This is a genomic window from Aliiglaciecola sp. 2_MG-2023, from assembly GCF_030548145.1.
Classification (GTDB): domain Bacteria; phylum Pseudomonadota; class Gammaproteobacteria; order Enterobacterales; family Alteromonadaceae; genus Aliiglaciecola; species Aliiglaciecola lipolytica_A.
In genome coordinates this window covers 1-230,686 of record NZ_JAUORY010000007.1, presented here as the reverse complement: position 1 = coordinate 230,686, position 230,686 = coordinate 1, and the positions used below count along the sequence as shown (strand labels likewise).

Below are 230,686 nucleotides of genomic sequence, written 5' to 3'. Positions count from 1 at the left end.
TTATTGCTGGCACCGAAGAAGGTTTGCTGCGTCAACTGTTGCAGACACAAGTGCGTATCAACTTAAATACGGCCGGTGATAGGCGTGTTTTTCACTTATTCGAATCTGTTCACTGGGACACACTTGGATCTCATGAACAAATAAATATGTTAGAAGCTCAAGCTCGAGGTTATCGAGTTTCAATGGGCGCGACTCGTCGAATAGACACAGGCGCCAGTGGGCGCCTTATTGATGAGGCACAACAGCTTGGCTCTGCAAATACTAATATTCTAATTGGCGATGGTGTGAATCGGCAGGGGTATGAATCCATACTTCCTACGCGTTCAGAAATAGCCGGTTTGAGCGATGATGCCAGTGATTTTGCTTTGTCTATTCGGCAACAAGCAGATGAGGCAGCTATACAAGCTCAGGCGGCTGTAATGAGAGGCGATGTTGATGCAACGGAATTAGCCTCTCATGCGGCTGAGTTAGGCCGTCGAGCAGATTTGGCTGCTAATGATCCTATGAATCAATTATCTCGACTATTGAGTGATATGTTTGCTGAGCGACTACATGCTTCTGGAGCTGGGTTTGGGATTGAGTTGCGCACAGGCATCGCCTACGGCCCTGAAGTGGTTAATCAAATTTACCAAAATCAAGGTATCGAAAGATTAATTCGTGAGCTACATCAAATGCGTGCACCTGGCACTCGATTCCGTGTTCATCTCGATTTAAGTTTGACTCCTCATAACGGTTTTGACGTATTGGAGCGCATTACTTATCGTGTTGAAATGGTAGAAGAAATGGCTGGTGGCGGATTGACTGAATTACGACCTATGTTCGAAGCCAGCATTACGATACCTCAAACTGAAATTAGAAGTTCTTCACATATCCATAGGGGAGGACGAAATATTGGTATTGAAGGAATAGAGTTAGATGTTGAAACACAGTTTGGTGCATTGGCCGAACATTTTAATTTAGGCCATTTACCTGATTTACCCAGTGTCGGATACGCGGATGATTTAACTGGAGCAGGCCAATTACATGATATTGATTTAGTAGAGCTTGCTGGAGGAGAGTTAGGCGGTTTAGTTCTGGATCGTCGTAGTTTTCGACATGTTTCAATGGATGGGGTGAGTTTAAGGGACGCGCAGTTAAGGCATTCAGATTTTTACAATGTTGATTTGAGCTACACAGATTTACGTGGTGCAGATTTAACCGGTGCTAATCTGCAAGGTGCGACAATTGACGTTTCGCGTCTTGATATTAGTACAACGCTGCCAGATGGCACACCTTATTTATCACCAATTGACTTAACTCGATATACAGATCCTTCACATCCTAACTTTTTTCAGCCAAATTAACTAACGACCTCTAACCCAATTTGCGGCTAATTGAGATCCTGAAGCTATCGTTAAATAAGCTATTTTCGACACCGAGTTTGATATCAAAAGTGCTAAAGTCAAAATTGAAATGAAAATATCCATCGTCACAGGTGGAGGAAGTGGTATTGGTTTGGCCGTTTGTAAGGCCTTGGCAGCAGATGGTCATAAAGTCATAGTGGTTGATTTATCAGCGTCTGCGAGTGAGGAGGTTGCCCAGGAAATTCTATCGGAGGGGGGAGACGCACACGCCATAGCATTAGATGTTTCAGACCACAAACAGGTCAAACACGCTTTTGAGCAAGTAGCCCAGCAATACGGCAGCATTGATGTGTTGGTCAATAATGCAGGTATTGGCTCAATTGGGACCTTAGAAGAAACTACTGAAAGTGAATTAGACAAAGTGTATCAGGTGAATGTTAAAGGTGTATACAATTGTGCATTCGCAACCATTTCTCAGATGAAAAAACAGCAGTCAGGTGTCATTGTTAATATGGCGTCTATTGCCTCGAGTGTAGGTATTCCAGATAGGTTTGCATATTCAATGAGTAAAGGCGCAGTGTTAACCATGACTTACTCGATTGCTAAAGACTATGTTGAAGAGGGCATTCGTTGTAACTGTGTAGCCCCTGCACGTGTGCATACTCCATTTGTTGATAACTATTTAGAAAAGAATTATCCAGAAAACAAACAGGAAATGTTTCAGAAACTATCTAAAACTCAGCCAATAGGTCGGATGGCTAAGCCCGTGGAAATTGCCCAATTGGTAAAGTATTTATGTTCAGATGATGCCAGCTTTATCACTGGAAGTAATTTTCCAATAGACGGTGGTTTTGTCACTATTAACAACTAACAGGAATTAATAATGAAATTATTGCGATTTGGTCTTAAAGGGCAAGAAGCGCCAGGAATTTTAGATACCAACAATGAAATTCGTGACTTGTCATCTGTCGTAGATGATATTGATGGAGCGACTCTACAACCTGAAATGTTAGAAAAAATCAGAAAAGTTGATTTAACCACTTTACCTAAAGCTAATTCTGATGTGCGTCTGGGGGCTTGTGTCAACCGGGTTGGTAAGTTTATTTGCATCGGTCTTAACTATGCAGATCATGCCGCTGAATCTAAAATGCCGATTCCCACAGAACCAGAAGTATTTTCAAAATTTACTAGCGCTATAACGGGCCCAAATGATGACATCATCAAACCTAAAAATAGTGATAAATTAGACTGGGAAGTTGAGCTAGCTATCGTAATTGGTAAGAAAGCGTCCTACGTACCTGAAAGCGAAGCAGCAGATCATATTGCCGGTTATTGTATCTGTAATGACGTTTCTGAAAGAACGTTCCAGCTAGAACGTGGCAATCAGTGGGATAAAGGAAAAGGCTGTGATTCATTTGGTCCTATTGGCCCTTATTTGGTTACCAGCGATGATGTTACCGATCCACATAACTTAGCTATGTGGCTTGAGGTAAATGGAAAACGTTTCCAAGACGGTAATACTAAAACGATGATTTTTAAACCCGCTTTTATCGTCAGCTATCTTAGTCAGTTTTGCACATTAGAGCCAGGTGATGTTATTTCAACAGGCACACCTCCAGGAGTTGGTCTGGGGCAAAATCCACCATTATATTTAAATGTAGGCGACAAGATTACACTGGGAATTGAAGGCCTAGGAAAGCAATCGCAAACGGTTATTGAGTGCAACTAGTTAATGTCTGAACTTGAAAAAGCAGGCTAAAAAAAGCGAAACCGAGAATATTTAATAAATCTTAAAACTGAACTCTTGCTGAACATCTTGATGTGAGGGTTTTCCGTACTTGCATCTGCGTTAAACTTGTTTGGCGCAGATGGCACTTCGCTCCAGTGTAACGATCAAAAATACCTTTAGTCTCTAAATAAAAACTGTATATAACCACTTTAGTTAGCAAGTAGTGATTTTACCCTATCAAAGGTATAAACTATTCGATAAATAATTATCTGGAAATATCATGCCTTATCACTTAGCCCAACTGAATATCGGTAAAGCTCGAGACAGCATGGACAGCACAGTGATGAAAGAGTTTGCCGATGGTCTTGAGCCTATCAATTTGTTAGCAGAGCAATCCGCTGGATTCGTTTGGCGGTTAAAAGATGATAGTGGTAATGCGACGAATATACATTATTTTGATGATCCAAATATGTTGGTCAATTTATCCGTTTGGGAAGATGTAGAGAGTTTACAAGATTTTATGTTTAAAACTCATCATATGGATTTCCTTAAGCAGCGTAAAAAGTGGTTTCAGCCTGAACGCTCAGATACCTATGTGCTGTGGTGGATTCCAGCTGGTCATTTACCTGAAATTCCAGAAGCGTTAGCGCGTTTAACTCAATTGCGAGAGCAGGGCATTAGTTCCTCCGCTTTTACTTTTTCAAAGATTTTTCCTAAACCAACGGAATAATGCTAGTCATGAAAATTTTATATGAAGACTCGATGCCCTATGCCGAGCACTTTTTCTCACCCCTTGGTGATATTCAGTCATTCTCAAGTCAAACCTTAACACCAGAAGATCTTAAGGATATTGACGTTTTACTTGTTCGCTCAACAACTAAAGTAACCGAGCAATTACTCAGCAAAGCACAAAAACTGAAATATGTGGCCACTGCAACAGCGGGTTCTGATCATATTAACAAAACCATGTTGGCTGAAAAATCGATACCTTGGGGCAGTGCAGCAGGTTGCAATGCAATCGCTGTGGCCGAATATGTATTGAGTTGTTTGGTAAACGAATATGCAGATAACCTAACCGCTTTGGCTGATAAAACGGTTGGTATCGTTGGAGCGGGGCATGTAGGCACGCAGTTAGATAAACGTTTACAAGTGCTGGGTATAAACACTAAGTTATGTGACCCTCCATTACAAAAAGCAGGGGATACTAGACGTTTTTATTCCTTCGATGAGATTTGTCAATGCGACATTATCAGCCTGCACGTTCCTTTTGTTGCTGAAGGAGACGATGTAACCCATCACATGTTTGATCTTAAGCGCTTGTCCGAGTTACAAGACTCTCAATTATTAATCAATGCTTGTCGTGGTGAGGTCATTGATAACCAAGCCGCAAAAAGCCTATTACAAAGTGGTAAAGGCTTACGTCTAAATATGGATGTATGGGAAAATGAACCGGGGATTGATTTTGACTTGGTTCCCTACAGCCGCATTGCTACAGCCCACATTGCTGGACATACTATTGAAGGTAAAGCCAGAGGTACCTACATGCTGTATGAACAGTTGTGTAAACGATTTGACCTACCGCAAAAATTAAATTTTGAAAGTTGTCTGCCAGCGGCTGAAACGATTGAAATTAGAGACCTTTGTGATAAAACCAAATTTGAGCAAGTCAGCGCTGCAATTCTTAGCACTTACGATGTTAAAATGGATAGTGACTCGTTCAAACAAGGTGTCAAATCAGCCGCAGACTTCGTTTATAGCCGAAAACACTATGCTATAAGAAGAGAATTTGCATCTGTAACCTTAAAAACTGGAAATTTAGACATTTCCGAGGCACTCTACGGCCTTGGTTTTAATACCATTGAAGAGTAAGCTGCGTGTTTGTTCACGATTCGCTTAATTTGATTATATTTTTTGGAGTAATGCACTAATGTCTCGCGCTTTTGATGTTGCTGTTTTAGGGGCAACTGGTTTAGTTGGTCAACACATGATTGAAATTCTCGAACAACGAGATTTTCCGGTTAATAAATTGTATCCATTGGCGAGCAGTCGCTCCGCGGGTGGTAAAGTGACCTTCAAGGGCAAAGAGATTACCGTGTTAGATGCAGATACATTCGACTGGTCGAGTGTTCAACTTGGTTTCTTCTCTGCTGGTGGCAGTGTTTCCGAAATTTTTGCACCTAAAGCGGCTGAAGCTGGCTGTGTGGTTATCGACAACACGTCGCATTTTCGCTACGAACCCGATATTCCATTGGTAGTACCTGAAGTGAACCCTCATGCATTGGCCGATTTTAGAAACCGCAATATTATTGCTAATCCTAATTGTTCAACTATTCAAATGATGGTGGCATTAAAGCCAATACAAGATGCCGTTGGCATAGCTCGTATTAACGTGGCCACTTATCAATCTGTTTCTGGTGCCGGTAAGTCAGCTATGGAAGAATTAGCTAAACAAACTACCGATCTGCTAAGCGGCAGAGAAATAACACCTAAAGCCTTTAGTCGTCAAATCGCATTTAATGTAATCCCTCAAATTGATGTATTCATGGACAATGACTACACCAAAGAAGAAATGAAAATGGTCTGGGAAACGCAAAAAATAATGGGCGATGATTCTATTTTGGTCAACGCAACTGCGGTACGAGTACCTGTATTCTTTGGTCATGGTGAAGCTATACATTTAGAAACCCATTCACCTTTGGATGCTGAAGATGCTAAAAGACTATTAGCTGAAGCGCCTGGTGTGAAATTGATGGAGAATCCAGAAGACTTCCCAACTCAAGTTGGCGATGCTAGTGGCCATGATGAAACATTCGTTGGTCGAGTAAGAAACGATATCTCTCATCCAAATGGCTTAAACATGTGGGTAGTGTCTGACAACGTAAGAAAAGGCGCTGCATTAAACAGTGTTCAGATAGCCGAAGTACTTGTCCGAGATTACATGTAATAAGATTAATATTGATGAAAGGTCAGACTGACGTCTGGCCTTTTTTTTGATTTATTTTTAGTAATCAACCGCTATGCCGATAACCAAAAGTAAGTATCTAGAAAAATGGCAAGTTTGGGTTGTTAAAACAGCAAAAAACAGCGATGTGGCGCTTAATTTTCTATCTATGTAGATCATCCATCTTATGTGGTTTATATTTGTATTAATCGATATTTATTGATCACTATTTTTGAATCAACTTAGTATGGAATGAGTTTTGCTTGATACTCATTTTATAGAGCTCTAATTTTAACTGCACAGTAATAAAGGTTGATTAGAGATAAAACTTCACAATTAGTTTTTATGGAATTGTTCACATCTAGGTGAGCAAAAAATAATAATTATTACAGGGCGACGACTTAATTATATGAATGTGCGACAGGTAGCGTTTTTACTATTTGCCAGCGTAGGACTTTGGTCTATTAGCGCCACTACTGATGCCCAACAATTACAAATTAGAGGGCCCAAAAGTAACACTGCAGAGCTCTCTGGAACTACCTATGGTCCAGTGGTACCTGAAGATACGTTATGGCGAATCGCCAGTAGGTACCGTCAGAATAAGAACCTTTCTGTATACCAAGTTATGCAGGCGATTTATCAGCTCAACCCTGATGCCTTTGAAGATCAAAACTTCAACCACCTAGTTGATGGCAGTATCCTGCAACTCCCTTCTGAACGTTATGTGGCGAGAATAGACCCTAAAGTTGCTCAGATGAAAGCCGAGCAAGACGATAGCGCATGGCAAGCTTTCAGCAAAGGTGAAACCGATAAAGTCGTGGTTCGAAGTTCAAAAGAAGCAGCCAGTAAAGATGACTTATCGGAAACCAAACAGGTTATAGAAGATAAATTAAGTGCTCTTGATGCGGAACAAAATCGCCAGTTTACGGCAATTCGGCAGCAATTTGCCGAATCAATTGAAAGCGTGCAAAGCTTACTTAATGAAAACCGCAAACTAGTTGAGCGTTTAGATACAGTCGATACCGAAATTAGCAGTTTGCGTGGGCGTGTTGATGAAGAATTACAAGTCCAAATGGACCAGATGCTGGCATTGCAAAACGAACTCTTAGCGATTTCCCGTGAAGCAGAAAACCAGCGTAAAGCTGAGCTGGAAAAAAATAGTTTCGCTTGGCTAACCGACCCGTTGTTTTTAATTTTTCTTTCAGTACTTTTGACCATTAGTTTACTCGGCGCATTGGCAATGTGGTTAATTCGTCGCAAGCGCACTGAAGCTGAAACTGACGCCATACTAGATGAAAATCACGCTGCGATATTGGAGCAAAGTGATGAAATGGATGATCTGGCTGATGCCCTAACCAATGAATTAAGCGAAGAACTAGATGATAGCGACGATGACGACTTATTTGGCGATGACGATCTCTTAGATGATGTTTTGGCCGAAGAGTTAGAAGAGTCTTTAGATGCAGACAGTGACGACAATTTCGAAGCCTTTGATGATTTGGATGATGAAAGTCTAGATCCAGTGATAGAAGAGTCGACCGATGATGTTGCAAAGGAAGACAACCCGCTTGAAGACGATCTAGATAATTTATTTGATGAAGAAGAAGACTTACTTGCTGATATTGGTGATGAATTAGGCGAAAGCGACAGTTTAGCAGAAGCAAAAAGCGATGACGTGCTAGCTGATGATGAATTGGATTTGTCGGAATCTAACCTTGATGTCAGTGCTGATGACGAGTTAAGCGAAGAAATAGCTGATTTAGATATTGATACGCCAGAAAACGACGTTGAGCAAATCGATTCAGATTCCAAAGCTGCAGATCTGGATGCGGAATCAAGCCCTTCAATTTCAGCCCCAGACATTGATGATGAGCCCGACAAACCAGAAATCAGTATCGATGAATTGCTCGAACAGCCACTAGCAGAAGAAGATGGCGATTCAATTATTTCTGATAACTCAGATTTAATGAATGAGGAAATGCTGCAGAGTATTGATAAAGAAATTCATCAACAGAATGCCCAACTGGATAATATTACTGATGAGTTGCTCAATGAAATAGAGCAACTGGAGCAAATGGGCGGGATGCTCGAGGAACAGCCAGAAACGCCTGCGGATGACGAGTCGATTGAAAGTCAGATGGGAATTCAGGAATTAGATTCACTGTCGGAGATCATTGAAGATGACGATGATATCAGCGTTGATGTTGACAATGGTGAAGAGCTTGATATTGCGGATGAGCTGTTTGATGCGATCGAAGATAGTGAAACAGAAGCTGATGTTGACAGCGAAATTGAAACCTCTGCAGAGGTTCAACCTACAGAAGACCTAGATGCAGGTATATCCAACGACAATCAAATCGATGAAAATCAAAATATTGTTGATGTTGATGACATCGACGATTTACTAAATCAACAAAGTGTTGATAACAGCAGTGTAGAATCTCTGTCTGCAGACGAACTTTTAGCCGAAATTGAAGCTGATAAACAACAACCTGCGGACGAAGCCGTCATACCTGAAACCGATGCTCAAGGCCAGTCTGAAGAGCCTGTTGTTGAGCAGTCTCAACAAGATATAAATGTAAAAAGTGAAGACGTAGAGCAAGTTCAAGATGTCGAACAAGTTCAAGATATCGAACAAGTTCAAGATATCGAACAAGTTCAAGATATCGAACAAGTTCAAGATATCGAGGAAGCTTTAGATGTTGTAGAAGAACAACAAGACCTTGAAGAGACAGAGCACGCTGAAGAAGATTTAACTGCCGAACAAAGTAGCGAGAGCGATACCGACATAAATAAAGCTGAAAATCACGGCATCGAAGATCTCGACAAGGCGCTAGATGAATTTGAGCAAGAAGTGGTATCTGAAGCCACAAGTTTTGATGTTGAGTTAGATGATGAAACCTTAAGCTCCGCAAGCGAAGATCTGGATGATATGCAATTAGAGCAGATTATCCCGCCAGAGAAAGATGACGATATAGAGAAAGTATTATCGGGTTTTGATGAAGAGATCCCAAGTATTGATGATATTGATAGTTTGACGGGTGAGGATTCGGATGGTTTTGATGATGCCGATTTAGACGAAGCTCTCAAAGCATTTGATGAAGGCTATCTAGACGAGCAAGACACCCAGACGGAAAAACAACCATCTGAAAAGCGTGAAAATGTAGAGTTAGATGATTTACCAGGGTTAGGTGATTGGTTGTCCTCTGATGATGCAGAAGAAACGAACTCCCTTGATGAGCTAGAGAATACAAGCTTTGATGAGTTGCTCGATAGTCTTGATTCAAGCGAAATGGACGCACCGGAAAATTCACCGATTGTTGATAAAGATCCATTAGCCAACATTGATAGTGGTTTGGATTTCGACGCACTTCTAAATGATATAGATGATGCACCAGGGCAAACCAAAGAAACAGTAACTGAGGAAAAATCAGAAGACGATTTTCTAGATGTGGATGATTTAATCAACGAAAGTATCGAGGCCGAAGGGACCCTTGATATTGACAAGGAACTAAATCTTGCTGCAGCCTTCGAATCTTACGAAGGTTTTGGTGAAGCCGACGAAGTGGATGTTGACTCAGACAACGGCATTGGTGCTAAGTTAGATTTGGCCCAAGCCTATTTGGAAACTGACGATATTGACTCAGCTAAAGAGTTGTTGGAAGAAGTATTACAAAAAGGAGACCAAACACAGCAAGAGGAAGCTAAAGAGCTACTGGAAAAACTTGCTTAAAGTCTTCACCAAGTGAATTATTGGCCTTGTTGACGAACTGACGTATTGGTTATTAAGACAACGACGGTAATCGGTGAAGGTTGACTATTCTTTTGTACTGTTAGCGCTACTTATCCGATGTTCTTTACACTAGCAGCCAAATTGTATTGCTTCAATCATCGGCTGCATTGAAATAGAGTAGGCTCAGTTCTTTCTTACCCTAAAAAATAAATTCAAATATCAATAGCTTAAAAGGTAACTGCTTAAAATACTGAGTAATCAACTCAATGATTTCAATGTGGAAATATGTTTTGTAATCAAAGTTACTCTATTTTTTACTCTCTTCGATGAGGATGTTTTTGAGATTATCAAAGCTCTCTCTATGCGCCTCAAATATTGCTAACTGACCTTCGAAAGCGCCTTTGTAGAGGCTAATTGCAACAATCAGATCAGCTCTAGAGCCTGACGAGGAAATTGCTTCATCCATTGGTAAAACGTCGATCAATGAACTCAACCGCACTAACGAAACGAGATAGGGCCTTGTCCATTCTCGATTAGCTTGATTTGCATGAATTAAATAATCTGTTAAAGAGGCGTGATAAACAAGTTTAGCGCGCAAAGTTTCGTTATTTAAAACACTCATATCGCCGTTAGTAACAAGCTGCTGGTAGGTTTCTGACTGGCCTTCTGGGCGGGGTAAAGAAAATGCAGTTTCAAAAAAACGTTGCATCAGTTCAATATCAGCACCATTAGGGTAATTGAGAATTTGCTGTTCAAACTCTTCTACAATTGGCGTATTTGATTTAATGAATTCAATAGCCTCGACAGTATCGTTCTCAAGCATTGTAAAGTCGGAGTGCAAACGAGTAATGATTTGTAACTCACGTTTGCTGTCTTTGCGAGCTTCATTCCAACTTGTTATTTGAAAAGCAATCAAAATACCTGCAACTACAATAAAAAAGTCGATTGCTACAGCGAACCAATCTTGTGCTTTAACGTGTTTTGAAATTCTTCTCAATAACATGTCGAGTCCCTACGTTTGTGTTCAACAAGCTTAGCATACTATTAAACCTTGTATATGGCACTCAGGTTCGCTTTGGTGGTAGTGACCTTAAACAAATTGCATCGTTAAAACGCGTTAAAATCGGTAGTTTTAATTTCCAGTGCAGCCGTTATCAAATAGTAATTTTGAATATTTATTGTGTGTTATCGACTATGATTCGGAAACTTAACCTATCTTTCAATCTACTATTTACAAACATGCTATGAAAAGTGATGTAAATTTCATTACAATGTCGCAATTTTCAGCATTGAATAGCGCAAATAATGCGTTTAGTGGAATTCAGACTTTTTAAACAAGGGCCTCAGTGGAACAACAACAAACAAATCGAATCGCATTAGGGATTGAATACGATGGCAGCAATTATTATGGCTGGCAAAGACAATCTCAAGTCACTAGTGTGCAATTGCATTTAGAAAAAGCCTTGAGCAAAGTTGCAAATCATCCTGTCGCTGTATTATGTGCTGGCAGAACAGATGCTGGGGTTCACGCTACTGGTCAAGTAGTGCATTTCGAAACACCTGCTTTTCGACCAGAAAGAAGTTGGACATTAGGGGTGAATACGCATTTGCCCAAAGATATTGCTGTCAAATGGGCGAAGCAAGTGAGTCCCGATTTTCACGCGCGTTTTTCTGCGGTAGGACGACGCTATCGTTATATTATTTATAACAATCCATTTCGCCCAGCAATACTGGCAGGTGGCTTGACACATATGTATACTGAACTTGACCATCAAAAAATGCATGAAGCAGCACAATGTTTGGTGGGAGAGCATGATTTTAGTGCATTCAGAGCCTCGTTATGCCAAGCTAATTCACCAGTGCGTAGGCTCGAACATATTCAGGTTACACGACGCGGTCAATACATTATGATTGATGTGCAAGCAAACGCATTTTTGCATCATATGGTACGAAATATTACCGGCAGTCTTGCCGTAATAGGCAGTGGTGAGCAACCGGTTGAATGGATGAAAAAATTGCTTGATCAAAAAGACAGGGCTAAGGCAGGGGCTACGGCTAAACCAAATGGCTTGTATTTAGTTGATGTACTTTATCCTGAGCATTTTGGGATTCCTGAGATTCCCCTAGGTCCGGCATTTTTCTGAGTGTCTTTCGATCAATCGGAATCAGTGTTACTACTTCTTAGACCAGTTTTGTTTTCTTCCCAAGACTAAACTATGTTTTAATGGCGAGAATAGATATTTTACGTCGATAAGATGTCGATAATGCGATATTAATCATGATTTTGGCGAAAATAGCAGCATATACAGCGCAAATTTTTGCAATTAGGATGAATTGAATGAGTTGGATACAAAAAATACTACCGCGAACCCAGTCCTCTATTAAAAGTAATGTGCCTGAGGGGATTTGGACTAAATGTGGATCTTGTGGAGCGGTTTTATATAAAACCGAATTAGAGAAGCAGCTTGAAGTGTGCCCTAAATGTGATCACCACATGCGCATCACGGCTCGAGCAAGAATTAACTCCTTTTTAGATCAGGCCGATCGAAAAGAAATCGGAGAAGATTTAGAGCCTCAAGATGTATTGAAATTCAAAGACTCTAAACGTTATAAAGATCGCCTAGCCGCCGCTCAAAAAGCAACCAAAGAAAAAGACGCTTTGATTGTTATGCAAGGCAAATTGAAAGGCATGCCAGTAGTTTGTGCCGCATTTGAATTCTCATTTATGGGTGGCTCCATGGCCTCGGTTGTTGGCGCTCGTTTTGTCAAAGCAGTAGAAGCTTGTTTAGAACATAATATGCCATTGGTGTGCTATTCAACCAGTGGTGGCGCGCGTATGCAGGAAGCATTATTTTCCTTGATGCAAATGGCTAAAACCAGTGCAGCTTTAGCGCGAATGAGTAAAAAAGGCTTACCCTATATATCAGTTTTAACTGATCCTACTATGGGTGGAGTTTCCGCCAGTTTGGCTATGTTAGGTGATATTAATATCGCTGAGCCTAAAGCATTAATCGGATTCGCAGGTCCAAGAGTTATTGAGCAGACCGTACGTGAAACTTTACCTGATGGTTTCCAACGCAGTGAATTTTTAGTGGAGAAGGGCGCTATCGATATGATTGTTGACCGTCGCCAGATGCGTGACAAAATCTACGATTTATTGAAAAAGCTACATACACAGCCCCATTAATGTCAAATAACACATCTACAGAAGACCAGAACAAGCCTAGTTTGTCCTGGTCTCTTTCTACTTGGCTAGATTATTTACAAGCCATCCATAGCAAATCTATCGATATGGGTCTTGCCCGAACCCAGCAAGTCTATGAGCGTTTGAATTTAGATTTTTCAAACAGTTCTGTGGTGACTGTTGCCGGAACTAATGGCAAAGGCACAACTTGTCGAATGATTGAGATGGGGTTACGCATGCAACAACAAACTGTTGCTGTGTATAGTTCACCGCATATTATTGATTATAGAGAGCGAGTGCGCATTAACGGCTTGATGCTAAGCGAACAAGAGCATGTGAATGCGTTTATGCAAGTAGAGCATGCTCGAGGTGCTATTTCGCTTACCTATTTTGAGTTTGCTACCTTAGCTGCGCTAGTGTTAATTGCCAATCAGCAACCAGACTTTGTGGTGTTGGAAGTTGGTTTAGGCGGTCGTTTGGATGCGGTTAATATAGTTGATCCCAATCTCGCTGTAATTACAAGTATTGCCCTTGACCACCAAGATTGGCTAGGGGATACCCGAGAGCTTATTGCTACAGAAAAAGCCGGCATAATGCGTCCCAAGGTTCCTGTAGTTGTAGGCGAGCCAGTGCCACCAGAAACACTGTTAATAGCGGTTGATAAAATGCAAGCGCAACCATCTTGGCAAGGAAAAGAGTTTGGCTTTGAGGATTGTGATACAAGTTGGTGTTGGTATAATCAGTCAGTCCAATTTAGTGATTTATCAATTCCATTGATCCCAATGCAAAACGCGTCAACGGCGTTGCAAGTATTGAGTTTGTTAGGGCATTTACCTCGCAATCAAGATGAGGTCAACGAACTCATCGAAAAATCGAGCTTACCTGGGCGCTTTGAAGAGATTAGTCAGCAGCCTAAGATCATTGTTGATGTCGCCCATAATCCGCAAGCAACCGAGTTATTGGCCGCACGAATTGGACGAATGAAATACACGCAATTGCATCTGGTTGTGGCTATGTTGGAAGATAAAGATATCGCCGGTAGTTTTTTACCACTTGAATCGCTGAAAGCCAATTGGTATGTTGCGTCTCTTAATGTGCCTCGCGGCGCAAAGAGTAAACAATTAAAAACAGTGCTCACTAAATCACAAAAAGTGGTAGAGTTTGAGCATGTTTCTGATGCGCTACTTGCAGCAACGAAAAATGCTGGAAATGATGATTTGATCATTGTGTTTGGTTCATTTTTCACGGTAAGCGAAGTGTTGCAAGCATCTTAATTCGACTGAATAAATATACGATGCTACTGGTCTAAAAGAGGAAAAGTCTTGTCTTCAGCACTACAAAACCGATTGGTGGGCACCATTATAGTCGTTGCATTAGCAGTGATTTTTCTGCCTGATTTGCTCGATGGTGAAAAACAAACTAGCCAAGATCTATTTGAATCAATACCAGATCAACCTAAAATGCGTGAACTTAATGAAACGCAAGATTTCCCTCTCGAGCAAGTCGAACAAGAAGTAAATCGCAAGGTTGAAATTGTACCTGACGTAGCAATCGACGATTTTGAGATTAACCAAAATGAAGATAACAACGAGCTGGCATCGCGCCAAGACTCGCCGGTTAATGATTCATCTTCTCAAAAAACTGAAAATAAAAAAATTACCCCGAGCGAAATAGATCACCCGATTGAAGACAAAGTAGAAGTCAATCCCGGTAAAATGGACAATCGTTTACTAGCCAAAGCAGGTTGGGTTGTTCAATTAGGTGTGTTTCGTCATCAAAAAAATGTCAGCGAATTGCTTAGTACACTGCGAAATGCAGGTTATCAAGCATTCAGTCGACCAGTTCAAACGAGCACTGGTGAGTTAACAAAAGTGTTTGTTGGACCTGAGTTAAATAAAGAAAAACTGCAAAAAGCGGTTCCACATCTTCGCGAATTGACTAAGTTGCAGGGTCGAGTAACACCATTCACAGTGAAATGAATACTAGAAATATATGCTATCTCTGATAGAATGCGCGCGATTTTAACGAACCAACAATTAATATGACCGGGTCATTATGAATTGGATAGATTTCACCATCATTGGCGTTATCGCTGTCTCCACCATTATAAGTTTGGTACGGGGATTTATTAAAGAAGCTATCTCTTTAGCTATTTGGTTCGCCGCTTTTTTTATTGCTAGCCAATTTTATGAATACCTTGCCGTCTACATGACTAAATTTGATGATCAGATGGTCAGAAATGGGGTGTCCATAGCGATTTTGTTTGCCAGTACGCTGATTCTAGGCGGATTGATAAATTACTTAATTGCGCGCTTAGTACAGTTTACTGGACTCACAGGTACCGACAGAGCCCTTGGCTCAGTTTTTGGTATTATCCGTGGCATTCTGATTGTGAGTGCTGCTTTGTTCTTCTTAGATACCTTCACTACTGCTTCCGAGTCGTCTTGGTGGATAGAGTCAGTCTTAGTTCCTGAATTCACTCCCATTATTGAGTGGTTTTTTAGTTTTATACAAAATAACTCCAGTTTTTTAACGCCGAATAAATAGGTAAATTGCATGTGTGGTATTGTCGGAATTGTTGGAAAGAGTGCAGTAAGTCAAGCACTTTATGACGCGTTAACTGTTCTTCAGCATCGTGGGCAAGATGCCGCAGGGATCATGACTATAGATGATAAAATGTTTCATCTAAGAAAAGCGAATGGATTGGTGCGAGATGTATTTCACAACCGCCATATGCAACGTTTAACAGGCCAATTTGGTATTGGTCATGTGCGTTACCCCACTGCAGGGTCTTCAAGCTCAGCAGAGGCCCAACCGTTTTACGTCAACTCGCCATTTGGAATTGCTTTTGCACACAATGGGAATTTAACCAATGCCCATGATTTGCAAGATGAAGTATTCCGTATTGCCAGACGACATATCAATACGACGTCTGATTCAGAACTTTTATTAAATATTTTTGCCCATGAATTACAACAATGTGCAGGTTTAACCTTAACCCCTGAAGAGGTTTTCACCACGGTTGCCAATGTGCACAAGAAGATTCGTGGCGCTTATGCTGTGGTTGCTGCGATTATCGGCAATGGCATGGTTGCGTTTCGAGACCCATATGGCATACGTCCTCTTGCTTTAGGTAAGCGTAAAACTGAGCAGGGTGATGAATATATGGTTGCATCCGAAAGTGTTGCTCTAGATGCCGTAGGTTTTACGTTTATTCGTGATGTCGCACCAGGCGAAGCAATATATGTGACTGAAGAAGGTGAATTATTTACTAAACAGTGCGCGCAAAACCCTAAAAATATTCCCTGTATTTTCGAATTTGTTTACTTCGCAAGACCTGATTCCTTTATCGATGGAATATCAGTATATGCCTCGCGGGTGAATATGGGTAAAAAGCTAGGTCAGAAAATAGCCAAAGAATGGGCTGATTTAGATATTGATGTGGTTATTCCTATTCCGGAAACGTCTTCCGATGTAGCGTTGCAAATTGCTATAGAGTTGGACTTACCTTACCGTCAAGGCTACGTAAAGAACCGTTATATCGGTCGTACTTTTATCATGCCAGGTCAAACGCTTAGACGTAAGTCGGTGCGACGTAAACTTAACGCCATTAAATCAGAATTTAAAGACAAAAATGTTCTTCTGGTTGATGATTCAATTGTACGCGGCACTACATCTGAACAGATTATTGAAATGGCCCGTGAATCAGGTGCCAAGAAGGTGTATTTCGCGTCAGCTGCGCCAGAGATTCGTTTTCCAAATGTTTATGGTATTGATATGCCAAGTGCAAATGAATTGATCGCTTACGGCCGCGATATCGACGAAATTAGTGAGTTAATTAAAGCTGATGGGCTGATTTTCCAAGATATTCAAGATCTAGTTGAAGCGGTTAGTGCTGAGAATCCTGCCATTACTCGTTTTGAAACGTCTGTATTTGATGGTGAGTACATAACTGGTGATATTGACCAAGCTTATTTAGAGAGAGTTGATGGGGCCCGTTCTGAAGGGGCTAAAAAATCAATGATACAAACTGAATTAAGTAATTTGGAAATGCACAATATTGATTCGGATAATGACGATTAAGCCTATATTTAATCACTGTGATTAAATTTGCGGTTTATCGTTGATTTACATTAAGTGAGGCTCAGGCCTCACTTTTTATTTCAGCCTTGTAAACCCGTTACTGCTATTTTGAGCACGTTAAAAGCATCCCTTGGAATTGTGAATTATATCGGCCAGCCACCAAGGGCTTTCCATCTATTGACCATAAAACAAAATAACTCGGCGGTTTTCATCGTATCGTAAAGTGCTGAGTGGGCTTCTCTTTGGTCAAATTCGATTTGTGCCGCTTCACAGGCCTTAACCAGCACCGTCTGACCTAAGGTTAAACCGGCTAAACTGGTGGTATCAAATGATACAAAAGGATGGAAAGGAGTGCGTTTAATATTACACCTTTCAATGGCTGCATTCACAAAGCCTTGGTCGAATGATGCATTGTGGGCAACAATCACTGAGCGTTGGCATTCCGCTGCTTTTTGTTCTTTTCGGATCTCTTTGCACAAATTTTTAATTGCTTCAGATTCATCAATCGCGCCTCGTAATGCACAATAAGGATCAATACCGTTAAAGTCCAAAGCGGCTTGTTCGAGGTTTGCGCCCTCGAAAGGGTTAATATGGTAATGGAACGTTTTATCTATCTGAATGTCTCCAGAAGCTGTCATTTTCAATGTCACTGCTGCTAATTCTAATAAAGCATCAGTTTGCGCATTGAATCCAGCTGTTTCAACATCAATGACGACTGGGAAATATCCTCTAAATCGTTGGTTCAACAGGTGAATTGGATCTGACATGATAACCTTATTAATCGACAACATAGCTTGCTATTATGTCAACCTTTAAAGCCTTGTACCAGTTCAGTTGTGAATATGTTTAGGCGCATTTGCATTTGATAGGTCTAGTTGGTTATTATCCGTACACAACGGGTGATTAAACTTTTTGTTTCTAGTGTCGATATCTATAATGGATAAACACTATTTACTGGATTTCTGTCTGATATGAAAAAGTGCGCGATTTTTTTGGGCTTAACCCTCAGCTTTGCTAGCCAAGCTAGCTTGCGTCATTATGCAGCGCCAGTTGAGGATTCTCAGTGGCAAGTCAGTCAAAAAAGTCGCTTGCAATGTACTTTGAGTCACCAACTTCCTGGTTATGGAGAAGCTGCTTTTTACAGCACGGCTTCTAAGCAACTGAATATGGAATTTGAGTTGCAGATGTTAAGGTTACCAAACACCTATTCTGTTGCCTCCGTTTATTCAGTCCCACCCAAATGGATGCCAGGACAAATGCAGCGTGAAATTGCGCAAATGCCAATTCGCAAACAATACAATAGTGATTTACCGCAAAAAGCCGCTTGGACAATGTTAACTGAATTGGAAAAAGGTTTTTGGCCAACACTATATTATCAAGATTGGTATAGTGACTTCGATCGTATCGCTGTGGGTTTAAATGCCAGTAACTTTTCGAAACCCTATGTTGAGTTCGCTGAGTGTGTCGCTAATTTATTACCTTTTGCATTTGAAGATATTGCATACACAGTGCTAAGTTACAACAGCAATAGTACAGACTTAACCAAATACTCTAAAAAACGCCTACAAATGATCGGGGACTATTTAAAAGAAGATACAGATCTTGAGCTGGTTTTGTTAGATGGATACTCAGATAGTTATGGTGGTCGTTGGAACAACGAACAATTATCTATTCGTCGAGCAGAGGAAATTAAGGCGTACTTCACCGAAATGGGAGTAGATTCTTCTCGAATTGAGGTGACAGGTCATGGTGAACGCCGTCATGCGGCGACCAATACGAATAAGATGTCTCGTGCTAAAAATCGTCGAGTCATCATTCGAATGGCTAAACCCTAAATTCACAAAGCTCGCAATCGCGAGCTTGTTAGTTTTTACTAGTGACTCTAGAGCAATATCATCGCTTTTCTAAGTAATTTTCCAGCACATCGGTAAAGTCGGTAAATAAACCATCTACTTTTAAATCTTCGAATAGGATGTCTAGCACCTGTTGCGAAGAATACTTGGCTGGGAGGTCGTCTTTTCTAAATGTATAAGGATGAATTAGCAGCCCTGCTTGATGGGCATTGGCTAGTAAACTAGTTGGTGTTTTATTCGCAAAATCAAATAGTTGTGGAATCCATGGGCCAATACCTTGGGCTACTTTTGCAATTTCTTTGAGACCTTGTGCGGATTTCAAATATTCATAGTCAGAATTCGACTCTTGCCAACTGTTTTCAGCAATAAGCTGAATTAACTTCACCTTGGCATTTAACTCGTTCCTAAGACGCTGTGTTTCTGCGAAGTCAAAGCATTGCACATAAACATGGCTGTCTTGGTTATCCAAACCGTATTTACGCAGGATATTCAGGGTGATTTGACTTAAGTCCGCTCCGTGAGTTTGGTGCCAAAGGGGCGATTTGATTTCCACATAAAGACCCACATCTCGCTTAAATTGCCGATTAAGTTGTTGAATCAAATTAATTTGTTGTTCAAATGTGGCAATCTTAAATGATGACTGTCCATGATAGCGCTCTTGATTACGAGGCTCCTGAAAACGATAGGGGAATACTTGTTCGCCTTTGTCATTTGTCCGCTCGTGTACATTAAGGGTTTGCAGTTCTGCCAAGGTGAAATCGAACGCGTAGTAGCGGCCGTCAGCCCGATGGCGTTTAGGGAATATTTGTTCGACGTTGGTCACGGTTTCAAGGTGTATGTCATGCAGTACTACCGGTATTAAGTCTTTGCTCAAAACTAAATCTTGTTCTATGTAATCGGCCCCTTGGGAATATGCAAGGACAGCGGCTTCTAACGTATGCTCAGGCAAGTATCCGGAAGCCCCGCGATGGGCGATAACTATCGGCTTGGCGTAAAGTTGCATGCAAAATAGGCACAACAATATTAATAGTGGGAGCTTGTACGGCATATATTCCTACCTGTATTTAATTGGGACATTCAAATTATTCATTCCGTCAACCATAACACCAGCATATGAAAGTTCGGTGACTATAGTCACTTATCCCAGTATGGGATTTCGCTAAAATAGGCTGCAAAATAGTCAATGAACACTCTTACTTTAGTGCAGTAACCGAAAGCGGGAAAAACAATCCATACACCTTCGCTAACCAATGATAGCTTTAACTAGCCATACTGCGCTGAATTTCACTTTTGGCCGCTAAAGCGACATTTAGGAAAGCATTCACAGTCGCGCTAGGATTATTCTGTTTGAATTGAATTTGCAGGGGAATTTGTGTGTCGACATTTTCTAGTGCAATAAAATGGCACCCTCGGCTATACAATTTACTAACACAAAATGGTGCGATCGCCACCCCTAAACCTGCAGCCACTTCTGTCACTAAGGTTTGCATATGCTTTGGTTGACTTATGATATCCGGTGAAAATCCGGCTTGTTTGCACAGGATGATAGTTTCATCAAAGAGCCCAAGGGCCTCATCACGATTGAAAATAATAAATTGTTCAGTCTTTAACTTAGCCAGCTCAACCTGTTTAGCACCTGCAAGAGCATGGCTTTGGCTGACTAGTGCAACGAATTTGTCGATATAAATATCGTGACGAATAAACTCATCAGCAATTGGCGTGGGCAGGGGCCTTGAAAATGCAATATCGATTTTATCTTGCTTAAAGGCTTCAATTTGTTCGGTTGCTGTCATTTCAAATAGGCTAACATGGACTTCAGGAAACTGGGATTTGTAGGTTCGGATCAAAGTGGCCATAAATGATAAACAAGCTGAGCTTAAGTGAGCAATATTCAGTGTACCCACTTTTCCACTGTGGGCACGCTTAACCTGGCTTTTTGCCTTATCTGTAAGGGTTAGGATCGCGCTAGCATCTGTTAACAACTGCTCACCGGCTGGGGTTATCGCGACATCTCGAGAGTTTCGATTAAATAACCTTACCCCAAGCTCCGCCTCTAATGCAGAAATATGTCGGCTAATGGCCGGTTGTACAGTATGTAACTCTCGCGCAGCTTCTGAAAAGCTTTTGTGTTTAGCCACAGTTATAAAGCTTTTTAATGTTTTTATGTCCACGATTGCCCCCAAGTTTACTTATATATAAAATCTGTATAGATTCCATAAAATGTTATCATTTTTGTTATTAATAAATAAGCCCTATGCTGGCGCTATGATTTATTTACCTGACATAAAATATGACTCATTCGGAGCCAGAGCAGTTGTTAAGTCCCTTTATGCTACTGCTAATGACAACTGCCATTGCTGCAACTGCCGCAAATCTGTATTACAACCAACCTATTTTGCCGCTAATTGCCAGTGAATTTAGTTTAAACGACTTACAATTAGGTAGTATTCCCGCATTAACCCAATTCGGTTATGCCTTTGCTTTATTGTTTATATCCCCACTCGGTGATTCAGTCGTGCGGCGGCAACTAATAGGTATATTATCCTGCGTGCTAGTGTTTACTTGTGGAATGGCAGTGTGGGCACCTAACATCACAATACTGTTAATCGCAGTGTTTTTAATTGGTGCCAGTGCCAATATCACTCAGCAGTTAATTCCTTTTGCCGCGTCAATGGTGTCTATGGAAAACAAAGGTACAACCCTTGGCACATTAATGATGGGATTAACCATTGGTATTTTACTCTCCCGAACATTAAGTGGATTGGTCGGGGAGCTCTTGGGTTGGCGCAGTGTATTCGTTATGTCAGCGTTATTAGCCGCCTTACTTGGTGTTTTGCTTTGGGTATTTTTGCCGTCAAATAAACCCCAAGCATCGCTGCGCTATTGGCCATTAATAAAAAGTACCTTGAGCCTATTTTGCCAGCATAAATCACTGCAGCTGTTTACCTTTTCCGGCGCACTTTGGTTTGCTTCCTTTAATGTCCTGTGGGCAACATTGGCTATTTATGTCAGCGAAGCCCCCTTTGATTACAATGCTCAACAAGCCGGATTGTTTGGTGTGATCGCATTGGCTGGTGTGATTGGGGCGAAGGTTTCCGGTAAATGGGTGAATAGATTTGGTTCTAAAACCTTAATCAAAATGGCCCTCGTTTTAGCCGCTGTAGGATTTGCCATAACGGGATTATTTGCTGGCAATCTTATATCGTTAATTATCGGAATTATTCTTATCGACTTTGCCATTTTTAGTGCTCAGGTGGCTAATCAGGTGCGTGTTTTTAGTATTGATCCAACCGCCCAAAGCCGAATTAATGGTATTTACATGCTCGGCTATTATCTTGGTGGAGCATTAGGCTCGGTTGCTGGTCTGCGGGCATTTTCACTTTTTCAATGGCCCGGTGTAGTAGCCATCAGTATGCTATTTATTTTGTTTAGTGCGGCTTTTAATTCGATGGCAAAAACTAAACAGCATTCACTTTCAACAGTATGAGAGACTTTTCATGACTAAACTCAACAGGCTAGGTCGCTATACCTTGCTCTGTATTGCCTGTTTAACCATTATGGTAGGGGCCGTTATAGCACCTGGCTTGGTTAGTATATCCAATGCTCTTGGGGTAGCCGACAACGCCATATTATTAGTCACATTGCCCGCCCTGGGCGCGGTTATCTGTGCGCCTATTGCGGGAAAGTTGATTGATAAATATGGTGCGTATCCAGCGCTGATTATTGGTTTATTTTTATATGGGCTGGTGGGGGCGAGTGTATATTGGTTGCACGCGCCGGCTTGGATATTTGCCAATCGTTTTTTACTCGGGGGAATGACGTCGGTCGTGATGGCTGGGTGTACGGTGTTAATTTCTCATTGGTATTTTGCTGAAGAACGCTTAAATATGATCGCCAAACAGGGCATGGCAATTGAGCTAGGCGGGGTGGTATTTTTGTTTGTAGGTGGTTTGCTAGCCGCTCAACATTGGGCGTTACCGCTGTCACTTTATTTAATTGCTTGGGTATTTTTGGTGATGCTGTTACTTTTCGTTCCCCGTCGATATCCGGCTGGAATACAAGCGGAACCTGAAGAAGACTCGCCAAAATTACTCTCTGGCTTTTCCCTCAACAGTGTTTACCTTAGTGCAATGCTGTCGATGGTTTTATTTTTCACTGCCTTTGTTTTAATGCCCAGTAATATGCAAGAGCAAGGTTACAACGAAACACAAGTGGGCTTTTTATTAGCCTTTATTTCATTGATGGCGGTACTCGCAGCCTCTTTTCTCCCCAAGCTTTGTAGACTATTCAGTGAACAAGGTGTTTTATCCGTGGCGTTTATTAATTTTGCGGTGTCTTACATTTTCTTTCTACAAACAGGCACAGTCTGTTTAGTAATTGGTGCGGTTATTATCGGCTTTGGTTTTGGATTTAGTATTCCTTTATTAAATCACATGATCGTTGCGCGAAGTGCAGTAAAGGTGCGCGGTAGAAATTTATCGTACTTCACCATGGCGGTGTTTTTAGGGCAATTCTTAACGTCTTTTGTTGAGTACATACCAGGTGGAATAGACAATATATTTTTAAGCTGTATGGCGCTATCTGTGTTCATTGCCAGCATTTTATGGATTAAAACGATGAGATTCACAAACAAGGTAAAGAGTTCAACATGACAAATTTAGTAAAACCCATTCCTGGTAGTACATTTCCGTCCATTGAAGCAACGCTTCTTGATGGCTCTAGGGTTAACTTAGGACAGGCTCACGGTGATGCTGATTGGCAAATGTTGATTGTATATCGAGGCCAGCATTGCCCATTATGCGTGCGATACTTAAATTTATTAGAGCAACACAAAGAAGCGTTAAATGCTATTAGGGTGAGTGTCACTGCCGTCTCAGCAGATTCAAAGGCACAACTAACCGACAACATGGACAGCTTAGATGTGTCTTTTCCTATCGCTTATGGCTTAACCGTTGAGCAAATGAAACAGCTAGGCTTGTATATCTCGGCTCCGCGTTCTGAAACTGAAACCGATCATGATTTTTCAGAACCGGCCCTGTTTGTCATAAACGGGGAGGGGGTATTGCAGGCTGTGGATATTTCCAATGCGCCTTTTTTACGCCCAGAATTAGACGTGGTAGTGAGAGGGTTAACCTTTGTTCGTAAACAAACGGACTACCCGATTCGCGGCACACTAGTTTATTAGTTATTATTTTCTAAACCCCTAATCCTAGATAAGTTTGAGGATTAGAGGGTTTAGGTTGTTAGGCTAAATTTACCGCTGCCATTTATGGCTTTAATTCAACATCCGAATCGGCAAGTAAATAAATAGTAGCGGCATAAGCAGCAATATTTTGCGCTAGAGCGTCAGGCTCAATTTTATCTAATGTGTCGTCTGGCGTATGGTGTAAATCAAAGTAGTCTTGTCCGTCTTGATTTAAACGAATTGTGGGTACGCCTTTGGCGGCCATTGGAATAATGTCGGGGCCACCTCCTGGTGCATCTGAACGGCCTCTAACGATACCTAATGGGGCTAGAATTTTGCCAATTTCATCGATTAACAAGGTGGCTTCGGGGTTGAGGTTCGATTCTAGCTGCCAAACGCTTTGCGCGCCAAAATCTGACTCCGTGGCCAGTACATGGTTGCTTAAATTCGCTGCATGCTGTTTGGCGTAGGCAAATGCACCTAAAAGCCCGACTTCTTCTGCACCGAACATGACCACCCGAATAGTACGTTTAGGACGCTTAGGTAACTTTGCAATCAGGGCTGCGGCAGCAGTGGTAATAGCAACACCCGCACCATCATCTACAGCACCAGTACCTAAATCCCAGCTATCTAAATGGCCACCTATTAGCACAATCTCTTCCGGTTTTTCGCTACCAATCAAATCAAAAACAACATTTCCGCTGCTGACTTCACCCTTCCAGTCAGATTCAGAGTGAAGAGATATGCTAAGGGGCTTATCTAAATTATGTAAACGACGAAGGTGGTCAGCATCTGGATTAGAAATGGCAATAACCGGAATACTTGCCCATTTGTCACCATCTTTACTCATCATGCCTGAATGCGGGAATCGATGGGAGTCTGAGCCCACTGAACGCACGACTAATGCATCTGCACCACCGCGCTGAGCGTGTTGCCATCCCACTCTGCGGCGTTGGTTTGCCTGTCCATAACCTGCGCCAACCTGACTCTTAACCATGATATCGCCATCAACAAAAGCGATTTTGCCTTTTAGCGCTCCTTCTTTTACCTCCATTAGTGCGTGAATATCTCTAAAATAGACCACTTCAGCATTTATATTTTGTTTTGATGGTGCGGCTCCACCTAACGCTGTGCCGTATAATTCTTGGTTGTAAGGAGAGGTAAGGGATATGTGTAAGTTGCCTCTATCCCAGAATGGCATGGTAAAGGGTTCAATGTTCGCTTTATCGAACCCTAAACTTTTACCTAGTTTTAAGCCCCAATCTCTGGCACGTTTTTCCGCTTCAGATCCCGCTAGGCGAGGGCCAACTTCAGTGGTCAATGACGTGACTATGTCCATGCCCAGATCACTCTTTAAGGCGGTTTGTATCAGTTGTTCAGCGGTTTGTTTCTGTTCAGTGCTCACAATGGCTTCAGCGGCCAACAATTGAACACTAAAAAGACTCAGTATTGTGCCAAGAACAAGACGTTTACGAAGGTGCATGATTTCTCCATTTATTATTATAGGTGCTCAGGTTGGTTATCGTATTAGTAACAGTTTGGTGAACGTTTAGGGTTAAACGTAATTGGAAAATAAAAATCGTCTGAACATCTTAACTAAAACACTATCTAAATTCGATACGCTAAGTAAAATTTCCTCGGCTAACCTATAGTTAATGTGCAACTTTATGTTGCCATTAGTCTTATTTTTAAGCTCAAAGAGGCAGGAATCATACTTGCCGCTCTTGTCTTTTTTCCTGTCATTGCCGATATTGTCTTAGCCTCGGCAATAATTTGCCTAATTGCTTTTATAACCCCATTGAAAATCAGCCTAAGGGGTTAGCCCGCAGCCTAATGGCGCAGCTCCTGTTAGTTAACCTGTATCAGCCTAAATCAAAAACAGTACCTTTGGCATAGTCATTGCTGCTCAAACTTATCATGCTAAACAAACCGATAATTAGTGGAGATTAGCACTAAATTGACTAATGGGAATGTAATGGAAATAAATAACAATAGTCAGCTGAGTTCTATCTATCAAAGCAGTAAAAACCAAGGTGTAGATACTACTCATTCGAATCTGCTACCTAACAATGACAGCCATGCAGATAAGGTCACTCTGAGTCAGGCCGGCCTTGATGCAGAAACAAAATTACAAGAAATTGCTAGTCAGTATGATCCGACTAATATGTCATATAACGAATTAACCCATATGTCGTCAGAGTTACAACTAAATGGGTTAATCACGCCACAACAGGGATTAGCAATGAGAGCGCCTCCAAGTCGAGATTTTGATGCCGATGAAAAATATGACGTATTAGCCTTGGCAAGAAAGTCGGTGGAGTTTGATCAGTCTATTGGCACGGTACAAAACAAAGATGCAAAGCTAAGAGCCAATGTACTTAATGTTTTAGAGAGCTTACAAAGTCAAAATTATAGAGGTTAAAATGGACGTCACCAATCGTATTTTTAAAACTCACACACAAACTCTACTGCAACCTAATCAATCGAAAGGAAACAATGGCTTTTCGGAATTATTAGCCGCTTATCAACAAAATCATCAGGTTCAAAAGGTAGAAAAGCCCGCTACGAATGCGGTTTTCAGTATGAATACTTCCCAAGGTGACCAACAAGAAATCAATCTAGATGAATATCTCACGCCTGGCGCGCTACCTAACCCGGTGAATTTAAAGGACATACCCTTATTACTGCCAACAGCGCACAACATTGATACCTTATCTAAATACTCGCAAAACGAGTTTAAAGCATTGTTAGCACAATATGGCATACCCTCACCACCGGCAAGCATAGAATTCAACACTCAGGGACAGTTAGTTTTACCGGCTGATTATGCATATTCGACACAGTTGACGCAGGCGTTTACAGAAAACCCCAAAGTTGAAAATGCACTGCGCACAACAGCCGCTATTGCTAGTCATTATGCCGGTATTATGGAAGGGCAGCCTTTTCGTGACGAAATGTCGACAGCAAGAAATCAAGTTGATAGAGATAGAATAGTGGCGAAATACAGCTATTTATTTGATGATAACCGCCCCGCTATACAGATTGTTTTAAGCTTTTTAGACGATGGCAGTATGTTGTTAGGTGAAAAATCATAGGTGATAAAGGTTTGCGGAGCTGTGGCGGGATTGGGGTAATTAAACCTTACCAATACCTAGTCAAACAATTCATTTTATTGGCTTCGTAAGATACTCATAATTCGGTCATATATGATGCCTGTAAGTATCACTCTATCTTCACCGGTAGTGTTGGTAAATTGAATGACAACGGTATCAATATCTGGGTGATATCGGGCAATACTTGAATAGCCGAGCACCCAGCCTGTATGATTATATTCATAAAGTGAAGCATAAATTTTGCGTTCTGCTTCGGTAAACACACTTCCATCGTTTAGGGCTCTTAAAAAGATCCCTACATCTTGTGCACTGGCAACGTAACCTTGATCGAGGTGTTTAAAGTCTTGATCATAACCAACGTAATATCCGCTCATCAGCTGCTCACTATCTACCTCGTTGATGGAGAAAAACGTGGAATTTAAGTTTAATGGCAAAAGGATCTCATTCTTTATGTAGCGAGAGTAGTGGTAACCTAAGGTTTCTGTCATTATTTTTTCAAGCAACAGATAGTTAGTATTGGAGTATGCGTAATCAGTTCCTGGTGGGAAGTCCGCAGGTTTGTCTAATACTAAACTCAATACGTCAAGGGAGTTTGATGCCCAATCAAAGCCTTCCTGATCGGTGAAGTTAGGAATACCACTGCGGTGCTCTACCAACATGCGCAGGGTAATTTTATTTGCATATTCAATACGTTCAGCTAATTGAGGCAAATAGTCTGCAAGGCTTTGGTCCAACTTGAGCTGATTGGACGCGACTAGTTTAGCGATTGCCGCCGCTTCATATAATTTTCCAATACTGGCAATTTTAAATAGAGCATTGCCATAGGCAGGTACTTTTTCTTGTCTATTATGCCAACCACTTGTATACAACTGGGCAGGTTTATTGGCCTCATCCACATAGACAATGATTCCGTCTATACCTTGTGACGTTGCTTCATGAACTTGTTGCTCAATGGAGTTAGGTACTGGCTTTAAATAATACAGCCCGTATTCCCAAGGCGCGAACAAATAAATACTTGTTGTTGTCAGGAAACAAGCGAGTAAAACCTTAAGTGTGATCTTTTTCCATTTTTTCATGGGCACTCTTAGCCTAAAGCAAAACACGGCAATCAAAATATAGCGTTAATGTCATTCACTTCTAGTGTGTTTGTGGTGGTTCACTTAAATGAAAACCTTTAAAAAACAACCACAATGGTAGAAGTAGTTCAAATAATGCGCCAGGAATATACAGCACGCCACCGCCAATATTAATGGCGAAAAAATCGGCGCTGACTTTTAGCAACAATAACAAATAGCCGACAAGGCCTAAAGCGGATAATAACCTTGGGACTAAACGGTGTTGATAAAAGGTAACGCAAAGCATAAAGCCGCAAAGGGCTAGGGGGATCATGCCCAGTTGAAAACTAACATAACGTTGCTGTTTTAGAACATCTGCCATAACACTTAAATAGTCAACAGTGGGGGCGATGGCTGTTACCATTTCTTTGCTAATGGCTATTAAAGAAAATAATGCTAATGCGCCAATAAGTAGCATAACCGCTTCGATGATCCTAAAGCTAACATAGGTCAAAGCGATTCGCTGACTAAGAGGTTTAATGATGGGAAATATAACGGTGGCTATAGCCACTACAGCGGCAGAGTTAACAAACTCCAATAGGGCGGCTACGGTCAAAAGGTTTCTATTCGGGTACAGATAAAGGATAAAATCAGGTGCACTAAATAGCGTCGAAATGATATGACTCGCCGTCATGTAAGCGCCTGTTGATATAATAAATAACGCGCCCACCAGACGAGCAGCGAACAAGTTTGACATATGAATTTTCCTCTAGATGATTTTTGATGATAGGGAAAGTTTCAAGGATTTCGAGACTAACGTCGTCCAAATGGGCCCATTCGTTCATTATTCTTTCGTAGTATTATGATTATTCATGAGCATGCGATAGGCCGACGGGGTTACGCCTTCGGTTTTTTTAAAGGCAGAATTAAACGTCGAGCGAGAGTTAAAGCCCGACTCCAGCGAGATATCAATAATTGATAAGGTTGTTGTAGTTAACAGTCTTTTTGCTTCTTCTACACGATAATTGTTAATGAACGAGAAAAAATTAATCTGTAAATGCTGGGATAGGGTCTCGGAAATATGATTTTGAGATATGCCAATGGCTTCAGATAATCGGTGAAGGCTCAGTTCATTTTCACAAAATAAGCGTTCCCCTTGCATCACTTTGTGGAGTTTTACTGCAATTCTCTTCATTCTATCATCGTCTAATGCGGCTGCTCGAGGTTGCAAATCACTGTCTTTTGATTTGTCTGTTTCTGACAATAAAGGTTGATTAAGTGATAAGTGAGCAAACGCCAAAAGCAATAGTAAATTTAGCATTGGAATAACGACACCCGATCCAATCCAGCTTACGCCAATAAAATTCAATATATATTCAATGGTGTAAAGCACCCAAACACTACCCCATAAAAGTAGAATTGTGCGTAACCAATCCAGTGATTTTTTTTCAATAACCGAAAACCTCTTCATGAGCTGAACTTTGTGGTTGTTTAGAAGCCGGTAGGTTGCGCTAAAATACAATAGCGTGGAGATTAAAAAGGTAAGGGTAGAGAGTAAGCAAGTTAGAAGAGCAAACTTGTAGAGTTCAGCATCTCGGGTGAGTGGATCCGCAAGAGAAAGTTTTTGTTCGGTGGTCAGCCCTAAGGCGAAAGGGAGCAATACTAAAATACCCAGTACGGGACCAATACTAGCTGTAAGCATAGATTTCGTGCTTAACACATTTGAGCGGGTCATCATGGAACGCGCGTAAAAGTAAAATGCGGGACCAATCAATGTCGCTAAGGGGAATTGTAATCCTACTAGATTGGGGAAATACCGATACCCACCTGACACCACAAGTAAATCACCAAATGTATGAATAGAGAGAAATATCAGTACCCCGGTTAGATAGTAAGTGTGTTTTTGCCCGCCCCTAGCACTCAACAAAGTCTGAGCAATAGCAAGGCCTGCAATGCCCAGTTGAAATGAAAAGATTATTGTTGGTAACACTTTCACAATCATTTGAGATTCTTTACTCGTTTTTTTAGGTTAGGGTTTCGATTTTGTTAGCCTGTATTATGGGATAAACAGACCGCAAAGGCCAAACCAAGATTTTCGCCATAAAGAGCTTATTTGGCTTAGAGGGCTTGAATATGAGATGGCTTAAATATGCACCTAATTTTGATACTGGAAATTTGATGATTGGCAACTATTAAATGGTCGAGCTGAAGCTAATTTGACGGGTAAAATACTCCTTCAAGAAGGTCAGTAATAACCTCAGTTTTTTTGTGTTTGCAGTGCCTGGCGGGAACACACCATACACATTTATATCGCTGAATACATAGTCATCAAGTACTCTTTGTAAGGTGCCAGCTTGTATTTTAGGCCAAGCGTCATAAATAGGGATGCGGGCTAAACCGTGACCGGCTTCAACAAATGCAGTACGCGCCGCTGCATTATTAGTGCTAATACTTCCTTGGGTGACAATACTATAAGCGCGACTGCCCTTTGTTAGGTTTACTACGCCTGAGGTTAATTTGTAAATTACCCATTGATGATTGGCTAAATCAGTATGATTCTTTGGTTTACCATATTGGCTAAAGTACTCTGGAGAACCGCACAAACAGGTTTTTAGGGTGGCAAGTTTACTTGCTTGTAAACCCGAGTCAGGTAAAGGGGCTCCGCGGACCGCCAAATCGATTCCTTCCTTCATAATATTCACCACTTCATCCGTAAGCATCACATCCAGCTCAATTTTAGGATGAATTTTTTTGAATTCATTCAGTGCAGGCACAATTGTTTGTAATCCAACATTTACCGGGCAGGTTATTTTAAGTAGGCCGATGGGTTCATTTTTGACATTTTCAATTTGTTGATTGGCGGCATTGGCATGTTCGGCAATAGCATGACAGCGTTCATAAAAGGCTTGGCCAGCTTCTGTGAGATTGATTGAACGAGTGGAGCGGTTAAGTAATTTCACCTCGAGTTGAGATTCAAGTTTTTTCAGGTGATAGCTGACTACCGCGCGAGAAAGCCCTAAATGTTTTGCTGCGGCACTTAAGCTACCTTGTTCAATAACCTGAGCAAAAACAACCATACTTTTGAGACGTTCAAATGAAACATTCATACCGCAACCTATCAATGAAAAACAAATACCAAATCAATTGTATCAATTATTGATACAATGTTGTCAATTTTATCTGCATTGTATACTTTTTTTGAGAGCCTATACTCCTTCCATAGAAAATGAAAACTCACTTAAACAAGCTTGCTTGTTTTGATAAATGGATGAACAAAAATGAATAAAAAAATATTAATGGTACTGACTTCACACGATAAACTTGGCGACACTGGCAAGAAAACCGGTTTTTGGGTTGAGGAGTTCGCCGCCCCTTATTATGCTTTTATTGACGCTGGTGTTGAAGTCACCTTAGCTACGCCACAGGGCGGACAAGCCCCTATTGATCCCACAAGCAAACTCGCAGAATTTCAAACTGCCGCCACTGAACGTTATGACTCAGACGATGCTGCCCAAGCCAAAATTGCGACCACGGTGAAATTGTCTTCTGTTAGTGAAGGTGACTTTGATGCTGTTTTCTACCCTGGAGGTCATGGACCTTTATGGGATCTTACTGACAATCCAGATTCAATCACTTTGCTAGAAAGTTTTTTAACTGCAGGCAAAGCGGTTTCTACCGTTTGTCATGCTAGTGCCGCTTTATTAAATGTAAAACAAGCGTCTGGCGATTTTGTTGTAAAAGGAAAAGCGGTAACCGGCTTTACCAACAGTGAAGAAGATGCCGTGCAATTAACCGATGTGGTGCCATTTTTACTTGAAGATGAACTCATTAAGCGTGGCGGTGATTATCAAAAAGCTCAAGATTGGGAAGCATTTGTTGTACAAGATGGCCTGATTATTACTGGTCAAAATCCAGCGAGTTCAGCTTTAGCCGCTGAAAAGTTACTCGCTCACCTTGGTGCATAAGGGTATTTCTACATTTTTTTCTTGGCAAAGTTTTAGGATATAAATCAATGTTAAATTTCAGTTTTCAAAATCCAACCCATATTCATTTTGGTGAAGGAAAAATAGCCGCCATTTCCCAGCAAATACCATCGGATGCAAGAGTTTTACTGGTTTATGGTGGTGGCTCCATAAAAAGTAACGGCGTGTATCAACAAGTGGTTGATGCTCTTGAACAACATACTTGGTTTGAATTTTCAGGTATTGAGCCTAATCCAAGTTACAACACATTAATGAAAGCTCAGGGGATTATTAAAGAACAGCGAATTGATTTTTTACTAGCTGTAGGCGGTGGCTCTGTGGTTGATGGCGCTAAATTTATTGCCGCAGCGACCTTCTTTGAGGGAGATGATCCAAGTGAGGAGAAAGATCCATGGGATATTCTCACAAAGCAGCACACCATCACAAAAGCGTTACCCATAGGCGCAGTTTTAACCCTGCCAGCCACAGGTTCTGAAAGCAATGGTAATGCAGTTGTTACCCGAGATGGCAATAAACGTGCATTTTCAAGCCCTTTAGTGCGTCCACTATTTGCAGTTTTAGATCCGAAAGTCACATTGTCATTGTCTGATCGTCAAATCAGTAACGGTGTTGTTGATGCGTTTGTTCATACTATCGAGCAATACTTAACCTATAGCGTTAATGGCAAAGTACAAGACCGTTTCAGTGAAGGGTTATTGCAAACCTTAATTGAAGAAGGGCCTAAAGCTTTACAGCCAGAAACCAAAGATGACCTAGAAATTAGAGCCAATATTATGTGGTCGGCAACCATGGCATTAAATGGACTAATTGGTGCCGGTGTACCACAAGATTGGTCAACCCATATGATAGGTCATGAATTAACGGGAGCGTTTGGCATTGACCACGCACGTACGCTATCCATAGTATTACCAGCTGTCATGAAAGTCTGTCGTGAGAATAAGCGTGAAAAACTACTGCAATATGCAGCGCGGGTTTGGCAGATAAATGAGGGGGATGAGGATGCTCGTATTGAACAAGCTATTCTGTTAACCGAACAGTTTTTCAAAACAATGCAAGTACCCACCCGATTATCTGACGTAGATCTTGGTGCAAAAGATATCGATTTACTTATTGATGGGTTAAAACAGCATGGCATGACCGCACTTGGTGAACACAGTGATATCACCCTAGACAAAAGTCGAGAGATCTTAACACAAGCCTTGTAAACATCGGGAAATCACTGGTGGAGAGTACTCACACAAGTCTTCAATAATACAAGCACCGCAACGGGGCTTGCGCGCTACACAGATGTATCTACCATAGAGTATCAGCCAATGATGCACATCGACTTTAAATTCTGCCGGAACCACTTTAAGTAGTTTCTGCTCAACCTGATCGACGTTTTTGCCCATGGCGAGTTTAGTGCGGTTGGATACTCTAAAGATGTGGGTGTCTACGGCGATGGTGTCCACGACGATAGTGGGCCAGGCAATTGCGGCAGTATCGCTGTTGATAAACTCAACCCTATAATTCTGAAAGAGCAGGTTAGTGCCAAAAGTATCTGTTGGCAAGCTGCTCTTTGAACGATCGTTAATAGCAGAATATAGTCATTTAACACATTGTTTGAAAGTATGGATATAAGTGGAGGTAAGACCCAGAGTGCCTATTTATTTATAATTATCCCCACAACACATCCGTGGGGACTAGTATAATTAGATTGAACGTATCATATCCAGCACAGCAATATTTTGCATGGGCGTGCCTGTAATGCGTAAAACGTTCTTCTTTTTCGAAATATCTTTAGGTTGTTGCCCTTTTAAGATGTCGCTTAGCAATAGGACGTTATCCAAATAACCCATTCTATCAGCCGCTTTCATATCTGCCGTAAAACTACGTGTTAGTTCATAGTCGAAAATAACATTAACGTCATCTCTAGCATATACACTACCTGCAATCTCCCCTGTTTGTGAGGTGGTGCAAAGTGACGCGATCACCGCCCCTGGTTTGATTGAAGTAATGTTGGTTTCGTCGATTAAACAGCAGTTGGTATTCGTAGCCATAATAATAGTGTCATAAGCTTCAAGCTTGAGGTTCTGTTGATAATCAGAAGCGACACCTTTGCTGCCGCAAGGTTGTTCGAATGATTCAGTGTGCTGGGCCCGCGTGTGATAATCGATTTGGGATAAGCTTGGTATAAAATGCTTTAAATATTTAACGATTTCAAGGGATAGTTTCCCTGCGCCCACCATTAATATTTTTTCTGGCTTATGCTCCAAGGCAGAAAGAAAAAGCCAAACCATCGCTGCTGTGCGTTGTTGTATCTGCTGTTTTATATTGCTTTCAAATATCAGTTCACCACGTTCATAAATGCGCCCTATGGTGGCGTATTCATTGCTGATTGCACAATAAGGACCTGAAACTTCATATGCAAGTGGGGGTAAGCCCGCACGTAATTTGAAGCAGGTTTCAAAAACATTATCTCCAATAAAGGTTTCACCATCAAAAAACTCTTGTAAAGCCCGCTGATATTTTAGTTGGTCACTATTTTGGAATTGGGTTCGAATGTTTGCTACAAGAGAATCTTTATCTAATAAAATTTCGGTCACGTTACAATACCTCTGAGAATAAAGAGTTAATTAAACAGTAAAAGGATGAAGTTGAATTGCGCCAAATTTTTCGGCATAGGCATGGATAGCAGGCGATCCGCCTAGATGCATAAGCAGAATTTTTGCGTCCTTCTCAAAGCGACCTTCAGCAGACAAGTTTAATAACCCACGTATTGCGCGACCTTCATAGACAGGATCGGCAATCAACCCTTCGGTACTGGCAAATAGCTGGATAGCATCGGTAATTTCTGTATCAGCGATGCCGTAAGCGTTGGTATTAGCAGGTATAATTTCAATACTTTTCGGTTGCACTCGCACATCTAGTCCAAGCTCACGTAAAGCGTTATTGGCTAAAAGCTCAACACGAGATTTTTTAATCTCGGTTTCGTTATCGTCCGATATACCGATGATTTTGGTTTTGATATCAAGTGCTGCAAAGCCTGCGATCAGACCGGCTTGGGTGCTGCTTGAGCCAGTGCAATGCACAAGGTAATCAAAGACTTGGCCAGTTTCAGCCATTTGGATAGCTAATTCAGCAGCGCAGTTTATATAGCCCATACTTCCCAAGGGGTGTTCAGAAGCACCTCCTGGAATTAGATATGGTTTGTGCCCCTGTTGCCGAAGATAGTCCATGAATTCTTCCAGAGGACCTTGATCTTCGATAGGGCGCTCAGTTTCGTCCACATAAAGTTCGGCACCCATTACGTGGCTTAAAAGAATATTACCTACTTGCCGATAAGTAGCGCTTGCATCTTTGGTCCAGGCGCAATGTAAAAGCGCACATTTTAGGCCTGCCTTGGCAGCGGCAGCAGCGGTTTGTCGGGTATGGTTGGATTGAATAGCGCCAACCGTTACCAACATGTCTGCACCTTGTAACAGCGCATCACCCACTATGAATTCAAGTTTTCGTGTTTTGTTGCCACCACCTTCTAAGCCAGATAAATCATCTCGCTTCATCCATAGCTCTGGACCGCCTAGGGACGCGCCAAATCTTTTCAGTGTTTGTATTGGAGTAGGGAGTAGTGCCAGCGAGGCACGTGGTAATTTTTCAAGACGTGAATGTAGATCATGCAACGCATATTTATCAATCATATCGCTTTCCTCAGTATTTAATTGGGGTTAGCGACGTTTCAGTTGAATGTTAGAGGCATTTGATTATGCCGACGTCACGAAAAGCACTATAAACTATGAAAGTTGATAGTACAAATGTTTGGTTTTAAATGACGAACCTATTTTATTCATGCCTTGAGTTGAAAACCATTGCAAGTATTTGGGGCTCGTCCTGAGTTCTTCAACTACTTTGAAAACTGAATATTATTCAGTCTTATCTTTAAACTCACATAGGTCTTCAATAATACAAGCACCACAACGGGGCTTACGAGCTACACAAATGTATCTACCATGGAGTATCAGCCAATGATGCACATCCACTTTAAATTCTGCAGGTACCACTTTTAGCAGTTTTTGTTCGACCTCATCGACGTTTTTGCCCATGGCCAGTTTAGTGCGATTGGAAACGCGAAAAATATGGGTGTCTACGGCTATTGTTGGCCAGCCGAAAGCTGTGTTGAGTACTACGTTAGCGGTTTTACGTCCCACGCCGGGCAGGGCTTCTAAGGCTTCACGGTTTTCGGGCACTTCACCGCCGTGCAAGTCCACCAACATTTGGCAGGTTTTCATGGTGTTGACGGCTTTGGTGTTAAACAAGCCTATGGTTTTGATATAAGATTTAAGCCCGTCTAAGCCTAAATCTAATATGGCTTGTGGTGTATTGGCCACCGGGTAAAGTTTGGCCGTGGCTTTATTGACGCCCACATCTGTGGCTTGAGCTGATAACAATACGGCTATCAATAATTCAAAGGGACTAGAATAATTCAATTCTGTGGTTGGCTCAGGATTTTCTGCTCGCAGTCGCGTCAGTATTTCCCGACGTTTTTGGTTATTCATTACTTCAACTACCTTAACTTTCTGCCGTCACTCTGGCGCGCTGTACCACTTTATCTTGTTGTGGTGTCACAACCCACGATTCAACCCGTTTATCTAGCGCATTCTTAAGAGCAATAAGTAACCCCATGCCCAGGAAGGCACCTGGCGGCAGTATGGCTAGTAAAAAAGGGCTATCGGTTTCGAATACCGTCACTTTTAACACACTTGCCCATTCACCGAACAGTAAGTTGGCACCAGAGAATAGGGTGCCATAACCTAAGAGTTCACGCATGCCTCCCAAAATCACTAGCACAAGGGTAAAACCAAGCCCCATCATCAAACCATCGAATGCAGCATGACCCACAGGGTTTTTCGACGCGTAGGCTTCTGCACGCCCAATGATGGCACAATTGGTGACTATCAAAGGAATGAAAATGCCTAGCGCTTCATAAAGTCGAAAAGTGTAGGCATTCATTAACAATTGCACAACCGTAACAAAGCCGGCAATTACCATCACAAATATTGGTATACGAATTTCATTAGGGACTAAATTACGCACCAATGAGACTGTGCAGTTTGAGCCAATTAATACCAAAGTTGTGGCAAGACCTAAACCTAACCCATTGATGACTGTCATGGTCACAGCTAGGAGTGGACATAGTCCAAGCAGTTGTACTATGGCGGGGTTATTTTTCCATAATCCTTGCCAACTGAGTTCTTTAAACTGATTCATCTTATTCTACCTTGCCGTTAATTGGCTGGTCATTCATGGCTTCACAGGTCTTTGTGGCGTTAAAAAGATCTTGCTGGTGGTGCTGAAAATATAACACCGCATTTTTGACCGCTTTTACCACTGCCCGTGGGGTAATAGTTGCGCCGGTAAATTGATCAAATTGGCCACCGTCTTTTTTCACTTGCCAATCTTTGTGGTTGTCAGTGGTAACAGACTTGCCAGTAAATGCAGTAATCCAATCAGTGATACGGATATCGATTTTGTCACCTAACCCTGGAGTTTCTTTATGATCTAAAATACGTACTCCGGTCACTTCCGATTGCATATTAATGCCTACTATTAGCTCAATTTTACCACTGTATCCGTCTGGCGCAGTTGTTTCAATTGCAACCGCTGAAGGCGCGTTGTTCATTCTTGCTAAATATACGGTCTGGGGGGCTTTTGAGCCTAAATATTCAGTATCTACAACCTGAGTGCAATCATGGTGAATATCATTATCGTATAAAGACTGCGGAATAATTGCGTTCAAAATAGCCAGGCGTTTTTGTATTTGCTGCTCGGTTATTTGATCTTCAGTTACGGCATAGGTTATGGCTATGATCGCCGTTGTCACTAAAGCAAACGCGGTGAGTTTAAGACCATTGCTAACGATACTTTGTTTCATTAACTAGTCCTCCTTACCTGTATTTCCGCTATCTATCTGTTTGACTTTAATCACGTTTGTGTGTTCTGTGTGATGGCCATAAGTCCTTGGTCTGGTGTAATAATCAATCAAAGGAACACCCATATTCATGATCAATACAGCAAATGCGATCGCATCAGGGTAACCTCCCCAAGTACGAATAATGTATACCCATGCACCTATCCCAAAACCAAAAATTATACGTCCTCGATTGGTGGTGGTCGCGGATACCGGATCGGTGGCAATAAAGAACACCCCAAGCATGAAGCCACCACTGAATAGGTGGAACATTGGACTTGCATAGACTCCATCATCTACCAAGTACATAACCAGTGACAATCCTATAATGCCAGCAATCATACCTACCGGAATATGCCATTTAATGACATTTACTTTTAATAACAGTACACCGCCTAAAAGATAGGCAAAATTGACCCAAAACCAGCCTACGCCCAGACCATTATTAAACACAGCGGTTTGCATGCTTTCCTGTACGGTTAAGCCTTGGGAAATTGCGGTTTTCACAGCATCAAGAGGGGTGGCCATTGTATAGCCATCAACGTGAGTTCGCAGTTGCTCAATACTGTAGCCGTCAGCACTAAAGCCGCTAAAAATGATACTAAATGAATCTAAAAATGATTGTGGAAATTGGCTTAATGCTTGTGGAATCGCCCAAGTAGACATTTGCACTGGAAACGAGATAAGCAGCATCACATAAGCCGCCATGGCAGGGTTGAATAAATTAAACCCTAATCCACCGTAAAGTTGTTTGACTATCGCAATGGCAAAAATACTACCTATTACAGTGATCCACCAAGGAGCAAATGGTGGAATACTCACGGCGATTAAAAAAGCGGTAACCAAAGCACTGCAATCTTTTATCGCGACTTCAAAGTTCTTTTTACGCATTTCAAGAATGGCAGCTTCAGTGACTATGATGGTGATGCTGGCGATCATAAAATGAATTAATGCTCCCCAACCGAAAAACCATGTTTGTACAGCTAAGCCTGGAATACCTGCATACATAACTAAACGCATTACCTGACCAGTATTACGTTTTACTCTTTGGTGGGGCGAGCTGGCAAATTTAAAACTCATGGGGATTAACTTTCATCCTTGTCTGCTGTGGAGCTAGACGGCTTTTTAGCGGCCTTTTCGGCACGCTTTAGTTTCGCAATACGATTTTGTTCTCGTGCTTTTGCGACTGCGGCTTCGACTTTTTGCTTGCGAATTTGTGCAGCAGTTAATTTTTCTGGTTGCTGGCTTGTTTGCAACTCATCATTAGCGACTTCAGGTTGTTCTGAATTTTTCTCAGTGGATATTTGTTTTTCTACCGATGGACTTGCTGCGGGCTTAGCGTTAGCTAATTTTTTAGCCTTGGCTTTGGCAATTGCCGCTGCTATTGCTTTTTGTTTTGCTGTGGGCTCTGATTTTTCCTGATGCACATCTTCAGTTTGCAGTTGTTGTTGCTCGTCGGTAACTGGCGTCGTGTTTAACGCAGTCTCTGTTTTTGCTGTTTCAGCTTGTTGCGCCTGCTTAATCGCTTCGCGTTTTGCTTTTGCTTTAGCGATAGCAATCGCCACTTTTTCTTGTTTGTTGGAATTGGCAGCTTTGGCTGGTGCTTCAGGTACAACATCACTTGTTGTGGGAGCTTTATTTGCGTCCGTTTCTTTTATTCCAGTATTGCTATCTTCCGACGCGGGGTTGGCTTCTTTTTCCGCCGCTTCCTTGGCCGCTGCGCGTTTCGCTTTGGCTCGAGCAATAGCCGCTGCAACTTTGTCTTGTTTGCTATTATTAGCTGTTTGCGGTGCTTCTGAGGCTTCGCTTGTTTGTGCTTTTTGAGGAGACGCTTGTTGCGACTCTAACTGAGCCGAGTTGGCTTGTTTTTTAGCTTTTGCTCGCGCTAAGGCCGCCGCTATCTTGTCTTTCGCATCATTGCCTTTGTCGCTCATTGCTTTTCTGCGCGCTTCGGCCGCTTTGGCATGTTTTTCTTCGCGCTCTTTTTGCTCTCTTTCTAAGCGTTCTTTACGTGCCTCGAATCTTAATCTGGCTTTGTCGGCTTGTGCTTTTTCCTGTTCTTGGGTGCGTATATCGGCTTTGGCAACACGATAATAGTGAACCAGGGGAATTTCACTGGGGCAAACGTATGCGCAGGCACCACATTCAATACAATCAAATAGGTTTAATTCATTGGCCTTTTCATATTCTTTCGCTTGGCTGTGCCAAAATAATTGTTGTGGCAGCAAGCTAGCAGGGCAGGCGTCTGCACAGGCACTGCATCGAATACAAGGCTGCTCTGCGCCGGGGGCTTGAATTTCATTGGCTGATGGGGCAAGTATACAATTGGTTATTTTAACCACCGGCACCTGATCATCAACAATTTCAAACCCCATCATAGGCCCACCCATAATGAGCTTTCGATCCCGCTGTTTGTGAGCCTTATATTGACCAATTTCCAACAAATGTGAGATGGGTGTACCTATGGGCGCCCAAACGTTCTGCGGACGTTTGAATGCTTGTCCGGTTAACGTAACCACGCGCCGAATAAGAGGAGTCCCAGTAAAAATAGCATCGGCAATGGCGAAACAGGTTCCTACGTTTTGCATAATGACACCCACATCAATGGGCAGTCCGTTTCCGGGTACTTCGCGATTAGTTAAAATTTGAATCAGTTGTTTTTCACCGCCCGCGGGGTATTTGGTTGGGATGGCAACAACTCTGTACTTAGCATTTTCCTGACAAGCAACTTGCATAGCTTCAATTGCTTCAGGTTTATTGTCTTCAACCGCAATAATCACTAACTTTGGTGCTAACAGGTGCACTAAAATATCAATACCTTGTCGAATCTGCCATGCATGCTCGCGCATCAGCCGATCGTCAGACGTTATGTAGGGCTCACATTCCACACCATTGATAATCAAAAATTCAACATTTTTCTTCGGAGACGATTTAATATGGGTTGGAAAACCAGCTCCTCCCATACCGCTAATACCAGCATTACATATTGCTTCAACGATTTTTGATTTGGGTTTTTGTTGATAATCTAAAATAGGGTTAAGGGGAGCCCAGGTTTCAAATTCATCGGTAGTTATTTCTATAGCCAGCTCTGGCAGGCCGGAAGGGTGAGCTGAAACATGGGGTCCAATGTGACGAATGTAACCCGATGTGGGGGCATGTACAGGGACCGAAAAGGGATTTGTACTATGACTCAAAGGTTGTCCTTTGAGTACTCGATCGCCTTCCTTGACTAATAAGCCTCCCTCTACGCCAATATGTTGCTTCACCATAACATGCAGAGTTTTTGGCATGGTTATAGTTTCAATGGCTTTTTGATTAGAGAGTGATTTCAGCTCAGGTGGATGCACACCACCATGAAAGTCCCACAATCGGCCTTGATTTAATCGTTGTAAAATACTGTCATAATCAGAATACAATTTAAACTTCCTCAATTGACTTGTTTTACTGGAATAGCATCGAGTTGCCATCGCCATGAAGAAGTATTCTGTTCAACCGGAATCATGTCGATACAATCAACTGGACAAGGCTCCACACACAAATCACATCCGGTACATTCATCTTGAATAACAGTATGCATTTGTTTGGCTGCACCAATAATCGCGTCCACTGGGCAAGCTTGAATACATTTAGTACAGCCAATACATTCATCTTCGCGAATAAAAGCGACTTTTTTGACGTCTTCTTGCCCATGGGCGGCATCTAAAGGTTTCGCTTCAACCCCCATTAACTCGGCCAATTGTTTGATGGTGGCGTCTCCACCAGGAGGGCATTTGTTAATGTCATCACCGTTAGCAATGGATTCTGCATAAGGACGACAACCTGGAAAGCCACATTGGCCACATTGGGTTTGAGGTAAAAGTGCATCTATTTGTTCGACTAGGGGATCACTTTCAACGCGAAATCGAATCGCGGCATAACCGAGTATCGCGCCGAAAATAAGCGCCATGATTCCTATTACAATAAGTGCGATCACTAACGTCATTAAAACTTCACCAAACCAGTAAAGCCCATAAATGCCATCGACATTAAGCCCGCGGTAATCATTGCTATGGAAGCTCCTTTAAAAGGAGAGGGCACATTTGCAGCAGCTAATCGCTCACGCATAGCAGAAAAAAGTATTAACACTAAGGAGAAACCAAGCGCGGCGCCAAAACCATAAATAACCGACTCTACAAAATTATGATCTTGATTAACATTAAGTAAGGCAACACCTAAAACCGCACAATTGGTGGTGATAAGCGGTAAAAAAATACCAAGTAAACGATATAAGGTTGGACTTGTTTTATGCACCACCATTTCAGTAAATTGCACAACTACTGCTATAACGAGTATAAAACTCAAGGTGCGCAGATAACCCATACCTAGTGGCTGAAGAACATAATGTTCGACTAAGTAGCTGGTTAAAGAGGCGAGGGTAAGTACGAAAGTCGTTGCCATTGACATGCCAATCGCAGTTTCTAACCGGTTAGACACACCCATAAACGGGCATAGACCCAGAAATTGGACCAATACGAAGTTATTTACCAGTACTGTACCTACTAATAAAACTAAAAATTCACTCATTTGATATGTGTATCGCCCAACGATGATGCAAACAGTGTCTATTATCTCTGTTTACAGACCGATTAACAACTTGATATTCATAAGGTTATTGCGGCCAAAATTTAGCCAAATTTGTACATTAAAAAGATATTAAGAGATAGAGCCAGGAGATTTGGCTCCCCCTCCCCGACTCGAACGGGGGACCTGCGGATTAACAGTCCGTCGCTCTAACCAACTGAGCTAAGGGGGACCTGATTTCAACGGAGGCGAATATTAATGAGCATCAACCGTTCTGTCAATACAATATCTTAGTTTTTTAGGCTTTCTTTCAAATTGATTGAATAAGCAGCTATTTTCGCTTTAAAAATAGCTCATATTTAGCAGTTAGCGCTATTTTTATTACTCAAACTCGATTTTGATAAAATTAAAAATTTTAAAAAAAACTACTTTTCCGGCTAAAACAACATCTCTTTTTCTTTTAGCAAATTAGAAAAGTTTTAGCAAATTAGAAAAGCACTAAAAAATTTCGCGTACTAGATATAAAAAACTTCAAGCTGTCATTTTTAAAATTTAGAAAGAACTGTTTTTACGTTACAAATTAGCAACTAAATTGCGCAATAATTCGGCAATAAAAGTGCCAGAATTACTTTGAACTTTAATTAGCAAAAATACAGCTTACTATACTATTTTGTTATAAAGATTTAGTTGATCACTGTGTTTTACAACAGTGTTTAATAAATCTGAAACATAAACTTATAGCCCGTCAGGTTAGCGTTGACTTACCTAATTTTTAGTCACATTACTGTAACATAGCGGCTTTATTGGTGTTAGTGCAGTTATCCACTAATCCTGTGGATAAGTTTGTGTATAACACTTGAAAATAACAAAATCTAATTTGTTTAAAGAAGTCAATATAGCATTTGATATTTTTATGAAAAAATATTTTATTCATTATTATCAATATCTTATTGTGTTTTCGATAGAAATTGCACCAAGGTGGTACATAAAGTTACCTAACATTCGTTTTCCTGTGTGTAGTTTTGCTAGGTAGATAGAATCTGTTTAGTAAGATGTTGAAAAATTGACAATTTATTAACATTTTTCGGCAGTTAATAAAAACTTAAAATTTTCCGTTCCGAGACGATCAGATCAATGGGATCCTTATCTAAGCAGTAAAAAATATATAAATAGGCATATATTCGAAAATCTGTCTGTCATATAATTATGTGCTTGCTTTCGCAGCGCAATTACACCCCAAATAAAGTAAAAAGTAGTTTAGGCATAGTTAATTTTCACTATGTCTATTATCATTGTCGATTAGCCTTAACGAGTACAAATACAGTGAATGAGTCCAAAGCAACAAACCGAAACAATGATTTGCTGAATGGTCCCATTTTCGAAACATTAAGACGGATGACGTTGCCAATGATTTTGGCGATGATTATGTTGATGACGTTTGGATTAGCCGACACGTTTTTTGTGAGTATGTTGGGTACTGAAGAACTGGCAGCAATCAGCTTCACATTTCCTGTCACATTTACCATTATTAGCTTAAACATAGGTCTTGGCATCGGCACCTCAGCGATTATTGGTCGTTCCTTGGGGTCAGGTGAAACTCACTTAGCCAAGGAATTTGCCACTGGCGCTTTAATGCTCTCTTTTATTTTAGTCGGTGCGTTGGCTTTTATCGGTTATTTAACTATTGACCCTATTTTTCGTTTGATGGGGGCAACAGATGACTTATTGCCTTACATAAATGACTATATGGTGGTGTGGTATGCAGCGGCCATATTTTTAGCTGTTCCCATGGTGGGAAATAGTGTTTTAAGAGCCGCGGGAGATACTAAAACCCCAAGTATTATTATGACCTGTGGTGGCATAATTAACGTTATTTTAGATCCCATCTTTATTTTTGGTTGGGGACCCGTTCCAGCGATGGGAATTCAAGGTGCGGCGCTAGCTACCGCTATTGCTTGGGGGATAGGGCTGCTCTATATATTGTATTTACTTGCCGTAAAACGGAAATTAATGCTTCCTCGGTTATTGACCTTAAAAGAGCTAAAGCTGACCAGTGGTGGGGTTTTACGAATAGGTTTACCTGCGGCTGGAGCCAATATGCTAACTCCAATTGCTGGCGGCATAATCACTGCAATTGCTGCTGGTTATGGTCCTGGAGCCGTAGCGGCTTGGGGCGTGGGAAGTCGCTTAGAATCGATTGCCAGTATCTTGGTGTTAGCACTATCAATGTCGTTACCTCCGTTTATCAGTCAAAATTTTGGGGCTAACAAAGTTACTCGAGTTGCTTCTAGTTACGCACTTTCGCTTAAGTTTGTACTCATTATTCAGCTAGTTGTTTACCTTCTTCTGTGTTTAGTCGCACCATTTGTTGCCTCTTTGTTTGCCGAAGAACAGCAGGTTGCAGACTTAATTGTTTTATTTTTGTATATAGTGCCCCTTGGTTATGGATTGCAGGGCGTTGTTATTCTCACAAATTCTTCCTTTAATGCCATGCATCAACCGATATCAGCATTGATCTTAAGCGTCATTAGGTTATTTTTGTTTTTTGTACCATTGGCTTATTTAGGAAGCGAGTTGTTAGATATTAAAGGCATGTTTTTTGGCATTATATTAGCTAATATTTGTACCGCAATTGTAGCTTACGTTTGGTTTACGAAGAGCATCAATACGCGACACCAACCTGCCTAATTAAGTAAGGAAAAAGAATTGAGTCGACCATTTGAATTATCCTCACATTATCAACCCGCGGGTGATCAGCCCCAAGCGATCGAAAAACTTGTCGATGGCTTGGAAAGCGGGTTAGCAAATCAAACATTGTTGGGGGTAACTGGTTCTGGTAAAACCTTTACAATGGCGAATATTGTCTCGCAAGTACAAAGACCGACGTTAATTCTTGCTCACAATAAAACCCTCGCAGCGCAATTATACGGAGAAATGAAAGAGTTTTTTCCTAACAACGCTGTTGAGTATTTTGTTTCTTACTACGATTATTATCAGCCCGAAGCTTACGTTCCGAGTACTGATACCTTCATTGAAAAAGACTCTTCCATAAATGACCATATTGAACAAATGCGATTGTCAGCCACCAAGTCTTTGATGGAGCGTCGCGACGTTATTATTGTGTCGAGTGTTTCAGCTATTTATGGACTAGGTGATCCTGAGTCTTATATGAAAATGTTGTTACATTTGCGTCAAGGGGATTTAATGGATCAACGGGCTATTCTTCGTCGCTTAGCGGAGTTGCAATATGCTCGCAACGATGTCTCTTTTGAGCGTGGTACTTTTCGTGTGCGCGGTGATGTAATTGATATTTTTCCGGCTGATTCGGAGAAGCAAGGAATCAGAGTCGAGTTGTTTGATGAAGAAATCGATGCCATTCGATTATTTGATCCATTGACTGGCAGCGTTGAACAAACTGTTACTCGCGCCACTGTCTTTCCGAAAACGCACTATGTTACTCCACGGGAAAAGATCTTGGAGGCAATAGGGCATATTAAAGTAGAGCTCAAAGATCGCAGAGAACAACTGAAATCAGTACATAAATTAGTTGAAGAGCAACGCATAGTGCAGCGTACTCAATTTGATATGGAAATGATGCAAGAGTTAGGTTACTGCTCTGGTATTGAAAATTATTCTCGGTATTTATCAGGCAGAGCGCCTGGTGAGCCACCGCCAACATTATTAGATTATTTTCCAGCCGACGGTTTGTTGTTTGTGGATGAGTCGCATGTGACGGTTTCGCAAATTGGTGCCATGTACAAAGGCGACCGTTCTCGTAAAGAAACCCTCGTTGAATTCGGTTTTAGGTTGCCTTCAGCATTAGATAACCGACCATTAAAGTTTGAAGAATTTGAACAAATTTCTCCACAAACTATTTATGTTTCAGCCACGCCCGGTAAGTATGAAATTGAAAAGTCCGGTGACGATATCGTTGAGCAAGTTGTTAGACCAACAGGTTTGTTAGATCCTGAAGTAGAAGTGAGACCCGTTGCTAGCCAGGTTGACGACGTAATGTCGGAAATAAACTTGCGTGTGGTGAAAAACGAAAGAGTGTTAGTAACCACGCTAACCAAACGCATGGCGGAAGACCTCACGGATTATCTGGATGAACATGGCATTCGAGTAAGATATCTGCATTCAGACATAGATACGGTTGAGCGTATTGAAATTATCCGCGATTTACGATTGGGTAAATTCGATGTTCTAGTGGGGATTAACCTGCTTCGAGAAGGTTTGGATATGCCAGAAGTTTCATTAGTCGCCATTTTAGATGCTGATAAGGAAGGCTTTTTGCGCTCTGATCGCTCACTGATTCAGTCTATGGGGCGGGCTGCTCGAAACGTGAATGGCAAAGCAATACTCTATGCCGACCGAATCACAGGTTCAATGCAACGAGCAATGGAAGAAACCGAGCGCCGACGGGAGAAGCAACATCAACATAACCTTGATAATGGTATCGTGCCCACGCAATTAAACAAACCTATTACCGATATTATGGATATAGGAGAGGGTAATTCGGTGGATGTTGGTGGCAAAGTTAAATTGCGTAAAATTGCTGAAGCGAATAAAACATACAAAGCAATGACAGCCACAGAGTTGATGGCGAAAATTGCTGAATTAGAAAAGCAAATGTTCACTGCAGCCAGAGAGTTGGAATTTGAAAAAGCGGCGAGTTTACGAGATGAAGTGGAACTTCTTCGTGAGCAAAGTGTAAAACTATCTTAGGGGGATTGAAGATAGTTTTGCTATGTACTAATGGCTACTTACTTGTGATGACGAGAGTGTTGAGGGGCAAAAAGGTATGAGTTTAGATAAGGTTGTGACTTTGAGTTAAGTGTTTTAAATCCCTAAAACATCAATAGAATAAACTGTAATTAATGATTGTAATACAGTGGCAGCTTGCCTAATATAGCAATTAGAGTATCTATTTATATACCTTAACTTGGTGTTTTTATGTTAAACCGCTTACAAGAATCAGACATAAAATTGTTACGTGTTTTCTATGCTGTCGCCTCATGCAACGGCTTCACCGCTGCTGAACCTGTGCTTAGAATGCAACGTCCGAATATCAGTGCTGCAATTAAAAAGCTCGAAGAAAGATTAGATCTAGTGCTTTGTCATCGAGGCCGTGGCGGTTTCCAAATGACCAAAGAGGGTGAAGTAGTTTTTCAGGAAACTAAACGAATCTTTAATGCTTTTGATAATTTTGTGTTTAACTTGAAGAGTTTACATGATGATTATTCTGGCCATATCACACTAGTATTGATGGCTGGATTACCTCTTTCTATGCAGCTTGCTGTTAGTAAAGCAGTTAAAAGCACAATGAAAAAATTTGATGATATTCACGTCAATATACAAACCCGACTTTACAATGAAGTTGAGCATGTGGCCTTATCCGGCGAGTGTCATTTAGTTATCTCAACTTATGACATGGTAAAACCAGAATCGGTAACCTTCCATACTGTTGATCATATTTGTCATGGAAGATTATATTGCGCCCCTTCACATCCGTTGGCTAAGTATAAAGAAGCTTTACCTGAGACCGTGAAGATAGAAGATTATCCGGCAATTGGGATTTCAGGGTTGTCCTCAGCTAATTATATTCAAGATGAAAGACGTTTAGCTATTCAAACGTTTTCTGACTCTTTCGATGGCTGCATGTCGGCTATCATGACTGGTGAGTATGTAGGTTTGTTGCCTGATTATATGACCAAAGAACAAGGCGCTGGCTTAGGCTTAGTCCCTGTTGGTGGTGGTAATATGTTCAAATTTGAACATGAGTTATTTGTTATGAACGGCAAAAATACACGCTTAAACCCAGTATTGCGTCACTGCATTAAAGAGCTCAGTCACTTTATCAAAGAAAGTCAGAAGTAAATTTGAATTTTAATTCATAAAAAATGCCAGCATAATTGCTGGCATTTGATTTTAGATAGTCTTATTTTTAACGCTGAAACTCGCTGGTTTTACTCCATTGTGGCCAATCATTTGAGTTGGCAATGCTGTAGCCCACATCGAATAACATTTGCGTATCTTCTTGAATGCCGCCAAAGTCCCAGTTTTCTCTGAATTGATCACATACCTGATGGTAACAACCTTTTACTACTACACTGGCGCGTTTACGATATTTAGCGGTCGCTTCGTCTATTGGTTCGTTGCCACCTTTAGCATAAAGGGCAGGGACCCCTTGTTTTGCGAAACTGAAATGATCGGAACGATAATATGATCCAGCTTCCGGTCTATCTTCTTGTGTCAGATAACGGCCTTGCTTAGTGACGGCTGACTGAAGATAGTTCTCTAAATCAGATTTCCCCATTCCCACAACTGAAACATTATTTGTTCTGCCTAAAACGTTGAGGGCATCCATGTTTAGATTTGCTACGGTTTTATCTAACGGAATAATTGGGTGTTCGGAATAGTATTTAGAGCCAAGCAAACCTTGCTCTTCAGCTGTTACAATTAAAAAGGTAATTGAACGTGCTGGACGAATAGAAAGCTCTGAAAATGCTTTTGCCATAGTTAAACTGGCGGCTACCCCTGTCGCATTATCGTGAGCACCATTATAGATTTGGTCCCCTTTTAAACTGGTGTCCATGCCTAAATGATCCCAGTGCGCGGTGTAAATTATGTGTTCGTCAGGAGCGACGCTGCCAGGTAATGTTGCGATAACATTATTGCTCACTGACTTTTTCAGCTTACTGTTTATTGTAATTGAAGCTGTTGTGCCTAATGCTTTGGAGTAGGGGCCTTGCATTGCTTGGGCTTTTTCATGGCTGAAATCAAGGCCTGCTTCGGCAAACACTTTGTTGGCGGCTTCAAGACTAATCCAACCTTCTACCGCGACTCTGTCTGAGTTACCATTTTTGGAAACTAAACTGTATTGCGGGCCACTCCAGCTGTTGGATACAACTGACCAACCGTATGAGGCTGGCGCTGTTTCATGGACTATAATGGCTGCTTCAGCGCCTTGACGGCTGGCTTCTTCATATTTGTATGTCCAGCGACCATAGTAAGTCATAGTTTTACCTTGAAACTTACCACTTTCGGGATTTTCGAACCCAGGATCATTAACTAAAATGACCACGGTTTTGCCTTTTACATCTAGGCCTTCATAGTCATTCCAATTGTATTCTGGTGCATTTACACCGTAACCAACGAATACAATTTCGGAGTCATTCAGATTAACTTGGGCAGTTTCACGTTTCGAAGATGCAACCATATTTTTTTGGTATTCAAATGTATTTTGTCCCATGCGTAGTTGCATGTTTGGATCAGCAGTAATTTCCATTAATTCCACTGCTTGAAGATAACTATTACCATTGCCAGGTTGAAATCCTAGCGTTTTGAAATTATTCACTAAATACTCAAGGGTTTTCGTTTCCCCTGCTGAGGTTGGTGCTCTACCTTCAAATTCGTCAGACGATATAGTTTTGACGTGCTGTTTCAACTCCTGTTCACTGATGCTGTCATACACCTGCTGGAAGTTACTTTGCGGACTATTGCTGTCTGGGAGTTGTTCACATCCGGCCAAAGCCAAAATCGAAAAAACAACGGGAAAAATAAAACGTCGTGATTGCATATTGTTACTCTTATTATTACATTTGCGTCCAGTATAAGAAATCCATCAAAAAGACTCTAGTAGCCAATGACAACACTTAACCCAACATCGTCTAGCGAATGCCAAGAATTGTGGACAGGCATTGCAAAAAGGCCGCCTTTTACTGAACTTGAACAGCGTTATAGCTTAACTAAATTTGAGCACTTATTGCATGCAGACACGCTCAACACTTTAAAAAATAGGCTTATTACCACAGAGAATGGCTCTACCCAACGTGGACATACCCAACGTGGACAGGCACCGCAAAATGATTTCAGTCAGAGTTTGAATCATGGACAGGCATGTCAAATTGATTTTAAACAGTCTTTTAAATGTCAAAATTCCATGTCTGATTCGGAAGACTATTACGAAACCATCATTTTCAAAGACAAAATTATTCCTACCCGACCTAATTCTTGGCATGACTTATTTAATGGTTTGATTTGGCTTAATTTTCCTAAAACTAAAACACTTTTAAACGAGTGGCATGTTGAAGATATTCAATCCCATGGTTTAACACCGCGTACCCATCGACGAAACCAAATTACACTGTTTGATGAATGTGGCGTTATTTTGGCTGTCTCGGATCCACAAATATGTGAAAACCTGTCTAATCATCAATGGAAAAAGGTTTTTATTGAAGACAGACATAAGTGGGCAAATTATAACTCGTATTTACATCACGATTTGGAGCGGCTAAATAACCAGGACAGTCATGTTAAGATGCCGGCAGCTAAAGCGTTTGTTTTTGGACACGCAAATTATGAAATGCTTCTAAATCCTTTTATCGGGTTGACTGGGAAATGGTTAGCTGTAAGAGTTGATAACAGTTTTTTCGAGGAAAATTATGATCGGCAGTTAACTATTTTAGATTCTGCTATTTATGAGCTTTTAAATCGTAAACATTTGCTTTCAAACTCGAGAAAACTATCACCCATTCCGCTTTTAGGCATACCAGGTTGGCACTTAGCAAACGAGAACGAAGACTTCTACATGAATCAGGACTACTTCAGACCCGCTCGCTCAAAATAACTTTGCCATGGTTATTTCATTAATAACAAGAAAAACCACAGTACTATTATTATTGCAAAAGGCGCAATTGCAATTGTATAAATCTTCGAACTGTTAAATTTGGTCCAGCGGCTAAGTCCCACAGCTATCAGGTAAATACTAAAAAATAGTTCAGGCTTTATTAAATTAGCTAACCCATACCACTTTGAACCTTCGTCTAAACTTAACCAATACGACAAAGCTAGAGGGTTTAATTGGCCAATGGAAATTTGATTGTTTTCAGCTAAAGTCAGGCTGATTAAGGCCGCAATAAAACCAATTACCGAGGGTAACGAGACCCACCATGTAAAACCGTACCAATCTGTAAACCCATTAATACACTCATCATCTGTTTTAGCGACTAAGTTGAGATAAGCAGCAAGTATTAAATTGATGATTACTTGGAATAAAAAAGCAACGATAAGCATACCAGTAACTAGAAAATCTGGTTTGATTTGCGCTCGAATATTATTTTGTTCGGCAGGACTAAGATTACCAGCTGTACTATTAACGATAAAATCACGATACCATTCAAAATCAACAAAATTGTAATATAAATATATTGGTAGTAATACAAAACTCATAACTAATATGAAAGGTATCCAAGACCAATTATTATTATTGTTAGCAGCTTCAAAAACTCCATTTGGTTTTGTGAATATTTGTAGAGATGCTTGGAATGGATTAGTGGGTTGCATAACAAAGGTGCTCTCGTTAGGTTAAAGTTTTTCTTGATTCACTCTAAATGGCGTAGTTGTTTTATTTTATATAAATGTAAAGCAGAACTTTTTCAATTATATGTAATAAATCCAGCAAGTTATACACTATTGAACAAGTATGTCCGAATTACAGGCATTTGCTTGAATATTGACTGTTTAGTTTACTTTATAAATCTGTAGAGTTTATCTAGCTAAAATGCAATCAGGGAAAAGTAATGATAGAAATAAAGAGCTTAGCTAAAAAGTTTGAGGTTGAGAATCCCAAAAAACTTAGCGAGCAAGAAAAGAAAGATCCTCGCCTTAAAGGCCGGTACTTCCATTCTGTATTGGATGTGACGTTTAAAGTAAATAAGGGGGAGGTACTTGGTTTACTCGGCCCTAATGGGGCAGGTAAAACTACAACTTTAAGAATGCTATCTACGGCCCTGCAACCAAATCAGGGAAGTGTCTTTATAAACGACGTTAATGTATTAGAAGATCCCTTAGTTGCTCGTCAGAAAATTGGATTTCTATCAGGTTCCACAGGGTTATATGGTCGTTTGACTGGTCGTGAAAATATTGAGTATTTTGGACAGTTGCACGGTATGCATAAACAAGAAATCGAAAGTCGCATAACAGAATTATCAGACTTGTTAGAAATGGGAACTTTTTTGGATCGACGAAGTGAAAACTTTTCTACTGGAATGAAGCAAAAAACATCAATTGCCAGAGCTGTAGTCCATAATCCTGAAGTCGTTATATTGGATGAGCCAACTACAGGTCTAGACATAATGGCGACTCAAACTGTGCTGGATTTTATTCGTAGTTTGAAAAACAAAGATATCCCCGTCATTTTTTCGACTCACCATCTCAGTGAAGTGGAGGAGTTATGTGACAGAGTAACTGTTATTGATAAAGGGATTAGTCAGTTTGATGGCAGTCTTGATGAATTTAGGAGACAGGCAATAGATGGTAATTTACATGATGCTTTCTTAGCCACCATTCAAAAGGGAGAGTCATAATGTGGTTGGTGTTTTTAAAAGAATTAAAAGAACTAGTCAGAGATAAAAAAACGCTATTTTTTATGATTGCGGTTCCCATACTTGTAATGCCTGCTTTCGCTGGTATAGCTATTTATTTTGCGCAAAATGCCGCGACTGAAGCACAAAATAAAGTGTTGAATTATGCGTTGATAGGAGGACAGTACGCTCCTGATATTGATGCTAAATTAATGCAAATTGATGGTTTAAAAAGAGTTGAAATCAATCAGCAGACGGATTACAAAAAATTGATCCAAGAGAATACAGTCGATTTTGTCTTAGAAATTCCAGCAAATTACTCTGATGACGTTTTGCAATCTGGACAGGCACTGCTAAAACTTCATCTAAATGATTCTGGCTTGAATCGCGTTTTTTATCGTGTAAATGAAATAGTTGATGAACAACTTCAAAAATTAAGGGCGTCCGCTTTTGCTAAATTGAATTTATCAGAAGAACAACAAATTGCTGTATTAAATCCGATTATTCTAGAGAAAGTTAATACTGCTGACAGCCGCGAAAATTGGGGAGAGAAAATAGGTGGTTTGATACCTTACTTTATTTTTATATTGTGTCTTCAAGGGGCAATGTTTCCGGCTGCAGATTTAGGGGCAGGAGAAAAGGAAAGAGGAACCTTAGAGACCTTGTTAATTTCGCCTATTGAGCGCTACAAACTAGTATTAGGTAAATTTCTAACTATCGCCTTTGCAGGTTTAACTTCAGCACTCATTACTGTCACCAGCATGGCATTATGGGGGCTGATACTTAGTCAGGGTTTAGCGATTGAGTTTGTGGTGACATTTATGTCTTCCATTGGCGCTGTAGACTTTATTCTGATGTTCCTGATGTTAATTCCCGTGGTAGCTATTTTCGCATCTATTTTATTAAGCCTGTCCATCTACGCTAAAAGTTACAAGGAGGCGCAAAGTTATATGGGGACGTTGATGATGTTGTTGTTTATCCCTATCTTTTTAGCCATGGCGCCCGGGGTTGAACTGAAAGGGATTTGGGCTTGGGTACCTTTAACTAACGTTGCATTGGCTATAAAAGAATTGATTAAAGGTACAATGGATTATTTTCAGTTGATTGCAATTTTCGGGTCTACGGCTTTGATTGCCGCAGGTTTGTTGGCATTTTGCGTAAACTGGTTTAATAAAGAAAAAGTTCTGTTCCGTTAATTGTAAATTGGTCGCATTAGAATTTGTGTTGCAGATATTATTCTTTAGGCTCTTACTCAATAATAATTATCTGTGACACTTAGTATTCTTTTCCTGTTCGTATGTTCTTTGAATCGTTTTAAGGCGTGATAACTACCTGCTGCAAGACCATAAATCGCTTCGAATTGGTGACTGAGAGTAAACCAAGTTGATTCAATAAAATTCAGTTTGGTTAGAATACTCTGTTGAGAAGTAGTAACTAAATTGTCATGCGATGGATTGGATATTTTAGCTGTTTCCCTCACTAAGCTTATATAATCGATCAAATTTAAAGGTAAGCACGACTCTTTGTCATTTTCAGAAACAAAAGGCATTAATTCGCGAGGTTGAATACCTTTTTGAAATGCCGCAATGCGTCGTTTAATGCTAGTGTGACTCGAAGTTTCAGGTGTAGCCTCTATCTTAGCTCTAATAGGGTTTAAATCGACATATACCATGCAAGCGGTTAGCGCTTTTTTGTCTAGCAACGCTTGGGATTTAAATCTACCTTCCCAAAAATGCCCAGTACACTTATCTTCTAGATTTGCCCGTCGAGCAATCGGTTCATTCAACTCGCGCATAAACCAACTAATATCAAATAAGCGCTGACGATATATTGATATTGTACTATTGAGGGCTTGTCTTTGGGCTTCGTTCAATTCCAGTGATTTAGTTTGGATAAACTGCAGAGCTAATTCGGTTGGCTTGTGTATTTTTTGCCAATTTTTGATGACGTCTGTGTCTGATAAACCAAGTGCTTTAGTTTTATTTACATGCAATACCACGTGAATATGGTTGCTCATGACTGCATAGGCACATACATCAATGCAAAAAACAGATGTGAGTAATAATAATCGGTCCTCAACCCATTGGCGTCGATGTTCATAGTTTTGGCCGCTATGAGTGTCTATGCCACATAGGAAGGCACGGCGAACGCACCTAGATACACAGTGGTAATACGGCGTATCAACCAGGCTAATTTGATGCTTCCTTGCAACAGGCATTTTTTAATCCATTTTTAATGCAATTCACAATAGCTTAGTAGTAATTTTGGTAATGAGAAGTCTAGTTTAAATTGAATTCAGGTCTAGTTTGGTTGCCTGTCCACAAATTGTAGTTTTGGTGCCTGTCCACGATTTGGTACCGTCCACGATTTGGTACCAAAATTTTGTAGTAGGAATTTTAGAATTAGAGGCTGTAAGAATACTTCAACAGCAGCAAAACGATACTCGAATACAGTAAAGAAACTGGCCAACCAAAGTTGATAAAATGTTTAAATTTATAATTGGCGGCATTAAACGCTAATAAATTGGTTTGATATCCATAAGGTGATAAAAAACTAGCGCTGGCAGCGAATGCTACCGCTAATGCGAAGGGCATAAGTGGAACTTCTAGCAGTTGAACTACACCGTATGCGAAAGGAAACATCAGGGCTGCGGCTGCATTGTTGGTGACCAATTCTGTCAACAGTAGGGTTAACCCGTAGACAACCAGCAAAGCTATAAATGGACTGCTGTCACTTAAAAAGGGTTTTAAGGAACCGGTTATTAGATCAATTACGCCTGAAGAAGATAGGGCAGACGCTAAACTCAATGCGCCAACAATCACAATTACTAAGTTAATTGGAATGTTTCGTTTTAGCTCTGAATTATTAATAACACCGGCGACGATTAACGCGGCCATGAAAAATAATAAGCCTGAAGATAAACTGAGTACCGAAGTTGCAGCTAATAAAATGGTTAATAAAAAGCCACCAATGGTCAAAATTTCTTGAGGTTTATTTAGACGGGTTGAAATTTTTTGTTCAGAAATGATAAAGAAGTTTTTACTCAGGTTGTGCCTGTTAACAAAATCTTGTCCCGTTGCAAGTAAGAGGAAATCTCCGGCTTGCAATTTAATGTCTCCCAATTTACCAGATAACTGCTCACCATCTCTTCGAATAGCAACAACTGCAGCATCAAATAGGGCTCTAAACCCAACAGCTTTAAGGGTTTTACCTATAATTTGAGCTCGATTTGAGATGATGACTTCGGTTAAGTTATCTCTTAAAAGGCCATCTGTTTCGGCAAATAACACTAACCCCTTTATATGTGAAAGGCTGTCTACGTTCTTTATATTTCCAGAAAAAATTAATTTATCTTTTTCTAAAATCATCAGGTCGGGAGCTACTGGACTAATTAATTGCCCGTCACGAATGATTTCAACTAAAAACAATTCAGGTAAATTTCGCAAATGATTTTGTTCTACGGTTTTTCCGATCAATTCCGAATCAGCTATCACTTCAGCTTCTATAAAGTAATATTGAAAATTCCCTTTGCGGGTCTCAATATTTGGCAAAATTGGTGTTAATAAAAACATTAATAAGCCACAACTTAAGCCGGCAATCAAACCGTAAAAGGTAAAGTCCCAGAACTGGAAACCAGGGTGTCCTTGTTCAATCAGGAAGCTATCTACAATCAAGTTGGTAGATGTTCCTATAAGCGTGACTGTCCCGCCTAATATTGCGGAGTAGGACAGCGGAATAAGTAACTTTGATGCAGGGTGATGTTGATTTTGGCTGATTGGAGCAATCATACTGGCAACCACTGCGGTGTTATTTAGTAGTGCTGAGGATGCAAAAGTGAGTCCAAACAATCGCCAGTAACTCGCTTTAAAACTGGCTGTAATCAGTTTTCTGCCTAAACTTTTAATCATGGATGTCTTATCAACGGCGGTGCTAACTAACAGCAAAATAATAAGGGTCAGTAAGCCTTCGTTGGTAAGATTATGGGCAACTTCTGAAAATGTTATTTGGCCAAATAGCATTAATGCTAATGTGGAACCTGCAAACACAGAAGAAGGGCGCTTATCAGTAAAGATAAGCGCCGCAATAGTTGCGAAAAAAATCGCGATAACAGCAAATTGATTAAAATCCACAGCTGGGAGTTCGAGTAATTATAACTTGGTTATGTCAGTGGCATTCCAATGTGGGAAGTGTTTTCTAACCAAAGTATTGAACTCAATTTCAAACTCTGAGAATTGATTCACAGCCGTTGTCGCCTGTGTCTGCTCGATTATCATTCCTGCGCCCACAGTTCCATTTGTTACCCTATCTATAATGATAAACGCACCTGTAGCACGATTTTCAGTATAGGGGTCACAAGCAACCATCTGAGTAAGCTTGATATTAGCAACCGCAATCTCATTTAAGTTCAGATGTACTGCTTCTTTCTTTTCCATGGTATTGACGTCAATTAAATAATTGATATTGGTGACCGAACCCGGTACGAATTTCGTCGCAAATTTAAAACCATACTGCTTGTTTGGAATCAATGCTTCTTCATCCATCCAAACCAAATGGGTCTTAAACGTATTTCCATGTAATGGTAAATTATCCGACTTAACAATCATATCGCCACGAGATATATCAATTTCGTCTTCTAAGGTTAAGGTCGTAGTCAATGGAGCATGAGCAAGCTGTTGTTCACCTTCAAAGTTAACGATTGATTTTACCGTTGACTGTTTTCCAGATGGCAAGGTCGTAACCTTATCGCCTACTGCAATTTGACCAGATACAACTGTACCAGCAAATCCGCGGAAGTTAAGATGTGGGCGATTGACATATTGCACAGGGAAGCGGAAATCATCCAGATTGAGATCTTTACCGATTTCTATATTTTCCAACGCTGTCATCAAGGTACTTCCAGTATACCAAGGCGTGTGTTCGCTTTTATTCACCACGTTATCGCCATCAAGTGCAGACAAAGGAATAAAAGTGATATCAGGAATGTCTAGTTGTTTAGAAAACTCCAAATAATCTTGCTTAATCTCTTCAAAAACAGTCTGACTATAATCCATCAAATCCATTTTGTTGATAGCAACAATGACGTGTTTGATACCTAACAACGAGACTAAAAATGAGTGACGACGAGTTTGCGTTTTCACGCCAGCACGGGCGTCGACTAAAATAATCGCCATTTGGCAGGTTGAAGCACCTGTTACCATGTTACGCGTATATTGTTCGTGTCCTGGAGTATCTGCAATGATAAATTTACGTTTATCAGTCGAAAAATAACGGTAAGCTACATCAATGGTGATACCTTGCTCACGCTCTGATTGTAATCCATCAACCAACAAAGCAAGGTCAACTTTTTCGCCTGTTGTGCCTACTTTTTTACTGTCTTTGGTAATCGCTGCTAACTGATCTTCATAGATCATTTTTGAGTCGTGTAACAAACGTCCGATAAGCGTACTTTTGCCGTCATCTACACTTCCGCAAGTAAGAAATCGAAGAAGATCTTTTTTCTCATGTTGATCTAAGTAAGACAATATATCTTTTTGTAGTAATGTGTTTTCGCTATTCATATTTTAGCAACTCACCAAAAAATAAGGGTTTAATACAGAATCTTTTTGATTGTAACGTAACGCTGGGGCATCAGGATCCAATGGGTTGTCTGAATTGATAACGGTAACTTTACCGCCAGCAGCTTCAACTACAGCTTGTGCTGCACCTGTATCCCATTCAGATGTTGGACCTAATCGAGGATATAGGTGAGCCTTGCCTTCAGCAACCAAACACAGTTTAAGTGAACTTCCCATTGCTACTAATTCTGTCTGGCCAGGCAGAGAATCCAGTAATGATTTAATTTCAGGGCTTTGGTGTGAACGGCTACCTACGACTTGCCAGGTTTCGCCATCTTGATGTGGTTTAACGCTAATATCGTTAATTTCTCCACCATCTATCTTATATGCGCCTAGTTCACTAACACCAACATAAGTGGCATTTAGTACTGGGGCATAAACTACGCCTAAAACAGGCTTTCCGTTACTAATTAAAGCGATGTTAACGGTAAACTCACCGTTTTTCTTTACGAATTCTTTAGTGCCATCTAGTGGGTCAACCAGCCAGTAATCATCCCAGGTTTGTCTAGTTTTCCAGTCAATACTGGCAGACTCTTCTGATAAAATAGGCAGTTCCGAAATCGCTTTGAGTCCATCCACAATGATGTGATGTGCGGCTAAATCTGCTTCGGTCAAAGGACTTTCATCAGACTTTTCGTAAATAGCGAAATCTTTTTTATATATTTCAAGTATGGCTGTCCCTGCTTTATGGGTTATTTCAGCGACTTGCGTTGCGAGAGCATGGTCAAACATCAGTCTAAAAATCCTTTTTCCTGTAACATTTTAAACAATAACTCAGCAGATTCTTCTGCGCTTTGTCCTGAAAATGTTAAATGAATTTCTGGATTCTCTGGTGTTTCGTAGGTGGAATCAATTCCCGTAAAGTCTTTAATATCGCCCTGACGAGCTTTTTGATAAAGTCCTTTTGGGTCTCGTTGCTCGCAAACTTCTAAGGGAGTATCGACAAACACTTCGATAAATTCCCCTTCGGCCAGCAAACTACGACAAAAATCTCTGTCCGCTTTGAATGGCGAAATGAACGCTGTGAGTACGATTAATCCTGAATCTACAAAAAGTTTAGCCACTTCGCTGATTCGGCGTATGTTTTCAACTCTATCAGAGTCGCTAAAACCTAGGTCGCCACACAAACCGTGACGAACATTGTCACCATCAAGCAAATAAGTATGCTTGCTGGCTTCAGCTAGTTTCTTTTCTAATAAATTAGCAATAGTAGATTTGCCAGAGCCACTAAGACCTGTTAACCAAATTACTGATGGTTTTTGTGCTTTTGCTTTGGCTCTGCGTTGCTTGTCGACATCATGTTGATGCCATACGATGTTGTTAGCCATTAGAAATATCCTTCCATCTTTTTCTTCTCCATTGAACCTGAAGAGTCATGATCTATAACCCTTCCTTGACGCTCTGAAGTTTTAGTTAACAACATTTCTTGGATGACTTCAGGTAAGGTATCCGCTGTAGATTCGACAGCACCCGTTAGTGGATAACAGCCTAAGGTTCTAAATCTAACTGAACGCATTTGCGGTACTTCACCCTCTTCTAAAGGCATACGATCGTCGTCAACCATAAACAAAACCCCATCTCTTTCAACAACAGGTCTGGGTTTGGCTAAGTATAGTGAAGGGATTTCAATATTTTCTAGGTAAATATATTGCCAGATATCTAACTCAGTCCAGTTAGACATAGGGAATACACGAATACTTTCCCCTTTATTGATTTGCGAATTATAGATATTCCACAATTCTGGACGTTGATTTTTTGGATCCCAACGATGGTTATCATCACGGAAAGAGTAGACTCTTTCTTTAGCACGAGACTTCTCTTCATCGCGACGAGCCCCACCGAAAGCGGCATCAAATTTATATTTGTTCAGAGCTTGTTTTAATCCAGCCGTTTTCATTATATCGGTATGCTTGGCACTACCGTGGGAAAACGGACCTACGCCCATATCGATACCTTCTTGGTTGATATGAACTAGCAAATCTAAATCATGCTTCTTAGCCATCTTGTCACGGAATTCGATCATTTCGTGGAATTTCCAAGTGGTGTCGACATGTAATAAAGGAAAAGGAATTTTACCTGGGGCAAAAGCTTTGCGGGCTAAGTGTAATAAGACCGAAGAGTCTTTTCCTACTGAATAGAGCATTACTGGGTTATCGAATTCTGCAGCAACTTCTCTGAAAATATGAATACTTTCAGCCTCAAGCTGTTTCAAATGAGTCACTGACGGAATAGAGTTAGTCATGTTTTATTTCCACGTAAATTCGAGCGTTAGACAAAATACTTATATGCATAGAACAATAACATACTTTAGAGCAGAATAGGTATGACTATTTACTATATTTAGCAACAAAATCGTTTAAAAAAAGCAAAGGTAAACAACTTGTTAATAGCTTGTTTACCTCTGTGTTTTTTCGCCGTTTTTTACAAATCTTCTAATTCACGGTCAACGCTATCGAATGTCTGGCAAATAGTTGCTGTAGGCTTGGCTGTCATAAGACTGACACCCACAGTAAAGATACAACTTACAATAAACCCAGGTACTATTTCGTAAATGACATCGCTCAATGCCTGTCCATTGATCGTTAAGTCTGCAAAAACCCAAATGAGTACCGTTACTGCACCGGTAATCATACCGGCTAATGCACCAGCAAATGTCATGCGCTTCCAGTACAAACTAATGATAACCAATGGTCCAAAAGCCGCACCAAAACCAGCCCATGCGTTACTAACTAATGTGAGGACTGTGCTATCTCGGTCATACGCGAGCATTACCGCTACAAAAGCGACTAAAGCGACCGATATACGACCTACCATGACCAACTCTTTTTGACTGGCTCCACGACGTAAAAATGCTTGATAAAAATCACCCGTCAATGAGCTTGAGGTCACCAGTAGCTGCGATGAAATGGTACTCATAATTGCGGCTAGAATTGCTGCGAGTAAAAAACCGCCGACAAATGGGTTAAATAACAATTGTGATAACACAATAAAAATAGTTTCAGGATCTTCAATATTTCCTTGGGTTTTAGTCATATAGGCTAAACCAAACAAACCCGTTGCAACTGCGCCTGCCAAAGAGACGATCATCCAACTCATGCCAATCCGTCTCGCTACTTTCATGTCTTTGACATGTCGAATAGCCATAAATCTTACAATTATGTGTGGCTGTCCAAAATAACCGAGTCCCCAAGCAAGTAACGAAATGATGCCGATGGCCGAGAGTGCCTGTCCAGTTGATGCATCTACCCACAAACTCATCATATTCTCACTAACACTCGATATCTGTTGGGTGACTTCGCCTATACCGCCCACTTCAAACAACACAACTAAGGGAACCATAATAAGAGACACAAACATTATGCAGCCTTGCACAAAGTCAGTCATGCTCACGGCTAAGAAACCACCAAATAAGGTATATGCAACCACCACACCGGCTGTCACATAAAGACCGGTTTCGTATGTTAAACCAAAAGAGGATTCAAATAGCTTGCCGCCAGCAACGACACCGCTGGAGGTATAAAGGGTAAAAAATATAATAATCACGACGGAGGAAATAACTCGGAGTAAGCGGCTTTTGTCTTCGAATCGGTTTTCAAAATAGTCGGGTAGGGTAATAGAATTATTAGCCACTTCAGTGTAAACCCTAAGCCTTGGAGCAACCAAAATATAATTCAGGAAAGCACCTATGGTTAATCCTGCCGCGATCCAGATACTCGATAGTCCGGATACGTACATTGCGCCAGGAACTCCCATTAACATCCAACCACTCATGTCTGACGCACCTGCAGATAAGGCTGTCACTTTAGGGCTTAACGTCCTACCACCGAGCATGTATTCTGTCATGTCGGATGTGGACTCTCTGAAGGCGTAAAGGCCTATACCAAGCATCACGATAAAATACACGGTAAGTGATATGAGTGTACCTAATTCCATTGAAAATCCTTTGTTTTTAATATTTATCTCTGTATGAGTTGATCTATGCTAACAAGCATAGCGGTGGCATACTAGGGGCATCCATCTAAGCCGTAAAAATATTATTACAGTTGACCTAGTGCAACGACTAATATTAAGGCATCGAGAATTCTTAGTTTTATGAATTATTGTTTTTATGCATTTGAGCAATTAAGCCCGAATCAGCTTTATCAAATTTTGCGTTTACGCCAGAACGTTTTTGTTTTAGAACAAAAAAGTTTTTATGACGATATTGATAATCTGGATCAACTATCCAAACACTTATGTGTCTATTCACAGAAGCAGCAATTGTTGGCTTATTCACGATTACGGATTGTTGGCGAAGCATCGGTTATCGGGAAAATAGAACGAGTTGTTGTAGACAGCCATGCTCGTGGTCAAAGAATAGCAGCTCAAATGATGGATGAAATTATTGAATATTTCCAACAAGATACGAAGGTTGAAGGGCTTTTATTATCGGCTCAGGTAGATGTTATTGCGTTTTATAAAAAGTGGGGATTTGAAATAAAAAGTGAGCTATACGATGATGGCGGTATCGATCATGTGGATATGTTTCTCTCTTTTAAATAGCTCGCATGGGAAATAAAAAAGACCCAATTAATGGGCCTCTTCAAATATCAAATTGTCGAACACTACAAGTTAGACGTTAAAGCGGAAGTGAATAACATCACCGTCTTTCACAATGTAGTCTTTGCCTTCCAAACGCCATTTACCGGCGTCTTTGGCTCCTTGCTCACCTTTAAATTCTACGAAGTTGTCGTAACCAATTATTTCAGCTCGAATAAAACCTTTTTCAAAGTCTGTATGGATTTTACCGGCAGCTTGTGGTGCAGTTGAGCCTTCAGGGAAAGTCCAAGCTCTTACTTCTTGAACTCCAGCAGTAAAGTAAGTTTGTAAGGTCAATAAGTTGTAGCCCGCACGAATGACTCGGTTTAAGCCGGGTTCTGTTAAACCCAATTCATCCATAAATTCTGCTTTTTCTTCTTCATCTAACTCTGCTATTTCAGATTCAATTTCTGCGCATACTGCTACAACTACTGCATTTTCTTTTTCAGCAATAGCGCGAACTTTGTCCAGATAAGGATTATTCTCAAACCCATCTTCGTTAACGTTTGCTACATACATTGTCGGTTTAAGCGTCAGTAAGTTCATGTAGCTAATTGCGGCTAGTTCTTCTTTTTCTAGCGCCACACCGCGAAGTAAAGTTCCTTCATCCAATGCTGGCTTAATCTTTTCCAATACTTTTATTTCGAATTTTGCATCAGAATCACCACTTTTAGCTTTTTTGGCAACTCTAAGTAGTGCTTTTTCAACCGTTTCTAAATCAGCCAAGGCCAATTCAGTGTTGATAACTTCAATGTCATCTTGTGGATCAACTTTACCTGCAACATGCACGATGTTGTCATTTTCAAAACAACGAACAACATGTCCTATGGCATCTGTTTCGCGAATGTTTGCGAGAAACTTATTACCTAAACCTTCGCCTTTAGAAGCACCAGCGACCAATCCTGCAATATCAACAAATTCCATTGTGGTAGGAATGACGCGTTGCGGTTTAACGATCTCAGATAGTGCAGTCAGTCTTTCATCTGGCACAGGTACAACACCTGTATTGGGTTCAATCGTACAAAACGGAAAATTAGCCGCTTCTATGCCAGCTTTTGTTAATGCATTGAACAACGTTGATTTTCCGACGTTGGGCAAACCAACTATTCCACATTTAAAACCCATTTGGTGTTCCTTAAACTATTTGGCGCTCAGATAATCCGGCGTATGCTGTTATTCTACTTTGAATGAATGAAGGCGATTCATTGCCTTTTTTAAATCATCCTTTAACAATATTTCGGTACAACGCAATGCTTCGTCTATTGCGGCATCGATTTTTTCTTGATCTTGTTTTGACGCTTTTCCTAACACATGGCCGGTAACTCTGGATTTATCACCTGGATGACCAATGCCAATACGTAAGCGTAAAAAGTCTTTAAAGTTTCCCAGTTTTGAAACTATATCCCTGATCCCATTTTGACTGGAACTGCCGCCAACCTTGAATTTTACAATACCGGGTGGTAAATCAAGCTCATCAAATGCAACCAACATATTTTCAGGGGGGATTCGATAAAAACTGCTTAGAGCTGAAACTGCCTGACCACTTTTATTCATATAGGTGGTAGGGATCAGTAATCTAATATCCTGTCCAGCATAAGTAATGCGGCCAGTATATCCAAAAAATTTATTTTCCAATTTGAGCGTGCACCCAAATTGTTTTGCCAGTGCTTCAACAAACCATGTACCGGCATTGTGACGGGTATTTTGATATTCGGGGCCTGGATTTCCCAGGCCCACAATAAGTTGAATGTCAGACAAGCAACTTATTCCTCAGATGCAGCTTCTTCAGAATCGCCTTCTTCAGCTTCTTCTGCGCTTGGTCCTTTAGCTGTTTTAATTGTTGCTACAGCCAAGTCATGAGACTCACCTTTAGCAAGCTCAACTAAAACTACACCTTCAGGAAGCACAAGGTCAGACAAGTGAACAGTTTCACCTAGACCAACAGACTCTAAGTTAACTTCGATGAATTCTGGAAGTACGCCAGGTAAACATGTTACTTCAACATCATTCATGTGATGTTCTGCGTGACCGCCTTCAGTTTTAATTGCTTCCGCTTTATCTTCGTTGATGAAATGAAGAGGTACATTGGTTGTAACTTCTTTATTTTTATCAACACGCAAGAAATCTATGTGTGTAACTTTTGGTTTGAAAGGGTGACGTTGCATATCTTTAACAAGCGCGTCTACTTTTTCACCAGCAATGTTAAGAGTAAGAACGTGGCTATAAAAAGCTTCGAATTCTTGCGCTTGAATTACTTTGTTATGAGCTAGTGTTAGAGATACTGGGTCTTTACCAGCACCGTAAAGGATAGCAGGGACTTTGTCTTCACGACGTAGGCGGCGGCTCGCACCTTTCCCCAAGTCAGAACGAACTTCTGCATCCAAGTTGAAAATTGCATCAGACATTTTGGAACTCCAAATTAAAAAATTAAATTTTGTAGTTTCTTGCGACCAGAAACTACATAAATGCAAGTATTACCTTGCTACCCATTGAAAACGGGCGCGGAAGTCTACCACTCGAGTGAATACTTAACAAGCACTTGGTACTTTATTTAACTAGCTGTCTAAGATTTTGTATCACTTGTGGATATAGGATAGATTAGCTTTTTAGTTATTCTCAATATAGGAAATAGTTTGAATGAATCATCTTAAATCTTGGGTCGTAATATTGTGTGCCAGTTTAATCAATTTCAGCGTTTTTGCTGAGCAAACAGCGTTAGTTGGTGGACGCTTAATTGATGGGTTTGGGCACCAACCTATAGCGAATAGCGTCATTTTAATCAAAGATGGAATTATTCAACAAGTAGGCACAGTTGATACTTTACCTGTGCCTAAGGGGTATCAAATTGTTTCCACCGAAGGGATGGATGTGTTACCTGGTCTGTGGGAAAACCATGCTCATTTAATGCTCAATGGTCACTCAGACTATGTTCATTGGGATAAAGCTTACATAAACCGTTTGGCTGATGAAATTATGCCCGCGAGTGCTGTGCAACTATTGCTCGCGGGGATCACGAGTGCTCGAGATTTAGGAGCACCTTTAGATGACACCATAAGCGTTAAAAAACGAATTGAAGATGGCACTATTCCTGGTCCTAACTTATATGTGTCAGGGCCGTTCTTACAACATGAAGCCTACCCAGGAACGGAACAGTTTCGTTGGGGCATCAATGGGGTGCGTGATGCAAAGCAAAAAGTTAATAAATTAGCTGATGCAGGTATGAACATCATTAAATTAATTGATCAGGATAAAATGGAATTAGAAGAAGCCCAAGCTATTGTCGATCAAGCGCATAAAAGAGGCCTTAAAGTTATCGCGCATTCCCATAGACCGAATGAAATTAGACGCGGTCTTGAAATCGGAGTCGATAATTTTGAACATACTGGACTAACAACCTCTCCTGAGTATCCCGAAGATATTGTAAAAATGCTAAAAGAGCGCACTGCAACCGGTCGAGTAGCGGGCGGACCTTTATTTTGGACACCCACCGTTGAAGGTTTGTGGAATTATCCTGCCACTGTTGCCAATCCTGAAAAATTAGACAGCCAATGTTGGAAGCGTGGACTCAAGGAAGACACAATTACTGATATCAAAGGATCGTTAGAACATGTAGGGCAACTGGACTACATGCAACTGACACCGCTACGTAAACCTACGTTGAAACGCAAGATCGCGCAATTGAAAGACGCGGGTGTGGTTTTTCTAGTTGGCACAGATAGTGGTATTCCGGCGAAGTTTCATTGTCAAAGTACCTGGAATGAAATGGCAGTATGGGTAGATGAAATGAATATAAGTGCTATGGATACGATTCGTGCAGCAACTTATTGGCCCGCAGTTATGATGGGGGTCCATGAAAAAACGGGTACGGTTTCAGCGGGTAAAGATGCCGATATTATTGCGGTTCACGGAGATGTTTTACGTTACATTAATTTATTACAGCGGGTCGACTTTGTGATGAAAGGTGGTGTGGTTTATAAATCAGAAGGTGTGCCGGTAGAGAAAAATTTAGATTAATCTCATGTTCAAATAGATTAATATGGTTCGAGAGCCCGACATTGTTCGGGCTCAATTTTTTATACAAGACGAGAGAGGGCTCACCAAGCGTCTTTTTGCTTAACTTTACTTCTATCAATTTCAATAGCTTCTACTACTTTGAGTACTTCACCATATTGTTGAAACGTTAGTACATCAGTTAAAACATAGCCTTTTACTTCGACAACCATGCCATTTTGCAATAGTTCTTTGTTCATTCCTCTGGGCATGTATTTTTTGCCATCATTTGCGTCTAAGCCAAAAAATCCACCTTCCATACCTTTATAAACAATGGTGCCAGTAATAGTGAGCATTTCTGTTTCCTCTTGTGTGGCTTCACTGTTGTTCGCTTTTTTCAATTCTACAGCCGGTTTTGCTTGAGCCGCTGCAGACACGCTGGTATCGGCAGTATCAGTACCTGAACAACCCACAAAAAATATTATCGAAAATAGACACAGTAACTTATTCATTTTTATCCCATCAATATTATTTTGTACAATATATAACACGATACTTTGACAATTACATTTTATAAAAGTGCATAAAAAAGCCGTTTGATTTTACAATCAAACGGCTTTCAATCAATCTCGTGTACTGTTAGAAATTAGTACTCGAACATCGCTGAAATGGATTCTTCATTACTCACTCGACGAATTGCTTCAGCTAACATGTTGGACAAGGTTAGTTGTTTGACACGGCTCAAAGCTTTTATGTCATCAGCAAGTGGAATACTATCGGTGATGATAATTTCATCAATCACTGAGTTTTGAATATTTTCCACTGCATTACCAGAGAAGATCGCATGAGTTGCATAGGCATACACGTTTCTTGCACCGTGAGCTTTTAGTGCTTCAGCTGCTTTACCTAATGTACCGCCAGTGTCGATCATATCATCGACAATGATACAATCTCGATCGTTTACATCACCAATGATATGCATAACTTGTGCGACATTAGCTTTGGGACGACGTTTATCAATAATCGCCAAATCTGTGTCATTAAGCAGTTTTGCCATTGCTCGGGCTCTTACTACACCACCGATGTCTGGCGAAACTACTACTGGATTATGAAAATCACGACGACGCATATCGTCTAGCAAAATCGGTGTTCCAAATGCGTTATCTACTGGCACATCGAAGAAACCTTGAATTTGTTCTGCATGCAAGTCGATGGTTAATACGCGGTCAACACCCACGTTCGATAAGAAATCAGCCACTACCTTTGCGGTAATAGGAACACGCGCCGAGCGAACTCGTCGATCTTGACGTGCATAGCCAAAATATGGAATTACAGCGGTTATACGACCTGCTGATGCGCGACGAAGTGCGTCGATCATCACGATCAATTCCATTAGGTTATCGTTAGTTGGGGCACAAGTTGATTGAATGATAAAAACGTCAGAACCACGTACATTCTCATGGATTTCGACGCTTATTTCACCATCACTGAAGCGGCCCACACTAGCGTGGCCAAGTTTAGTATAAAGTCTATCTGCTACTTTTTGGGCGAGTTCTGGTACTGCATTACCAGCGAAAAGCTTCATGTCCGGCACAAGAAATTTCCTCAGTGCGAAAGTGTTAAGGGTAACCAATGGGCTACATTGATTCATCGCGTTTCAGGGTTGCCGCGAGCTTAGTCTAGATTGCGTTTGTCAGCAGTTAAGCCGAGGTTAATTGCATTATAGCTAAATACTCATGTAAGGGTGATGTATTAATACCTTTTGCGACAAACGCCTGACAATCTTCAGGCAAGATTCGTTTAACCTGCTCAGCTTGTTCGAAAGTGTCAAAAACAGAAAATAAGCACGCTCCTGTCCCTGTCATTCTCGACGGCGCGTATTCTAACAACTGACGTAATAAATTTGCAACTTTAGGATAGCGATCACAGACTAATTTTTGGCAATCATTGCGAGTTTTCGTAAATTCGTAATCTTGCCAGGCTATTTTAGCTGAATTTCGGATTAAATCATCCGCCGCAAAAATTTCCGCAGTGGACACGTGACAATTTGGAAAAACAATCAGATAAAATTTCGAAGGAAGCTCAGTTGCTGTGATTTTTTCTCCCACACCCTCTGCAAAAGCGGTTTTGCCATAGATGAATATAGGGACATCGGCACCTAGGGTTAATCCGATGTCAGCTAATTGCGATTCTGATAATTTCGTTTTCCACAATGCATTGAGCGCAACCAAGGTTGTTGCCGCATTGGACGAACCTCCGCCAATGCCACCTCCCATTGGAAGCTGCTTATCTAACCAGATATTGCAACCTAAAGTTGAGCCTGAAAGTTGCTGTAATTGTTTGGCTGCTTTGTAGATTAAATTATCTTCTTGGGCTACACCTTCTAGTTCGCTTTTTATGCTAATGGCGCCGTCATCAGTGACTTCAAACGCTAATTGATCACCAATATCCACTAATTGAAATAATGTTTGTAATAAATGATAACCTTTTTCATTTTGTCCATTGATGTGCAAAAAAAGGTTTAATTTGGCGGGGCTAGGCCACCAATGTTGAGGGAGCGGGCTCTGTATCATTGCATTCTCTGCCAAGAAGATATTTTAATTTTAATTTGATTCGCGGTATTTTGCGTGTTGGTCAGCTCAATAGCATGGGGTAACCAAAGTTTTTCCACTTTTTTGTAGTCAGAATAAGTTAACGTCCAAGGCACGCATTTTTTGCATTTAGCTTCTAACTTACTGACTAAACCGTACTCATCGTACACCACGTTATCATTTTTTGTATGTTGTCCTTTTACCCAAAGTCCGAGCTTTTCTACCGGAATATTCCAACCTGTTACCCGTAAAATCAATTTATTGGGGTCAGTATCGGTGAAGGTTTGGTCATCAACTTCTAATTTTGCGTAGTTATCACCACTTTGCATTTTTAAAATGCTGGTACCTATAAAGGTATTTAATTGTAAATCAAGTTGAGTTAGTTGCTGCTGCCAATTCATGTAAGCACTAACTTTATCTTCTTCACTTTTGAATGCTAAGCGCCCTTTGATTTTCCAATGGGTTAAATCTGAAAGCTGGTGTTGATGACGTTCGCTATCGATACTTTGATTAATTCTAGTCGATGTTACACAACCTGATAATAACAGTATGGTCAAACAAGCAGATATGACAAAAATCGATTTCATGCAAAGTGCCAAATTGAGATTTAGATGATTTTTTATGCGTTAATTAAGACTTCTGATAAAAAACAGCTAAAATTGAGTTGGATTGTTATTTTATATGGGAACACAGAAGCTCCACTACTTTCAATACTTTTGGCTTTTGCGTACAATGCCGCTCCCAATAATATTGCACGGTTGACTAGCATTTCTCAATGACACTGATTGCTGTAGGAATTAATCACAAAACGGCCCCTGTGGTTTTACGCGAGAAAGTTGCCTTTCCTGTGGAATCCATGGTGGAAGCGCTTGCCTCTTTGCGAGAGCATTTAGGTGCTGAAGAATCAGTAATTCTATCTACCTGCAATCGAACTGAAATTTATATATCAACTGAACATTCGTTAGGCGATAAGCTGATCAAGTGGCTTGCTAACTTTCATAATTTAGATACCAACGAACTTATTTGTCATAGTTATCTGCTTGAAGAACAAGAGGCTATCCAGCACATTTTGCGAGTCGCCAGTGGTTTAGATTCTTTAGTATTGGGTGAGCCGCAGATTCTAGGGCAGGTAAAACAAGCGTATACGAGCGCCAAAAATTATGGCGCAGTGAATAGTCAACTTGAAAAGTTATTCCAACATACTTTCTCGGTGGCAAAGAAAGTTCGAACAGAGACAGACATTGGTGCTAATGCGGTTTCCGTTGCTTTTGCTGCTGTGCAGTTATCAAAACAGATATTCTCTTCATTATCAAAAACCAAAGTTTTGTTAATAGGGGCTGGTGAAACAATAGAATTGGTTGCTAAACATCTGACCAATAATGGTGTGAATAAGATTACCGTTGCCAACCGGACATTAAGCCGTGGTAAAGAATTAGCAGAGCAAATAAACGCTAACGTTATTACACTTGCGCAAATTCCCAATGTTTTGCATGAAGCCGATATTGTCATTAGTTCTACTGCAAGTACTTTGCCCATTATCGGTAAGGGGATGGTAGAAAGTGCGCTAAAAGACCGTAAACATAAGCCTATCTTCTTCGTGGACCTTGCGGTACCTAGAGATATAGAAACCGAAGTCGCAGATTTAGATGATGCCTATTTGTATTCGGTTGATGATTTGCAACATATTGTTGAACAGAATTTGGCCAGTCGCCAACAAGCTGCCGACGAAGCTGAGTTGATCATAAGAGAACAGGCTCAGGTCTACTTTAATTGGCAAAACTCACTAGAATCGATTGATTCATTGAAATTATTTCGTCAGCAAAATAATGACGTTAAAGTTAAATTACAACAACGTGCTCTAAGCCAATTGGCCGAAGGCAAAGATCCGCAAGAAGTCGTGATAGAATTATCAAATAAACTGACCAATGCGTTACTACACGCGCCAACCAAAGCGCTGAGCCGTGCTGCATCAGAACAAGACCAAGATACATTGTCATTGCTCAGGCAAACATTGGGTCTGGATGTCGAAAAAGAACAAACAGGAAAATCATGAAAGATTCAGTAGTCAGTAAATTAGAAACCCTTATCGAACGATTTGAAGAAGTTCAGGCGTTGTTAAGTAATGCAGAAATTATTGCTGATCAAAATAAATTCCGCGCGTTATCTAAAGAATATTCTCAATTAGAAAGTGTTGTTAAAACCTTTAAGCTTTATCAGCAAGCCCAGGAAGACTTAAAATCTGCGCAAGAAATGATGCAAGAAGATGATGCAGAAATGCGCGAGATGGCACAAGAAGAGTATAAAGAAGCTAAGTCGAAAATCGAAAGTTTAGAAAATGACTTACAAATATTATTGCTGCCAAGAGATCCTAATGACGATAGCAATTGCTTCTTGGAAATCAGGGCGGGGGCTGGTGGAGATGAAGCCGCTATTTTTGCTGGTGATTTGTTTAGGATGTATAGCCGTTATGCTGAGACACAAGGCTGGCGCGTAGAGCTTATCAATGCAAACGAAGGTGAGCACGGTGGTTACAAAGAGGTGGTTGCGAATATTATCGGCGACGGTGTCTATGGAATCATGAAATTTGAATCCGGTGGACATCGAGTTCAACGGGTTCCTGAAACGGAATCTCAAGGCCGAATTCATACCTCTGCTTGTACTGTTGCAGTATTGCCTGAAATACCAGAATCTGAAGCAATTGAAATTAATCCTTCAGACCTAAGAATTGATACGTTCCGGGCATCGGGGGCGGGAGGACAGCACGTCAACAAAACAGACTCTGCAATTCGTCTAACTCACATACCTACAGGCGTTGTAGTCGAATGTCAGGATGAACGTTCTCAGCACAAAAACCGTGCTAAAGCTATGTCTGTACTGCAATCTAGATTGAATCAAATCGAGGACGATAAACGCGCTGCAGAAGAAGCTTCGACACGCAGAAACTTGGTTGGGAGTGGGGATCGCTCAGAGCGCATTCGTACTTATAATTTTCCCCAAGGCCGAGTGACCGACCATAGAATCAATTTAACCTTGTACAAATTGGATGACGTAATTGCCGGCGATGTGAATGCGTTGCTGGAGCCAATTAGACAGGAGCATCAGGCTGACCTGTTAGCCTCTTTGTCTGATGGAAACTAATCCAAATTTGACTGCAGGTTCCTGCGTTTCAGAACTGTTGAATTGGGCCTATCAGCATCTGTCAGAGGGCGAAAGTCCGAAAACGGATGCTAGATTGTTACTAGCTTACTGCATCGGAAAATCAACGACTTACCTGATGACTTGGCCAGATCAAATCGTTGATGAGAGCGCCCAATCACGTTTTCAGCAATTGGTTTGTAAGCGCAAGCTAGGTCATCCAGTAGCACATTTAATTGGTAAACGAAATTTCTGGACACTAAGTCTTGAGGTTACACCTGATACGCTGATTCCGCGCCCTGAAACTGAATTATTGGTTGAACAAGCGTTGCAATTACCCTTAAATCAAAAGGCAAAAGTACTAGATTTGGGCACAGGTACAGGGGCTATTGCATTGTCTTTAGCTCAAGAAAAGCCTGAATGGGATGTTTTAGGTGTGGATGTCATTGAAGATGCAGTCGCTTTAGCAAAGCGCAACGCAGTTGCCAATCAATTGTCTCATGTCAAATTTCTGCACAGTAGTTGGTTTAGTGAATTAGGCGCTAACACTTTTGACTTGATTGTTAGTAATCCGCCTTATGTTGAAAGTGACAGCCAATACCTTTCACAAGGTGATGTGCGTTTTGAGCCTGTATCTGCTTTAACTTCTGGAAAAGATGGTTTAGATGACATTAAAATAATCATTAAGCAATCACTTCAGCATCTAGAAGCAGGGGGTTGGCTGCTTATTGAACATGGATACAATCAATCTGAGGCTATCGGTAAACTATTTGCTCACTATCAATATATAAATATATTTCATAAAAAAGACCTGAATAACCAACCCCGTATAAGTGCAGCTCAAAAACGCTAATTCTATTACACGTCAACTGACCTATCTCACTTCAGCTTTCTAGCAAATACGCAAAATAACAACAAAGATAACAACAAAGACACCCATGCTTAAACTTATGCTGAATAGGTTTTATGTCATGTGAATTAAAGGGTGGGTGTCCTGGATAAAGTGCTGGGCAAAACTAACAACAAAGACAGCCATGTTTAAATCTATTCTGACCAGATTTTATGTCATGTGAATTAAAGGTGGGTGTCCTGGTTAAAGTGCTGGGCAAAACTAACAACAAAGACAGCCATGTTTAAACCTATGCTGACCAGATTTTATGTCATATGAATTAAAGGTGGGTGTCCTGATTAAACGGCAGGGCAAAACTACTTGAAAGTGTATGAGGTTCGATGAATTTGTTAGGTTAAGCCTGTTGTTTTTGAGGTATTAAATTTCTGTGGCTCAAGTAGTTTCTAAATGGTAGATTGTCTCGGATATTTATCTATGAGGTTATGCTATGTCTGATATGTTTCTGTTTGCTGAAGACACAGACGAAAAAATTGAAGTTCAGAAAGGTGTATGGAAAGTCCTTATAGTTGACGATGAACCTGAGGTTCATGCGGTTACCAAGCTTGCATTGAACGATTTTGTTTTTCAGGAAAAAGGCCTTCGCTTTATTAGCGCATACAGCGGGAAAGAAGCTAAAGAACTTTTCCAGCAGCATGATGATATTGCGGTTGTGTTGTTAGATGTTGTAATGGAAACAGATGAAGCCGGTTTAGACGTTGCCCAATATGTACGTAACGAGCTTCACAACAATTTCACTCGTATCATTTTACGCACAGGGCAGCCCGGGCAAGCACCAGAGCGTGATGTGATTCTAAATTACGATATTAATGATTATAAATCGAAAACCGAACTTACAGCTCAGAAATTGTTCACGGTGGTAATCGCAGCTCTTCGCTCATATCGAGATATCATGGTAATTGAAGAGAATCGGCAAGGTTTAGAAAAAATCATATCCGCTTCTGCAAATTTATTTTCTATTCGTTCCTTAGAAAATTTTATCGAAGGTATTATTCAACAGCTATCTTCGCTACTTGGAGGAACAAAGGATGCTGCTTATATCACTTCAGCCATTGCCGCCCCTAATCCAATTGATGTATTCGAGCCTAAGGAGTTTTACGTGTTCTCTGGAAAAGGAGAGTACCATGGACAAGAAGGAGCGTTGTTAGAAGATGTTGTAACCGGGGATGAGCTTGTTGCCTGTAGAAAAGCATTGAAAGAAAAATCACTGGTTTATGGCGATGAATACGTTGCAGCCTATTGTCAGGGTAAACATACTAATGGATCCCTGTTGTATTTATCTGGTATTCCCAGAGCAATGAATCGCTATGATAAAAAGCTTCTGGAAATATTCAGTAATAATGTCCAAATAGCTTTTGATAACGTGCTTCTCACAAAAGATATTGAAGACTCCCAACGAGAAATAATCGAACGTTTGGGCGATGCTATGGAAAAACAGTTTAGCGTTGGAAAGCACATTCAAAGGATGGTTGAAATGTGTAAACTGCTCTCCAAAGAGTATGGTTTATCTGAGACACAAATTGAAATGCTCGCCTTAGCTGTGCCATTGCATGATGTCGGAAAATTGAAAGTTCCAACCGATATATTAGGTAAACCGGGTCCGCTCAATGACTTAGAAAAAGAGGCTGCCAAACGGCACGCTCAAATCGGCTATGATTTGTTGAAAGATTCTCGTCGCAAAATTATTCAGTCAGCAGCCCAAGTCGCTCGCGATCACCATGAACATTGGGATGGCAATGGCTACCCTCGAGGTTTGAAGGGTGAAAAAATCCATATTTTTAGTCGGATTACGGCCATTGCTGATGTTTATGATGCCCTGCGTAGTAAACTCAATTACAAAGAGGCTTGGCCGTTGGATAAAGTGCTAGATACCTTCAAAGAGGCGCGAGGAAAACAGTTTGAACCTAAACTGGTCGACATTTTACTCGAAAATATCGAGAAAATAGAGAATATACAACAGCAATACCCTGATCCTGTTTAATCAATAATCGCCAGTTTCAAACGTTAATACAAGCAAGCTTACGGGGAACGCTGCTTATCAAAAAAATAATCAAAGGCTTCTCGATTTGACTACTGGTCTAGTATAAAGTGTTGGCCGCCTCAAAAGTCTTCCTTTATATTGAGGTGCAAATTTTCCAACTGAAAAACATAATAATTAGAAGGGCGTTTTATGTACATGATGACCAAACATCTTCACCTTACTGCAGTGGCATTAAGCATTATTTTATTTATTTTACGATTTGTATGGTTACAGCGTAATTCAACATTGTTACATAAAAAATGGGTGAAAATAGTACCGCATGTAATTGATACCCTGTTGCTGGTTACTGCTATAACTCTATGTTTTATCGTACCTTTTAATCCTATCCAACATCCTTGGTTGTGGCAAAAAATCGTTCTGGTTATCGCCTATATTGGACTAGGGTTTTACGTACTAAAATTTGCTGATTCAGCGATAAAACAATGGGGTGGTTTTACCCTCGCTATTGTGTGTTTAATGTTGGCTGCTAACTTAGCGGTTAGTAAACAAGCACTTATTGGCTTTTAACAAATAGATCATGGATAAGTGTTAAGGTTTCACTACGCTAACCCGATAACAACACATAATGTCAAATTGTTAGAGGATACTGTGAAAGCCTTACACCATGCTATCAATGAGAAAGACTCTTTGTTGGCGAGTTTATTATTAACTCAACAATTTGGAAACAGCATCAACGTACTTAAGTACGTTGCGCAAATTACTGTACTAGCCAAACAAGTCGCAAAACATATCGATTCTAATGGGTCGGAACTGGAAAGGTTTCAACAACTAATCGACGGTTTCTATACTCAATTGGCATTTAGCGGCGATGAAAACAATTTTTTTAATGCCAAGTATAGTTTAGTAGACCAAGTTATTGACTATCACACTGGGATTCCCGTCACCCTATCCATTGTTTTTTCTGCTATCGCCAATCAACTTGGATTCAATGTGGCAGGGGTTAACTTTCCTGGGCATTTTTTAATTCGTTTTCAAAGTCAGGAAAAGCGTTTACGCTTTATCGATCCACTTAATGGCAACACTATTAAATGGCAAGAGTTAGAAGCGTTATATTTTAGTATCGTAGGTGAAACAGAAGATGAGGAAATGCCCTCAGACACACTCAATGTTGCCTCTACAGAAGAAATATTGGTTAGGTTATTACATAATTTAAAAGCGTCTTATATCCGAGAAGAAAATTACCAAATGGCACTTCGCGCGGTGGATTTGCTAATTGAACTTTGTCCTGATGACCCTTACGAACGCCGTGATCGTGGTTTTTTACTTCATCAGTTAGAGTGTCCTCAAGTGGCGAAAGCCGATTACCAGTTTTTCATTAAACGTTGTCCTCAAGACCCTTCCGCGCAACTACTAAAAATGCAAATGCGGCATTGGGAAAGCGCTTTGACTGTGGTTTTACACTAAATTTTTATGCAACTTCAATGGCGCGATTTGATATCTGTAATTTATAGACACGTTAACCAAAGCAGCGCAAAACTCGCTAAACATTAATCTCAATTTGCTTACTCGTGCCACCGACAAATTTCCTTTACTCCGCACTTTAATATTCCTACTATAGCTAGCACTAACTTATGTAATAAATTCAACTATAGAGAAGCAATTTAAGTGAATAATCAACAATCTATTTCGGTAGGCAATGTAGACGTTGCGAATGACAAACCTTTTGTATTGTTTGGCGGTATGAACGTACTAGAATCTCGTGATCTGGCAATGCGGATAGCAGAACACTACAAAGAAGTAACAACTCGATTAAATATCCCTTATGTTTTTAAGGCTTCTTTTGATAAGGCCAATCGTTCATCGGTTCATTCTTATCGTGGCCCTGGAATGGAAGAAGGCTTAAAGATTTTTGAAGAAATTAAAAACACCTTTGATGTGCCGCTGATTACAGACGTTCATGAACCTCATCAGGCGCAACCAGTTGCTGAAATTGTAGATGTTATTCAGCTACCTGCATTTTTAGCACGTCAAACAGACCTAGTCGTTGCAATGGCTCAAACCAATGCCGTCATTAACGTTAAAAAACCACAGTTTTTAGCGGCCCATGAAATGCGTCATATCATTAATAAGTTTTTGGAAGCGGGCAATGACAAAGTAATATTATGTGAACGGGGTTCTTGTTATGGCTATAACAATCTCGTAGTTGATATGCTTGGTATGGATGAAATGAAAGATTATGCACCTGTTATTTTTGATGCAACCCATGCTCTTCAAAAGCCTGGTGGACGTTCTGATTCTGCCGATGGTCGCAGAGCGCAAGCGGCTCAGTTGGCTCGTAGCGGCATGTCACTTGGTCTCGCTGGATTATTTATTGAAGCTCACCCAGAGCCAAATCAAGCTAAATGTGATGGACCTTGTGCATTAAAGTTGGATAAATTAGAACCTTATTTACTACAAATGAAACAGCTAGATGAATTGGTTAAAAGTTTTGAACCTTTAGATACTAGCGCTAACTAATAGCCGTAACGGCGAACTTATTCAGTTAGTTTCGCCGTGTTGTTTACACTTGAAGTTTCTTCAATTTCAACTATAAATTTTTGTGGTTCTTTTTTGGCAGCATTAGATCCTAACAAAAGTTTAGAAGCTTCAATTGAGTTCAATGGTTGCAAGTCTTCCAAGTTTTGTTGAAGTAAAGCGTCAATGGTTGTTGCTAGTGACAAGCCCATTTCAGTTGTTTCATTAGCGCTAGCAAAACTGATAGCACTGGCGTTTAAAGCGATCGCAATTGTAAGATATTTTAAGTTTTTCATATTTTCTCTAAATTATTTTCATTTAACATTATCATTTTTGCTATATTTATTTAACAAAAACGTACAAATAAGTTAATGTTTTATATACATAAAATTTTAACTTGGAGCTATTTTATACAATAACGTGAAACCTTGAAAATGACATTTAGTATGGATAATCATTAGAAAAACTAATGATTATAAAGCGTTTCTAGTTTATCCTTAACACAATTCACTAAAAATAAGATTTGTCATGAATCGCCGATTGCCCCCATTGAATGCCCTTAGAGCATTTGAAGCTGCTGCAAGGCATTTAAGTTTTACGAAAGCGGCAGATGAGCTTTACGTAACGCAAGCCGCAGTTAGCCATCAAATTAAAAGTTTGGAAGAGTATCTTTCGATCAAATTATTTTTACGTAAGAATCGTTCTTTGTTACTTACAGAGCAGGGACAAAGCTATTACCTTGAATTAAAAGAACTGTTCGAATCACTACACTCAGCTACTGAGAGGCTTCTCGCGGCAGGCGCTAAAGGTGCTTTAACTGTGGCCATGCCTCCAAGCTTCGCCATCCAATGGTTAGTGCCTCGGGTGAACCAATTTAGCCAGCAATACCCTGATATAGATGTGCGAATCAAAGCCATAGATTTTGATGATGGTTTCTTAGAGGACGATGTTGATGTGGCAATCTATTATGGGCGAGGCAAATGGTCAGGGCTAAAAGTAGACAAACTTCATACTGAGTATTTGACACCTGTTTGCTCGCCAATGCTATTTAACGGTACTAAGCCTTTAGATAGTCTCGATGATCTTAAATACCATCGTTTGTTACATGACAGTACCCGCGAAAGTTGGAAAACGTTCATTAGACAATTTCATGTTAGCGGCGTCAAAGTCGAGCAGGGGCCCATTTTTAGTCACACTATGATGGTTCTTCAAGCCGCGGCACTTGGGCAAGGAATTGCGCTTGCAAATAGTGTGTTAGCACGACCTGAATTAGCTTCTGGACGATTAGTCTGTCCATTTGAAGAGCGTTTAGTGAGTAAAAGTAGTTATTATCTTGTTTGTCATGAATCTCAAGCCGAGTTAGGTAAAATTGCGACTTTTCGGCATTGGTTGTTAGAACAGGTTAAAGAAGAGCAAGATGGGGAGCAAGATGAAGTGCTTAATTGATCGTCCTGAAAAGCCGTTTGCTCGGTTTATTATTGCCCATGGAGCTGGCGCGAATAAACATAGTGAGTTTATGCAACAGGTTGCCGAATTACTCTGTCAAGGTGGAGTAGAGGTTGTACGCTTTGACTTCCCATACATGCTTCGAGCAGCGGAAAAAAATAAACGCCAGCCCCCTGATAGAGCTAATATTTTGCTGCAAGATTTTACAGAGATGATAAATAGTGCTGATACAGAGCTACCATTATTTATTGGTGGTAAATCCATGGGGGGAAGAATGGCCTCGATGCTTGAGTCACTTGCTCGAGTTAAAGGTGTTATTTGTTTAGGTTACCCTTTTCACCCACCAGGTAAACCTGAAAAGGAACGCACTGAACATCTATATTTATCAAACGCACCTATACTGATTATTCAGGGGGAGCGGGATACATGCGGGAATCGCAGTAGAGTGGAGTCATATCCACTCCCTAAAAATATAGAAGTTCAATTCTTAGCAGCGGCAGACCATAGTTTTGTACCGCTTAAATCGAGTGGAATTACAGCCGTTGAACATATTAATTCTGCAGCCGATAGAATGATAAAATTTATGAAGGGACAAATATGAAGTTTTTATTAATGTTCGCTGCTAGTAGTGCAGCGCTATCAGTATTGCTCGGGGCTTTCGGGGCGCATGCATTAAAGACCTTGTTAACTGAGAATTCGTTAGGCTACTTTCACACTGCTGTGCAATACCAAATGACCCATAGTCTTGCTATGTTGGCATTTTTAGTTTTTTACAGTTTTTGGAAAAATGAGTGGTTAATTTGGGGAGCACGTTCGTTTGCTTTTGGGATTATTTTTTTTAGTGGCAGCTTATATACGTTAGCATTGACTAACTTAAAGTGGGTTGGTCCAATTACGCCATTGGGTGGATTATGTTTTATAGCCGGTTGGGTATGTTTATTAGTGGCAGCTTACGAATATGAGAATTAATTCTCTACTATTATATTGCCGAACAGGCTTTGAGGCTGATCTGTGCACTGAACTGCAAGAACAGTTGAGTAAGCTAGGTGTATTTGGTTATCCGCTGTTTTCCAAAAAATCGGGTTTTGTCCGATTTATCTGTCATCAAGATGGAGATCCAGAAAAAGTTATTAAACAACTGGCCGTAAAAGATTTGGTCTTTGCTCGTCAAATGTTTGCGTGCACAGAACCTATTTCTCTCACTGATACTGCAGATCGTATCTCTCCCATCTTAGAAAATTTGCAAGACCAAAGTTTATTTGGTGAACTGCGGGTTGAACATGCAGACACTACAGATGGTCGCGAACTATCTAAGTTATGTCGAAAGTTAGCGGTACCATTACGACAAAGTTTACGTAAAAACAACTTACTGACAGCAAAAGAACAAACTAACAAACCTTGTTTATTTGTATTTTTTGTCACTGGTGTTGAAGTGATTCTTGGATTCTCTAACCCTAAAAAGCACAGTCCGTTGCCGCTAGGCATTTTACGTTTGCGTTCACCTTCATCTGCACCCAGTCGTTCAACCCTTAAATTAGATGAGGCCATTCAGGTTTTTATCCCCAAAGCTGAGATGCAAATCCGTTTTGAACCAGGTATGCACGCCGTAGATTTAGGGGCATGTCCAGGTGGCTGGACATATCAATTGGTGCAGCGAGGGCTTTTTGTGCAAGCGGTTGACAATGGCGCTATGGATGCAGCTTTGATGGAAACAGGGCAGGTTAGCTACTTTCCTGAAGATGGCTTTAAATACGAACCCCGTAAAAAGAATGTTCATTGGCTAGTTTGCGATATGATTGAGCAACCCCAGCGCGTGGCGAAACTTATGGCTAACTGGCTAATTAAGGGATGGTGTAAAGAAGCTATTTTTAATTTAAAGTTGCCCATGAAACAAAGGTACGAATCGGTTACCCAAGCGAAGCAACTTGTGCATGAAATGATGGACAAACATGCGATTAAATATGAATGGCAAGCGAAACACCTTTATCACGACCGAGAAGAAGTGACCGTTCATATTAAAACCCTCTAGCGTTTTAAAGCGCGACTTTCAGCTTAGGCTTATCCGCTTTTATTTAATGATTAGTTTTTAAGCTGTCGATTAATTGCTTTTTTTAAGGCTTGCCACTGTTGTTTTATTCGTGTTCTATTACTCGATTTTTGAGCATTGGTGTTTTGCTGATAATGATGGCACATATAAATATGCGTCACATTGCTAAAAGGTTGGTGTAGTGAATTGGGAAGCTTGTTTTTTACACTATTGGCAAAGTCTAGTGGCCCTTGGGATTTTGCCCGGTAGATTTTAAGCTTGTTCAAGAGCTTTTCTGATTTTTGATAGTACAGGGTAATATGATCAGGTTTTTTGCGATGTAACGATGGCAGAAAGAAAAATGCCAATAAAAGCACGATCAAGCCGATCACACTGAGTCCAAATAGGGCTAACTTTTTTGGGGTCAACTCGCCAATTAATGATTTAATTAAGTCTTTTTGGGAGTTTTTATCGAAACCTAACACCCACTTGGTCCATACGAAATCAATATCTTTTAGTAAAAGCCTAAACTCATTTAACCAAGCTATTGCGCTATAGCGACTAAGTGAGAATGGGGAGTCAATCAATTCTGCTGCTTCTTCTATTGCTGATCTTAACCCATACTCTACTCTATCAGGAGCTACCACTGCAGTTGGATCATAGCGCTGCCACCCCAAATCTGAATGCCATGCCTCAATCCATGCATGGGCATCATATTGATACACACTCATGTAATTTTGCTCACGCATTTTGCCGCCTTGATAACCTGTCACTAAGCGAGTTGGAATCCCTGCAAGTCGCAGAATATACGCCATAGCAGAAGCATAGTGGGAACAAAACCCTTGCTGTTGTGCAAATAGAAACGTATCTACAGTATCTGTTTGCATTAACGGAGGCTGTAAGGTGTATTCAAAAGGTTGCTCAGCAAAATATGCCAATACTTGGCGTATGAATTCCTGATCATCGGGATATTGCGATCGCAGGTTATTAACCCAAATTTGAGTTTTGGGATTTCCTGTGTCCGGCAGTTGCAAATTAATCCGCCTGTCTACACTATAGATAGCTTGGTTAAGAGGTGTCTCGGGATACGATCGCAATGTATATTGAAAGTTACTTACCAGCGGCGTGTGACTTGTTAATTGATATTCGTGGCTTTGCCAAATCTGGTTTGCACTCTTGGGACCTTCTGGAACGCCAACATCAATACTATATAACCAGTTTTGATGGGTTGGCTCAGCAATAACCTCATAGCTATAGAATTTTCCAGTAAGTGTGGGAGTGAATTCTTTATTAAACCGTTTGTACTGGCGCTGAATCGCTTTTCGTTCTGCAGATACTCGCCAAGTTTTACCGTCGAACTCTTCCATAACCAGAGCCCGCCAATAGCGTTCTTGAGGGACAGGGATGGCGCCTTTGAATGTTACTCTAAATGCTAATTCTGCACTTTGAGACAACTGCGCAATATCTCCAGGAGTGACCTGTTCTGCTAATCCGGTTTGATGCGATTTGGCCGTGGGCATTTGCCACAATGGTCCTATTTTGGGCAGTACAATAAACAATAAGGCGGTGATAGGTAAAGCCTGCCCTGCCATAATCGCGATTCTTTTTAAATTAGTGTCAAAGCCGAGGCTAGGACTGATATTGCAGGCTAGAGAAAGCAAAAGCAGCAATGTTAGGAACAAATAAAAAATGCTAAAACCTATGCTATTTTGGAATATAAAACCGCAACCAATCAGGAAGCCACAGCAGGTTATTAATTGATAATAATCTTTCATACTGCGTAACTGCATTAACTTTAATGAGCAGGCTAAAACTAACAGGTTTATCATGCCTAGAAGTACCCCTAGCTGGAAACTAAAATAGGCCAGTACAATTGCACTTAACAGTGCTAAGAGGTTGAGTGTACGTACAGATGGAGCATGCTTGTGTAACTCTAAGTACAGTGCGCTGCGCATCACTACAGCGCACACCACTAAAATGAGAATCCAGCCCATTACTGGCTCAAGTAAACTCAAACTAATACACAGAAATACCATAGTCAGTATGATATGAGCATGATTTTTAGCAGAAGAGATCATCATTTAACGCCTTCCAAATAAGGCGTGTGCAAAGCGAGCGCCTTTAAACAGGCATATTGATGTTCTATTCCACTACTAGGCGCAATTTTAAGGTTACCCAAGTCCAAACCAAATACACTATTGTTTCTAGTTAATTCAATAACTTGAAAGCTCAGCTCGCTGAGTTTGTGTTCTAAATCATGGGAATTTAGCGATGCCAATATTAACCAGCCTGTTGCACCTGATTGATTGGAAAACTGTTTGGAGATCATGCCTTGGCCTTTGGCGACTTGTTTCCACGCCACATGATAAAGGGGCTCACCTTGTTTGTATGGCGCTAGGCTATCAAAATCATCGTGACCTTTGAGCGACGAATCTGCTTGGTTGAGGTGCACTGAGTCTTGTTTATCAATTAGCCGAACTTTGCTAGCCAAAGGTTTGGGGTAAACCACAATATCAGATGAAAAAGCTAGGTGAGTCCAACAACTGATTAATCCCAGAGGAAAAGTACTGGTTAGTGTGACTCGGGGTAATTTCAATCTACCTCTTTGTGGGCAATCCAAAGGAAGGTAAATAGGATTCGAAAAATTGTCCAAGTCCACATTAATATTATTTTTCACCTTCCAAAAATTCAGTTTAAGGATTCCGTGGGAAACTTGTTTATTATTGTTAAACCAGATTGGTATTTGTAGCTTTTCCCCTGCAAACCCATGTTGAATTTTACCCAATTGAATTTCCAACTTGGCAAAATTTAGATATGCGATAAATAAATTCAGAAGGAATAATGAGACTAAAAAATAACATAACATTATCATTAAGTTATTTTGATAATTGGTTCCTAAAATAAATAAACCCACACATAACAGGATAAACAATCCTCCGAAACGCGATGGAAAAATGAAAATACTACGGTAGTTCAATTTATAGTTATTGGCTTCAGGAATGCGCCTATCTAACCATCTCTGTGCAGTTGATTGCCAACCAAACATATTAGGCTGCCAACGGGTCAATGGCTTCTAGTAGCCGATCACTCAAACTCGTTTGCCCATTAAAGTCGGACAAAGCTGCGCGCATTCGATGTTCTGCTACCGACGGTAACACCGCTTGGGTATCTTCAGGTATGACGTAATCTCTGCCGTGCAAAAATGCCCAGGCTTTGGACGCTTGCATCAGTGCCTTACTTGCTCGTGGGGACAAGGGATTAGGGAAACCTTCGTTTTCACGGCTATGGGTTACTAATTTTAGAATGTAATCCAATATGGCATCAGATACATTGACCTTATTTATTTGCTCTTGCATTTGTGTAAATTCGGCAACAGTTAAGCAGGCTTGTTGGGATTTTTTAGTCCCGAAATCTTGCTCCAAAAGCATTTTCTTTTCAGCTTGCCAATCTGGGTAACCTAATTGAATACGCATTAAAAAACGATCCAATTGAGATTCAGGTAAAGGGTAGGTCCCTGATTGATGCATTGGATTTTGTGTCCCAATAACAAAAAATGGGGTAGGTAAAGCTCGTGTTTCACCGTCTAAACTAACTTGTTTTTCTTCCATGGCTTCTAACAAAGCGCTTTGGGTCTTGGGACTAGCGCGATTAATCTCATCAGCTAAAATCAATTGATTGAAAATCGGTCCTGGATGAAATTGAAAGGATTGTTTGGTGCTATCAAAAATGTTTAAACCCAGCATATCCGCAGGCAATAAATCAGAAGTAAATTGAATGCGGGAAAAATCCAACCCCAATACTGCCGCAAGTGCATGGGACAGGGTAGTTTTGCCCATTCCGGGTAAATCTTCTATCAACAAATGACCATTAGCCAATAAACAGGTAAACGCTAATTTAATCTGTTGGTGCTTGCCAATGACTTGTTCTGAAACCTGACTTATCGCATTTTGCAATTGTGGGTGCATAGTTGGCAATACCTTGTTTTTTATTTTAGTATTTGAAAAGAAACAGTTACTCTATTTAATTCTAGACCATGCTGAGAGTCGTGTAACTGTCAGGGTTAATACTCACGTATAGATCTTATTCACTTTTTTATGTCAGCGTGTCAAGAAGCCAACTTAATCACAATAAACGGCAGGAAAGTCAGCCAATTAGAACAGAGAAGTGAATTTTTTACTGAAATAAAAATGTCATTAGTCTTATAATAGTGGCACTTTTAAATAGCAGTTATTAGAAATATGAAAACGATTACTATCGACGACGAATTATATGGATTTATTGCCTCTCAAACGAAGCATATCGGTGAAAGTGCTTCAGATATCTTGCGCCGAATTTTGATAGATGAATTAGGCTTAAAAGCAGGGGAAAGTCCTAGAGTTGATGTATCCAAGCCAGCAGAAGTAAATAAAGAAGTCAAAGATATAAATAAAATTAAAAAAGTTCGTGACGTGCAAGCAAAAGAGCAAAAAAACACTGATGAGGTGGTTGATGCAACGTCGTTGTTCGATTTATTGAACCAAGAGACTTTTGATCAACCCATGAGCAAGGTAGAACGTTTTTTAAAGATGTTGGGCGCTTTACATCAAACCCATCCGGATCGTTTTAATGCGGTTTTGGAAATCAAAGGTAAAGGTCGACTCTATTTTGCGACTGACAAAAATGTATTATTAAAAACGGGCAGCAGTACTAACCCAAAACAAATACCCGGTTCAGAGTATTGGGTAGTCACAAATAACAATACAGAGAAAAAATGTACTATGCTAACCAATACCGCTGCTATCTTAGGGTATTCTAAAAGTAATGTAGAACGCTTAGGTAAAATATTTAAAGCCTAAACTCACTCAAACTCACTACTAGGATTATTATGGCAATTCATCCACAGGCAGGACAGCCGGCAGCTCCAGAACAACTAGTCAATGTAGCGCGCTTAGTCAGCGCTTATTATTCCAATAAACCGAATCTAGACGATCCTACACAAACTGTGGCGTTTGGGACTTCTGGTCATCGTGGTAGTGCTTTTTTAAATACGTTTACGGATGTCCACATTGCGGCTATATGCCAAGCATTGGCGGAATATAGAAGTATTCAAAATACTAGTGGTCCTATGTACATTGGTATGGATACCCATGCTTTATCAGAGCCTGCTTTTATTACTGCTGTGGAAGTTTTAGCCGCAAATCAGGTCAACATGATAGTGCAAGAAAAGCGAGGCTATACCCCTACACCGGTCGTTTCTCACGCTATTCTTAACTACAATCGCGGTAAGCAATCCGGCTTGGCAGATGGGGTGGTGATTACACCTTCGCACAATCCTCCCGAGGATGGTGGATTTAAATATAATCCCACTCACGGTGGTCCCGCAGACGGAGATGCCACAAATTGGATCCAAGATAGAGCGAATCGCATTATTGCCGCAGGATGCAAAGAAATTAAGCGCATGGACTTTGATGCAGCAATGAAATCAGGGTTTGTTCAAGAGGTTGATTTATCCGCACAATATATTAGCGAACTTGATCAAGTCGTTGATCTCAAAACAATATCTGAAGCTGGTTTAAGTCTTGGAACAGATCCTTTGGGTGGAGCTGGTTTAGGCTATTGGGACATCATCGCCGACCGTTACAATCTAAATATCAAAGTGGTTAATAACAAAGTTGATCAACAATTTGGATTTATGCACCGCGATAAAGATGGCAAAATTCGTATGGATTGTTCATCGCCTTACGCCATGGCTGGACTCATTGAGCTCCGTCAAGATTTTGATGTCGCCTTTGGTAATGATCCTGATTTCGACCGTCATGGAATAGTCACTAAGACCGCAGGTTTGATGAACCCTAATCATTACCTTGCTGTAGCCATCAATTACCTATACCAGCATCGCAGCGACTGGCCTAGCAATTTGAAAATTGGTAAAACCCTTGTTTCCAGCAGCATGATTGACCGTGTCGCTAAATCTCTGGGACGTGAATTAGCGGAAATGCCAGTTGGTTTTAAGTGGTTTGTACAAGGTATGTTAAACAGCGAATTCGGTTTTGCTGGAGAGGAAAGTGCTGGTGGAATTTTCTTACGCAGGAATGGTCAGCCTTGGGCTACAGATAAAGACGGCATTATTTTATGTTTATTAGCGGCTGAGATCATGGCGGTTACCGGCATCGATCCAGGCGAACATTATCAGAAACTGACAGAACAGTTTGGCTCGCCAAGTTATAAACGTATTGATGTTGCAGCCAGTCATGAACAAAAACAAGTATTGAGTAAGATGGATAAGTCGGTAATTACCTCTACAGAATTAGCGGGTGAGAAAATTAACAATATCCAAACTCATGCGCCAGGTAACAATGCCGCTATTGGTGGCGTGAAAGTGAGTACCGAAAATGGTTGGTTTGCTGCACGTCCGTCTGGTACAGAAAACGTTTACAAGATCTATGCAGAGAGTTTTAATGGCGAAACACACTTAGATAGTCTTTTAAATGAAGCTCAAAACCTAGTGGATGGTGTGTTTAAATCCAAAAATGTTTAATTAATGTTTGTTTGCGGTTCTATTTTAGTTAAATAACTCGTGTTTTGTAGAATATTTACGAAAATAGTCTAAAAATTAACATTTATTTAATAGAATTGATTAGGAATTCCTGCTAAAACTACGTTCATACTGAAAACTGTAATTTTATTACAGTTTCGAATTGAATAGAAAGTCGCAAAAGTGGGAATTCCTGTCATGCCAAAAGTTAATCTTAAAAGTAAGGCTCTAAGTGAGCCTGCAAAATTAGACAAGAGTGATATCAAAGAAGCAATTGTTCGTCACCTTCATTGTTCTTTAGGTACAGACGAAAATAAAGCCAACAACCACGCTTGGTGGAAAGCGGCATGTGCAGCCGTGCAAGAACAAGTCCTTGAGCGTTTACGCCGCACCCAGAAATCCCACTACCTAAACGATACCCGAGCCGTTCACTATTTTTCCGCAGAGTTTTTAATGGGCCGTTTAATGTCCAATAACCTGCATAATTTGGGTTTATTTGAAGTGACACAACAAGCCTTGCAAGAGTTGGGGGTCAATCTTACCGATGTGATGGAAGAAGAACCAGACATGGCACTAGGTAACGGTGGGTTGGGACGTTTAGCTGCTTGTTTTATCGATTCATTAGCGACAATGGACTTGCCCGCAGTAGGTTACGGAATCCATTACGAAAATGGTTTATTCCGTCAAGAAATTAAAAATGGTGCGCAAATAGAACGTCCCGATAGTTGGCGTGACTATGGTAATCCTTGGGAAATATGCCGTCCTGAATCAATTCAAGAAGTACCACTATTTGGTTATGTGGAAACCAAATATGGTGAAAACGGTCGCATATTAAAAGAATGGCATCCTGGTTCTATTGTCAAAGGTATTCCATGGGATATTCCAGTCGTCGGTTTTGGCGGTAAAACGGTAAACGTCCTGCGTTTGTGGCAAAGCCAAGCGTCAAATTATTTCAATTGGGATGTTTTCAATGCGGGTGGTTATGTTGATGCCCAATCAGAAAATGTGCAAGCTGAAACCATTTCTAAAGTACTATATCCAAATGACGAAACCGAAGCGGGTAAAGAACTTCGTCTAATTCAGCAATACTTTTTCTGCGCTTGTTCACTAAAAGACATTATACGACGCTACAAACGTGCCCATGGTGATGATTGGAGCCGTTTCTCGCAACAGGTCGTGATTCAACTGAATGATACCCATCCAGCTATCGCTATCCCTGAATTGATGCGTATCTTGGTTGACCGAGCAGAACTCGATTGGGATGACGCTTGGGCGATTTGCCATAAAACCTTTGCTTATACTAATCATACTTTGCTGCCAGAGGCATTAGAAAAGTGGCCGGCCAGAATGATTGAAAAAATACTGCCTCGTCATTTAGAAATTATTTACGAAATTAACTCCCGCTTTTTAGCTGAAGTAGAAAAAAAATGGCCTGGCGATAATAAAATTAAGCAAAAGCTGTCAATTATTGAAGAAGGCAACAATAAAATGGTACGCATGGGCAATCTATCCGTGATTGGCTCATTTGCTGTTAATGGTGTGGCTGAAATCCATTCCAAGTTAGTTAAACAGAATCTTTTTCCAGAATTTGACCAAATGTGGCCAGATAAACTCACCAATGTAACTAATGGCATAACACCTCGTCGTTGGCTAAAAGCATGTAATCCAGAACTGTCAGCATTAATTGATAAGAAGATTGGTACTGATTGGCCGTTAAACTTAGAAAAATTAAAAGACTTAGAAAAATTTGCAACTGAGGCAAAGTTTCAAAAAGACTTTATGAAAATTAAGCTTAACAATAAAATCGCACTTGCCAGTGAGGTGAAAAAATTAACTGGGATCGACATCGATCCTAAGGCCATATTTGATGTGCAGATTAAACGTTTACATGAATATAAGCGCCAGCATCTAAACTTGCTACATATTATGGCTCTGTATCGCAGATTATTAGAAAACCCAGCCTATGACATGCAGCCTAGAGTCTTTCTTTTTGGAGCGAAAGCTGCGCCAGGTTATAAATTAGCCAAAGACATTATTTACGCGATTAATATGGTTGCAGAACGAATTAATAATGACGAGCGGGTAAACAAAAAATTAAAAGTGGTGTTTTTACCCAACTATCGAGTCAGCTTGGCTGAAAAAATGATCCCTGCTGCTGATGTTTCCGAGCAAATTTCGACAGCCGGAAAAGAAGCATCGGGTACCGGAAATATGAAGCTATCGCTAAATGGTGCTTTGACTATAGGTACGATGGATGGTGCCAATATAGAGATTGCTGAGGAAGTGGGCGACGAAAACATCTTCATTTTTGGGTTAACGGTTGAGGAAGTCGATAAATTACACGCCAAAGGGTATAACCCATATGATTACTACTACCAAAATGCGGAACTCAAGGCCATTTTAGATTGGTTAGAAACCGACTATTTCACGCCTGGAAAGCCTGGTGCTTTATCTTCATTGAAGCATAGTTTGCTTGATGGTGGTGATCCATATTTAGTGTTAGCAGATTTCGAGGCATATTCGCAAGCTCAAAATAAAGTGGATATAGCCTATCGAGACAGTAAAGATTGGGCCCGCATGGCAATTTTAAATTGTGCCAGAATGGGTAAATTTACTTCCGACCGCTCGGTTCAAGATTACGTAGATCGAATCTGGAAGTTAGATGCATGTGAAGTAGAGCAATCATTTTGAACCTAATAGACTTAGATAGTTGCTGCTAACCTAGCACTCATATGGTTACAGTTTAGATTTCAAAACCGCTGATATGTTATTAAAAGGCTCAATTTTTCAATTGAGCCTTTTCTTTTGCCCTCAGATACGTATAGAATCTTAGTAATTGCCTAGCAGTGCGCCTAAATAAGAAAAATTAGAATGGGTCAAGCTCACCAAACGTTAGCAACTATCCCGAATCGATATGCATTTTTAGATCGCATAGATGAAGCGGTTAAACTCGATAACAAATTATCCTTAATGTTAATCGATGTCGTGCGCTTTTCAGACGTTAGTAGTTCCCTTGGTTATCAAGTCGGCGACATCATTTTGTTGGCGATAGCTAACCGCATCAAATATTTATTTGGACGAGAAGTCCTATTCGGCAGAATGAGTGGTGATATTTTTGGTATTGTCATTCCAGGGCGTCATGGAGACAGACAACTTCGTTACCACTTCAATCATTTAGTCGAACACTTTAAAACGCCTATTAACATTGATGGGCACGCCTTTATCGCTGACTTCAATGTTGGTGCTGTAGCCAATGAGGCGGATAATCAAGATACCATTAAATTACTGGCTGCCGCAGAGTCTGCGTTAAAACAGGCTAAAGAAAATAAATATGAGAATTTACATATTCTTAGTATGAGCCAAAGAATGCATAGTGGTCGTTCTTTAGCGTTAAAAGCCGATTTGAAACGCGCTTTTCAAAATGATGAATTAGAAATTTATTTCCAACCTAAAGTGAATTTACAAACCCTAAAGATTACTGGTGCTGAGTGTTTATTACGATGGAATCACCCGTTAGACGGCGTGTTGTTTCCCGGTGCATTAATCGAAGCTGCTGAATCTTATAATATGATGAACGAATTGGGTAACTGGACGTTGGAAAAAGCATTTCAAAGTGCGGTCTTCTTTAAACAGCAGGGCATAGATATTGTTCTGTCGGTAAATATGTCGCCCACTCAACTTTACGACTTCAAATTCATTCCTAAATTACGGGAACTGCAGAAACTTTATGACATTGATTTGAACTGTTTAGAACTTGAGTTAACAGAAGATGTGGCGCTGTCTAATTCGTTAATGGTTAAACGTCAGTTATCTGAAGCTCGAACTTTGGGAATGAAAGTATCGGTGGATGACTTTGGTAAAGGTTATTCGAATTTAGCCTACATTCGCGATCTGTCTATTGATGCGATAAAAATAGATAAAACATTTGTTATGAGCTTGGAAGACAATCCGGTGAATTTGGCCATTATTCAAGCAGCCCAAGTGATTGGTCGGGCACTGAAATGTGACATAGTGGCAGAAGGAATTGAAAGTGTAGAACAAATGCAAATGTTGCGAGAGATTGGCATTGAATGTGGGCAAGGATTTCTTTTTTCTAAGGCCATTAAGCGTGACGATTTTGTGCAGCTGTTTTACACAGATTTGATTGTTGGAACGTCAAAGACATTTTTGTCTAGACCTGCTTAAGCACGGCTTATGCTGCCAGTTAAATGACAACTTGCTATACTTTCATGATTTTAACAGTTAAGAGGTTCTATGTTAGTTGAGAAACTTACCGTATCAGGCCAATTTTTGGCGCTTTCCAGATTCGATCCTCAATTATTTAAGCATCCCGTTGAATTCATTTTAGCCAATGGCGTAAAAGTCAATATTAGCAGTCCTGGAATCATTCAGTTTACCCCATCAGGCACTTCAAAAAAGGACATAGTTTTATCCTGTGGTGTGCATGGCAACGAAACGGCTCCGATTGAAATATGCGACGATTTAGTTGCACAAATCCTACGTTTAGAACTAACTCCACAACATCGGCTTTTGGTGATTTTTGCTAACTTACCTTCAATGGATATCGAGAAACGTTTTGTCGTTGAAAATTTAAATCGCCTGTTCAGTGGTGCTCACACAACGTCCAGTGGCGAGAATAATCAGGAGCGTCAACGAGCCAAAGAGCTTGAGCAAGTTGTGGCGAATTTCTATACCCAAGGTAGTGCCTCGTCTGAGCGCTTACATTACGATTTACATACAGCCATTCGTGCTTCTAAAAACGACAAATTTGCGGTTTATCCCTTTTTACACGGAAAACAACATAGCCTTGAACAACTGGCTTTTTTGTATGCTTGTGGCGTCAATACATTTTTGCTTTCTGAAAGTCCTACAACAACTTTTAGTTATTACTCTTCCCACCAATTTGGTGCTCATGCGTTTACTGTTGAGTTGGGTAAAGTGCATCGTTTTGGCGAAAATGACATGTCGAAATTTGCTGCAGTGAGAGAAACCTTGACCGCTCTGATCGTCAATAAAGAATTAAATATACCTGCATTTCCACCTCAAAAAACCTATATTTATCGGGTTAATCAGGTGATAAACAAGCAGCAACCAGATTTTAAATTACACTTCGATAACGATACCCCCAATTTTACTGACTTTAAAAAGGGACATTTGTTAGCCTCTGAGACGGGTGCCGAATATCGCTGTGAGTTTGATAATGAAGCCATTGTTTTTCCGAATGAAAATGTGGCAATTGGACAACGGGCACTGCTAACAGTAGTCGCAACAAAATTATAAGGAGAAAGCATGCACAATGCTGATTTCCAACTCGATCCGCAATTGGCCAAAGATTGCTTTGAAGTATGTAATTTACCTCTGAGTAAAATCTTATTGTTAAACGACTATCAATACCCCTGGTTTATACAGGTGCCCCGCGTGAATAAAGTCACCGAGATAATTGATTTGAACGAAGCGCAACAGAGTCAGTTATGGTACGAGTCAAAAATTCTTAGTGAATCGATTAAACACTTGTTTCAACCATACAAATTGAATATCGCGGCCCTTGGTAATATGGTTTCCCAATTACATATTCATCATATTGCTCGATTTCAACATGATGTCGCATGGCCCAAACCTGTGTGGGGTGTGGCTGCTGCCAAACATTATGAACTGAGTGATTCAAACAGTTTGATTGAAAAAATGTCTACATTATTGGGAGATAAAATATGTTAGTAACGACGACAAACAATTTAGATGGCAAAAAGATTGAGCACTACTACGGTGTTGTAGTGGGAGAAGCCATTATGGGAGCGAACATACTCAAAGATATTTTTGCTTCGATACGAGACATTGTAGGCGGGCGTTCTGGTTCGTACGAACAAGAGTTAACCAAAGCCCGCAAAATTGCATTTACGGAATTAACCGAAGAAGCCAGGATGATGGGCGCGAATGCCGTTATTGCCGTTGATATTGATTATGAAGTGATTGGCCAAAATGGAAGCATGTTGATGGTTAGTATCTGTGGTACTGCGGTCAAGTATGTGGATTAAACCTTACTAAATTATTGTCGCTTCCACCATTTGTTGCTGACTTCCATAACGCCATTGTGCTTCAACAAATTACGCGCGATAAGGCAGTCTTGTTGATTTAAAAATTGTCCCAACTCAATGCTGATATTTTCATCGGTTAAGATCATGTGTGGTCGGTCAAATGAGCTTTCAGCTTCGATGACCGACAAGTGTGTTTTATGCCGTTCAAACTGCCAATTGAAAATGGGATATTGAATTCCACATTCAATTATTAGGGTTTTTGGGTTGATGGTAATGATTTGTTTGCTGTAACAATGGCGATTCACTTTATGCATTAAAAAGGCAAGTAAAGCGACCTCAAATCCGGCAAAAGGTAAAATTAGCCACATCCCTAACAATGCCCAAATCGACGCGATTAGCAGTACACATAGGGCCATAATAAATACAATCATTTTGGCTTCAGCCCAAGTAGCAGAACGATTTGGGCTCAGCGTGATCGTTGTGATATTGTTTTGCGTAAAATGCTTAACCATAATAATTTGAAACGCGATACACTGAGTCGCCAAACACCTTTAAGATACTGCTATGTTGCACGTCATAACTGCCAATCAAATCCGATGTTTCCTTTTTGTAACCTGGTTTGGTGTATTGCTTTTTCAAGCAGAACCACTGTTGTTAATAACAGAGTATAGCGCTTTTGCAATTTTAGGTGTGGTGGGCGCTATTTTTGCCAACGCAACAGGCGCTGGTGGTGGTGTGATATTTGTCCCATTTTTTAATCAATTGGGATTCGATTCCAATTCTACAGTGGCAACCAGTTTTGCCATTCAATGTTGTGGGATGACAGCTGGCGCCATAACTTGGTGGGCATTTTATCGCAAACAGCATATTGATGATAAGCATTGGCACGAGATCAGCAAAATACTCAAGCTAACAGTACCTTTTTCTGTATTGGGCATTTGGCTTGCACAACTATTTCAAGCTGCCCGAGGTGGAATAGGCGAAGCTGAGCAATTACATGCAGGTTTTGGCGTATTCTCTATTGGTTTGGCGATCGCGTTATTTGCGAGTATTCCTTTGCTTAAAAAGCAGTCCTTTTCCTCTGACTTAGCACGGTTTGATTGTTATGCCTTGACGATAATCGCATTTATCGGAGGCATCATAACAGCCTACTTATCAATTGGAGTGGGGGAGTTAGTCGCCATTTATTTAATCATTCGTAAATTCAGTATCACTTTTTCCATCGCTGTAGCCGTTATTCTAAGTGCTTTTTCAGTGTGGAGCGCCATCATCTATCATGGCTTTTTTGGCGTTGACGTTTACTGGCCTGTGGTTTTATTTGCTGGAGCTGGCGCGATTATCGGTGGTATCTTGGCTAAGCAAGTGGTGTTATATTTTTCAGCAACAAATTTAAAAATCTTTTTTGCCAGTTGGGTGTTATTTCTTGGCTTCAGCGCATTACCCTACTGATGCTCGATTCTGGCAACTAGATTTTTCTAACAAAAGCGCGGTATGCAAGAATCTATTCAATACAATATAGTGAGTTATAAGAATTCAGCGACCTATAAAGCCGACTGGATTGCGTGTGAGCAACCCTTGGAAATTTGGTTGAAATTTTATAAAACGCCGAACCAAACCGAAAAGCTTTATTTGCATTCCACCATGCGTACTCCTGGTGATGACATCCATTTGGTTAAAGGCTGGTTGCTTTCTATTGATTTGGTTTCCCTTAACGATATATTCAGTATTGAACATACTGGCACAGACAGATTAAAAGAAAATCATAGCAATCGGATCCTGATTACTCTGAAACCGGGTGTATCTGTTGAATTATCGAAATATAAGGCGAACCCATTGTCCGTTTCTAGTTGTGGTGTCTGCGGACAACAGAATATCGACAAACTGCTAGAAAATTTGTCTCCTATCGATGAACAAAATAGGGTTTCATTAGCGGCAAAGTCGATATGTGATTTACCGAATAATCTGAGATTACAACAACCGGTTTTTTTTAGGACTGGCGGTGTTCATGCAGCAGCGCTGCTGGATCACAAGGGAGCTCTTGTAGGAACCAGTGAAGATATTGGTAGGCACAATGCGCTGGATAAGTTAATTGGTAAACATTTAGCCCTTTTACCTGGCCAATATGCGGTGCTATTGAGCGGTAGGGTGAGTTTCGAAATGGTGCAAAAATCAGCTAGAGCTGGTATTAGTATGATTATTGCGGTTGGCGCACCGACCAGTTTGGCCGTAGATTTATGTAAAGAATTGGATATTGCACTGATTGGATTTATCAAAGCGACGCAATTTAATCTGTATCATGGAGAAAGGCAGTTAATTTAAACAGTTTAGCTAACAAAAAGGACTTTTTGAAAATGGATCATACCCCTAAAAACTATGTGCAAATTGTCAGTCCAGTCTGGGCTAAAGACGCAATTATATACCAAATTAACACCCGCCAATTCACCTCTGTGGGCACTTTCAATGCAGCCCAATCACACTTCCCACGTTTAAAATCCTTAGGTGTCGACATTTTGTGGATTATGCCAATTCATCCTATTGGAGTTAAAAATCGTAAGGGCACACTAGGGAGTCCTTATGCGGTGCAAGACTATTATGGTGTGAATCCAGAATTTGGTGATTTGAGCGCATTTCAAGATTTTGTCAAAACCGCCCATTCATTTGGTTTCAAGGTTATTATAGATTGGGTATGCAATCATTCTGCTTGGGATAATCACCTAGTTGAAGATCATCCAGAGTGGTACGCTAGGGATTATAAGGGCGATTTTACGCCAACACCTTGGTGGGATTGGGATGATGTCATTGACTTTGATTATCAAAGTATTGAATTACGTGAGTATATAGCCAAAGCGATGCGTTATTGGGTTGAGGTGGCTGACATTGATGGATTTCGGTGTGATGTGGCCGGTTTTATTCCAAATGATTTCTGGGCAGCTGTTAGGGCTGATTTAGAGACCATTAAACCGATCTTTATGTTAGCTGAGTGGGAATCCAAAGATCTACATCAAAATGCCTTTGATATGACCTATGCGTGGAGTTGGAATGAAATCATGCATGGTATTACGTGCAATGGTTTACCTATTAGTAAACTTTTTAAATACTACTCTTGGAACGAAAAATCCTATCCAGCTGAAGCACATCGAATGACGTTTGTCAGTAACCATGATAAGAATGCATGGGATGGTACTCAGCAAGAGCAATTTCAAGATGGCCTAGAAGCCGCTATTGTGCTGTCGGTTATTGGTGAAGGTATGCCACTTATTCACAATGGACAAGAAGCCGGTGAAACAAAACGTTTAGCGTTTTTTGAAAGAGACCCGATTCACTGGCAGGAACATCACATTGGTGATTTATATCAACGATTAATTCAACTTAAAAAATCACATTCCGCGCTACATAATGCCCAGTGGGGCGCGCGGATGATTCACGTCGCTAATTCTGAGCCAGAAAGAATATTCAGTTTTGTGCGGACCGATAAAAATAGTAAAATTTTTGTCGTATTAAATTTATCAAGTCACTCGCTGCAAGTGAATTTCACTGGAAGTTTGTTTTTAGGTGAGTACGATTCTTTTTTCGAAAATAAAAGTTTAGTGTTTAAGCAAGATTCCGAACTGACAATAGCACCATGGGGATATCAAATTTATGTCAATTGAAAAAATTAAACCCGAAACAACGCAAGTGTTAATGGTCGATATACAACAAAAATTGTTTGCTCAAATGAGTAATCACCAAATGATGTTGCGTCGCAGTCTTACTTTACTGGCAACTGCTCAGATATTTCAAATTCCCATTACGGGCGTAGAGCAATATCCCAAAGGCTTAGGTGAAACCCACGAAATGTTGCAGCCTTATGTACAACATAACTTTACCAAGACCGCATTCTCTGCTTTTGGGCAAAAAGATTTAGTCGCGCATCTTGATCACATCCGATCATCAAGTGACAAGCCAAATTTGTTGCTCTTAGGGGCTGAATCCCACGTTTGTTTATATCAAACTGCCATTGATGCTCTCAAGGCGAACTATACAGTTTCCATTGCGTGGGACGCTACTGCTTCTCGTTATGAATCCGATCGGGAATTAGCCAAGCAGCAATTAATCGCAGCTGGTTGTAATTTGGTTTCAGTGGAAATGGTGGTTTTTGGGTGGTTGAAGGATGCCAAACATGAACATTTTAAACGTGTCAGTAATTTACTTAAAGCCCACTAATTAAAAATAAAGCCCCCTAATAGCATTCAAGAGATTAGCAGTAATGGCGAAACATAAAGCGCAATTTGAAATGACCAGTTATGGTCTCTATGAAGGGTGGGACAACAACAGTAAAGAATTACCATCGATTCGCAACTTTACCACCAAAATCCCAGCCACTTTAGATGTGGAATTTGGTTTTATATTGGAAGTTAAAAAAGGCAAAGGATTACGGTTAGATTTCACTATTTATCATCCAAATATCCCAGATAAAAAAGGCAATGTTATGGAACCGTTTAGCGGTGATGTTTATGTGCGAAACAATAACTGGGAGTTCTATTTAGGTGATACTTTATGGGCACCTATTGACGACAAAGTCGGGGACTGGCGTATGGTAATTGAGTGTGACGGCAAAATCGTGGCTGAAAAAACATTTACCGTTTTAGAAGAGTATGCCGATGGCGAGATTCAATTTTGGAAAAAACGCGGTTACTGAAGCCATTTTTGTAAACAGACATTTTATTCTTTAAATGAGCTTCGCTGTGGATAAAAAATGAATCACAGTGAAGCGGGTTGATGTTCTGATAGGTCTTTATATCTACTCGTTACCCATGGCGATGGAGTGATACTGCGCTGTACTTTCCTATTGCTAATTCGAATTGGCGTATTTTCTGAAGATTAACTTTAAGAAATTTAAATGTATTAACAAAACTAATCTTCTCATTACAATTTACTTTCGTAACCATACTTATCAAACTAAGAGCTATTGCAAATATATATTTTTTCATATTATTAGCATACTTCTTTGATTGAAAAGATGTCTGTCCATATGACCCTATTGAATAGCGTTAATAGGTGTTTTATTCTGTCATAATACAAGGTCTTGTACTACGAGTGTTCAGTTATGTTGGCATTAAATGCATCGTTTGCGGGCGATTAAACATATGGCGAACATTCTCTGAAACTTTGCTCAGGCCACCTTTTTCATTTTTACTGACTGGCCCTTAAATGCTCAAATTAACTGTGTTACCCACTAAATTTATACTGTTATCGATTTTTGTCGCATATTTGCAAGGGTGCCAGCAACATAGAACATCGGCAAAAGAGATTGATCTCACAGAGCTGACTATTGCCCAAATTCACCAAGACTATAAAAATGGCGAGTACAATAGCCAAGACTTAGTTAAGACGTACCTAAAACGAATCGCCCAGCATAATGATAAAATTAATGCTATTAGTGTGGTCAATAACGATGCGCTAATGATTGCCGCAGCCTTAGATAAAGAGTTTATACAAACAGGAAAGCTTCGCCCGTTACACGGCATTCCTATTTTGGTGAAGGATAATATCAATACCGCTAATTTACCCACCACCGCAGGCTCTCTTGCGTTAGTCGAATACATTCCCAATCAGAATGCTTTTATCATTCAAAAACTCGTTGACGCGGGGGCTATTGTTTTAGCGAAAACGAATATGGCGGAGTGGGCATTTAGTCCAAAACATACCGAAAGCTCTACCATTGGAATCACTCGTAACGCGTATAACCAAGATTATGTTCCAGCAGGATCTAGTGGCGGAACAGCTGCTGCTATTGCCGCTAATTTTGCAACTGTTGGTTTAGGTACCGATACGGGTAATTCTATTCGAGGACCTTCTTCCCATGCAGCGCTAGTGGGCTTAAGAACCACCATTGGCTTAGTGTCACGCAGTGCCATAGTGCCTTTGTTTCTGCGCAATGATGTTGTTGGCCCAATGGCCAGAACAACCGAAGACGCTGTTCGCATATTAGACGTAATTGCTGGCTACGATGAGCATGATCCGATCACGGCCCATTCGGACGGTAAGATGCCGGCTAGTTATTTGTCGTATTTAAACGAAGATGGGTTGAGTGGAGCACGCATAGGTGTGTTGAATCAACTTAGTGATGACGGCCTTGATCCTGAAATTTTAGCCTTATTCCAACAGTCCCTTCGAGATTTACAGAGGCTAGGGGCAACAATCGTTGATCCAGTTGAGATCCCTAATTTTGATAGTTTAAAAGCCAATCAATGGTGTGCAGAATTCCAACAAGATGTAGAGCAGTTCTTAGCAACCTATGTGAAAAGTGACACCCTGGAGCGCTTAGAAGATATTATCGCAGTTGGCTCCACCTCAGAGTTTGCAAAAGCGAGATTAAAAGCAAACCTTGCTGCAAGCGGTCGTTATGGTGAGTCCAATGTTGAATGCGGAAGTGCTTATTCTGATCCACTGCGCATAGCGTTTAGGCAAGGTATTGAGAAGGTGATGGACGACTTAAATCTAGATGCGCTAATTTATCCTTCTTGGAATAACAAAGCCGCTCTTATCAGTCGTTTTGAGGAAGATTACATGGGTGACAACAGTCAAGTTATCAGTCCACACACAGGGCAGCCGGCGTTTACGGTTCCAATGGGGTTCACTTCGGAAAACTTACCCACAGGGCTTCAGTTTTTAGGCAGAATGTACAATGAACCTAAGTTAATACAGCTCATCTATGCCTATGAGCAGGGGACAAAACACAGAAAACCAGCAGAGTTGAATTGAAGCGCTGTTTCAGATTTCGATTTTCAGTGCTAATTAGTGAAAAATATTCAATACGAAAATCAGTCGATAGCTTGAAAAGAGACAAGCTTATTTAGGCTGCAGAATAAACAAAAAAGAGCGAAAAATCGCTCTTTTTTTTGGGATAACATAAAGTGTCTCATTTTAAAGACACCCGATTGTAATTAATTACAATCTGATACGTCACCACCTGTTTTTTCTTTCATTTTGATACAAGCTTCTTTTAGCTTATCAGCGCTAGCTTCTTTCATGTCTTCTATTTCGTCGCCAGCATCTTCCATCATTTCAGAGGCTTTATCTTGTGCATCATCTTTCATTTCTGATGCTTTTTCGCTTGCTGAATCCATCATATCACCGGCTTCATCTTTAACATCGTCAAGATAATCAGCAGACTCTTCTTTCATGTCTTCCATTTCTTCAGTCATTTCAGCTTTAGTATCGCTAGCGGATTCTTTCTGAGCTTCTGAACATCCCGCTAAGCCTAAGCTAGCTAAAAATATTGCTAGTACGAGTTTTTGATTGATTGTTTTCATTGTGTTTCCTTTAGTCCATTTTAAAGTGCAGTTTCTTTCTTAAGTGACCGAGCAAACGTCATTGTCACAAATAAAAAGATACCGATATAACATATAGCAGAAATTACAGCTGACATTAACTTGCTAGATAAATCGGCAGGTTTGAAAATTGCCACCAAGGTGACAATAGTCGCTAAGATTAACCAGAATAACATAATCGAACTCCTTACTGTGTGCCACTTGAAACAATTGGGTTTTCACCTGTCGTTTCCATCATTAATAACAGAGAAATCTTTCTGTTTTGTGATGAATAAATTAATAATTTGTCTATTGCTTGAGATATTGCTTAATTCGTGCCACTAATTTATCTATTTGATTAATAACAATATTGTTTGCGAATGGCGTTGTTTTTGAGCGTGTTTGCAATAAATGCGTCTGTTTTTAAATACACCTTTGGTGCGGAGTGTCTTTTTTGGGGCAATTTTTTAAACAATATTTATATCACAAGGCTAAGCAATGGCTATCTTCCTCTAACAATGCTTGCATTTTTTTGGCATACTCACCGCCAATTTCTCGCGCTGCGGGACAAGCTAAGAATTTGCGAATAACGGATAACGATAGTGATACTAATTTGTGACAGTAAAAGACAGGCAAGGGTGCATGATTAAAACATCAGAATTGTTTGCCGAAGATGGGGTTTTATCTACGGCAATTGCTGGGTTTAGCCCACGTGCATCGCAAATTGCAATGTCTGAAGCCATTGAACAATGTATTGACGATCAAGTTCCGCTAATTGTCGAGGCTGGTACGGGAACAGGTAAAACCTTTGCATACTTAGCCCCAGCAATGATCAGTAACAAAAAAGCAATAATCTCAACGGGTACAAAAAATCTTCAAGAGCAGTTGTTTCACCGTGACCTACCGTTACTTAAAAAAGCCTTAGCCAGTAATCGTCAGGCAGCGCTGCTTAAGGGCCGTTCAAATTATCTTTGTTTACATCGGTTAGGTCAGCATAGTGGCAACAGTACCTTATTGGAGCGGGAAACCCTGGATGAATTAACCCAAGTTAGACAGTGGGCGTCTACCACTAAAACCGGTGATATGGGAGATTTAAAGTCACTGTCTGAGAATGCCAGAGTATTACCTTTGGTGACTTCTACAGTTGATAATTGTTTAGGTCGAGATTGTCCTGATTATGAAGATTGTTATTTAGTCAAAGCGCGAAACAAAGCAATGGACGCCGATATAGTGGTGGTGAATCATCATTTGTTTTTTGCAGATATGGCTTTAAAAGACACAGGCTTTGGTGAGCTAATTCCGGAAGCTGATGTGGTGGTATTTGATGAAGCTCATCAAATACCCGATATTGCCAGCGAATACTTTGGTGAAGCTCTCTCAAGTCGACAAATACATGATTTAGCGCGAGACATTGAGATTATAAAACGTACTCAACTAAAAGATGCCGAACAACTAGTAAAAGTTGCTGAGAAGTGTCGTTTGATTGCGGCTGACTTGCGTATTTTGTTTCCAGTCACTCCAGAGCGGGGCAATTGGCGACAAATGCTAAAACGCCCAGAGGTCGAAGCGCAAATCAATAAATTGGACGAATCACTGACGGTACTTTACGAAGTGGTTAAAATTCATCTGGGTCGAGAAAAAGAACTTGATACTTTGTTTGAAAGGGTAACTCACGCCAAATCCAAACTGGCTGTTTTAAACGATGTAAATCAAAAAGGTGTGAGTTTATGGTACGAAACCACACCTAAGCACATTGTGCTGCATTTAACCCCACTTAGTATCGCTAAGCGCTTTGCTGATTTTATAGAAGAACCGAAAAGAAGCTGGGTGTTTACCTCTGCAACTTTGATGGTGGATGGCGGTTTTGCCCATTTTCAGCGTTTAATGGGCTTAGATAATGCAAAAACATTAGCCTTGGACAGTCCATTCGATTACCAAAAACAAGCTATTTTGTGTGTACCTCGATATTTACCAGAGCCTAGCAGCCGTGAGATGCGACAGAATTTATTGGAAGTAGCAGTGACCTTAATTAAGGCGAGCAAAGGCCGTTGTTTCCTGTTATTTACTTCCCATGCGATGCTGAAAATCATTGCCCAAAGCTTGCCTGAATATATTGATAACCCAATATTAGTGCAAGGCACCACGACCAAGCGTGCGTTACTAGACGAGTATGTAACCAATAAACAAGCCGTACTGTTAGGCACGGGAGCATTTTGGGAAGGAGTTGATGTGCGTGGTGATGATTTAACCTGCGTAATGATTGATAAATTACCCTTCGCCGCCCCAGATGATCCACTTCTGCAGGCTCGAATTGAAGATTGTCGAAAGTCAGGTGCCAATCCTTTTGCACAAATCCAGATCCCCCAAGCGGTTATTTCCCTCAAACAAGGGGCTGGGCGGTTAATTCGTGATGAAAAAGACAAGGGGGTTTTGGTGATCTGCGATAATCGCCTAATCACGAAAGACTACGCAAAAACCTTTTTAGCCAGTTTACCGCCCATGAAGCGCACTCGAGACTTGTCGGTGGCGGTTGATTTTTTAACTGAATTACATACCTCTGAAGGCCTGTGAATTGATGAAAATACTTGCGATAGATACAGCCACTGAAGCCTGCTCTGCAGCCATTTTTGTAGATCAAAAAACCGATTCAATATTTGAAGTTTGCCCTCAACAACATAGCCAAAAACTGCTTCCGATGGTCGAGCAATTATTACAACGAAATAATCAAACATTATCGGCTATCGACTATCTCGTGTTTGGTCGTGGTCCAGGTAGTTTTACTGGCGTGCGTATTTCAACAGGTATTATTCAAGGTTTGGCGTTGGGAACTGAAAAGCCGGTTGTTGGTATCTCTACTTTAGCTGCAATGGCGCAACAAGCGATTGATGAATCTCAGGCCAAGTTGGTTGCTGTAGCGATAGATGCTCGCATGGATGAAGTCTATTTCGCATTATTTCGCAATGAAAATAACCTAGCCCGTTTAATCGAAGAAGAGCAGGTGCTAGGGCCGGAAGCTGTGCTTGAAGGCTTAACCGAAATACCGGATGTATTATGCGGTACGGGGTGGACTGCCTATAAAGCTTTCCAGCAAATCGTCGAGCAGGTCGGTCAGCCATCCATTCTTTTTCCATCAAGTAGTGCAATGATCCCATTAGCTATAGATGCTATCGCGCAGGGCAATTTTAGCGACGCAGAGAATATTCAACCGGTTTATTTGCGAGACAAGGTGACCTGGAAAAAGTTGCCTGGTAGAGAATAGTGGTTTTAACTGGATTAGATTGGTTTTACGCGATAGTTCGTATCTTGTGCATGATTATTGCAGTTAATTTTGGTTTGACACCTAAAAAGGATGCAATAGTTTAGCTAAGTGGAAATTGAATCTTCGTTAGTTGCCGCGCAAAATCAACTAACTATTACTCCCACTGCCCGTGAGCCGCAAAAACAAGCGGAAGCACAAGAGCAGCAAAATCAAAGACGTGACACTCAGTTGCCACGTCAGCAGGTTGTTACGCGTCAAAATTCCCCTGAAGCATATGCACAAGCCGAACGTTTTCGAGAACAAAAAAATAGTGCATCACAACCTCAAGATTTTAGTGCTCGCCAGGCAATAGACGCCTATCAATCTCTTGCCAAAGAAAGTCAACGTAGTGAAATCCAATCGTTACTGGGAATTGATACCTTCGTTTAATCTTATCCAATTAGGCTCGAATAAAATGATCACTTTGGTGTAAAATTTTTCGCGTATTTGTTATGCTGAACAACGGATTATGATGATTTTATATCCCGAAACTATGTTGATTCAGCCAATAACGCAACGTGTTATTGGCAATAGGTGTTAGTATTAGCAACATATCTAAACGATTCTATAGCGTTAATTAGTGGATTCATGTTTTAGTAAGTAAATAGTCTAATTGGTGAACTATCTAATCAGTTAAGAGTTTATTAAGGTAAAAGTTTAGCAAGTTAAAATTTAGCGGTAGAGAGGATTCTCATGTTAGCGAAAATTGCGGTGTTTTGTTCAGTAGTACTGATGGCTGGCTGTTCTGTCATACCTGACAGTATTCAGGTGGAAGATGAAGCAAACTTAGTAGAATATCAGCAGGTTACAAGTAATCCCGAAAGTAATATTGGCAAGACTGTTCGTTGGGGGGGAGTGATTGCTAAAGTCGAAAACTTACCTGATGCAACCATGATCGAAATGGTCGATTTTCCATTGCGTTCTTATGCTCGCCCTCGAGTCTCAAATCAAAGCATGGGCCGGTTTCGGGTCTATATTGATGGATTTATCGATCCAGTGGTCTTTGAAAAAGGTCGTAGCGTTACCTTTACCGGAAAAATTACTGGTTCCGAGGAAGGCATGGTAGGTGAGCACAAATATGTTTTTCCGACCCTTAAATCATCTGGATACCATCTTTGGAAAGAAATAGAGCAAGTGAATGTGAGTAGCTTGAGCATGTGGCCATATAATCCATACTGGGGATGGCCATACCGACCTTATCACCAACGCGTTATTATACGTCGTAATAGTGATAGTCCCTCTGGCGGCGCAACAACTCCCAGTCGAGCGTCTCAACCTAACCGTCAACAAAGTACCCGTTCAGCTACGCGTAATAATGGTATAGGGCCAGTTGATAAAGAGCGTTAAAGGCTGATTTTTATAGGATTATAACTAATCAAAATAGCTGAGTATCACGGCGGATAATTTCCGGTGACGGCAATAAAGTGTTAAAAAGCGGCATGTAATTGCCGCTTTTTTTGTTTATAAAAAACGCTCAACAGGATACTAAAATGCATGATGTCAGGTTCTCTTTACCTAACTTAGAGTTAGCAGGTCTTGCAAATGGACACACCGATAAACCCCTAATTATTGCTTTGCATGGTTGGTTAGACAATGCCGCGAGCTTTATTCCTTTAGCCAAATATCTGAACGATTACCATTTGGTCGCAATTGATTTTGCTGGGCATGGACTCTCCAGCCATCGCAGTGCTGACGCTCATTATCACCAAATTGATTTTGTCCACGACTTGCATGAGTTAATTTTAAGTCAAGGGTATAAAAAGTTTATTTTACTGGGGCACTCCATGGGAGGGATCGTCGGTTCGATGTACGCTAGCAGTTTTCCTGAATTTGTTTCCCATTACATCACGATTGAATCCTTTGGTCCTCTTTCAAAAAATGCGCAAAGTAGTCCCTCACAAATGCGTGAGGCCATAGAAAGCAGATTAAAATTACAAGCTAGAGAGCCGCAACATCCCAAAAGCTACGAAGCCGTAATTAAAGCCAGAGCATTAGCTGGGGACTTAACTGAAGATGCGGCAACATTGTTGGTTAATCGCAATTTAATTGAGCAAAATGGCGAGCTTCGTTTTCGCACCGATAGAAGGCTTCGTACGCTCTCGTCAATTCGAGTGACAGATGAGCAAGCTAGACACTTTATGCAAAATATCCAAGCACCGACATTAGCAATAATGGGCACAACGGGGTACGAAGTCATGCGTGAAAAAGTCAAAGAAAGGTTTGATTGGGTGCCAAATTTAACCCATGTAACTTGTGAGGGGGGACATCACTTACATATGGATAATCCCGCCGACATTGCTAAAAAATTGCTGGATTTCCTAGCACTTAGTCCATTAAATCACTAAAATTAAGCTACAATCAGGTCTTACCTGTATTAATTTAAATGTTCATTGGTTAACATCGTGTAATCGTATTGAGAAGCATAAGCCCTGGAGGCAAAGTGGACAAAATTTGGTTAAAACACTACGACCCTAAAATTCCTGCAGAAATCGACCCAGAGCGTTATTCTTCAATAGTAGATATATTTGAGCAATCAGTATCGACTTACGCTAACAACACTGCATTTATCAATATGGGACACAGCATAAGCTTTGCTGAGTTAGATAAGTTATCTGCTCAATTTGCTGCTTATTTACAAAACGAGGGTTTAAAGAAAGGTGATCCAGTCGCCATTATGATGCCTAACGTTATTCAATACCCTGTTGCATTATTTGGAATATTGCGTGCTGGATTAACGGTAGTAAATGTTAATCCACTTTATACCGCTCGTGAGCTAAAACATCAGTTAAACGACTCAAACACCAAAGCTATTGTTATTATTGAAAATTTTGCAAGTACTTTAGCTCAAGTGATTGAACAAACTAATGTGAAAAAAGTACTGCTGACCCAAGTAGCAGATATGTTCCCAGCCCCCAAACGCTGGATAATGAATTTTGCGGTAAAATACATTAAAAAAATGGTGCCGAGTTTTACTATCGCGAATACCGAAAACTTCACATCTGCAATTAAAAAAGGTGCTTCTCTTACCTACACCAGACCAGAAATAAGCAGTGACGACATCGCTTTTCTACAATACACCGGCGGCACTACAGGTGTATCTAAAGGGGCAATGCTTACTCACCGTAATATGGTGGCAAACTTAGAGCAAATTTCTTCAGTATTGGAAACCGTTATCGAGCCAGGTAAAGAGTTGGTGGTGACGGCTTTACCGCTTTACCATATTTTTGCTTTGCAGGCTAACTGTCTGACTTTTGTTAAATTTGGCTGTCCAAGTTTACTGATAACCAATCCACGAGATATGGTCGGTTTTGTAAAAGAAATGGCACAACATCACTGTACCGTAATAACAGGTGTGAATACTTTATTTAATGGTCTTCTTAATACACCAGAATTTAGTGAGCTGGACTTCTCGGGTTTAAAGTTTGCTTTAGGTGGTGGTATGGCAGTGCAACGTTCGGTGGCTGAGAAGTGGGAAAAAGTCACTGGAAAGGTACTTTTGGAAGGCTATGGTTTAACCGAATGTAGCCCTGTTGTTACCGTTAACCCACCACAGCTTGAAAGTTATAAAGGGTCAATTGGTATGCCCGTATCTTCTACGGATATCAAGTTATGTGACGATGATGGCAATGAAGTTCCTATGGGGGAGCCTGGGGAAATGTATGTTAAAGGTCCTCAGGTAATGAAAGGCTACTTGAACCGCCCCGAAGCGACAGATGAGGTTATCAAAGATGGCTGGTTATTAACGGGGGACATCGCCACCGTTGACGAACAAGGTTACTTCTATATTGTCGATCGCAAGAAAGATATGATTTTGGTATCTGGCTTCAATGTGTTTCCTAATGAGATTGAGGAAGTCGCAGCGATGCACGATCAAGTGGTCGAAGTGGCAGCTGTTGGTGTGCCTAGTGAATCATCTGGCGAAGCGGTTAAACTCTTTGTTGTTCGAAATTCAGATGAATTGACCGAGAAAATATTGATCGATCATTGTCGTAAAAATTTAACCGGCTACAAAGTACCAAAATTTGTTGAATTTAGAGACGAGCTTCCCAAGACAAATGTTGGTAAGATACTCCGCAAAGAGTTGCGCGATTAGCTTAAACGAAATCATCTACTGATTTTATTTAAATTGAAGAGCCGACTCATGTCGGTTTTTTTATTTTCTAGGTGTCCATCTTTTCATATGCAATATACCCTAATAACTACGTTCGAAGCATTACACTCCTTTTGTGTTCAAGCCAATAAAGCATCTGCAATAGCCGTTGATACGGAGTTTGTTAGAACGAGAACTTTGTACCCTAGATTGGGCTTAATCCAAATTTATGATGGCATTACTCTGGCCCTTGTGGATCCATTGGAGATTGAAGATTTATCGCCTCTGGTGGACCTTCTAGCTAACCCTGATGTGGTCAAAGTCTTGCATTCTTGCTCTGAAGATTTAGAAACGTTTTGGCATAGTTTGAATGTGATACCGACGCCTATTTTTGATAGTCAATTTGCTGCATGCTTGTTGAATATGGGAGCGACATTGGGCTATGCAAATCTGATTGAGCTGATGTTAGATATTAAACTTGATAAAGGTGAATCGCGAACCGATTGGATTGCTCGTCCGCTGAGCGAACAGCAATGCCAATATGCAGCGAATGACGTACTCTATTTGTTGCAAATTTACCCTCAGTTGAGCGAACAAATCGCTGCTTTAGGCCGCACGGAATGGATTTACCAAGAAATGCAGCAATTGGCATTGAAAAAATCCATTAATCTCCCTGCAGAACTTGCCTATCTTAATATTAAGAACAGTTGGAAACTATCGGGCATATCTCTGTATTTACTGAAAACCTTAGCGAAATGGCGAATTGAGCAAGCGCGTTTGCGTGACTTGGCATTAAACTTTGTTGTGCGTGAATCCAATTTAGTAGAAATTGCACGCACTCTGCCTAGCCATAAAGGGGCTATTTTTGCCATTGATGGCATGACTCCTCAAGAAGCTCGGATTCACTCAGATGCATTACTCAGTTTGGTTGAAGAAGCGAAGATTGCACCGGTTGAGATATACCCATCACCTGTAGAAAGGTTGATGACGCACAAAGGATTTAAAAAAGCCTCTGCTGAATTGAGAGCACTTTGCCAGCTAAAAGCGGATGAACTTGAGATACCCGTTGAAGTCCTGGGATCAAAAAAACAAATACAACAATTGTTAAAATATCATTGGCACAAACAAGATGAATTGCGAGAGATGGGGTTGAAACCTGATTTGATTCAGGGCTGGAGAGGGGATCTTTTGGGAGACCAAGTGCTTAAAATAGTCGCCAAATATGGAGAGCTGAACTAATGCTTGTATATGTATATAAAAGTAATAAAAAGCAACAAACGTATCTCTATGTCTTAAAAAAAGACAATTTTGATGATGTGCCCGAACAGCTTATGGCAACTTTCGGTAAACCCACATTTGTGATGATTTTAGCCCTGCAAAAGCGTCAAAAATTGGCTCAAGTGGATATACATAAATTAACCAACGAACTAAATTTAAATGGATTTTACTTGCAACTTCCTCCACCTAATGAAGATTTGTTAAAAGCCCATAAGCAAACACAAGATAAAAATAAAGAAAATAAAGGACAGACATCGAAATGAAAAGACTAATGAATGGGAGCTGCATTTTAGTTTCAATTCTGCTGTTGAGTTTCCCGCTACACGCTCAGAAAAACGAAAAAGATTACGCAGGTTATGTCGAACAGCTTAAAAGTGAAGCGATATCGGAAGGTTTCGATGCACAATTTGTAAATCAGGCGTTTGCCGACATAACGCTCTATAAAAGAGCCATTAAGGCAGATAAGAATCAACCAGAATCTAAAATCACCTTAGATAAATATTTACGCACCCGAGTCCCTGATTGGAAAGTGCAACAAGCCATCGATTTGTACCGTAAACACCAACAAATATTAAACAAAATAGGCAAAGAATATGGTGTGCAACCGCGCTTCATAGTGGCCCTTTGGGGAAATGAAAGTAATTTTGGAAAGATTATGGGGAATTACTCTGTTATCTCCGCATTGTCTACATTGGCTTATGAAGGTCGTCGTGAATCCTTCTTTAAAAAACAATTGTTCGCAGCTTTGACTATCCTGCAGCAAGGTCACATTCAAAAACAACAGTTTGTGGGATCTTGGGCTGGTGCAATGGGGCAAAGCCAATTCATCCCTTCATCCTTCCTAACTTATGCGGTTGATTATGATAAAGATGGTAAAAAAGATATTTGGGGTAACCCCGCGGACGTATTTGCATCAATTGCCAATTACTTAAGCAAAGAAGGTTGGGATGACAGTATTACTTGGGGCAGACAAGTTCGCATTCCTAAAGGTTTTGATTTGGCCCTTGCAGGTTTAACTAAGTCTAAAATGCAATCTTTAAGCGCATGGCAGGCATTGGGGGTTAGGCGTTATGACGGCTCTGATTTGCCAAAGGTCGACTTGCAAGCTTCGTTGATCATGCCAGATGATGAAAATGGCCGAATCTATTTAGTTTACTCGAATTTCCATACATTAATGCGTTGGAATCGCTCGACATACTTTGGAAGCGCTGTGAGTTATCTTGCCGATCGAATTAAAAAGGGTTCTTAGATGGAGTATTTTCACAAAGATATTAATGGCCAGCCCATCCAACTGCCGGTTGGGAAGGTGGTGTGCGTGGGACGTAATTACGTTGATCACGTCAAAGAGCTTAACAATGAAGTTCCTGATACCCCTTTGTTATTTATGAAACCTTCCACAAGTTTATGTGATGTAAATGCAGGGGTGACCTTACCAGCCGATACGCTGGGAAGTTGTCACAATGAATTAGAGATAGCGATTCTGATTAAATCGCCACTCAAAAATGCATCACAGAGCGATTGTCAATCCGCTATCTGGGGAGTGGGACTAGCACTAGACTTAACCTTGCGAGATTTGCAGAGCAAATTAAAATCAAAAGGTTTACCTTGGGAGCGAGCTAAATCCTTTGATGGTGCCTGTCCAGTATCAGGGTTCACTGAAATACACAATGTAGCTGATCTTCAAGCTTTAAGTTTCAGTTTAGAGGTTAATCAACAACTGAAACAGCAAGGCGACACATCTTTAATGATGTGGGGCGTTTATTCGTTGTTGTCACAAATAAGTGAGGTATTCACTCTGTTACCAGGTGATATTGTGCTGACAGGCACACCAAAAGGTGTAGGCCCTCTATTTGCGAATGATGAATTGTGTTTACGTTTGGATAAACATTTTAGCGTTAATAGCAAAGTGCAGGGTGAAAAATGAGTTTAGAAGCAAATTTTTGGCAAACTAAATCGTTGAAGCAAATGAACCGTCAGGAGTGGGAGGCCATTTGTGATGGTTGCGCTAAATGTTGCTTACACAAAATCATCGATGAAGATGCTTCGCAAACAGATGGGCAACAAGCTGCCACCGAAGAGCTGCATTTTACCAATGTCGTTTGCAGTTTTTTGAATACCAAAACTTGCGCGTGCACCCAATATGCCGACCGTGATGAGCTGGTACCTGAATGTGTCACTCTATCCCAAGATAACCTTCATCAACTTGCCTATATGCCGCCAAGTTGCAGTTATCGCAGACTCAACGAGGGAAAGGGGCTTCCGAGTTGGCATCCATTATTGCATAAGAATAAAAAGTCAGAGATGCACAAGGCTGGCATGTCTGTGCGTGGTAAAACTGTTTTTGATCGGGACGTTGATGAAAGTAAGTTTGAAGACCACATCGTTATTTGGCCATTAAACGAAATCGATTAACTAGCTAGTTAATCGATTTCAAGTTGTTTCGGCTAAAAACTTCTACGGGTAAATAGTCGGCTAAATAATACAATAGAAAAAACCGCTGTATAAATTGCAAATACAACAATCATCCATTCAGGCATACTCATATTCATAAATTCCCAATCAATATTGCCACAATCACCAGTAGCGGCAAACATATTAGGTAGCCAATTGTGCAGCGGCAAGAAAGCTGGGAAATTGGGAACAATTTCACAGGAAACAAAAAATGGATTTGATTCGTTCTGTATCCCCACATGTTCAATGGCGATAAACATTCCCCAAATCGCAGAGACCCCCCAAGTCACAAAACCTATGAATCGTGTTATGAGATTATTTCTTAGGGTAGGTAGTAGCCCAGCGAACAGCAGGCCAAACACTGCTGTTCGTTGATATATGCACATAATGCACGGCTTTAAATCTAACCCATATTGAAAAAATAGAGCTGCCACAATTAAGCCTAAAGCAGATAGCAACAACGTCAACCAAGCCCATCGTGTTGAAGCCATGTCGCCAAAGAATACAAATACATTCATGTTTATTAAATTAACCTAATTATTAGTGGGTGCTAGCTGCGCCAACTTCTGCATCTGGAACATGGTGATTTATCCAGTGCAAATCATATAAAACGTCTGTTAATTCCTGCAATCCAAAATAAGTCGCAGCCAATCCTACTAAGGTTAAGACAATCGTAAATGGGAATGCCATATAAACCATAGTACCGTAAGATAATCGCAATAACGGCGCGATGGCAGAGGTTAATAAGAATAAAAATGCAGCTTGTCCATTGGGGGTCGCAACACTGGGTAAATTCGTACCTGTGTTAATCGCAACGGCTAATAGATCAAATTGGTCACGGGTAATTTGGCCATTTTTTAATGCAGTGGTGACTTCGGTTATATATACCGAGCCAACAAACACATTGTCACTCACCATAGACAACAACCCATTGGCTAAGTAAAACATCACCATTTGTGTTTTACCCTCAAAGGTCAGAACATAGTTAATGACCGGCGTAAACAGACCTTGATCTATGATTACCGCCACAACGCCAAAAAAGACACACAGCAGCGCAGTAAAAGGAAGCGCTTCTTCAAACGCCTTACCAATTGAATGCTCTTCAATCACACCACACATGGTCGTCGCTAAAACGATGACCGAAAGACCAATTAATCCCACTTCTGCTAAATGCAGTGCAAGACCAATGATCAACCAAATACCAATTAATGCCTGAGTAAAAAGTCGAGCAGTATCTAACTTGGTGCGTTGTTTGTCCATTTGCGTGTTGTAATCACTTAATATGCCTCGCACAACAGGGGGCAACTTAGCGCCATATCCAAACCATCCAAACTTTTCCACTACATAAGCGGTAATCAGTCCCGAGAAGAACACCGGAATTGTCACAGGAGACATGCGCACAAAAAACTCACCAAAGCCCCAAGATGCTTTTTCTGCAATGATTAAATTCTGCGGTTCACCAACCATAGTCATCACTCCACCTAAGGCAGTACCTATAGCTGCATGCATCATTAGGTTGCGAAGAAAGGCGCGAAAATTCTCTAAATCATCGCGGCTTGGTTGGCCTATTTCGTCGTCACTTGAATGATCGTGATCATTGTTGAAATCTTTTCCTGAGGCGACTTTATGGTAAATGCTGTAGAAGCCTAACCCCACAGCAATAATGACCGCGATAACTGTTAAGGCGTCTAAGAACGCCGACAAAAACGCCGATGCGATAATAAAAGCTAACGATAACGCTCGTTTATTTTCTATTTTAATCAAGAGCTTAGTAAACAAATACAACAGCAAGTCTTTCATAAAATAAATACCCGCAACCATAAATACCAGTAATAACACCACACTAATATTAACGGTTATCTCATGGTACATGTGGGAAGGCGATGTCATTCCAATGAAGAGGGCTTCGATCAGCAGTAACCCCCCTGGTTGTAATGGGTAGCATTTTAATGCCATTGCCAAGGTGAATATAAACTCCAGAACTAAAACCCAGCCAGCTATATAGGTACTAACAAAGTAAAATAGAATTGGGTTTAAGATTAAAAATCCAACAATAACTTGTTTGTACCAATCAGGAGCATGGCCTAAAAAGTTTTTGTAAATGGCTTGAGTCATAGAAACTTGCATATGGGAATCCTTTTACTCATCGACTTTAAGTGCGATTGCATTTATTTATGTCTTCATTTTTAAAAGGTCAGGGCAATAAATGCAAGGTAAATCTGTTGTTAATCAGTGAATTGATTCTATTTGAACAGATATTGTGCAGCTTTGCGACTGATAAAGTCTATTAAATATTTAACATGCTGTTAAACTTTCATTGTTCCATATAAAATTCATCTGGTACAATCAGTTATCAACATGACATTAAAACGATAATAAGAGAGCCGTTGCATGATTTACAAGGCACAAAGTCCAGCTGGATTTGCAGAAGAATATATTGTTGAGTCAATATGGAGTGGACGATTTCCGCCTGGGACGATCTTACCAGCAGAAAGAGAGTTGTCAGAACTTATTGGTGTGACTCGCACAACGTTACGTGAAGTATTGCAAAGACTAGCTCGAGATGGCTGGCTGACAATTCAACATGGTAAACCGACTAAAGTAAATAATTTTTGGGAAACCTCAGGTCTAAACATCCTTGAAACATTGGCTCGATTAGACCAAGACGGGATTTCTGAGTTAGTCGATCACTTATTAGCCGCGAGAACAAATTTAAGCGCTGTGTTTATTCGTGGTGCAATTAAAAATGATGCACAGCGAGTTAAGGAAATCCTCAAAGGCTTCCCAGACATTCCTGAAGATGGTGCCGCATTTGCTTTGTATGACTATCGCATTAATCACGACATGGCGTTTGCCTCTGGTAATAAAGTATATGTGTTAATGATGAATGGTTTTAGAGGTCTATACTCGCGAATTGGAGGCTACTATTTTTCTTGTCCCAAATCCCGAGAGTTATCTCGCAACTATTATCAAAAGTTGATGGAGTTGGCCGATACTGGTGATTTTGCAGGCGTTGCTTCTGTTGTTCGTGAGTATGGTATCGAGTCTGGCAAAATTTGGCATGAAATTCGTGCTGAAATGCCCAATGACTTAGTCGATTAAATCAATTTTTTTGTAACCTCTGTTATTAGACATTCAAATCACCGCGTTATCTAGTTGGCAAAAGTTTGCATAAAATGTAAACCTTTATGACTTCACTTGGTAATTTAAAAACACCATAAATCAATGCTTTGCATTAAAGTCCTAAATTAATTTTTATTATTTTAGGACTTTAGTATGCGCTTTCTAATTTAGATCGTTAATCTTGTTCACAGTCAACAAATCGAGGAAATAATCATGACTAAATTAGACGCAATCAAAAGTAAAGTTTCAGACGCTGAAGATTTTGCACGTAAAATCTGGTTAGCTGGTTTAGGTGCTTACGGTAAGAGTTTCGATGAAGCTCAAGGTCAATATGAGAAGTTGACATCTGAAGCAGGTAAAGTATTTGAAGAGTTAGTTGAAAAAGGTGAAGTTTTAGAAACTGAAGCTAAAGCTAAAATCAAAGCTAAAACTAATGTTGAAGAACGTGTAACTGAAGTTCGTAAAAAACTAGGTTTAGATTCTTCAAGTTCAGAAGACAAAGTAGAAGAACTTTCTGCAAAAATTGATGCATTAACTGACGCTGTTGCAAAATTAGCTGCTAAGTAATGTTATCAAGTTCAGGATTGTCTGTAGGCCTTAATTAAGGTCTACAGTACCTGAACACTTTATATATGTACTTGGATAATTAAGTCGGGGGAGTTATGAAAGCGATAAAATCTGTTGAAGAAACTGGGCGTAAATCCTGGTTAGCTAGTGTTGGCGCATATGGGGAAAGTTTAAATAAATCCACAGATGCACTGGACAAACTCTATACAGACGGCAATGCTTTAGTACAGGACCTGATTATACGCGGTGAATCGGTAGAAGCGGAAATCAAAGCTAAACTAGAACACAGCCCAATATTTAAGGGGAAGTCGATGTTAAAAAGCAAAATTGATATGTTCAAGGCGAAATTGGGCATGCAAAGTCATAGTCGCGAAATTCAACTAGAAATACTCTCTAACAAAGTTGATAACCTAATTGATGTTGTCGCAAAACTTGCTCAGAAAAAAGCAGCTGAACAAAGTGCTGCAAAATCAACGGCAACACCTGCTGCTAAAGCGAGCACTAAGACAACTGCCGCTAAAACTGCTACTACACGTAAACCTGCCGTTAAAAAGACTGCTAGTGCTAAACCTGCCTCAGATGCAGCTAAAACGCCAGCAAAGACAACGTCAACGACGACAAGAACTCGTAAACCAGCAGCTAAAAAGCCGGCTGCAGATGCAGATAAAGAATAGTAGAATAACTACTCGGTCTTGATGACCATCAATCTATAACGCCAGATTATAACAAACTTGCGACAAGTTGAGATGAGTTGGCGTTGTGGTGATTTGCACTGGGTCTTACACACTGCTCAGTTGAATTTGATGTCTTTGTATAGGACATACGCGTTGTATAAGCGGCATTGTCTTTACCACCAAAGCTGACTAGTGGCTTTTTAAAGAAGTGCTGACGACATGTTGTACTTAAGCGCATTTTCTCGCTTTCTTGTTACTCATTCCACATACAAATGCATTTGCGATTAAACACCTATGCTGTTTGCAACAGAATTTACTTGGCACAAATGAGAGTTCAAATGTGCCAAATTTTTACATTCTTTCAGCCATAATCCGCGAACAACTGTTTTGTTCTTCCTTCTACCACTGTGTTTACGCCGATTTAGAGTTGTTGACTAAGCTCAATCCATTGTGTTGAGTCAATACTCGTTCTTCTCTGGCTTTAAGCAACTTCAAGTATTTCCCGAATGTTTTGCTAATTTGGGTATCACGTTTGATCCGATCTATTTGTGGCCAGGTTGCTCTTTCTGCACTTGAAATTAGTTTTTCAATACTGCGTAACGACGGATTGGCTAAGATATGTTTTAAACTTGCGAATCCTCGTTTAGGTAAAATATTGATATCACCTACATACTGCTGATCTATGATTGAACGCAACTTGTGTATTCCCAGTTTTGCGCCTTTATGAGAAGTCATACCTTCTAAAACATCAAATGCGTAAATACTATTCAATTTGGTAATGTTAGCTAAGTGGCGCCAAGTTAAGGCTCCTATTCCTCGACTATCTTTTTTGTCCCGAGATAAAAAAGGTACGGCTAAGGGATTAGTTTGACTAACAATACTATGGTTTACCCCATATAAGCGGGCGAGTTGTTTAAATGGCATGTCAGCCATCAATGAGCCATCTGCAAAACGTCGGTTAGGTATGTATGGAACAATCTTGCCATCTGCTTGTTTCGCTTTTAATTGCACTGGACTAAATACCAATGGAATGGCACATGATGCTCTAACCGCTTGGGTAATAATTGCGTTAGGTGACGTTTTAGCATTGAGCAAACGTGAATACTGGTGCAAATCAGATGGCGACACGGTAACAGTCACATGTCGTCCAGTTTTCTTGAAAGCTTCTTCAAATGTCATCAAATCAAAGAGTTCAATGAATGCATTTTCTAAGTTGGTGCTATCCATTAAACTATTTTGACCAAAACCTTGCCAAATTCTCCAATTACTAAAATTTTCGTAGATATTTTGTGGCTCTAAGGCGACTTTGAGTTCTTCGTTGGTACGGGTGGCAATAAGACTTGCGATGATAGATCCGGCGCTAGCGCCTGAAATTACATCTGGCAGCAAGTCATGCTCAGTAAGTGATTTAACGACACCACCATGAAAAAATCCAAGCCCAGCACCGCCGCTTAACATCAAGCAACTTTTGCCAAAGGCATGGGCTGTTTCATCAAAAAATGACAATTTTTCGTAAAAGTCGATTTCAGACTCGTTTGCATGGTATATAAAATCTAATGACTCACATACTTGATCGATAAATTCTTGAATTAAATACTTGGTACCTATTTTACTGTGGTTTTTCATCGCAGGATTAGCAATATTGCCTAAATTGCCATGAATACCTTCGTGTAAAATGGACATCAAGCCTAATGCATCACCACGAGAACGCGCCAACTTAATTCGTTGAACCCGTTTACGAATTAGACGATAGTCATATTCCTTACAGGTATCCTTTGCCTTCCATTCTTCCGCGCCAGACAATTCATCATGTTCTTGGCAAGCTTCCTTATATTCTTCATAACTATCTGCATGATTAATTGCAGCTTCTAAATCAGTAAGCGAATTACGGTACGCCATTTGGACCACCTAGTTTAATTAAATACAACTTTTAAACATAAGGGTCTGTAAATTCGTTCAATTCAAACCCTAATTTTCGAATCTTTAACACCACGCTATTGTTGCTAAACGTTAACATTAGTATTACTAAACGCTAACACTATGGTTAACCAATTAATAGTATCCTTTAGTGTGAGATTATTAATAACTTAAGTTTTTAGAAAGTGCTACCCAATTTAGTAGAATTGGGCGTTTCAACTATTTTACAAAGAGATTTTGTTTGAGAATGTATAATTTGCTGTCAATGGCACAAATTTGATTGACCATTGTAATCGCAAAGTTTAGCCTGATGGAGTAGGGTAGTAAGCCCGTTACTTAGCTGTGACTATTAATTTGCTTTTTTGTAGAGTGAGTTCACGGATTAAATTGTTATTTATTCCTTTTTAATAAATTAAAGGCATCCACGCCACTTATGCAATGGATTTTAGAAAATTACTTGCTGTTGTTGATTCCTATTACCAGCGGGATTGTTGGTTGGGCAACTAACTTTCTAGCAGTCAAAATGATGTTTTATCCAATAGAATTTATTGGTATCCGTCCGTTTTTCGGCTGGCAGGGACTCATTCCTATGAAACGCCAGGAAATGGCTGAAATTGAAGTGGAACTGGTTTTAGGCAAGTTGCTCAGTGTGCAGGAACTTGCAGGAAGAATTGAGGCTGACAAAATGACAGCCTCTATACAACGCCGACTTAAACAAGTTTTGCGCAAAGTGATTAATCAAGTGATGCAGGAGTCTGCTCCTCAAATATGGGCATCCATGCCTGTACAAGCCAAAAATTTGGTTTACAAGCGCGTTGAAGCTGACATTCCTAATATGGTCACTAAAATGATCGATGATTTCCAACATAATGTGGAAGAAATTCTCGATATCAAAGAGTTAGTGGTGAGTCATTTAGTCAATGAACCTGAACTAATCAACGAAATATTTCTTAAATCTGGTGAAAAAGAATTTCCATTTATTGAACGTTCAGGGCTCTATTTCGGTTTCTTATTCGGGTTACCCACTATGGCCTTCTGGTATTGGTTTCAGAGTTGGTGGATATTACCTTTGGGCGGCTTGATTGTGGGTTATGCAACCAATTGGATCGCAATTAAGATAATATTCGAGCCTAAACAACCAATTCGGTTATTTGGAATCACATTCCAAGGAATGTTTTTAAAACGTCAAAAAGAAGTCTCAGAAGTTTACTCTGAAATTATTGAAAAAAAGCTTATTAATTCGAAAAATATTACAGAAATTGTGCTCCATGGTTCGGGATCAGAGCAGTTACTCGAACTGATAGAATTACATGTAAACGATGCTATTGAACGATATGTTGCTATTGCCCAACCTTATTTTGCGTTGGGTGTTGGCTCTAAGCAGTATTACCGAATGAAAGCGTTAGCTGTGCAGTTGATTTTTGACAGTTCTGATAAATATTTACAGTACGCCTATGAATATGCCAATGATGCACTGAGAGTTGGCGATGATCTATGCGCTAGAATGCAATTGTTAACCCCAGAAGAGTTCGAAGGTGTATTGCGTCCTGCTTACCAAGCAGACGAATGGAAATTAATTGTGGTTGGTGCTGTGCTGGGTATGATTGCCGGATTTATGCAACTTTACTTAATTTAATACAGATTCCGATTCTACTTATTTGGTCTTTTCGATTAATTCAAATATACCTACCAGAGATAGGGTTAGCTTGTGTTTTGGGGCCATTTCTATAAGTGGGGACTTAGCCTGATGAGATTCGCGCATTTTAACTGATTGGGAAACGTACTCAGCTAAGACTGGATAATTTTCTTCGATTAATTCATTGATGATTTGTTTTGGCAGATTGGCGTTACTCATAAACTGGTTGGCAATAATACCTTCGATTTCTAAATCAGGGTTATGATCTTCTCTTATTTCGGCGATTTTTTGCTGCAAACTGTACAAGCCTTGTCTGGCAAAATCATCACAATCTATAGGTATCAAGCAGCGGGAAGCGGCAATGAGAGCTGATAGACTATAGAAGTTAAGCGCGGGCGCGGTATCAATGTAGATGCGATCATACTCAGTGCTAAGCGTTTCTAGTGCTTCTTTTAACTTATAGATTTTATGCCTACTGTCTAATTCACTTTCTAATTCCGACAAACGTGCTGAACCGGCAATAATGTCCAAGTTTGTTACTTTTGTTGGCTGACAAAATTCCTTCGCTGGTTTGCGGTGCAAATGAAATGTAATGGTTTGTTCAAATAGATTGGCAATAGTGCAATCATCGTCTTTTTTAATGGCGTCTAGATAGGCTGTACTGTTACATTGGGTATCCAAATCTACCAATAAGGTTTTAAAACCGTGGTGAGCTGAAATGGCCGCTAGATTGACGGTTAAACTGGATTTGCCTACTCCACCTTTTTTATTAAATAGTACTCTTATCAATGGGATTGCCTCTGGATTTGGATTGGCGAAACAGGAACCATTTTCGCTCTACTATATTATTGAACTGCGCAATTACCAGTCTTGATATTTGCTATGCTGTGGATAAATAATAATATTAATGACCAGAAAGTAAACATAATTTACCGAAAGCATGATACAAATAAATAAAGCGTTATTTCATTCGTAGCACTTGTATGTTCACAACGGGTTATGAAATGATGGGTATTATTAATTTTGTCATATTTTTATACGCTACCGCATATCCTAGCGTAATTTAATTATCGTATTGGCAAGAAAGAGTAAATCGTTCGACTAACTTTGGTTGATCACTATGAAAACGGCAGAGAAAATACTAGTCACTTCGTTGGATTTATTTAACCAACACGGGGAGAGTAATGTCAGTAGTGTTGATATTGCGGTTGAATTAGATATTAGCCCCGGTAATTTATATTATCATTTCAAAGGCAAGGAAATGATAGTGGCCGCGTTATTTGATTTATATAAAAATCAAATAGATACAGCATTTAATTCTGCTACCAACAAAGATTTAAGTATTGAAGAGTTTTTTTATTTTCTATACGTAATTTTAGAAAAAGGTCATCATTTTCAATTTCTGTTTCATAATCAAGCTAATCTTGCTGAAAATTATCCGACGGTTGCCAAGAAGTTCAAACTGCTTATCCTCTCGCAAGAAAGGAGTATAGAAAAATTAATTAAGTCGTTTATTCAAAATAGCAGTTTAAAAGCCACTTTTCACCAAGGAATTCAAATTGTCGAGCTGGTTGGTCTAGTCTTTACTCAATCAGCGAACTATTATGCATTAAAAGGTCAAAATATCAGCGATGAGACGCATTTGTATAAGGGACTAGCGACCATTCTATTTGCTGTATTGCCCTATATAAACCTGCCACCTGGGGAATTGCATCATTTACAAGAAGCAATTGCTACCCAAACTTTGGTCAGTGGGTTAGGCGTTTCCTAAGAATCCGTACGTTTAAGGAATATTGAGATTGAGTAAAAAACTTTCATTTCTCGACAAAACATTTTGGATTACTGAGTCTGAAGATAATCCAAAACATGTCGCAAGTTTACAGCTTTTGGAAATGCCAGAAGATGCCTCCCCACAATACGTTGAAAACCTGTGTAATGAGGTGAAGCAATTCGATAAAGGCGTTAGTCCCTTCAATGGCACGGTTAAAACGTTTATGGGTTTTCCTATCGGCCTCAATGAAATTGACAAGTTAGATATGGATTATCACGTCAAGTACCATGTGGTTGACGACGTTAATGACAAAGAAGCGCTGCATAAATTTGTTGCCAAATTGCATGAAGAATGGCTGGAGCGTGATAAACCTCTTTGGCAGTATCACTTTATTACTGACAATAAGAATAAAGAATATGCGATTTATGCCAAAGTCCATCATCTGTATGGTGATGGGGCAACGTTAATTCGTTGGTTCCAAGCTGGCTATCTGGCGGAAAAGAACACGGAAACATTTATTCCGGTTTGGGCGGCACAAAGACGAAGCCGCAAACGCCGTAAGCTAGGTATTTTCACCTTAGTATTTGGTGGCGCATTTGAACTGTTTATGGTGGTGTTTGACTTACTCTATATCGTTTTGCGTCTATTGATGAAGCTAACCCGCATCAACTCAACCTACATGCCTTTGCCTTTTTCTGGCACTAAAACCATATTAACTGGCCAAGTTAAGAAAGGTCGAGTGGTGTCCACGGTAGACTTAAACTTTGCTCGAGTTAGAGGTTTGAGTAAGCGTGCCAGAGCATCTGCCAATGAAATTTTACTCTGCTGTTTTGATATTGGGGTTCATCGATTTTTAATGGATAGAGGACACACTTTCAAAAAAGCGCTCTATACTAATATGCCAATCAACCTGCGAAAACCTGGTGATCAGGCCGCGGGGAACAAAATAGCTATCGTGCCTGTGCGCTTGGCTCACGGTAAAAATGATCCTTATTTACGCTTGCGCCAAATCATCGAGAATCATCGTATTGTAAAACGCGCGGCAAAGCGCTCCAGACCCTTAGCATTCAGTTATTACACTGTGCTAATACAGTCTTACTCATTGATATTTGAAATGTTGCGGCTGTCTGACTTTGTGCGTCCTATCGCCAATATTCTAATTTCCAATGTGCCTGGCCCAACAGATGTGCGCTATTTAAAAGACAGCAAATTATTGGCCTGTTATCCCATTTCAACGATGACCCCTGGTGGAGGCGTAAATATCACTTTAATTACCTATGCAGGAACTGCAAATGTGGGGATTGTTTGCTGTGATAAAAACGTAAAATCTTTGGAGACTTTATCTGTTTATTTCACCGAAGCTTTTGAGATGTTGGAAAGGTGTATTGATGATCCGTCTTTGAACATTGACGATATTGGTGAACGTGTGCGTCAAACCGACTTGTCGATTGTGGATGATGAGGTCTATGATGAAGAAGCCGATCACGACCACTTGGAGTCAGAAAATACAGCTAAAAAGTCTGCTTAGAATTTAAACCTGACACAACGTTGCTCTACACAAACTGATTGGCCATGTTGGATGAACAAAGCTTCTTGCCAATCGTTTTCGTCCAGTTTATAGACAAATTCTGGGTTGTGTTTTGTTTCATCTAGTAACTTAATAATCTGCGGTTTGTGGTAATCCAATACCCGTTGTTTGCTTCCTGATAAATATAATCGCAAGTAATCAGAGGCAATATCTGAACTTCCCGCAGTCATTAAGCCTAAAGCCGATTTGAAGGTACCAGATATTAAATTTTGTACGCTTCTAGGCATTACTAGATCGAGAAGTTGCTTCGAATCATTAAGTAACGCATATTCGTCATTAATCAACCTAATTGAATCCAATTCTAGTGAGTCGATAGTCACAGTCTTATTTTCAGCATCATATTTGGGTGTCATATCCAATACAATTAGCAAATGCGCGCGATAAAGTGGATTGCTAACCGCATCAATATCTAAGCTTGAATAAAGCTGTACCTTTACGGTATTACTATTGCGTGGAATGTCTATTTCTGTCTCAAGAATGGTAAATGTGCCTTTACCCACAGGGACGTCGACGTCTAGGTGTTGCGGAAAATGTGGCCTTGCCAAATCATTTAACTCTTCGACGGTATAATCTACATGGCTTATTTTGCCTAGCTTGATCATCCATTTAGCAATGAACTTATTGAGTTTTAGTGAAAACCGTTTTCTAAGTGTTTCTGCCACGTAGTTGTTAACTTATTCATCATTATCCAGCACTAAGTGTGAAGGTGAGAGGCTTTTAATGTCAAGTTTGGCGTTATTTATTTCATTTCATTTGTACATTAAAGTAACAACCCATTTTATTTTTTGGTAAACTGACTGGTATGACATCAGAGCAGTTGACTAGCTTTGTGAACTTAAGTAACTATTTATTCGTAGTTGTAACTAACTAAAAAACCTTTGAAGTAGAAGCCGACATGCATGAATTAAAACAGACCCAATTTGATTTTATTATTATTGGCGCAGGTTCGGCTGGATCCACATTGGCTTCTCGGCTAAGTGAAAATCCCAATGTTCAGGTCTGTCTGCTTGAAGCGGGTGGAAAAGACTCCAATCCTTTGATCCATATTCCCTTTGGTTTGTCATTGCTTTCAAGAATTAAAAATGTCGGCTGGAATTATAATACCGCGTCACAGGTTAACTTAGACAATCGAGAGTTATATTGGCCTCGTGGTAGAACCTTAGGCGGTTCTAGTTCGATAAACGCAATGTGTTATATACGCGGTGATCAGAAAGACTACGATGACTGGCAAGCCCAAGGCGCTCAAGGGTGGGATTGGCAGTCAGTTAAACCTTATTTTATTAAATCTGAACGGCAACAACACGGTGGCAGTGACAATCATGGCAATCAGGGGTTGTTGCATGTTAATGACCTACGCCACACCAACAAATTATCCCAATCTTTTGTTAAAAGCGCCGCACAAGTGGGCATGCCAATTCTACAAGACTTCAACGGAGAAGAACGGGAAGGTTTAGGTTTTTATCAAGTAACTCAAGTAAATGGGCAACGATGTTCTAGTGCAAAAGGCTATTTGCAACCAGCTTTACAACGCTCTAACTTAACCGTGCTCACCCATGCACAAGTGGAACATATTGTTGTTGATGATGGTGTTGCTACTGGAGTTAAATTACATTTAAAAGACAAATTGATACAGCTTAACGCGAAGCAAGAAGTGCTGCTTTGTGGCGGAGCTATCAATAGCCCGCAAATACTCATGTTATCTGGAATTGGCCCTAAAGCGCATCTGGCTGAACATGGCATAAAGGTTAACGTTGATTTACCTGGTGTCGGGCAGAATTTACAAGATCATTTGGATGCTATCGTCCAGCAGCGATGTGAAGCCAGAGAAAGTTACGCTGTAGCGCTGCCGTCATTACCTATGTATATCAAATCAGTATTTCAATATTTATTTGGACGTAAAGGATTAATGACATCGAACATTGCCGAGGCAGGTGGGTTTGCTAAATCCAAATATGCTACCGACCGTCCCGATCTGCAATATCATTTTTTACCAGCAATTTTATTGAATCATGGTCGTAGCACCGCTTTTGGATATGGTTATGGTGTCCATGTTTGTTGTTTATATCCTAAAAGCGTAGGTGAAATAAGGTTGGCATCATCAGATCCATTGGCTCCGGCGATTATCGACCCAAATTATTTAAGCCATCCAGATGATATAGCTGTAATGATTGATGGCGTTCGCAAAGCCCGTGAATTATTGGCAACGAGTGAATTTAATCAGTACGGTTCCCGTGAAATCGGGCCAGGTATTGCTGCACAATCAGATGAAGAAATATTAGCTTATCTACGTAAACGGGCAGAGACCATTTATCATCCCATTGGTACTTGTAAAATGGGCAACACTGAAGATCCCATGACGGTGGTAGATAGTCAGCTAAAAGTGAAGGGAATAACAGGCCTGCGTGTGGTTGATGCGTCAGTGATGCCAAGTTTAATAGGTGGTAACACCAATGCTCCGACTATCATGATCGCTGAAAAAGCGGCCGATATGATAAAACAGCAGTACCAATTGTCACTATAATTAATCACTATCTTGGCTGTTTAATACAAACATTTGTAAAGCTGTTTCACACATCTCATCAATATGACTGGCGTTTGCATAAATTCCATCGATTAATAATCTTGCAATACCATGAATAGTCCCCCAAGTAACTTGGGATAAGCGCAGCGTATCTAAACTAGCCGGTAATAATCCCTTGTGTTGCCAATCACGGGTCATTTTCACTTGAAATTGAAATGTTGGGTAGGCGATGTCTTTCAACGAATCAGTAGCGCTGTTTTGTTTCCATATTGTTCTACCGAACATTAAATCATACAACTCTGGATTTTCAGCAGCATAACTAATATAGCCGTGAATAAATGCCCTTAATTTCTGTTTTTCATTTAAATTCGGATTTTCAAATATTTCATCCAGTTGTAACTTCCAATGGCTAAAACCTTGTTCCGCTATCGCGCATAAAAGCTCATTTTTATCTTTGAAATGGTGATAAGGCGCTGTGCGCGAAACACCAACCTGATCAGCTAGTTTACGTAATGACAAGCTCTCTACTCCCTGCGCCTTGAGCATTGAGGAGGCGGTAAGTATAAGGCTTGTGCGCAAATCACCGTGGTGATAACGGGCTTTGAGAGGCTTTTTATCGGTCATTCGTGCACTTTATCATAGATCTTGACAGCGTCAACATCTTACCTTATCTTGACATTGTCTAGATAAGGTAAGTTTAAGCGTTCCTTTGAGGAATTCATCCAATTTATAGGTACGCATAAGCTAACTAAACAGCCTCAATTAGGTAGGCGTGCTTTACTTATTACCTGTGTACCATCTTGGAGAAAATCGTTTTGGAAAACTCAAATACAAATTTAGATTTTTCACAATTAACCACGTTAACTGTATCAATAGAAAATCATATTGCGCACATACAGCTGTCTCGACCAGAGCAACTTAACAGCATGATCCCCGAATTTTGGCATGAATTACCAGAAACTGTCCGACGAATAGATCATGAGTCGGCAGCGAGAGTGATTGTTATTTCCGCTTTAGGAAAGCACTTTAGTGCGGGTATGGATTTGTCAGTATTTACCCAAATGGCCAAAGATTTTAGCGGAGAACCTGCCCGAAGAGCTGAACGACTAAGACGTTCAGTGTTGGAGTTGCAAGATTCATTTAATGCCCTTGAGCAAGTAAGAATGCCGGTATTAGTTGCAGCCCAAGGTGGGGTTATTGGTGGCGCTGTGGATATGATTTGCGCCGCAGATTGCCGTTATTGCACCCAAGACACCTATTTCACTATCAAAGAAACTGAAATTGGCATGACCGCCGATGTTGGTACTTTGCAACGTCTACCGCATTTAATTCCTCAAGGTTTAGTTAGAGAGCTGGCATTTACCGGCAGAAATTGGAGTGCTGAAGAGGCGATGGCCCAAGGTTTTGTCAATAAAGTATTTGAAGATCAAGAATCGATGCTAGACGCTGTGATGAAAATCGCGCAAAAGATCGCCATGAATTCACCTATGGCCGTTGCCGGATGTAAAGAGATGATTAATTACACCCGAGATCACAGTGTTCAAGACAGTCTTACCTATATGGCGACATGGCAGTCTGGCATGTTCCAAATGCCTGATATTCAAGAAGCCATGGCATCGCAACAGCAAAAACGCATGCCGCAATATGCCGAGCTTCTGGATAAAAGCTCGATGATGACCAACAAATAAATTTAATACAGGACCAAAAAACAATGACCGCAGATTTAAAAGTTAGTGCACCTTATCCGAATTTATTTAGACCCCTTGATTTGGGTTTCACATCGCTAAGGAACCGAGTCATCATGGGCTCAATGCATACGGGGCTTGAAGAGGCCGAAAATGGCCATGTTCGTATGGCTGCCTTTTTCAGAGAACGGGCAAAAGGCGGTGTTGGCTTGATTGTCACCGGCGGGTTTGGACCAAATGAAGTAGGAGCAACCCATGCGAAAACTAATTTACTCGACAGTGATAAACGTATAGCCGAACATAAATTTATCACTGATGCTGTGCACGCTGAAGGCGGTAAAATATGTATGCAAATACTGCATACAGGACGTTATGCGTATAATCCCAAGCTCGTTGCTCCCTCGGCGGTTCAAGCGCCAATTAATCCATTTAAACCCAAAGCGTTAGATGAAGCTGGAATCCAACAGCAAATCGACGACTTTGTATTTACCGCCAAACAAGCACAAAAAGCCGGTTATGACGGGGTCGAAATAATGGGCTCTGAAGGCTATTTCTTAAATCAATTTATAGCTAGCCGAACGAATCACCGTGATGATGAGTGGGGCGGAGAGTACAGCAATAGAATCCGTCTTCCCATTGAGGTGGTTAGACGTGTTAGAGAAGCTGTGGGTGAACACTTTATTATTATTTATCGACTATCCATGCTCGATTTAGTGGAGGGTGGTTCAACTTACGAAGAAGTTGTGGAGTTGGGCCTTGCGGTAGAAAAAGCCGGCGCAACCATCATTAATACTGGTATCGGTTGGCATGAAGCGCGAATTCCCACCATTGCTACTAAAGTTCCTCGTGCAGCATTTACATGGGTAACTGCAAAGTTTCGCCGCGCGCTAAATATTCCAGTGATTACTTCTAATCGAATTAATACGCCCGAGGTTGCAGAAGAGGTGCTAGCTCGCGGCGATGCGGATATGGTTTCTATGGCTAGACCGTTTCTGGCGGATGCCGATTTTGTTGTCAAAGCCATGGAGAATCGCGCCGATGAAATCAATACCTGTATTGGTTGTAACCAAGCCTGCTTAGATCATGTATTTGAAGGTAAAGATACAAGTTGTTTGGTAAACCCTAGAGCGTGTCATGAAACTGAGCTTAATATAGTCGCAGCAGATGTGATTAAAAATATGGCCGTTGTTGGTGCGGGACCGGCCGGATTGGCAGCTGCAGTTTCCCTTGCCCAACGAGGTCATAAGGTAACCTTATTTGATAGTGCCAGTGAAATTGGCGGGCAGTTCAATATTGCTAAACAAATACCAGGAAAAGAAGAGTTTTATGAAACCCTTCGCTACTTTTCAAAACAATTAGAGCTGCATCACGTTGAGGTGAAATTGAATACTCGGGTAGATGCTGAGCTATTAAATAGCGGTGACTTTGACGAAGTATTGATTGCTACTGGTATTAAACCTAGAACCCCTCAAATTCCTGGTGTGGAACACTCCAAGGTTCTAAGTTATTTAGATGTTATTCGTGATAAGAAACCGGTGGGCAATTCGGTAGCGGTGATTGGCGCTGGTGGCATTGGTTTTGATGTATCTGAATATTTAGCCCATAAAGGGGAATCTACCAGTCAAAATATTCCTGCTTTTATGAAAGAGTGGGGAATCGACATGACTTTTAATGCACGAGCCGGCGTAGAGGGAGTGAAACCTCAACCTAGTGCCTCTGGCAGAGAAATCTATTTACTGCAGCGTAAAACCACTAAAGTCGGTGCTAATTTAGGGAAAACCACAGGTTGGGCTCATCGTGCAGGTTTGTTAGCCAAAGGTGTGCATATGGTAGCCGGTGTAGAATATTTGAAAATTGATGATCAAGGTTTACACATTAAAGTAAACGATGAAGTTCAAGTTTTAGATGTCGATAACGTGATTATTTGCGCAGGCCAAGATCCGCTGCGCGAATTAGCCGATGGACTTAATAAACCATATCACTTGATAGGTGGCGCAGATGTAGCAGCAGAATTAGACGCAAAACGCGCTATCAATCAAGGAACTCGCTTGGCAGCCACCTTGTAGGCGAGGTTTTTTAACTGCGTAAAAACCATTAAATCCACGGCCTGAAGGCCGTGCTACAGGTTGTTATTCAATGTGATTTAACGATGAATCTGTGTGGGGGGGGGGGCTTTCGATCTGCATGAAGCCAATAAATCCAGGGTCTGAAGGCCGTGCTACAGGTTGTTATTCAATGTGATTTAACGATAAATTTGTAGTCGGGTGCTTTAGCCCCGAGATTATCTTTGAATATAAAAAAACCAGTCATTTGACTGGTTTTTTTGATTTAGCTTTTAAACTAAAACTTATGCGAAATTCGCTGCCGCAAATTCCCAATTAACTAATGCCCAAAAACCACCTAAGTAGTTAGGACGAACATTACGGTAATCGATATAGTATGCGTGTTCCCATAAATCAACTGTGATAAGCGGTGTTACACCTTCTTCAGTGATTGGAGTACCAGCATTGCTAGTGTTAACGATGTCTAGGCTGCCGTCAGCAGTTTTTACTAACCAAGTCCAGCTTGAGCCAAAGTTATTTACCGCTTTGTCGTTGAAGGCTGCTTTGAAGTCGTCAAAAGAACCCCATTTGGCAGTGATAGCATCAGCTAACGCACCAGTTGGTTCGCCGCCGCCATTAGGGCTTAGGCTATTCCAGTAAAATGTGTGGTTCCAGATTTGTGCAGCATTGTTAAATACACCGCCGTCTGATTGCTTAACCACATCTTCCAATGACATATCAGCCATTGCAGTACCTTCAACTAAACCGTTTAGTTTAGTTACATAAGTAGCGTGATGCTTACCATAGTGGTAATCAAGAGTTTCAGAAGAAATATGCGGTTCTAGAGCGTTTCTTTCATATGGTAACGGGGGTAGTTCAAAAGCCATGTAAATTCTCCATTAATGTGAGCTTAGCGTTATTAAATTACTTTCAGGCTAAATGCTAGCGTGAATTTTTAGAATGTAAAGCCTCAATAAAGGCTTTCATTCTACTGTAATACTATGATTTATAAATGATGATCTGGGGATAAGATGCTAATTATCAACCCGAATTACAAATACTTTTTACGAAGTCGTTAGATTATTTATGAATTTGCATTTATTCAAGTATTTCCAATGATTGTGACAAATCTGCGTAATTTAGCAAACCTTTTGGAAAGCAGCGCTTGAAACAGGTAAACTAACACCCATATTCAAATTAACTTAATTTAGAGAGTGGTAAAATGGACACTGTAGAGAAAATCAAACAACAAATTAATGAAAACCCAATCTTATTGTATATGAAAGGGTCTCCGAAGCTGCCAAGTTGCGGTTTTTCTTCACAGGCTTCTCAAGCCCTAATGTCTTGTGGAGAGCAATTTGCGTATGTTGATATTTTGCAAAACCCTGACATTCGTGCCGAATTACCAAAATATGCAGATTGGCCAACATTCCCACAGTTATGGGTTGATGGCGAGCTAGTTGGCGGGTGTGACATTATAATGGAAATGTTTCAGCAGGGTGAATTGCAGCCTTTGATTAAACAGACTGCAGAAAAAAATGCTGAGCAAGACAAAGAAAGCTAAGTTTTATTTTAAGCTAGATTAAAAACTAAAAAAGGAGCGTAATGCTCCTTTTTTGTGATTTAAATTTGTTTTAACTGACTTCTTTGAACAGGCTTTCATCGATAATAGTTGTGTCAATGATATCTTGTGCCATTTGTATACAACGACCGCACTGGCTGCCGACACCAAATTTGGCGCGCAATTCTCGAGTGCTTCCAATACCGTCCTCGCGGACAGCTTTTGCAATAGCTTTATCAGTAATGCCGTGACACAAACAAACGTACATTTAATTACACCTCAATCTTCATGCAAATGATAATAGTTGTTATTTGTATCTTTTTCAATAGCTAATTTGCTTATTTGTTATACATTGTTTTAAAAAGTGATTGATAGCAGGGGATAGAATCGTGAATACTGTTTTTTGTCGATTTAATTAAAAAAAGTTTATTGTTTTCCTTGGGTTTTATTATTCTAGTCTTATATTGTGCTTACAAGGTTTTTAAATCGTTAATCGAACATGCATTTGCGTTTATAAATGCTTTCACTAATAAATGGAGAAAAAAATGAGTGTACTAGTTGGTCGTCCAGCACCAGATTTCACTGCAGCAGCAGTTCTTGGAAGCGGAGAGATTGTTGATAGTTTCACCCTTAGCGAAAATATTAAAGGTAAAAAAGCCGTTATCTTTTTCTATCCTTTAGATTTCACTTTCGTTTGCCCGTCAGAGTTGATCGCGTTTGATAAACGTTATGAAGAATTTACTAAGCGTGGCGTAGAAGTTATCGGTGTTTCAATCGATTCACAATTTAGCCATAACGCATGGCGTAATACCCCAGTTAATGAAGGCGGTATTGGTCCAGTGAAATATACTTTGGTAGCTGATACTAAACATGAAATTTGCCAAGCGTATGATGTAGAGCATCCTGACGCGGGCGTTGCTTTCCGTGGTTCTTTCTTAATCGATGCTGAAGGTAACGTACGTCACCAAGTCGTGAACGACTTGCCACTAGGCCGTAACGTTGACGAAATGTTGCGCATGGTTGATGCTTTGAACTTCCATGAAGAGCACGGTGAAGTTTGTCCTGCAGGCTGGCAAGAAGGTAAAAAAGGTATGGATGCATCTCCAGAAGGTGTTGCTAAGTATCTTGCAGAGAATTCTGACGCGCTTTAATTAGCAATAGCTGTTAATTAGTCATAGAAAATAAAAAACCGCGTAACTGTAAAGGTTTCGCGGTTTTTTTATGAGCGTTTAAAATTTAGTGAGTAAATACGGGGTCCCCGATTACACTCCACAACAGCACCGAACCTACCATCAGTACTACAAGAAGAATAAGGCCACCGGTAACCACCGCACTAGAATATATAAAACCTTTATCTTCAGGTATATGCAACATGATGGGCACACCTGAATACAACAAGTAAATAGAGTAGGAGATACCGATAAAGGCTACCACCATAACAAACCAAAGCGCAGGATAAAACGCTGCAAATCCACACATAAATAGCGGAGTTGCAGTATACGCAGCTAGTTCTAACGACTGTGTATAACTTGGGTTAGAATCGAACACTTTGGCAAGTTCATAAATGATAATAGCCAGGGCAATGACCCCTGCAATTAAGCCAAAATACATGCCTATACCCAAAGATGCGGCAGACATCTGATCTAATTTAATAACTTCTCCAACACCAATACTCCAGCCCAAATGATAGGAAGAGTAATAACTCAAAATAGCAGGAATGAGTGAAATGATGCATATGTGACTCAGACTGTAGAAGTAGCTTTCATGCCTTTCGTCAATTGCATGCCATTCTTCTTTTGGGTGAGTATAAATACCCCATAAGTGATTTAGTACCAAGATACGACTCCTTTGGTGGCTTTTTGTACCGTCATTAATTTTAAAGCAACTAATTAATAACAAAATGTTAACAATAGTTTCTTTTACAAACGATTTTTCGTCAACTGATTTGTTTAGTTTTACGGCAAATAATCGTATTTAGGTGATGTTTATTGTAAATATTCCGCATAGTTATCTGAAAAAGTACAGATGATGGTATTTTTTAGGGTGCGAAGATCGGGCTATTTAGATTTTGCCGGACGAAATTTCGCCGATCTGTAAAAAAATGGGGGAAGTAACACTCAAGGTTAAAGGATTTATGTAAATTTTCAGGTTGATTGAAATGCCGTTATTTTGCGATGATTTTTCTGTAAACGCTACTTGTTCGACCGACTCGGTTTAGGTTACTTTCACTCGTTTGGATAATTCCATAAATCTATTCAAATACTCTGGTGGCGTTTCATTTTCTCGAATACCCAAGTGTATCGATTTCTGAATACCATTTTTGGCAGTCGGACTGATCAATGATATTGGCTTTATATCCATATGCTGTTGGTATTCTTCAATTAACCATCGCGGTAGCGCTGCAACGCCTCGATTTGCGGCTACCATTTGCAGCATTATCTCAGTATTCTCAATAATTTTATGCTGTTTAACGCTGGCACCTGCGGGGGTCAAAAAATGGCTGAAAATATCCAGGCGACTGGCTTCCACTGGGTAAGTAATTAAGGTTTGTTCGCTTAAATCTTCAGGATTAAGTTGTTGCAATTCAGCTAAGGGAGATTGTCCTGAAACGACCAGAGCGTGTTCGTAATCGAATACCGGCGTATAGCGCACATTATGGTGGAATAAGGGATCGGGTGTAATCAATAAATCTATCTCATAGCCCAATAAAGCACTTAAACCGCCGAACTGAAATTTTTGCCGTACATCTACATCTACTCCTTCACACTGAGCCAAAAAAGGTTTGACAGTTTTCAACAACCATTGATAACAAGGGTGGCATTCCATTCCAATGCGTAATATGCCTTTTTTGCCATGGGCTATTTGTTCAAGTTGTTGTTCTGCATATTCAAACTGTGGCAGCAAACGGTTGGCAAGGTTAAGTAATTGGTTACCTGCTTGGGTAAGGCGTAGCTTTCGGCCTTCTTTTTGCCAAACTTGTACTTGATAGTGAAGCTCAACTTTCTTAATGGCGTGACTAAGTGCTGACTGAGTTAAACACAACTGCGAGGCTGCTTGGGTAACGGTACCTGTCTCAGCAACAGCCTTAATAATAGTGAGATGATTGCGATCCAACATATTGTGATTAATTTCTATGAAGTAAATTCATGAATACATAAAAATATACCACTATCTTTCATCTATTCAAATGCTGATTTTAAGCCAACGTTATCTCATTTGGCTATATAGATGACCAAAAGTAATAGTTGGTTTTGCCATTTTGGTGCTAACTAAGAATTGAGATTCACCTATAAGGTATATTGGAATAATCAGGGGATAGAACAACAATTGTTGCAAAAATGGGCTGGTTATTAGAAAAGTGTTTAGCGCCAGGGTAATTTGGATTTGGCAGCAATAGGCGATTTCTGTCTTTATCTTCTGTTATGCTTTTTAAGGCATTTCATCAACATTAAATTTTATACTTTACGCAGAATTGAGGCCGCAATCTGGTATTATTTGTAAATCTACTATTAAATGGCATTAAATCAGCGTGTTAAGTACGATTCTTAAGGTTTTCTTTTCCATCGCCATCATTTTTTTGTTTTTGTGGGTAGGAATTACCCTTCAAGCTTTGTCTGGCATTTCCTTACCGGGCAGTATCATCGGAATGTTGTTATTATTTTTTTGCTTATCAGTTGGCGTTATTCCGGTTCGATTGATGGAAGACGGTGCTAAATTAATGCTAAAACACATGTTGTTGTTTTTCATTCCTATTGCTGTCGGATTAATGAATTACTTTGAGCTAATGTACCAGCAAATAGGATTAATATTGGCCTGTACAATAGCGTCTAATATTGTTGTCGCGGTAATATTGAGTTTGCTATTTAAACAACTCAAGGCTAAGGAACATCAATAATGTGGATAGCACTAACCCTAGTGGTTTATTTACTATCGGTGTACTTTTTACATCGAATCAAAATTCCTTTTTTAAATTCTTTATTGATCAGTATGATTGCCATTATTGCTATTCTTTTAGTGTTGGACGTTCCCTTTGAAACTTATTACGCGCAAACCAATTGGATAAACTACTTTATGCAAGCCGCAGTGGTAGCCTTTGCTTATCCGTTGTATGAACAGCTACCGCAGATTCGCTCCAACATGAAGTTTATTTTACTGTCGTGTTTAGCAAGCTGTTCATTGGCAGTGCTATTTACCGGCTTTGTTGCTTGGTTGTTTGATGCTCCTGCACCTCTTTTAGCATCCCTTTTAGTTAAATCCATCACCACACCCATTGCCCTTGAGATTAGCGGGAGTCTAAACGGACAAACTTCAATCGTGATTGTTTTAGGGTTATTCGCAGGATTAACAGGCGCTATTCTTTTCTACCCAATCTTCAAATTGTTGGGCGTAAACGAGTCTGTGCAAAGAGGAATTATCGTAGGAAGTCTCTCACATGCTATTGGCACTTCCGCCACTGTAAAACACTCTTCAGAGGATACCGCATTTAGTTCAGTTGCATTGATCATTGCTGCGATATTCTCATCATTTCTAGCGCCAATGGCGTATCAATTTTTCACCTGGATTTAATCAGCCTGCCAATGAAATAGGTTTTTTCGGAATCGCATTTTAAGAAAAAGCAAAGAAGCGCTCTGGTAGAAATTTCGTTATTACTTCATTCTTTCATATCTTGTTTTAGGAAAGCCAAAATACCAACGATTTGTATTTAGGCTTTAATTGCGGTTGATTCATTTTTTGAAGAGGCTTGAATAAAACCTTTTTACTTGTAATGAATTTATTTTATCGCCTATTAATTAAGGGGACTAAATGCTTAAATTTAATCAAAAAACACTGTTGTCTAGTTTAATCTGTTACACCGTAACTTCGGTTTTAATTGGCTGTAAAACAGCCGATATCCCCCCTCAGCCCGCCAATGCAATAGCAACACAGCAGCCCGACCAAGTAATTCAGATTAATCAACTGGGATATTTTGTAAAGGGTGAAAAAGGTGCAATTGTGCCAAACACCCAAGAGACATCGTTTAGGTTACAAAATTTGCGTGGTGACACTGTGTTTGATGGCCCATTGAGCGAGTCCAAAAGCTGGTCAGCGCAAGGGCCTGATAAGTTTAAATTTGCTGATTTTTCGGAATTTTCTCAACCCGGTACTTATAGCTTAACGATTAAGCAAGTTGGTGAAGGCGTTGAACTCTCACGGCAAATAAAAATTGATAGCCAGATTAATCAACTGGCACATAAGGCAGCATTGAAATATTTTTATTTTAATCGCGCTGGAATGGCCTTAACAGAACCCTATGCAGGCAAATTTCAACGCCAAGCAGGTCACCTTGATCAAAACGTCATTGTGCATCCTTCTGCTGCCAGTCCTAGTCAACCCGCCTTCAGTACCATCAGTTCACCGAAGGGGTGGTATGACGCAGGTGACTACGGTAAATATACCGTGAATGCCAGTATCGCAACTTATACTTTGTTAGCCGCCTATGCTGATAATCCTAATTATTACCACAATCTTGCTTTGGAGATTCCTGAGTCTAATAATCAGCTTCCCGATATTGTTGATGAACTTATGTGGAACCTTGAGTGGCTGCATACTATGCAAAATGATGAAGGTGCGGTTTATCATAAACTCACTACCTTGCAGTGGCCGGGTAAAGATATGCCGGCAGATGACAACGCAGATCGTTATGTAATTGGTTTCTCAACATCCGCAGCACTGGATTACGCAGCCACGCTTGCAGCAGCGAGTCGAATTTTACGTCCGTTGTTTTCAGAGAATCCAGAACAGTTGGATACATGGTTAGCAAGTGCGCAAAAAGCATGGCGTTGGGCGATGGCCCATCCGAATTACGTATATCAACAACCTGCAGATGTCAGCAGCGGTGAATATGGTGATAATGATTTTTCAGATGAATTTGCATGGGCTGGAGCAGAGTTGTTTTTAGCCACAAAGAATGCAAAGTATTTGCACGCATTTCAACAATACAACAAACCTCTTAAAGAGCCCGATTGGAGCAATGTGGCAGCGTTGGGTTACTTTAGCCTTGTCAGAGAAGGGAAGCCGTCTTTAACGTCTATCGATTTTCAAAAGCTGCAATCTCAGCTGATTGACTACGCTGAAGCAAGTTTACAAATATATGAAAATAATGGTTACGGTGTGGCGATGAACTCAGACGATTATGTTTGGGGAAGTAATTCGGTTGTTTTAAATAAAGCGATTATGTTGCTGAACGCATTTCGAATTACCGGCGACGAAAAGTATCGTCAAGTTGCCCAAGGTAATCTCAATTTTGTATTCGGTCGCAATCCCACAGGCTATTCTTTTTTAACCGGGTTTGGTGACATCAGCCCACAAAATCCTCATCACCGTATTTCTGCCGGTGACAAAATCGACGAACCTGTACCCGGCATGCTTGCGGGAGGGCCACAACCAGGACAACAAGATAAATGCGATTATGCAAACAACTTTGCTGCTGGTAGCTATGTTGATGACTGGTGCAGCTACGCAAGTAATGAAGTAGCAATTAACTGGAATGCGCCTCTGGTTTACGTGCTTGGTAGCCTTCTCGCGGCGGAGTAAATAAAGGATATGACAAACTGAGTTTTGCGCGATTTAAGCTACACAATTTTCAACAATCCCAATGAAATGGTTTGGCTTTATTAGTGTTAATTTAATTGTTTCGTTCTACTATTAGGGGAAAGCTGTGTAATTGGGAATATTCGCGAAAATGAGTTCAAACAAAACAGGCAAAATAAGCAAAACATTGTCTCATCAATATGAGCTCAATGATCCGCTTCACCAATTGTTTGACGCCGTTAAAGTGATTTCTGTGCAAGGCTATGATGATGATCGCAGAGTTATCTATTGGAATGAAGGCAGTGAGGTACTTTATGGTTATTCCAAGCAAGAAGCGACCGGACAAAAATTAGAAGACTTAATCATTCCACCCTATATGCGAGAAGGAGTGGTTGAGGCCCATGGAAATTGGCTCAATCAAGGTGTCGAGATTCCGGCGGCCGAGATTACCTTGCAGCATAAAAGTGGCGCTGAAGTATCGGTGTTTTCAAGCCATGTAATGTTCACCAATCAATACGGTAATAAACAAATGTACTGTGTTGATATTGATCTGACGGATATCAGAAAAGCTGAAGCCCAGGCATTGTTCAAAGAACACATGCTAGAAACCATTTTTGAAGCTATTCCAGATCTATTCTTTTTGATGCAAAAAGACGGGACCATTATTGATTATCATGCCAGTAAACAAGAAAATCTCTATGTTTCTCCTCAGCAATTTATTGGCAAAAACATGGCGGATGTTATGCCTGAGGAAGTTACCAGCAAATTTCAGACGTACATTGAAAAAGTGATAGAACAGCGGGAGATGATTAGCTTTGAATATGATCTCACTATGCCACAGGGCATTTCATATTTTGAAGCAAGGTTGGCCTATCTGAGCGAATATAAACAGGTAATGGTTGTTATACGCGATATTACTGAACAGCATAAATCGGCAGAATTAATTCGTCATCAAGCCTATTTTGATAGTCTTACTTTATTGCCTAATCGTTTTTTAGCCCTGGACCGATTGTCTCAAATCCTCATTGAAGCTAAACGAAACGATCAAAAAGCCGTGGTCATTTTCATTGACTTAGACGACTTTAAAAAAGTAAACGACTCTTTGGGTCATGAAATCGGTGACAAACTATTAATCAGTGCTGCCAACCGATTAAAACAAGTTGTACGAAAAGAAGACACCGTTGGGCGTTTAGGTGGTGATGAATTTATCGTTTTATTGAAAGGTTTAGCTGAACCAAATGATGCGTTAGCCATTGCTGAGAACTTACTAAAAACCTTTAGAAAGCCATTCCAGTTAGCTGGAAGAGAATTAATTTTAACGTTAAGTATTGGCATAGCCGTTTACCCAGAAAACGGCAATAGCGCATCTGATTTATTGCGCAACGCCGATACGGCAATGTACCAAGCTAAAGCATTAGGAAGGAATACTTTTTCATTTTTTACCAGCGAAATGAATAAGGTTATGCAACGCCGTTTTGAAATCGAAGAGCAGATGCATGTTGCTCTCGAGCGTGGTGAGTTTGAAGTGTATTATCAGCCTAAATTCGAGATAAACAATAATGCAATTGTGGGTGCAGAAGCATTGCTGCGCTGGCATAACCCGTCATTGGGCGAGGTCACACCCGGCGAGTTTATTCCAATTGCCGAACATACTGGATTAATTGTGCCTGTCGGTGAGTTTGTGATCAATCAAGCTCTAGCTTTTTTAAAACATTGGCAAATTTGCGATCAACAGTTTTATACAATGGCAATTAATTTGTCACCTCGTCAATTTCGAGAGCAGGGGTTACTCTCGAGCCTTAAAAAGGCATTAGAGGTTACGCAAATTAGTGCAGAATGTTTAGAGCTTGAAATTACCGAAGGGGTGTTAATGAATGGTCAATCTTACATTCATGAATCCATTGCTGAAATCAGTGCTTTAGGAATTAAATTATCTCAAGACGATTTCGGGACGGGATATTCATCATTAAGTTATTTAAGGCAGTATCCTTTTAATGTTCTTAAAATAGACCGCAGTTTTATTCATGGGATCACATTAAACAAGTCAGATTGTGACTTAGTTAAAGCGACCATTGCCATGGCAAATAGCCTCGGGCTAACTGTGGTTGCCGAAGGTGTAGAAACGGAGCCACAACTTACTATTTTGAAAGATTTAGGTTGTGATTTGGTGCAAGGATTTTATTTTAGTAAACCATTAACTGCTAAACAGCTACTTAAATTTTCTAGCCAACATTAAAAAATTAAATCTACATTCCAACGATTATTCATAACGTGTTTTTGACCACCGGCAATGCTTGATATGAAAAAGTGTTTTTTCTACTGCTTTCTATAAAGTCCCGCCATCAATAACAGGAACACACCAAAAGCGGATATGGCTGTTAGCACAAACTTGTTTAATATGTGCTAACAGTTCTTGGTAGTGGGCTGGGTTATGCAATAGTTCAAATCGATAGAAATCCCTATAGCCTTCAACTTGTTCTTGAATATTGTATTGATGATTCTCACGACTATAGCCTTGAATTTTGCTTAAGCTAAAACCCGATAAGGCCTCTAAACCAATTAAAGTATCTACTAAATTATCCTTTAATTGTTGTGGCACAATCGCTATAAGCAATTGAATATTATTTTGTTTTTGCATTTCGACGCTCCATCCAATTATACAACACAGGTAATAAATACAAAGTGGTTAGGGTAGAGGTAAATAAGCCTCCAATCACAACAATGGCTAGTGGTTTTTGAATTTCTGCGCCAGGACCTGATGCGAAGACTAGTGGAGCTAGCCCAAACATGGCAGTCATCGCTGTCATCAATACTGGTCTTAAACGTCGAGTTGCTCCATCAATAATGCGGATGAGAGTGTCGCTAATCTCCATTTTTGTTTGTTCAAAGTAGCTTACCATTACCACCCCATTTAATACGGCAATTCCCAATAAAGCGATAAAGCCCACCGATGCGGGAACGGACAAATATTGGCCACTAATAAATAAAGCGAAAATTCCGCCCATCACGGCAAAGGGGATATTTACTAAAATAAGTGCAGATTTTGCTAACGAACCAAAAGTAGTAAACAGGATGATTAAAATCAGCAGTAATGAAATGGGCACAACCATCATAAGGTTATTGGTGGCTCGTTGTTGGTTTTCGAACTCACCACCAAAACTAAGTACGTAACCAGACGGCAGTTCCAGTGTGTTGGCAAGGGTCTTTTTTAACTCTTCGACAAAACCCACTATATCGCGCCCAGACACGTTGGTGGTTACCACTGAAAAACGATTACTGTTTTCTCGTTCAACTAAAATAGGTCCTTGCTTAAAGCTTATTTCAGCGATTTCATGCAGAGGTACTAAGCTAGCATCTGGTAACAAAATTAGATTGTTTTTGATCTCGTGTAATGTGCCTGGACGCATTGCAGAGCTAGCAGAAGTAGCGAATACGACAGGGGTTTTACGTTTGCCCTGAATTATTTCTGATATTGCAACAGTTTCGAATTGTGAACGTAAATAACTCGACAATTCGGTAATGCTCATGGCATAGCGCTGCGCAATTTCTGGTTTGAGACGAATATTTAAAAACTCACCTCCTTCGGTGACCGCAGTATTGACATCAACACTCCCCGCAGTGGACTTAGTTATTTCGGAGATACGTGAGGCCAATTTAGCTAACTCGGTTAAATCCTGTCCAAACACCTTAATGGTTACATCTCCTGTGCTGCCAGTAAGCATTTCTGAAACTCGCATTTGAATAGGTTGGGTGAATCCAAAGTTAATACCGGGAAACTGTTTTAGCACATCTCGAATGGCGTCGACTAACTTTGATTTAGAACTGAATCGCCATTGTGCTGGTGGGATTAATTCCATAAAAACATCTGTTTCATTCAAGCTCATTGGATCCAAACCTATTTCGTCGGCACCGACTCTGGCGACGATTTGGCTTATTTCAGGCACCTGTTCAAGCAGTGCATTTTGAATTTGTATATCCAGTTCCGTGGAAGCCGTTAACGTTATGTTTGGCGTTTTTTCAAGCTGTACAATTATGTCGCCTTCATCGAGCACAGGCATAAAGGTTTTACCTAAATATACGAACTGCACGGCACTAGCGATTAATGCTAACAGTATGCCGATAATTAGCGGAGCAGGGCGGGCTAACGTTTTAGATAAGGTGGTGCGATAATTGGCTTTGAGTGTGGTTACAAAACTAGGCTCAGCGGAATCATGTTGTTTAATTAATATTGAGGCCAGTGCTGGAATAACGGTTAGTGATAACAGCAGTGCACAAAACATCGCAAATACAATCGTCATCGCCACGGGCTTAAACAATTTACCTTCCAAACCGGTCAGTGTCAGTAAAGGCGAAAACACTATTATCACTATGATTGTGCCGGAAACCACGGGTACGGCAACATCTTTACAGGCTCGAAAAACCAGATGTAACTTGGGTAAGTGGTTTTTTTTACTTAGCTGATTAACAACATTTTCGACGACGACTACGGAAGCATCTACAAGCATACCGATTGCGATAACCAGACCGCCTAGGCTCATTAAATTGGCCGACATATTGACACTATTCATCAGCCAAAATGTGCTCAACGCGGCAAGGGGTAAGATCATGGATACAACTAGTGCGGCTCGAATATTTCCTAAAAACAAAGTTAACACAATAATCACCAATATCACGGCAATCAATAATGCTTCTTGAATGGTTCCTATTGCTGTGTCGATTAAGTTCTTACGATTATAAAAAACGTTTATTTGTGAGCCAGTAGGTAGGCTCGTTTCAATTTGTTTTAACTTTTCACTAACGCCTTCTATTACTCTTGCCGTATTGGCATTTTTCAGCGATATAACGATGGCTTCAGTGGTTTCTTCACCATTGCGGGTAACAGAACCATAACGGGTTAAATGACCCACGCTAACATCCGCCACATCAGATAATCTAATAGACTGTTGAAGACGGTTACTGATTCCCATGTCTCGAAGTTGATCTAAGGTATCTATGCGTCCTTCACCACGAATAATTAGCGCGTCGTTACCTATATCTAAACGACCAATATTCCCGTTCAAATTGTTTGCTTGAATCTGTTGAGCTAATTGGTTTAAGGTTAAGCCTAAAGTTGCTAGCTTTACCGGATCTGGTGTGATCTGATAAGTTTTCGCAAAGCCACCCAATATATTTACGTCGGCGACACCATCTATGGTTCTAAGTAAGGGCCGAATCTCCCACTCCAGTATTTGTCTGCGTTCAAGTAAACTTAGCTGCGGATTTTCCAGTGAAAACATAAACATTTCACTCAAAGGTGTACTCATCGGTGCAATACCGCCTTCAAGATCTGCGGGCAGCGAAGTCCAAATATTGTTTAGGCGTTCCGCCACTTGTTGTCTAGCCCAGTAAATATCAGTGCCCTCAACAAAATCAAGGGTAATGTCGGTAATTGCGTACTTGGTGGTCGATCGCAATACTTGTTGGTCAGGGATCCCCAATAACTCTGTCTCTACGGGGAGAGTCACCTGCGCTTCTATTTCCTCAGCTGTCATTCCTGGCGCTTTCAGTATTACTTTAACTTGGGTAGGCGAAATGTCAGGGAACGCGTCTATAGGGATATTCATCCACGAGACAATGCCGGTGAGCATGACTCCTACCGCCATTAGTAGAATGAAAATCCGCTGGCTAAGGGATAATCGAATCAAATTAGATAACATTATTCATTCCCCCAGCCCGAGCAGTATACCTTGAGCAGCGCTCACGGAGCTGATGAGTAGATGACTGTTAATAAGTGATTCTTGACTAGTGACTGTATAATTTTCAGCAGCACTGCTAACGAGCGTGACTTTAACTGCGGTTAATTGATTACCTGATTTCACAAATACAAACTGGGCTCCGTTCATCGAAAAAACCGATTGTTTGGGAACTAAATAAGCGTGCTGCTTAAAAAATGGCGTGACTGACAAGTTCTGCCCTAAATTGTAAGGACATTCAGTGTTCAAGGGGTCGCTCCAAACCTTGCTAGAAAGTCCCGCGGTAACAAGTTCGATACTACTTATGTTTAACTTACACTGAGAGTTTGATGCGGATAAGTAAGCCAGGTTTTTTGCTTCCTTGTTAGTAATATTAAAACTCAACCTGATGCTTTCTAAAGGAGTGACCTTAGCAATTACGCTGCCTTCTGTCAGCGATTCAAATCTAGTGTATTGCACTACGCCCTTGATTGGTGTTTTTAAGGTTAACGTTTCTGTTTCGTCATTAAAGCGGGCAACTAACTCAAAAAAGTGCTGCACTTCATCATACTCTAGCTTAGCTGCGAAATAGGCGTGAGTGATGTCAAGCCAGGCCTGTTGAGAGATAGCAGACTGAGCAAATAATTTTCTATTTTTTTCATACTGTTGCTGAGTAAGTTCAAACAACGATTTTTTTACCTGATACTGGCTATAATAGTGATGTACTTCCGGACCACTTAGTTCAACAAAATCCACTCCAATATTGAGCTTAGTGCCTACAGGGTGCAGAAATCGTACTTGCTGAGCCGTTAAAGGTGAACGGACAGTGTAAGCTTGCCCCGGCAATTCTGACACTTCACCCAGAGTAGGGCGACCTGCATATTCATTTATTTGTTCTACCCGTTTTGTCTGCAGCGCTAAATTGTTGAGATCTTTTACATCAAGACTAAACTGTTCTGCCGAAGTGGAAGTGATAACCAGTAAACTGGTGGCAATAAAGATAGATTTTACGAAACCTTTCATAAAGATTTTCCTGCTGCTTGATTAAGGGTGGCTATATTTTTGGCCAAATTAATTTGATTTATGGCGTATTGCCCTTGAATTTCGACAATCTCTAGCGTCCTTCTTAAGATCCACTCTTGATCGGTTATATTGGATGTCAGCAATTTATCTAAGGTTGGCTGTAGTTTCTGGGTTATCTGCAAAGATTGATTAAGCAGTGTTTGCCGTGCTTTACTAATTTCCAGCTGGGCGGCTGCATCGCTGATGGATTGCCGAATTAGTTGCTGCGTCTGTTTCTTTTCCATCGCGTATTGAGATTGAGCGGCTATAAATTCGTTATACTGAGTAGCTGTATAGTTGTTGCCTACCGACAAAGGGATTTCAACGCCTAGGCCTATTTGCTTGTCAGTGATCCCTGCGGTTTCGTTCTGCTTAGCAAAAATTGAAAGGTTCCAAGGTTTAGCATGATTTGAAGCCCCATTAAGTAGGGCAATATTTAACTGCCAAATTGCATCTAATGCCTGCACGTCAGGATGCATGTTAAGCACATCTAGATTTTTATTGTAGACGGTTTCATTGGTATTATCGGGTAGTGCATGTAAACCAGTAAGCTCAGTGTATTGTGCCAATAAGGTTTGGGTTCTATTTTGATGTGTTAACAAAGCGAGTTGAACCTGAATACGTTCTTGTTTTACGAGTAAGGTTAGGTATGAAGGGGTGTTACCAGCTTGTTCGAGTTGTTCGTAATGGCTTAGTAACCTATTTAGCACTTTGAGTTTTTGCTGCGCTTGTTCACGGTAAACATATTCGAGTTTATATTCCCAAATTGTGAAGCGGATCAGCCCAGATAAGAATAGCGCTTGTTGTTGCAACGCATGGCGCTGAATTAAGGGAGCAGTACTTTTTAATTGCTGGTCAATGTCAGTCTGTAAACGTGATTTAATTGCTAAGTTTAAACTGATTTCTGTTTCTTTAGAACCTAGGCTTTGCTGGTTGTGCATATATAAAAGTCCAACCGTAGGAGGACTAGCAAACCAAGAATCAGAAGGTTGTTCAATTTTACCCTTTAACAGATTTTGTTTGTTATCCTGTTGGTGAATCTCTAACGCAGCATTTAATACATCATTGAGTGTCAACTGCGCGGCAAAAATAGATGAAGGCCAAATAAAAAATAATATGAAAAGTGGTTTTGGGATTGCTGATAGATAAAACATTATTTTGCGCTGCTTACTGGTTAGGTCAGTGCGCAAATTATTGATGTTAATCGGTTATGGAACAATAAACACATGTAGGACTTGGCATCGAACATATGTTCGATATAACCGGAATTGGTATTAAATTTAGAGAGTTGGAGAGTAAATGAAAGATCGAATTATCATTTTAGTGCTAATTACCATCATGATACTCAATGCGATGGATGTCTTTGTTGATATACAATTAAATGTGCCTATTTGGCATGTGTTAGGGGAAAGCATAATTGTTATTGTTTCGGCCATTGCAGCTTTACTTCTCATCCATGATTTGCGGTTACGTTCTAGATCATTAAACCGCTTAGCGACAAAACTTAAAGATGCCAATATACAAATTCAGACGCTCAGCGGAGAAATCGCTAGCGAACGTAAACATTATGCTCAGGTTATTCAGGCGCAGTTTAATGACTGGGGTTTGACAGTTGGAGAGCAGCAGGTAGCGATACTTATTTTAAAAGGTTTAAGCTTAAAAGAAATTGCCTCCGTTAGGGACACGAAAGAGGCCACTGTTAGGCAACAAGCCTCTAGCTTATATTCGAAAAGCAACTTACAAGGTCGACATGAATTGTCAGCGTGGTTTTTAGAAGACTTTCTTAATTAACCGTATTTTCGTTAGGTTTTAGCGCATGTTTCCGGTTACTGAAACATGCGCTTGCCCCACTGCACCTTGTGCACCGCGGAGGTAACTATTGGACTCACTCTCGTTTAACGGGCTTCCGGTGAACTTAATGTCAGCTTACTAAAAGTCACTTGGGTATAGTCACCATTCATTTTGTCCGTTTGCCAATCCCCAGTTCCTAAACATCCTGCATACCAAAGAGTGCCTGCTTGGTCTTTTGTGCTGCATTGGTTATACGCTCCGGCTTTAAAGTAATGAGAGTCACCAGCATAACCTAGTGGATTATCTTTCGGGTCAATCTTTCCGTAAGCGTCAATATTATTAGCGAGGTTTATCTCGTATTTAACATCGTCTTTGCCTTCTGCGCTAAAGGTTAGGTACATGGTATTTTCGTACACATTGATGCTATAGCTAAATTCTTCTCCTAATGCGATGCCAGTATTTCCAGGTTCATTTGGGTTTTCCCAAGTATTTCCCCATACTGGATAGGCAATATCGGTGCGATTCGGATCAGTTTTTGCCAAGTTGCGCTCATAATTCCAAAAAACAGAGCCTTTTTGATGATTTGGCCACTTTTTAAAATAGATTTTTATCGGTTCATTACCCCAGCCAAAACCTTGATTTTTAGCGATTACCTTGTCATCTTTCACCGCATGAATTTGACCCACTACCACTGAAAATGCAGCAGGTGTGTCGGGGTTTTTGGCCCGCAGGGCTACATGATCTACTTTTAGTGTTGCATCTACTTTACTGCCAATAGCAGCAAATTTAGAGGCTAAAGGATGGGCTGCCAAAGCAAAGTTATTTCCCGGAGCTTTAGTCTTAATTTTTTTATTTACACCTCGAAAGGTTTGGCGTAGTTCGCTACGCGTATTACTTGATGAAGCAGTGGTGATTGCTTTATTCGGAGTCGCGAAAACCATGCCGCCATTTTCATCTAAATAGAAAAAATCAGGGTGAACATAGGTTTGCATTTCAGCCACGTCGATTTCATCAATTTTGCCATTGTTGTCGATGTCCACCGGCACGGTAATTTTCCAATTAGATAAATCAAATTTGGTTGCAGGAACATTAGCAACGGATGAGACAGGACTACTAGAATCATCTTGCATACTATTGTTTGAACAAGCTAAAACAAAAGATATCGACAAAGGTAATATGACACTTGCTTGCGCAATTTTTTTAATTCGCGGTTTATTCATTTAGTTCTCTTATTAAAGTTCTCAATAATTTGCCTACTATTTTAGACAAATCCATAACAAATACTTAATCAATTGATTATGTATTAATTTAACTGGGAATTAGCTGGAATGCATTAATTGTTTACAAGCAGCATTGTTGTAATTAGTTAACCGTATAATTATGTTAATCTGTGGGTTTGTTTTCAGAATATTTTTTTAAGGGCAATTCATGATCCCATGGACCCAGTTAGGCACGGCCAATATCCCTAATGGTGGCGGTGAAATGAAACTATCGCAACGAGGTGATGAATTTTCAATACGTTTGTCAGGTATTCGTGGCGAACTGATGAATAGTCGAGTCTATAATTCAGAGAAAGAGCTTTCTAAGCTAGGCTGTGCTTATTTAAAGTCAGTTGATGATGCTCAAGTATTAGTGGGTGGGTTAGGCATGGGGTACACACTCGCAGAAGCCCTAAAAGCTGTACCCTTGTCAGCACAAGTTACGGTAGCTGAATTAGTTCCTGAAGTGGTTGTCTGGAATCAGGGGCCATTAGGAGAATGTGCTAAGCGTCCACTCGATGATCCTCGCACTAAAGTGGTAGTGGGCGATGTTAAAGCGCTGTTATCAACTAATAAACCGACCTTTGATGCTATTTTACTGGATGTTGATAATGGTCCTGAAGGGCTTACTCATGCCAATAATAATTGGATTTATTCAATACAGGGAATTCAAGATATCTATCAGGTATTACGACCTAAGGGGATGCTAGCGGTTTGGTCGGCAGGTCCTGATTATCTGTTCAGCGTGCGTTTAAAAGATGCTGGTTTTGATGTTGATACCCGTGTAGTGAGAGCGCGGCAAGGTAAGGGAAGCAGGCATACTATTTTTCTGGCTAGAAAACCCTAAGAACCAGCTAAATCTACCAGTAGAGCTAAAATCGAGTTTCGATTTTAGCTCTACTGAAGTCTTTGTTAGCTTTTATTGTCAGTTACCCATGTTTGCCATATTTGCTCAGTATTCCATTGCGCCGTCCATGCAACTATATCCTGAGCTGGCATTGGTCGGGCAATACCATAACCTTGTGCTAGGTCACAACCAAGTTGAAGTAACGTAACGCCGTGGGCAACAGTCTCTACTCCTTCGGCAATAACATTCCGATTGAAAGATTTAGCCAGGGCGACTATACCCGCGACTATGGCTCTGTCGTCAGGATCGATTAACATGTCTCGCACAAAGATTTGATCTATTTTGATTAAGTTGGCAGGTAATCTTCTTAAATAAGTGAGTGAAGAATAACCGGTTCCAAAGTCATCAATCGCAAAACTCACCCCTAAATTTATACAGTTTTTCATTGTCTCTGACGCATCTAACAGATCTTCTAAAGCACTGGTCTCTAAGACTTCTAGTTGTAATAAGTTGGGTGCAATATCAGGATAGGCAAGTAGTAGCTTTCCTAGCCGCTCAGCAAAATTATTCTGCTGAATCTGCAGTGCACCAATGTTGACGCTAACAGGGATCACAAGATCATCTTTTTGCCATTTACCTATTTGCTGTAACGCTTCCTCAATTACCCATTCGCCAACGTCTATGCTCAGCTGATGGTTCTCAATGAAAGGTAAAAACTCCGCCGGAGACAGTAGTCCTAGCTCAGGATGCTGCCAACGAATTAATGCTTCGGCGCCAATAACTTCTCCGGTTCTCATATTTACTTTAGGCTGGTAAAACAGCACAAACTCGCGGTTGTCTAACGCGGTTCGAATATTTTGTAACCTTTCATGACGCACCTTGATAGCATCTTCAGATTTGATATCAAATAGGTGGTAGCAGTTTTTGCCTTTTTGCTTGGCCAAATACATTGCTTGGTCAGCATGACGAATAAGTTGGTCGGCGTCGGTCTGGTCGGCAGGGTACAAAGTAACACCTATACTTGCTGAGACTTTTAGGGTGATATTGCCTAAAGTTACTGGTACGCAAGCGGCTTTTAACATCCGGTTTATGATCGGTTGGAAATCTTGTAATTGCTCCAAATCTGCTAATACGGCAACAAATTCATCACCACCGAAGCGTGATAATGTGTCGCAATCTCGCATGGCCTCTTTTAGTCGAGATGCAATAACCACTAACAAGTCATCACCAAAACTGTGCCCATGGGTATCGTTTACTTCTTTAAACCCATCCAAATCCAAAAATACGACAGCCAATAATCTCTGATTGCGTTTGCTTTGGGAAATTGCCTGCCTTAACCGGTCTGCCAATAATGTGCGATTGGGGAGGTTAGTTAAAACATCGTAATGGGCCATGTGCTCAAGTTTATTTTGCTGCTCTTTAAACTCGGAAATATCGGTAAATATAGCCACATAATTTTTTACATTACCATTGGCATCATTTACGGCGCTAATGGTTAGCAGTTGGGCATAAACATCATTATTCTTACGTTTATTCCAGATTTCTCCGCACCAAAAACCGTATTCTGAAATTGCTTTCCACAGCTTTTGATAGAAATCTGCAGATTGTTTATCTGATTTTAGAATGCTTGGATTTTTACCTAAAACTTCTTCTCGTGAATACCCTGTTATATTGACGAAGGTTTGATTGACGTCGATTATATCTCCCTTAATATCGGTGATAATGATGCCTTCGCGGGCATGGGAGAAAACACTGGCAGCTAACTTGAGCTGTTCTTCAATCTGCTTATTTTTGGTCACATCTTGGACCAGCGAAGTTACGCCAATAACAGTACCGAATTCATTTAAGATTGGTGTACTGTGCCATTCACAAATTATAACGTTGCGGTTTTTAGTGAAGTTCTCATTGGTATTACATCTGCCTCCTTTTTGATCTAGCAGTAACTGATAAACATTGATGAGTTCTTCTTCTAATTCGGGTAGTAAAATAAGATCTGAGGCATGTCTACCTATTGCTTCATTCGCAGTATAACCAAAAATATTTTCTGCAGATTTGTTCCACTTAGTACAAATAAGGTTTTTATCCCAAGAAATGCAGCCAAGTGGGGTATTCTTTATGTGTTCAGAAAACTGTTTTTCACTTTTTAATAGGGATTGTTGACTTTCTTGCAGTTGTCTTTCAGCGTTTAAACGAGTTTTGGCCATCAGCATAAAGCGGTGTTGCAATTCTATAAGCTCAGATGAACCTTGCTCAGGTATATCTGCGATATCTTTACCCAACTCTAAATCTTTTGTTGATTGCAACAGGTTTCTTAACGGGATAACTAAAGTCTTTTGAATACCCCAACTGGCGATGATAATCATTAAAAATACAATCAGAAGTAGCACAATACCAGTGATGATTAAACGTGAATTGATCGCGTTAAGCTCTTCTCCGAAAGGAATACCGACGAGAATATTAATAACTTCACTATCATTGAATAGTGGCTTTTTAACAAAAATTCGCTGTTGGTTATCGACCTTAAAAGTAGAATCGTATTTTTTCAGATTACCTTGAATAATTGAAATATCCGAACCCAGTAAGTTAGCATCAGCAGGAAAGGCGGCCAGTATTTTTTGTTCATGATCCGTTATGTACGCTACTGAATTTGGCGGTAAACGAGAATCGGAAAGTTGTTTACTCCACCAATCAAGCGAGAGCACGGCTACCGCAGCTCCAATGACATCATTATTTTGCGGATTTAAGACGGGATACGCAAAGTTAATACTGGCTACTTTCGCTGCTCTATCTACTTGATATTCACCAATCGAAAATTGTTTATTTACCATGGCTTGTTGGATATAAGCACGGTCAGCGACATTTATCGGTTGCTTGAGTGGTTTAGCGTTACATACCAACTCCCCACTAGCGTTTGGTACACCAATGTTTATGTAGGTATCTTTAATTTTTACTATATCGGCTAACAACGCGCTACATTCAGCTGAATCTGGCGTTAACACCGCGCTAAATGTCGCTAGGTGCTTTAAAAATTTCTCAGTTCTTTTAATCAACAAAGATTGAAAATTTGTGGTGATATCTATCGTTTTTAGTGCTTCCTCTTGGGCCTCATGAATTGCATGCTCGCGCTCAAGGATTGACATATAAACAAGAGCCAATATCCCCGGAAGAGCAACCAAAAAAATGAGTAACACTAACCTCGATTGTATTGACTTTAAAAATCGTCTCATGTTTATCTAATTAAATCCAAAATAGGTAACCACAGCGCAAGGTTTCAAACCTTATATACATAGAATTGTACAGCATATAAGAAAGAATATATTTTTCTTTGGTTTTAGTGGAATCTTGGTCGTCACAAAAAGCCTCAATATTTTATCTAAATGAAATATTGAGGGCTTAATTTGTTTTATAGATGACTATTGATTGTAGCGATGAGTTGTTCAATTCGCTCAGCATTTTTGCCGAGATCACTTCTACCAACACGGGATTTGCTGCGGATATCAACAATGGTGTCTGGTCCTTTACTAGCAATGCGAACAACCACATCATCTTTGAAGCCAAACCAGGCTGTAGTATCTGTTGCTTCAATAATACCTAATGTTTTGTCAGCATTAACCAATTCCCAACCTAAATCTTTAATGGCAGCTTCTGTAGCACTGAAGACTTGCAAACTAGGCTGAGAGAATGTTTGAGGGGTTAATTGCGGGTAGGCTTCTCGTTGTTGTTTAGCCGTTTCTTCACCGGCGTACTCAACTGGATTAGGCGCATCTGCACGTAAGTCTGCTATGGCGATAAATTGAGGAGGATTGCTAAGATCAGTTGAAATATCATGAATCGGAGGTACAGATTTAGCTTTATTCATAATGCTAAGGGGTAAACCAACGGCAACTAATGCCAAAACAGCAGATACTGTTACACTTGCCCAACTGATGTTTTTACGTAAAAAAATCACTTGAATTAAAATCAGAATAATTGCCCCAACACCGGCGAAAACTCCGTAGCGCAATGCTGTAAAAGCTGGACCGAGCTCTAAAATTCCATATTTGTATAACGGGCCAGGTAGTGCAACAAGTAAAATAGCGAGAAAGCTAATGAGGCTAACCAAGGTCTTCATAGTGAGTACTCCGATCTTATTGTAATATCCATGTTTTATAGCCTTATGATATATGAACAAATAGGTACGGTCAGTAATTGTTTTAGACTTAGTTTTGAAATCTGTTTAACAATGGTATTGAATCAATATGCAAAATGAAGCATGGCTGCGAATGGGTAGCTTTTTAACGGTCTTAGTGATCATGATGTTGTGGGAGGCGATATTGCCCAATCGGGTATCTCCTGTAGCGCGATCGAAAAGATGGCTCAGCAACTTTTTTTTGGTGTTCTGTGGTGCACTTGTGGGGCGGCTATTCGTTCCTGCCGGGCTGGCATTTGTCGCTATTTTCGCTGATAACATGCAATTTGGTTTACTTAATATTCTAAGTATGCCCGATTGGTTGGTGATTTCGCTGGCCGTGATTATGCTAGATTGTTTGATTTACTGGCAGCACCGTTTATTCCATCGTGTGCCTATTTTATGGCGTTTACACAAAGTTCACCATGCCGATCCCCATTTAGATGCTTCTACTGGATTGCGTTTTCACCCGATTGAAATAGCCCTAAGTTTATTGGTTAAGGCTCTGGGGATTTTAATCTTAGGCGTGCCGGTTGAGGCGATTTTAATCTTTGAGATATTGCTCAATGGAAGTGCGATTTTTAATCACAGCAATATTAAATTGCCCAGTTGGTTAGAATGGCCTTTGCGTAAATTGGTGGTTACCCAAGCCATGCATCGTATTCATCATAGCCAGGTAGTGAAAGAGACTGATAGCAACTATGGCTTCTGTTTGTCTATCTGGGACCGTCTTTTTAATAGTTACACTAAACAAGCCGAAGCAGGAGACGATGGGCTAAAATTGGGATTAAAAGACTACCCCAATGAGTCTAGCAATACAGGTATTGGAACTGTGCTGTTAATGCCTTTTCGGGATAAACCAAGCAACCATAGTGATTAATCTTTGGTTGCTAGCAAAGTGTTATAACCTACCCAGATGCGAATAATTGCCGTTAACCAGCAAATGACCGCAAACACACTGGCGATCAGCACAAAATGAGTGGGCAACAAACAAAATAGACACAAGACCAAAATCGTTTCAAAACCCTCTGCTAGGCCACCCATATAATGTAAGCTTTTTTGTGGATAGTTAGGACTGTCGATGCCATGTTTGCTAGCCATAATGGCAAAGGCTAAAAAGCTCCCCCCAGTGGCCATAAAAGACAGCATTAGAAAACTGCCAGCAACTGCATTTTCTAGTGGATTGACACATACAAATGCAAAAACAATGGCAGAATAAAAAATAAAATCTAGGGTAATATCTAAAAAACCACCGGCGTCAGAAGGGGCGGTTTCTCTGGCGATAGCGCCGTCCAATCCATCTCCTAATCGGTTTAACAAAATTAAACTTAATGCCACATAATAGTGCTCGAACATAATCGCCGGTATCGCTAACATTCCAACTATAAAACCCACAAAGGTTACTGCGTCTGCAGTAATACCCCATTTAATTAGCCGTTTCGCTAGGCAACAAAGAGGTTTTTTCAAAAGCCGATTTAATAGAGGGTCAATCATGGTTTACCTTGTTATTAGTGGTTTTCACTTATGAATGGCTTATCATTTTTTTAAAAGTGAATTTATTATTATAGACTGCGATAAAAATCAGCTAAGTCTAAGTGTTGGGCTTGTGCAGGAATATTATCTAGGTCGTGACTGACCATAATAGTTGGCACTCCTCGAGTTTGAAGTTGCGCAAATGCCCATTGACTCACTTGGGCGCTGGTTTTCGGATCCAGTGCTGCAAAAGGTTCGTCCATTAGCAGTGCTTTCGGCTCATTTGCCAGTGCTCTTACTAACCCCACTCTTGAGCGTTCACCACCACTTAGTTGTTCAACGTAATGCTTGGCGACGTAACCCATATCAATCTTATTTAGCATGGCTAAAGCTAGATCACGACGTTGATGCTTATTTAATTTATTAGGGGGTTGGTTTGTTAGATGCTTAGGTAGTGCAAAACAAATGTTATCTAGCACGGTTAAGTGAGGGAATAGATGTACATCTTGCATCAACAAACCTATACGGCGCTGTTCTATCTTGACAGCGTTAAGCTGCACATCGTTCAAGGTTATATCACCACTGACTTTAGCATGCTCTGGTGTGTCTCCTAACAGCCAGTGCAAAAAAGTAGATTTTCCCATACCACTTGGGCCAGTCAATACCAACAACTCGCCGTTTTTAAGGCGTATTTCTGGAAGTTCGATGCATCCGTTTTCCATAAAAATTTTACAGTGGCTAATGTGTAACATCGAAACTTCCCCGGACACGTTGTGCCATTATACTGGCGGTAAAAAAGGCAATAAAAGGCAATGAAGCTTGAACTAACATATAGATCGCAGTGATATTTTGTTCGTTACCAGAGGCTATCGCAACCGCTTCAGTAGTGATTGTGGTCACGCGGCCGGCTCCGATCATTAAAGTTGGAATATATTGGGCAACACTGACGGAAAAAGCGATCGCTAGAGCACTTAACATTGCGGGTCGCAGCAACATCATGCGAATTTTCCAAAATTGTTGCCAGTAATTGTATCCAAAGCTGGCGGCGACTAATTCAAAATGGCGATCCAGACTCTGAAACGGGCCGCGCAACACAAGGTAGCTATAAGCAAAGGTGAAGGGCAGGTGTGACAGGATTATCCAACCGCTATGATAACCGCCATTCAAAGCTGTATGTGATATTTGCCAACCATATACCATGCTCAGTTGCGGTAAAAGAATCGCCATTAACCAAATATAATCGGGTAAATAAACTGTGCTTTGACGTTGTAGCTCTAAGGCTAAAATTGCCATGAACACACCTATGACACCACCTAATAAAGCAATGTAGAGGCTGTTCAATAACGGCCCTTGCATAAAAAACCATTCGTCTTGCCATAATCTGAAAGACCAATTTACGCTGCTTAAGGTGTTAATTGTTCCTTGATTGTTCCAGCCTAACGACCAGACCAAAAAAGTCACTAAAATAGCAAGGGTTAACAGGCTAAAAAAACCTAACCAATGGGTAAATAGACGGCTAATTCGAACGATTTTTAAATTAGTTCCTTTTACTGCGTGATTGCGTAAACGTTTGACTGCCCACCATTCATGCAGATAAATGCCGACAATTAAAAGGGCTAACAAAACTAAAAGTACAAGATTACCAACAAAAGCCAAGGTTTGGTGTTCAGCAGTAAAACCGGTCTGCCAGTTATATAGCACGACAGCATAAAGTTCCGGAATATTAGGGCCTACCAATAAACTTATATCTAACACGGACAAGGAATAGGCCATAGCGGCGAGCAACGCTAAACGTGATTGTTTTAAGATGATAGGAAATACCAACAGCCACCAACTAGCACTTTCGCTGTGTCCTAGAGCTCTGCCTTGTAACAACCAATTTTTAATCGCTAACTGACGGCCTAAGGCACTGAATATTAATAAAAAGAATGGAACTTCTTTAATACTGATTGCGAACAACATTGTGACTAAGCTTTTGTGTGGTAAACCTAGCCATTGTGGTGGGGAATAGCCAAATACTCCCCAAAGGGAGGACCACAGCATACCACCAGAACTAAATAAATAAACTAAACCCAAGGCAACGGCTAAATGAGGTAACGATAATAGCGGGGCGAGTCGCTTTTCTAGCGCTTGCCAACGAGGGTTAAAACGATATTGACTGTACACCATAAACGCAATGTAAAGCGCCAATAAAGGAGCAAGTAACGATAACGCCAGCGTGCTTAATACCGTAGATGCTAAGCCGTTGTATGCAAAAAAACGCGCTATATCACTCCAAGATATAGCGACTGAAGGCCATATACCGACGATGATTCCAAATAGGGGAAGTCCTGCCACTAATGTAACAATCAACCAGCCGGTACTAAGCGTTAAGCGCCGTATTTTTGTTGCCATTGATCTTCAATAACTTGTTGCCATGAGCTATGCAGTTCTTGTTGCGAGGGGAGCGTTGATGCGGGATCTAATAACGGCCTAATCACCGCAGGATCACCCCAACTGCCATGTAATTTTTGATTCTGTGCTTCTTCACTTAATAAGAAGTTGATCACAACCTTTGCCCCTGATGGGCTTTGTGCGCCCTTTGGAATAGCCAAATTGTGGCTGTTAGTAATAGCGCCTTGAGTGAAATATAAACGTTGTGCCGAGACCGATATGCGCTTTTCCTGCTGCTCTTTGTTTAATTGATTTGGATTGAAACTGACGGCCATATCCAATTTGTTTTGTTGAAACAGCGAAAGTTGCTCGGTGTTTGAACTCGGAAAGGCACGACCTTGTTGCCAGATTAATGGATGCAATTGGTCTAAATATTCCCACAGCAAGGGGAGTAGTTTTGTTTGGGCTTCTGGGGTTGCGAATTCAAATAATCGTTTATCGTTGTTGCTAAGAGCCACTATAAGTTGCTTCAAAAATGTTGTGCCATGGAACTCTGGCGGTCTTGGATAACTAAGTCGGCCAGGGTGTTGTTTAGCAGCTTGCAGAATACTTGCCGGTGTGAAGTTTAAGTTCTGTTTGTCAGCACTGTTAAGTGCAAAGATATTCTGATTGGCAATAATGTTGTACTGGCCTACGCCCCAAGGTACTTCAAATTCTTCTATGGCTACACCAAAATCACTCTGTAACGAAAGTTGTTCGGTGGCCAGCATTGCACTATTGGGAATGGTTGACCACAAATTACCGAGTAACAACTGTTGTTGTTTTAAGTAACTGAAATTTTCGCCGTTTATCCAAAGCAAGTCGATGGCACTTTGGTTGCCTGACTCGGCTTTTAAACGGCTCACGGCTTCGCTAATATCCGCAACTTTAACGTGGCGCAGACGGATCTTGTAACGACTGGCAATTTCCCGCGCTGCCCAGCGCAGATAGTCATTGATTGGCTTTGAGCCACCCCATGCGTAAAAATACACGGTCTGGCCTTTAGCTTCAGTTAAGGTTTTTTGCCATTCTGGGCTAGTGGTCACTATGGTCGCGGTTGCACGCTGAGTTTCTTGCCCATGGGCAAACGGCATTACGCTACTCAACACAAGCAATAGCATTGTTATTGGCAGGGTAGCTCTGCTCATCATAGACGTTGTTACTGCCACGTTAAAAGTTCGCCACATCATTCAATCGCCAGTCATAATCTTTAAATGTGATGGGATAGTTTCCTTTTTTAATGATATCACGCTGGATTTGTGCGTTGCTATCACTGTCCACTAATGCGTCACTATACATATTAAGGACGTCGTATAATGAGCTAAATCCTTGCTGTCCTTTTTCAAAATCTTCACGGTACCATTGGAAAATTGAAGAAAGCGATGCTTCACCTTGTTGTCCTTTTACGATGATTTCGTTACGACTATTATCCGCTAAAAATAAGTGCATTTGACTATCAAGTTGAGCGTTGAGGTTATCTGCTGTAAAAGCTTCATTGCGAAGGGGAGGGCATGATACTGCAGCACAAACTAATGCCGCATGAATACGGGGCTCTTTAAACCACTGACGAATCATTTCATGCTCAATGTCGTCTAAATTGTGCTTTTTATCCAACAGATTAAAAAATTTCTTACTCCAGGGGGAGCTAAAAAATGAACCTAAGTCACGAATGGATTGAGCGTCGCCTTGTTTAAATTGCTCCCAGTTATCAACAATTAACTTTAAAGTGTAACCGTTGTAAGCGTTGATTAAAAAACTCAGTTGTTGTTGCTCATTCCAACCATCATATTGGCTCTTAGTTACACTTGAAAACGCACTTAAAGCTCGTTCTAACGCATCTTTTTTGAGAACCAATTGTTGGTATTTTACTCGGGTTTGCTTTTTGTCATCGGAGACTTGCACAACGTGCGCTAATAATTGGTTGTAGTTGTCAAAACCATGATCGAAGTCAGCAGCGTAGGATTTTGCACACACTAAAACAGCAAATAATACACTTGCCATAACACTGTTGATAACGATGCTTTTAATTTTACTTAAAGACGTGAACATATTATTTTCCGTTAAACTATCATTCATAAAAATGCGTCAAAAAGAACAAATTCGCAGCGATTAACCACTAGGTTAATCGCAACATTATTATTACCTTAAAACATTGGTAGGGCGCAGGCATGCTAACTAGCAAGTTAGATATTTGCTTTGCAACAATTCAAAAACGCCGGATACCCATTTATTTACGTCGCCAAGCGTGAAAACGCTCAACAAATGCCAATAGTTTTTGCGGTGCGTTATTTTTCTTCCAGTTGCCGGCCACGTTTTTATTGGCTTCAGCCATCGTTGGGTAAATATGGATCGTACCTAATAGTTTATTCAATCCTAAACCATGTTTCATGGCTAAAACGAATTCGGCTAATAGTTCGCCTGCATTTGCCCCTACTATGGTTGCACCGAGTATTTTGTCTTTCCCAGGTTTGGTTAACACTTTAACAAAACCGCGGGCGTGATCATCAGCCAGTGCCCGATCTAGCCCACCAATGTCATACCGAGTCACTTCTACTTGAATACCTTTTTGCTTAGCGGCTACTTCATTTAGACCTACTGTGGCAATTTCTGGCTCAGCGAAGGTCGCCCAAGGGATAACGCTGTAATCCACTTTAAAGATTTTAAAAGGTCTGAACAACGCATTCACTGCTGCATACCAAGCTTGATGGCTCGCAGTGTGAGTGAATTGATAAGGACCTGCAACATCTCCAGCGGCCAGAATATTAGGGTACTTGGTTTGTAAAAAGTCATTGGTGATAATAGTACGGTCTGTTTCGATACCAAGTTTCTCTAAACCAAAACCGGTTAAGTTCGCTTGGCGACCAACAGCGACTAAAATTTTATCAAACGGAATACGTTCTTCTTTACCTTCGTACTCAACAACTAACACATTGCCTTCGCTGGTGGTTTCCACCGCCATTGCGCTCGTGTTGAGGCGTAAATCGATACCGTCTTTTTCAAGCTGAATTTGTAAATGCTTGGCTGCATCTGGATCTTCTTTACTTAATACCTGCTCGCCACGTTCTATTTGTGTCACATGGGTGCCTAAGCGACCAAACGCTTGTGATAATTCACAACCAATTGGACCTCCACCAAGCACTATCATGCGTTTAGGCTGTTCTTGAATCTCCCAAAGATTATCTGCAGTTAAGTAGTCAATATCTTTTAAACCTGGGATATCAGGCACAAATGCACGAGCTCCGGTAGCAATAACAATATTGCGGGTGGTCAGGGATTGCACGCCATCTTCGGTTTGAATATCAACCTGCCACGGAGAAACAATGGTGGCATTACCAATGGCTACATTCACGCCCAAGGATTCGTAGCGTTCAACAGAATCATGAGGCTCAATAGATTTAATCACGCTATGTACTTTGTTCATCACCGCTTTAAAATCTACTTTTGGCGCATCATAGGTTACGCCTGCATTTTGCGAGGTGTGGTGAATGTGGGCTAATTTACTAGCATGTAATAAACTTTTAGATGGCACACAACCGGTATTCAGACAGTCACCACCCATTTTATGACGCTCAACTAAGGTTACTTTTGCTTTGATTGCTGCAGCAATATAAGCGGTAACCAAACCGGCTGAACCTGCTCCAATAACAACTAGGTTGCGATCGAATTTTTTGGGTTTTTTCCAGCCCTTATAGACACGACGTTGTTGCAATGCACTGAGCATGAATTTAGCGAGAATAGGGAAGATACCCAATAGCACGAAGGATAAAATCAAATCACCAGAAATGATGTCAGACAATTGATTAATTTCGACTAACTGGGTACCTGCGTTAACGTAGACCGCGGTTCCAATCAACATGCCTATTTGGCTAACCCAATAATAAGTCCAGGTTTTGATACTGGTAACACCCATTACTAAATTAATGATAAAGAAAGGAAATATGGGAACTAAGCGCAAACTAAGCAGGTAAAACGCACCGTCTTTTTCGATCCCTTTGTCGATTGACTCAAGCTTTTTCGAAAAGGTACTTTTAACCCAATCACGCAATAAAAAGCGAGATGCTAAAAATGCTAAGGTTGCGCCAATACTTGACGCGAATGAGGCAAGTAACAAACCCCAACCAAACCCAAATAATGCGCCTGCACCTAGCGTCAGAATGGCTGCGCCTGGTACACTCAAGGCCGTTGCCACAGCGTATATAATTAAGTAGCCAAAAAATGCCACTAACCAGTTAGCTTCAATGTATCCAGCCAATGATTGTTGATTGCTCTTTAAGCTTTCTAGGGTTAGGTATTGGTTAAGATCAAAGATAAAAAAGCTGGCGATTAATGCTGCAATTACTATGACCAATATTAAACGTTTACTGTTCATGTTGGGTTTAAGCCTTAAAATTGTATGTGTAGGTTAACTGAACATTTCTCGGAAGTTCAGGGAAAACTAGAGTTGATCCAAAATAGCCGCCCTCAAATACCGGACGCCAATTCTTTTCGTTGGTTAAATTACGCACTTCGAAGCGCAAATTCGATTGTTCAGAAAGAGCAATATTAGTGTTAATGTTAATGGTTATTTGATCCCGTATAAGTACGCTAGCAAGGTAATCCAGAGGGTAACTTTTAGTGTAAATCGCCGAACCTGAGACATCCCAGTTATCCAATATCTGATAGCCTGCACTGGCCGAAATTGTCTGCTGTGGAATACCTTGTACTCGTTGGTTTGAAGCTGCAAAACCGGCAAAGTTAGGTGCACCTATACCCGTGCCTTGAATGATGTCAGGACGAGAGTTGTCAAATGCATCAGCCACTTGCTGAGAATCTTGTGCACTGGCAGAATTATCATATCGAGCATCTAAATAGCTATATCCTAGGTTGGCCCATAACGCACGTCCTTGATAAAATACTTGGGCTTCGAAGCCGTCAGCGATAATGCCGGTGTTGCTGCCGTCGCGATTGCGTAAACTGCGAGTTTGTTCGAAGATTGACGCATCTGCATACCAAGGAGTGTCGGCAGGAGAGTATTTCATACCCAATTCGTACAACGTGTTTTCGGTTGTAAAGTTCAGTGGACTGATTTTGTTATCTGCACCTAATACTGTGCCGCCGCCCATGCTGTTTGAGGTTGCTTCGTTATAACTGTATGTCGCATAGGTCACCACAGAATCGGTTAATTTGAAACGCGCAGAAGCTGATCCTGAGTATAACCATTTAGAGAATGTATCTTGAGCTGCAATTTGTTCTTGTGGCGGCAAAGCATCTCTGGCCTCAACATTGTAATGATCGGCGCGAATACCAAGGGTAGTGCTAAAGCGGTCGTTCCAGTCACTTTCCTGTTCAGCAAACAACCCTGTTTGCCAAGTTGTGGAGTCTGTGGTGTCAGATAATGAAAAGTCATTTACGCCATCTCCATCTACATCGTAGTTGGCGCCGGGAGACACAAATACCCCTGGTCGTAACTCAACTAATCGAGATTTTTGCGCATCTGTCAGCGGAATTCGACGCTGTTCAATCGTGCCCAACAAATCAATCGGCAAGTCAGCTTCAGTGGTAAATTGACTGTATCCCAAAACATCGTTGTAACGAATATCAATGCCCCAAGTTGTTTGTTGTTCAGCCTGCCAAATTGAATTTATTTCAAGTCGGTTTTGAGCTGTTTTGGCACCATCGATAATTTCGACAAAACTGTTTTGTGCGATTTCTTCGCGCTCTAAATATTGAAAATAACTACGGTTAGTTAAGCTATGAATTGAATTTAACTCTCGCTGGTAAGTACTATGAAAAACATAGGTTTGTGCCGTATTGATATTATCTGGATCGGTTAGTACTGTGCTGCGGGGAATCTCCACTTCGCCGGTTGGCGATACAATCGCAAATGCACCGGGAATTAGTGAGCCGTTTGGTTGCACCCCTTGACCGGTAATATAAAGGCCATTGTCGATTAAGTTCTGAGTAGGCCGGTTAATTCCTGCATTATCAGTGAAATCCACGTCATAATATTCGAAACTGATATCCCAGCTCGATTTGTCATCGGGGAGCAGGCGTAATGTCACGAATAAATCTTCACTCTGAAATCCGCTATAGTCGAAGTAGCTATCGTTATCGATATACTCGGCACTCACGCGAATCCCACTTTTGCCTTCTTCAATGGCTGTATTTATATCTAACTGAGCGCGATAGTGTTGCCAACTGCCTGCATTGGCCTGAAATTTGATATCCGTCCCTGATAAAGAAGCGACTTTGTTGTTTAGGTTAACAAAACCACCGTTTCGTTGACTTGTCCCTAAAATGACAGAGGGAGCTCCTTTTACTACATCAATTTGTCCCACGCTGTTAAAAGACAGTGGAATACCAAAGCCGTTGTTACCTGCTTGACGTCGCATTCCTTGTTGGAATAATTCCCCTAATTGACCACGAATTGTGGGTAGACTCGGTGCGCCAAAGCCACTTGCTGAGTAGGTGTTTGGCACTAACGTCAGCACGTCTTGCAAATCATCAATAGACAGTTGCTCTAGCATATAAGCAGAAATTGAAGACACTGAGCGAGCGATTTCCGTTAAGTTTTTATCTTTCCCAAATGGGCCATCGATGACTGCATTTTTAGGCGATAAAACAAGGGCGGGCTGCACTTCGCCTGTCACTATTACATGTTCAATATTATTTTCTTGAGCTGCAACGGGATAGGTCATAATCAAACTAACACCGACTAACAACTGCTGTGATTTGGTTACCATTGCTGTTCCTATAATTAATCACTCTGAGCCTAGAGACCTAGCGCCGCCGATTTTTATTGCACACTTATTCCAAATAATTGGAAATTTAGTCATATATATGAAAAATAATTATGCCTTAGGTTGCCCTATAAGAGACTAATTTCCTAATCCCATTGGCAAATACCCATTTATAAATTGGCGTTATACAAAATCCAATTGCCGTTATTGGTCTCTAAAAATCCACTACTTAGCGTGAAAGCTATATTGAATTTAAAAAACCTGAAAGAAAAATTAGAAAACTCGGTCTGATGTTATTCCTGTTCTCAGGTCGATGGCAGTAGAGGGGGCTTAAATCTTACCTACGCCAATAACTGCGTCGATAAAAGACGTTTAACAATATCAAAATCAACTGTGCTACTAAGGAATTTAAATGAGTGAAGTACTTCCTAACGAAATTCGGAGCCGCTTACAGTGGTCTCTTTTATCACTAAGACTAGGGGTTTTCCTCGTCATGTTTGTTTGGACATTAGATAAATTTGTCAATCCAGGACACAGTATCAAAATTTTTGAGCATTTTTATTCTATACCGGGGATGGGAGAAACTATGGCTTATGTGCTAGGCGCATTACAGCTTATTTTAGTGTTCGCTTTTTTAGCCGGTGTGAAAAAACGTTTGACGTACGGACTTATTTTCTTACTCCATGGCGGCTCAACTTTATCTGCAATGGGTCAGTATTTTGATGCCTTCAATAACTTATTGTTTTTTGCTGCATGGCCTATGTGGGCAGCGTGTTTCGCCCTTTATTTACTGCGCTCAGAAGATACTAAGTTTACCCTCGCCAAATTATCATAATAACGCAATATTTTTTGATTCAAGTAAAGTCGCTACTCCAGCGACTTTATTTTAATTTAGTTGTGTCGTTGCCAAAACAGCTATGTAATAAGAGTTCGCTTGGATGAGGCCCTTTGCCGGCAGCTTGATAAATTAAACCTGACATTTTTTTGCCGTCAGATTCAAAGATTAATTCTTTACAGCTCGCTGCATCATTACTAAGTGACTTTGCATAAGTGAGGTGGGACAAAGCTCAATAAAACTAACATGCAGAGCAGAGGTGTTTGTGTAAAGTGTTTCATGAACTTCCCTTGTTGATATTGAAGTGGCCAATATCATATGCTGGATAATAACGAATTATCTTATTCAATATTTACACATATTAGAATGAACCAAAAAACAATTGATCGCGGCTATTGTCTTGATTGTGATAAGTTGATGGCGTTGGCTAATGTGAGTTTCAAAGAATCCCATTCACATCTACTTAGAAAGTTGAGGCTCTGGCTGACTTTGATTACGGCCGTTTTGTTTGGCAAGATAGAGTTGTTTATCAGCTCGACTAATTAACATTTCCAAATTGTCCTCAGCTGCTGGAACCATAGATGCGTAGCCCACACTTAAAGTAATATACGGATGGACCTGTAGATCATCGCGCGGAATGTTTTCTGTAATTACTGCTTGGCGAATTTTTTCTGCTATTTCCCACGCGCCTTTTTCATCAGTTTGCGGCAATACCAATATAAATTCTTCGCCACCGTAACGGGCAAGTAAGTCGGTAGGACGTTGAATTTGCTTTAGAATACAAGTTGCCACTCGAATCAGAGCGGCATCACCCTGTTGATGACCATAGTTATCGTTGAACGCTTTAAACTGATCAACATCACATAAAATAATTGCCAAAGGGGTTTGTTGACGCAACGCCAAGGCCCATTGAAGTGCATAGGTTTCATCGAAAACTCTTCGATTAGCAATGCCGGTCAGGGGATCTCGCTGAGAAAGCGCGAGTAATCTTGTATTTGCGTTTTCTAGTTCTATGGTGCGTTCAGCCACCCGTTGTTCAAGCTCAGCTATCGATTGGAGTTGAGCTCCTGCCAAACGAGCTAAGCTTGCCGACAAGCCTCGAACTTCCGGTATAAAACTATGTTGAAAAGGCGCTTTTTGTAACTCACTCAAGGCTCCGTCTAGCGCCATATTACTGATATTTTCTATTGGTTTGGCAATCAGTTTAGTGAGTGCTGCTCCTAGCGCAACCATGGACAATAAGGTCACTATCATCAGAATAATCGTGTTTGAGGTCTTACCTTGAATCACTGAAATGGTCACGTCAAGAGGTTGTAAAACAGCTAATTGCCATACTTTTCCATAACCTAGTTGAATATCTTTCAGCGTTAAAAGGTAATCGCGACCTTGTATCTCGATAAGTTGTTCTGAAGATTGGTAATGCTGATATGTCGCCAACTTTTTTAAAACAGTGCTAGGGTGGTTACTCAGCGTAAAACGTGTATTTTTTTGCGGATCGGCTAGCAAATAATGCTGGCTAGAAGAGGCAAGTAGAGTGCCGTCTTGTTCAAACAAGATGGCGATACTGTCGTTATTTAATTTGAGTTTATTTATATATTCATTTAGGCGCTCTAAGCTAAAGTCAACGGCGGCAACGGCAATTACCTCGCCTTGTTTATTGGTCACTGCTTGCGAGAAACTAATCGCGTATTTTTCCCCTTCGAGATACTGATAAACATTGCCCCAGCAAGGTATTTTGGTTTGGGTTACCGCACAACGCATAAACGGCCGTAGTCGCGGGTCGTAGGGACCAATGTCTTTAGTCTGTTTATTTGGCAAGTCTTGATCATTTATTGAAAAGCCTTGCAGGTGGCCATCACTATTCAATATGTTTGTGGCAATTTCTAAGGAGTTGCTATTTAGAGGTGGTCTGGAGGCCGCGATGTAACGTCCATCATTAAAAGCTAAGGTAACAAAGTTAAGCTGATCAGACTGGCGTAATTGACTAAGTAGCCAAGGAGAATTGTGAATTGGTTTATCGCTGGAAAGAACCCCCTTTTTTAATGCTTGTACATTATTTAATACCAAAGCAGGCATCATTTCTGTCATATTATTAATATAATTTTCGACATGTTGAGTAATTAATTCATTGAAGGCATGGGCCATTTCCAACGCAACTGCGCGATTATTGTTGTATGACACCGCAGCGAAAACAACAGTTGCAATGATAAGCAAACATGTAAAGGGCACTATGATTAAAATGCGTAACGGTAATGAGCGCGGTATTTTCATAAAAATTTTTATCTTTGTGCAACTAAGGTAAATCTAAAAGGTTGGCTATGATATGAATTCCCTGTATTTACGAATAAGTATGGGGATTCTCGACAGCATTAATTTTGTGCTCAATAATTATACTATTACTTAAGGGCAAATATGTTATGGGGTATTAAGTGTAAGTATGAATGCGGCAATTTTATCACTACATAAATAAGAATGGACAGCACAACATGCTTTTTATTAAATTAACAACAACGGAAACATGAACACAGTAAAAAAGCGTTTGCGGCTGATAAGAACTCCATACACGTTAACTTTCAACGTTAGGTACTTGTTTTTAATTCAGACAGAATAGCGAAATTCCAGACAAAGAATATTATACATTAGTTGAATAGCGTTGCTTTGCAACAGTACATTCGCTATTAAATAAATCGTTTGTTATCGACAATACATATATTTGAGGATCGATAATACGTATGACGGGTTTTGAGTTGATTGATGATGTTGTTGGGTTTCAATCACTAAATTAATCAATAAATTTAGTTTAAGCCTGCTCAAGTTTTTTTGCTGCTAACAGCATTTCTTATTAAGGGGAGCAGCAATAATATAAGCAAGCCTATATTTATCGCACCACTTCCAGAGCTTGTATCTGTTTCGACATCATCGGCATCCTGAGTTACCACTAATTCTAGCTTAGAGGCCGTTTGGTTGATGGAAATTTGTAAGCCTTGTTCGCTTAAATCAGCAACGACTAGGTTATCAAACTCACCTGAAATCTGTTCTGCCAACAGCAATTCGAAGGTGTCGCCACTATTTAAACTGAGGTTATCCGACAAGCTTACTTGCAGTGTTCCTGCCAACGTGGCAATTGCACCAACATCTATTGATGTATAACTTACTCCTCGTTCTGCTCCTTCAATTTCTATGTGAAGTGAACTATTTTCAGTTAAATTCATGTTGCCTTGAATGGTCAATAGGCTTGGCTCATCAGCTAACTGTATATCGCCATTAAAAGTGACGGTGCCATCACCTTGAATCATTTCTTTTCCTATAAAACTCGAGAGAAAATGTAAATTACTTGCCCCATTAACGGTAATCACTCCTTTGTTGGTCGTCTCAGCGGATATCGTTAACGATTGATTTGCTAATACCTCTATTAGACCTTCATTTAACACCACTGAATCTAAGCTACCTTGTCCAAAAATGCTTGAACCAATATGCACTGTCAAACCTTCAGTCACGCTCAAAATACTATCTTGCAGAGTAATATGAACACTGCCGGCACTGCCACCTAAAGTAAGTGATTTGATTGTTGTGTCGGCAATGGGACCTAGTATGTCGATATTCTGTTCAGGATTGATAATCACATCGGTAAATTGGTCAGGTAAGCCTCCAAAATGCCAACGTGACACATCATCCCAGTCTCCTTCTTCAACATCGGTTCGCCAACCAAAATCCGGTGTCCAAGCAAGAATCCCTTGATGACCATCCTCATATCTTACTTTGTATGCCACTGTACCTGTATCGCTTAAACCATTCGCTGGACCAACAGGATTATTATTAAAAAAAATCTCACTGATAACTTTACCGTTATGTTCTCGTCCTTCACGTTCTATGGTTTCATAATGAATACCATCAGTGATAATCAAAATATCTTCGGTGCGTAAATAAGGGCCTTCATCATCGAACACTTCTTCTAAAGCTAAATCGGCCTGAAATACCACTAAGCCATTATTGTTTATTGCCGGATCTTTAAAGTTTCGCAAAGTGCCGTCTTCATAGCTCATGTGTTTTCTCGCTATTTCGATCACCTCTGTTTCTGATGCTCTAAACACTCCGTCAATTTGCGAAGTTTCTGTTAATAAATCGACGATTAGCGCAAATTGCCCTAAATCGTTCAAAGCGGCACGTGGTTTAGCTGAAAAGCGGCTGAGTAAGTCGCCGTATGTGGCAGTGCCATCGGGGGTTGTTTGCCCTTTTAGTAAAATCATTTTGGTTGATAAGGTGTCAGCTAAGAACAATCCTGAGCCGTTGGCTAAACCGTTTTCATCTCGTAACAACGCCTTAAAGCCTATTTGCTGATGATTATTAATGCGAGCATCATATAATTCAGAAAAATAGCGATTTTCTATTTCACCGGTGGGTGCTATGTCACCTTCATGGACAACAAGGGAGTAGCTGGTGCCGGAAACTTTATATAAACCTGAATTGTTATAGTCGTCTTCCGAGTCATTTAAACCGGAAAATACTCCGTCGCCATAATCGTTAGTTTGTAGCCCGGCAGGGTGGGTTAAAACCCCACCATTTGCGGGATCACCTTTACGGACAAGTTCGACAATTGAGTTGTCGTTAAAACGTTTAAAGTACGCTGTATTGTCTAGTGTGTCATTTTCAGTGTTGTTTAATGCGGAAAAAAATATGACGTTATTGTTGCTGCTAATCCCAGCTAAACTAGCGATATTAAATTCACGGTATTCTCCATTAGATGATGGGACAGTAGCGCCTGCCTCGGCAACAAGAACAAAGGCGTTTACTGATTCAACAGCAATAATTGAGTTACCCAGGTCGTTAGAACCCGGCACCAAAGGTAACATCAAGGCCAAATTCGTAAAATCGCCAGCTGCTGAGTAACTTGGAGCTGGCGTATTGGTAATTTTAAAAGCGCTCGAAATATACAGATCGTTGAGATGAAACGAGCGATCACCAACGGTCAGAAATTGATTTTCTCTTACAACCTCTTCAAGCGTCAGCACCACTGGACCAAGGGTTCGGGGCACAAACATTCGATAAATTCCAGTATCATCGTTTTCACCTTCGCTGGTATTAATTAAACGACTAGTAAATACCACCTCGTTGAAAGAATTAATTGTCGCACCTAAAAAGATATTAAATTGGCCATTATCCCCTGGCACAGTCTGTTCGGTTTGCGCAATTGTCTGTGTGGAACTTGCTAAACTAGACTGGCTTAGCATGATGCTCAAAAGGCTGGCTATACTGAATATCGAACAAACTTGATGTTTAAAATTCCATTTCTGCATAATTTTATCTAACGTGATATTGGCTTACTTAAAAGTGTAATAGATAGCTGCGTGTATTGATTGAATGTATCCACGGATTTTTAGTATTCCCAACACTCAATTTTCAATTTTCACTACGCAGTTTAGGGTAAGTTGAATCTAATCAAAGTGACTGGATATTGATTATGTGAGCAATAGAGTTACGAATCAGATACGCTAGCTGCTTTTATTTGTCTATTGAACAGGCTTTATTTATCCTAAATCAATGTTAAATTTCAGCGCGATTAGGATTCATTGGGCATTCTTTTTCTACCCCATTAGATTAAAACCATTAGCTAATATTTATGGATTATAATTAGTAAATCGGCGAACCTAAGGAGAGGGGGATGATCTATCAATTTAATGACTATCAATTAGATACTGAAAAAGTAGAACTCAGGTGCAGAGACGTTGTGATTGCCGTTGAGCCACAGGTATTCTGTTTACTGCAAGTGTTAATCGAAAATCGCCATAGAGTTTTAAGTAAAGATCAACTTATTGACTTAATTTGGCAAGGTAAACCACTGTCAGACTCGGTGGTATCAAGCCGCATTAAATCTACCAGAAAGGCCATCGGTGATGATGGTTCCGCCCAAAAACTGATAAAAACAATACACGGTCGCGGATTTCGTTTTGTCGGGGATATTTCCACCTTAGATTTTCAAACTGAACTAGCGACTGATTCTGTAAAGCCACATCAGCAAGAAATAGACACTGCCTCCATTCAAGACCGTAAACCATCGATTATAGTGTTGCCCTTTACCTGTATTCAATCTTCAAATGAATTCGCCATATTGCCTGAAGGATTTGTAATCGACATCATTTTAGGTTTATCACGTTTGCGTTGGTTGAAAGTTATCTCCAGAGCAAGTTCATTTCAATTTAGTTCCGATGTTCAATGTGACACCATAGTTTCACATACGGGGGCAAAATATTGTCTTTCAGGTTGCATAGAAAGGGTGAACAAAAAACTGACGTTGACCATAGAGCTGAGTAATTTGCTAAGCCAAGACGTGATTTGGATTGAGCGAATAGAAGGCAAGCTAGATGATATTCATCAAATGCGTACAGATATTGTCAATAAAGCCGTGGCAACATTAGAGGTACAAATATCGACTAATGAAGCGCAAATTGCACAACTTTCACCGATTGAAAATTTGGATGCTTGGGCGGCGTATCATTTAGGCATGGCTCACCTCTATCGTTTTACCCAGCTAGATAATGAGAAAGCCATTAGCTTGTTTACTCGGGCAATTAAATTAGAACCTATGTTCTCTAGGGCTTACGCAGGTTTGTCGAGTTGTCAGTATCAAAATGTATTTAATCGATATTCTGGATGCGATCCAGTTCTTGAAGCCGTTGAGGCGAAAAGAAGTGCGCAGCGAAGCATTGAACTTGATCCCCTAGATGCATTTGCTAATTTTGCCATGGGCCGTTGTTTTTGGTTGAGTGAGGGGCCTGAAGATAGTTTGCCTTGGCTAGAACGTTCGCTTTCAATTAACCCCAATTTTGCGCAAGCGTATTATTCCCATGGCTTAGCTTCTGTGATGTCTAATAATGCTAACGATGCAAAGCAAGATGCTTCCCAAGCTATAGAGCTCAGCCCATTAGATCCGTTTTTATATGGATTTTATGGTGTTAGGGCATTCTCATATATTTCTTCTGGAGATTATGAAAATGCGCGAATATGGGCTAATCATGCGGTTAGGCAACCCGGCGCTTTATTTTTGATGGATATTTTAGCAACAGTGGCTAATTCGTTAGCTGGACATGAAAAAGAAGCCGCTTTCTGGGCTGCTAGAGCCAAAAAGAAAAGGCCAGATCTGGCCCATGATTATTTTTTTAGGGTACTTCCATTTACCCAAGGAGTCACTCGCGAACGGATAAATCAGGCACTGAACAAGCATAACCTATAAAATGTTAATTGCGATGAATTCCCTCAACATGCTGCATAATTGCTTGGTTGACTGCAGCCGGATTTTGGATAGGCCCCATATGCCCTAAACCATTTAACTGAAGCAGAGAAGCATTTGGCAGTTTCCCCGCCAGTAGATGACTCATGTGTTTTGCTATCTCCACTGTTTTATCACCAAATATCAGCCTTACAGGACCTGAGTAAGGTTGATATTCAGATGGATATTCAACTTCAAATAAGCCATCTTTAAAGTCTTGGGCGGTAATTGTTGCATATTGAGCAAGCTGTTGTTGAGCGTCACTTCGTAAACTTTGCCAATGTCCCTTACCCATCCAAAAGTTAATGAATAATGCCATGGCCTGCAAAGGTGAGGCATTGGTAACCTTGGTTGCCAGAGTCTGTATTTCATTTAACAATTGAACCCCCTTTTGATCTGTTGCTTGGCGAAATACGTCAAGTGATGTTGGTTCATAGACTGTGACACTCAAACACTTATTGGGGAAGATTTCAGCTAGTCGCAACGCGAGTGCACCACCAAACGAATGCCCTACTAAATGGACAGGGTGATTTAACTGAATAAAGTCGTTCAACATAGGTTGCAAACGGGCCGTCAACCCCACACTAGGTGGGCTGAACTGACAGCCGTAACCCGGTAGATTAGGCGAGATAACCTCACGATAGCCAGAATACGCTTTTCGCAAGGACTGCCACTGCTGTCCTGTGCTCGCCGTCCCATGCAGCGCAATAATGGGACGGGAGTTAAGGTTTTTGGGAATTTTAGTGTTCGCCATTTTTACTGTTTAATCCGGACGATTTGCTTGAATAACAATATTAAATGGCGTGTCAGCGATTTTTTTCACATTCACAAAACCGGCTTCTTCAAGGACTTCTGACAAACGTTTTTGGCCAGCTTGCGCACCTAAAGCCAGCCCCACATCTTGAGAAAGTGAACAGGGAGTGCACACTGCCGTTGATGCGGCGTAGTACAAGCGACTGACTGGATTAATATTTTCTTCTACAGCATCACCTGCAGCCGGTTCAACTAACAACAAACTGGACCCAGGTTTTAGTGATTTTAATGCGTGTTGAGCCGCGCCAACAGGGTCACCCATATCATGTAAACAATCCATGAAACAAATCAAATCAAACCCGATTGATGGATACGACTGTGCATCAATAGTTTCAAAAAACGTATTGGACTGAGCAGGCTCAGATGAAGCTCTATCCGTTGCTGTTTTGATAGATTCCAAATGATTATCAAAGCCATAGAACTTCGATTGACGAAATGCATTCGCCATGACTATTGTTGATGCACCATGGCCACAGCCAACATCAGCAACCAAAGCACCTTCTTGCAACTTGGTAATGACGCCATCCATTGCCGACAACCAATCATTTATTAAAAAAGACTTATAACCTGGTCGGAAAAGTGATTCGCTGCCACAGAATAAACGATGATGATGAGCACCCCATGAAATGCCTTCACCTGTTTTAAATACATTTTTAAGTAAGTCTTCGTCATGCCAAAGAGACGCTGCAACTTCAAGGGCAGGTACTAAAAAAACAGGACTCTCAGGGTCTGCGAGAACTGGTACATGTGCATCGGGAAGTTGATAGGTTTTATTCGTCTTGTCATAAACAATATATTGTCCAGCCACTTGGTTATTAAGCCACTCCCGAACATAACGTTCTGCCAATCCAAGTTTTTCTGAAAGGCTTATGGAAGTATATGGCCCTGAGTAAGCCATAGCTTCATATAATCCCAATTTATGACCTAAACTTGTCATTACACCCGACAAAGTGGCGCTCACATCGGTAACCACTTGACCTGCAAATTCTTCAGTAGTTTGCATTTTTGCTTTCCTTATTTGGTTAAGTTAAAAATTTTATTGTGTTGAAATCACCTAACTAGATTAGGTTAATGGCAATTGGCAAACTTGAAGATCAGCTGATCATTTTATGAAGAATCGATGGAAAGGGCAGTTAACAGTGTTTTGGGGTTGATAAACAGTATAAATACTGTTGAACACAGCTTCAGCTTTAGTACTAAGAGGTTATACTGAAATTATCCGCTATGTAGATATTAAGGTGCCAAACAATGGACTATCTAATCTGGTTCGGAATTATTTTTTGCTTGGTACAATCGGCTATTTTTTCAGGTTTAAACCTTGCCTACTTTAGCATCAGTCGTTTGCGTCTTGAGATTGAGGTAGCTAACGGTAATACCGCTGCGGCAACAATTTTGTGCTTACGTAAAGATTCCAATTTTTTGCTAACAACGATTCTGTGGGGGAATGTTGGTATCAACGTATTGCTAACACTTCTGTCTAATTCTGTGATGGCAGGTCTTGTCGCCTTTCTGTTTAGCACTGTTGTCATTACAATTGGGGGAGAAATAGCACCGCAGGCGTATTTTTCCAGAAATGCATTACGAATGGCATCGATGTTGACGCCCGTTTTACGTGTTTACCAGTTCGTTTTATATATTATTGCTAAGCCAAGCGCGTTGATTCTTGATTTATGGCTCGGTAAAGAAAGTGTTCAGTACTTTCGTGAACGTGAACTGCGTCAATTATTGCATAAACATATTGATGCAGAGGATTCAGACGTTGATGTTATCGAAGGAATTGGCGCACTTAATTTTCTTGCCCTTGATGATGTGCCGGTATCTGAAGAAGGGGAAGTGCTATCTGAACAAAGTATTATTTGTGCTGATATTGTCGAGCATAAGCCTGTTTTTTTCGCAGGTGACCTCGCTCCTGAACTGATGCAAAAACAGTTTGCCCATAAATTGTCATCCATTGCACATCAGTGGATTGTGGTCACCAATAGTGATAACTATCCTGTTTTTGTACTTGATTCCGATGCCTATTTACGCAGTGTATTTTGTGCGGATGGCAAGGTAATTGACCCATTTTTGTATTGTTATAAACCGGTGATTCTAAAAGATCCTAAAACACGGCTTGGTGCGGTACTAACATTAATGAAAGCCGAAGAAGATCTACACTCAGATGCGCCCCTTAAGCAAGATCTTATACTTCTTTGGGCAGATCAAAAGAGAATAGTGACAGGTGCTGACATTTTAGGACGACTGCTCAAAGGTATCGGACTTTACGACTCTCTCGATTTACAACAGCAAAAAGCAATGTGATTGTCACTCGTCGGCCTGTTTATTTGACTCATTTTGTGTTTTTTAATGATCAAATAACAATTATAAAGAAGCTAGAACCATATTGTTTACCAAAGGCTAGGATCAACACGATAGAACAATCTTAATTGTTGATAAAGCTTTGGATGTTCATGCTTAAGTTGCTTGGATTTTTCAAAAAACACTTCGCTTGCCACTGCAAAAAATTCGGCGGGATTGGTGGCCCCATAGTAATCAAAAATTGAATGGGTTCCAGTTTTAGCGTGGTGTTTAAGTTGCTCAAATTGAGCTGAAAAAACATCAGCCCAACTCGCGTAACTTTGATCTTTACCCAAAATTGGTGCACCGTCGGCTAAACCGTCTTCTTGATCTAACTGATGTGCAAATTCATGGATCACCACATTGTGGCCATCATTTGGCAAATATGCACCATCGAGGGTATCTTGCCAAGACAATACAATTTTACCAAACCCCCAAGATTCTCCCGACATTGCGACATTTTGAGTGAAGTGCACGCCGTCTGAACTTCTACTTTGCTGTTGTTTAGCGAAAGCACTTGGATAGACTAAAATAGTTCGCAGTTTCGGATAATAGTCAGTTTTCCGGTTGAGTAAAAGTAAACAGGCTTGGGCAGCAATAGTAACTCTAATTTCATCGGTAATAACAACACCATTGCAACCGACAAAGTTTTTTTCCGATAAAAACACTTGGATGTGCTGTTTTAGCTGCAATTGTAAGTCCGCAGGCATTTTTCTGAAATAGGGCATTCGTTGCTGCAGGACTTTTCGCCATGCCTTTGGGAATGGCACACGATTCATTCTTTTTCGTTTGAATTCACGCCAATAGGGTTTGCCTATAATGAAGGCAATAATTACAGCACCAATTAAGATTGGTAATAAAATAGACAGCATGAGTATCTTTTAAAAAATATGATTCACTGATAGATAGGTCTTAACCAACTCTTTTCAAGCGTTATCTTCACCCTTATCAATCATCAAGTTTGACTTAATTCAGTATTTAAGGTGACAGCCACTGTAAATAGCGGTTTGAGGGGGAAGCCACTAAACCACAGGAATAGCTTTTTTGATGCCTATAGTGAAAGTGTTGGTTTGCATACCAAATCAGAAAATTGATTTTTATTATTAAAAAAGCCAAACAATCCTAAGCTTGTTTGGCTTTATATAAATCGTTTTTATGGGGCAAACCGTTACTCAGGTTTTAATTTTAAGACATTATCAATATCTTCAGCACTGTGACGATTTTCAACGAACTCCCAAGGCTCTCCCCAGTTACGATTTACAATACGGCCACGCTGAACGGAAGGACGCGTTAACATAGCCTTTGCCCAACGTTGTACGTGCTTATAATCGTCGACTTGTAGGAAATCTTTGGCATCGTAGAGGTTGCCTAATACAAGATTGCCATACCAAGGCCAAGTCGCTATATCGGCAATACTTAATTCATCTCCAGCGAGAAACTCATTGTCTGCGAGTTGTTTATCTAACACATCTAATTGTCGTTTGATTTCCATCGTAAAACGATTGATCGGATATTCGTATCTCTCTGGAGCATAGCTATAGAAATGTCCAAAACCGCCACCTAAATAGGGCGCAGAGCCATGCAACCATAATAACCAATTCATCACATGGGTACGTTTTACAATTTCTTTAGGCAGTAAAACGTCAAATTTTTCTGCTAAGTACACTAAAATGGAAGCTGATTCAAAAATTGGCAAGGCTTCATCATAGGAGTGATCTACCAACACTGGTATTTTGGAGTTAGGGTTGAGTGCCACAAAACCAGATGAAAATTGATCACCCTCACCGATCTTGATCATATGCGCATCGTATTCGGCATCTTTGCCTAATGCTAACAACTCTTCCAACATGATAGTGATTTTTTGACCATTGGGTGTACCCATTGAGTATAGCTGTAATGGATGTTTACCAAGGGGCAGTGCTTTTTCGTGTGTCGCGCCTGACACTGGGCGATTGATACTTGCCCATTTACCGCCACTTTCAGCATCATGAGTCCAAATGTCCGGTGGTGTGTATTGTTTGTCCATTGTCATCACTCCTATCGTGAAATCTACTATTTTAAATTACGCTTTTTTAGACCAAGCAAATTTTTCAAAAGGTTTGTCTACTGGCGTGCTTGCGATATGGTTAGTGTAATTACTAATCACTTTTTGAGACAAAGCCAATATAATTTCTAACACTTGCTGTTCACCGTAACCCGCGGCGTAGAATTTGTCTAAATCTGCTTGAGATACAATTCCACGATTACGCACAATGGTGATGGTTGTATCAAACAACGCTTGTAACTTAGCAGTAGGCATAGGTTCTTGATTACGCAAAGCTTCAGTTAAAACAGATGATACTTTCATTGAGTTTGCAATAAAGGTGTGGGCAGGTACGCAATAGCTACAACCGTGCTCTACATTAATAGCCTGCCAAACAACAGTCAGTTCTTCAGCATCAAAAGAAGTGTCCATGAATAATTGATGTAAACGCTGGTAAGCCTCTAGTGTTTGCGGAGAACTTGCTAATACAGCGTGCAGGTTAGGCAACATGCCAAATCCTTTTACCGAATTTTCCAATAATGGTTTACTGTCTGCTGGCGCGGATTCAATTGTATGGATAGTTAATGTAGTCATGTTATTTCCTTCAATTATGGTTAATTTTAGTGCTCATTCATCTCAGCTTTAGTGATTAAATGAATGCTAATCTAGAATGTTTCTACCTATTAGTACTTTATGTACCGATTGGTACGATTCGATTGGTTTGCATTGTACCGACCGGTACGATAAAGTCAACACAGATTCGTAGATTGTTTATTTATGGGTTTTACCTTGTAGTCCTAAATAGATTTAAGTGGCTAAATCATTCACTAAAAAACTGGCAGGAAAGAATGAAAATTAATATCACATTTGATGTTTACGGTACTTTGATAGACACCCAAGGTGTGCTGGATTTACTAACTGATTTGGTTGGAAATCAAGCTCAGATATTTTCTGATACTTGGCGATCGAAGCAATTAGAGTATTCATTTAGACGAGGACTGATGCAGCGTTATGTGCACTTTTCTGTTTGTACCAAAGATGCATTGAATTTCACTTGTGATTCATTGAAAGTCAGTTTGACAGAAACCCAAAAACAGCAACTTTTAGATAGTTATAGTTTTTTACCGGCGTTCAGTGATGTTGAAACTGCATTACCCAAATTGGCCCAAAAATATCGATTAATTGCATTTTCCAATGGTGAGTCAAATTCGGTTCATGGGCTGCTTAACAATGCCAATATTTCCGATTATTTCAGTGAGGTGGTAACTGCCGATGAAATAAAAACCTTTAAACCCAATCCAGCAATATACCAACATTTATTAGATAGAATTGATGCTAAATCTGAGTGTACGTGGTTAATCTCAAGCAATCCATTTGACGTAATAGGAGCTAAATCACATGGTCTAAAGGCAGCGTGGGTAAAACGCAGTAAAAGTGCGGTCTTTGACCCTTGGGGAATTGAACCCGACGTTGAAATAAACCACCTAGATGAATTAATGGGTCGCTTAGACTTATCTGATTAATGCAGACCTATTCCCGTAAGAATGTTATCTATTGAGCGTTCAAGCTCTGCCTTGCTGATGCCTGAACGTGCCATTGAAGCTGTTCCTTTTAACATTGTATACAGGCTAAGACTGTTGGTGTGTGCACTGTGATTTAAACCTAATTTGATGGCTTCTGGATCGTTGTTAAACAAATCAGTGTAAAGTTGCATTGGCATTGCTTCGGCTTCAATCAGGATTTGTTCTGCCTCTTTAGGGATCACGCCACTTACCAATTCAGATTGGCATAACACTAAATAGCAACCCTTGGCCTGTTCGGAACTGCACTGCATATCCACAATAGACATCATGTGGTTTTTAAGTCGTTGTTTCAGCGGAATACCTTCCTCAAATAATAGTTTGAGGTGTGTTTTCATCTTCGTTTCAATATAACGTTGAGTGGTTTTGACGAACAATGATTCCTTATTGCCAAATGCACGATACATGCTTGGTTTGCTGATGCCCATACTATCAATTAAGTCCATTAGTGATGCACCAACGTAACCTTTTTGCCAAAAAACATGCATGGCGGCATCTAGCGCTTTGTCAGCGTCAAATTCTCGTTTACGACCGCTTGTCATGATAACCACCTAGGAAAATTATTGGAGGCTTATTATACCACTCGGTACGGAAAATTGAAGAGTTAAACAACATTAGTGATTATTAAGGGGATTATTAGCCTAATCTATAAGAATAAATTGCTCCCTCAGTTATCAAGTCTAATAGACTTTTTGCTGAACTTGTCGATTAACCTAAGATCGTGAAAATCTTACAAAGGTTGTCTACTAATCGACAGAAATAACCTGCTTGTGATTCTCTGCTAGCTGTTATTGTTTCTCCAACCCATTGTTTTTACTAGGATAGGCAGAACGTTTTGTTTTGGTATGGCTGTTGCACCTTCATGCTTTTATTCGGCAGATCTTCTGTGTTAACGGCGGAATCTTTGTTTGATAATTAGACAAAGTAATTGGAGGAAATATGTCAAACAATACAATGTTAAACACCAAAACACTTGCCATTATTGCAACTGATGGTTTTGAACAAAGTGAATTGCTAGACCCCAAAAACGAGCTCGAAGCAAGGGGAGCAATAACCCACGTCATTTCAATTAACGGTAATCAGACAATACGCGGGTGGAACGAAAAAGATTGGGGCGAAACGATTAAAGTCGACAAACAAATTGAGCAAGCCAATCTTGAAGACTATGACGCAGTTATTATTCCGGGCGGGCAAATCAATCCAGATATTCTTCGTACCGATGCTAAAGTCGTTGATTTCATTAAATCAGCCAATGATGAAATTCAAATTAAGGCAATTGCTGCTATTTGCCACGGACCTTGGCTACTGGCTGAGGCTGATATTATTAAAGGCAAAAAAGTCACTTCTTATCCCAGCATTAAAACCGATCTAAAAAATGCACAAGCAAACTGGCAAGATGGCAAGGTTGTGGTGGATGGTAAACTAATCACCAGTCGAAACCCGAATGATATCCCTGCTTTCATCGAAGCGATTACTGAACAATTAGTAAGTTAAGGTTGACTGAAATTAAGGAGTAACTGTATGAGCGAAGAAAAAGTGGTATTGATTACCGGAGCGTCTAGTGGCATCGGTGCTGCAACCACTGAAAAAGTGGTTAAAGCTGGTCATAAGGCAGTGATAACCGCGCGAAGTATCGATAAATTAAATGATATTGCTGAAAACTTGGGAAAAGAACGAGTTTTGCCTGTTAAAGCCGATGTCACTAATCTTTCAGAAATTGAAGCTGTGGTTTCCCAAGCAATTGAAAAATTTGGTCGCTTAGATGTGGTTTTTGCCAATGCAGGCACTGGCTCTAAAGCCGCGGGCATTGAAAAAGGCGATCCACAGGACTGGAAAACAATGTTGGATGTAAATATTAATGCCTTATTATTTACAGCCAAAACAAGTTTACCTTATTTACGAAAAACTCAAGGACACTTTATCATTACTAGTTCGATTGCAGGTAAAATCACCCTCAAAGGCTCAGTATACGGTGCTTCTAAATGGTTTGCTTACGGATTTGGGCAAAATCTAGCGGCGGAAATGGCTGAATGGAACGGGCGCTGTACGACTATTTGCCCAGGTATGGTTAATACGCCATTCTTTGATGAAGCCAAGCCTGATAAATTAGCTCCTAGTGATGTTGCAGATGCGGTACTTTATGCTATTTCAGCAAATCCCCGTTGTGACATAAGAGAAGTTTGCTTGATGCCAACCAAGTAAAAAAAAGGTAGCCCAAGGGGGCTACCTTTTTTATGATCAAATGAGACGAATTAATTGCCCTGAAACGAAGTAATATCCAAGGTTACATCACAGGCTAATAATTTTGATATCGGGCAGTTTAACTTTGCCTCAACCGCCGCCTTTTCAAAATCTGCTCCGCTCATGCCAGGTACTTGAGCATCTAAAGTTATTTCTGATTTGGTGACAGAAAATCCGTCATCGTCTTTTACTAAGGTGATAGCGGCCTTAGTTTCCAATCTACCTTTCTTGTATCCTTGTTCTGATAACCCCATAGAAAGTGCCATGGTGAAGCATGATGCGTGGGCCGCTGCGATCTGTTCTTCTGGATTGGTACCGGCCCTATCCTCAAAACGTGTGTTGAATCCGTAAGGGTGATCTTGCAAGGCGCCTGACTGCATTGAGACATGGCCTTTTCCGTCTTTACCTAAACCATCATATTTTGCTGTAGCCCATTTAACAATCGCCATCTAATTCTCCTTAATTGGTGTTTATTTATGATTTCCTCATAAGCGTTTTTGCACTCAGTATCTTTATACTGGTGTGACACCCATAGAACTAAGCAAGCCTTATTCCAGTTAATGGATAGCGATATATAAGGGGGCACGGGCATTTTTCTGTTAATTACCTGCAATATATTCACGACATAGAGTAAAAGTTGCAGAAACTGTGTTTAGTTTGTGCCTTGGGTTGTCAGTCTGCTTTTATCGTGTCTCAGTTAGCTGCTAAGTCCTTACATTCTTATGAGGCAATTTCAAATAAATAATCGATTAGACTAGGGTTTTTAAATTGGCTTGCTAGTGATTTTTTACGCCTTCATTTCTGACGCTTAGCGGTATGTTTAGTAATAAAAAATCTAGGTAATTTGTTAATTGTTGAAAAGAATCGTAACTATTAAGGTGAAATATAACGTGAAATTTAATGTTTATTTATTTTCCAAGATCAGGTAGCTTGACGTATTGAGAACATCTGATTTTGCTTGATAAAAATAATAAGGATAAATATATGCAACAATTTAACATGACGATAAATGGGAAAAGCTACACATCTGGGAAGACTTTCGATGTTATTAACCCTGCTTTAGGCGTGCCGTTTGCAACTTGTGCTTTAGGCGATGAAAGCACAGTTAATGAGGCTGTTGTTGCAGCAAAAAATGCGTTTCCTAGTTGGAGTCAGCTACCAGAAGAAGCCAGAATTGAAAAAATGAATGCTTTGGTTGGCTTACTTGAAAGTAATATGCCGGAAATTATGGCATTGATTACGCAGGAAAATGGCAAACCGTTTAATGGTTTTGGTGGGATAGGATCAGGCATGGAAGTGGGTGGTTCTATGGCCTGGATTCAAGCTACCTGCAGTTTTTCTTCGCCGCTGCAAGTGATACAAGATAATGATGAGGCCAGAATCGAAGTACATAGAAAACCATTAGGTGTAGTGGCATCCATCACACCGTGGAACTGGCCATTACTGATCGCTATTTGGCATGTGATCCCTGCGTTAAAAACCGGTAATACCGTGATAATCAAACCCTCACCTCTAACGCCTGTTGCTACTATGCGATTTGTGGAATTAGCCAATACGGTTTTGCCGCCGGGTGTGCTCAACGTTATTACCGGTGATGCAGATGTTGGCAATGCCATTTCAGCTCATCCAGACATCAATAAAATAGTATTCACTGGTTCTACACCAACAGGTAAAAAAATAATGAGTTTAGCTTCTAGCAACCTAAAGCGTTTAACGCTGGAATTAGGGGGCAATGACGCCGGTATTGTTTTACCTGACGTGGATGTTAACGCTATTGCGCATAACTTGTTTTTGTCCTGTTTCCACAATAATGGTCAAACCTGTGCCTGTCTAAAACGTCTATATGTGCATGAATCTATTTACGAAGATGTTTGCAATGCACTAGTTGAGCTGGCTAATAAGGTGAAAGTTGGTAACGGCATGGAAGAAGGGATTGAATTTGGTCCTGTACAAAATAAAGCACAATTAGATAAAGTGATTGAGCTTACCGAAGATGCCATTGCCAATGGCGCCACACTTTTGGCTGGTGGCAAGGTAAGAGAAGGAGAGGGGTACTTTTTCCCACCTACCATTATTGCTGATATATCTAATGGTTCTCGTTTAGTTGATGAAGAACAATTTGGACCAGTGATCCCTGTTATTAAGTATTCAAATATTGATGAGGCGATCAAAATGGCCAACGATAATCAATTTGGTCTTGGTGGCTCAATTTGGTCATCTGACACTGAATTAGCCCATTCTCTTGCATCACGCTTGGAGACTGGTTCGGTATGGATTAACGAACACGGCAACGTTCAACCTGATGCTCCTTTTGGTGGTGTCAAACAATCGGGTCTTGGAGTTGAATTTGGCCAGTTGGGGCTAGAAGAGTACACATCAGTGCAAACCATAAAAGTGAGTAAACTCTAGGCATCGCCTAAAGCACAACACAGTCATTTAATAGTCGTTGTAAGGATAGCTTAAGTTTCTTAGGCTATCCTTATTCTGTTGCCTATCGGCATTTTATCCAGTATTCCATTACCCGCAGAAATAACGGTCGTTACAATCTTATCCCTTAGACTTATTCAAAGTGTCTGAGGGCCGTTCGCCAAATCGTAATTTATAATAATGGGCGAATCTGCCTAAATGGTTAAAACCATATTTAATGGCTACATCAGTCACATTTACATCCTGATCCGAAGAGCGTAATACCTCATGTACCGCTAATAATTTTTGTCCACGTACATATTTCATCGGTGACTGTCCAATGAAATGGCTAAAATGTTTGTTCAAGGTAGAGGGCACAACCCCAGTCACCATGGCCAGTTGTTCAAGAGAAATATCAAGATGGATGTTGTCGTGTATGTAGTCTCTAGCACGTTTGACTGACCTTGGTGTCACGTTATCGCTCCCACCGCGCAATCTATCCCGATAGTTATGATGCGGCAGTTGCAGTAACATTAAACATAGGGTGTCTTCAATTTGCTGTAATAAGGGAGCAGCAACCATAGGGGACAGCGGAAGTTCTAACTGACGTCTGGCAAAATTGACGGCATTCATCCAACTTTTACCTTCATATGTATTTAGATCAAATTTAGCATCAAAGATTAATGGCGCTTGCAGTTCATGACCTAATAATTGAGTCAGTGTTTGTTCGACTTTTTGCTTGTCTAATCGAACAGTAAAGAAGCTACAATCATTTGACCAACGCATGTTCATGGCTTGGTTTGGTGACACAACACTGGCAATACCTGGTTGAACAAGGGTTTTCTGGTCTTTCACCGCTACCTCAGCACGGCCTTGCCACGGAACTTGAATGAGAAAACAACTGCCTAATTGCTCAGTTTTAATGGTGACTGCGGTACCATAGGTAATATAGACAAGTGCTGAATGTGCAAATTTAGCCTCATTAACTTGCGCTGAAAATGAACCAGCATTGCCTAATAGCTCAAACTGGTGAGGACAAAAAATATTAGTCACATCTCTTAGGGTTTCATCTACATTTTTCGACGAAAACCGAGAAAACTGATTCAAGGGCAAAATTGGCTTCATATGTTTTCTTCTTTTATTCGTCCTTTTTTTTTTACGCCATTGTTTCTTTGCTGTCAATTGTTATCAAAATCGGATAGTTGAGCGCGAATTGGGATAGTGGGTAGTAAATTAATCATTTACTGTTTTGCTACTAATAATAAGAATCTCATTTAAAGGGGCCTATATGAGTAGCGTATTACTTAAAAAATACTCATCAACAATAAAAATATGTTTACTAATGATCAGCACTATTAGCATTTACGGTTGCGATAGTCCAAAACAAGAAATTCAACCAACACCCCAGCGCAAAGCAGAGTCTCAAAGTCAGTTAACGGTTGGGTTAACAGATGAGAGATTAGTCAATGCCGATTCTGAACCACAGAATTGGTTGTCCCATGGCGGCACCTACAAAGAACAACGTTACAGTTCTTTAGCCGAGATAAACCTTAACAATATTGCGAAATTAGGACTTCAATGGGATTTTGATTTAGAGGGAACACGCGGTTTAGAAGCCACCCCCATAGTTGTCGATGGCGTTATGTATATTACCGGAAACTGGAGTCGTATATACGCTCTAGATGCTAAAACTGGTAGTTTATTGTGGAAATATGACCCTAAAGTGCCACCTGAGTGGGCAGTAAACTTATGTTGTGACGTGGTTAATCGTGGCGTAGCAGTATATGGCGATAAAGTTTACGCGGGCACACTTGATGGCAGGCTTGTGGCGGTAAATGCCAAAGACGGAACGCTTGTTTGGGAAGTACAAACCACGCCAACCGACATACCTTACTCCATTACTGGAGCTCCTCGAGTAGTGAAAGGCAATGTTATTATTGGCAATGGTGGTGGCGAGTTTGGCGTACGTGGATTTGTGTCGGCCTATGACGCACAAACCGGTGCACAGAATTGGCGATTCTACACTGTACCCGGTGATCCAGCGAAGCCATTTGAAAACCCTATTTTAGAAATGGCGGCAAAAACCTGGACAGGTGAATGGTGGAAGCTAGGTGGTGGCGGAACAGTTTGGGATTCAATGTCGTATGATCCTGAACTCGATTTACTCTACATAGGTGTAGGTAATGGCTCTCCTTGGAATCAAAATATTCGCAGTCCACAAGGAGGCGATAATCTTTTTCTATCGTCGATAGTCGCGGTTCGTCCAGACACCGGTGAGTATGTTTGGCACTACCAAACAACACCTGGTGACAGTTGGGATTACACCGCAGCACAACAAATGGTATTGGCTGATATAGAAATTGAAGGCAAATTACGTAAAGTGATTATGCAAGCGCCTAAAAATGGCTTTTTCTATGTATTGGATCGGCAAACCGGTGAGCTGTTGTCTGCAGAGCCTTTTGTTAACGTCAGTTGGGCAACCCACGTCGATAAGGAAACAGGAAGGCCGGCAGTGGTGGAAGGTGCTCACTATAAACAACAAAACTTTATGGGCTTACCAAGTCCATTTGGTGGACATAGCTGGCATTCGATGAGTTACAGTCCTGATACGGGATTAGTTTATATTCCCGCCATGGATCTGCCGTTTAATTTTCAAAGCGATCCAAATTTTCAGCATAATCCTATTGGGGTGAACCTTGGTATTGATGGGGTCGCCGGAGCAATGCCGGAGGACGTGAATATTCGCAAAGCCATTAAAGCCATGTTAAAGGGCTATTTATTGGCATGGGATCCGGTTAAACAACAAGCTGCTTGGTCTGTTGAGCATACCGTTTCTTGGAATGGGGGCGCGTTGTCTACAGCGGGTGGGTTACTATTTCAAGGCAACGGAATAGGCAATTTTAATGCGTACAATGCCAAAACCGGTGAACAGTTATGGTCGTTCAATGCACAAACCGGGATTGTTGCAGCACCCGTCACCTACGCAATAGACGGCGAACAATATGTTGCGATATTGGCAGGGTGGGGCGGTATTATGCCGTTATTGCTTGGTGAAGCTGTGGCAGACTCTGCTGCCAATAAAGTAAATAGGGTATTAGTATTTAAGCTTGGAGGAGACCAACAACTTCCTCCCTTAACCTTGGTAAAACGGGAGCTTAATCCTCCGCCACAAACCGCTTCAAAAGATATCGTGGATCACGGTAGAGCAACCTATCAACAATTTTGTTTCAATTGTCATGGAGATACAGTAGTGTCTGGTGGTGTTTTGCCGGATTTACGTTACAGCCCTTTCAACTTGAACAAAGAAGCTTGGAAAAGTGTCGTGCTCGGTGGTGCATTATCATCGAAAGGCATGGTGTCATTTAAGCAAGTTCTGGAAGAAAGTGATGCTGAAGCGATACGCGCGTACGTCATCAAACGAGCCCATGATAAGTTGGCCGAAGAAAGTGTGAATTAGCCTAAGAAGTGAGCCAGTTAACCCGTTGGTTAACTGCACATTGATATGTGCGGTTAACCGACAGTGTAATGGTAAAAGCGAGTTTCACTAAGCTTCGTCTAGATTGAGGAAGAGTTTCTGAAGAGTGCTGTTAAACGTCTCGATTTGTTGAGCTGTGAAACCTTCATAAATGTTGTCGAACAGTTTTTGTGAGTTTTCGATGATATTGGCAATGACGGTTTTACCTTTTTCAGTTAACTCAACAATAGAGACTCTTCCGTCATTTTTGCTAGTGCGGATAATAACAAGCTCTTTTTCTTGGAGATTATAAGTGGCTCTGGTAATCGTTGGTGTTTTTGCTACAGCGTGGGTAGCAACTTCACTAACACTCAAGGTTCCCATTTCTCGCAATATCATAAGTATACGCCAGGCGGTAAGGTTAATACCTTGTTTTTTAAGGGATTTTTCCATTCGCATGGAATAAGCACTGCCTACTCTCATTAGCCAATAAAATGGGTATTGCTGGAATTCAAAACTCTCTGAAGCAGGTTTGAATTTATTTAGTTTATCCGTATTTTTTTTCATATTTTCAACAAGTTATAAACAAATTTAACACAATAATGCTCGCAATATTACTTGATAAAAAACGTAAAATACAATCATATTTTTTAAAAAATCAAAGATCCGTTTAAAATTAAAACAAGTATCGTTGAATTTTTACTTGACATGTAACGTAATAACTCATACAAATTATAAGCAGAATAACTAGAACATAATCAACGGAGCACAAATATGTCACTTAATTGCAAGCTAAATAAAATAACTCGATCGATATTTAATGCGCGCCTCCCTGTTTCTTTAGCTGTAGTATCTGCTATTGCTATCACCCCCGTACATGCCCAAGAAGACGAAACTGCTGCCGACAATAAGTCTGGTATTGGTGCAATGATGGAAAAGATTCAAGTTACAGCCAGAAAGCGTGAAGAAAGTTTGCAAGAAGCTCCTTTGTCATTGACCGCTTTTTCAGGTGACGGCCTAGAAGCTCGAGGAATTGAGAATGTATCGGAAATAGGCGGTGTTACTCCTAACCTGACTTATCAGAATAGTCCTGGTGCTGGTGGTTCATCATCTGTTGCCACGGTTTATATTCGTGGTGTTGGTCAACGTGATTTTTTAGGCACTATCGATAACGGTGTTGGATTTTATGTAGACGGCGTTTACATCGCTCGTACTGTTGGCGCTACCGTGGACTTACTCGATGTTGACCGAGTTGAAGTGCTTCGTGGCCCACAAGGAACTCTTTTTGGTCGAAACAGTGTGGGTGGAGCTGTTGCCTTATACAGTAAGAAGCCAACAGAAGATTTTGAAGGTTATGTTGATGCCACTATTGGTACTGATTCGTTAGCGAAACTGAAAGTATCAGTTAACGGTGCACTTACTGATAATTTGTTCGGTAATTTTTCGGCATTAAGTGCAACCCAAGATGGCTACGTTAGTCGTCCAGCCGGCGGTGATCTGGGTGACGATGACATGTTGGCATTTCGTGGTTCGCTTCTGTGGGAAGCATCGGATGATGTAGAAGTGAGTTTGATTCTTGACCACAGCACAGAAAACGAGAATGGCCCCGCATTCGAAATTGCTGATGCAGGTACCTTAGTTGATGGTTCTTTCGCAGGTTTTTACAACAATGTATTACAAGCTGAAAGTTGTGGTTACCCAGCGGGTATTACTTCTACTGATCCTATTTGTTACAACAACCAATATGCCACTGAAGGTGTGAATCTTGGCACCGCACCAACCTACTCAGACACCACCTCTTGGGGAGCGAATTTACAAGTAACCTGGGACATCAATGACAACCTACAGTTAAAATCTATTACTGCTTATCGTGATTTAGATGCTGAGTTTGCTAGAGATGCTGATGCATCGCCGTTAACAGTGGTACATTTTTATGATTCATTTGAAGCCTCGCAGTTTACCCAAGAAATTCAATTAATGGGTTCAACTGAAGACGAGAAATTGAACTGGATAACGGGTTTGTATTATTTTGATGAGGAAGGTAATAACCGTAATATCAACGATTTCGCGATTGCTAACTTTGACAGTGATAATGACTTCACCACAACAAGTTCCGCGATTTATGCCCAGGCAACTTATAGTTTTACTGAAAAGTTAGACTTAACCGTGGGTGTCAGATACTCCGATGAAGAAAAAACCTTCGATCCCACTCAAGTTGTATTGAGCAGCAATATTGGTCTTGAGCCTGGTTTTCTACTTTTACCTCTTGGCCTAAATTCAATCGATGTGCAAGAAACCACGCCTATGGTAAACCTAGCGTACAAAGCAACAGACGAGCTAATGGTGTATACATCTTACACTGAAGGTTTCCGTTCGGGTGGTTTTGTACAACGTATATTCCCAGCGTTAGATACGGTTCCGTCGTTCGGTCCAGAGTATGTAGAATCATATGAACTTGGTTTCAAATATGACAGCAGTGACAAACCTTTCTCAGTCAATGGTGCTGTTTTCCAAATGGATTACACTGATATTCAAGTAAGAACCCAAAACCCTGGTTTTGTCGGTTTCTTTGAAGCGAATGTGGGTAGCGCTGAGATTTCAGGATTTGAACTTGAATCTAAATTAGCTTTTGCTGACTACTGGTTTATTGAAGCCGCGGTAGGATACACAGACGCTAAATTTACAAATATTGACGTTGAGCCTCCGTTGGCAGCTGTTGTGACGGTTGATAGTAAGTTTGATCATGTTCCAGAATGGTCAGGTAACATTAGTTTGGCTCGCGATGTTGAATTTGAAAATGGTTCTCTTGTCACTGCGAGACTGAGTGCAAATTACCATACTGAATATTTCAATAACCCAGACAACACTGATGGCATCATTACACCAGAAGTCACCATTGTTGATTTGACAGTTTTATGGCGTTCACCAGATGAAACTTACGGTGTGGACTTTGGGCTTAAGAACTTAACCGATGAAAAATATATCACCGCAGGTTATGAGTCTAATGTAGGTACTACTGAGATCATCAGAGATCGCGGCCGTCAATGGTATGCCTCTTTCAGATATAGCTTTTACTAAGCAAATTAAGCAACTTCAATAAAACAAGAGAAGCATTTGACCCTGTCAAATACTTCTCTTTGCTTACTGCGCCTCTACTTACTGCAAGTTTAATTGCTGTACCGGTAATAGTGTAGTTAGTAAAAAGTGAACTCAATTGCCAATAAAGAGCAACGTATGAAAGAAGGTCAATCTATACAAACATTTGAGCACATTTTGGATGATGGAAAGTTATCTTTAACTCAAATTCTCGTCGTGTTCATTTCATTTTTGTTGATGATATTAGACGGATTCGATATCACCTCAATGTCCTTTGTCGCACAGCGTGTTAGTGAACAACTGAATATTAATCCTACTAATTTAGGCTTGGTGTTTAGTGTGACACTCGCAGGTATGATGTTAGGCGCAATGATAATTGCGCCATACGCGGATAAAATTGGCAGACGAAAAATGTTGATTGCCAGTGTTATTGCAATTGGCATATCTATGTTTTTAACAGGGTTAGTCAGTGCATTTTGGCAATTAGTTGTTTTGCGCACAATTACAGGTCTTGGGGTCGGGGCCATGCTGGCCAATGTTACCGCCCTTACATCTGAATATACGCCTACTAAATATCGCAGTTTTAGTGTCGCAATTATTTCCGCTGGCTTCCCTTTGGGGGCCACTATTGGCGGGATTATTGTCGTTCCAATTCTACCTACCTATGGTTGGGAAATTGTGTTTTTTAGTCTTGGTTTGGTTACCTTAGTAATGGCCGTTGTAGTGTATTGTTTGGTACCTGAGTCACTACAGTTTTTAAAAACCCAAGGGACTGACAGTGCGTTAAACAAAGTTAATCTGTTATTAACCAAAATGAACCGCAGCACCATAAGTGAATTTGTCGTTGATAATAACTATGCAATTAACAAAGCCAGCGTTTTAAGTTTATTGAGTCCTACCTTTCGAACTAAAACCATACAGTTATGGTTAACCTTTTTGTGCGTTTTTATCTCCTTATATTTTTTACTAAGTTGGTTACCAAAGTTGGTGATTAACGAAGGCTTAAGCGAATCTGATAGCGTATTTTCGGCAGTGGCGTTAAATGGAGGAGGGGTTATAGGTTCGCTTCTTCTGGGTTGGTTTGCCGCTAATTTCGGTTTAACTAAATTGATTACGATTTTTCTCTCAATATCTGGCCTAGCGATGCTCTCGTTTGGGTTCTTGTTTGAGTTTATGAATTTATTCATCTTATTGTTTATTATCGGGTTTTTATTGCTTGGTGCGTACGTTGGCCTCTATTCCACATCGGCAAAGATGTATCCAACTGAAGTCAGAGCAACTGGGATCGGTTGGGCTTTAGGTCTAGGACGATTTGGTGCTGTCATTGGCCCATACGTAGGTGGTTTATTAATAACCTATGGTTTTAGTATGGAGCTCAATTTTGCGGTCTTTGCTATACCTCTATTGATAGCAGCGGCGATCGTTTTCCAATTAAAGGTTCGCTGATAGTAACTATCCTAGCCAGTAAATATCTACTGGCTAGTCATCTGTTTTTTATTCTGTATTCGCTCGAAAAAAGTAACGAAGCTGTTTTACAAATGATTATTTTTGCTTAATTATTAATAGAATATTTACATTAATATTCACTTGATTAATCATGTAATTTAAACTAGTCTTTAAACATTAGTATTCGAAACCAAGGCAATATTTACGATGTGTGTATTTACCAAAAAATTTGAAATTGGCACAAATACCCAATTGGTTGCGGGTATCAAAGATAATATCGATGTAGCTGGTTTTGTGACTGAGGCCGGCAGCAAAGCATTTAGTCACAATACTAGCGCCACTAAACATGCTGATGTTGTGGCGACTATGTTGGCATCTGGTGTGAAATTAGTCGGAAAACTAAATATGCACGAGTTGGCATATGGCATGACGGGTGTTAACTCTTATTTGGGGACTCCGGTTAACTATCTGTATCCAGAATATATCCCTGGCGGATCATCGAGTGGATGTGCCGTTGCAGTTGCTGAAATGACAGTGGATTTCAGTATCGGCACTGATACCGGTGGTTCAATTAGAGTGCCAGCCGCGTGTTGCGGTGTATTTGGTTTTAAACCTACCTTTGGTCGAGTTAGTCGTAAGGGGGTAGTGCCTGCTGAGTCAACCTTAGATTGTGTTGGTCCTTTGGCGTTTTCAGCAGAAGATTTGATTAAAGGAATGCAGTGCATAGACCCAACTTTTGCGCCAATTTCTATTGATAGACCAATTAAATTGGCGCGGTTGGATGTTGCGGCTGACAGCCTAATAAACCAGTTAGTCGATAAGGCTTTAAACCAGAGTTTTATTGAATTACGCACGACTACTTTAGCGGGCTTAAATGATGCCTTTGATGCCGCATTGAAATTAATGAATTTTGAGATGTGGCAAACCTTCGGTCATTTACTCAATACCGGAAAACTGGGTAGTGATATTGAATCGAGATTACTAGCGGCAAGTCAGATAAATCCCAATATCGCCTCAGAAGCTGAAGTTGTCAGAGCGCATTTCAGTCAACAAGTGGATGACGCTTTAAAAGGAGTTGATGCCCTTGTACTGCCAACACTTCCCTCATTTCCTCTCAAACGAGTGGATGGGTTAGAAGGTAAAAACGATCTTAATATCAGCTTTTTAACTAGACCATTCAATTTATCTGGGCATCCAGCCATTACCATCCCACTTAAAAATGAGTTGGGAAAGCCTGTAGGTATGCAGCTTGTAGGAGCCAAGGGAAATGATGAACTCATATGCGAAATTGCTAAAAAATTAAGCTGTTCGAATAACATTAACACTGAATGTGTGGAGAAAAACGATGTATAAAAATTCAATGGATATGACCCAGTGGGGCGGAGAAGAAAAAGTAAATGCACTGCTAAGTGATATTCGCTCACGTAGAGCTGAGTTCGAAGAGCAACGTTTTATTTCAAATGATGTTGTTGAACAATTCAAAGATATTGGAATTTACCGCTCCTTCGTACCAGAAAGTTTTGGTGGCAGTGGTAAAACCCCAAGCGAGTTTTTAAAAGCAATTGAAACTATCTCAACAGCAGATGGTTCTGCAGGTTGGGTTGCCAGCTTTGGAATGAACCCTGCGTATCTTGCGGCTTTACCAATGGATACACTCAAAGAGGTGTGGAAGGATTCCGCTGATATAGTTTTTGCTGGTGGCATCTTCCCGCCACAAAAAGCCAAAAAAGTAAAAGGTGGTTACATTGTAAATGGCCGTTGGCAATTTGCTAGCGGTTGTATGGGCGCATCTCTACTCGGCGTCGGTGTGATGCCTGATGATGGCAGTAAATTACCAAAAATGGCGGTAATGCCGGCTGATAAAGTCAAAATCGAAAAAACCTGGAATGTGCACGGCATGATTGGAACGGGTAGTTTTGATCTGATTGTAGAAGACGTGTTTGTTCCTGAGGAATGGACCTTTGTACGTGGCGGCACACCCACAGTCGACACGCCGTTTTTCAAATATCCTTCATTGTCATTTGCCGCGCAGGTGTTATCGGTAACCGCGTTAGGTATTGCTCGAGATGCCATCGATGTGGTTGTTAACTCGGCCAAAAATAGAAAATCAGTTACTGGCGCCCCTAATTTAGGGGAGCGTCATTATGCACAAATAGATATTGCTAAAGCGGAAGCCAAAGTGCGTTCTTCTCGCGCGTTCTTTTATGAAGCAACTGATGAAGTGTGGGATGTGATTATGCAGGGGGACGAACCAAGCAAAGATCAAATCAGTCTAATTCGCTTAGCAACCACTAATGTGGCTAGAGAGTGTGCTGAAGCCACACGCATTGCTTATCAATTATCTGGTATGCAGGGCGCTTATTTAGATCATCCGTTATCTCGTTGTTTAAGAGATGCGCATTTGGTAACACAACACGCCTTTATGGGTGAAGTTACCTATCAAAATGCTGGGGCTATTATGTTTGGACACCCACCATTTCCTGGTTATTTGTAAATTCAGAATTTAAAAAATTAATTATTAAAAAATGTTAAACCCTATTGGAGGAAAACGTTATGAGTGAATCAACTTCCCATCGAGTATTGTTTTGTATCGGTGTTAATCAAAATTTCATGGACTCTACAAAAGAGGTCATGGGTGATGTTTGGCAAGCTTTTAGTGCGATGATGAAGGGCATATCTGATCTGCCTGGCGTCAACGTGCTTGGTATTATGGATGATGATCGAATTCAAGTCGGTCCTTCCGCTTCCGCCCCTTGGACTGCCTATATTATGGCAGATGTTCCAGACCTCGAAACTGTTATTGCTGGTTGTGATTTCTTCCGCTCAACACCTGTGGGTGACGGCACTTACAGCTTGTGGAAATACTGCAAAGTAGAAGCACGTATTGGTCGTGAACTTGTTGTTCCAAGCTAAATTTTTGGAATACAAAATATGATTTCATTACAACAATTAGAAGCATTGCAGCAACGACTCTCTGTTTTAGAAAGCGAAAAACGAGTGAGTGCCTGCATGAATCAATACATGCGACTTTGCGATGATTTAGCGCCTGGTTTTGAACTTAAAAATCTGATGGTTTTGTTTACAGACGATGCCATTTGGGAAGGTAAGGGCCAGCGCTATGCCAAAACATTTGGGCGCTATGAGGGCATTGATGCAATCGAAAACATGTTTGCAAAATATGCTACCTCACCAGGTCATTTTAACCTGAACGTGCATTTTTTGGGTAATGAAACCATCACGATTGACGGTGACAAAGCTACTGGGACTTGGCTGTTGGTGCAGCCTTCAGATTTTATTGATGGTCGTTCACAATTAAGTTGCGCGCAAATTAAAGCAACTTTCGTTTTATCCGAACAGGCTTGTCAAATTTCACACTTTGTTACTGAAAATAAATTCAGCCGTCCTATGGCCCAGCCATGGGATAACAGCGCGGCATTGCCAGTGCCAGAATAGGACTTCTCATGAATACAGAAATTAAAGTAAAAAACCTAAACAGTACTGCTGATTTGGTACTGGAAGATAGAGTGCATAAGTCTTTGTACTCTAACCCAGAAATTTTCGATGAAGAATTAGACAAGATATTTAATAACACTTGGGTTTGGGTTGCTCACGAAAGTGAAGTACCAGAATCGGGTTCATATAAGACAGCTTCAATAGGTCGCCAACCGGTTATCGTAGTACGTGATCGTAAAAACAATATTCACGTGATGTTGAATCGTTGTCGTCACCGTGGCGCAACTGTGTGCGAAGGTAAAACCGGTAAAACCAAAGCTTTCACCTGTCCATATCATGGTTGGGGATACGGTTTAGATGGTAGTCTACGTGCATTGCCTAAACCTGAAGAATACGAAAATATCCTTGATAAAGCTGAATTTGGTTTAGTTAAAGTACGTACCGAATCCTATAACGGGATGGTTTTTGCAACCTTAAAAGATGATTTGGAATCGCTAGATGAGCATTTAGGCGGCGCTAAAAAATGGATCGACTTATTTGTTAAACAAGGCGGCGGTTATCCACTTAAAACCCTTGGTGATCATCGATTCAGATTCCCTGGAAACTGGAAGATTCAACTAGAAAACACCACTGATGCCTATCACTTCCCCATAGTACATAAGTCATTTATAGCATCTGTTGATGAAGAGGCTGCTGAAGTTTTTGATTTCCTAGACGGTGAAGGTTATGTCGAAGATTTAGGAAATGGTCATAGCGTGATGGTGATGATCCCTGAGTTGGTCGATCTAGAAGAAAATTTAGATGAGCCGATTCCCGAGCGTTACGCAGACTTGGCTAAGAGTTTAGCTGATGAAGGTCATTCTGACGAAGAAGTACGTCGTCTAGTTAGAGCGGTCGGTGGTAGCGGGTTTAATTTGAATCTGTTCCCGAATATTGCTTGTTCAATGGCGTTTTTCCGTAATCTTGTGCCAATTAGTGCTAATGAAACTGAAATTCACCATATCGCCATAGGTGGCAAAGGTGCTCCTGAAGCCTTTAATCAGAAGCGCATGCGTTTACATGAGCATTTCCAAGGGCCAATGGGGTTCGGTACACCTGATGATGGTGAAGCATGGGAACGTGTTCAAGCTGGTTCTATTGCTGGAACAGATGGCTGGATCATGATTAATCGCGGTTTGTCCAAATTATCTACCTCTGCTGATGGCAATGTTAAAGGGGCTGTTTGTTCTGAAACTGGCATGCGTGCTGCGTATCAGAAATATAAGAAGATGATGTCTGTGGAAAGCGGAAAATAAGGATCGATAAAATGAAATTAGATACCCAATTATTAGCCGATGTAACTGCCTTCTTGAATATTGAAGCAGACATGCTCGATAACAAAGAATACCAACAGTGGTTAGATTTATGGCTTGAGTCCGGTTTGTATATTGTTCCGGTAGATCATAACGCTACAGATTACGCGAATACCCTCAATGTAGCATACGACGATGATGAAATGCGTAAGTTGCGTATTGAACGTTTAACTAGCGGTGATGCTATTTCAACGCAATTAGGTGAAAAAACCGTACGTACTATGTCACGCTTCCGCATACTTGACGATATTGATGGCTTTGTGAGAGTGCGTTGTGCCTATAGTTTGTATGAAAATAACAAAAACGGCGTACGTTGCTATCCGGCTAATTTGCAATTCAAATTAGTCCGTGACGGCGGCAGTTTCAAAATTGCTGAAAAGATCGTTAAAGTCATGAAATCAAGCCAGCATCTGACGACTGTCAGTTACTTGTTTTAAGGGGACATTATGAGTTCCAATAAAAAAGTGGCTTTGGTCACCGGTGCTGCGCAAGGGTTAGGCTATGTGATTTGCGAGTCTCTCATCAAAGCGGGTTATTCGGTGGTGGTCAGTGACGTTAATGGGTCGCTGGCGGCCCAAGCTGCTAAGGTACTCGACCCCACAGGCGAAGTGGCAGTTGCGACTAAGCTTGATGTCATGAGCAAACAAGATTTTTGTGAAGGTTTAGCGTTTACCCTTGACACTTTTGGGCATTGCGATGTGTTAGTTAATAATGCAGCGATGACACCAACTACGTCGTTGATGGAGATCAGTCCAGAAGAATTTAGCCAAGTGCTAGACATTAATTTACGTGGCAACTTTATTGGTAGCCAAGTGTTTGGGCAATATTTTGCTGACCAAAGTTTTGGCCGAATTATCAATTTAGCCTCTTTGGCTGGACAAATGGGGGGCACCGCATCCGGTGCCCATTACGCCGCATCAAAGGCTGGAATTACAACGTTAACCAAAATCTTTGCCAGACAATTTGCTGACAAAGGTGTGACGGTAAATGCAATTGCACCAGGTCCGGTAGATGTGCCATCTGTTAGAGACAAAGTACCCGCAGATAAACTTGAACATATTATTAATAACATGATCCCCGTTAAGGCCATGAGTAACCCTGAATTTATCGGTTCAGTGGTTGTGATGTTGGCAGCCGATGAAGCGAATACAGTCACTGGCGCGACTTGGGATATTAACGGCGGCATATACATGCGTTAAGCATGATGAGGAGAATCTTGTGGATAATGAATTAATCGACGTTGTAATAACGTCACGCACTGAACAAGGTGCGGGTATTGCAGTGATGGATTTGGCAAGTGCCAATGGACAGCCGCTACCTGCGTTTTCGGCTGGCGCTCATATTGATGTTCACTGTGGTGATGATCTGATACGTCAATACTCTTTATGTAATGATCCAGCATCGAGCGAGTCTTATCGAATTGGCGTGTTAAATGACCCTAATTCTAGAGGCGGTTCGGCTAAAATTCATGCTGAATTTAGCGAGCAACAACATATAAAAATTAGCCCACCGCGTAATCATTTTCCACTTGATAAAGATGCTAAGAAAAGCATTCTTGCCGGTGGCGGAATTGGTATTACACCAATGATTGCGATGGCGTACGAACTGTTGAAAGCAAACAAAGAATTTGAACTTCATTATTGCACGCGCACTAAAGGGGCTGGTGCATTCGAAGATGAGCTAGTATCGGCTTTTGGTGATCGGGTTTGTTTTCATTACGATGACCAAGATAAATCTCAATTGTTTTCTCCAAAAGATACCTTTGGCGATTTCCAGCCAGGCACGCACATCTATGTTTGTGGGCCAACGGGCTTTATGGATTGGGTGATAAATAGTGCAAAAGAACAAAATTATCCAAGCGACCATGTTCACTTTGAGTACTTCAGTGCAGATGTTGATACATCCGGTGACAGCTTCGAAGTCTACTGTGAACAAAGTGATATTACCGTCACTGTAGGTAGCGAAGAAACGATCGCCAAAGCCCTTCGAAAAGTTGGAGTGAAGGTCAACATGTCTTGTGAGGAAGGTGTCTGCGGCACATGCATTACTGATGTTATCGAGGGCATTCCAGATCATCGAGATCACTTTTTAACTGACGAAGAGAAAGAAGACAACGACCAGATTGCTTTATGTTGTTCTCGTGCTAAGTGTGAGCGATTAGTTATTGATATTTAAAACCTTTTAGTTTTCTAAAACAGGTAAAAGTGTTGAGTAAGGCACAATTGAAAACAGGTTTTAGAATGGAATAGGTTATAGAGGACGGAGAGAACTATGCCAATTGTAAATGTAAATATGATGGAAGGTCGCTCAGTCGAGCAAAAAGAAGCATTAATCAAAGCAGTGGCTGAAGCTGTAATGGATTCTATCGGTGCGCCTGAAGAAAATATTCGTGTGATAATTAGTGAATATCCGAAAGCTCACTGGGGTATAGGTACTCTACCTGCACATAAAGCTGGCCGTTAAAGCCTAATAAGAACAAAATGCTAGGATAAAAATATGAGTAATACTAAGTTTGATAAAAGAGATTTTCGAACGGCGCTAGGTCAATTCCCAACAGGGGTGACAGTGATAACTACGGTTGATGAAAACGGCGCTCCGATTGGTTGCACTGCAAGCAGTTTTAACAGTGTATCAATTGACCCTGCATTAGTATTGTGGAGCATTGATAAAGGCGCGTTTAGTAAAACAATTTTTGAAAAAGCCGAATATTTTGCGATTAACGTATTAAGTGAAAATCAAGTTGAAACTTCGAATCGGTTTGCCGGAAGAGGAGAAGATAAATTTAAAGATGTATCTTTTTCCAAAGGTTTAGGTGGAGCACCTCTGCTGGCCGGTTGTGGTGCCCAGTTTGAGTGTAAAACCTGGAATGTTTACGAAGGTGGCGATCACCTGATCATCGTTGGTGAAGTAATCCAATACAATCATGATGATTCGTTAACACCTTTAGCATTTTCTAGAGGTAGTTATGCAATCACCTCCCAGCATCCCAGCGGCAATGTTCAAAAGAATGTAGCAGAGACAGGTAACGAATTTTTAGATAACTATTTGTTATATTTACTAAATTCTGCTATTTCTAAATACCGTCAAGATTTATATCCAAAACTAATTGATGGCTGTGATGTGACACCAGAGCAATGGCGAGTTATGACCATACTATCAAGTGCCCCGGTACATACCTTGAAAACACTGTCTATTTTAGCAATGCAGCCATTGAATGATTTAAGTGAATCAGTAGATACACTAATTGAAAAAGGTGCACTGACGATAGAGGAAGATAAGCTTGCTCTTACCGATGAGGGCATGGCTCTGCAAAAGTCTTTGTTGGCTGTAGCAGCAGAACATGAAGACCATATGCTAAGTAAGTTAAATCCAGAACAAACTAGTGTTCTTAAAAATGCTCTCAAAAGCATAATTGAAATGGACAACCAGTAAACAGTAGTAAAGGTGATTCTAGATACCATTTGATTGGTTGATAATCGTATAAAGCCTTAACGAGCAAATGTTTCAATATATTTAATAGCTTCACTTAATAATAATAAAAGAGAAAGTAAATATGAAAAATAAACCAAGCTCGTTTTTTAGCGTGTTGGGGCCGGGGATTTTATACGCGGCGGCTGCAGTGGGAGTCTCTCACTTAGTTCAGTCCACTCGGGCTGGAGCTGATTATGGCTTAGGTCTAACATTTATCATTATTTTAGCTTGTTTGGTAAAATACCCAGCCCTGCGTTTTGGTGGCGAGTTTGCAGCCGCCACGGGTAAAAATCTGATTACTAGCTATCGCACCGCCGGGTGGTGGATTTTTGGGATCTATGCCTTTGCAGAATTGTTTAGCATGGTGTTTGTGGTGGGAGCAATTGCGCTTTTCACCTTAGGCTTATTTCAAGCCGCGTTTAGTTTTTCAGTTAATCCAGTATTGGGCGTCAGTGTACTGTTGTCTGTTATTGCTCTATTTTTATGTAGCGGACATTACAGCTTATTGGAAAAGCTAACCAAGTATGTTGTTTCTTGTTTTACCCTGTTGATTATTATCACCGTGGTACTGGTTTCACAAAAAATCGATTGGTCTCCATCAGAGTTTGCCATTCCGGCGATTGATTCCTCAGTTGTACTTTATGTTGTTGCTTTGATTGGCTTTATGCCATCACCAACGGATGGTTCGGTGACACAATCCCTTTGGACCTGTGCTCGAGCAGAAGATACCGGTAAATTACCAACCCCCAAAGAAGCCCGTTTAGATTTTAATGTGGGTTATGTGATGAGCGTGTTATTGGCGCTTTGCTTTTTGGTGTTAGGTACCGGCTTGATGCACAACAGTGATGTTGCAATTGAAGTGAGTAATTCAGGTTTTTCTAGACAACTTATGGAGCTATTTACGCAAACAATAGGCCCGTGGAGTTTTCCACTGATTGCAACTATCGCGATTTTCGTGATGTTTTCAACGCTGTTTGCGGTTGTCGATGGTATGACGCGGGTGTTAGTTGGAATACTTGATAGCGGGGTTGGGCGTCCAGAGTTAAAGCTTGATTCAAAACGCAATTATAACATCGCGATGATTCTGCTTTGTATCGCAGCGATCCTTATATTGGCAACGATGCTGAAGTCCTTCGCAACATTTATCGATATCACTTCTGTGATTGTCTTTGTTATTAGCCCTATTTTGGCTTACTTAAACCACCGCGCTATGTGGAGTGATCAAGTCCCTAAAGCGCTACAGCCCAGCCTCTTTATGAAAATTTGGAGTCTGTGCGGGGTAGTTATATTAACTACCTTTACGCTTATCTATTTTTACCATCGCTTATCGGCATAAAGCTCAGTTTTAACATCCCTTGTCCTGCTGTGCAGGGCAGGGCTAAAGCTGATGGAAATAAGTGTAAAAAAATATGAAAGATGGATATAAAACCATCTCAATTATCCCTTAAAGATTCATTATTAGACCATAAACATCAACGGAATTTATTTGACTATGACACAGATTACTTGCTCAGACGCGATTATCCAATATTTGATAAAAAACGGTGTGGATACAATTTTTGGTATTCCTGGCGCGCAAACCTATGCTTTTTTTGATGCGCTAAGCCGTTATCAAGACAAAATTAAACTTGTTGTTACACGTCACGAGCAAGGAGCTGGTTACATGGCTTATGGCTATGCCAAATCCACTGGTCGTGTAGGCGTTTATTGTGTAGTTCCTGGGCCAGGGGTGCTCAATTCCACAGCCGCGTTATGTACTGCACATAACACTCCTGTGTTGTGTATTACCGGAGAAGTTCCCAGCGAATTTGTCGGCATTGGACACGGCATGCTACATGAGCTTGATGACCAACTTGGGATCTTAAAAGTACTGACCAAATGGGCGGCTCGCATCAATCATTCAGTCGATGCACCTGCAACCATGTCTAATGCTTTTACACAACTGACGTCGGGACGCCAACGTCCAGTCGCAATTGAAGTGCCTATGGATATTTTTGGACAAAAAGCCACTGTCGATGTGAACTTTCCTGCTATACCTAGCCCTGCTTATGAGCCCCTTGAAAGTAAAATTAAAGCCGCGGCTGAAATGTTAGGTAAAGCAAAAAATCCTATGATTATGGTAGGTAGTGGTGCTGTTGATGCAAAAGATGAAATTCTGCAACTAGCAAAGTTGTTACAAGCTCCTGTGGTCTCATTCCGCGGAGGGCGAGGCATCGTTAGTGATGATTCTCCTTATGGTTTTAATTGTGCGGCAGGCTATAAACTCTATCCAGAAGTTGATGTGATGATTGGCATTGGATCGAGAATGGAATTACCAGCGTTTCGTTGGCAAACTGGGGTAGCAACCTGCAAATTAGTACGGATAGATATAGATCCTACTCAACTTACTCGGTTACGGGGAGATGTTTCGATTGTTGCCGATGCGACCCTTGCAACCCAGGCATTGCTAAATGTACTTGAAAAAGATATCACTCCACGAGCATCGAAAGAAGCACACTTCGAACAGGTTAAAGCCCAGAGTTGGCAAGAAATCCAAAAAGTGCAACCGCAAATGACCTATCTAAACATCATTCGTGAGGTTATGCCCAGAGATGGTTATATTGTTGAAGAGATTTCACAGGTTGGTTTTACCTCATGGTTAGGATTTCCAGTATATGAGCCTCGTCACCTTGTCACTTGTGGGTATCAAGGCAATCTTGGGCATGGTATTCAAACGGGAATGGGGGTAAAGGTAGCGAATCCAGATAAAGTGGTCATGTCTATTGCCGGTGATGGTGGTTTCATGTTTGGGGTGCAAGAATTAGCAACGGCTGTACAGTTTAAAATTGGACTCATTATTCTACTGTTTAATAACAATGCATACGGCAACGTAAGACGAGATCAGATCAACTTCTTCGATGGTAATGTGGTTGGCTCAGAGTTAACTAACCCTGATTTTGTGAAGTTGGTGGAAAGCTTCGGTGCAAAGGCTTATAAGTCCGATTCACCAGAGCACTTCAAAGCATTGCTTGAACAAGCCGTGATTGATTCCAAAGAAGGTCCTGTTGTGATTGAAATACCATGCGAACGTGGCAGCGAAAGCTCTGTTTGGGAATTTTTGATGCCTGCTGGCTACGGTAACTAAATTATATGGTTTAGATTGCAACATCTACTAGATGGTTGCTGGTGGTGATTAAGCCGTTAGTTGTTAAGCAACTAACGGCTTTTTTGTCTATTGGCTGCGCTGAAAAACGCTACCTACGGCTATTTAATATCTTCTAATGCAACATAGTCTAAATCAAAACCGAAGCAGCGAGGCGACACCGCTTTAAGGGCCTTTTCAGAACGATAGAACTGAGGACAGCCTACTGCAAATACCGCCACTCGCTGACCGTAGCGCAAACGTTCTGCGTTGATTGGTGTCGAGGTTTCATAATCAACAATGACAATCAAATCAGGCACGCTCGCAACCACTTTTTCGCCTTTGCGAGCCAATAAGTATTCATTCTTAATGCTAACTGTCAGCGGTAAGTCGTTATTATCAAAAGATTCAATGGTGGCTTCACCAATATCGTAGCCGCCAACAATTCGAGTGGCTTTATCAATCACTTTTCCAGTAAAAATTAAGCGACATTCACCGTAGATTGAATCGTTAAACAGTGCCTGTAAAGGAGCAAGCATCTCGGTGGCTAAACCGCGATTTTCCCGTAGAGTTTGACCAAGTTTAATGGAAAAAGACAAGGTCCCTGGAATAATTGAATCTTTTAACTGACGACCGGTCATTGGATGTTCAGCTGCGGTAATCATGCCGCCAGCAGCCATAGCTAGACTGCGGATATGGCGTTCATACACCTCGGTGCTATTGGTCGAGAATGTCGCCACATTCCCGGCGTAGTCATAAGCAACTGATGGCGTGGGTTTCACACCAGCAATAGCATAACTCATCATTTGCGCTTCAGGTAAGGCTCGGCCCATACCGTCGCCGTCGATAACCGCTAAGCCTCTACCAGCTGCGGCAACAATCGGAATCAATGAATTGCCGCCACCGATTTCAAAAGAAGCAACCGCATCAACGGTTCTGCCAACGTGCTTTTCAAAAGCTGCTAAGGTGTTTGCTGCATCTTCAACCGAAGGAAGTAACTCAAGGCTAACCGTAGGCGCGCCTACAGCACCTATCGCTACCACATAGGCATCGTCGCTGAGTTCGCTCGGCTGAATTACCTCTACTGCGCCAAATTGCTTAATTGCTTGCTCAGCGATTAAACGGGGAACATAGGGATCACCGCCTCCTCCTGTTGCTAAAAAAACAGAACCTAGGGCTAAATCTTCTAAATGTTTTTGTTCAATTTTCATAATGTGGACTCTTGTATACGTTCAGAAGTATTGGTCGGTAAGGCAGCTAATTCACCTATTACTTTAACCCGAATACAGGTACTAGACTCATCCATATAAGGTACGGGGGTTTCTTCGATATCAACGGTGCGTAACGTATCTGCTGCCGCGCCTGCATCTATTGCACGTTGCATGGCATCTTTAGTCACTTGTTTTATCGCCTCTTCACGTGGCAAGGTGCGATAAGACACCATCTGTTCTGCTTCACCACCAATTTGCGCAATTGCGGCTCCAATGGCATTAGCCACACCAGCATGTTCAGGTCGATGAATATCGGACGCAGCTTCTAATCCCTCGGTCACCAAGATAGCGCCACCACCGACCAGTATCACTGGCATAGATTTTCCACCGGGTTTCATCATGTCGATATTGTTATCAAGCATCGAATGTAAGGTCTTCTTGGCCTGACGAATAGTTTGCGGTGAGATATGCGCTACTTTTGTTTTGTCGCCAATATTTGCACCACCACTAGCCACTAAAATATCACTGGTAGTGAGCGTGTTGCCCCCGAAAACTAACGCTTCGGTAACCAGTTTGTGACCAACTGAATGGGGGCCAATAGCAGTGCCGTCGTCGGATACTATGCTGCCGCCGCCTAAGCCAATCGCTAAAATATCGGGCATTCTAAAATTAGTCCGCACGCCGCCAACTTTAATAATGACGTTTGATTCTCGGGGGAATCCATTCTGTAAAACACCAATATCAGAAGTGGTACCGCCAATATCAACTACAATGGCATCTTTTAAACCGGTTAATTTATAAGCGCCCCGTAGCGAGTTAGTCGGCCCTGATGCAAATGTTAGGGCAGGGTAGGAACGCACGAAATCAGCGCTCATTAAGGTGCCGTCGTTTTGGCTAATGTATACCGGACAATGCAGGTCGCGTTTTTTCAGAGCTCCTAAAAAAGAGCTAACCACTTTGTCGGCGAAAGGCAATAACGTGGTATTTAAAATTGCCGCATTTTCTCTTTCCATTAAACCCAAACGACCAAAACTATGAGATAGGGTTATTTTCGCATCGGGTATTGCTTTACGAATTTCGTTGGCGACTTGTTCTTCTGGGGCCGAATTTATCGGTGAAAACGCAGACGCTATGGCAATATTTTTAACGCCGCTTTTGAGCATGCTGTTAATCATGTTGCTGATTTCTTGTTGATCGATATCGGCCAACGACCAACCATCATATAAATAGCCACCATGTAGCATATAATATTCGCTATCAAGGGCGTCTTTTAGATCTTGAGGCCAGTCCAACATGGGGGGCATGCCGTTACCTGAGGGTAAGCCAATTCTTACGGCCGCTACCTGTGCCAGTTCACGTCGTTCAATAATGGCGTTGGTAAATTGGGTTGTGCCAATCATGACGGTTTCGATTTCATTCTGCGAAATACCGCTGTCGTTTAAAATAACATCCAGCGCATTGGTAATTCCAGAAATCACGTCTGCTGAAGTCAGGGCTTTGGTGGATGCCAGTACATTGTCACCTTGCATAATTACGGCATCAGTATGAGTGCCGCCTACATCTATTCCAATTCTCATTGTGTTTGCCTCTAGCTTTGTGTTCGATGATTGGAACGACGTTCATTCCAAGATAATGTGGTGTATACAATGCCAGCAAGAAAAATAGCATCAATGGCTGCTATTCCCGAAGGTGAGGGAATTACATTTTCGGTACTTAATACAGCAAAAACGGCGCTAATCAACCAAGCAATAAATCCTTTGGGCGCTATCGTTCGATTGTTGTTCAGAGAGTCAATGTGGTATGCATGGGGGCGAATGACCAAGTAATCCATAATGATGATCCCAGCAACAGGCACAAAAATAATCGATAGGTAAAAGATAAAGGTAATAAAGTTGTCGAGCAGGTTTAACAAAGCAACAAAAACGCCAACTAAGCCTAAGCCAATAGTCACCCAAGTTGCGTTTAACCTAGGGAAGGTCGCGGTTGTGCTAAGCACAGCACTGTACAAATTCAAAGAATTGAGCACCCAACTTCCTGCAATGACGATAATGGATGCGCCAATGCCTAAGCCCAAATCAATCATAATATCCAATATGTTTGCATGTCCCGAAGATGCGCCGGCTAGTCCCGCTGCACCCATTACCGCCATTTGCACAACAACATAGGCGATAAACGCGATATAAATCGCATTAGACCAGTGTTTAACAAAACGGGTGATATCCGGCAAAATAATAGCGCCAATGATGATTGCGCCTACTACCGCTGAAATGCCATCACCGAGTGACAAGGTGGCGGCTTTTTCGGTTGCTAAAATTTGTTCAAATGATTTTTCGCTCAGCGCGGAATACGCCAGTAGGAAGGTCACACCGGCCAACACAGGAACCATTATTGTGGCTAGCCAATTAATCGCTCTAAACCCAATTACCGTAGTCAACGTCATACAGAAACTGGCAATAATCGCGAGGGTTAAAGGTGCGATATTGACATCAAATACATCTAAGGCAAGACGCGAGACCGCATCGCCAAACAAATTGATATTTACTCCAAACCAACCGAGTAAGGATATGGCAAAAGCGATATTAACTATGCTTGCGCCTTTGTCTCCAAACGCGATACGCACCAGTAAATAAGAACTCATACGAGTTTTAGCGCCAATGACCCCCATTACGCCACCAATGGCGAAGATAATCAGTGAGCCTATAAACAATGCAAGCAGTGTTTGCATTGGTTCAAGGGCCTGATAGACCTCTAGACCTGTAATAAAAGTAGGTAATGAGAACGCGACCATTGCACCAACGGCAGCAACGCGAGGCCAGGGGACAAGTTGGCTATCCGTAATCCTTACCGCGGAAAATTCATTTAACTCCGGCTTCATAGTGAAAACTCATAGTTGTGTAGACTATCTAACAACGAGCCCTTAAATAAGGGCTCACGAAAATTGAATCATTTAGAAGTTATAGTCGAGTTGAACACCAAAACTAGAGCCTATGTTGGGGAAACGCCCCATGGACACAACACTATTGTCTAACAAGACTAAATCTTCTATTTGACGCTCATCGGTTAGGTTATCTGCATAAGCTGTTACCGACCACACATCGGCTTCGAAGGTCGCTCTTAAATTGATAAAGGTTTGTTTGGATGATTCAATATCGGGGATATCAAAAGTAAATATTCTCGGACCGTTATGGTTCAATTCGGCGCGTAAAATTAAATCTATGTCTGATGACATTTCATATTGATACTCAGTGACCAAGTTGAGGTTGTAATCAGCTACGTGTGGCAGTGAAGAGCCTACTAATTCAGGGCGCTGCGCAAACGTTTTTATGTCAGAGTCAATAATTCCGCCATTGGCCATAAAGGTTAAATTTTCGCTGGCCTGAACTGATAACTCAAACTCAATACCTTGAGTGGTCACATCGTCAACAGAGATGTTTTCTAAGGTAAAGGTCTCACCATTGAATCGGGTAATTTGCGCATCTTGTTGATCAATGCGAAACAATGCAAAGTTAAAGGTACCGTTGCCGTCTAGTACACTCGTTTTAAAGCCGACTTCAAAACTATCAGATATTTCTTTATCGAATGTACGGCTAATATCAGGATGGGGTTCGTTAAAACCGCCACTACGAAAGCCCCGTGAGTAACCACCATAAAGAAGGGTATCAGGGGTCATTTGGTAGGCTGCAGAGAATTTTGGTTGCAGCTCAGAAAAGGTTTTTTTCTCGAAGGTATCTTCAACGTAGCGAGGATCAAAGGATTCTCTGTCGTCGGTGTCATAACGCATTGCCGCTGTTAATTCCAACTTATCGGTTAAATCGTAATTTAACTGGGTAGATAAAGCCCATGCGCTACTGGTGTTATCATCTAAAATACTAAAAACGATTAGACTCTCGTCAAAATCTGCGCGGGTTTGTGGCTGACTGCCGGCTAAATCGTCATAGCTATTAAATTCGCTGTTGCGGGTGCGCTCTTGGGTAAACGCGGCTACAGCCCAACGCAGTCGGGTGTCACCATTAGATTTTAGACGTGCTTCAAAGGTAGTGGATTCTACTTTCAATATATTTTCTTGGGCGCCGGCAAAGTAAAAGCCGTCAAAATCACTTTCTTTATTGGAATAGTCGCCATCAGAAAATCCGTTTTGATCCGATTCACTATAACCGGCAACTAATTCAAGGGTTGAAGCTTCAAATTCATGTGAAAAGCGCGCGCTAAACTCGGCTAAATCACGGGTATCTAAGCCGGGCACATTGTGTTCAACCTGTATTGAGAAATCTTCCACAGTGTTGGCATCAACTGCTTGATAGTAACCAATACCGGATTCTGTGTTCGTCAAACGAGCATTTAAATCTAAAGTTGAGTCGTCGGAAACATCGATACTCAATTTACCAAAAACGGAGTTCTCTTCATGAAAATCCACCTTTTGGTTCAAGAAAGTATTGTCTAGTTGTCCATCATAATCTCGTCTGTAAGCGCCGACTCTATAGTAAACTTGATCTTCGACTACGGCTCCCGATGCAACACCAGAAACGCGGAAATCGTTACCGCTGGCGATAGATGTAGTGACTTTCGCCTCAAAATCGTTGGTTGGTCTGCGAGTAGTAATGTTTACTGCACCGCCAATCGCACCTCGTCCATAGAGCGCACCTTGGGCGCCGCGCAGTACTTCGATTCGTTCAATATCAAACAATTGTTGATTCATGAACTCTAAATCTGAGGCTGTAATACCATCAACGACAAAAGCTAACGGGGCATCACCGACCTGAGGAGTAATCAATCCTCGAATTTGAATGCGAGCCAAACCCGGACGAAAGTTGTCTAGCTGGCTAAGGTTTGGAGTGAGATCGGCAACATCACGAAAGTTTTTTATGCCAGCCCGTTCAATTTGTTCAGCATTAAATGAGGTAATCGACTCAGGGATATTTTGGATGTTTTCAACACGCCCACGGGCGGTAACAACCATTTTTTCGATATCGGTTTCAAGCATTTCTTGTTCTTGCGCCGTAACAACAGAGGGAGACATTGCAAGCATCAAGGAGCTTGGCAACATTATAGCGGCTGCAATTTTACTTAGACGGTGATTATTGACGGGGGTATTTTTTACAAACTCAGTAGTTGTGCGCTTAGACATGTTGTTGATTCCCATTATGCTTCGGTTGGCAATTTTCTTATTCATTTGTTTTCATAGTATATTACTTAACGATGAAAATTTTCTGTTGAAGACACAGCACACAAGCGGATAATCTTTAGCATAAGGCCGTTTTCACAAAACAATCGTTTTTTTAACTTAATATGGGCTACCAATGAGCAGTAAGAAAAGCATCAAGCTAGATCAGATCAATAGAAAAATAATAACGATTGTTCACACGCAGGCGGATATTTCTAATCAAGAGCTCAGTGAGCGTGTGGGGTTGTCGAACAGCGCCTGTTTTCAGCGCACCAAAGCACTTAAGGAAGCAGGATACTTTAATGGCTTTTATACTGATTTGGATTTAAATCGCATTGCTAAAAACGTATTGGCTTATATTGAATTCACCTTAGAATCTAATAATCCTAAGGCCAGACAAAGGTTTGAAGAGGCCATTAACGAGATACCCGAATTTATGGATTGCCTACGAATAACCGGGGACATAGATTACATCTGTTTTACTTGCTGCTCTGATACTCAAAAATTGAATGAGATATGCGATACGGTGAATGGCAACCCCAAATTGGGCATACAAAAACTCAAAACAAGTATTATTTTAGAGCGCGCAAAGTGGTATTTAGGTTATCCATTGCAGAAGTTAGAGTGGTTGGAATAACCCCAATCCACTTTAGGTGTGAAAAGATTTTTGCTCTTAACCAACCCGTAAAACTATATTCTATATGACAATTTGATAGTTCAGTAGGAGAGGGGGGATAGATTTCCCCTCACGTTTTCGTCGCTATCCAAAGAGTTAATTGTCTTCGATAACACAATACAGCAGGCTTGTTATCAACAATTATAATAAGCGCTAAGTCGTTTTTAAGGCACAACTTACTGCTAACAATCGATAGCAGTGTGGGCTAATCACACAACAAAGACTATGTATTTAAATAGGTTGCATGAAAGCGCAGGTGCTCTTCAATGAAACTTGAGATAAAGTAATAGCTATGGTCATAACCATCATGAAGTCTCAAATCCAGCGGATAATCATTAACCTTCGCGGATGCTTCTAACATTTCGGGCTTTAATTGCTCATTTAAAAAATCATCAGCGCGGCCTTGATCAACTTTTGCTGGTACCTTATAAACAGCTTGTCGCATCAACTCACTGGCATCATGATTTTTCCATGTGTTTTTATCTTTACCCAAATAAGCAGTAAAGGCTTTTTGCCCCCAAGGTGCAGCGATAGGGTTACAAATAGGGCTAAATGCCGACATTGAGCTATAACGTGTTGGGTTTAACATGGCTATGCTAAGTGCACCATGGCCACCCATAGAATGACCACTAATTGCGCGCTTATCTGATACAGGAAAGGTCGCTTCAATTAGGTTCGGTAATTCTTTAACCACGTAATCGTACATCTGATAATGACGGCTCCATGGGGCTTGCGTAGCATTGACATAAAAACCAGCGCCTTGTCCCAAATCATAATGTTTATCATCAGCCACTTCTTCACCGCGAGGACTGGTATCGGGAGCAACAATAGCGATACCTAATTCGGCAGCGATACGCTGAACACCGGACTTTTGCATAAAATTCTCATCGGTGCAGGTTAAGCCCGATAGCCAATATAATACCGGTACTTTGTGTCCGGTTGATACTTGTGGTGGTAAGTAGATAGCAAATCGCATAGTGCAATTTAATGCCTGCGATTGGTGACTATATTGTTTGTGCCAACCACCAAAGCTTTTATTGGCACTTATATTTTCTATTGTCATTGGAATACCTATATGGACGGCCCAAAATCAATGTGATTTTGGGCAATAGAATGGGGTTTACTGATCGAAAAGAATGACGGTTCGAATACTCTTGCCTTGATGCATCAAGTCAAATGCGTCATTGATGTTCTCCAGAGGCATAGTGTGGGTAATAAAGTCACTCAATTTAAACTCACCCGCTAGATAACGTTCAACGTAGTCAGGTAATTCAGAGCGACCTTTAACTCCACCAAAAGCAGATCCTCGCCAAACACGTCCAGTCACAAGTTGGAATGGGCGAGTGGATATCTCTTGTCCTGCACCGGCCACACCAATGACTACCGATTCACCCCAACCTTTGTGGCAACACTCTAAAGCAGAGCGCATTAAGTTCACGTTACCAACACACTCAAATGAGTAATCCACACCACCATCGGTTAGTTCTACAATGATATCTTGAATAGGTTTGTCGTAGTTTTTTGGATTAATACAATCTGTTGCGCCTAGTTTTTTCGCTAGTTCAAACTTACTTTCGTTAATATCAATGGCAATAATGCAACCCGCTTTTGCCATACTAGCGCCAATGACCGCCGACAGTCCAATCCCCCCTAGACCAAAGATGGCAACAGTTGCCCCTTCTTCAACTTTAGCTGTGTTCATGACTGCCCCGATACCCGTTGTCACCCCACAACCTAGTAAGCAAACTTCATCTAAGGGCGCGTTTTTGTTGACTTTTGCCAAAGATATTTCGGGTAATACCGTGTATTCAGAAAACGTTGAGCAGCCCATGTAATGGAAAATTGGATTGCCATCTTTGTAAAAGCGAGTGGTGCCATCGGGCATCAAACCTTTACCTTGGGTTTCACGAATTTTTTGACATAGGTTTGTTTTTCCGGACAGACAGAATTTACACTCCCCACACTCCGGTGTGTAAAGGGGGATAACATGGTCTCCCACTTCTACACTGGTTACCCCTTCACCCACTTGCTCTACAATACCGCCACCTTCGTGACCTAAAATTGCGGGGAAAATACCCTCTGGATCATCACCTGATAAGGTAAATGCATCGGTATGGCAGACGCCAGACGCGATAACCCTGATGAGTACTTCTCCTTTGCGTGGCAGCATGACATCCACCTCTTCGATGGATAATGGCTGATTTGGCTCCCAAGCAACGGCGGCTTTGGACTTAATAAATTTATCTGACATATTTATTCTCACTTTGTGGTTGTTCACCCAGTATGTAGGTTATGAGGTTATTATAGTTATTCCTTATAAGATGATAATATGCTGATTTATGAATTCACTTTTACTAGGTGGTAATAATTATGCAGTGGGAAGGGATTAGCGAGTTCGTCTACGTTGCGGAAAGCGAGAGCTTTACCCAAGCGTCAAAAAAAATGGCTATTTCTACTGCCCAAGTAAGCCGACAAATAAGCGCATTGGAAAAGCGACTGAGTATAAAATTGTTGTATCGTACGACACGCAAAGTGTCCCTAACGGAAGAAGGGCGAGTTTTTTATCAACATTGCCGCAGCGTACTTGATGGGTTAGAGGCCGCTGAACGTGCCATTACAAATTTACAGTCTAAACCACAAGGGAAAGTAAAACTTACAGCACCCGTAACCTATGGTGAACAACAAGTATTACCGTTGGTGAATGATTTCATGAAGCAATACAGTGATATTGAGGTAAATGCACTTCTAACAAATCAAAACTTGGATTTGGTTGAAGGTGGGTATGATTTAGCGATTCGGCTTGGTAAGTTAAGTGATTCATCGATGATGGCGAAAAAACTCGGAACGCGAACCAACTATGTTTGTGCTTCACCTGCTTACTTAGAGAAATACGGCATACCTTACTCCTTATCAGAATTGAGTAAACACAATTGTTTATTAGGAACCCTAGATTACTGGCGTTTTAAACAATCAGACAAAGAAAAGAACATTCGAGTGAAGGGGAAAATTCGCTATAACAGTGGTTTCGCACTTGTTGATGCGGCATTAAAAGGCTTGGGCATAGTACAATTACCTGATTATTATGTGCAAGAACACCTGCAAAGTGGGGAATTGACTACCTTACTGGATAATTATCGAGAGCCAGAAGAGGGGATATGGGCTATTTACCCCCAAAATCGCCACTTATCGCCAAAAGTAAGGTTATTAGTGGATTATTTGGCAGATCAATTAACTTAGATGCCGTTATATTATTCTGCTTACTAATCTATTGTGATTCCAAGCATGATTAGACTGAGGTGTGATATTATTTGCGCCAGTGTTAATTTGTTCGTTTCGCCCATGGGCGTTTTACAATAGTGTTTTAAGAGGTCTTATTAGTTTGGAAAAGTTGTTACTCCCCATCAAAAGCTTTTTAATGTGTGAAACACCTAATGAATGGATATCAGAGGCAGTAAAAAAGGAAAACCTTGCAGTGTTGCTTACTGATCATTTAATTTGTGAATTGAAGGCTGGTCAAACAGCAATGTGGCTGATAAAAAAATATGCTGCTGACAAACAAAGCGGGCAAGCTTTACAAGAATGGTTTCAACCTTTCGAAAAATATGTGTATCGCAAAGAAGGAAGTTTGGCTTCTTTAGGTGAACATTCAAAATTACGTAAAACGATTGTGCCGAAAAGTAATTCACTTTTTGGACAAGATTTTATTGATAAAATGGTGTTACTAATCAAAGAGGAATTACACCATTTTTACCAGGTTCTAGAAATTATGCAAGCTTATGGAATAGAGTACAATAATATTACTGCGAGTCGGTATGCGAAAGGAATGATGCAACATTTGCGGACACACGAACCGGCCATATTGGTAGATAAACTAATTTGTGGTGCATATATTGAAGCTCGTTCGTGTGAACGATTTGCTAAATTAGCGCCTTATCTTGATGAAGACCTGAGCAAGTTTTACGTGTCATTGTTGCGTTCGGAGGCCCGTCACTTTGAAGATTATTTGTCATTAGCGCAACAAGTGGCGAGAGAGGATATTAGTCAACGTATAATGTTCTTCGGTGAAATTGAAGCTAAATTAATTTCGTCAAAAGATAGTGATTTTAAATTTCATAGCGGGCGGCCACATACAGTTTAATTTATACTGTTAGCTTAATAATCACTTAAGAGGAAAACTACTAAATAGTTCATATTATTAGTAGTGAAATTCGCCTTAAGGCGACGTTAAACCAAGCAAAAGTCGTCCTTCTTAACCTCTTTATTTTTTCCACTTCAAATCCGTATATATTAATTGAATTAATAAACAAGGGTTTGTAATGGAAAATAAAGCTTATCAAATAGTAAAAGGAAAGAACTGTAATGCAGCTGACGTAGCGACTTTTTTGGATAACATTAAGCAGGCATTAATGCTTGTCTGGGATGATTTTGATAGATTAAAGGTGACTCCGAATAATTATGATCTTAACTATATAGTAAATGACTTAGCGCTTACTCAGTTCAAAGAATCTGTTACAGGCTCGAAAAAAATAGTATTGCTCATTTATTGATTTTGTCTGCTCCATTTATATAATCATACTGGTCCAATCGAATAATGCTTATGGTCCTGATGGATAAATTTGGTGGTTCAAAGTGACCGTAATGTGCAATTGGAATGATGTCGCTGAGCACATGATTTACAAATACAGCTGATATTTTCAGTGGTATTGAGAGCTTGATTTATTAACTCAACTTGAAACCTTATATTAGGCTCCATGCACCAACACTTTTGGTTGCTTTTTGGCGTCAAATTCTCACAAGCATTGGTACTTCCACACAACGGACATTGTTGCATTATCACTCCATTTTCTATGGTTAACAAAACCCAAATTACGGTCATAATAACGAATGTATTAGGCTAGTTAGTCTAAAGTATAACCGCGTAAATTAGCCGGCAAAATCAATACAAATCAAGACAAAAACACCCGTAGAAAACCAACATTCGATACAGAAAAATAAATATTTACTACTTATATATCAAAGCATTACGCTCATATTGCGGATTAGCAAATCACTCACTCATCTTTCTATCTACGACAAAAAAAACATTATATTTTTTTTCGTCCTTTATCATTTGCGAATAAAACCACCCGAGATACGTTGTCATTATTAGTTTTATTAGCTATGTTGCTCAAATGAAAGTTAAATTTAAACGTTCGTTTAGCTAAAAGTAGATGGATTTCCGAGGGTGATAGTACATGAAGTATGATACAACAATTCTTTATATTGAGAGTGATGATAACACCCGTAATATATATTCCGATTTTCTACGTGGGATGTTTGCAACCGTTCTTGAAGCATCCAATGGTCGTGAAGGAATTTCAAAGTTTATTACCCACCGACCAAGTCTTGTCTTAACTGAAATTCAGCTAACCCATATGAATGGGCCTGAACTGATCCAACAAATCCGTAAAACCGACCTAAAAACACCAATAATTTTATTCAGTGCCCATATAGAAGAAGATTTTATACTAGATACCATTAATGATCAGATTAATGGTTTTATTAATAAACCTGCAGATAGAAAGAAAATAGCACAAGTTATTGATCAAGTATTATCAGTTGAAAAACATGATGGATCGGTGAGTAAATCTAACATTTTAGGTGATAGTTTACGAATTAACATTGAATCCGAAGATGATTCACCGCAAGATTCAGCCAGCCTAATGGTGGTAGGTATAGGTTCGAGTGCAGGTGGCCTTGAAGCACTTACTACTTTAATAAAAGGACTACCGAGCAATAATAATTCAGCCTATATCGTTGCGCAGCATCTAAGCCCTAAACACAATACGATGTTAGTTGAATTGCTCTCTAGAGAGAGCTCCTTAATGATTAAGGAAGCTGAGCATAATGAAACCCTTGAGAGTGATATCTTCTATATTACCCCTCCTAATAAAAACGTAGAAATTAATAGCAACAATCAAATTATTTTATCTGCCCCTGAAAAACAATCTTTCTTACCCAAACCATCTGTAAATCAACTTTTTATTTCCATTGCTAAGTATAAGAAAGAACGCTCTGTCGGCATTATATTGTCAGGCACAGGATCTGATGGCTGCCAAGGTATGCGAGCGATTAATTCAGAGGGTGGTATAACAATTGTGCAAGAGCCGAGTACCGCTAAATACGATGGCATGCCAATGGCAGCAATTAATGGTTCGGTAGTCGATATTTTAATTGAAGCGGATAAGATCGGTGAAGAATTAGTCGCCCTTGCTAATTTCCCGCGAAATAAAGTGCTGAAAAAACATCAAATTACCCCCGCTAATGACCATATATCGATCATTTTTGCGTTACTCCACAAAATTAAACATGTGGATTTTTCTGTTTATAAAAAAGCCACTATCGGCCGTCGTATTGAACGCCGAATGGTTGCACTTAAAGTCACCACGCTTAGTGAATATGTGGCATTGATTCAAGAAGATGAACAAGAGGTCGAATTACTTTATAAAGATATTCTAATTGGTGTAACCAGTTTCTTTAGGGATAAAGAAGCCTACGACTCACTTGAGAGTCTACTAGATAAATACCTAGATGAAATTCCCGATGCCAAAGAACTTAGAGTTTGGATGCCAGGTTCATCAACGGGTGAAGAAGCCTACTCGGTTGCCATAATACTCAATGAATTATTAAACGATCGACAAAATGATCTGGATTTGAAAATCTTTGCCACAGATATAGACGAACAGGCCTTAAAAACTGCCCGTCGAGGTGTTTATAGCCAAGCGTCAATGACCGAAGTGTCAGAGTCTTATATCAAAGATTATTTCAATATCGCAAACGATGAATTTGAAGTAAAAAAAACGTTAAGACAAAATATCGTTTTCACCTACCATAACCTTTTGTCTGATCCACCATTTAAAGATTTAGATCTTATCGTTTGCCGTAATCTGCTTATTTATTTTAACCTTGATGCGCAAAAATGGATCATGCCAGCATTTCATTATGCACTTAAAGATAATGGAATACTTTTTCTTGGGAAATCTGAAAATGCGACCAATTTTGAACAACTTTTCGCGCCAATTGATAAACCCAATAAAATTTTCAAATCAGTGGCGAATTCGAAGAAAAATTTTCCGGCCATCACAGTAAGACCACCTAAATATGTAAAATATCCAGCTGAAGAGCAAACTAAAACATCAAAAGAAACGCCACTGCAAGAAACGATTATTACCGAAGCGGCAAAGCTTTTAATGCCAAATATGATCGTGACAAACGAACAACTTGATGTGGTATATAAAAAAGGTAACCTCGATTTTATTTCTGTTCCAGAAGGATATATTTCCTACAATTTATATAAAATTGTTGATTCTAGGTTAGTCTTAGATTTAAGAAAATTATTTAGTGACGCTAAAAAAGGATTTGGCGTTAGTTCTAGTGGTTACATATCGTTACCACTAAAAGACGGAAAAGCACGTCTTATAAAAATTCACCTTGTGCCTGTTATGAATGGTCGCAATCAAATGTATATTTTTTATTTTCAGAGCATCTCAGTTTTAGATTTACCGCTTATTAACACAAATTTAAATGAAGTAGCGTCCTCTTCTACCCAAGAATTAGAATTTGAACTACAACGTACTAAAGAGCATATGCAAACCCTGGTTGAAGAACTAGAAACGTCAAACGAAGAATTACAATCAACCAATGAAGAATTACAAAGTGCTAATGAAGAGTTGCAGGCCACCAATGAAGAAATGGAAACCAGTAATGAAGAGCTTCAATCGACTAATGAAGAACTTCAAACCGCTTATGCGGAACTCAAAGAAATGTTCAATGAGAATACAAACATTAAAGAAAAACATAGCTCTCTTAATCGACGTTATGAATCGGTTTTAGAAAATATACATGACGGTGTCATCATTACTAATCTTCAAGGTATGATTCTTAAAACTAACCACGCAATGCAAAAATATACAGGATTATCTCGAGAACAACTGCTAGCTAAAAACTGGTTCGATTTATATCCTATTGAAAATAGTTCACGCTTTATCAATAGACAAAAAGAGCTAACTGAGAAAGGGACATTTGGCCCCTATATTTTAGAGTTAGAATCGGGTGGCATTACAAAAACGATACTTAACGTGGAAGACTACCTTAGTCGAGATGAGCAAGGTAACACCCAAATATGGTCTTTTGCTTCAGACATATCAAAAGAAAGACATGCGCTAACTGAGCTATCCATAAGCCAACAAAAATATAAGGCAACCTTTGAAAACGCCAATATTGGTATTGGTCATGTTGGACTAGACGGAGAATGGATTTCTGTCAATAAAGCGTTAACTAAAATGCTCGGTTATCCCGAAGAAGAATTATTGTCGTTAACTTTTCAGGATATAACTCATCCTGACGACCTAACTCAAGATTTAGATCTGGTTAAGCAATTAATCAATGGCGAAAGAAATTCCTACAAAATGGAAAAGCGTTATTACAACAAAAATGGCGACTTGTTTTGGGCAATGCTCTATGTGGCTATTGTCAGAGACAATAACAAACCATTATATTTTATCTCGGTAATAGAAGATATTAATAGTCAGAAACAAGCTACTTTAGATAGTGCCCAAGCTAGAATGGTATTTAATACCACCCAAGAAAGCATTGCGGTAACAGATAAAGAGACCAGAATTATTAATGTTAACCCTGCTTTTGAAAGCCTTACCGGCTATTCACTGGATGAAATAAAAGGTAAGAAAATAAGCCTTTTAAAATCAGAACAACATGGGCCAGCGTTCTACAGTGAAATGGAACGTTCATACAAACAAAGCGGCTATTGGTCAGGTGAAGTAATTAATAAGGCGAAAAGTGGTGATCTCTTCCCCGTTTTTCTCAATATCAGTGCGGTTAAGGATGATAATGGCTATATTATTCAATATATAGCGGTGATAACCGACATCTCTATGATCAAACAATCACAGGATAAAATACAGTATTTAGCAAATCATGATTCCTTAACTGGCTTACCTAATCGCACGTTATTTGCAGATCGTCTTGAGCATGCACTACAAGAATCTCGCCGTTCCAAAAAGCAACTCGCAATTTTATTTGTTGATCTTGATCGCTTTAAAGTGGTTAACGATGGCTTAGGCCATAATGTAGGCGATGCCGTTTTGATAGAAGTAGCTAAGAGGTTTACCAATATTTTACGTTCAGGAGATACGGTTGCAAGAATCGGCGGTGATGAATTTGTTATTATCGTACAAGATTTAGACTCTGCATTAAATGCATCAAAAATCGCACTAAATTTAATTCAATCGGTAAAAGAAGAGATACAAATAGACGAACATAAAATTACGATTGGTGCGAGCATTGGTATAAGCATTTATCCAAATGATGGACACTCCGCAGACGAATTGATTCGTCAAGCTGACATCGCGATGTATGATGCAAAAGAGAATGGCAGAAATATGTATCGCTATATTTCACAAGAGCTATCGTCGTTTGCTTTCGAGAAGGCTTCAATGGAAGGTTTGATTAGAGAAGGATTAAACAATGATGAATTCGAGGTTTATTATCAGCCTATTATCGACTTAACCACTATGAAAGTAGCTCACCTTGAAGGGTTAATTAGATGGAATCATCCTAAACTTGGCCTGGTGATGCCAAATAAGTTTATTCCCCTTGCCGAGGAATCAGAACTCATCACTGAAATAACTAAATATGTGATATTTAAAGTGATGAGCACGATCAGCAATTTGAATAGTATCAATCACCACAAATGCAAAATCGCGATTAACTTTTCGTTGAAAGATTTAGAAAGTGATTCACTGTTTTACACGTTTAAAAAGTATTTACAGCAATTTAAAATTGATGGTAGTTCAATATCACTCGAAATTACCGAAAGAAAAGTCATATTGTCTAATGAACAAAATCAAAAACATTTAGATCGCTACAAAAAATTAAATGTATCTTTCTCAATGGATGACTTTGGTACAGGCTATTCAAATTTAGGTTATTTGATTAATAAACCGTTCGACATCCTAAAAATTGATCGTTCTTTTATCTCTCAAATTGGCGCTGCTGGTCAATCAGAAGAAGTTGTTAAAGCAACAATTTCAATTGCCAAAGCGCTAGGGTTGAAAACGGTAGCTGAAGGTGTTGAGACAAAAGAACAATTTGATTTTGTGGCTAGCCATAAGTGTGATTTTATTCAAGGATTTTATTTTCAAACCCCAGAACCCATTGATAAGTTACTTGCGTATTTACAGGTGGATGATGAGAAAAAACCTAAACATTAGTTAAAACTCAATTAAAATACTCAACAAAGGTCATTATAATATTAACGCAAGAGCAATAGCGTAATGGCCTTTGAGGTGTATTGATTGAGATGTAGCATTCACTTACCATTGGTGTTTATTGCTCCGCCACTATTACCATTTTACTGTACTGATTAATCTACTTTATTAATAGCCCCTTGGGCAACAGCAACTAATTTTTCACCATCCTCACTAATTGCATACACTTTACACTCACATACTGCTTGGCGTTTACCTGAAGAAATAGCGGTAGCTCGTGAAATTAAAGTATGACCAATAGCGGGTCGTAGATAATTAATTTTGTATTCAGATGTAACGCTGTCTTCAAGCACTGATCCACCGGCAAAGGTTAAACAATTGTCAGCTAAATAGCTAACTACACCACCATGGACGAAACCATGTTGCTGCTTCAATTCATCCTTTATGGGTTGGGTGATTTCTGCTTTACCGGGTTCAAAAGCTGTTAATTGAGCACCAAGCAGCTGACTAAATGGCTGAGACGTCAAAACGCTTTTACCAAATTCAAATAATTCACTCATGTTAAAAATTACCTTTGAGAGCAAGTCACCCTGAGCAAATACTGAGCAAATACATGGACAGGGAGCAAATACATGGACAGGCACCTTATTAGATAGGAGATTTTTTGGCTTTAAATGATTACTGAATGCTGTCAAAAAGGTTCTAATACGCCCATTATTTAGATAAACAGAAGAGACAAGTTCATTTTTCCGAATGAGCGTTATTGAGGTGAATTTAGTGCAGGGAGAGCCTGTTTCTTGTTCAAAGAATAGATTGAAATGAAAAGTGCTTTAAGGGGATAGGTTAGCCTAATGAATTCTTTTTCCTACGTTTTCGTTTATAGCGTTTTAAAGTGTCTGTTTGTCCAGCAGCCACACGAAAATTAGTTTCAAACGTTAGAAACATATCTTGCCAGGTGTATTCATCTAATCCTAAACGCTGCAAAATGGGGGATTCTCCTATATCAATTGCCCCTCGTTTGTCAGGATTGAGACTGCGACCAGATAGGTCAACCAATTTCATATATTCGATTAAATCCAACGGTAACCCCTGCGGTTGTGGCTCTTTTGGGTTGCCAACAAAGGGCATTAATGTAGATGGCTGATACCCTTTTTTAAAATCATGAATACGGCGTTTAATACTGGTGTGATTAGACGACTCTGGGGTTGTTGCCATTTTTGCTCGTATGGGGTTTAAATCTACGTATACCATACAGGCTGCTAATGCATGCTCATCTAACAGTGCTTGCGATTTGAATCGTCCTTCCCAAAAGTGACCGGTACAGTTATCTTCTTGATTCGCTTGTCGAGCAATCGGCTCATTCAATTCTCGCATAAACCAGCTAATATCGGTTAATCGACTTCGATAAATCGACAAAGTCGAATGTAGCGTGATTTGCTCAGCGTCGGTGAATACTAGAGCTTCTTTTGAAGTTAACTTTTGTGAGAGCAATGTTCCTTTGTGAAGTTTATGCCATCGCAGCGCAATCTCTTTATCCGTCCAGTGTTTTGCTTTGTCTGAATTTACATGTAACACCACATGAGTGTGATTACTCATCACCGCATAGGCACAGACTTCTATGGCAAAGGCTGTGGTTAAAAATAGTAACCTGTCTTCTACCCACTGACGACGATGCTCATAACTTTTTCCTGTTAGTTTATCTTCGCCACACAAATAAGTGCGCCGAACACAGCGAGATACACAATGGTAATAAGGGGTATCAGAAAGGTTAATTTGTCGTTTCCTTGCCAGTGGCATTATTCACTCCTTGAATTAAACATACTAAAGCATAGTTGATTCTATTTTCATAAGAGTCTAGTTCTAGTCTAGTTTGTGGCTGTCCATGTTAATACCTCCTAGTCTAGTTTGTGGCTGTCTATGTTAATACCTAGTCTAGTTTGTGGCTGTCCATGTTAATAGTCCATGTTAATACCTCCATGTTAATACCTCCATCAAAAGCTTTTTAATGTGTGAAACACCTCAAGATTGGATCGACGAGGCTATCAAGCCTGAAAATCTGCCTACGTTATTAGTTGATCATGCGAACTGCGAGTTAAAAGCCGCGCAAACTGCAATGTTGTTGCTGCGTCGTTATGCAGTGGATAAAGAAAGTGGAGACGCGTTGTTGGCTTGGTTAAAGCCATTCGAAGACTTTGTTTATCGAAAAGTGGGTGATGGAAACTTTAAAGACCATGTTAACTTGTCAAAAAAATTGATCAGCAAATCCAACTTTGCCCACGGTGATGAGCTGATAAATAAAATGGTTATGTTGATCAAAGAAGAACTGCACCATTTTCAGCAGGTGTGGGACATTATGCAAAGCCGTGGTATTGAATATAGTAATTTAACGGCTTCTCGGTATGCCCGTGGCATGATGAAAGGTGTCCGTACCCATGAACCTGCCAAGCTAACAGATACCCTAATTTGTGGCGCATTCATTGAGGCTAGAAGTTGTGAACGTTTTGCTAAGTTAGCGCCATTTTTAGACGCAGAACTAGAGACCTTTTATATCTCTTTATTGCGCTCCGAAGCTCGGCACTTTCAGGATTACCTGAGCTTAGCGGATAAAATTTCACTACAAGGCATTGAACAAAGAGTGGAGTGGTTTAAACAAAAAGAAGCGGAATTAATTTTATCTGATGATAGTGAATTCCGCTTCCATAGTGGCGTGCTTGTGGCGTAATGAATAGTTGTTTAATTTATTGACTGCGCAGAGTTCGATTTCGCGCCGCAAATTTGATCACCGTAGTAATTATTTGAATAATTACAATTTTTAGTGCTGTTGATGGTCGCTTTTGTAGTAAAGATTGATTTAACGTTATTTATTAAAGTTTTCATGTTTATCACCTTGTTTGGACTAGGTGGTTATCTTGACCTATTCATTGGATTCTTTAAATTTGATTAAATTAATAAACTAATTCTATTATTTTGAATCACACTTCTGTGTAAGCTGTTGTTGAAAAATGTCCTTTAAAATACTTAACTCAGAAGTTCTCACATAGTTTGGTCTGATGATTAGCGCTATGGTGCGATGGGGCCCTGGCTCGTTTAAGTGGATAGCGCGTAGTTCTGATTGGTTGTGAATAAGCTGGTCTAATGCCATTTGCGGCACTAAGGTTGTACCTAGTTTTCCGGCGACCATTTGAACTATGGTATGCAGGCTGGCCGAGTCAAAATCCGACTGCTGCTTTTTATTCTGCAGGCTACAAGCCACTAATGCGTGATCCTTTAAACAGTGCCCATCTTTTAACAACATTAATTTCTCTATTTCCATTTCTTCACTGGTTATTTCATTCATTTGACTCGGGCTTTCATCTTTGTGACTGACCCAGTAAAAGTCTTCTTCCCAAAATGGAAAGGTCATCAAGCCATCGACGGGGTAGGGTAGAGCAAGCACAGCAGCATCGATGTCACCATTACGCACTAAATCCACAAGTACATGGGATTGCTCTTCTACGATTTGTAGCTTGAAGTCGGGATATTGCTTGCGCACCTCTGGAAGTACTTTGGGTAACATATAAGGCCCAATGGTAGGGATTACGCCCAAGGTCATGGAACGAGATAGAGGCATTTTGTTGGTTTGCGCTAATTGCATTAGCTCATCCATCTCTAGCTTAATACGTTTTGCTTTGGCAAGTATGATCTCGCCATCGGCGGTCACTAATACTTGTTTATTGTTGCGTTCAAAAACTTGCAAGCCGAGTTGCTTTTCCAATTCATTAATAGCCGTACTTAATGCCGACTGTGAAACGTTGCAGGCTTCTGCCGCTTTTTTAAAATGGCGGGTTTTATCAATTGCCAGTGCGTATTTTAATTGTTTTAAAGAAACCATAATCATTGTTCCAAAAAATTGAACATAAATTCAAATTAATTCTAATTAGCTTGATTGTATCAGTAGCAAACAGAAAACACGCTACTTTCATAGTTCTAAAAAATAGAAGATAAGTATAGATTTAATTAAATTTAACTGCACGTTGATTCCAACTATTATTCTCCCCGTCGAAAGCAAACACGCTTTTTAAGCAAACACTATTTAAAGCAATTTACTATTTTAGAGGAATACAAACATGGCTCAGATCGGAAAAACTATCCCAGAATTTAAAGCACAAGCATTTCATAACGGCGAGTTCGTTGAAGTAACGTCTGAAAGTGTTAAAGGAAAGTGGGGTATCTTCTTGTTCTATCCTGCTGACTTTACTTTCGTATGTCCTACTGAACTTGAAGATATGGCTTCACATTACGAAGAGCTTCAAGGTCTTGGTGTGGAAGTATATGCAGTATCAACTGACACGCATTTCTCTCACAAAGCATGGCACGATTCTTCAGACGCCATTGGTAAAATCAACTTCCCAATGATTGGCGACCAAACTGGCACAATCACTCGCGGATTTGATGTGATGATCGAAGAAGATCACATGGCACATCGTGGCACATTCTTGGTTGACCCTGATGGCGTTATCCAAGTAGCGCACATTCACGCTGGCGGCATCGGCCGTAACGCAAAAGATATGGTTCGTAACGTTAAAGCAGCTCAATACGTACGTGAAAACGACGGTGAAGTATGTCCAGCCGCTTGGGAACAAGGTCAAGCAACCTTAACTCCTAGCTTGGATTTAGTGGGTAAAATCTAGATTTAAAACAATCCACGTAAATTGGCGGGTTATAGGAGGTTAATGCTTCTACCCGCCATTTTTTTCACCAGTTTATTTGCAGTAAAAAGGTAACACTATGTTAAATAACGATATTTTAAATGCTCTAAAATCGTATACCAAAAATATGACTAACAGCGTGGCACTAGTTCTACAAACTGGTGAGCACGAAAAACGTCAAGAATTAGTCCAATTTTTAACATCATTGTGCTCAGTTTCAGACAATCTGACATTGATTGAGCGGGATGATAATTTACGTAGCCCAATTACATTCTATTTAGAAGTAAACGGTAAAAACAACGGTATCTCGTTTTCAGGCATTCCCAGTGGGCATGAGTTTAACTCACTTATATTAGCCATTTTACAATCTTCAGGAACGGATCTTAAACTCGATAAAACCTTGCAAAGCATGGTACAGAAAGTGAAAGACGATTTGCACTTTGAAGTCTTTATTTCGTTAAGTTGCCACAACTGTCCGGATGTTGTGCAATCGTTAAATCAATTTGCATTATTGAATGACACTATAAGTACTGAAATGCTAGACGGCGGCTTGTTTCCAGAATTGATTGAGCAGCGCAACATTCAAGGTGTTCCTAGTGTTTATTTAAATGGCGAGTTATTTGCCAATGGTAAAATTGATACCGCACAGTTGGTCGACAAATTAATCCAACGTTACCCTTATATTGTGGGTGGCGATGATAACGAAGCCTTACCACTTCAAGATGTGACTGTTATTGGTGGCGGACCTGCTGGGGTTGCCGCAGCGATTTATTCTGCTCGAAAAGGCTTGAACGTCACTATGATTGCCGATCGAATAGGTGGTCAGGTTAAAGATACTGTAGGAATCGAAAATTTAATTTCTGTTCCTAAAACAACGGGTACAGAATTAACTGGTAATTTATTGGCGCACCTGAACGATTACGAAGTCAATATCAAAGAATTTTTACGTGTTGATAAAATTGAGAAAGGGAAAACCAAGAAAATACATTTATCCAGTGGTGAAGTTGTAGAAACTAAAACAGTTATTGTCGCAACTGGAGCAAAATGGCGCGAGCTAGGTGTACCAGGTGAGAAAGAAAATGTTGGTTCCGGCGTAGCCTATTGCCCACACTGTGATGGACCTTTCTTTAAGGGCAAAGATGTTGCGGTTGTTGGTGGCGGTAATTCCGGTATTGAAGCGGCAATAGATTTAGCGGGTATGGTTGATCATGTCACTGTTTTCGAATTTTTACCTGAGTTAAAAGCAGACAAAGTGTTGGTGGAAAAAGCCGAAGCTAATAGTAAAATTACGATTATCAAAAATGTCGCTACTAAACAGATATTGTCAGAAAATGGCAAAGTAGTCGGCCTTGAATATGAAGACAGAGTTAGCGGGGAAATAAAGCAACAAGCTTTAGCCGGTGTATTTGTTCAAATTGGTTTAGTGCCTAATAGCGCATTCTTAAAAGATGTGGTTGAACTTAGTAAATTTGGTGAAGTGGTGATAGATCACAAGTGTGCAACCTCTGAGCCTGGTATTTTTGCTGCTGGGGATGTGACAACCGTGCCTTATAAGCAAATTGTCATCGCAATGGGAGAGGGGTCAAAAGCCTCTTTATCAGCCTTTGATTATCTAATCAGAGAAAGCTAAACGCCTATATAAATTCAAAGGGCAAAAGACAAAGACAAGCTTCGGCTTGTCTTTTTTGTATTAAATTATCCAATTAATTGGGTTATAGATTGGTGACTTACGCCGATAACATTCAAAGTCAGTCTATACTTGGAGCACTAACATATTGTTCTAAATGCAGTGAGCTATTAGCAAAAGTAATTTATAATTATAATTATCTTGTATTTCAACATCTTGTTTTGTTGAATTTAATGGAATAAATGGAGTCGAGTTAATGGGTAAACGCAATCAGAATATTGTCGACCAAGAAGTCACTTTTGGGGTAGATGAAGAGTTGGTATCTGTTACAGATCTCCGCGGCGTAGTAACCTACTCAAACGACAAGTTTTGTGAGGTAGCTGGGTTTACCAGAGACGAAATCGTTGGCAAAAATCACAATATCGTAAGACATCCTGATATGCCTAAAGCGGCATTTGCAGATTTATGGGAAAAACTAAAAGCCAAGCAACCTTGGCGTGGGGCGGTGAAAAATCGTTGCCAAGATGGTCGCTATTATTGGGTTGATGCTTATGTCACTCCGGTCTATGAAAATGGCGATTTAAAAGGTTTTCAATCGGTCCGTCGTTTTCTGCAACCTGAATATCGTAAACGTGCAGAAGCTCTTTACTCTAAATTGAATAAAGGCGAGAAGGCCGAACGTAAATGGGCGTTAAATTGGGGGATTAAACACGCTATATTTTTACTCTTAGCGGCCGCTATTTTAGGTGCAACAATGTTTATGCCTTATTTTGCTTTGTTACTGGTGGGCTTACCTTATTTGGTATTCAAAAGTGAAATCTTTAGTTTGCCAAACTATCTTAAAAAATCTCAGCAAGATTATGACAGTGTCTCTCGATTTGTTTTTTCAGGTACGGGCATTGTCAGTGTTGCTGATTTCCCCGCAAAAATGCATCAGGGGGCAATACGAACTATCATCGGACGGGTAATAGATAGTTCTGCGTCTTTATACAACGTTGTCGTCGAGCTAAAATCTGCAGCTGAACGAGCGACCGAAGGTGTTGAAAAAGAAACGGCTGAAGTACATCAAGTATCCGCTGCAATCGAGCAAATGGGCGCTTCGATTAGCGAGGTGGCAAACAACATTACCTTAACTTCACAAAAAATTGAAAGTGCTAATCAAGGTTGTGAAAATGCCACTAAAGCAATGACCGAAACAATGCACAAAGTGTCGCAGTTGGCTGAAGATGTGGAAAGCTCTGCAAATGCTTCGGGCCAACTGGCTGAAGAGGCGCAGCGCATTGGCAACGTGATGAGTGAAATTCAAGGTATTGCCGATCAAACCAATTTACTCGCGCTAAATGCGGCTATTGAAGCGGCAAGAGCTGGTGAGCATGGTCGCGGTTTTGCGGTAGTTGCCGATGAAGTGCGTGCTTTATCGAGTCGAACCCATTCGGCTACCGAACAAATTCAAACTTCAATTAATGAAATTCAATCCACTTTACTTACTTGGGCTAAATCCATGAATGAAGGTAAAGATGCTGCAATCGAATGTGTTGCTGATACTAGGCAGTCGCGAGAGTTAATTGAGGGCGTTTATCAGCAAATTTCTGAGATATCAGGGCTCGCATTTCAGATTTCCACAGCTGCTGAACAGCAAAGATTGGTCTCTCAGGAAGTTAACGATAGTATTTTAAATGTGAGTAATATTTCGCAAGAAAATTTAGAGCAAGTTAATTTTGTGAAAGAAGCTTCAAACGATATCAATACTAAAGCAAAAGTGCTGGCATCGCTGGGTTTAACGTTTGGATAATTTGAATTAAATAAAAACAGCAAGCGCTAATGCTTGCGCTTGCTGTTTTAATCATTATTACCAGATACGTACGCGTTCTTCAGGTGCCAAATAAAGTGCATCACCCGGTTGAACGTTAAATGCTTTGTACCAAGCGTCATGGTTACGAGGGGCAACAGTTCTGTATCGCGCCGGAGCATGGGGATCAGATTTAAGCTGTGACATCAGACTTTGTTCAGTACGTTTTTCACGCCAGACTTGAGCCCAAGCTAAGAAGAAACGCTGATCGCCAGTAACACCATCAATTACCGGTGCTTCTTTGCCATTTAAACTTAATTTATATGCATGATAGGCCATTGCTAAACCGCCTACGTCACCGATATTTTCACCCAGAGTCAGACGACCATTTACATGACTGCCTTCAATTGGCTCATAACCATCATATTGGGCAGCTAACGCATCGGTTCTAGCTTCAAATGCGGCACGATCTTCATCGGTCCACCAATTACGCTGAATACCATTTTCATCCGATTTAGAGCCCTGATCATCAAACCCATGACCCATTTCGTGGCCTATTACTGCCCCTATGCCGCCATAATTTACCGCTGGATCAGCATTGGGATCAAAAAATGGTGGTTGCAGAATTGCCGCAGGGAAAACAATTTCGTTGAACGAACTATTGTAATACGCGTTTACTTGTTGAGGTGACATGCCCCAGCGTTCACGATCTGTTTTTTCAAGTTCTTGAGCTGCGCTATCATCCCTAAAAAACTTACGAATACGTTGTACATTGCCAATTAGGTCATCAGGCTTAATTTCTAGACCATTGAAACTTTGCCATTCATCAGGGTAGCCAATTTTGGGACGAAAAGACGCTAACTTAGCATGTGCGTTTTTCTTGGTTTCATCCCCCATCCATTGCAAACTATCGATACGTTCGCCCAAGGCGGTTCTGAGGTTTTCAACCAGTTCGGCCATTTGTGCTTTAGAACTGGCTGGAAAATGCTTTTCGACGTAAGTTTTACCAATAGCAAATCCAAGGGATTGGGTACCTGACATTTGCGCTATAGCACGTTTCCAACGAGGACGAGGTTCTTGCTGACCATTTAATGTTTTGCCATAAAACTCAAAGTTAGCACTGAAAATTTCGTCAGATAGCAACTCAGCTTGGTTGGTGATCGTATGATAAGTCATATAATCTTTCCAAACAGATAGGGGTTCGCTATTGACTAATTCAATGGCTTTTTTGATCGGTTCAGGCTGTGACATATTTAAATGCGGAACCTTGTATTCAGTTTCTGCAAAATAGGTATCCCAGTCAAAGCCAGGGTAATCGGTTGACAGTTGTTGCCGTTCAATTTGGTTGAGTGTCAAATCTCGATCGCGACGTTTTTCGCGAGGCCATTGCGCTTCAGCGATTTTGGTTTCTAAGGCTAAGATGCCTTTGGCTTTTTGTGCTGCATCTTCGACTTTTGCAAAATTCAACATCTCTTCAATGTGTGCAACGTATGCTTCACGTATTTCTATAAAACGTTCGCTATCTTCTAAATAGTATGAACGGTCAGGAAGTCCCAAGCCACCAACACCCACAGACATTTGGTATTGATCTGGATTGAGGCGATTAAACCACATTCCACCATAGATCGGGCTTGCCGAACCGTCGAGCCAAGCACGGCCAAACATGGCGGTTAGTTGGGTTTTATCTGAAATACTACTGATACTTTCTAGCACTGGAGAAATGGCTGCGATGCCTTTGGCATTTGCCGCTTCAGTGTCCATGTAAGCTTTATAGAAATTGGCAATTAATTGTTCTTCCGACGTCAATTCTTCGCTATTGCTAGTATTTGCTAATTCATCAATGATAGTTTTAATTTGCTTTTCACTGCGCTCAGCTAATTTTGTAAAGGCACCATAGCGAACTTTGTCACTAGGAATTACAAAGTTATCGTACCAAGTACCACCTGCGTAACGGAAAAAGTCGTCACCGGGTTTAACTGATTCATCTCTTGCATCCAGCTCAATACCAAAGTTGCCTAATTCAGCCTTTGTTGTTTGCGTTGTGGCTGCCACATCTTGTTTTGGGGCAGGTGTATCTGCAGACTTATTACATGCGCTTAAAATAAATACGCTCGCTATGCTGGCCGCTATAAGTGTTTTTTTCATAAATCCTCAATTTTTCGCTTTATGATGTATACATCAAAATCCAAAGCTACATGAAACGCTGTATTCAGTACTCTCATGTCTATGAAACCAGTACTGAAATTTTATAAAATAATTTAATCAATATTAACCGCGTTACTCTACCTATAATTGAATCTAAATTACATAGTTGTTAGATAAACGGTACATAATTTAAGAGTAACAAGCTCAAAACAAATAATTTTGTGCTTTAGCCATGAATAATATTGCCAACGTTGTAGGGGATAAATCCCCCAGCTACAGGAAGGGAATTTGTAGCATGGCCTTCAGGCCATGAATGCCGATGCCAGC

At 40.6% G+C, this 230,686-nt stretch carries 200 protein-coding genes, 1 tRNA gene and 1 pseudogene (1 of these 202 cut by a window edge); 113 read left to right on the top strand and 89 right to left on the bottom strand.

Going from position 1 to position 230,686, the window contains the following annotated elements:
• The 7 genes from Q4567_RS09895 to Q4567_RS09865 all read left to right on the top strand — a co-directional run.
• Positions 1–1,343 carry the 3' end of a DUF4157 domain-containing protein gene (locus Q4567_RS09895; protein WP_303500246.1) on the top strand. 2,656 nt of this gene lie to the left of the window's left edge, so the window shows 1,343 of its 3,999 coding nt (coding positions 2,657–3,999); its start codon lies beyond the left edge, outside the window; the stop codon is at positions 1,341–1,343.
• Between the two features lie 109 nt (positions 1,344–1,452).
• Positions 1,453–2,214: an SDR family NAD(P)-dependent oxidoreductase gene (locus tag Q4567_RS09890; RefSeq protein ID WP_303500245.1), complete on the top strand. Its 762-nt coding sequence runs from the start codon at positions 1,453–1,455 to the stop codon at positions 2,212–2,214.
• A gap of 12 nt (positions 2,215–2,226) precedes the next feature.
• The gene (locus tag Q4567_RS09885; protein WP_216050218.1) at positions 2,227–3,072 is read left to right on the top strand and encodes a fumarylacetoacetate hydrolase family protein; all 846 of its coding nucleotides are present in this window, start codon (positions 2,227–2,229) and stop codon (positions 3,070–3,072) included.
• A gap of 280 nt (positions 3,073–3,352) precedes the next feature.
• A complete protein-coding gene (locus Q4567_RS09880) occupies positions 3,353–3,802 on the top strand; it encodes a DUF3291 domain-containing protein (protein WP_216050219.1) in 450 nt (149 codons plus the stop codon).
• Positions 3,803–3,810: 8 nt separating this feature from the next.
• Positions 3,811–4,941: a 4-phosphoerythronate dehydrogenase gene (locus tag Q4567_RS09875; protein WP_216050220.1), complete on the top strand. Its 1,131-nt coding sequence runs from the start codon at positions 3,811–3,813 to the stop codon at positions 4,939–4,941.
• 58 nt (positions 4,942–4,999) lie between these two features.
• The gene (locus Q4567_RS09870; protein WP_216050221.1) at positions 5,000–6,016 is read left to right on the top strand and encodes an aspartate-semialdehyde dehydrogenase; all 1,017 of its coding nucleotides are present in this window, start codon (positions 5,000–5,002) and stop codon (positions 6,014–6,016) included.
• A gap of 406 nt (positions 6,017–6,422) precedes the next feature.
• Complete coding sequence (locus tag Q4567_RS09865) at positions 6,423–9,746, top strand: FimV/HubP family polar landmark protein (protein ID WP_303500244.1); 3,324 nt, start codon at positions 6,423–6,425, stop codon at positions 9,744–9,746.
• Positions 9,747–10,053: 307 nt separating this feature from the next.
• On the opposite strand, the gene Q4567_RS09860 is transcribed toward Q4567_RS09865, so the two are convergent.
• Positions 10,054–10,749 carry a DUF6090 family protein gene (locus tag Q4567_RS09860; protein WP_303500243.1) on the bottom strand — a complete coding sequence of 232 codons (696 nt, stop codon included), beginning with the start codon at positions 10,747–10,749 and terminating at the stop codon, positions 10,054–10,056.
• A 343-nt stretch (positions 10,750–11,092) separates the two neighbouring features.
• Here Q4567_RS09860 and truA point away from each other — a divergent pair, with 343 nt between their 5' ends.
• The 6 genes from truA (at position 11,093) to purF (ending at position 17,013) form a co-directional block, all read left to right on the top strand.
• Positions 11,093–11,890, top strand: a complete 798-nt coding sequence (truA, locus tag Q4567_RS09855; RefSeq protein WP_303500242.1) for a tRNA pseudouridine(38-40) synthase TruA — start codon at positions 11,093–11,095, stop codon at positions 11,888–11,890.
• Positions 11,891–12,084: 194 nt separating this feature from the next.
• Positions 12,085–12,933 (top strand): acetyl-CoA carboxylase, carboxyltransferase subunit beta, encoded by an 849-nt coding sequence (gene accD, locus Q4567_RS09850; protein ID WP_303500241.1) that lies wholly within the window; start codon positions 12,085–12,087, stop codon positions 12,931–12,933.
• Positions 12,933–14,204, top strand: coding sequence for a bifunctional tetrahydrofolate synthase/dihydrofolate synthase (folC, locus tag Q4567_RS09845; protein ID WP_216050226.1), 1,272 nt, complete (start codon positions 12,933–12,935; stop codon positions 14,202–14,204). Before accD ends, folC begins: the two co-directional genes overlap by 1 nt.
• A 48-nt stretch (positions 14,205–14,252) precedes the next feature.
• On the top strand, positions 14,253–14,909 hold the full coding sequence (locus tag Q4567_RS09840) for an SPOR domain-containing protein (RefSeq protein WP_216050227.1): 657 nt from the start codon (positions 14,253–14,255) through the stop codon (positions 14,907–14,909).
• A 76-nt stretch (positions 14,910–14,985) separates the two neighbouring features.
• Positions 14,986–15,477 (top strand): CvpA family protein, encoded by a 492-nt coding sequence (locus Q4567_RS09835; RefSeq protein ID WP_216050228.1) that lies wholly within the window; start codon positions 14,986–14,988, stop codon positions 15,475–15,477.
• A gap of 9 nt (positions 15,478–15,486) precedes the next feature.
• The gene (gene purF / locus Q4567_RS09830) at positions 15,487–17,013 is read left to right on the top strand and encodes an amidophosphoribosyltransferase (protein ID WP_216050229.1); all 1,527 of its coding nucleotides are present in this window, start codon (positions 15,487–15,489) and stop codon (positions 17,011–17,013) included.
• A gap of 143 nt (positions 17,014–17,156) precedes the next feature.
• On the opposite strand, the gene rnt is transcribed toward purF, so the two are convergent.
• Positions 17,157–17,780: a ribonuclease T gene (rnt, locus tag Q4567_RS09825; RefSeq protein WP_303500240.1), complete on the bottom strand. Its 624-nt coding sequence runs from the start codon at positions 17,778–17,780 to the stop codon at positions 17,157–17,159.
• Between the two features lie 204 nt (positions 17,781–17,984).
• Between rnt and Q4567_RS09820 the strand changes: the two genes are divergently transcribed.
• Entirely contained in the window at positions 17,985–18,848 is an 864-nt protein-coding gene (locus Q4567_RS09820; RefSeq protein WP_216050231.1) for an OmpA family protein, read from the top strand.
• A gap of 58 nt (positions 18,849–18,906) precedes the next feature.
• Here Q4567_RS09820 and glpQ read toward each other — a convergent pair whose 3' ends face one another.
• Positions 18,907–19,914, bottom strand: coding sequence for a glycerophosphodiester phosphodiesterase (gene glpQ, locus Q4567_RS09815; RefSeq protein ID WP_303500239.1), 1,008 nt, complete (start codon positions 19,912–19,914; stop codon positions 18,907–18,909).
• A gap of 211 nt (positions 19,915–20,125) precedes the next feature.
• Positions 20,126–21,037, bottom strand: coding sequence for a LysR family transcriptional regulator (locus Q4567_RS09810; protein ID WP_216050233.1), 912 nt, complete (start codon positions 21,035–21,037; stop codon positions 20,126–20,128).
• Between the two features lie 119 nt (positions 21,038–21,156).
• On the opposite strand from Q4567_RS09810, the gene Q4567_RS09805 reads away from it, so the two are divergent.
• Genes Q4567_RS09805 through Q4567_RS09795 form a run of 3 tightly spaced genes read left to right on the top strand, consistent with a single transcriptional unit; the run spans position 21,157 to position 24,051 of the window.
• On the top strand, positions 21,157–22,353 hold the full coding sequence (locus Q4567_RS09805; RefSeq protein ID WP_303500238.1) for an MFS transporter: 1,197 nt from the start codon (positions 21,157–21,159) through the stop codon (positions 22,351–22,353).
• 10 nt (positions 22,354–22,363) lie between these two features.
• On the top strand, positions 22,364–23,518 hold the full coding sequence (locus tag Q4567_RS09800) for an MFS transporter (RefSeq protein WP_216050234.1): 1,155 nt from the start codon (positions 22,364–22,366) through the stop codon (positions 23,516–23,518).
• Positions 23,515–24,051, top strand: coding sequence for a redoxin domain-containing protein (locus Q4567_RS09795; RefSeq protein WP_216050235.1), 537 nt, complete (start codon positions 23,515–23,517; stop codon positions 24,049–24,051). Before Q4567_RS09800 ends, Q4567_RS09795 begins: the two co-directional genes overlap by 4 nt.
• 82 nt (positions 24,052–24,133) lie before the next feature.
• Here Q4567_RS09795 and Q4567_RS09790 read toward each other — a convergent pair whose 3' ends face one another.
• Entirely contained in the window at positions 24,134–25,534 is a 1,401-nt protein-coding gene (locus Q4567_RS09790; RefSeq protein ID WP_303500237.1) for a M20/M25/M40 family metallo-hydrolase, read from the bottom strand.
• 492 nt (positions 25,535–26,026) lie between these two features.
• On the opposite strand from Q4567_RS09790, the gene Q4567_RS09785 reads away from it, so the two are divergent.
• Both Q4567_RS09785 and Q4567_RS09780 read left to right on the top strand, forming a co-directional pair.
• Complete coding sequence (locus Q4567_RS09785) at positions 26,027–26,473, top strand: hypothetical protein (protein ID WP_303500236.1); 447 nt, start codon at positions 26,027–26,029, stop codon at positions 26,471–26,473.
• A 1-nt stretch (position 26,474) separates the two neighbouring features.
• Positions 26,475–27,146, top strand: coding sequence for a hypothetical protein (locus tag Q4567_RS09780; protein WP_303500235.1), 672 nt, complete (start codon positions 26,475–26,477; stop codon positions 27,144–27,146).
• 74 nt (positions 27,147–27,220) lie between these two features.
• On the opposite strand, the gene Q4567_RS09775 is transcribed toward Q4567_RS09780, so the two are convergent.
• The 4 genes from Q4567_RS09775 to Q4567_RS09760 all read right to left on the bottom strand — a co-directional run bounded on the left by Q4567_RS09775 (position 27,221) and on the right by Q4567_RS09760 (position 31,326).
• Positions 27,221–28,240 (bottom strand): serine hydrolase, encoded by a 1,020-nt coding sequence (locus tag Q4567_RS09775; RefSeq protein ID WP_303500234.1) that lies wholly within the window; start codon positions 28,238–28,240, stop codon positions 27,221–27,223.
• A gap of 61 nt (positions 28,241–28,301) precedes the next feature.
• On the bottom strand, positions 28,302–28,976 hold the full coding sequence (locus Q4567_RS09770; protein ID WP_303500233.1) for a DUF4386 domain-containing protein: 675 nt from the start codon (positions 28,974–28,976) through the stop codon (positions 28,302–28,304).
• Between the two features lie 87 nt (positions 28,977–29,063).
• Entirely contained in the window at positions 29,064–30,215 is a 1,152-nt protein-coding gene (locus Q4567_RS09765) for a helix-turn-helix transcriptional regulator (RefSeq protein ID WP_303500232.1), read from the bottom strand.
• A 196-nt stretch (positions 30,216–30,411) separates the two neighbouring features.
• Positions 30,412–31,326 (bottom strand): LysR family transcriptional regulator, encoded by a 915-nt coding sequence (locus Q4567_RS09760; RefSeq protein WP_216050242.1) that lies wholly within the window; start codon positions 31,324–31,326, stop codon positions 30,412–30,414.
• A 171-nt stretch (positions 31,327–31,497) separates the two neighbouring features.
• On the opposite strand from Q4567_RS09760, the gene Q4567_RS09755 reads away from it, so the two are divergent.
• Complete coding sequence (locus tag Q4567_RS09755; protein WP_216050243.1) at positions 31,498–32,184, top strand: type 1 glutamine amidotransferase domain-containing protein; 687 nt, start codon at positions 31,498–31,500, stop codon at positions 32,182–32,184.
• Between the two features lie 47 nt (positions 32,185–32,231).
• Entirely contained in the window at positions 32,232–33,407 is a 1,176-nt protein-coding gene (locus Q4567_RS09750; RefSeq protein ID WP_303500231.1) for an iron-containing alcohol dehydrogenase, read from the top strand.
• Here Q4567_RS09750 and Q4567_RS09745 read toward each other — a convergent pair.
• From Q4567_RS09745 to Q4567_RS09695, 11 genes and pseudogenes are all read right to left on the bottom strand, one after another.
• A pseudogene (locus Q4567_RS09745) lies at positions 33,390–33,647 on the bottom strand (hypothetical protein); the annotation flags it as partial. The gene Q4567_RS09750 and the pseudogene Q4567_RS09745 sit on opposite strands and share 18 nt — an antisense overlap.
• Before the next feature lie 246 nt (positions 33,648–33,893).
• The gene (locus Q4567_RS09740; RefSeq protein ID WP_303500230.1) at positions 33,894–34,787 is read right to left on the bottom strand and encodes a hypothetical protein; all 894 of its coding nucleotides are present in this window, start codon (positions 34,785–34,787) and stop codon (positions 33,894–33,896) included.
• A 30-nt stretch (positions 34,788–34,817) separates the two neighbouring features.
• Positions 34,818–35,879, bottom strand: a complete 1,062-nt coding sequence (locus Q4567_RS09735; RefSeq protein WP_216050246.1) for a 1-aminocyclopropane-1-carboxylate deaminase/D-cysteine desulfhydrase — start codon at positions 35,877–35,879, stop codon at positions 34,818–34,820.
• 222 nt (positions 35,880–36,101) lie between these two features.
• On the bottom strand, positions 36,102–36,734 hold the full coding sequence (gene nth, locus Q4567_RS09730) for an endonuclease III (protein ID WP_303500229.1): 633 nt from the start codon (positions 36,732–36,734) through the stop codon (positions 36,102–36,104).
• Between the two features lie 13 nt (positions 36,735–36,747).
• Entirely contained in the window at positions 36,748–37,446 is a 699-nt protein-coding gene (locus tag Q4567_RS09725) for an electron transport complex subunit E (protein WP_216050250.1), read from the bottom strand.
• A 1-nt stretch (position 37,447) separates the two neighbouring features.
• Positions 37,448–38,110, bottom strand: a complete 663-nt coding sequence (gene rsxG, locus Q4567_RS09720) for an electron transport complex subunit RsxG (protein ID WP_303500228.1) — start codon at positions 38,108–38,110, stop codon at positions 37,448–37,450.
• Positions 38,111–38,113: 3 nt separating this feature from the next.
• Positions 38,114–39,226 (bottom strand): electron transport complex subunit RsxD, encoded by a 1,113-nt coding sequence (gene rsxD, locus Q4567_RS09715; RefSeq protein WP_303500227.1) that lies wholly within the window; start codon positions 39,224–39,226, stop codon positions 38,114–38,116.
• 5 nt (positions 39,227–39,231) lie between these two features.
• Positions 39,232–41,562 carry an electron transport complex subunit RsxC gene (gene rsxC, locus Q4567_RS09710; RefSeq protein WP_303500226.1) on the bottom strand — a complete coding sequence of 777 codons (2,331 nt, stop codon included), beginning with the start codon at positions 41,560–41,562 and terminating at the stop codon, positions 39,232–39,234.
• Positions 41,563–41,573: 11 nt separating this feature from the next.
• Positions 41,574–42,128: an electron transport complex subunit RsxB gene (gene rsxB, locus Q4567_RS09705; RefSeq protein ID WP_216050254.1), complete on the bottom strand. Its 555-nt coding sequence runs from the start codon at positions 42,126–42,128 to the stop codon at positions 41,574–41,576.
• Positions 42,128–42,709, bottom strand: a complete 582-nt coding sequence (gene rsxA / locus Q4567_RS09700; protein WP_216050255.1) for an electron transport complex subunit RsxA — start codon at positions 42,707–42,709, stop codon at positions 42,128–42,130. Before rsxA ends, rsxB begins: the two co-directional genes overlap by 1 nt.
• Positions 42,710–42,861: 152 nt before the next feature.
• Positions 42,862–42,938: transfer RNA gene (locus Q4567_RS09695), tRNA-Asn, on the bottom strand.
• Between the two features lie 1,091 nt (positions 42,939–44,029).
• Here Q4567_RS09695 and Q4567_RS09690 point away from each other — a divergent pair.
• From Q4567_RS09690 to Q4567_RS09680, 3 genes are all read left to right on the top strand, one after another.
• A complete protein-coding gene (locus Q4567_RS09690) occupies positions 44,030–45,394 on the top strand; it encodes an MATE family efflux transporter (protein ID WP_303500225.1) in 1,365 nt (454 codons plus the stop codon).
• Positions 45,395–45,412: 18 nt separating this feature from the next.
• Positions 45,413–47,431 (top strand): excinuclease ABC subunit UvrB, encoded by a 2,019-nt coding sequence (gene uvrB / locus Q4567_RS09685; RefSeq protein ID WP_303500224.1) that lies wholly within the window; start codon positions 45,413–45,415, stop codon positions 47,429–47,431.
• Positions 47,432–47,659: 228 nt separating this feature from the next.
• Entirely contained in the window at positions 47,660–48,583 is a 924-nt protein-coding gene (locus tag Q4567_RS09680; RefSeq protein ID WP_216050258.1) for a LysR family transcriptional regulator, read from the top strand.
• Positions 48,584–48,650: 67 nt separating this feature from the next.
• On the opposite strand, the gene Q4567_RS09675 is transcribed toward Q4567_RS09680, so the two are convergent.
• On the bottom strand, positions 48,651–50,285 hold the full coding sequence (locus tag Q4567_RS09675; RefSeq protein ID WP_216050259.1) for a M28 family metallopeptidase: 1,635 nt from the start codon (positions 50,283–50,285) through the stop codon (positions 48,651–48,653).
• Between the two features lie 66 nt (positions 50,286–50,351).
• On the opposite strand from Q4567_RS09675, the gene Q4567_RS09670 reads away from it, so the two are divergent.
• Positions 50,352–51,335, top strand: coding sequence for a DUF3025 domain-containing protein (locus tag Q4567_RS09670; protein WP_303500223.1), 984 nt, complete (start codon positions 50,352–50,354; stop codon positions 51,333–51,335).
• An 11-nt stretch (positions 51,336–51,346) separates the two neighbouring features.
• Here Q4567_RS09670 and Q4567_RS09665 read toward each other — a convergent pair whose 3' ends face one another.
• Positions 51,347–52,051, bottom strand: a complete 705-nt coding sequence (locus Q4567_RS09665; RefSeq protein WP_216050261.1) for a YIP1 family protein — start codon at positions 52,049–52,051, stop codon at positions 51,347–51,349.
• A gap of 236 nt (positions 52,052–52,287) precedes the next feature.
• On the opposite strand from Q4567_RS09665, the gene Q4567_RS09660 reads away from it, so the two are divergent.
• Both Q4567_RS09660 and Q4567_RS09655 read left to right on the top strand, forming a co-directional pair.
• Complete coding sequence (locus tag Q4567_RS09660; RefSeq protein ID WP_303500222.1) at positions 52,288–53,073, top strand: ATP-binding cassette domain-containing protein; 786 nt, start codon at positions 52,288–52,290, stop codon at positions 53,071–53,073.
• Complete coding sequence (locus Q4567_RS09655; protein WP_216050263.1) at positions 53,073–54,266, top strand: ABC transporter permease; 1,194 nt, start codon at positions 53,073–53,075, stop codon at positions 54,264–54,266. The genes Q4567_RS09660 and Q4567_RS09655 overlap by 1 nt, the downstream gene beginning before the upstream one ends.
• 56 nt (positions 54,267–54,322) lie before the next feature.
• Here Q4567_RS09655 and Q4567_RS09650 read toward each other — a convergent pair whose 3' ends face one another.
• The 7 genes from Q4567_RS09650 to putP all read right to left on the bottom strand — a co-directional run bounded on the left by Q4567_RS09650 (position 54,323) and on the right by putP (position 62,618).
• Positions 54,323–55,288 (bottom strand): transposase, encoded by a 966-nt coding sequence (locus Q4567_RS09650; RefSeq protein WP_303500221.1) that lies wholly within the window; start codon positions 55,286–55,288, stop codon positions 54,323–54,325.
• A 184-nt stretch (positions 55,289–55,472) separates the two neighbouring features.
• The gene (locus Q4567_RS09645; protein WP_216050265.1) at positions 55,473–57,200 is read right to left on the bottom strand and encodes an SLC13 family permease; all 1,728 of its coding nucleotides are present in this window, start codon (positions 57,198–57,200) and stop codon (positions 55,473–55,475) included.
• A gap of 18 nt (positions 57,201–57,218) precedes the next feature.
• Positions 57,219–58,628, bottom strand: a complete 1,410-nt coding sequence (gene cysN, locus Q4567_RS09640) for a sulfate adenylyltransferase subunit CysN (RefSeq protein WP_216050266.1) — start codon at positions 58,626–58,628, stop codon at positions 57,219–57,221.
• A gap of 3 nt (positions 58,629–58,631) precedes the next feature.
• A complete protein-coding gene (cysQ, locus tag Q4567_RS09635; protein ID WP_216050267.1) occupies positions 58,632–59,417 on the bottom strand; it encodes a 3'(2'),5'-bisphosphate nucleotidase CysQ in 786 nt (261 codons plus the stop codon).
• A complete protein-coding gene (gene cysC, locus Q4567_RS09630; protein ID WP_216050268.1) occupies positions 59,417–60,013 on the bottom strand; it encodes an adenylyl-sulfate kinase in 597 nt (198 codons plus the stop codon). Before cysC ends, cysQ begins: the two co-directional genes overlap by 1 nt.
• Positions 60,013–60,927 carry a sulfate adenylyltransferase subunit CysD gene (cysD, locus tag Q4567_RS09625; RefSeq protein ID WP_216050269.1) on the bottom strand — a complete coding sequence of 305 codons (915 nt, stop codon included), beginning with the start codon at positions 60,925–60,927 and terminating at the stop codon, positions 60,013–60,015. The genes cysC and cysD overlap by 1 nt, the downstream gene beginning before the upstream one ends.
• 179 nt (positions 60,928–61,106) lie before the next feature.
• Complete coding sequence (putP, locus tag Q4567_RS09620; RefSeq protein WP_303500220.1) at positions 61,107–62,618, bottom strand: sodium/proline symporter PutP; 1,512 nt, start codon at positions 62,616–62,618, stop codon at positions 61,107–61,109.
• Positions 62,619–62,777: 159 nt separating this feature from the next.
• Between putP and Q4567_RS09615 the strand changes: the two genes are divergently transcribed.
• Positions 62,778–63,227, top strand: a complete 450-nt coding sequence (locus Q4567_RS09615) for a GNAT family N-acetyltransferase (protein ID WP_303500219.1) — start codon at positions 62,778–62,780, stop codon at positions 63,225–63,227.
• Between the two features lie 69 nt (positions 63,228–63,296).
• Here the strand turns inward: Q4567_RS09615 and ychF are convergent, their stop codons facing one another.
• From ychF to Q4567_RS09600, 3 genes are read right to left on the bottom strand one after another with little or no spacing between them, the layout of a single operon-like run.
• Positions 63,297–64,388, bottom strand: coding sequence for a redox-regulated ATPase YchF (gene ychF / locus Q4567_RS09610; protein ID WP_216050272.1), 1,092 nt, complete (start codon positions 64,386–64,388; stop codon positions 63,297–63,299).
• Between the two features lie 48 nt (positions 64,389–64,436).
• A complete protein-coding gene (gene pth / locus Q4567_RS09605; RefSeq protein ID WP_216050273.1) occupies positions 64,437–65,021 on the bottom strand; it encodes an aminoacyl-tRNA hydrolase in 585 nt (194 codons plus the stop codon).
• Positions 65,022–65,026: 5 nt separating this feature from the next.
• The gene (locus Q4567_RS09600; RefSeq protein ID WP_216050274.1) at positions 65,027–65,668 is read right to left on the bottom strand and encodes a 50S ribosomal protein L25/general stress protein Ctc; all 642 of its coding nucleotides are present in this window, start codon (positions 65,666–65,668) and stop codon (positions 65,027–65,029) included.
• 232 nt (positions 65,669–65,900) lie between these two features.
• Here Q4567_RS09600 and Q4567_RS09595 point away from each other — a divergent pair, with 232 nt between their 5' ends.
• Positions 65,901–67,277, top strand: a complete 1,377-nt coding sequence (locus Q4567_RS09595) for an amidohydrolase family protein (protein WP_216050275.1) — start codon at positions 65,901–65,903, stop codon at positions 67,275–67,277.
• Positions 67,278–67,357: 80 nt separating this feature from the next.
• Here the strand turns inward: Q4567_RS09595 and Q4567_RS09590 are convergent, their stop codons facing one another.
• The 4 genes from Q4567_RS09590 to lolB form a co-directional block, all read right to left on the bottom strand.
• Positions 67,358–67,765, bottom strand: a complete 408-nt coding sequence (locus Q4567_RS09590; RefSeq protein WP_216050276.1) for a hypothetical protein — start codon at positions 67,763–67,765, stop codon at positions 67,358–67,360.
• A gap of 134 nt (positions 67,766–67,899) precedes the next feature.
• Complete coding sequence (locus Q4567_RS09585; RefSeq protein WP_216050277.1) at positions 67,900–68,847, bottom strand: ribose-phosphate pyrophosphokinase; 948 nt, start codon at positions 68,845–68,847, stop codon at positions 67,900–67,902.
• Positions 68,848–68,953: 106 nt separating this feature from the next.
• Positions 68,954–69,826, bottom strand: coding sequence for a 4-(cytidine 5'-diphospho)-2-C-methyl-D-erythritol kinase (ispE, locus tag Q4567_RS09580; protein ID WP_303500216.1), 873 nt, complete (start codon positions 69,824–69,826; stop codon positions 68,954–68,956).
• Positions 69,823–70,431 carry a lipoprotein insertase outer membrane protein LolB gene (gene lolB / locus Q4567_RS09575; protein WP_303500215.1) on the bottom strand — a complete coding sequence of 203 codons (609 nt, stop codon included), beginning with the start codon at positions 70,429–70,431 and terminating at the stop codon, positions 69,823–69,825. The genes ispE and lolB overlap by 4 nt, the downstream gene beginning before the upstream one ends.
• Before the next feature lie 188 nt (positions 70,432–70,619).
• Between lolB and hemA the strand changes: the two genes are divergently transcribed.
• The 7 genes from hemA to kdsA all read left to right on the top strand — a co-directional run bounded on the left by hemA (position 70,620) and on the right by kdsA (position 78,384).
• Positions 70,620–71,897 carry a glutamyl-tRNA reductase gene (gene hemA, locus Q4567_RS09570; protein ID WP_216050280.1) on the top strand — a complete coding sequence of 426 codons (1,278 nt, stop codon included), beginning with the start codon at positions 70,620–70,622 and terminating at the stop codon, positions 71,895–71,897.
• Positions 71,894–72,982: a peptide chain release factor 1 gene (gene prfA, locus Q4567_RS09565; RefSeq protein WP_216050281.1), complete on the top strand. Its 1,089-nt coding sequence runs from the start codon at positions 71,894–71,896 to the stop codon at positions 72,980–72,982. Before hemA ends, prfA begins: the two co-directional genes overlap by 4 nt.
• Positions 72,972–73,832, top strand: a complete 861-nt coding sequence (gene prmC / locus Q4567_RS09560; RefSeq protein ID WP_303500213.1) for a peptide chain release factor N(5)-glutamine methyltransferase — start codon at positions 72,972–72,974, stop codon at positions 73,830–73,832. The genes prfA and prmC overlap by 11 nt, the downstream gene beginning before the upstream one ends.
• Before the next feature lie 484 nt (positions 73,833–74,316).
• Positions 74,317–75,867 (top strand): DUF3369 domain-containing protein, encoded by a 1,551-nt coding sequence (locus Q4567_RS09555; protein WP_303500211.1) that lies wholly within the window; start codon positions 74,317–74,319, stop codon positions 75,865–75,867.
• Positions 75,868–76,062: 195 nt separating this feature from the next.
• Positions 76,063–76,434, top strand: a complete 372-nt coding sequence (locus Q4567_RS09550; protein ID WP_252729378.1) for a SirB2 family protein — start codon at positions 76,063–76,065, stop codon at positions 76,432–76,434.
• Between the two features lie 81 nt (positions 76,435–76,515).
• Positions 76,516–77,331, top strand: coding sequence for a SirB1 family protein (locus Q4567_RS09545; protein WP_216050286.1), 816 nt, complete (start codon positions 76,516–76,518; stop codon positions 77,329–77,331).
• A 201-nt stretch (positions 77,332–77,532) separates the two neighbouring features.
• Complete coding sequence (gene kdsA, locus Q4567_RS09540) at positions 77,533–78,384, top strand: 3-deoxy-8-phosphooctulonate synthase (RefSeq protein ID WP_216050287.1); 852 nt, start codon at positions 77,533–77,535, stop codon at positions 78,382–78,384.
• Between the two features lie 17 nt (positions 78,385–78,401).
• Here kdsA and Q4567_RS09535 read toward each other — a convergent pair whose 3' ends face one another.
• Positions 78,402–78,677 carry a hypothetical protein gene (locus tag Q4567_RS09535; protein ID WP_303500208.1) on the bottom strand — a complete coding sequence of 92 codons (276 nt, stop codon included), beginning with the start codon at positions 78,675–78,677 and terminating at the stop codon, positions 78,402–78,404.
• Between the two features lie 232 nt (positions 78,678–78,909).
• Between Q4567_RS09535 and Q4567_RS09530 the strand changes: the two genes are divergently transcribed.
• The 4 genes from Q4567_RS09530 to rlmM are packed head-to-tail and all read left to right on the top strand — an operon-like array spanning position 78,910 to position 81,856.
• Positions 78,910–79,827: a transcriptional regulator GcvA gene (locus Q4567_RS09530; RefSeq protein WP_216050289.1), complete on the top strand. Its 918-nt coding sequence runs from the start codon at positions 78,910–78,912 to the stop codon at positions 79,825–79,827.
• The gene (locus Q4567_RS09525; RefSeq protein WP_303500207.1) at positions 79,811–80,428 is read left to right on the top strand and encodes an alpha/beta family hydrolase; all 618 of its coding nucleotides are present in this window, start codon (positions 79,811–79,813) and stop codon (positions 80,426–80,428) included. Before Q4567_RS09530 ends, Q4567_RS09525 begins: the two co-directional genes overlap by 17 nt.
• Positions 80,425–80,796, top strand: coding sequence for a DUF423 domain-containing protein (locus Q4567_RS09520; RefSeq protein ID WP_216050291.1), 372 nt, complete (start codon positions 80,425–80,427; stop codon positions 80,794–80,796). Before Q4567_RS09525 ends, Q4567_RS09520 begins: the two co-directional genes overlap by 4 nt.
• A complete protein-coding gene (gene rlmM, locus Q4567_RS09515; protein ID WP_303500250.1) occupies positions 80,792–81,856 on the top strand; it encodes a 23S rRNA (cytidine(2498)-2'-O)-methyltransferase RlmM in 1,065 nt (354 codons plus the stop codon). Before Q4567_RS09520 ends, rlmM begins: the two co-directional genes overlap by 5 nt.
• A gap of 50 nt (positions 81,857–81,906) precedes the next feature.
• On the opposite strand, the gene Q4567_RS09510 is transcribed toward rlmM, so the two are convergent.
• From Q4567_RS09510 to Q4567_RS09500, 3 genes are read right to left on the bottom strand one after another with little or no spacing between them, the layout of a single operon-like run.
• Positions 81,907–83,934, bottom strand: coding sequence for a DUF3488 and transglutaminase-like domain-containing protein (locus tag Q4567_RS09510; protein WP_303500206.1), 2,028 nt, complete (start codon positions 83,932–83,934; stop codon positions 81,907–81,909).
• Positions 83,931–84,899 (bottom strand): DUF58 domain-containing protein, encoded by a 969-nt coding sequence (locus tag Q4567_RS09505; protein WP_303500205.1) that lies wholly within the window; start codon positions 84,897–84,899, stop codon positions 83,931–83,933. Before Q4567_RS09505 ends, Q4567_RS09510 begins: the two co-directional genes overlap by 4 nt.
• A 1-nt stretch (position 84,900) precedes the next feature.
• Positions 84,901–85,818: a MoxR family ATPase gene (locus Q4567_RS09500; protein WP_216050293.1), complete on the bottom strand. Its 918-nt coding sequence runs from the start codon at positions 85,816–85,818 to the stop codon at positions 84,901–84,903.
• A gap of 273 nt (positions 85,819–86,091) precedes the next feature.
• Here Q4567_RS09500 and seqA point away from each other — a divergent pair, with 273 nt between their 5' ends.
• The 7 genes from seqA (at position 86,092) to Q4567_RS09465 (ending at position 94,399) form a co-directional block, all read left to right on the top strand.
• Positions 86,092–86,688 (top strand): replication initiation negative regulator SeqA, encoded by a 597-nt coding sequence (gene seqA, locus Q4567_RS09495; RefSeq protein WP_216050294.1) that lies wholly within the window; start codon positions 86,092–86,094, stop codon positions 86,686–86,688.
• Between the two features lie 29 nt (positions 86,689–86,717).
• Positions 86,718–88,370 (top strand): phosphoglucomutase (alpha-D-glucose-1,6-bisphosphate-dependent), encoded by a 1,653-nt coding sequence (gene pgm, locus Q4567_RS09490; protein ID WP_303500204.1) that lies wholly within the window; start codon positions 86,718–86,720, stop codon positions 88,368–88,370.
• Between the two features lie 195 nt (positions 88,371–88,565).
• The gene (locus Q4567_RS09485; RefSeq protein WP_303500203.1) at positions 88,566–91,058 is read left to right on the top strand and encodes a glycogen/starch/alpha-glucan phosphorylase; all 2,493 of its coding nucleotides are present in this window, start codon (positions 88,566–88,568) and stop codon (positions 91,056–91,058) included.
• A 180-nt stretch (positions 91,059–91,238) separates the two neighbouring features.
• The gene (locus tag Q4567_RS09480) at positions 91,239–92,552 is read left to right on the top strand and encodes a bifunctional diguanylate cyclase/phosphodiesterase (protein ID WP_216050297.1); all 1,314 of its coding nucleotides are present in this window, start codon (positions 91,239–91,241) and stop codon (positions 92,550–92,552) included.
• Positions 92,553–92,621: 69 nt separating this feature from the next.
• Positions 92,622–93,647 carry a succinylglutamate desuccinylase gene (gene astE / locus Q4567_RS09475; protein ID WP_216050298.1) on the top strand — a complete coding sequence of 342 codons (1,026 nt, stop codon included), beginning with the start codon at positions 92,622–92,624 and terminating at the stop codon, positions 93,645–93,647.
• A gap of 9 nt (positions 93,648–93,656) precedes the next feature.
• Positions 93,657–94,082: an HIT domain-containing protein gene (locus Q4567_RS09470; RefSeq protein WP_216050299.1), complete on the top strand. Its 426-nt coding sequence runs from the start codon at positions 93,657–93,659 to the stop codon at positions 94,080–94,082.
• Positions 94,076–94,399 (top strand): heavy metal-binding domain-containing protein, encoded by a 324-nt coding sequence (locus Q4567_RS09465; RefSeq protein WP_216050300.1) that lies wholly within the window; start codon positions 94,076–94,078, stop codon positions 94,397–94,399. Before Q4567_RS09470 ends, Q4567_RS09465 begins: the two co-directional genes overlap by 7 nt.
• A gap of 11 nt (positions 94,400–94,410) precedes the next feature.
• Here Q4567_RS09465 and Q4567_RS09460 read toward each other — a convergent pair whose 3' ends face one another.
• Positions 94,411–94,911 carry a DUF2244 domain-containing protein gene (locus Q4567_RS09460; RefSeq protein ID WP_303500202.1) on the bottom strand — a complete coding sequence of 167 codons (501 nt, stop codon included), beginning with the start codon at positions 94,909–94,911 and terminating at the stop codon, positions 94,411–94,413.
• A 52-nt stretch (positions 94,912–94,963) separates the two neighbouring features.
• Here Q4567_RS09460 and Q4567_RS09455 point away from each other — a divergent pair, with 52 nt between their 5' ends.
• From Q4567_RS09455 to Q4567_RS09430, 6 genes are all read left to right on the top strand, one after another.
• Positions 94,964–95,848 (top strand): sulfite exporter TauE/SafE family protein, encoded by an 885-nt coding sequence (locus tag Q4567_RS09455; protein WP_303500201.1) that lies wholly within the window; start codon positions 94,964–94,966, stop codon positions 95,846–95,848.
• A gap of 42 nt (positions 95,849–95,890) precedes the next feature.
• Positions 95,891–96,718 carry a formate dehydrogenase accessory sulfurtransferase FdhD gene (fdhD, locus tag Q4567_RS09450; RefSeq protein WP_303500200.1) on the top strand — a complete coding sequence of 276 codons (828 nt, stop codon included), beginning with the start codon at positions 95,891–95,893 and terminating at the stop codon, positions 96,716–96,718.
• A gap of 32 nt (positions 96,719–96,750) precedes the next feature.
• Positions 96,751–98,049: an alpha-amylase family glycosyl hydrolase gene (locus Q4567_RS09445; protein ID WP_216050304.1), complete on the top strand. Its 1,299-nt coding sequence runs from the start codon at positions 96,751–96,753 to the stop codon at positions 98,047–98,049.
• Complete coding sequence (locus tag Q4567_RS09440) at positions 98,039–98,602, top strand: isochorismatase family protein (protein WP_216050305.1); 564 nt, start codon at positions 98,039–98,041, stop codon at positions 98,600–98,602. Before Q4567_RS09445 ends, Q4567_RS09440 begins: the two co-directional genes overlap by 11 nt.
• A gap of 43 nt (positions 98,603–98,645) precedes the next feature.
• Positions 98,646–99,077 (top strand): DUF3859 domain-containing protein, encoded by a 432-nt coding sequence (locus Q4567_RS09435; RefSeq protein WP_216050306.1) that lies wholly within the window; start codon positions 98,646–98,648, stop codon positions 99,075–99,077.
• A gap of 512 nt (positions 99,078–99,589) precedes the next feature.
• Positions 99,590–101,143, top strand: a complete 1,554-nt coding sequence (locus tag Q4567_RS09430; protein ID WP_303500199.1) for an amidase — start codon at positions 99,590–99,592, stop codon at positions 101,141–101,143.
• A 182-nt stretch (positions 101,144–101,325) separates the two neighbouring features.
• Here Q4567_RS09430 and Q4567_RS09425 read toward each other — a convergent pair whose 3' ends face one another.
• The gene (locus Q4567_RS09425; RefSeq protein ID WP_303500198.1) at positions 101,326–101,694 is read right to left on the bottom strand and encodes a hypothetical protein; all 369 of its coding nucleotides are present in this window, start codon (positions 101,692–101,694) and stop codon (positions 101,326–101,328) included.
• Positions 101,695–101,714: 20 nt separating this feature from the next.
• Positions 101,715–101,888: a hypothetical protein gene (locus tag Q4567_RS09420; RefSeq protein ID WP_216050309.1), complete on the bottom strand. Its 174-nt coding sequence runs from the start codon at positions 101,886–101,888 to the stop codon at positions 101,715–101,717.
• A 445-nt stretch (positions 101,889–102,333) separates the two neighbouring features.
• On the opposite strand from Q4567_RS09420, the gene Q4567_RS09415 reads away from it, so the two are divergent.
• The 11 genes from Q4567_RS09415 (at position 102,334) to Q4567_RS09365 (ending at position 112,769) form a co-directional block, all read left to right on the top strand.
• The gene (locus tag Q4567_RS09415) at positions 102,334–104,262 is read left to right on the top strand and encodes an ATP-dependent DNA helicase (protein WP_216050310.1); all 1,929 of its coding nucleotides are present in this window, start codon (positions 102,334–102,336) and stop codon (positions 104,260–104,262) included.
• A 4-nt stretch (positions 104,263–104,266) separates the two neighbouring features.
• Positions 104,267–104,950 carry a tRNA (adenosine(37)-N6)-threonylcarbamoyltransferase complex dimerization subunit type 1 TsaB gene (gene tsaB / locus Q4567_RS09410; protein WP_216050311.1) on the top strand — a complete coding sequence of 228 codons (684 nt, stop codon included), beginning with the start codon at positions 104,267–104,269 and terminating at the stop codon, positions 104,948–104,950.
• Between the two features lie 108 nt (positions 104,951–105,058).
• On the top strand, positions 105,059–105,379 hold the full coding sequence (locus tag Q4567_RS09405) for a hypothetical protein (protein WP_216050312.1): 321 nt from the start codon (positions 105,059–105,061) through the stop codon (positions 105,377–105,379).
• Between the two features lie 303 nt (positions 105,380–105,682).
• Positions 105,683–106,336 carry a Slp family lipoprotein gene (locus tag Q4567_RS09400; RefSeq protein ID WP_303500195.1) on the top strand — a complete coding sequence of 218 codons (654 nt, stop codon included), beginning with the start codon at positions 105,683–105,685 and terminating at the stop codon, positions 106,334–106,336.
• Between the two features lie 143 nt (positions 106,337–106,479).
• Positions 106,480–107,334 (top strand): alpha/beta fold hydrolase, encoded by an 855-nt coding sequence (locus Q4567_RS09395; protein WP_303500194.1) that lies wholly within the window; start codon positions 106,480–106,482, stop codon positions 107,332–107,334.
• Between the two features lie 95 nt (positions 107,335–107,429).
• Complete coding sequence (fadD, locus tag Q4567_RS09390; protein ID WP_303500193.1) at positions 107,430–109,082, top strand: long-chain-fatty-acid--CoA ligase FadD; 1,653 nt, start codon at positions 107,430–107,432, stop codon at positions 109,080–109,082.
• A gap of 48 nt (positions 109,083–109,130) precedes the next feature.
• Positions 109,131–110,318, top strand: coding sequence for a ribonuclease D (gene rnd / locus Q4567_RS09385; protein ID WP_342807494.1), 1,188 nt, complete (start codon positions 109,131–109,133; stop codon positions 110,316–110,318).
• The gene (locus tag Q4567_RS09380; protein ID WP_303500192.1) at positions 110,318–110,620 is read left to right on the top strand and encodes a YcgL domain-containing protein; all 303 of its coding nucleotides are present in this window, start codon (positions 110,318–110,320) and stop codon (positions 110,618–110,620) included. Before rnd ends, Q4567_RS09380 begins: the two co-directional genes overlap by 1 nt.
• Positions 110,617–111,606, top strand: coding sequence for a lytic transglycosylase domain-containing protein (locus Q4567_RS09375; protein WP_303500190.1), 990 nt, complete (start codon positions 110,617–110,619; stop codon positions 111,604–111,606). The genes Q4567_RS09380 and Q4567_RS09375 overlap by 4 nt, the downstream gene beginning before the upstream one ends.
• Positions 111,607–112,281: a fumarylacetoacetate hydrolase family protein gene (locus Q4567_RS09370; protein ID WP_216050320.1), complete on the top strand. Its 675-nt coding sequence runs from the start codon at positions 111,607–111,609 to the stop codon at positions 112,279–112,281.
• Positions 112,278–112,769, top strand: coding sequence for a YcgN family cysteine cluster protein (locus Q4567_RS09365; RefSeq protein WP_216050321.1), 492 nt, complete (start codon positions 112,278–112,280; stop codon positions 112,767–112,769). Before Q4567_RS09370 ends, Q4567_RS09365 begins: the two co-directional genes overlap by 4 nt.
• A gap of 32 nt (positions 112,770–112,801) precedes the next feature.
• Here Q4567_RS09365 and dsbB read toward each other — a convergent pair whose 3' ends face one another.
• Both dsbB and nhaB read right to left on the bottom strand, forming a co-directional pair.
• Positions 112,802–113,326 carry a disulfide bond formation protein DsbB gene (gene dsbB / locus Q4567_RS09360; protein WP_216050322.1) on the bottom strand — a complete coding sequence of 175 codons (525 nt, stop codon included), beginning with the start codon at positions 113,324–113,326 and terminating at the stop codon, positions 112,802–112,804.
• 22 nt (positions 113,327–113,348) lie between these two features.
• Positions 113,349–114,935 (bottom strand): sodium/proton antiporter NhaB, encoded by a 1,587-nt coding sequence (gene nhaB / locus Q4567_RS09355; protein WP_303500189.1) that lies wholly within the window; start codon positions 114,933–114,935, stop codon positions 113,349–113,351.
• A gap of 264 nt (positions 114,936–115,199) precedes the next feature.
• On the opposite strand from nhaB, the gene fadR reads away from it, so the two are divergent.
• The 3 genes from fadR to Q4567_RS09340 all read left to right on the top strand — a co-directional run bounded on the left by fadR (position 115,200) and on the right by Q4567_RS09340 (position 117,172).
• The gene (gene fadR, locus Q4567_RS09350) at positions 115,200–115,910 is read left to right on the top strand and encodes a fatty acid metabolism transcriptional regulator FadR (protein WP_216050324.1); all 711 of its coding nucleotides are present in this window, start codon (positions 115,200–115,202) and stop codon (positions 115,908–115,910) included.
• Positions 115,911–116,144: 234 nt separating this feature from the next.
• The gene (locus Q4567_RS09345) at positions 116,145–116,498 is read left to right on the top strand and encodes a phasin family protein (protein WP_216050325.1); all 354 of its coding nucleotides are present in this window, start codon (positions 116,145–116,147) and stop codon (positions 116,496–116,498) included.
• Between the two features lie 95 nt (positions 116,499–116,593).
• Complete coding sequence (locus Q4567_RS09340; RefSeq protein WP_303500187.1) at positions 116,594–117,172, top strand: hypothetical protein; 579 nt, start codon at positions 116,594–116,596, stop codon at positions 117,170–117,172.
• Positions 117,173–117,583: 411 nt separating this feature from the next.
• Here the strand turns inward: Q4567_RS09340 and Q4567_RS09335 are convergent, their stop codons facing one another.
• Positions 117,584–119,071 (bottom strand): DUF3336 domain-containing protein, encoded by a 1,488-nt coding sequence (locus Q4567_RS09335; protein ID WP_216050327.1) that lies wholly within the window; start codon positions 119,069–119,071, stop codon positions 117,584–117,586.
• A gap of 451 nt (positions 119,072–119,522) precedes the next feature.
• Between Q4567_RS09335 and Q4567_RS09330 the strand changes: the two genes are divergently transcribed.
• Entirely contained in the window at positions 119,523–120,725 is a 1,203-nt protein-coding gene (locus Q4567_RS09330; protein WP_216050328.1) for a DUF445 domain-containing protein, read from the top strand.
• 18 nt (positions 120,726–120,743) lie between these two features.
• Here the strand turns inward: Q4567_RS09330 and Q4567_RS09325 are convergent, their stop codons facing one another.
• Positions 120,744–121,514, bottom strand: coding sequence for a ParA family protein (locus Q4567_RS09325; protein WP_216050329.1), 771 nt, complete (start codon positions 121,512–121,514; stop codon positions 120,744–120,746).
• A gap of 331 nt (positions 121,515–121,845) precedes the next feature.
• Between Q4567_RS09325 and Q4567_RS09320 the strand changes: the two genes are divergently transcribed.
• Together Q4567_RS09320 and Q4567_RS09315 are read left to right on the top strand one after the other, a co-directional pair.
• Positions 121,846–122,496 (top strand): TetR/AcrR family transcriptional regulator, encoded by a 651-nt coding sequence (locus Q4567_RS09320; RefSeq protein ID WP_216050330.1) that lies wholly within the window; start codon positions 121,846–121,848, stop codon positions 122,494–122,496.
• 28 nt (positions 122,497–122,524) lie between these two features.
• Positions 122,525–124,024, top strand: a complete 1,500-nt coding sequence (locus Q4567_RS09315) for a wax ester/triacylglycerol synthase domain-containing protein (RefSeq protein WP_303500185.1) — start codon at positions 122,525–122,527, stop codon at positions 124,022–124,024.
• Here Q4567_RS09315 and Q4567_RS09310 read toward each other — a convergent pair.
• Positions 124,021–124,746: a DUF1439 domain-containing protein gene (locus Q4567_RS09310; RefSeq protein ID WP_216050332.1), complete on the bottom strand. Its 726-nt coding sequence runs from the start codon at positions 124,744–124,746 to the stop codon at positions 124,021–124,023. The genes Q4567_RS09315 and Q4567_RS09310 overlap by 4 nt on opposite strands.
• Before the next feature lie 233 nt (positions 124,747–124,979).
• Here Q4567_RS09310 and Q4567_RS09305 point away from each other — a divergent pair, with 233 nt between their 5' ends.
• Positions 124,980–126,605, top strand: coding sequence for a GMC family oxidoreductase (locus Q4567_RS09305; protein WP_303500184.1), 1,626 nt, complete (start codon positions 124,980–124,982; stop codon positions 126,603–126,605).
• Here the strand turns inward: Q4567_RS09305 and Q4567_RS09300 are convergent, their stop codons facing one another.
• Positions 126,606–127,229 carry a TetR/AcrR family transcriptional regulator gene (locus tag Q4567_RS09300; RefSeq protein WP_303500183.1) on the bottom strand — a complete coding sequence of 208 codons (624 nt, stop codon included), beginning with the start codon at positions 127,227–127,229 and terminating at the stop codon, positions 126,606–126,608.
• Positions 127,230–127,420: 191 nt separating this feature from the next.
• Here Q4567_RS09300 and Q4567_RS09295 point away from each other — a divergent pair, with 191 nt between their 5' ends.
• Both Q4567_RS09295 and Q4567_RS09290 read left to right on the top strand, forming a co-directional pair.
• Positions 127,421–128,293, top strand: a complete 873-nt coding sequence (locus Q4567_RS09295; protein WP_216050334.1) for a crotonase/enoyl-CoA hydratase family protein — start codon at positions 127,421–127,423, stop codon at positions 128,291–128,293.
• A 23-nt stretch (positions 128,294–128,316) separates the two neighbouring features.
• Positions 128,317–130,356, top strand: a complete 2,040-nt coding sequence (locus tag Q4567_RS09290) for an NADPH-dependent 2,4-dienoyl-CoA reductase (protein WP_216050335.1) — start codon at positions 128,317–128,319, stop codon at positions 130,354–130,356.
• Between the two features lie 281 nt (positions 130,357–130,637).
• Here Q4567_RS09290 and Q4567_RS09285 read toward each other — a convergent pair whose 3' ends face one another.
• Positions 130,638–131,219: a superoxide dismutase gene (locus Q4567_RS09285; RefSeq protein ID WP_216050336.1), complete on the bottom strand. Its 582-nt coding sequence runs from the start codon at positions 131,217–131,219 to the stop codon at positions 130,638–130,640.
• A 335-nt stretch (positions 131,220–131,554) separates the two neighbouring features.
• Between Q4567_RS09285 and Q4567_RS09280 the strand changes: the two genes are divergently transcribed.
• The gene (locus tag Q4567_RS09280) at positions 131,555–131,896 is read left to right on the top strand and encodes a Grx4 family monothiol glutaredoxin (RefSeq protein WP_216050337.1); all 342 of its coding nucleotides are present in this window, start codon (positions 131,555–131,557) and stop codon (positions 131,894–131,896) included.
• 70 nt (positions 131,897–131,966) lie between these two features.
• Here the strand turns inward: Q4567_RS09280 and Q4567_RS09275 are convergent, their stop codons facing one another.
• Positions 131,967–132,161 (bottom strand): bacterioferritin-associated ferredoxin, encoded by a 195-nt coding sequence (locus Q4567_RS09275; RefSeq protein ID WP_216050338.1) that lies wholly within the window; start codon positions 132,159–132,161, stop codon positions 131,967–131,969.
• Between the two features lie 277 nt (positions 132,162–132,438).
• Here Q4567_RS09275 and Q4567_RS09270 point away from each other — a divergent pair, with 277 nt between their 5' ends.
• On the top strand, positions 132,439–133,044 hold the full coding sequence (locus tag Q4567_RS09270; RefSeq protein ID WP_216050339.1) for a peroxiredoxin: 606 nt from the start codon (positions 132,439–132,441) through the stop codon (positions 133,042–133,044).
• Between the two features lie 85 nt (positions 133,045–133,129).
• On the opposite strand, the gene Q4567_RS09265 is transcribed toward Q4567_RS09270, so the two are convergent.
• On the bottom strand, positions 133,130–133,729 hold the full coding sequence (locus tag Q4567_RS09265) for a Yip1 family protein (protein WP_216050340.1): 600 nt from the start codon (positions 133,727–133,729) through the stop codon (positions 133,130–133,132).
• A gap of 378 nt (positions 133,730–134,107) precedes the next feature.
• Positions 134,108–135,010, bottom strand: a complete 903-nt coding sequence (locus tag Q4567_RS09260; RefSeq protein ID WP_216050341.1) for a LysR family transcriptional regulator — start codon at positions 135,008–135,010, stop codon at positions 134,108–134,110.
• Positions 135,011–135,422: 412 nt separating this feature from the next.
• On the opposite strand from Q4567_RS09260, the gene Q4567_RS09255 reads away from it, so the two are divergent.
• The 4 genes from Q4567_RS09255 to Q4567_RS09240 all read left to right on the top strand — a co-directional run bounded on the left by Q4567_RS09255 (position 135,423) and on the right by Q4567_RS09240 (position 140,699).
• Positions 135,423–135,788 (top strand): CidA/LrgA family protein, encoded by a 366-nt coding sequence (locus tag Q4567_RS09255; protein ID WP_216050342.1) that lies wholly within the window; start codon positions 135,423–135,425, stop codon positions 135,786–135,788.
• The gene (locus tag Q4567_RS09250; protein WP_303500181.1) at positions 135,788–136,459 is read left to right on the top strand and encodes an LrgB family protein; all 672 of its coding nucleotides are present in this window, start codon (positions 135,788–135,790) and stop codon (positions 136,457–136,459) included. The genes Q4567_RS09255 and Q4567_RS09250 overlap by 1 nt, the downstream gene beginning before the upstream one ends.
• Positions 136,460–136,696: 237 nt before the next feature.
• The gene (locus Q4567_RS09245) at positions 136,697–138,466 is read left to right on the top strand and encodes a glycoside hydrolase family 9 protein (RefSeq protein ID WP_303500180.1); all 1,770 of its coding nucleotides are present in this window, start codon (positions 136,697–136,699) and stop codon (positions 138,464–138,466) included.
• 148 nt (positions 138,467–138,614) lie between these two features.
• On the top strand, positions 138,615–140,699 hold the full coding sequence (locus Q4567_RS09240) for an EAL domain-containing protein (protein WP_303500179.1): 2,085 nt from the start codon (positions 138,615–138,617) through the stop codon (positions 140,697–140,699).
• Between the two features lie 90 nt (positions 140,700–140,789).
• Here Q4567_RS09240 and Q4567_RS09235 read toward each other — a convergent pair whose 3' ends face one another.
• From Q4567_RS09235 to Q4567_RS09220, 4 genes are read right to left on the bottom strand one after another with little or no spacing between them, the layout of a single operon-like run.
• On the bottom strand, positions 140,790–141,101 hold the full coding sequence (locus Q4567_RS09235; protein WP_216050346.1) for a DUF3240 family protein: 312 nt from the start codon (positions 141,099–141,101) through the stop codon (positions 140,790–140,792).
• Complete coding sequence (locus Q4567_RS09230; protein WP_303500178.1) at positions 141,085–144,159, bottom strand: efflux RND transporter permease subunit; 3,075 nt, start codon at positions 144,157–144,159, stop codon at positions 141,085–141,087. Before Q4567_RS09230 ends, Q4567_RS09235 begins: the two co-directional genes overlap by 17 nt.
• A 3-nt stretch (positions 144,160–144,162) precedes the next feature.
• Positions 144,163–145,197: a hypothetical protein gene (locus Q4567_RS09225; RefSeq protein ID WP_216050348.1), complete on the bottom strand. Its 1,035-nt coding sequence runs from the start codon at positions 145,195–145,197 to the stop codon at positions 144,163–144,165.
• Positions 145,194–146,390 (bottom strand): hypothetical protein, encoded by a 1,197-nt coding sequence (locus Q4567_RS09220; protein ID WP_303500177.1) that lies wholly within the window; start codon positions 146,388–146,390, stop codon positions 145,194–145,196. Before Q4567_RS09220 ends, Q4567_RS09225 begins: the two co-directional genes overlap by 4 nt.
• A gap of 145 nt (positions 146,391–146,535) precedes the next feature.
• Between Q4567_RS09220 and Q4567_RS09215 the strand changes: the two genes are divergently transcribed.
• Complete coding sequence (locus Q4567_RS09215; RefSeq protein ID WP_216050350.1) at positions 146,536–147,027, top strand: LuxR C-terminal-related transcriptional regulator; 492 nt, start codon at positions 146,536–146,538, stop codon at positions 147,025–147,027.
• Between the two features lie 104 nt (positions 147,028–147,131).
• Here Q4567_RS09215 and Q4567_RS09210 read toward each other — a convergent pair whose 3' ends face one another.
• Positions 147,132–148,157 (bottom strand): polysaccharide lyase family 7 protein, encoded by a 1,026-nt coding sequence (locus Q4567_RS09210; protein ID WP_252729414.1) that lies wholly within the window; start codon positions 148,155–148,157, stop codon positions 147,132–147,134.
• Positions 148,158–148,455: 298 nt separating this feature from the next.
• Between Q4567_RS09210 and Q4567_RS09205 the strand changes: the two genes are divergently transcribed.
• Positions 148,456–149,133, top strand: coding sequence for a spermidine synthase (locus Q4567_RS09205; RefSeq protein WP_216050352.1), 678 nt, complete (start codon positions 148,456–148,458; stop codon positions 149,131–149,133).
• 65 nt (positions 149,134–149,198) lie between these two features.
• Here the strand turns inward: Q4567_RS09205 and Q4567_RS09200 are convergent, their stop codons facing one another.
• Complete coding sequence (locus Q4567_RS09200; protein ID WP_368509180.1) at positions 149,199–152,273, bottom strand: EAL domain-containing protein; 3,075 nt, start codon at positions 152,271–152,273, stop codon at positions 149,199–149,201.
• A 263-nt stretch (positions 152,274–152,536) separates the two neighbouring features.
• Positions 152,537–153,244, bottom strand: coding sequence for a DUF1499 domain-containing protein (locus tag Q4567_RS09195; RefSeq protein ID WP_216050353.1), 708 nt, complete (start codon positions 153,242–153,244; stop codon positions 152,537–152,539).
• Between the two features lie 127 nt (positions 153,245–153,371).
• Between Q4567_RS09195 and Q4567_RS09190 the strand changes: the two genes are divergently transcribed.
• On the top strand, positions 153,372–154,181 hold the full coding sequence (locus Q4567_RS09190) for a sterol desaturase family protein (RefSeq protein WP_303500176.1): 810 nt from the start codon (positions 153,372–153,374) through the stop codon (positions 154,179–154,181).
• Here Q4567_RS09190 and Q4567_RS09185 read toward each other — a convergent pair.
• The 7 genes from Q4567_RS09185 to Q4567_RS09155 all read right to left on the bottom strand — a co-directional run bounded on the left by Q4567_RS09185 (position 154,178) and on the right by Q4567_RS09155 (position 163,908).
• Positions 154,178–154,795: a CDP-alcohol phosphatidyltransferase family protein gene (locus Q4567_RS09185; protein ID WP_303500175.1), complete on the bottom strand. Its 618-nt coding sequence runs from the start codon at positions 154,793–154,795 to the stop codon at positions 154,178–154,180. The genes Q4567_RS09190 and Q4567_RS09185 overlap by 4 nt on opposite strands.
• A gap of 68 nt (positions 154,796–154,863) precedes the next feature.
• A complete protein-coding gene (locus tag Q4567_RS09180) occupies positions 154,864–155,526 on the bottom strand; it encodes an ATP-binding cassette domain-containing protein (RefSeq protein WP_303500174.1) in 663 nt (220 codons plus the stop codon).
• Entirely contained in the window at positions 155,513–157,168 is a 1,656-nt protein-coding gene (locus Q4567_RS09175; RefSeq protein ID WP_303500173.1) for an ABC transporter permease subunit, read from the bottom strand. Before Q4567_RS09175 ends, Q4567_RS09180 begins: the two co-directional genes overlap by 14 nt.
• Complete coding sequence (locus Q4567_RS09170) at positions 157,144–158,280, bottom strand: ABC transporter substrate-binding protein (protein ID WP_252729416.1); 1,137 nt, start codon at positions 158,278–158,280, stop codon at positions 157,144–157,146. Before Q4567_RS09170 ends, Q4567_RS09175 begins: the two co-directional genes overlap by 25 nt.
• Positions 158,281–158,356: 76 nt before the next feature.
• Positions 158,357–159,235, bottom strand: a complete 879-nt coding sequence (locus Q4567_RS09165; RefSeq protein WP_303500171.1) for a DUF547 domain-containing protein — start codon at positions 159,233–159,235, stop codon at positions 158,357–158,359.
• Positions 159,236–159,413: 178 nt separating this feature from the next.
• Positions 159,414–161,555, bottom strand: coding sequence for an FAD-dependent oxidoreductase (locus tag Q4567_RS09160; RefSeq protein WP_303500170.1), 2,142 nt, complete (start codon positions 161,553–161,555; stop codon positions 159,414–159,416).
• Positions 161,556–161,562: 7 nt separating this feature from the next.
• Positions 161,563–163,908, bottom strand: coding sequence for a TonB-dependent siderophore receptor (locus Q4567_RS09155; protein ID WP_303500169.1), 2,346 nt, complete (start codon positions 163,906–163,908; stop codon positions 161,563–161,565).
• Between the two features lie 409 nt (positions 163,909–164,317).
• On the opposite strand from Q4567_RS09155, the gene Q4567_RS09150 reads away from it, so the two are divergent.
• Positions 164,318–164,740: a hypothetical protein gene (locus Q4567_RS09150; protein WP_303500168.1), complete on the top strand. Its 423-nt coding sequence runs from the start codon at positions 164,318–164,320 to the stop codon at positions 164,738–164,740.
• Between the two features lie 459 nt (positions 164,741–165,199).
• On the opposite strand, the gene Q4567_RS09145 is transcribed toward Q4567_RS09150, so the two are convergent.
• Together Q4567_RS09145 and Q4567_RS09140 are read right to left on the bottom strand one after the other, a co-directional pair.
• Complete coding sequence (locus Q4567_RS09145) at positions 165,200–167,011, bottom strand: sensor domain-containing diguanylate cyclase (RefSeq protein WP_303500167.1); 1,812 nt, start codon at positions 167,009–167,011, stop codon at positions 165,200–165,202.
• 539 nt (positions 167,012–167,550) lie between these two features.
• Positions 167,551–170,034, bottom strand: a complete 2,484-nt coding sequence (locus Q4567_RS09140) for a hypothetical protein (protein WP_303500166.1) — start codon at positions 170,032–170,034, stop codon at positions 167,551–167,553.
• Positions 170,035–170,399: 365 nt separating this feature from the next.
• Here Q4567_RS09140 and Q4567_RS09135 point away from each other — a divergent pair, with 365 nt between their 5' ends.
• Positions 170,400–171,968 (top strand): winged helix-turn-helix domain-containing protein, encoded by a 1,569-nt coding sequence (locus Q4567_RS09135; protein WP_216050365.1) that lies wholly within the window; start codon positions 170,400–170,402, stop codon positions 171,966–171,968.
• A 4-nt stretch (positions 171,969–171,972) separates the two neighbouring features.
• Here Q4567_RS09135 and Q4567_RS09130 read toward each other — a convergent pair whose 3' ends face one another.
• Positions 171,973–172,758: an alpha/beta fold hydrolase gene (locus Q4567_RS09130; RefSeq protein WP_303500164.1), complete on the bottom strand. Its 786-nt coding sequence runs from the start codon at positions 172,756–172,758 to the stop codon at positions 171,973–171,975.
• Between the two features lie 9 nt (positions 172,759–172,767).
• On the bottom strand, positions 172,768–173,820 hold the full coding sequence (locus Q4567_RS09125) for a class I SAM-dependent methyltransferase (RefSeq protein ID WP_216050367.1): 1,053 nt from the start codon (positions 173,818–173,820) through the stop codon (positions 172,768–172,770).
• Positions 173,821–174,065: 245 nt separating this feature from the next.
• Here Q4567_RS09125 and Q4567_RS09120 point away from each other — a divergent pair, with 245 nt between their 5' ends.
• The gene (locus Q4567_RS09120; protein WP_216050368.1) at positions 174,066–175,118 is read left to right on the top strand and encodes a DUF21 domain-containing protein; all 1,053 of its coding nucleotides are present in this window, start codon (positions 174,066–174,068) and stop codon (positions 175,116–175,118) included.
• An 86-nt stretch (positions 175,119–175,204) separates the two neighbouring features.
• Here the strand turns inward: Q4567_RS09120 and Q4567_RS09115 are convergent, their stop codons facing one another.
• The 3 genes from Q4567_RS09115 to Q4567_RS09105 all read right to left on the bottom strand — a co-directional run bounded on the left by Q4567_RS09115 (position 175,205) and on the right by Q4567_RS09105 (position 177,771).
• Entirely contained in the window at positions 175,205–176,026 is an 822-nt protein-coding gene (locus Q4567_RS09115) for a zinc-dependent peptidase (RefSeq protein ID WP_303500162.1), read from the bottom strand.
• Between the two features lie 296 nt (positions 176,027–176,322).
• Positions 176,323–177,180: a glutathione-dependent disulfide-bond oxidoreductase gene (gene yghU / locus Q4567_RS09110; protein WP_303500161.1), complete on the bottom strand. Its 858-nt coding sequence runs from the start codon at positions 177,178–177,180 to the stop codon at positions 176,323–176,325.
• A gap of 36 nt (positions 177,181–177,216) precedes the next feature.
• On the bottom strand, positions 177,217–177,771 hold the full coding sequence (locus tag Q4567_RS09105; protein ID WP_303500160.1) for a carboxymuconolactone decarboxylase family protein: 555 nt from the start codon (positions 177,769–177,771) through the stop codon (positions 177,217–177,219).
• Positions 177,772–178,025: 254 nt separating this feature from the next.
• Between Q4567_RS09105 and Q4567_RS09100 the strand changes: the two genes are divergently transcribed.
• A complete protein-coding gene (locus Q4567_RS09100) occupies positions 178,026–178,700 on the top strand; it encodes a haloacid dehalogenase type II (protein ID WP_303500159.1) in 675 nt (224 codons plus the stop codon).
• On the opposite strand, the gene Q4567_RS09095 is transcribed toward Q4567_RS09100, so the two are convergent.
• Positions 178,697–179,299, bottom strand: coding sequence for a TetR/AcrR family transcriptional regulator (locus Q4567_RS09095; RefSeq protein ID WP_303500158.1), 603 nt, complete (start codon positions 179,297–179,299; stop codon positions 178,697–178,699). The genes Q4567_RS09100 and Q4567_RS09095 overlap by 4 nt on opposite strands.
• A gap of 397 nt (positions 179,300–179,696) precedes the next feature.
• Here Q4567_RS09095 and Q4567_RS09090 point away from each other — a divergent pair, with 397 nt between their 5' ends.
• Together Q4567_RS09090 and Q4567_RS09085 are read left to right on the top strand one after the other, a co-directional pair.
• Positions 179,697–180,251 carry a DJ-1/PfpI/YhbO family deglycase/protease gene (locus tag Q4567_RS09090; RefSeq protein WP_216050376.1) on the top strand — a complete coding sequence of 185 codons (555 nt, stop codon included), beginning with the start codon at positions 179,697–179,699 and terminating at the stop codon, positions 180,249–180,251.
• Between the two features lie 27 nt (positions 180,252–180,278).
• The gene (locus Q4567_RS09085) at positions 180,279–180,959 is read left to right on the top strand and encodes an SDR family oxidoreductase (RefSeq protein WP_216050377.1); all 681 of its coding nucleotides are present in this window, start codon (positions 180,279–180,281) and stop codon (positions 180,957–180,959) included.
• 50 nt (positions 180,960–181,009) lie between these two features.
• On the opposite strand, the gene Q4567_RS09080 is transcribed toward Q4567_RS09085, so the two are convergent.
• Positions 181,010–181,447, bottom strand: coding sequence for an OsmC family protein (locus Q4567_RS09080; RefSeq protein ID WP_216050378.1), 438 nt, complete (start codon positions 181,445–181,447; stop codon positions 181,010–181,012).
• A 535-nt stretch (positions 181,448–181,982) separates the two neighbouring features.
• Here Q4567_RS09080 and Q4567_RS09075 point away from each other — a divergent pair.
• Positions 181,983–183,407: an aldehyde dehydrogenase family protein gene (locus Q4567_RS09075; RefSeq protein ID WP_216050379.1), complete on the top strand. Its 1,425-nt coding sequence runs from the start codon at positions 181,983–181,985 to the stop codon at positions 183,405–183,407.
• A gap of 138 nt (positions 183,408–183,545) precedes the next feature.
• Here the strand turns inward: Q4567_RS09075 and Q4567_RS09070 are convergent, their stop codons facing one another.
• On the bottom strand, positions 183,546–184,529 hold the full coding sequence (locus tag Q4567_RS09070; protein WP_216050380.1) for an AraC family transcriptional regulator: 984 nt from the start codon (positions 184,527–184,529) through the stop codon (positions 183,546–183,548).
• 163 nt (positions 184,530–184,692) lie between these two features.
• Here Q4567_RS09070 and Q4567_RS09065 point away from each other — a divergent pair, with 163 nt between their 5' ends.
• The gene (locus Q4567_RS09065) at positions 184,693–186,861 is read left to right on the top strand and encodes a PQQ-dependent dehydrogenase, methanol/ethanol family (RefSeq protein WP_303500155.1); all 2,169 of its coding nucleotides are present in this window, start codon (positions 184,693–184,695) and stop codon (positions 186,859–186,861) included.
• 87 nt (positions 186,862–186,948) lie between these two features.
• Here Q4567_RS09065 and Q4567_RS09060 read toward each other — a convergent pair whose 3' ends face one another.
• Positions 186,949–187,425, bottom strand: a complete 477-nt coding sequence (locus tag Q4567_RS09060; protein WP_216050381.1) for a MarR family winged helix-turn-helix transcriptional regulator — start codon at positions 187,423–187,425, stop codon at positions 186,949–186,951.
• A 207-nt stretch (positions 187,426–187,632) separates the two neighbouring features.
• Between Q4567_RS09060 and Q4567_RS09055 the strand changes: the two genes are divergently transcribed.
• From Q4567_RS09055 to Q4567_RS08990, 14 genes are all read left to right on the top strand, one after another.
• A complete protein-coding gene (locus tag Q4567_RS09055; protein WP_216050382.1) occupies positions 187,633–189,936 on the top strand; it encodes a TonB-dependent receptor in 2,304 nt (767 codons plus the stop codon).
• 156 nt (positions 189,937–190,092) lie between these two features.
• On the top strand, positions 190,093–191,400 hold the full coding sequence (locus tag Q4567_RS09050) for an MFS transporter (RefSeq protein ID WP_216050383.1): 1,308 nt from the start codon (positions 190,093–190,095) through the stop codon (positions 191,398–191,400).
• Positions 191,401–191,607: 207 nt separating this feature from the next.
• Positions 191,608–192,753 carry an amidase gene (locus Q4567_RS09045; protein WP_216050384.1) on the top strand — a complete coding sequence of 382 codons (1,146 nt, stop codon included), beginning with the start codon at positions 191,608–191,610 and terminating at the stop codon, positions 192,751–192,753.
• A complete protein-coding gene (locus Q4567_RS09040; RefSeq protein ID WP_216050385.1) occupies positions 192,746–193,894 on the top strand; it encodes an acyl-CoA dehydrogenase family protein in 1,149 nt (382 codons plus the stop codon). Before Q4567_RS09045 ends, Q4567_RS09040 begins: the two co-directional genes overlap by 8 nt.
• 59 nt (positions 193,895–193,953) lie before the next feature.
• A complete protein-coding gene (locus Q4567_RS09035) occupies positions 193,954–194,313 on the top strand; it encodes an IacB protein (protein WP_216050386.1) in 360 nt (119 codons plus the stop codon).
• A gap of 18 nt (positions 194,314–194,331) precedes the next feature.
• Positions 194,332–194,853 (top strand): nuclear transport factor 2 family protein, encoded by a 522-nt coding sequence (locus Q4567_RS09030; RefSeq protein ID WP_303500151.1) that lies wholly within the window; start codon positions 194,332–194,334, stop codon positions 194,851–194,853.
• An 8-nt stretch (positions 194,854–194,861) separates the two neighbouring features.
• Entirely contained in the window at positions 194,862–196,148 is a 1,287-nt protein-coding gene (locus Q4567_RS09025) for an aromatic ring-hydroxylating dioxygenase subunit alpha (protein ID WP_216050388.1), read from the top strand.
• An 11-nt stretch (positions 196,149–196,159) separates the two neighbouring features.
• Positions 196,160–196,642: an aromatic-ring-hydroxylating dioxygenase subunit beta gene (locus Q4567_RS09020; protein WP_216050389.1), complete on the top strand. Its 483-nt coding sequence runs from the start codon at positions 196,160–196,162 to the stop codon at positions 196,640–196,642.
• A 9-nt stretch (positions 196,643–196,651) separates the two neighbouring features.
• On the top strand, positions 196,652–197,404 hold the full coding sequence (locus Q4567_RS09015; RefSeq protein WP_303500149.1) for an SDR family NAD(P)-dependent oxidoreductase: 753 nt from the start codon (positions 196,652–196,654) through the stop codon (positions 197,402–197,404).
• A gap of 19 nt (positions 197,405–197,423) precedes the next feature.
• On the top strand, positions 197,424–198,380 hold the full coding sequence (locus Q4567_RS09010) for a PDR/VanB family oxidoreductase (RefSeq protein ID WP_216050391.1): 957 nt from the start codon (positions 197,424–197,426) through the stop codon (positions 198,378–198,380).
• Positions 198,381–198,476: 96 nt separating this feature from the next.
• Positions 198,477–198,668 (top strand): 2-hydroxymuconate tautomerase, encoded by a 192-nt coding sequence (locus Q4567_RS09005; protein WP_216050392.1) that lies wholly within the window; start codon positions 198,477–198,479, stop codon positions 198,666–198,668.
• 33 nt (positions 198,669–198,701) lie between these two features.
• Positions 198,702–199,637 (top strand): flavin reductase, encoded by a 936-nt coding sequence (locus Q4567_RS09000; protein ID WP_303500147.1) that lies wholly within the window; start codon positions 198,702–198,704, stop codon positions 199,635–199,637.
• A gap of 121 nt (positions 199,638–199,758) precedes the next feature.
• The gene (locus Q4567_RS08995) at positions 199,759–201,012 is read left to right on the top strand and encodes an NRAMP family divalent metal transporter (RefSeq protein WP_303500145.1); all 1,254 of its coding nucleotides are present in this window, start codon (positions 199,759–199,761) and stop codon (positions 201,010–201,012) included.
• A gap of 156 nt (positions 201,013–201,168) precedes the next feature.
• Complete coding sequence (locus Q4567_RS08990; RefSeq protein ID WP_216050395.1) at positions 201,169–202,800, top strand: thiamine pyrophosphate-dependent enzyme; 1,632 nt, start codon at positions 201,169–201,171, stop codon at positions 202,798–202,800.
• Between the two features lie 119 nt (positions 202,801–202,919).
• Here Q4567_RS08990 and Q4567_RS08985 read toward each other — a convergent pair whose 3' ends face one another.
• The 4 genes from Q4567_RS08985 to Q4567_RS08970 all read right to left on the bottom strand — a co-directional run bounded on the left by Q4567_RS08985 (position 202,920) and on the right by Q4567_RS08970 (position 209,178).
• The gene (locus tag Q4567_RS08985) at positions 202,920–204,008 is read right to left on the bottom strand and encodes a DUF917 domain-containing protein (protein ID WP_216050396.1); all 1,089 of its coding nucleotides are present in this window, start codon (positions 204,006–204,008) and stop codon (positions 202,920–202,922) included.
• Positions 204,005–205,585, bottom strand: coding sequence for a hydantoinase/oxoprolinase family protein (locus tag Q4567_RS08980; protein WP_303500144.1), 1,581 nt, complete (start codon positions 205,583–205,585; stop codon positions 204,005–204,007). Before Q4567_RS08980 ends, Q4567_RS08985 begins: the two co-directional genes overlap by 4 nt.
• Positions 205,586–205,596: 11 nt before the next feature.
• Positions 205,597–206,883 (bottom strand): cytosine permease, encoded by a 1,287-nt coding sequence (locus Q4567_RS08975; RefSeq protein ID WP_303500143.1) that lies wholly within the window; start codon positions 206,881–206,883, stop codon positions 205,597–205,599.
• Between the two features lie 72 nt (positions 206,884–206,955).
• Positions 206,956–209,178, bottom strand: a complete 2,223-nt coding sequence (locus Q4567_RS08970) for a TonB-dependent receptor (RefSeq protein ID WP_303500141.1) — start codon at positions 209,176–209,178, stop codon at positions 206,956–206,958.
• A 127-nt stretch (positions 209,179–209,305) separates the two neighbouring features.
• On the opposite strand from Q4567_RS08970, the gene Q4567_RS08965 reads away from it, so the two are divergent.
• Positions 209,306–209,806: an Lrp/AsnC family transcriptional regulator gene (locus Q4567_RS08965; protein WP_216050400.1), complete on the top strand. Its 501-nt coding sequence runs from the start codon at positions 209,306–209,308 to the stop codon at positions 209,804–209,806.
• A gap of 262 nt (positions 209,807–210,068) precedes the next feature.
• Here the strand turns inward: Q4567_RS08965 and fghA are convergent, their stop codons facing one another.
• Entirely contained in the window at positions 210,069–210,908 is an 840-nt protein-coding gene (fghA, locus tag Q4567_RS08960; RefSeq protein ID WP_303500140.1) for an S-formylglutathione hydrolase, read from the bottom strand.
• A gap of 57 nt (positions 210,909–210,965) precedes the next feature.
• Positions 210,966–212,096, bottom strand: coding sequence for an S-(hydroxymethyl)glutathione dehydrogenase/class III alcohol dehydrogenase (locus Q4567_RS08955; protein WP_252729383.1), 1,131 nt, complete (start codon positions 212,094–212,096; stop codon positions 210,966–210,968).
• A gap of 119 nt (positions 212,097–212,215) precedes the next feature.
• Here Q4567_RS08955 and Q4567_RS08950 point away from each other — a divergent pair, with 119 nt between their 5' ends.
• From Q4567_RS08950 to Q4567_RS08940, 3 genes are all read left to right on the top strand, one after another.
• Complete coding sequence (locus Q4567_RS08950; RefSeq protein ID WP_216050402.1) at positions 212,216–213,082, top strand: LysR substrate-binding domain-containing protein; 867 nt, start codon at positions 212,216–212,218, stop codon at positions 213,080–213,082.
• Between the two features lie 136 nt (positions 213,083–213,218).
• The gene (gene miaE, locus Q4567_RS08945; RefSeq protein WP_216050442.1) at positions 213,219–213,983 is read left to right on the top strand and encodes a tRNA isopentenyl-2-thiomethyl-A-37 hydroxylase MiaE; all 765 of its coding nucleotides are present in this window, start codon (positions 213,219–213,221) and stop codon (positions 213,981–213,983) included.
• Between the two features lie 178 nt (positions 213,984–214,161).
• Positions 214,162–214,392, top strand: coding sequence for a hypothetical protein (locus Q4567_RS08940; protein ID WP_216050403.1), 231 nt, complete (start codon positions 214,162–214,164; stop codon positions 214,390–214,392).
• A 77-nt stretch (positions 214,393–214,469) separates the two neighbouring features.
• Here Q4567_RS08940 and Q4567_RS22260 read toward each other — a convergent pair whose 3' ends face one another.
• Positions 214,470–214,676, bottom strand: coding sequence for a cysteine-rich CWC family protein (locus Q4567_RS22260; RefSeq protein WP_216050404.1), 207 nt, complete (start codon positions 214,674–214,676; stop codon positions 214,470–214,472).
• A 403-nt stretch (positions 214,677–215,079) separates the two neighbouring features.
• On the opposite strand from Q4567_RS22260, the gene Q4567_RS08935 reads away from it, so the two are divergent.
• The gene (locus tag Q4567_RS08935; protein ID WP_303500136.1) at positions 215,080–220,113 is read left to right on the top strand and encodes an EAL domain-containing protein; all 5,034 of its coding nucleotides are present in this window, start codon (positions 215,080–215,082) and stop codon (positions 220,111–220,113) included.
• Between the two features lie 152 nt (positions 220,114–220,265).
• Here the strand turns inward: Q4567_RS08935 and Q4567_RS08930 are convergent, their stop codons facing one another.
• Positions 220,266–220,670, bottom strand: coding sequence for a PaaI family thioesterase (locus Q4567_RS08930; protein WP_216050406.1), 405 nt, complete (start codon positions 220,668–220,670; stop codon positions 220,266–220,268).
• A 283-nt stretch (positions 220,671–220,953) separates the two neighbouring features.
• A complete protein-coding gene (locus Q4567_RS08925; RefSeq protein ID WP_303500134.1) occupies positions 220,954–221,907 on the bottom strand; it encodes a transposase in 954 nt (317 codons plus the stop codon).
• Between the two features lie 193 nt (positions 221,908–222,100).
• Between Q4567_RS08925 and miaE (Q4567_RS08920) the strand changes: the two genes are divergently transcribed.
• The gene (gene miaE, locus Q4567_RS08920) at positions 222,101–222,832 is read left to right on the top strand and encodes a tRNA isopentenyl-2-thiomethyl-A-37 hydroxylase MiaE (RefSeq protein ID WP_303500248.1); all 732 of its coding nucleotides are present in this window, start codon (positions 222,101–222,103) and stop codon (positions 222,830–222,832) included.
• Positions 222,833–223,072: 240 nt separating this feature from the next.
• Here miaE (Q4567_RS08920) and Q4567_RS08915 read toward each other — a convergent pair whose 3' ends face one another.
• Positions 223,073–223,981, bottom strand: coding sequence for a hydrogen peroxide-inducible genes activator (locus tag Q4567_RS08915; RefSeq protein WP_216050409.1), 909 nt, complete (start codon positions 223,979–223,981; stop codon positions 223,073–223,075).
• A gap of 235 nt (positions 223,982–224,216) precedes the next feature.
• Between Q4567_RS08915 and ahpC the strand changes: the two genes are divergently transcribed.
• From ahpC to Q4567_RS08900, 3 genes are all read left to right on the top strand, one after another.
• Positions 224,217–224,780, top strand: coding sequence for an alkyl hydroperoxide reductase subunit C (gene ahpC / locus Q4567_RS08910; protein WP_216050410.1), 564 nt, complete (start codon positions 224,217–224,219; stop codon positions 224,778–224,780).
• Between the two features lie 97 nt (positions 224,781–224,877).
• Positions 224,878–226,428 carry an alkyl hydroperoxide reductase subunit F gene (gene ahpF / locus Q4567_RS08905; RefSeq protein WP_303500132.1) on the top strand — a complete coding sequence of 517 codons (1,551 nt, stop codon included), beginning with the start codon at positions 224,878–224,880 and terminating at the stop codon, positions 226,426–226,428.
• Positions 226,429–226,681: 253 nt separating this feature from the next.
• Complete coding sequence (locus Q4567_RS08900) at positions 226,682–228,217, top strand: PAS domain-containing methyl-accepting chemotaxis protein (RefSeq protein ID WP_303500131.1); 1,536 nt, start codon at positions 226,682–226,684, stop codon at positions 228,215–228,217.
• Positions 228,218–228,274: 57 nt separating this feature from the next.
• Here the strand turns inward: Q4567_RS08900 and Q4567_RS08895 are convergent, their stop codons facing one another.
• Positions 228,275–230,359: a M13 family metallopeptidase gene (locus tag Q4567_RS08895; RefSeq protein WP_303500130.1), complete on the bottom strand. Its 2,085-nt coding sequence runs from the start codon at positions 230,357–230,359 to the stop codon at positions 228,275–228,277.
• Positions 230,360–230,686: the final 327 nt, after the last annotated feature.

Coding starts and splice junctions, on each gene's coding strand:
- Q4567_RS09890 (WP_303500245.1), top strand. CDS start 1,453: ATGAAAATATCCATCGTCACAGGTGGAGGAAGTGGTATTGGTTTGGCC.
- Q4567_RS09885 (WP_216050218.1), top strand. CDS start 2,227: ATGAAATTATTGCGATTTGGTCTTAAAGGGCAAGAAGCGCCAGGAATT.
- Q4567_RS09880 (WP_216050219.1), top strand. CDS start 3,353: ATGCCTTATCACTTAGCCCAACTGAATATCGGTAAAGCTCGAGACAGC.
- Q4567_RS09875 (WP_216050220.1), top strand. CDS start 3,811: ATGAAAATTTTATATGAAGACTCGATGCCCTATGCCGAGCACTTTTTC.
- Q4567_RS09870 (WP_216050221.1), top strand. CDS start 5,000: ATGTCTCGCGCTTTTGATGTTGCTGTTTTAGGGGCAACTGGTTTAGTT.
- Q4567_RS09865 (WP_303500244.1), top strand. CDS start 6,423: ATGAATGTGCGACAGGTAGCGTTTTTACTATTTGCCAGCGTAGGACTT.
- Q4567_RS09860 (WP_303500243.1), bottom strand. CDS start 10,749: ATGTTATTGAGAAGAATTTCAAAACACGTTAAAGCACAAGATTGGTTC.
- accD (WP_303500241.1), top strand. CDS start 12,085: ATGAGTTGGATACAAAAAATACTACCGCGAACCCAGTCCTCTATTAAA.
- folC (WP_216050226.1), top strand. CDS start 12,933: ATGTCAAATAACACATCTACAGAAGACCAGAACAAGCCTAGTTTGTCC.
- Q4567_RS09835 (WP_216050228.1), top strand. CDS start 14,986: ATGAATTGGATAGATTTCACCATCATTGGCGTTATCGCTGTCTCCACC.
- purF (WP_216050229.1), top strand. CDS start 15,487: ATGTGTGGTATTGTCGGAATTGTTGGAAAGAGTGCAGTAAGTCAAGCA.
- rnt (WP_303500240.1), bottom strand. CDS start 17,780: ATGTCAGATCCAATTCACCTGTTGAACCAACGATTTAGAGGATATTTC.
- Q4567_RS09820 (WP_216050231.1), top strand. CDS start 17,985: ATGAAAAAGTGCGCGATTTTTTTGGGCTTAACCCTCAGCTTTGCTAGC.
- glpQ (WP_303500239.1), bottom strand. CDS start 19,914: ATGCCGTACAAGCTCCCACTATTAATATTGTTGTGCCTATTTTGCATG.
- Q4567_RS09805 (WP_303500238.1), top strand. CDS start 21,157: ATGACTCATTCGGAGCCAGAGCAGTTGTTAAGTCCCTTTATGCTACTG.
- Q4567_RS09800 (WP_216050234.1), top strand. CDS start 22,364: ATGACTAAACTCAACAGGCTAGGTCGCTATACCTTGCTCTGTATTGCC.
- Q4567_RS09795 (WP_216050235.1), top strand. CDS start 23,515: ATGACAAATTTAGTAAAACCCATTCCTGGTAGTACATTTCCGTCCATT.
- Q4567_RS09790 (WP_303500237.1), bottom strand. CDS start 25,534: ATGCACCTTCGTAAACGTCTTGTTCTTGGCACAATACTGAGTCTTTTT.
- Q4567_RS09785 (WP_303500236.1), top strand. CDS start 26,027: ATGGAAATAAATAACAATAGTCAGCTGAGTTCTATCTATCAAAGCAGT.
- Q4567_RS09780 (WP_303500235.1), top strand. CDS start 26,475: ATGGACGTCACCAATCGTATTTTTAAAACTCACACACAAACTCTACTG.
- Q4567_RS09775 (WP_303500234.1), bottom strand. CDS start 28,240: ATGAAAAAATGGAAAAAGATCACACTTAAGGTTTTACTCGCTTGTTTC.
- Q4567_RS09770 (WP_303500233.1), bottom strand. CDS start 28,976: ATGTCAAACTTGTTCGCTGCTCGTCTGGTGGGCGCGTTATTTATTATA.
- Q4567_RS09760 (WP_216050242.1), bottom strand. CDS start 31,326: ATGAATGTTTCATTTGAACGTCTCAAAAGTATGGTTGTTTTTGCTCAG.
- Q4567_RS09755 (WP_216050243.1), top strand. CDS start 31,498: ATGAATAAAAAAATATTAATGGTACTGACTTCACACGATAAACTTGGC.
- Q4567_RS09750 (WP_303500231.1), top strand. CDS start 32,232: ATGTTAAATTTCAGTTTTCAAAATCCAACCCATATTCATTTTGGTGAA.
- Q4567_RS09735 (WP_216050246.1), bottom strand. CDS start 35,879: ATGATTGATAAATATGCGTTGCATGATCTACATTCACGTCTTGAAAAA.
- nth (WP_303500229.1), bottom strand. CDS start 36,734: ATGAATAACCAAAAACGTCGGGAAATACTGACGCGACTGCGAGCAGAA.
- Q4567_RS09725 (WP_216050250.1), bottom strand. CDS start 37,446: ATGAATCAGTTTAAAGAACTCAGTTGGCAAGGATTATGGAAAAATAAC.
- rsxG (WP_303500228.1), bottom strand. CDS start 38,110: ATGAAACAAAGTATCGTTAGCAATGGTCTTAAACTCACCGCGTTTGCT.
- rsxD (WP_303500227.1), bottom strand. CDS start 39,226: ATGAGTTTTAAATTTGCCAGCTCGCCCCACCAAAGAGTAAAACGTAAT.
- rsxB (WP_216050254.1), bottom strand. CDS start 42,128: ATGACGTTAGTGATCGCACTTATTGTAATAGGAATCATGGCGCTTATT.
- rsxA (WP_216050255.1), bottom strand. CDS start 42,709: ATGAGTGAATTTTTAGTTTTATTAGTAGGTACAGTACTGGTAAATAAC.
- Q4567_RS09680 (WP_216050258.1), top strand. CDS start 47,660: ATGTTAAACCGCTTACAAGAATCAGACATAAAATTGTTACGTGTTTTC.
- Q4567_RS09675 (WP_216050259.1), bottom strand. CDS start 50,285: ATGCAATCACGACGTTTTATTTTTCCCGTTGTTTTTTCGATTTTGGCT.
- Q4567_RS09670 (WP_303500223.1), top strand. CDS start 50,352: ATGACAACACTTAACCCAACATCGTCTAGCGAATGCCAAGAATTGTGG.
- Q4567_RS09665 (WP_216050261.1), bottom strand. CDS start 52,051: ATGCAACCCACTAATCCATTCCAAGCATCTCTACAAATATTCACAAAA.
- Q4567_RS09660 (WP_303500222.1), top strand. CDS start 52,288: ATGATAGAAATAAAGAGCTTAGCTAAAAAGTTTGAGGTTGAGAATCCC.
- Q4567_RS09655 (WP_216050263.1), top strand. CDS start 53,073: ATGTGGTTGGTGTTTTTAAAAGAATTAAAAGAACTAGTCAGAGATAAA.
- Q4567_RS09650 (WP_303500221.1), bottom strand. CDS start 55,288: ATGCCTGTTGCAAGGAAGCATCAAATTAGCCTGGTTGATACGCCGTAT.
- cysN (WP_216050266.1), bottom strand. CDS start 58,628: ATGAATAGCGAAAACACATTACTACAAAAAGATATATTGTCTTACTTA.
- cysQ (WP_216050267.1), bottom strand. CDS start 59,417: ATGTTTGACCATGCTCTCGCAACGCAAGTCGCTGAAATAACCCATAAA.
- cysC (WP_216050268.1), bottom strand. CDS start 60,013: ATGGCTAACAACATCGTATGGCATCAACATGATGTCGACAAGCAACGC.
- cysD (WP_216050269.1), bottom strand. CDS start 60,927: ATGACTAACTCTATTCCGTCAGTGACTCATTTGAAACAGCTTGAGGCT.
- putP (WP_303500220.1), bottom strand. CDS start 62,618: ATGGAATTAGGTACACTCATATCACTTACCGTGTATTTTATCGTGATG.
- Q4567_RS09615 (WP_303500219.1), top strand. CDS start 62,778: ATGAATTATTGTTTTTATGCATTTGAGCAATTAAGCCCGAATCAGCTT.
- ychF (WP_216050272.1), bottom strand. CDS start 64,388: ATGGGTTTTAAATGTGGAATAGTTGGTTTGCCCAACGTCGGAAAATCA.
- Q4567_RS09600 (WP_216050274.1), bottom strand. CDS start 65,668: ATGTCTGATGCAATTTTCAACTTGGATGCAGAAGTTCGTTCTGACTTG.
- Q4567_RS09595 (WP_216050275.1), top strand. CDS start 65,901: ATGAATCATCTTAAATCTTGGGTCGTAATATTGTGTGCCAGTTTAATC.
- Q4567_RS09590 (WP_216050276.1), bottom strand. CDS start 67,765: ATGAATAAGTTACTGTGTCTATTTTCGATAATATTTTTTGTGGGTTGT.
- ispE (WP_303500216.1), bottom strand. CDS start 69,826: ATGATACAGAGCCCGCTCCCTCAACATTGGTGGCCTAGCCCCGCCAAA.
- lolB (WP_303500215.1), bottom strand. CDS start 70,431: ATGAAATCGATTTTTGTCATATCTGCTTGTTTGACCATACTGTTATTA.
- hemA (WP_216050280.1), top strand. CDS start 70,620: ATGACACTGATTGCTGTAGGAATTAATCACAAAACGGCCCCTGTGGTT.
- prfA (WP_216050281.1), top strand. CDS start 71,894: ATGAAAGATTCAGTAGTCAGTAAATTAGAAACCCTTATCGAACGATTT.
- prmC (WP_303500213.1), top strand. CDS start 72,972: ATGGAAACTAATCCAAATTTGACTGCAGGTTCCTGCGTTTCAGAACTG.
- Q4567_RS09555 (WP_303500211.1), top strand. CDS start 74,317: ATGTCTGATATGTTTCTGTTTGCTGAAGACACAGACGAAAAAATTGAA.
- Q4567_RS09550 (WP_252729378.1), top strand. CDS start 76,063: ATGATGACCAAACATCTTCACCTTACTGCAGTGGCATTAAGCATTATT.
- Q4567_RS09535 (WP_303500208.1), bottom strand. CDS start 78,677: ATGAAAAACTTAAAATATCTTACAATTGCGATCGCTTTAAACGCCAGT.
- Q4567_RS09530 (WP_216050289.1), top strand. CDS start 78,910: ATGAATCGCCGATTGCCCCCATTGAATGCCCTTAGAGCATTTGAAGCT.
- Q4567_RS09525 (WP_303500207.1), top strand. CDS start 79,811: ATGAAGTGCTTAATTGATCGTCCTGAAAAGCCGTTTGCTCGGTTTATT.
- Q4567_RS09520 (WP_216050291.1), top strand. CDS start 80,425: ATGAAGTTTTTATTAATGTTCGCTGCTAGTAGTGCAGCGCTATCAGTA.
- Q4567_RS09510 (WP_303500206.1), bottom strand. CDS start 83,934: ATGATGATCTCTTCTGCTAAAAATCATGCTCATATCATACTGACTATG.
- Q4567_RS09505 (WP_303500205.1), bottom strand. CDS start 84,899: ATGTTTGGTTGGCAATCAACTGCACAGAGATGGTTAGATAGGCGCATT.
- Q4567_RS09500 (WP_216050293.1), bottom strand. CDS start 85,818: ATGCACCCACAATTGCAAAATGCGATAAGTCAGGTTTCAGAACAAGTC.
- seqA (WP_216050294.1), top strand. CDS start 86,092: ATGAAAACGATTACTATCGACGACGAATTATATGGATTTATTGCCTCT.
- pgm (WP_303500204.1), top strand. CDS start 86,718: ATGGCAATTCATCCACAGGCAGGACAGCCGGCAGCTCCAGAACAACTA.
- Q4567_RS09485 (WP_303500203.1), top strand. CDS start 88,566: ATGCCAAAAGTTAATCTTAAAAGTAAGGCTCTAAGTGAGCCTGCAAAA.
- Q4567_RS09480 (WP_216050297.1), top strand. CDS start 91,239: ATGGGTCAAGCTCACCAAACGTTAGCAACTATCCCGAATCGATATGCA.
- astE (WP_216050298.1), top strand. CDS start 92,622: ATGTTAGTTGAGAAACTTACCGTATCAGGCCAATTTTTGGCGCTTTCC.
- Q4567_RS09470 (WP_216050299.1), top strand. CDS start 93,657: ATGCACAATGCTGATTTCCAACTCGATCCGCAATTGGCCAAAGATTGC.
- Q4567_RS09465 (WP_216050300.1), top strand. CDS start 94,076: ATGTTAGTAACGACGACAAACAATTTAGATGGCAAAAAGATTGAGCAC.
- Q4567_RS09460 (WP_303500202.1), bottom strand. CDS start 94,911: ATGGTTAAGCATTTTACGCAAAACAATATCACAACGATCACGCTGAGC.
- Q4567_RS09455 (WP_303500201.1), top strand. CDS start 94,964: ATGTTGCACGTCATAACTGCCAATCAAATCCGATGTTTCCTTTTTGTA.
- fdhD (WP_303500200.1), top strand. CDS start 95,891: ATGCAAGAATCTATTCAATACAATATAGTGAGTTATAAGAATTCAGCG.
- Q4567_RS09445 (WP_216050304.1), top strand. CDS start 96,751: ATGGATCATACCCCTAAAAACTATGTGCAAATTGTCAGTCCAGTCTGG.
- Q4567_RS09440 (WP_216050305.1), top strand. CDS start 98,039: ATGTCAATTGAAAAAATTAAACCCGAAACAACGCAAGTGTTAATGGTC.
- Q4567_RS09435 (WP_216050306.1), top strand. CDS start 98,646: ATGGCGAAACATAAAGCGCAATTTGAAATGACCAGTTATGGTCTCTAT.
- Q4567_RS09430 (WP_303500199.1), top strand. CDS start 99,590: ATGCTCAAATTAACTGTGTTACCCACTAAATTTATACTGTTATCGATT.
- Q4567_RS09425 (WP_303500198.1), bottom strand. CDS start 101,694: ATGAAAACAATCAATCAAAAACTCGTACTAGCAATATTTTTAGCTAGC.
- Q4567_RS09420 (WP_216050309.1), bottom strand. CDS start 101,888: ATGTTATTCTGGTTAATCTTAGCGACTATTGTCACCTTGGTGGCAATT.
- Q4567_RS09415 (WP_216050310.1), top strand. CDS start 102,334: ATGATTAAAACATCAGAATTGTTTGCCGAAGATGGGGTTTTATCTACG.
- tsaB (WP_216050311.1), top strand. CDS start 104,267: ATGAAAATACTTGCGATAGATACAGCCACTGAAGCCTGCTCTGCAGCC.
- Q4567_RS09400 (WP_303500195.1), top strand. CDS start 105,683: ATGTTAGCGAAAATTGCGGTGTTTTGTTCAGTAGTACTGATGGCTGGC.
- Q4567_RS09395 (WP_303500194.1), top strand. CDS start 106,480: ATGCATGATGTCAGGTTCTCTTTACCTAACTTAGAGTTAGCAGGTCTT.
- rnd (WP_342807494.1), top strand. CDS start 109,131: ATGTCGGTTTTTTTATTTTCTAGGTGTCCATCTTTTCATATGCAATAT.
- Q4567_RS09380 (WP_303500192.1), top strand. CDS start 110,318: ATGCTTGTATATGTATATAAAAGTAATAAAAAGCAACAAACGTATCTC.
- Q4567_RS09375 (WP_303500190.1), top strand. CDS start 110,617: ATGAAAAGACTAATGAATGGGAGCTGCATTTTAGTTTCAATTCTGCTG.
- Q4567_RS09370 (WP_216050320.1), top strand. CDS start 111,607: ATGGAGTATTTTCACAAAGATATTAATGGCCAGCCCATCCAACTGCCG.
- Q4567_RS09365 (WP_216050321.1), top strand. CDS start 112,278: ATGAGTTTAGAAGCAAATTTTTGGCAAACTAAATCGTTGAAGCAAATG.
- dsbB (WP_216050322.1), bottom strand. CDS start 113,326: ATGAATGTATTTGTATTCTTTGGCGACATGGCTTCAACACGATGGGCT.
- nhaB (WP_303500189.1), bottom strand. CDS start 114,935: ATGCAAGTTTCTATGACTCAAGCCATTTACAAAAACTTTTTAGGCCAT.
- fadR (WP_216050324.1), top strand. CDS start 115,200: ATGATTTACAAGGCACAAAGTCCAGCTGGATTTGCAGAAGAATATATT.
- Q4567_RS09345 (WP_216050325.1), top strand. CDS start 116,145: ATGACTAAATTAGACGCAATCAAAAGTAAAGTTTCAGACGCTGAAGAT.
- Q4567_RS09340 (WP_303500187.1), top strand. CDS start 116,594: ATGAAAGCGATAAAATCTGTTGAAGAAACTGGGCGTAAATCCTGGTTA.
- Q4567_RS09335 (WP_216050327.1), bottom strand. CDS start 119,071: ATGGCGTACCGTAATTCGCTTACTGATTTAGAAGCTGCAATTAATCAT.
- Q4567_RS09330 (WP_216050328.1), top strand. CDS start 119,523: ATGCAATGGATTTTAGAAAATTACTTGCTGTTGTTGATTCCTATTACC.
- Q4567_RS09320 (WP_216050330.1), top strand. CDS start 121,846: ATGAAAACGGCAGAGAAAATACTAGTCACTTCGTTGGATTTATTTAAC.
- Q4567_RS09305 (WP_303500184.1), top strand. CDS start 124,980: ATGCATGAATTAAAACAGACCCAATTTGATTTTATTATTATTGGCGCA.
- Q4567_RS09300 (WP_303500183.1), bottom strand. CDS start 127,229: ATGACCGATAAAAAGCCTCTCAAAGCCCGTTATCACCACGGTGATTTG.
- Q4567_RS09290 (WP_216050335.1), top strand. CDS start 128,317: ATGACCGCAGATTTAAAAGTTAGTGCACCTTATCCGAATTTATTTAGA.
- Q4567_RS09285 (WP_216050336.1), bottom strand. CDS start 131,219: ATGGCTTTTGAACTACCCCCGTTACCATATGAAAGAAACGCTCTAGAA.
- Q4567_RS09280 (WP_216050337.1), top strand. CDS start 131,555: ATGGACACTGTAGAGAAAATCAAACAACAAATTAATGAAAACCCAATC.
- Q4567_RS09275 (WP_216050338.1), bottom strand. CDS start 132,161: ATGTACGTTTGTTTGTGTCACGGCATTACTGATAAAGCTATTGCAAAA.
- Q4567_RS09270 (WP_216050339.1), top strand. CDS start 132,439: ATGAGTGTACTAGTTGGTCGTCCAGCACCAGATTTCACTGCAGCAGCA.
- Q4567_RS09260 (WP_216050341.1), bottom strand. CDS start 135,010: ATGTTGGATCGCAATCATCTCACTATTATTAAGGCTGTTGCTGAGACA.
- Q4567_RS09250 (WP_303500181.1), top strand. CDS start 135,788: ATGTGGATAGCACTAACCCTAGTGGTTTATTTACTATCGGTGTACTTT.
- Q4567_RS09245 (WP_303500180.1), top strand. CDS start 136,697: ATGCTTAAATTTAATCAAAAAACACTGTTGTCTAGTTTAATCTGTTAC.
- Q4567_RS09240 (WP_303500179.1), top strand. CDS start 138,615: ATGAGTTCAAACAAAACAGGCAAAATAAGCAAAACATTGTCTCATCAA.
- Q4567_RS09235 (WP_216050346.1), bottom strand. CDS start 141,101: ATGCAAAAACAAAATAATATTCAATTGCTTATAGCGATTGTGCCACAA.
- Q4567_RS09230 (WP_303500178.1), bottom strand. CDS start 144,159: ATGTTATCTAATTTGATTCGATTATCCCTTAGCCAGCGGATTTTCATT.
- Q4567_RS09225 (WP_216050348.1), bottom strand. CDS start 145,197: ATGAAAGGTTTCGTAAAATCTATCTTTATTGCCACCAGTTTACTGGTT.
- Q4567_RS09220 (WP_303500177.1), bottom strand. CDS start 146,390: ATGTTTTATCTATCAGCAATCCCAAAACCACTTTTCATATTATTTTTT.
- Q4567_RS09215 (WP_216050350.1), top strand. CDS start 146,536: ATGAAAGATCGAATTATCATTTTAGTGCTAATTACCATCATGATACTC.
- Q4567_RS09210 (WP_252729414.1), bottom strand. CDS start 148,157: ATGCAAGATGATTCTAGTAGTCCTGTCTCATCCGTTGCTAATGTTCCT.
- Q4567_RS09205 (WP_216050352.1), top strand. CDS start 148,456: ATGATCCCATGGACCCAGTTAGGCACGGCCAATATCCCTAATGGTGGC.
- Q4567_RS09200 (WP_368509180.1), bottom strand. CDS start 152,273: ATGTCAATCCTTGAGCGCGAGCATGCAATTCATGAGGCCCAAGAGGAA.
- Q4567_RS09195 (WP_216050353.1), bottom strand. CDS start 153,244: ATGAAGACCTTGGTTAGCCTCATTAGCTTTCTCGCTATTTTACTTGTT.
- Q4567_RS09190 (WP_303500176.1), top strand. CDS start 153,372: ATGCAAAATGAAGCATGGCTGCGAATGGGTAGCTTTTTAACGGTCTTA.
- Q4567_RS09185 (WP_303500175.1), bottom strand. CDS start 154,795: ATGATTGACCCTCTATTAAATCGGCTTTTGAAAAAACCTCTTTGTTGC.
- Q4567_RS09180 (WP_303500174.1), bottom strand. CDS start 155,526: ATGTTACACATTAGCCACTGTAAAATTTTTATGGAAAACGGATGCATC.
- Q4567_RS09175 (WP_303500173.1), bottom strand. CDS start 157,168: ATGGCAACAAAAATACGGCGCTTAACGCTTAGTACCGGCTGGTTGATT.
- Q4567_RS09170 (WP_252729416.1), bottom strand. CDS start 158,280: ATGCCGTTTGCCCATGGGCAAGAAACTCAGCGTGCAACCGCGACCATA.
- Q4567_RS09165 (WP_303500171.1), bottom strand. CDS start 159,235: ATGTTCACGTCTTTAAGTAAAATTAAAAGCATCGTTATCAACAGTGTT.
- Q4567_RS09160 (WP_303500170.1), bottom strand. CDS start 161,555: ATGAACAGTAAACGTTTAATATTGGTCATAGTAATTGCAGCATTAATC.
- Q4567_RS09155 (WP_303500169.1), bottom strand. CDS start 163,908: ATGGTAACCAAATCACAGCAGTTGTTAGTCGGTGTTAGTTTGATTATG.
- Q4567_RS09150 (WP_303500168.1), top strand. CDS start 164,318: ATGAGTGAAGTACTTCCTAACGAAATTCGGAGCCGCTTACAGTGGTCT.
- Q4567_RS09145 (WP_303500167.1), bottom strand. CDS start 167,011: ATGAAAATACCGCGCTCATTACCGTTACGCATTTTAATCATAGTGCCC.
- Q4567_RS09140 (WP_303500166.1), bottom strand. CDS start 170,034: ATGCAGAAATGGAATTTTAAACATCAAGTTTGTTCGATATTCAGTATA.
- Q4567_RS09135 (WP_216050365.1), top strand. CDS start 170,400: ATGATCTATCAATTTAATGACTATCAATTAGATACTGAAAAAGTAGAA.
- Q4567_RS09130 (WP_303500164.1), bottom strand. CDS start 172,758: ATGGCGAACACTAAAATTCCCAAAAACCTTAACTCCCGTCCCATTATT.
- Q4567_RS09125 (WP_216050367.1), bottom strand. CDS start 173,820: ATGCAAACTACTGAAGAATTTGCAGGTCAAGTGGTTACCGATGTGAGC.
- Q4567_RS09120 (WP_216050368.1), top strand. CDS start 174,066: ATGGACTATCTAATCTGGTTCGGAATTATTTTTTGCTTGGTACAATCG.
- Q4567_RS09115 (WP_303500162.1), bottom strand. CDS start 176,026: ATGCTGTCTATTTTATTACCAATCTTAATTGGTGCTGTAATTATTGCC.
- yghU (WP_303500161.1), bottom strand. CDS start 177,180: ATGGACAAACAATACACACCACCGGACATTTGGACTCATGATGCTGAA.
- Q4567_RS09105 (WP_303500160.1), bottom strand. CDS start 177,771: ATGACTACATTAACTATCCATACAATTGAATCCGCGCCAGCAGACAGT.
- Q4567_RS09100 (WP_303500159.1), top strand. CDS start 178,026: ATGAAAATTAATATCACATTTGATGTTTACGGTACTTTGATAGACACC.
- Q4567_RS09095 (WP_303500158.1), bottom strand. CDS start 179,299: ATGACAAGCGGTCGTAAACGAGAATTTGACGCTGACAAAGCGCTAGAT.
- Q4567_RS09090 (WP_216050376.1), top strand. CDS start 179,697: ATGTCAAACAATACAATGTTAAACACCAAAACACTTGCCATTATTGCA.
- Q4567_RS09085 (WP_216050377.1), top strand. CDS start 180,279: ATGAGCGAAGAAAAAGTGGTATTGATTACCGGAGCGTCTAGTGGCATC.
- Q4567_RS09080 (WP_216050378.1), bottom strand. CDS start 181,447: ATGGCGATTGTTAAATGGGCTACAGCAAAATATGATGGTTTAGGTAAA.
- Q4567_RS09075 (WP_216050379.1), top strand. CDS start 181,983: ATGCAACAATTTAACATGACGATAAATGGGAAAAGCTACACATCTGGG.
- Q4567_RS09070 (WP_216050380.1), bottom strand. CDS start 184,529: ATGAAGCCAATTTTGCCCTTGAATCAGTTTTCTCGGTTTTCGTCGAAA.
- Q4567_RS09065 (WP_303500155.1), top strand. CDS start 184,693: ATGAGTAGCGTATTACTTAAAAAATACTCATCAACAATAAAAATATGT.
- Q4567_RS09060 (WP_216050381.1), bottom strand. CDS start 187,425: ATGAAAAAAAATACGGATAAACTAAATAAATTCAAACCTGCTTCAGAG.
- Q4567_RS09055 (WP_216050382.1), top strand. CDS start 187,633: ATGTCACTTAATTGCAAGCTAAATAAAATAACTCGATCGATATTTAAT.
- Q4567_RS09050 (WP_216050383.1), top strand. CDS start 190,093: ATGAAAGAAGGTCAATCTATACAAACATTTGAGCACATTTTGGATGAT.
- Q4567_RS09045 (WP_216050384.1), top strand. CDS start 191,608: ATGTGTGTATTTACCAAAAAATTTGAAATTGGCACAAATACCCAATTG.
- Q4567_RS09040 (WP_216050385.1), top strand. CDS start 192,746: ATGTATAAAAATTCAATGGATATGACCCAGTGGGGCGGAGAAGAAAAA.
- Q4567_RS09035 (WP_216050386.1), top strand. CDS start 193,954: ATGAGTGAATCAACTTCCCATCGAGTATTGTTTTGTATCGGTGTTAAT.
- Q4567_RS09030 (WP_303500151.1), top strand. CDS start 194,332: ATGATTTCATTACAACAATTAGAAGCATTGCAGCAACGACTCTCTGTT.
- Q4567_RS09025 (WP_216050388.1), top strand. CDS start 194,862: ATGAATACAGAAATTAAAGTAAAAAACCTAAACAGTACTGCTGATTTG.
- Q4567_RS09020 (WP_216050389.1), top strand. CDS start 196,160: ATGAAATTAGATACCCAATTATTAGCCGATGTAACTGCCTTCTTGAAT.
- Q4567_RS09015 (WP_303500149.1), top strand. CDS start 196,652: ATGAGTTCCAATAAAAAAGTGGCTTTGGTCACCGGTGCTGCGCAAGGG.
- Q4567_RS09005 (WP_216050392.1), top strand. CDS start 198,477: ATGCCAATTGTAAATGTAAATATGATGGAAGGTCGCTCAGTCGAGCAA.
- Q4567_RS09000 (WP_303500147.1), top strand. CDS start 198,702: ATGAGTAATACTAAGTTTGATAAAAGAGATTTTCGAACGGCGCTAGGT.
- Q4567_RS08995 (WP_303500145.1), top strand. CDS start 199,759: ATGAAAAATAAACCAAGCTCGTTTTTTAGCGTGTTGGGGCCGGGGATT.
- Q4567_RS08990 (WP_216050395.1), top strand. CDS start 201,169: ATGACACAGATTACTTGCTCAGACGCGATTATCCAATATTTGATAAAA.
- Q4567_RS08985 (WP_216050396.1), bottom strand. CDS start 204,008: ATGAAAATTGAACAAAAACATTTAGAAGATTTAGCCCTAGGTTCTGTT.
- Q4567_RS08980 (WP_303500144.1), bottom strand. CDS start 205,585: ATGAGAATTGGAATAGATGTAGGCGGCACTCATACTGATGCCGTAATT.
- Q4567_RS08975 (WP_303500143.1), bottom strand. CDS start 206,883: ATGAAGCCGGAGTTAAATGAATTTTCCGCGGTAAGGATTACGGATAGC.
- Q4567_RS08970 (WP_303500141.1), bottom strand. CDS start 209,178: ATGAATAAGAAAATTGCCAACCGAAGCATAATGGGAATCAACAACATG.
- Q4567_RS08965 (WP_216050400.1), top strand. CDS start 209,306: ATGAGCAGTAAGAAAAGCATCAAGCTAGATCAGATCAATAGAAAAATA.
- fghA (WP_303500140.1), bottom strand. CDS start 210,908: ATGACAATAGAAAATATAAGTGCCAATAAAAGCTTTGGTGGTTGGCAC.
- Q4567_RS08955 (WP_252729383.1), bottom strand. CDS start 212,096: ATGTCAGATAAATTTATTAAGTCCAAAGCCGCCGTTGCTTGGGAGCCA.
- Q4567_RS08950 (WP_216050402.1), top strand. CDS start 212,216: ATGCAGTGGGAAGGGATTAGCGAGTTCGTCTACGTTGCGGAAAGCGAG.
- Q4567_RS08940 (WP_216050403.1), top strand. CDS start 214,162: ATGGAAAATAAAGCTTATCAAATAGTAAAAGGAAAGAACTGTAATGCA.
- Q4567_RS22260 (WP_216050404.1), bottom strand. CDS start 214,676: ATGCAACAATGTCCGTTGTGTGGAAGTACCAATGCTTGTGAGAATTTG.
- Q4567_RS08935 (WP_303500136.1), top strand. CDS start 215,080: ATGAAGTATGATACAACAATTCTTTATATTGAGAGTGATGATAACACC.
- Q4567_RS08930 (WP_216050406.1), bottom strand. CDS start 220,670: ATGAGTGAATTATTTGAATTTGGTAAAAGCGTTTTGACGTCTCAGCCA.
- Q4567_RS08925 (WP_303500134.1), bottom strand. CDS start 221,907: ATGCCACTGGCAAGGAAACGACAAATTAACCTTTCTGATACCCCTTAT.
- Q4567_RS08915 (WP_216050409.1), bottom strand. CDS start 223,981: ATGGTTTCTTTAAAACAATTAAAATACGCACTGGCAATTGATAAAACC.
- ahpC (WP_216050410.1), top strand. CDS start 224,217: ATGGCTCAGATCGGAAAAACTATCCCAGAATTTAAAGCACAAGCATTT.
- ahpF (WP_303500132.1), top strand. CDS start 224,878: ATGTTAAATAACGATATTTTAAATGCTCTAAAATCGTATACCAAAAAT.
- Q4567_RS08900 (WP_303500131.1), top strand. CDS start 226,682: ATGGGTAAACGCAATCAGAATATTGTCGACCAAGAAGTCACTTTTGGG.
- Q4567_RS08895 (WP_303500130.1), bottom strand. CDS start 230,359: ATGAAAAAAACACTTATAGCGGCCAGCATAGCGAGCGTATTTATTTTA.